This window comes from Caballeronia udeis (assembly GCF_044909315.1).
Taxonomy (GTDB): domain Bacteria; phylum Pseudomonadota; class Gammaproteobacteria; order Burkholderiales; family Burkholderiaceae; genus Caballeronia; species Caballeronia udeis_A.
Genome location: NZ_JBIYEB010000005.1, coordinates 230,686 through 442,919 on the forward strand (window position 1 = coordinate 230,686; position 212,234 = coordinate 442,919).

A 212,234-nucleotide genomic window follows, 5' to 3' on the forward strand; every position below is an offset into this window, starting at 1 on the left:
ACTTCTTTCAAACCCGCGATTTCCGTTAAGACATTCCAACGGCACACGTGCCGCCGAGATCCTGGCGGCTTGCTTTCGTTCAATCGCAACCTGGAGTAACGATGAAATTACTACGCTATGGCCCGCAAGGCTCGGAAAAACCCGGTTTGATGGACGAGAAAGGACAGATTCGTGACCTGTCCGATGTCGTAAAAGACATCGACCCGGATTTTTTCGCGGGCGATGGCCTTCGCAAGGTCGCAGCACTCGACATCAACCAATTGCCGATCGTGCAGGGCACGCCACGCATTGGCGCATGCATCCGGCGCCCGGGAAATTTCATTGCGGTCGGCCTCAACTACGTACAACACGCGATCGAAACGAACGCTCCCATCCCGAGCGAGCCGATCCTGTTCAACAAGGCGCCGTCCTGCATCTCGGGCCCGTTCGATCCCGTCACGCTGCCGGTGGGCTCCGTCAAAAGCGACTGGGAGGTCGAGCTTGCTATCGTGATCGGGCGGGACGCGTTGTATGTCAGCGAAGAAGCCGCGCTTGATTACGTGGCCGGATATTGCGTATGCAACGACGTGTCGGAACGCGAGTCGCAGCTTGAACACGGAGGTCAATGGGTGAAGGGCAAGATGTTCCCGACCTTCGGCCCGCTGGGTCCGTGGCTGGTGACGAAAGACGAGATTGCGGATGTCCAGGAGCTCAAGCTGTGGCTCGAGCTGAACGGGAAAAAAGTTCAGGATTCCTCCACGAACGACATGATTTTCCCGATCAGGAAACTGGTTTCGTATATCAGCCGGTTCGTGGCGCTTCAGCCGGGGGATGTGATTACTACCGGCACGCCACCGGGCGTGGGACTCGGCATGCGTCCCGAGGTTTATCTCAAGGCAGGCGACACGATGAAGCTCGGCATTGAAGGGCTTGGCATGCAAGAACAAAAAGTAGTGAACTGGTCCGACACGCAAAAGTAACCCGCGGCGGCGCAGTCCTTACATGCGCCCGTGCGCCGTTCTTCCGGCGCTTAGGCCATGTCATGCATCGGGTGAACCGGTAAATATCATACGCATCAGCTTTTAATTCATGAGTGGAGCAACGAGGTTCGGGCAAACCAGGTCCCGACCCGATCGCCCCGGAGTTTTGCTGGCAGCCTTTAAAAATCTCACAACATATATAACGGAGACGCACGCGATGAACGAGATTCCGGCAAGTCAACCCACGCCGCCCCGCATCCGGCGCAGCCAGACCATTGCGCTGTCGCTGTTGATGATCAGCGGCGTCATCAACTATCTGGATCGCGGCACCCTGGCTGTCGCGAACGAGTCCATTCGTGCCGACCTCGGCCTGTCGCTCGGACAGATGGGGATCCTGCTGTCAGCGTTTTCGTGGAGTTACGCGCTCTGCCAACTGCCCGTCGGCGCGCTGGTCGACCGGGTGGGCCCGCGCTGGCTCCTGGGCATTGGCTTGATCGTCTGGTCGCTTGCGCAGGCAGCGGGTGGACTCGCTTCAACGTTCGGCTATTTCGTGGTCACGCGCATCGTGCTCGGCATTGGTGAAGCGCCGCAGTTCCCCTCCGCGGCGCGCGTGGTCAGCAACTGGTTTCCTTTGCGTTCGCGTGGCACGCCCACGGGCATCTTCAATGCGGCGTCGCCGCTGGGCATTGCGCTCGCGCCGCTGTGCCTGTCCCTTCTGATCGCATCCACAAGCTGGCACTGGGCCTTCATCGTGACCGGCGGGGCGGGCTTGATTGTCTCGATCGTCTGGCTCCTGGTCTATCGCGATCCGGCCAGGTCGCGGATGACGGACGCCGAGCGTCAGTATCTCGATGCGGACGCGGATCGGGAAGCGCCTGCCAAGGCAGCCGGAAAACTCACGTTCGCGGACTGGCGCGCGCTGTTTTCCTACGGCACCACGTGGGGCATGTTGATCGGTTTCTTCGGCTCCGTGTATCTCAACTGGGTCTATCTGACCTGGCTGCCGGGCTACTTGCGCACGGCGCGGCACATGAGCCTGGAGCGCAGCGGCATGGCCGCGGCCGTGCCGTTCTTCTGCGGGTTTATTAGCGCCCTGCTGGCGGGCTGGCTGTCCGACCTGATTACCCGGCGCAGCAGGTCAGCGGTGGCGGGCCGTCGCAACGCGGTCGTGATCACCATGCTCGGCATGGTCGCTTTCACCATTCCCGCAGCGCTCGCCGAGAGCAATACGGTCGCCCTCGTCTGCATATCGATCGTGATCTTCCTGGCGAACGCCGCGTCGGCCTGCTCGTGGTCCCTCGTTACCGCGGCGGCGCCCGCCAGCCGCGTGGGTTCACTGGGTGCAATCCAGAACTTCGGCGGTTTCCTGGGTGGCGCGCTGGCGCCTGTTGCAACCGGGTACATCGCCCAGGCTTTCTCGTTCGTGCCCGCCTTGCTGACCGGCGCCGGCATCGCACTCGTTGGCGCACTGGCGTACCTTGTACTGGTTCGCGAGCCGATACCCGAGCGCGAACCCAAATCCGCAGCACTGCATCTACCCGCCTGACGCGTTACGCCAGAGACAATCGCGTGCGCCGGGCCTGACCTTGAAGACAGATAGAGAGAAAAGATATGAATGCCGCAATCAATTCAGCCACATCGATAGAAGGGATTGTCCCGGTGATGTTGACTCCGTTCGACGAAGCCGGCGCCATTGACTACGACGGGCTCGAACGCCTGATCGAGTGGTATCTGGCTCACGGCTCGGACGCGCTGTTCGCGGTCGCTCAGTCGAGCGAAATGCAATTCCTGAGTCTGGCGGAGCGAGCCTCGCTGGCCCGTTTTGTTGTCGATAAAGTCGCGGGACGCGTGCCGGTCGTTGCATCCGGCCACATCAGCGACGACCTTGACGCGCAGGTCGAGGAACTCACCGCCGCTGCCGAGTCCGGCGCACAAGGCGTGGTGCTGGTGACAAACCATCTCGATCCGAAGCGCGAAGGCACCGCCACGTTTCTCGCCAATCTCGATCGGCTGCTCAAGCGCCTGCCAACGGACGTGCCGCTCGGCTTCTATGAGTGTCCGGCGCCGTACCGCCGTTTGTTGTCCGATGACGAACTGAAGGCCTGCATAGACACCGGCCGTTTCGTGATGCTGAAAGACGTAAGCTGCGATCTTGATACCGTCAAGCGGCGCGTCGCCCTCGCAAAGGGCTCGCCGCTAAAGATCCTGAACGCCAACGCCGCAATTGCATGGGATGCCATGAAAGCAGGCTCTGCGGGCTTCAATGGCGTCTTCACCAACTTCCATCCCGATCTTTATCAGTGGCTGCGTACTCAAAGCGATGCCGATCCGGCGCTGGCCGAAGAATTGTCGACGTTCCTTGTCGTCACGGCAGTGTCCGAAGCACTCGGCTATCCGGCACTCGCGAAGATGTACCACCAGCGCATTGGCACCTTCAGCTCCATTCGTTGCCGCGTGATCGACTACGACGTGCGCGAACGGTTCTGGGCGCTGGACGCGGTGCTCGACAAGATCGTGGCCGGTACCGAGCATTTCCGTGCGCGCATTGCGGCGCTGTGATGCAGCCTGTCGCTTGACCTGAAAGACACTCACAACACCGCTTGCAGGCGGTTTTATAAAAAACGGTAACGGAGAAGACGAAATGAAAAGGCGTAGTCAATATATCGGTATCCTAAGTGTTGCCGGTGCTTCATGCATCGCAAGCTCCGCCTTTGCGCAGAGCAGCGTCACGCTGTATGGGATCGTGGATACCGGCCTGGTGTATGCGAACAACCAGGCGTCGCTTGGCTCGACCAGCGGTGGTCACTCGGTAACCAAACTTGCATCGGGCATCTGGGCGGGCAGCCGCTTCGGCCTGAAGGGCGCGGAGGACCTTGGAGGCGGCACCAAGGCCATCTTTCAGTTGGAATCGGGCTTTAACCTCGACAACGGCGCCCAGCAATATACGAACGCGGAGTTCGGCCGGCAGGCGTATGTAGGTATTACGAACCCCACCTACGGTACGTTCACGGCCGGCCGCCAGTACACGTCCTACTATGCGCTGCTCTCGCCGTATAGTCCGACCACCTGGCTTACCGGCTACTTCGGCGCACATCCCGGCGATATAGACTCGCTGGACACGGACTTCCGTGAAAACAACTCGCTCGTCTATACATCGCCAACATTTTACGGCCTGACCATGAGCGGTTCGTATTCCGTGGGCGGCGTGGCCGGCAGCTTCAACGCGGGCTCGACCTGGAGTCTGGCATTGCAATACATCAACGGACCGTTCGGTATTGCGGCAGGCCTGCAGCGCATCAACAATTCCACGCCCGGCGGAGGCGCGTGGGGCACGGACTCGACGACGAACTCGGGCGGCCAATCGGGCGTGTCCGCCCTGACCAACGGCTATCAAACCGCAGCCGCGCAGCAACGCGTGGCTGTAACGGGCGGTTATGCATTCACGCCCGCGCTCGATATATCGGTGACATATTCGAACGTCCAGTACGTGCCGGGGATCAATTCAAAGTTTACCGACGAGGCGGTCTTCAATACCTTTGGCACCGTGCTTCACTATCGCGCCGCACCCGCGGTCGATCTCGCGGCAGGATATAGCTATACGCGCGCAACGAAGGCAAACGGCATAAACAGTGCGGCTCAATACCACCAGTTCAATCTGTCCGAGGCCTACAACCTGTCGAAGCGCACGACGCTGTACGCGCTGCAGGCATTCCAGGTAGCGCATGGCAAAACGCTGGGCACGGCCGGAGCGGGCAACATCATCGACGCAACGGCAACGCTTGGCGACGGCTTCCAGAGCACGCCGTCGTCATCGGCCAGACAGTTTGCTGCCGGCGTCGGTATCGTTCACCGGTTCTGACCGGGCAATGGGCCGGGCCGCGCCCGGAGGTCGGATCCCGGACCTCCGGGCAGCCAGATTGCACGGTTACGGCTTGAGCGCTGCTTGCAACGCAACCAGGAACCGCAGGTAGGCGGTGGCGCCCGGGTCCGCGTGCCCGACGCTGCGCTCCTGCACCCACGCCGCGCGCCCCTTTTGCGATTGCAATCCGGCGGTCGCATCGACTTGCTCCTGAGCCGTTGCAATCATCGCAGCAAGTATTTCGACGGCCGTGCCGCTCGACGACTCCAGTACGTCAAGGCTTGGGATCAGTGCATCGAGAACCGTCTTGTCGCCGACCTTGCTCTTGCCGCGTTCGGCGATCCGCCCCGCCACCGCGCGCCCGATTTCCAGCGCTTCAGTCTTTCCAACCAACGTCTTGCCAGTCATCACCTTCGATGCCGCCAGCAAACCTCCTCCCGTCAACGCCGCGAACGTAGAGGGATTGGCGGTGGAAAATGCCTTGCCGGCGTTGAGCAAAATATCAGCCACAGTCGCGCCTTCCGGCAGCGCATCCAGCGCCTTGATGACCGCGGCAGAACCCGCCGCCACCGTGATGCCCAGGTCCCCGTCACCCAGCGCGGCATCAAGGTCGCGTAGTTCATCGGCATGCGCCGGCAGTGCGCTCAGGCTGCGCGCCAGCACGTCCCGGAGTTCCTTGCAAGTAACGCTCATCGCATGTTCTCCTGACTAATCCCGGGAATGGTCATTCACGGAAGAACGGCGAACGGGCGGGTGCTGCCAGCAATGTCTCTAGTTCGCCATCAACGTGCATCACCGTGATTGACGCCCCGGCCATTTCCAGGCTCGTCACATACTCGCCCACATACGATCGCGCGATAGTCAGCCCCTGGTCCGCAAGCATGCCGGCCGCCCGCCGATACAACACATAAAGCTCTTCCAGCGGCGTCGCGCCCAACCCGTTCACGAGGATGGCGACACGCGAGCCCGCCGGCAACGCGAGATCGCGCAGGATCGCGCCGGTGAGCCGGTCGGCAATTTGATCGGCCGTCTCCAGCTTGCCGCGATGCGACCCGGGCTCGCCATGAATGCCGATACCAATCTCCATTTCGCCGTCGGGCAGCGTGAACGTGGGCTTGCCGGCAGCGGGCAAGATAGTGGGCGACAACCCGACGCCCATCGTGCGGCTCCGGCTATTCGCCTTGCCCGCGATGCGCGCGACTTCGTCCAGCGAATCGCCGCGCTCCGCCGCCGCGCCCGCGCACTTGAACGCGAACACCATGCCGGCCACGCCACGCCTGTCCGCACTTCGTTCCGCGGGTGCAGACGCCACGTCGTCGGTGAGGACCACCGTTTTGATGTCGATGCCTTCCAGTTCCGCCATGTCGGCTGCAAGGTCGAAGTTGAAGACATCGCCACCGTAGTTGCCATACACATACAGCACGCCCGCGCCGCCGTTCACAGCCTTGGTCGCCTCGAAGATCTGCTCGGACGACGGCGATGAAAACACATTGCCAACCGCTACGCCGCCGCACAAACCCTCGCCCACGTACCCCAGGAAGCCAGGCATATGCCCGGAGCCGCCCCCGGTCACAATGCCGACACGGCCTTGCCCGGGCGCATCCGCACGCACCAGCGCGCGGCGGTCCGCGGTCGCGGCCTTGATCCATCCGGGGTGCGCCAGCAGCAAGGCGTCGATCACCTCATCGACAAAATTCTCAGGCTGATTGATGATTTTTTTCATGGGTGTTGTCTCCTTGAAGCGCGGTTTTGTCCGGTTCGTTCCGCGATGATTTCATCTGACCGCGCGGGGTTCCAGCCGTCATTCCTGACGGCCCGGGTTCAGAGCTTGCGCCGCTGGCTGACTGCGTCGAGCAGCACGGCGGCGAAGATCACGCCGCCCTGGATGAATTGCGTCCAGAACGGGTTCACGCCAAGCAGCGACAAGCCAACATTGATTACGCCAATCAACACCACGCCAATGAAGGTGCCGACAATCGAACCCCGGCCTCCGGCGAGCGACGTGCCGCCGATCACAATCCCGGCAATCACCTGCAGTTCAAGGCCATTTGCAGCCGACGGCAGCGCCGAGTTGAGCCGCCCCGCGAGCACAATGCCGGCCACCGCGGCGGTCGCTCCAGCGAGCGTGTAGGTGAGGAAGATCACGCGGTTCACGGGGATGCCGGCAAGCCGCGCCGCTTCCTTGTTGCCGCCGACCGCGAACACCTGGTGCCCGAAGGTGGTCTTGCGCAGCAGCACGTGACCGATGACGAACACCACCAGCATCACGATCATGGGTGCAGGCAAACCGCCCAGCGTCTTGGCGCCGAATGCGGTGAACGCGTTCGGGAAATCGAACTTGGTCCGGCCATCGGAAATGGCGAGCGTGAGTCCGCGTGTCATCGCCATCATCGCCAGCGTCACAATGAACGGCACCAGCCTGAGCCACGCGACCGACAAACCGTTCAGCGCGCCGACCAGGGCGCCCACCGCCAGCGCCACACTCAATCCCGCGATACCGAGCGCCACGTTGCCGGGGTTCGAACCCGCCATGACGGTCGCCGCGACCATGCCACTCAGCGCGACCAGCGAGCCAACCGAGAGGTCGATGCCCGACGTGATGATCACGAAGGTGCCGCCGACCGCCGCGATGCCCACCACGGACACTTGCACCATGATGTTGGTGAGCGTGCTGGTGGTGAGAAATTCGGGCGATGCAATCGACAAGCCGATGCAGATCAGGATCAGCGCGGCCAGCAACGGCCCGAGGCCCGTTCGCAATTGCCGGATGATGCGGCGGGAGAGCGCTTCCGGATCCGCCTGGTTCGCTGCCGTGGAAGTCATGCTCCTACTCCTGTTGTAGCCCACTGGATAACCGTTTCCGAATCTGCCTGGTCGCGGGGAATCTCGGTGACAATCGTGCCCCGGTACATCACGAGGACCCGGTCCGACATGCCCAGCAGTTCCGGCAATTCCGAACTGACCATGATGACGGCGGCGCCTGCGCGCGCCATCGACACCATATGCGCATAGATCTCGGTCTTCGCGCCCACGTCGATACCGCGCGTGGGTTCGTCCAGCATGATCACCGCCGGCTGCGTAGCTGTCGCGCGGCCGAGAATGACTTTCTGCTGATTGCCGCCGGACAGGTTGCCGGTGATCTGCATGACCGACGACGCGCGTACACCAAAACGCGCGCTCGCTTGCTGCGCGAGCTTGCGCTTTTTCGTGTTGCTGACGAAGCCGCCTGTAGCCAGCGCAAGCAAGCTGGACAGCGCGACGTTTTCTTCGATGCTGGCATCGAGTACGAGTCCTTCGAGCTTGCGATCCTCGGACGTGTACACGAGCCCGTTGCGAACACCTTCCGCAGGCGATCCGATAGAAACCTTCCGGCCACGAATCAGCACTTCGCCGTCGCTTAGCGGAAGTGCGCCGAAGATCGCCTTCAGCAACTCGGTGCGCCCTGCGCCCGCAATGCCCGCCACCCCCACGATCTCGCCGGCGCGTACGCTGAAGCTGGCGTTACGCAATACGGGCGGGCTCGCAAGATTGCGGACCTCCAGCATGACCGGACCATAGTCGCGCGGCTCCCACGGGTAGAACGAATCCAGGTTGCGCGCGACCATGGCCTGCACCAGATCCTGCTCGGTCCATTGCGACATCGGGCGCGCACCGACGGTCGCGCCATCGCGCATGACAACGGCCGAATCCGCGAGCTCGAACACCTCTTCAAGATGATGCGAGATAAAGATGATGCCCATGCCGGCTGCACGCAAACGCCGGACCACGGCATAGAGATTGGCGATGTCCTCGCGCTGCAGCGCTGCAGTGGGTTCATCCATGACGAGAATGCGTGCGTCGCGTGCCAGTGCCTTTGCCACCTCCACAAGCTGGCGCTTGTTGAGCGGCAGGTCGCCCAGGCTCATGGAGGGCGAGACACTGTCGAGACCCACCTGCGCGAGCGCTGTGCGGGCCATCTCGTTGGCCCGTTTGCGCAACACCAGGCCGCTGCGCGACGGCATGCGGCCGAGAAACAGGTTCTCCGCCACCGTCATGTCGTTGACCAGTGAAAGCTCCTGATAGATCACCGCCACGCCGGCGTCGATCGCCGCATGCGTACCGCGTGCGAGCGGCCGGCCATTGATCTCGATCGTGCCTTCATCCGGCTCGTAGGCGCCTGAAAGCGTCTTGATCAACGACGACTTTCCCGCACCGTTCTCGCCAACAATAGCCATCACGTGACCTGCCTGCAATTCGAGGCTGACACCGCGAAGGGCCTTGACGCCGGGGAAGCTCTTGACAATGCCGTCCATGCGCAACAGCGGCGGCGGAGCAGGCGTGCTGCCCGCGTTGGCCGCCGCGTGGCGCGTGTGGCGTGCGTCAGCGGCACTTGCTTCGGAACCCCTCTCACTGTTCATGTTCGGGTCTCACTGAATATCAGATGCGCATTCACATGCGAGCGCGCTCCCGTGACGCGAGAGAGCGCATGGGCTGCTTTACTGACTGACCTGTTCGGACCAGAGCCCGTACTTCCTGGTCTCATCCGAATCAATGTTGCTCTTGTCGACGAGCAAGGTCGGCCATGCATAGTTCGCCGGAACCGGCTTCTTCGCGCTGTAATCCGCAATGAAACTCAGCGCCTTCGCCGACATTTCGATCGGGTTCTGTGAAATGGTGGCGTCCTGCTTGCCCGCGCGAATGGCGGAAAGCGCTTGCGCCGTACCATCTGCGCCAATGATCATGATGTGGTCCTTGTCACCGAGCGGCTTGTAACGCCCGGCGTTGTCGATCGCCTTCTCCGCACCCACGGTATTGTCGTCGTTTGCGCCGAACACTGCATCGATCTGCGGGTACTTCTGCAGGATGTTCGTCATAGCGTTAAGCGACTTCTCCTGGTCGAACGCACCTTCCTGGCGGGCGACCACCTTGATGTCCGGATACTTGGCGATTTCATCGCTGAAACCCTTTTCGCGGTCGGTCGCCGCCGTGGTGCCGACCAGTCCGATCAGGTCGACCACGTTGCCTTTCGCGGAACCGTAGCGCTTCGTCAACTGGTCGGCAATCCACTTCGCCCCGGTTGCGCCGAGCGCGACGTTATCCGACGCCACGAAGGACGTCACCTTGCCGCCGTCCGAGCCACGGTCCAGCGTAAACACGGGAATCCCCATGGCGTTGGCTTTCTCGACAGCAGGGATGATCGCTTTCGAATCGATCGGATTGAGCACCAGTGCCGTGACACCCTGGCTTAGCAGGTTGATGGCGTCATTCACCTGTTGCTGAGCGTCGCCATTGGCGTTGGTCTGGACAAGCTCGAAGCCTTGCGCCTTGGCGCCCTTCTCGACCCCGGATTTCAAGCCGACGAAAAACGCGTTGTTCAGCGTGGAAACCGAAAAGCCGACCTTGACCTTGCCGCCGCCCGCGTCGGCTGCCGCTGCCGGTGCCGCGCTTGCCGCAGCGCTCGCGCCTGCATCGGTCGATGCCGTTGTCGATGTCTCGCTCTTCGAGCAGCCGTTTAGCGCGGCCGCCGCGCAAAACACCAACGCTCCCGTCGATGCGCCGACCTTCGACCATCTGTCGAACCTTTCTGAATTCCAGGCCATAACCGTCTCCGTTGTGTAAGTTTTAAAAGCAGGTTGAAATCCCTTGCATCTTCTTTCACTTCGATCGACAAGCTTCTGGCTCAAGCGATAAAGCCAGAACTCAACGGTAGACAGTCGAGTCAAATACAGCCTATCGTGGTCGAATGCTATCCTCGCGATTCACGGTACGCTATCCCCAAAATCGAAAGGACCCGTTGCAAAATTGGAGCACGTCCAGGCGGGTCCATCGGGTGAAACCTCGCTCCAGTCGCTACCGTAATATCGTTTCCATCAAGCCTTCCTGCGCAAACCATACCCCTTGAATTTCTCGATGACCTCGTTGATTGCCGCATCGGACAAGACCGGTGGCGTTCCGAGCTGGCAAGCAAGCAGATACTGCTGCGCGAGAACCTCCACTTCATTGGCCAGCCACAATGCGCGAGCAAGATCATGGCCAATGGCAATCACACCGTGATGCGCAAGCAGACATGCCGTGCGATCTTTCAAAGCATTGATGGCGTGCACGGACAACGTCTGACTGCCGAAGGTCGCATACGGTGCGCAGCGTATGGAATTACCGCCCGCTACCGCCACCATGTAGTGATGCGCAGGAATGTCCCTGCCATGAATAGCCAGCGCGGTAGCCGCATTCGAATGGGTATGCACCACTGCGTTGATCTCGGGCCGCGAACACAGGATGTCGCGATGAAACCGCCATTCCGTCGACGGCCGGCTTTGCTCGAACACCGCCGCGTCCTCACTCACATCAAGCGGCAACCAGACAATGTCCTGCGTGTTCAACTCCGCATATGGGACGCCGCTCGGCGTGATCAGCAGACCATCGCGCCACCGCGCGCTGATGTTGCCGGAGGTTCCCTGATTGATACCGAGACGCTCCATCTCGAGGGCGGTCTCGATCACCTCCTGCCGCAGTGCGGTCTCAGCGTCCGGCTTGCTGTTCACAACGCACCTCCATCCGATGAAAACAGTGCTGCGAAGTTTTTATCGAAGGGCTGTTCGACAATCCCCCGCTCGGTAATAAAGCCGGTGACCAGATCATGAGGGGTGACATCGAAGGCCGGGTTGCGCACCTTGATATCCGCGGGCGCCGTGGGCTGGCCTGCCAGATGCGTCACCTCATGGTCTTGCCGCTCCTCAATCACGATGTCCGCGCCGTTGGCGGTCAACAGGTCGAGCGTTGACGACGGGCATGCGACGTAGAACGGTATGCCGAAATGGCGTGCGGCAATGGCGACACTCAGCGTGCCAATCTTGTTGGCGAAGTCACCGTTGGCCGCGACCCGGTCCGTGCCGACTATCACCAGGTTTATCAAGCCCTGCGACATGATGGAAGCCGCCATGCTGTCGGTGATCAGCGTCACGTCAACGCCGGCTCGCTGCAACTCAAAAGCCGTCAGGCGCGAACCCTGCAGCAAGGGGCGCGTTTCGTCGGCGAAAACACGGAACGACAAGCCCTGCTGATGAGCCATGTAGATGGGTGCGGTCGCCGTCCCTATACCCGTTGTCGCCAACGCGCCCGCATTGCAATGGGTCAGTACGCCGCAACCGGGCGTGATCAGCGACACGCCATGCGCGCCGATCCCTGCGCAAAGCGCCTGATCCTCGGCGTGAATCTTCATGGCCTCCGCGACCAACACGTCGTACACAGCAGCGGGCTCCCGGATCGTCGAGCGTTGCGCAGCGTTCAACATGCGCTTGAGGCTCCAACTGAGGTTCACGGCCGTCGGCCGCGCCGAATCCAGGAAGCGGGCCTGCTGCGTCAACTGCGCCTGAAAAGCCTGCATAGGGAGATGCCGCAGCGGCTGCATGGCCACACATAAACCATAGGCCGCCGCGACGCCGATCGCCGGCGCGCCACGCACGCGCAACTCGTGAATCCAGCGCCAAACCTCTTCTGCGTCGCTGACTCGCTCAACCGCGATAAGCTGCGGTAATTGCGTCTGGTCCAGAAGATACAAACCCTCCTCCTGCCAGGCAAGCGTCGCGGGAAGGGCTTCTATAGGCGCCTGCAAAACCATGAGTTCTCCAGATTGAATGACGTTACGCTGATTCGAGGTTCCGCCACGACGCTCGTCGATTTGATCGGCACGCGTTGAGAGTTGCGGATTCACACTCAGTCCTCTCTCCGGGCGTGGACGGTTCTTGCGTGAGCCACGACCTGCCCGATGTTGTCGAACTGCTGGCGCTGCACAAGCAAGGCTTCGGCGAACCGCAGACAACGCACCTCAATGGTTGCGCGTGCGGCTTCGTCGGGAATGCTCGTGATCTCCGCGACCTTCGCCATTCCCACAATCCGGCGGATCATCTTGCAGCCGGCAAAACCGAGTGTGTCCGCAAAAAGCCGCCGCATGAAATGGGTTCTAAAAGCTTCCGAGCAAGCTTCGCCAGGATCATCGCCAATGAAGTGCTGCTTGCTGCGGCTCTCATGATCCCGCCAGAGGTTCACGAACTTGTCAGCGAATCCGTTCCAGATCAGGGCGGCCTGCTCAAGCAGCCATTGCTGGTACTGCCCGGGGTTCCCACCACCCACGTGGCCGTGCCAGTCGCGGGAGAAATACGCCAGCCACAGGTTAGCCAGGATCGCGCCGACATCGAAACCCATTGGACCGTAGAACGCGAACTCCGGGTCTATCACGAAGGTCTCGTCCTGATTGATCATGATCGATCCGGTATGCAGGTCGCCATGCAGCAAACTCTCCGCATGGTTCATGAATGCCCATTTCATTTCCGCGACAGCAATGCGCAGCGCGGTTGATGTTCTAAGCCGTTCTATAGCGGACCGGGGCAAGGCCGGGTTATAGATGTTCGAAGGATGATCCTCGAACGGATACGTAAAAACGAGGTCCTCCGTGATCTTGCAGAGCTCGCTATTGACCGCCGCGCTGACCGCCTCCTTCTTCACATGCGGCGCGAGAAACAGGTCCGAACAGAAGAACAGCGTATGCGCCAGATAGGTGGAAAGATGATCGCCGAGCTTTGGATAAACGGTCCCTTCCATCAAGCCTTGCCGCAGGATCTTGTGGGACGACAAACGCTGCATGACCATCAGGAACAGTTCGCTGTCCGCGTGATAAACCTCGGGCACGTGTTGCGGACATAACGCACCGAAGCGGCGCAACGCTGCCACCTCATGCTCCATGCGCTGCCGCGTCAGCGGCCAGCTCGTTCCGACCAGACGCAGGAACGGCGGCGCTTGTTTGACAACAACGCTTTTCTCCGGCGCCCTGGCGTTACTCACGAAATAAACAAAATTCAGATTGCCGTCGCCGACTTCGACTACGTCCAGCTCATGGGTATCGCCGAGCAAGTCACGCACCGCCGGAACACCGCTGAGGTAAGCCGTCAACTCAGCAGAATTCAACGCTTCGAATTCCATCGATTCCTCCTTCACAGACTGCCTCAGCACAGTGGTGCTGCGGTGGTCCTTCAGTAGTCTTTCAGTGACGCTTGCGCACCAGGTCGAACTTGAAGATGCTGGAGTTGTAGTAGTCGTTGCCGTAACAAATGGGTTTGCCGGTATCGTCGAAATCCACTTCATCCAGCAGCAGGAACAGACCGACCCCTTCCCGTAACTCGGGCAAATCCCTCGATGTCAGGATCGCCGGTTGAATCGAACTATGGGTATGCGACAGGCGAAGCCCGGTGCGTTCGAACATGGCGAACAGGGACTCGCCTAGATTGCCATCGGCTCTGTCGTACAGGGCTTTCGGCACGATGTCGATGCAATACGCTGCAATGGCGTCGTCGGCCCACCGCACCCGCTCAATCCGCACACACGGGTCACCTACCTGCAACGCCAGTTTTTGCGCCAGGCTCTCCGACGCGGCAATCGGCTTTATCTGCAAACGGCTGGTCGATGGAACCGCGCCGACGCTCTTGATCATGTCGGTTACAGACATCAGATCATCCAAGCCGCCTTCCAGCTTCAATGACACTTGTCTGATGAATGTGCCGCGACCTTGTATGCGCGTTAGAAGCCCGTGCGAAATCATCTGCGCCACGGCCTCCCGCAGACTGGAACGCCCCACGCCAAGCTGCTCGCATAGCTCTGGTTCAGTGGGGATTTGATCGCCCGGCTTCAACGCCCTTTCCCGAATCATGCTGCGCAGGGATTCCTGGATTTTCTCGCTCATCGATCGCTCTACACTAAGGCGCATGGCTGGTTCTTTTGCGTTGTCTTGGTGCAAGATACATCAGACGTCTGATGTTTTCTTCAGGATTTACCCTGATTTTTCAGCGAGTTTCAGGGGTGACGTCGAGAGGGGACGAACGAGTAGAGGGGTCCGTCACGGACCCATCCGTTGGCAGGAAGGGGATGACTTATGATTGGCGTATTCAACAATCAAGCGACGGACTTAAGATCAATGACCGAAACCGATATCAATGCCGACAGCAATCCCGACGACGAGACGTTTGCTCATTCCGATTTTCGAATCGGGACAGAGTTCTACACCGAAGCTGGGCTTTGGCGTTGCACCGATATCGGCACGCGTACCATCGTCGCGGTGAAGATCAAGGATGGCTATCCGTCCCCCGAACATCACCCTCCGTTTTCCGACGCGGTCGAGATGGTGTTTGACGAGTACGACTTCGACGGCTTGTATCGCCGCCCGATGAAGGATTGAATCCGCAATCGCTCCCCGCCGCCACGAACGTCACGCCAATGCCCTCTTCCATCAGCAACTCGCTCGTCTGGATCTTCGAAGCATTCGAGCGCGATTCAACCTATCTCACCAAGCGGATGTTCGGCTCCGACGCCGCTTATGTCGACGGCCTGTTGTGTCTGGTTGCCGCCGACCGCGACCCGCCGTGGAGCGGCTTGCTGGTGTGCACATCGCAAGAGCGCCACACCGCGCTCATAGATGAAATGCCCGCTTTGCAGCCGCACCCGGTGCTTGGAAAATGGCTTTACATATCGCAAGACGATCCGGCGTTCGAAACCGTTGCGCAAAGGTTGGCCACGCTCGTGCTCGCGCGCGATCCGCGTGTGGGTGTCGAGCCGAAACCCCGCAAACGTGCCCGGAAATCCACGCTCCCAGGGAGCTGAAAGTCCCGCTGCCGGGCCCTATGCCTAAGCGGGCTGATTCGCGCGCCTAAGCTCAGATCGACTTGACCTCGCCTCCGTCCATTCGAATGGCGGAACCTGTCATCCATCGGGCCGCCGGCGAAACCAGGAACGCCATCAGTTCCGCAATGTCTTCAGGCTCGCCGTAACGTGTAATGCCGACCTCGAGCGGGAACCTGGCGGTCGCTTCTTCGACCGTCATGTTGTGCAGCGGCGCCCAGTGCTCGAGATAAGAGCGCCGGCGCCCTGTCATCACGGGTCCGGGCAACACGCTGTTCACCTGAACGCCGTCTGTGATCCCCTGATCGGAAAACGCCTTCGCGAGCGCAATGATCGCCGCGTTGATCGTCCCGACTGCCGCGTACGGCGCTTTCGGAAAGAGTGCGGAGTTCCCCGAGATCAGGACAACCGAGCCTTTGGAAGCCTTCAAGGCGGGCCAGGCTTCAATGGTCAGGCGACGGGCTCCGTGCAACTTCAGCGCCATGCCTGCATCCCACTGCTCGTCCGTCATCTCGAGCAGGTCGACTTGAGGAACAGCGCCCGCGATATTGAGCAACGCGTCAACACGCCCGAACCTGGTGAGTGTTTGTTCCACCACCCTTTTCGCCGACGGCCGGTCGGACAGGTCCAGGTCAATGACCAGCGGTTCCGCGCCAGCCTTCTTGACGGCTGCAGCGGTCTCCTCGAGCTTGGCGCGATTGCGCGCAACGAGGACGATCGAATCAAAATCCCGCGCAAGGCGTACTGCTGTGGAAAAACCGATGCCCTGGCTCGCTCCTGTAACAACAGCGACTGCTTCTGACATGTCAATTCCCCTGAGTTGATGAACGTATCGGCGTTCGGTCTTGAACGACCACCATTTTTGCGTTCGCCAGAGTGGCTTTCATGACTCGATGCGCTTCGCCAATCTTCACGATGACAATTGCACGCGCCGCAGCACTCTGTGGATCGCATGACCCGCGACAGGTGTGGCCCAACCTGCCGGGGGAGCCCCGTTCATCGAGAGAGAAATTCGCCGATAGCCGCGGCGATCTCGCCGGCATGTGTTTCGAGGGCGAAGTGGCCGGTATCGAAGAAGCGGATCTCGGCGTCGGGAATGTCCCGCTTGAACGCCTCCGCGCCCGGTGGAAGGAAGAACGGGTCATGCTTCCCCCATACCGCCAGCAAGCGCGGCTTGTGCGTGCGGAAGTAGTCCTGGAACGTTGGGTAGAGCGCTACGTTGCTCTTGTAGTCGCCGAACAAGTCGAGCTGAACCTCATCGGCCCCGGCGCGCGTCAGGTAGAAGTTGTCCAGCGCGGTGCCGTCGGGCGAGACCGCGGCCTCGTCGGGCACGCCATGGGTGTACTGCCAGCGTGTCGCCTCCGGCGCCAGGAAACCGCGAAGCGCCTGGCGATTCTCCTCGGACGGGTCTTGCCAATACGCACGGATCGGGTTCCACCCGTCGCTCAGGCCTTCCTCGTAGGCGTTGCCGTTCTGCGAAATGATTGCGGTGATGCGCTCGGGATGCCTGGCCGCAATCCGCAAGCCGGTCGGCGCACCGTAGTCGAACACATAGACCGCAAAACGGTCGAATCCGACCACTTCCGTAAAGCGATCAATGACGCCTGCAATGTTGTCGAAGTTGTACTTGAACTGCTCGCGAGGCGGCATGTCCGACAGTCCGAATCCGGGCAGATCCGGCGCGATGATATGGAAACGATCGGCCAGCAGCGGGATCAGGTCCCGGAACATGTGGCTGGAACTGGGGAAGCCATGAAGCAACAGCAGTTTGGGCGCTCCCGCGGTCCCTGCTTCACGATAGAAGACCTTGAAGCCGTCGACATCCGCGGTACGGTACGTAATACCAGTCATGGTGAATCTCCTCGTTGAGACCTGCAGTTGCGCCAGCAACCCTTCGCCATACAGCAATGGCGTAAGAACACCGGCGTCAAACTCGTGGGATGAACAACTCTCGCGAAACCTGTCGAGAGGACGAAACTCGTGGTCTATCAGTCGCGCACTTCTCGCACGGCCTGAAGAATCAGATCAACAACCCGATCGGGCGCCGTGACACTGGGTGTGTGGTCTACCGGATGCACGCTTACCTGCGCCTTCATGCGTTCCGACATGAAGCGCTGGGTTTCAGCGACGATCATGTGATCCTGCTCCGCCAGCAAATACCAGCTCGGCACGTCCTTCCAAAGCGGGCGCCCTACCGGAACGCTGATACAGGCCGGTGAGATCGGGCGCTGGACGGCGGCCAATACCGCCAACTCCTGCGCCGATGCGTTTTGAGCAAACGCCGCACCAAACGCCTCCTGGGGCAACCAGATCAAGCCATGCTGATCAGGACCGAGCTTTGGCGCCTTGGGGTGCGGCTCGTTTTGATAGAACACATCGGCTACCGTTTCCCCCTCGTCGGGAGCGAGCGCGGCGACGTACACCAGCGCCTTGATCCTGGGGTTGCGCACGGCGCCGATGACTGCCCCGGCGTACGCGTGCCCCACCAGTACGACAGGCCCGTCAACCCTTTCCAGGGTCCGGTCGACTGCAGCAATGTCGTCGGTCAATGTGGTTAAAGGCACGGGGACAGTAACCGTACTAATAGCTTTTGTCTGGAGTCCATTTATGACTTTGCTCCAACTTGACCCGTCAGCCCAGGCTCCGGGAACGAGTACCACTTTCACATCGCTTTCGGCCATTTTTTCTCTCCTGTTGCAGGGAAACACGATCTGGACGTTCGCTCTTCCGCAGCAAGCAAACAGTCAGTCTCAGTAACCTTCTTAATGCATGTGAGAAGGTTATTCGATGATGTGGTAACCTGTCAACAGTATTTGAGCAGGTTATTTTCATCCACCTTGAGGTAGCCAATGTCCCAGCAATTTCCTGCGATGTTCATAGCCGATGCGGCTGGCCTGGATTTTTTGAATTCGGTGGCTACACCTGTCGATCTCCCGATCGACTGGATCGACGATGGCGAGGGCCTGCTGGCCTGGCTCGAGCAGTCGCAACTGGTGCCCGCGGACGTGCTGCGCACGATGCGCGAGCGCGCAATGCCAGGAGAGTTCGATCGCCTGGCGGACCAGGCGCGCAGTCTGCGTGAATGGTTCAGGGCGTTCGTCCGGGAACGCAAAGGCCGTCCGCTCGGGTCTGCGGACCTGCAAGCGCTGGAGCCTTTAAACCTGCTGCTCGCCCGTGATGAAGCCTTTGGGAAAATCGTCGCTCACGAACACGGGGCGGCGGGCGCCCTCACGTTTGAACGCTCACGGCGCTGGAGTTCGCCAGAGTCCCTGCTTCTGCCGATCGGGGAAGTCATGGCGAAGCTTGTTTGCGAAGAGGACTTCACACACGTTAAGGCATGCGAAGGACCGACCTGCACGCTGCTGTTCGCCGATCACACCCGGGGGCATGCGCGGCGCTGGTGCAGCATGGCGGCGTGTGGAAACCGGGCGAAGCAGGCGGCGCATCGGAACCGGATCAAGGGACAAAGTTGAAATTGTCCGCCGAGATTTCAGCGCGGTTTCGACATGGTTGATCGTGGAGTATTCCGAAACTGCGAAGAACTCCGGCGGTGTGGTCGATTGGCTCGGTTCGCCTAAATACGCTGCGGGAGCGCCATTGCGAAAAAGTCAGTCGCGCGGCGTACGCGTGCAGGTGCAAACCGGCGTTTTGGCCAGATGACGCTTACGTCCCTGACCTCGGTTATAAATTCTTCGAGAATGGTAATCACGTCCGGATGCCGGAGTTCATCGGCAAGAGAGACCTTCGCAAACAGGCCAATTCCAACACCGGCCAGAACACCCGCCCGAATCGCTTCCACACTGTTGGACGAAAGATTGCCGCGAACAGGCACGCTGAATCGGCCTTCCGGCCCGACAAACGGCCAATTCACCGACTCCATCAGGCCGCCATATAAAAGGCAATTGTGATCAACGAGTTCGGCGGGCGTCCTTGGTATTCCGTATTGCTCGAAGTAGCGACGGGATCCGACGCATACCAGTGGAGTGCCGGCGACGCGCCTGACAACCGCGTCAGGTTCGTTGACGGGGCCCACCCGAATCGCCAGATCAATCCGGTCCTCCACCATATCTCGCACGAAGTCCGAAAGAACAAGATCTACCTGGAGGCCGGGATTGAGTGACAGGAGGTCGGGTATCAGCGGAAGAACGTGAAGGCGGCCGAAAGTAGAAGACGTGGCGATCCTGATCAGACCCGAGACATTGAGCGTGCTGCTTTTCAGTTCACCGTCGGCTTCATCCATCTCGTCAACAAGCGGTTTGGTCCGATCGTAGTATCTCTGCCCCTGATCTGTCAGGGTCACGCTGCGCGTGCTGCGGTTGAACAGCATCACGCCAAGGCGCCTCTCCAGCGCGCCGACGGCCTTGCTGACCGCGGACTGAGATTCGCCGGTTCTACGCGCCGCGGCGGAAAAACCACCCGCCTCAACGACGGCAATAAAGGCGTTCAATTCCTGAAACCGGTCCATTGCATCTCCCCATCTGACCTATTCTCTTGAAGAATAGATCTTATGGGAAATTCATGGATTGTCACTAGTGGCGACGGCAATTACCATGAACCTGTCACTCACGAACAGGCAGAAGGTTTCAATGTCCACTCTCACAGGCAAGATCGCCGTCATTAGCGGCGCAACGTCCGGCATCGGTCTGGCGATCGCGCAACGCTTTGTCGCCGAAGGCGCTCACGTCTTTATCTTCGGCCGTCGGCAGGCACAGCTCGACGCGGCCGCCAAACTGATCGGACGCAACGTCACCGCTATCCAGGCTGACGCCGCGGACCTCGATGATCTCGACCGTGTCGCTGCGGCGGTCAGGGTCGAAAAGGGTGTGGTCGACATCATCGTGTCGAACGCGGGCTTTACGGAGCAGGCTTCGATCGACACCCTCACGCCTGAGCATTTCGACAAGGCATTCAACCTCATGGCCCGCGGCCCCGTCTTCCTCGTGCAGAAGCTGCTGCCGCTGATGTCCGGTGGCGGATCGATCGTCCTGGTCTCGTCGGCCATGCACGTCATGGGCATTCCGGGCCACACCGCCTACGCGGCGACCAAGGCGGCGTTGCGCTCCTATGCCCGCACCTGGGCTGCGGAATTCAAGGATCGCGGCATTCGCGTCAACATGCTCAGCCCTGGCGTAACCGATACCCCGATTCTCGACGCTCAATCGAAGACCCGCGAGGATCTGGTGAGCATGTACCAGGGCATGGTCCCGCTCGGTCGACTCGCTCGGGCTGAGGAGATAGCCAGCGCGGCACTCTTCCTCGCGTCCGGCCAGAGTTCCTACGTGACGGGAGCGGATCTGATGGCCGATGGCGGTATCGGCCAGGTCTGAAGCCCGAAGGTTGCCGACAAGATCTTGCGATACACAAGGAGAGTTTCAATGAGCTGCGCAATCATCGGGCTTGGCAAGATCGGGAAGGCCATTGCCTAGGCGTTCGCCCGCCAGGGGATCGAAGTAGCGGTAGCAGGCAGGCGGCCGCTGGACGCGCTCGCGCGGAGGGAGCGACCGTCGTGATGGTTGACCGGCGCGAAGGCGAGGTCCGTAGAGCGCAGCTTATGCGCTCTACGAGGCCGGCCAGATGTTGCTTTGCTTACTGACCAGACGCATGCGCCTGGAGAAACGCCGCATATCCGTTCTGGGTCTTGAGGATCTTCCCGGCGCACTTGTCGTAGTCCGTGCCTTTCGCGCTATCCGGCCCATACATACCGCGGCACTGCGCAAAGAGGGTCAGCGTTGCACCCGCACCTTTCGCAGCCCGCGTTGCCGAGAAGCTGACCTTGCCTGAACCGGAGGGCACGTCGGTGTCGATTGCGACCGCGTCCGCGCGCGTCACCGACGTGTCGGAATGCTGCTCAATATAACGTTTCGTAAGCGCCCACGCGGCGTCGCAGTTCGACGCGTCGCACTCGACCGCCGCATTGCGTTGAGCAGCAGCCAGGCCAGCTTCGTTCTGGATGAATGACTGGGCTTGTTCCGCCTGTTTTTCGGCGGACGAGCAACCAGTGAGCACAAGCGCGACAAGCGCAAAAGCAGCAATCTTTTTCACGAATAAAACTTCCATAGCCACGTTCGAGCCCGATTATAACTGCGCGCCCGAAGCGCTCGCAGGTGCGCTCGACCGGTTTGTCCAACAACTCCTTCAGCGCGATCCCGACGTACCAACGTCTCGGTTGGGAAAACATCGAGTATCGCCTCGCCCCGGTCCTCGGTTCATTGGCAAGCGCCGTGACAGCCCTGCTTGGGTTCGCGATCCGTAGTGAACGCCCAAGCCTGCCCCAATGGATTGGTATCTCGATCATCACTTTCGGCGTCATCGCGCTCAAACTGACTTCGGAGATAGTGTCGGGCTAAGCTGGATATTCCAGGCAACGCCGAATGGAGGTGACAACGTGGATATCTCAATTGATTTACGTCATTTCCATGAATGCGGCTGGATCAAAATCAGCAATGCCGTTCCGGTTGATCTATGTGCGAGATTGGTTGATGTTCTCGAGCATGAACTCAATGTTCCAGTGCATGACAACAAGCGCTGGGATGAGTTCGGGGCTGACATGCAAGATTTTCTGCCGATCTGGGGTCATCAGGCGCAGTGGGATATTCGGCAGTGGCCACCGTTGCATCAGATCTGGGCAACGCTTTGGAACACCAAGGACCTTTGGGTATCGCTTGATTCGTGCCGATTCACGCCGCCGTGGAAACCTGGTTATTCCGAACCCTATGGGATTCATTGGGATCACAACCCTTGGGACGACGGCACGCACTTTCTGCAAGGAGTGCTTGCTCTGACAGATACGGCTGCTGATCAAGGTGGGTTTCGTTGCGTACCTTCCCTGCTTAAGGCTCGTGACCGATGGCCCCGAACGCCTGGTATTGACGCTGACGGCGAGGAAAACTGGCTAGCCACGCCGAATGACGATGAAATCGTGATGGTGCCGGCGCTCACAGGCGACCTGATAATCTGGAATTCGCGGTTACCGCACGGAAACTCGAAGAACAGGGCGCGCCTCCCGCGACTCGCCTTCTACGTCACCATGAACCCGGCGGGCGTTGATGCGTATCGGCAGGAACTCATTGAATCGTGGCGCACGGGGCGTTGTGTTTCCTGGTGGCGTGACCGCCCCGGCTACGACCGGACTGAACCGTGGCCGCCGGCTAATCTATCCTCGCTTGGCCGTCGACTCATCGGCCTCGAAAATGGGTAGATAAGCGAGTGCGGCACGGGTGAGTCTCTATAGCTATCCGAATCAGCCGGGTGGCGACGCAGGCTAACGGCGATTTTCCTCCGCCACATCACGCGATCTTCTCAACCCACTGACTCCGCCAACCCGGTGCTTCAAAGGGCTCCGAAAAATACTGGGTCTCATGAAGGACCTTGCCGTTGCAGAACTCCATGATGCTTACCGTGTAAGCCGCTCGCCCCTGATAGGTAATGGCGTACTCCGTGATCCAGAGATTACCTTCTCCTTGAATTCGCCTGACCTCGAAACCCGATGGCTTATCTGGATGATGACTCCGCAGTGCCTGCAAATTAGCTCGCCCAATGATTCGTTCACCTGACTGGGGATAGTCACAGACGGCCTCGTCATCGTAAATATCATGCTCCGCGTCGAGATCGCCGGCCGCCGACGCCTGCCAGTGAGCATTCAGGGCTTCACGTATTTCTTCTTCCTGCATGGAGTGCCTCCTGATACCGTTCACGTCTGTCTATTCAGTACGACGCGGAATAAACCCGGGGCTGCCCGTCTTGACGACTTCGTTGAACCTCTGCCTCGTCTCGATCCGGTCGATCTCGTCGAACGCGTCTGCCGGAAGCGCGGAGACATCGAAATTCTCGCGTGCGCGGGCCGCATTTTTGGGGGTGGTGAGCAAAGCTCCACCACGCTGGACCGCCCAGGCAAGCAGCACCTGTGCCGGCGTCTTTCCAATTCGTGCGGCAATCTGCGAGATGACCGGATCCTCAAGCGGCCCCGGCCTGATTCCGTGACCCAATGGCGCAAAGGCCAAAAACACTATCTCTCTCTGCTTGCAGAATTCCAGTAGTTCCGTTTCCGGAAGATACGGATGTGCTTCGACCTGCACCGCCGCCGGCTTGATTCGTGCCGATTCATAAAGAGGCCGCAATTCGTCCAGGCCGATGTCAGACAGTCCGATGGCCCGGCATCGCCCATGGTCGACGAGATCTTCCATCGCCTTCCACGTGTCCAGCAAAGTCACGCCTTTGTCGTAGATGACATCGCCATTTTCATCGCGCGGATCCTGCTCGTCTCCCGATTGAAATGCAAACGGGGTGTGTATCAGATAGAGATCGAGATAGTCGAGCCTGAGCCTTTCAAGACTTGCCTCGAAAGCCGGTTCAACACGCTCGGGCCGATGATTGGAGTTCCACAATTTCGTGGTCACGAAGAGTTCTTCGCGCGCGATCCCTCCGGCAGCAAGCCCTGTCCGCAGCGCCTCGCCCACCTCGCGCTCGTTCCGATATCGCTCGGCACAATCGAAGTGTCGATAACCCGCTTCCAGCGCGTCTCTGGTCGCACTGGAGGTCACAGCCGGATCGGGGATCAGCGTGCCAAATCCGAGCGCGGGCATACTGCCGCCTCCATGATTAAGCACTAACCTTTTGCTCCGGAAATCGGAAGACTCAATCATGGCGCCACCTCCGCACTATGTCATGGCCTGCGAGGAAGGACCGACGCGTGTGCCTGCGATCGTGACGCCAGGTCCATGAACAGAAAACGTCAACGTACCAGAGTCGTCGAGTCGGTCAGCCGCGTCACGGTGAATGCTGACCGACGAATTCGTGAACTGCTTACACTGAGTCGTGAAGCCCTTCTCTCTCTTCGCCTGGATGGGTGTTGAATGCGCGGAAATTGAAGCCGTCAAATGGAGTCGAGTTGGTCCGCGTTGATCCGCAACTCAGCCGCGGCCGTCAGGGTCAGACCGCGCGCCAGACAGGTCTGCTTCGCGATCAAGTGTAGCAAATGAATTGCTGGGCGGCAGCGGAGAATTCCGGCAGGGGACATCACGCAATAGACGTATTGAGATCAGATCGTCATATGCAAGATTGGAAAGAATCGACAGGAATGATGGTCGACTCCTTTTCGCCGATCTGTTCTGCGCCGAGCTTCAGGTAGCGGTCCATATGACAAATTTGTGATGCATCTCATCTCCCTTTCATTTCATGAAGAGCAAGAGGAGATGTTCAGAGATGCGGCACGGTGGATGCGAACGCGTCGATCTTCATCGCGCGATCGGACAACGCCGCCAGGCGCGGGAAGTTCTCCGCGGTGACGACCCCCGGGAGGATAAATTGAGCAGCCGCCTGATAGCAGACGACGGCCATGATGTCGGCCTGGCTGAGCGTGTCGTTCACATACCAGCCGTCTCCGGCCTCTTCCTCAAGCAACCTGAACCCGATCATCACCTGTTCGACGAAGCCTTCTATCGCGGACTGCAGGCGGTAGTTTTCCGGACGCAGGCTTTCGTCGTACAAGGCAGTGAGCTTCGGATAGATGGAAGTGCCGATCCCGATGAGTTGCAACGCCTTGAGACGCGGGGCGCCGGACTGCGGGATGAGCGCCTTCCCGGGTCCGACCATCTCGTGCAGCATGTCAATGATGCCGGCGCTATCGATCAGGACTTCGCCGTTATCCAGAGCAAGCGCCGGCACCTTGCCCATCGGGCTGTAGCGTCGAACTGCTTCCTTGTCGGTATAGGCGTTGAGGTCGAGATGCTCGAATGGAATTCCGAGCAGCTTCATGGTGATAGCGGTCCGGCGCGTAAATCCGGAAATCCAGGGGCCCACAAGTTTCATTGTCTTCTCCATGTCATCGTTGGTTTCAAGGCGTCAGAACTGTTCCTTGAACGGTCGGACATCCAGTTCCTGCGTCCAGGCGGACGGGTGCTGGCAATAGAGTTGCCAATAAACCTCAGCGATCGCCGTAGTGTTGAGCATGCCGTTCTCGCCTAGCTGCTCGAAGGCACCAGGGAACAGCGAGCGCACCCGCTCGCCATCAATCGCACCGTCAACAATGACGTGCGCCACATGAATGCCCTGCGGTCCGAACTCGCGCGCCATGCTCTGCGAGATCATGCGCAGACCCGCCTTGCTCGCGGCGAATTGCGCAAAACCAGGCATGCCGCGAAGCGATCCCGTGGCCCCGGTGAAGAAGACGGAGCCGCGACCGAGCGGCACGAAGCGACGCGCCGCCTCACGGCCCACCAGAAATCCGCCGAGCGTGTTCATCCGCCAGAAGTCCTCGAACGTCGAGGCATCCATCTGCCGGAAATCGATCTTCAAATTCTTGCCGGCGTTATAGGTGACCAAGTCGGCGGGAGCGCCATCCGCATCGTCGGTCATTGCAGCATCGAAGAGCGGGATGACATCCTCTTCCTGCGTCGTGTCGATGACATGGGCGCTCGCGCGGCCACCGTTGCGCCGGATCGTGGCGGCAACTTTCTCCACTTTTTCGCGCGTACGGCCAGCGACCAGGACGTGATGACCGTTGGCCGCGTAGCAACGGCTTATGGCCGCTCCAAGACCATCCTCGGCACCGACACCCACCACTACAGCCTTGGGAAGCGACATAAAACCCTCCTTTTCCTCGATGGGCGGCGGAGCCACCCGGCTAAATCCAAAAAACAATGACGATCACAAGAGTATCGGTGGGGTTAGTTATTTAATTAGGTAACCTATATATGATCTTGCCAGTCATATCGTCAAAATGACTTTGCCAAACGGGCGGTCCTCTATCAGGTGACGCAGGGCTTCGCCCGCTTCGGCGAGAGGGTAGGCCCGCTCGACTATCGGCTTGACGGATCCGCTTGCGATCAGCGGAAGCATGTCCTGCCACGCCGCGGCAATCGTCTCCGCTGATTGGGCAAACAGGGAGAAACCAGCCATCCGTGCGCGCTTCCAGATCAGGTCCGTCACATCAATCGTGGTTTTGCGTCCGGCCGAATAGCCCAACGTGGTCAGGACACCGCCGTTAGCGACGCTGCTCAGCGCCTCACTGGTCACAGTCCCGCCAATGCTCTCTATGACGATATCGACACCCTTGCCCGCCGTAATCCGGCGAACGCCGTCCGCGAGCGCTTCCGTGGAGAGATCGATCACGTCTTCGAAGCCAAGCTCGCTCGCCCTGGCGGCTTTCGCCGCACTGCCGGCCGTCGAAATCACTTTGGCCGAGCCCTGCGCCCGCGCGAACTGATAGGTCGCGTTGCCGACCGACCCGCCAATCCCCGGAGCCAGCACCGTCATGCCGGGCTTGAATCCGGCTTGCGTCAGCGTGATCTGCGCCGTCAGGTAAGCCACTGGAAGGCTGGCCGCGACGACATCGTCGATCGCGTCGGGCACGAGCGCCAGATGTTCAGGTTTCACCAGCAGCCACTCTTGCCACGTGCCGTTCTCGGCAACGCCATAAGGCCCGGTGAACATGACACGGCTTCCCACCGCGAGACCGGAACCACCGGCATCCTCAATGACACCCGCACCCTCATTACCAAGCACCCGCGGCGCGCTGACTCGGGGATGTCCACCCGACAGGATCGTGTGATCGAGCGGCGTGACACCGGCTGCCGTGACGCGGACGAGCACCCTGTCCGGTGCCGGTTGCGGTTTGGGCAATTCGGACGGCCACAGCCCGCCATAGCCCGAGAAAGTCTTTGCCTCGATCGCACGCACGATCACCCTCTTTTAAAGTTACAGACCTGTTAGTTACTTGAACGTTACAGACAAGTCTGTTACTTTGTCAATCAGAAAATCTGAGTAAAAGGAGCTTGGCGAATATGACGGCAGAAGCCCGACCCCGTCGGGGCACCCCGCCGAAAGGCGAAGTGAGCGCGCGCGAGCGTATCCTCGCGACGGCAAGCGAGTTGTTCTACCGCGAGGGGATCCGCGCCATCGGTGTTGACACGATCGTCGAGCAATCGGGCGTGTCGAAAACCAGCCTTTATCGCCTTTTCGGCTCCAAGGACGATTTGATCGCCGCTTTCGCCGCCGAAAAAGATCGGTCATTCTGGGCGTGGTGGGATCGTACCGAGGAGCGGCACGCCGACGACCCGCGCGCTTTGCTGGAGGCGCTGCTGTCCGGAATAGTGGAACGGATCGGGAGACCCGCTTATCGCGGCTGTCCGTTCCTGAACCTGGTGACGGAATTTCCTGACGACAACCATCCTGGCCGGGTTATTGCCCGGAACAACAAGGATGAAATGCGGGCCAGGCTTGCAAGTATCGTTGGCAAGCTGGATGTCAAGGCCCCCGACCGTACCGCGTCTCAGATCGCACTGCTGATCAATGGCGCGTACGTCACCGGCCTGATGGGAAAATCGGCTGATCTGAAGGACTATCTCGTCGATGCCGTCATGAAATTGTTGGCCTAGCAGTCCGGCGAAACAACCCGGAGACAAGTGGCATACCGCCTGGGCCTGTCGTGGCAAATAGGGGTAAGCACAGTAGTACGAATGATCATCTACTGGAATCGGTTCTTGCCTCGAGCGCGTGGAGGACGGCTGCTATGTCGGACTGTCCGTACCCCAACGCCTGCGTCTCACCGAATAGCGCGTAGCAGACATCCAGTAGTGGCGACGCGACCCCGGCTTCCCTGGCCGCTTCCGCAATCAATCGATTGACCTCCAGCACATTGGTGATCGATCCCTGGACATCGAAGTCACGCATCACCAGCTTGAGAATTTTCACGCGTGAGATGTCGCTCGCCATCTGACCGGCGTCGACAATAGCGCGGAACTGCTGCATGTCCAGACCATGCCGTTCGGCAAAATGAGCCGCTTCTGCAAGGCCGGCGACCGTGGTCATCAGAAACAGGTTCACCGCGAGTTTCATGAGAAGCCCGCTCGGAACCGGACCGCACACAATCGCCTGCTGGCACATTGGGCCTAGCAAAGGGCGGATGCTTCCGACAGCCGTGTCTTCGCCCGCCAGCATTGCCACGAGCTGGCCGGCCTCGGCGGGTTTGCGCGAGCCCGAAACGGGCGCTTCCACATAGGTGCCACCGGCGTTGCGTATGTCGGCTTCGAGTCCGCGCGAGTAGTCGGGCGAGGTCGTGCCCATGTTGACGATGGTGTGGTGCGCAACGTTCGCGCTGAACTGCGACGTGCCGCGGCCGAGGGAAGCGTCGATCGCGTCGCCGTCGACGAGCATCAGGACTACCACGCGGGCCCGTTCAAATATCTCGGCAGGATCCGTTGCGACGGTTGCGCCCGCCGCCCGCAAAGGCTCGCATTTGTCAGCGGAGCGATTCCAGACAATGAGTGGTGTGCCTGCGCGGGCCAGATTGAGCGCCATGGGCTGTCCCATGACACCCAGGCCGATGAAACCGATGTCCATATTCACTCCTGTGCCACGGCGCTCGATGCTTGTGACAACACACGGGCTTCTAGCGACACGGCCTGATACCTTGCCGCACAATCCCGCTTCGCGGTATCAACGCGAATGTTGATTGCGGCGCGGCACGACCATGTTGACCACATGCACCAGCACGGCCTCGTTGTCCTGGTTCAGCGTGGTCGTCCGGAGCTTGATCAGGCCCTGCTCCGGACGGGACTTTGACGGCCGTACCTCGATCACCTCGCACTCGACACGCAACTCGTCACCGGGGCGCACTGGCCGGGGCCAGCGGCACTCGTCGAGGCCGGCGCCAATGAAACCACCAGCGGGCTTGAGGTCGCTCTCAACCATCAAGCGCATGGTCACGGCAGCGGTGTGCCAGCCGCTCGCGGCCAGTCCGCCGAAAATGGAGCGGCGCGCCGCCGCCTCATCGAGGTGGAACGGCTGCGGATCGAATTCGGCGGCGAACGCGACGATCCGCTCCTCCTCGATACGCAACCGCCCTGAACCGAACGTCTGCCCCACTGCAAAATCTTCCAGATAACGCTCGCTCAACTGATTCATGACCCTGTCCCGGCTTTGCACAATGGTTTCGAACGCGAGCCCGAGCGCGAGACCGTCCCCACCTTCGACAACGACGAAGTCCCGGGACCGCCTGAGAAAGTCCCTTCTTTCACCCGCAAGGATAATTTCCACAAAGTAACTAAGCTGTAACTATTTTTATAGTACGGACAGGTCTGTTACTTTGTCAAGCGAGAAATCAGGGCGGAGGGATGCGTATCGACGCGCGAAGCTGCGACCCGCCGCGCTTTGCAGTTTCCCGGCAGGGTCCGCCTCAAACTCAAGGCGCACACGGTTCGGTGGATTCCGGCAACATCGAAGGTCCCTGCCCGCTCCACGCTCGCCGATATCAAGTAGGTGCGAGCCGCAGCTTTTACACGCGTCGTCTTGTGCCAGATCTCATGGCGTCGGTGATGACTGCCGCGAGCCGCTGCGCGGCCGCCCGCATTTGTTCATTGCTGAAACCGCCGAATCCGAGCACCAGGCCGGGCCGGCCCCTCCCCGGCGAGAACATGGGCGACACCGCTCGTACCGCTACGCCGGCTCGCGCGGCCATCGCCACCACCTCGCGGTCATCCAGGCTTTCCTCGAGCCAGAGAACCAGATGCATGCCCTGGTCGCCGGGCTGCACCCATGCCACCTCCGGAGGCAGCAGATTGTGGATTGCGCCAATAAGCTGTGCCCGATGGTTGGCGTACACATTGCGAACCCGCCTGATGTGCCGCTCGAGGTGTCCATCCGCCATGAACGCCGCGAGAACATGCTGATCAGCAGTCGGCGGATGGCGGTCCATCAAGATACGCGCACCGCAAAATGCATCGGCCAGATCGTGTGGCGCGATGACATAACCGAGTCGCAGCGAAGGGAACAGGATCTTGCTGAACGTGCCAAGGTAGACCACCCGGTCAGGCTCCGAACCATGCAGCGACGGGAACGGATAACCCTCGTACCGGAACTCGCTGTCGTAGTCGTCTTCGACTACCCATGCATTGTTTGACCGTGCCCATGCCAGTATTGCGCTACGTCTCGCCATGCTCAGCGGCATGCCGAGCGGATACTGATGCGACGGCGTCACGAACGCCACTTTCGCGTGCGGCGCTTGCCGGATGCCTGCGTCAACATCAATGCCCTCGTCGTCCACTGGCACCCGGATCATTGCACTGCCCCGACCGTTATTCTCGAGCGTGGCAGTGATGCCGCGGTACGCGGGATCTTCCACCCACGCCTGATCCTTCGCACCCAGCAATACCTGACTCGCGAGATACAAGCCCTGCTGCGTTCCGCTGGTGATGATGACCTGGCCCGCTTCACAGCGCACCGACCGCGACTTGCGCGCGTAGGCAGCAATGGCTTCACGCAACGGCAGCGTGCCTTTCGGATCGTCATAACCGGCGGCCGCGCCCGGCCCTTTGGCACGCACACGGTTGCCAAGCCGCCGCCAGATATCGGCAGGCGCCGTCAGGCCAACGGGGACCGACACAGCAAACGGCACCTGCGGTAATGGACTGAATTCGCGCGCCACCTGGGCAAAGCGCGCCGCCGGTTCAGGCAAACCGGTCCGCGCTGATTGCCCGCGGGCCGTGTGCGCTTTGCGAACCCGCGCCCCCGGCTCCGACAACGCCTCGGCAACGCGGGTGGCCGCCCCTCTTTGCGACTCGAGAAAGCCTTCGGCGATCAGTTGCTCGTAGGCTTCCACCACCGTTCCACGCGCAACGTTCAAGGAAGCGGCGAGCAGCCGGGTAGACGGCACAGCGTCGCCGGGCCTGATTTCCGCCCTGTGTATTGCCTCTCGCAGTAGTTGCGCCAACTGGCCGGACAGGTTTCCCGCGCCTCGTTCGAGTGCGCCGAGTGCAGGAATGTCTAACACAAGGGGAGTTCGCGCCATGATTCTGGTTCAGTGATAATGATTCAAACTGGCTCTACAGGATAAACCAGTTTCGGTACACACTTCATACAAGACGAACACCCTTCGCATAGGTGAAGGACAAAAACCTACTGGAGCAACCATGTACGTACCCGCCCATTTCAATGAGTCTCGCAAAGACGTGCTGCACACGCTCATTGCTCAAAATCCCTTTGGCAGCCTGATTACCAATGGCAAGAGCGGTCTGGACGCCAATCACATTCCACTTGAGCTTGCAGCGGACGAAGGCGACCTGGGTGTGTTGCACGGACATGTCGCGCGGAGCAATCCCTTGTGGCAGGACGTTGCCAATGGCGACGAGGTGCTGGTCATCTTCCGCGCCGGTGACGCGTATATCTCCCCCACGTGGTATCCGAGCAAACATGAAGCGCACAAGCAGGTGCCGACCTGGAATTACATCGTCGTTCACGCCCATGGGCGCATCACCATTCGCGACGATGAAAAATACGTGCGCGGCGTAGTCGCCCGCCTAACCCGCACGCACGAGGCCACGCAGGCCGTACCCTGGAAAATGGGTGACGCGCCGAAGGAATACATCGACACCATGCTCAAGGCGATTGTCGGTTTGCAAATCGATATCACGCGGCTGACGGGCAAGAGCAAACTCGGCCAGAATAAGGAGGCACGTGATATCCAGGGTGCCGCAGAGGCGCTCAAGGCGCTCGACAACCGGATTGGCGATGCGATGCTTGAGTGCGCCGCGCAGAAGCAAGGATAAACCGCCTGCGCTAGCGGCTTCAGCGACACTCCGGCTAAATTCCAGACCGGGAGGACGGCCATGACTGCGGGACAAGAAGCGAAGTTCATCTTCACCGACAGCAACACCGCCCCTTGGCAGGATTCGAAATTGGCCAAGGGCGTAGTGGTGAAAAACCTGGGCAAGGCAAATGGGCGCGCCATGCAACTCGTGCGCTTCGAGCCCGGCGCCGTCTTGCCCACTCATAAGCATGAGGGACCGGAGTTCATCTTCATGCTGGAAGGGGAAGCCATTCAGAACGGTCAGGTTTTGACCGCCGGCTGGGCAGGCGTCGCAGAAACAGGGTCCGCCGATGTCCTGTTCCGCAGTGACAAAGGTTGTCTGTTTCTGCTCGGTTACGCTATATAAAACCTCGCACAATGTGCGCGGCAAATTCCTGACTACGACTCATGGCACTTCGTCCAATCCCAAGGCTCACTCCTCAACGGTCACCGGCGTTCTCTCGATCAAAGCCCTGATCAGCTCCTGATCGGCCGGTGTCGCCGGGTTGTAGACAATCATTTGAAGATCCGGCCGCCCATCGACCGCGAAGGACGAGTATTCGAGCGAGATCGGGCCGAGCACCGGATGGCGCAAATGCTTGACCCCGTCGCCGTGGGTCTGCACCTCGTTGTCCCGCCACATGGCGGCGAACTCGGGACTTGCCCGGCACAGTTCGTCGACGAGCGGCGCCACCTCGGCCTCGGCGCCTGCGCGTGCGGCATCGATCCGGAAAGCGCCCACCACGAAGCGGGCCACGCTGGTCCAGTCGAACTGCGCGGCACGGACGCCGGGATCGCAGAACATCATGCGCAGGATATTGCGTCGTTCAGGCGGCAGGGAGCCGTAGTCGGTGAGGGCGGCCGCGGCCGCGCGGTTCCAGGCAATCACGTCCCACGTCGCGGTCCTGACGATTGCCGGACTATGGGGCAACGCTTCGAGCAGGCGCTGCAGCCGCGGCGTGATTGCGTCGCCACCGCGATAGCGGACTTCGGGCGGATGGCCGAGTCCAAGCAGGAACACGTGTTCGCGCTCGACTTCCGTCAGCATCAAAGCACTAGCGATCCGGTCCAGCACATCCGCTGACGGATTGCCGCCGCGCCCCTGCTCCAGCCACGTGTACCAGGCCGCGCTGATATTGGCGCGTTGCGCCACCTCTTCCCGGCGCAGTCCCGCCGTCCGCCGCCGGCTACCGGAAAAGCCGAAGGACGCGGGATCGAGCTTCGTGCGCCTGTTCTTCAGATAATTGCCGAGCCGGTTGTCGCTCTCGTTCTCGTTCGCGTGGGCCATGTGCAACCTGTTAGGAGGTATACCTGGATAACGTCACCACTTTAACAGGATGATTTTGCCACGTACATTGCTCTATCGATCACCTGGGGGCGCCTCACGTGTGCGTCTTTTTCATGGGAACCGTCGGCTTCACCGGCTGCGCCGCCGTCCGTGAACTGGTCGCGAACGTCAGCAGGTCGTCGGTCTCATCCGCTCGGAAAAGCGTGGCTATAGCGCTTCCGGCATTCGCAACAAAGACCTCAACTGCATAGGAGAATCAGGATGGCCGGCACAGCAATGTCACTCGATGGAAAACGCGTGGTTGTCATTGGCGGCGCGTCAGGAATCGGCTTCGCCGTTGCCGAACTCGCGCGTGCCCAGGGCGCCGCGGTTGTCATCGGTTCGAGCCGCGAGGCAAACGTCAGTGCGGCCGTTGAGTGCTTGCAAGGTGCGACCGGGCGTACCGTCGATCTACGCGAAGAGGCCAGCGTTGCCGGCTTCTTCCAAGCGCTCGGCGCGTTCGATCATCTCGCGATAACGGCCGGCGACTGGGGCGGATCGATGTTCTACGCTTCTTCGCGGGACCTGGACCTGGAGCAGGCACGAGCGCTCCTGGAGGTCCGCTTCTGGGGCCTGCTCGCGGCGGTGAAGCACGGCTGCCGGACCATCGCCCAGGACGGCTCGATCACGCTGACGAGTGGCATGCTCACACATCGGCCGATGAAAGGCGCGCCGTTGCCGACCGCCCTGGGGGGAGCGGCCGAATACCTGGCCCGCGCCCTTGCGATGGATCTCAGCCCGGTGAGAGTCAACGCCGTATGCCCGGGCATTGTCCTCACCGACCACGTGAAGCAGACGATGCCGGAGGCCATGCTGCAGTCGATGGTAGCGCCCCTTCCCGTGCCCCGCGGCGCGTCGCCGGAGGAAGCCGCGAAGGCCTATGTGTACCTCATGCTCAACGGCTATGCGACCGGACAGATCCTGCCGGTCGATGGAGGCGGCTTGCTGGTCTGACAGGCAAGAGTCCGATGGCCAGTTGACTGCCTTATCGACGTAATGAAAGAACGGTATAAGCTCAAGCTACGGGTTCACACGCGCCAGGGAAACGTATCGGCAGTGCTCGAAAGCGCTCGATAACGCCAACGTCCGCAGCGACGAACCATGAAACCCCAAGCGCCGGCGCCCATGCCAGCAGCAGCGGCAGCGAATCCCATTGAAGCCAGGGTGACCCGTGGCGCGTGAACGTATGAAAACTGATATTGCCTTACCGCATTCAAGCCGGATGGGTGCCGCCGGGGAAGTTCTCGCGGTGTTTCTCAAGCTCGGACTGACCTGCTTCGGCGGTCCCATTGCGCATCTGGGTTACTTCCGCCGGGAGTTTGTCGAGCGGCGTGGCTGGCTTGATGACGAAAGCTTCATCGATCTCGTCGGACTCTGTCAGTTTCTTCCCGGACCCGCCAGCAGCCAGGTGGGATTTTCGATCGGTCTTTTGCGGGCAGGATGGCTTGGAGGACTCGCGGCATGGTGCGGGTTCACGCTGCCTTCGGTCCTGCTGCTGATCGGCTTTGCCGCCATTGCTCCGAGTCTCGGCGGGCCGGTCGGTAGCGGCTTGATTCATGGCCTCAAGCTCGTCGCTGTCGCTGTTGTCGCTCAGGCAGTCTGGGACATGGCGCGGCGCCTGTGCCCAGATCACCGCCGCGCTGCCATCGCGCTGATCGCCGTCGCGGTACTCGGCATTCTGAGCACCGTGTATGCGCAGCTCATCGTTATCGGCCTTGGTGCTGTGCTTGGGCTCGTGTTGTGCCGGAACACGACATCGACAGACACCGCTCGCGTATTGCAGCACACCCACGAGTTCCGCGTGTCCCGCACGGTGGGCGCTATCGCCCTGATCCTCTTCTGTGTCTTGTTGTTTGGGCTTCCGGCGCTCGTCGCACTCCATGCGGATCCGGCCGTCAGGATCCTTGAAGCGTTCTATCGTTCGGGTGCGCTTGTGTTTGGCGGCGGTCATGTTGTGCTGCCGCTTCTTCAGCAGCAAACCGTTGCGGCCGGCCTGATCTCGTCGAACGACTTTCTCGCAGGATATGGCGCTGCGCAAGCGGTCCCCGGGCCCCTGTTTACGTTCGCCGCATTTCTCGGCTGGATGATGGCGGAAGCGCCGAACCACTGGACCGGTGCGCTGCTGGCCACCGTGGGCATTTTCCTGCCGGGTCTCCTGCTCGTGCTTGCGGCGCTGCCCTACTGGCAAGCGCTGCGTGCCCGCCCGTCCATGACTGCGCTGCTTGCAGGAGTCAATGCCGCTGTTGTCGGATTACTGGCCAGCGCACTCTACTCACCGGTCTGGACCAGCGCGGTTCTCTCCAAGCTCGACTTTGCCATCGCAGTCATCGGCTTTTTCCTGCTGACACGGTGGCGACTTCCGCCTCTTGCCGTCGTCGTGCTCAGTGCGCTGGCCGGTATGGCCGAAGCTACCCTGCACTGAGCGACGATTTTCGCGAGAGCATTCGACGCCGCAGATGAGCTCGATGTCATCGAGGCTTCATGACAGAGAGGGCGCCATGGGCGCGTTCGCCTGCAAATACGCCCACAGCCGCTGTGCGACGGGACCGTGCGCCCCGTCGCTGCGTCGAGCTGCCACCACCGTTTCCGTGCGGCCGGGTAAGTACCGGCCGGCAATGGACTTGAGCGCACCGCTGCGTATTTCCCCATCGATCAGGAAGTCCGGCAGATGTCCCCATGCAAGGCCCTGCAGAATGACATCCTTCTTCATGAACTGGTCCGCAACGGTGATCTGGTGCGCCCCCTCGATGACCAGAGAATCCTCATCGCGTGGCGCCCGAGCCGAATCCCGCATGACGCATTGCGTGTAGTCGCGCAGATGTTCCGGGCGCACTGTCCTGGCCGTCGACACAGGCAGCAAGCCCGGAGCGACCACGGGAATCAGCCGGACCTTGCAAAGCGCAATCCACTCCAGAAACGGGTCCGTCGTGTCGATGCGGTGAAACATCAGGTCAGCGTCGCGAGCCTTGAGGCGTTCGATAGGACCACCAACCGTTTCGAAATGCAGATGCAGCCGCGTGTGCGGACACGTCTCGAAGAAGCGCGCGAGCAGCCTGAGCACTGCCGGGCGTGGGCACAGGTCGCCTAACACCACATGCAGTTCACTCTCTTCACCCAGGGCCAGTTGTGCCGCGTATTGACGCAAACCTTCGGCTTCGCCCAGAAGCGTTTGCATGCGTTCATGGAACGACCGCCCCGCATCGCTTAGCTTGACGCGGTAGCCGCCGCGATCGAGCAGGCTCAGACCTGCCTGGCTTTCGAGCCTCGCCACCGCAGCGAACACCGCCGGATGGGATCGATGCAAGGCGGCCGCCGCAGCCTGGAAACTACCCGTGCGGATGACGGCGTCGAAGCATTTCAGATCGTGCAGGGCGAAATCGTTCATGTCATTTTTTCTGACAAAGAGTATCCGAATTTTGTAATTTTATCGGAACACGAGGTTGTCCATACTTTACGCATGAACCTGCGCCGCAACGGAGTGCGGCCAGCCAGGCCGTGCGAGGCGGCGCTTCTTTTGCGAGAGTGTCATGGACAATTTTTCCTACTTCACGACATCCGACGGTGTAAGCATTGCGCACCGGATGGATGGTCACGACAACAAGCCGGTGCTGGTGCTGTCCAACTCGATCGGTACGACGCTGCGCATGTGGGACGGGCAAGTCGCCGAGCTGAGCCGTCATTTCTCGGTGCTACGCTACGACGCCCGCGGACATGGTGCGTCAAGCGTTCCTGCCGGGCCGTATTCCGTTGCGCGGCTGGGACACGATGTTCTCGAATTGATGGATACGCTCGGCATCGGGCAAGCGCATTTCCTGGGACTCTCGCTGGGAGGCATTGTCGGGCAGTGGCTCGGCATACACGCGCCGGCACGGATCGACCGGCTCGTACTCAGCAATACAGCACCCTATCTTGGACCTGCGGACAGGTTTGATGCGCCAATCGCCCAGGCTCTCCAGGCCGATGACATGACCGCTACGGCCGAAACGTTCCTGCACGACTGGTTTCCGGCGAGCATGTTCGAGGCGCGCGATCCGGCGGTGCAAACATTCCGTACGATGCTGCTCACGACCAGCCGCCATGGTCTGGTCGGTTCGTGGCGCGCCGTGCAGGATACCGACATGCGGCAGGATATTGCGTGCATCACACGGCCGACGCTGGTGATCGCGGGCGAGCACGATACGGTGACGGCCGCGAGTTACAGCGTGCAGATGGCGCAGACTATCCCGGGCGCAACATTGTTGGTGCTGCCGGCGGTGCATCTCTCCAACGTCGAGTTTCCGCGTGAGTTCGTCGACGCAGTCGTGAAGTTCTTGTTGTCACCCGGAGCGTGACGCCCGGGAGGCTGCGTCAGGACGGCTGCGCCCGGCGGCCAAACATGCGCCGCGTCAGGTCGAACGCGACCAGATTGCCGGCGACCACCAGCACCAGCCCGACCACCGCCAATGCGGACCACCGATAGCCTTCGAACACGGTCGACGCCGCCAAGGCCACGATCGGAAACAGCACGGTGCAGTAAGCCGCCCGCTCCGGCCCGATCCGCCCGACCAGCATCAGATACGCCGTAAAACCGATCACCGACCCGAACACGGCCAGATAGACGAGCGCGCCCAGATAACGCGCGTCCGGCTCGATGGCGAACGAAAAGCCGGCCAGCGCACTGCCTATCGTCAGGACGCCGGCGCCGACCAGCATGGCCCAGCTATTGGTGGCGAACGGGTGCAGGCCCATCGATTGCATCCGGCTCGACAACAGGTTGCCGGCGGAGAAGCACAAGGTGCCGAGGAACGCGATCGCGAGGCCGAACCACGCAGTGTGGTCGCCGAGATGCCCGGCCATCTGTTGAACGAACAGGCAGACAATGCCGACCAGGCCCAGCGCCGCGCCGGCAATCGCGGTGAGCTGCAAGGGACGGCCCATGAACAGGCGTCCGTTGATCGAGTTCAAAAGCGGCGCGGTCGAAAACACCACTGCCACGAGTCCGCTCGGCACGACCTGTTCGGCGTAGTAAAAGCACAGGAAGTTGACGCAAAACAACGCCAGTCCCTGCGCGGCCAGGTAGCGCCATGCGGCTCGCGGCGGCCAGATCGGACGACGCATCAGACGCAGCAGCGCGAACAGCACCAGCGCGGCGATCCAGAACCGCCATGCAATGGATACCGGCGGGGGCACCGATCCAAGCTGCCATTTGATCGCGATCCACGTGGTGCCCCAGATCAGAACGGTAACGGCATAGAGCAACATATTCATGACGCGGCCTGCAGCATAAAAAGCGGAACCTCAACTATGCGGCGGCAGGCCCGGCCGCACTTGTCCAGGATTGCGCTCTTCCTGGCGGCGCCAAGCCACCGCCCGTGGCTCGCCGTATACTGTGCTTACCCAGTCATCAGATTCATCCCGCCAGTCCCGTGAACGCCAGACCGCCCGCCCCCGTGATGGACTCCATCGAAACGCCGTTCGGCCTTCATTCGGTCTGTCACACGCTGAGCACCGCCAACGCGAGTCTTGAGCGGTTTGCATGGCTCGGCGATCAGTTGGCCATCGCGGTGTGGACGCGCGACACCGAAGAAGCCGAGACCATCTATGACCGGCCCGGCCACCATACGCTCTCGTGTTATCTGGACGGCGGCTATCGCACCGAACGTCAGAAAATGCCCGGCCGCTACGGCGCGCCGGCGCGGCTCTGCACGCTGCCCGGCGATCACGAATCGCGCTGGTGGGTTCGCGGCCACATGCATTTCATGCATCTGTACTTCCTGCCCGAACATTTCACGCAACGCGCGGTGCAAGAGCTCGATCGCGAGCCTCGCGAACTGACGCTCGCCGATCGCACCTATTTCGAAGACGCCCGCATTGCGAGCCTTTGTCAAACCCTCGCCAATGAAGACTGGCAGGACCCCGGCGGCCTGCTGCGCACCAATGAAACCGCGCATCAGGTGTTGAGCCTGCTGCTGCGCGCACAAGGCGTGCGCCGGACCGATGCCTCACCGAAGGGCGGTTTGTCGGTTGCGACCCGGCGGCGCCTGCGCGATTACATCGAAAACCATCTCGGGCAAACGCTCACACTCGGCGAGCTGGCCGGCGTCGCCGCGTTGTCTGAGTTTCACCTCGCGCGCATGTTCCGTACATCGTTCGGACTCCCGCCCGCTGCGTGGATCGCGCAACAGCGGCTCCAACGCGCGCGCACGCTGCTGCGTACCACGGCGCTGCCGCTCACGCAGGTCGCCGAACAATGCGGCTATGCAAACGCCAGCCATTTCAGCCACCGTTTTCGTGACAGCGCTGGTGTCGCGCCGACCGCATACCGGCAAGCCGTCAGCGCTTGATGGCTGCCGACGGCTTGGCATCTACGGGTCTCCCCGATCTCAATCCATGTCGATACCCGCTTCGCCGAGTCGTCGTGAGGTATGTTCAACTTCTCCACTGAAAGGCGATCACACCATGACTACTGGAACCGTCCGTCTCCATCGCGTCTTGCGCGCTACTCCCGAACGCCTCTACCGGGCCTTCCTCGAAGCCGATGCACTAGCGAAGTGGCTTCCTCCCTACGGGTTCACCTGTCAGGTCCACCACCTGGATGCCCGTGTTGGCGGCACCCACAAGATGTCCTTCCGCAACTTCAGCACCGGCAACGGCCATTCATTCGGTGGCGAGTACCTCGAACTGGTGCCGTTCGAGAAGATCCGTTACTCGGACCAATTCGACAACCCGAACCTGCCCGGTGAGATGCACACCACCATTTCATTGCGGCAGGTGTCCTGCGGAACCGAGCTCACCATCGTGCAGGAGGGCGTGCCCGAGGTCATTCCCGTGGAGATGTGCTACCTCGGCTGGCAGGAGTCGCTGGTTCAGCTGGCGAAGCTGGTCGAACTCGATATCCCCGACTGACAACGCCGGCACAGACGTGCACCCGGTTGCTCAAGGTCGCGATCCACCCCGTTTTCCGTGAAGCTGGGGATCAATCAAGCTGTCTGTTTGCATCGACTGACGAACCGGTTCGCGATCTTCATATTTTCTGTGTAAAAACCCATAACTTGTTTCGATGCCGCGACGGATTTTTGATGGAGCGACGTTAAAGGCTCGTTGAGGCACATTCACGGATAGAGGTATGCCTGGAAGGCTGGCGATTACCGGTGATGAAAACGACATAGCTGCGTCGGCACCAGGGCGCCGACGTTTTCTGGCAGGCCTGCTGATGATCGCGCCAGCATATGGGCTTGCCGCGAGTGCAACCGACACCCTCCCGAACAATGACAAGCGTTTCCCAACCACCATGGATACTCCCGTGAACCTCACACTCGCCGATCGCGTGCGCGCCCGCGATATTGGCATCCAACCCGGGATTCTTTCCCCGGGGCCGCTGAACGCAATAACGGACGTGCCCGGCGTCATGGTTGGCCACGTTACGTTGAGCGAGGGTAACGTGACCAGAACCGGTGTCACAGCAATCGTGCCGCACGCGGGCAACCTGTTTCAGGACAAAGTCCCCGCGGGCTTTGCGCTCGGCAATGGCTTCGGCAAATTCGCCGGATCGACACAGGTCGAAGAACTCGGTGAAATCGAAACCCCCGTCGTCCTCACGAATACCCTTTCGGTAGCGGAAGGTATCGCCGGTGCAGTCGAATGGACCCTTGGGCAACCGGGTAACGAACAGGTTATGTCCGTCAATGCCGTGGTCGGTGAAACAAACGACGGCTTTCTGAACGATATCCGTGGCCGGCATGTTACGAAGCAGCACGTGCTCCAGGCCATAGCGGCAGCAACCAGCGGCCCGGTACCTGAAGGATGCGTTGGAGCCGGAACCGGCACGCAGGCATTCGGCTGGAAAGGAGGTATTGGCACCAGTTCGCGCCTGCTGCCACGCAGCCTTGGCGGGTATGCAGTCGGTGTGCTTGTGCAGACCAACTACGGCGGCATCCTGTCAATCAACGGTGCACCGGTCGGGAAGGAATTGGGACGCTACTACCTCAAGAACGCGGTCGACGATCACGGTGGCGATGGTTCGGTCGTGATCGTGGTCGCTACCAATGCACCGCTCTCTGATCGCAACCTCAGCCGTATGGCCCGCCGGACATTTCTCGGAATTGCCCGTACCGGCTCATCGATGGCAAATGGTTCCGGCGACTATGCAATCGCGTTCTCGACGGCGCAGTCCGTGCGTCGAACACGCGAGCGGCGTACGGCGGTGGGGACAGTCGAAGACCTCTCAAACGATGCGATGTCGCCTCTGTTCCAGGCGGTCTCCGAAGCCACCGAAGAAGCCGTCTATAACGCGATGCTTCAGGCCGTTTCCACTACAGGATTCCAGGGACATCGTCTGGATGCGATTTCACCGGCTGCAGTAAAAAACATCGTTGACCGTCATGGCTTGAATGTCAGCAAGACCTAGTGGTGGAATAGACGGGCAATCCGCGCGAACGACAGCTTCAACCCTGACTTAAGCCAAGCTCGCCACCGAGTGCACGAGCCTGCTGCGATCGAGCAGAGAATGGTCGTTCCTCGTCCGTGTCGAGAGCGGGTTTGCCCAGAGCATCAGGGACACCCGTCTACTCGACCCTGGTCCAGATCAGCACGGCCGAGCTGTCCTTGCCGGTGATCGGGTTCTTCGCGGGCAGCGTCTTTATGTACAAGACGTTGCCGTCGATCCTGAACTGGCGCACCTGGGTTGTCCCTGTCCACGACTGATTCCACGATGCGTCGACATGGTGACTGATTTTGTCGCCCTCAATACTGTAGGTCCCCGCGTATGTAATAAGGCCGCTGTAAAGATCGACGCGCTCCGCGTCCGTTGGAACGAGAGTGTCAGGCGCCTTTCGCCCATCCTTGATCAGGATGGCGTACATCCGGCCGTCAGGCCCATAGTTGAGATAGCCGCTTGGATGCGTGCCGAACAAATTGGTTTTCTGGCCGGTCTCCACGTCTTCGTCCGTGAACGACTCCAGTTTCCAGGTTCCGATCTGCGGGCCTGTGCAGCTCTGCCGCTGTTGTTCGGGAGATGGGAGTGTCATCGAATTTCCCCACTGGCGTTGCTGGTTTTTCTGCGATTACCTGCACTCATTTATCAGAGTAATCGACCGCGCATGACCACAAGAGGCGCTGACGAAAAATTCTGAAATAGTGACGCAGGCTCCCAGACATTCTAGGTGGCAAGATTGCCCGTCGCCAGCAGGCCGACTTACTGCGCTGCTGTGTTGCCGGATCGCAAGTTCCCGGTTCAATTGCCGCCGGTCTACCAGACTCTGCTATCAGGTTCGATAGCAGAAGCGCGGGTTGGACGAGCGACATTCAAGCGTTACGCTGCGCGCCCCTTAGCCAGTAAATCGACGCTCCAGGCGTCGGATGCAGGCAGGTCAGCGATTGCCTTGGATAACAAATTCGTAATTCGCTTGACGCTCGCCGGTCAGAATCATCCCCGCAGAATCGCCTCATAGCGTCGTTCACCGGATGCTTGTCCAAAGGATATCGGGAAGATCACGATGATGAGTTCACGTTCCATCAACATGCTGCGCGACGCCTTGCGCCCGCTTTCGGTTGCGGCGCTTCTCAGTTTCGCAAGCACCTGTCCTGCGCAATCCGCAGTGAATGCGCAGGATACCGCCGGGGAGGCGAATGCGCCGTCCATTGCATCCTGTGTCGCGTGTCACGGCGCATCAGGCGCCGGCACCGCAACGGGTGGGCCGCGGCTTGCCGGCAAAGATCCGGATTATCTCGCGCACGCACTGTCAATGTTCAAGGCGGACACGCGCGCAAGCGCTGTCATGCAGGGGGTCGCACACAATCTTTCCGACAGCGAGATACGTGAGCTCTCGATCTTTTTTTCGAGGCAGGACCCGCCGCTTGCCGAAGCTACGCCGCCGCAGCAGAACCTGGTGGTTGCCGGGAAGCGGCTCGCCCAGATGGGTGCCGGATCAGACATTCCCGCCTGTTTCAGCTGCCACGCGGCCGGTGGCAAAGGCAATGGCGCGCGATTTCCGGGCATCGCAGGTGAACCGGCGGCGTTTGTCGTTGCCCGGCTACACGAATTTCAGGCACGCGCGAAGGGGAAAACGCCGGCACCGGGTTCGATGACGGCCGTCGCGGCCACGCTGAACGACGCGCAGATCGAAGCGGCTGCGGCTTACCTTTCGGTAATTCAACCTTGACGACCGGCAACGCGCGATCTACGCGTGAACATTGCGTCGATTGGCGTTGCAACCCAACACCTGACCGCGTTTGCGACGGATATCCCCGTACCGCAACCCCGTGCCCTTTGAGTCCAGTACATATGCGTTTTCTTGTGTGGAGTAACGTCGTCGTAATATCAGGTCTGTTAGTGATGCTTAGCGGCTGCACCGTGAGTAGCGACGCCTCGAATTTGAGTGTAGCGCAGAGTCCGCAGTTACCTGAATCGTATCCTTGCCAGAACTTGCATGTTAAGGCAATGAGCTGCCCGCCCGGATAGGACGGCAGCGACACGTGCGGCTTCATCAGAGTTCGCGGCAATCCGGATAGGATCAGGTAAGCCGGGCATAGCATCTTCCCGTGTCCCAATGGAAGCAAATCATGCTTGGACACCTTTACAGGAAATTCGCGTCGAACAGGAAGACTTTTCTGCGGTCGCGGACTTGATGGCGGTGATTGACGCCACGGCGAACGGCGAGCCTGTGATCCTTGTTGGATGCTCGCAGGGTGGAGGAATCGTGCTCGACGCGGCGCTTCAGCATCCATCGCGCATCCGTGCCGTTGTTCTCATTGCGCCCAACGTGAGTGGCGCACCCGAGGCGATCTATCCGCCCAGGATCGAGAGCCTGATGACCCGGTTCAAGGAAGCGGAAAAGATCGGCGATCTGGATCAGATGATCGCGATCAGAGCTCGCCTTTTTCTGGACGGTCCACTTGAGCCGGAAGGTCGCGTCACGGGTGCGGCCCGTCAGTTGTTCGTCGACATGAACGCAGTTGCGCTCAGGTCGCCGCCGACCGGAGCGAATCTCGATGCCGGGGGCGCCTACGATTGTTTGGGTAAGTTGTCGATGCCATCGCTAGTGGTTTGGGGTGATCTCGACTTCCCCAACGTGCAAGAACGAAGCCGTCATGTTGCGACTACGGTGTTGAATGGATCGAGTCATGTGTTGACCGGTGCTGCCCACCTGCCGAGCCTGGAGCGTCCAGCGGAAATCACCGGCCTGGTTGCAGAATTTATCAACCGCTGCTCCGCTCGCCGGGGATAGCCCGGTCTCTGCCTCACGCAATCGGCACAGTTCGACCCTGAACGAACTTCCGGATTGCCCGCAAGCGGTTGTTCATATCGATCAGATGTGTGTTCGGTTGCTTTCGCTGAAATCATGAAAGCAATCGTTCACAGACAACTATTTCAAACACACGCCCCGGCCGGTTCTGACATCGTCACCCGGTTCTTTACGCTGGGACGCTCCTGCATCCTTGCGTACCACGCCTGAAGAGCTTCGCACTCCGCAGGCACAGGCAGATTCACCAGCCCCGCAAAGATCAAACCGCCGATGACCGTGATGTCCGCCATCGAGAAAACCTCACCGGCGACGAACGGCTGTCTTTCCAGAATGGCATTGAAGTAATGCATGCCTCTTAGTGCTTTGTCGCGCTGACGAAAGCCCCATTCCGCATTCTGATAAATCTCGACATCGGGTCCAAGTCCCGGCGTCGCGTGGTGAAAATAAACACTGATGGCGTCGAGCAACTCCGACTCGGCGCGCTTGCTCATCATGTGGATCAAGCCCTTTTCGCGCGCTGTTTTACCGGTCAATGCTGGTGTGCCATCCAGCGCGTCAAGGTATTCGGTAATGGCCGTGCACTCGGCAATGAAGGTCCCGTCGTCGAGTTCGAGCACCGGCAGCGTGCCTGAGTAGTTTTTGGCGAGGAACCCAGCCTGCTTGTGCTCGCCTTTCCAAAGATCCACCGATACAAACCGGACCCGCGATTGCAGGTTCTTCTCGGCCAAAGCTATACGGACACGCGCCGGATAGGGGCCGGTGTGCCAATCGTAAATCCTCATCATGGCTAGTTTGGTTACGTCGAAATTGATGATGGCGGAACTCATTGCCTGCCTCTCTGCGGTTTGGTTACAGCGTGGTTGCAACTGACGGAACAGATGACGCCGGGCGTCGTTATTTGTAAATCTACCTAACGTTTGGTAGGTTGTAATATAGGAGTTATAATTGCCTGCGTCAATACCGTTTTTCATTTGCGAGGGCGGGACCAGTGAAGAATGAAGCGAGCCCGAACTCCCGGGAGAAAATCCTGGCGGCGGCCAAAAGGATCGCGCAGGCCCATGGCTACAGCGGATTGAATTTTCGTGACCTCGCGGAAGATGTCGGCATCAGGGCTCCGAGCATCTTTCATCACTTCGCAAGCAAGGCCGATCTAGGCGCTGCGGTAGCGAGGCGTTATTGGGAAGACTCGGCGGCATCCCTGGATGCACTGCTGGCTGAATCGCCGGATCCGCTCCTCTGCCTGCGCCAATATCCCGATACGTTTCGCAAGGCGCTCGAAAACGATAATCGCATGTGCCTCTGCAGCTTCATGGCCGCCGAATATGACGACCTGCCGGAAGCGGTGCAGAAAGAGGTCCAGACTTTTGCCGATGTAAATGTTGCGTGGCTGGCCAAGGTTCTGTCCGCTGCTGCCGTGGTCAGTTCCAAAGAGAGCGAACCGCGGGCTCGCGCCATCTTCGCCGCCGTCGGCGGCGCTCAGCTCATGGCGAGAAGCCGCTCGGATATCTCGCTCTATGACGCGCTGATCAAGAGCTATCGCGCGGCGGGTCTCCTGCCGGCATAGCGGTGCAATGATTCATACCATTCATGACGATTCTGCCGCGCGACATCGCTATCAGGATGACCAATCAGGCACGTAAACTGCTCTCGCTCATATGCCGAACGCATTCAAGTGTGTCGGTCAGGGGCGAGAGCGGAGGCCTAAAAATGAACGTACTTGAATTGGCCCGTGAGTCGGGGTTGGCTGTCCTTCTGGACGGACGGATCGGGTGTGAGGAATACACCAGTGTGTCCGGTTCGATCGATGCATTGTCGCGCTTCGCCGCGGTCGTGCGCATGGCTGCGCTGCGAGAACGCAGGCGTTGCCGGCGCCGCGCCAGTTGCGGTCAATTAGGAAGGCGTGAACAACGCCTCTCAATGGACCTGCGGCTTCACGAAGAAACTCCGCTGACGGACAAGCGCAAACGCCGCACTGTCAGTTATTTGCCGAACACCGCCAGCTGCCGAATAGAGTCGCATCCAAGGTCGCTGCGGCCTGCCCTGTGCCGATAGCACAGCGCAATTTGAGGACTCGCTCCCGATCAGGGAGCGAGTCCTCTCTACGTTGGAAAGGCGCATGGTGGTCTGCTTGCAGGTGACTGCCCGATGCCCGCGCACCGCACCACGCCGCTCAGGTCTCCACGAGCAACTCCTTGCTCTTCAGGAACACGGCAACCGCTGCGACCCGAATCTCCCCAGGCGGCGGCAGGGGTGAAACGTACACATCGAAGTCCACATGTTTGGCGCCGGCGGGAATCGTGATCCGTTCAGCCACTCACGCAAAAAAATGGCGATCCACCACCTGATTCCAAGTCGGGCCTGGTTGGCCATACTGGTTTATCCGCGTTCTGTGAATACGCAGGCCCGGTAAGAACAGAAATCAGTAAAACGTACAAACTTAACACTGCACTCAAGACGAAGCGTCTTGTGACTCGCGCGAGCATCATTCTCTTCTCCACGGCAGTTGTTATGCGGATGATTCCCGACGTCGCCGCTCATACCCTATTGCTGCCCCGCGCCGAAGAGCTGTGGATCTGCACGGCGCCTCAGATCTTCGGTAGTTTCCCCTTTGTCATTTGGCCGCCAGCCAGGTGGCTTGACTACGTAGCCATATACCTCGCGTATGGAACGCGCGGTCAGGAGGTCACGCCACAACGCGCGCCAGTGATCGAACTCTATAGTCAATAAGTTATAGGTCGTCATCGGCTTGACCAGACCGAAGCGGCATGGCACGCCGCGCTTTTCCGCAATGTAGGTACCAAATAGCCGATCGAACACGATCAGCACACCACCATAGTTTCCATCAAGGTATTCGAGGTTCGATGCGTGATGCACACGGTGTGCAGAAGGCGTGTTGAAGATCCATTCAAGCGGTCCGAAGCGTGGAATCCAGGTGACATGCAGCCAGAACTGATAGAGCAAGTTGAGCGTCAGCAGCATCAGCACAATCTGCGGCGGCATGCCGAATAGCGGTGCGAGCACGAAGAACAGCGTCGAACCGGTAAGACGGCCAGTCCAGCCGAAACGATATGCGGCGGAAAGGTTGAGTTGATTGGGTGAATGGTGGACGGCGTGGGTGCACCAGAACCAGCGCGTCCGGTGAGCCGCACGGTGGAACCAGTAATAGCAGAACTCCTGACCAACGAAGCAAGCCAGCCATCCGCTCCAATGGTTCATCGGCAATGTCCAGAGGCGGTGCCGCCAGAACCAGTCCATAAAATGGCTATAGAACGCCAGTGGCAGCAACCAGCGCAACGGATACTCACGAACGAGAAAGTCTGCCACCGACACACTCGCGGCCTTCCAGTCGTAGCCTCGCCAGCCGTGCCGGATAGCAAGCGCCAAAGCCTCGATCAATGAGAAAACGAGAACTCCGATATTTGCGTAGTTGAGCAGGGTGAGCGACAGAGCCATGGCCGGATCATCCATAGGGTGATGCCGGTCAGCGTAGTTTGACGCCTCTTGACTCGCAACCGGACTGGGACGAGCCGGGTCGGCCGTGGGGCGGATTGGGCCGATTGGGCTATTGCTGAAGGCGTTGCATCAGCGTTTCCCGATGCTGCCGGCTGCACGGCACCTCGACGCCACTGCGCAGCACGACTGTGGCATCGCCCTTCCCTCGTGGCCGCACAGCAAGCACGGCGGCAAGCGCCACGGCAGCGCCGCGGTGCGTGCGGACAAATGCGGGGTGGAGGTCATTGAGCAAGGCGGCAAGCGTGCGTCGTATCAGCAGGCTGCGCCCAGGAAGATGGATGTTCACGTAGTTATCGGCGGCCTCCAGCCATTCGATATCCGCGCAGCGCACCACATGCGTTTGCCCGCGATCGGCGACCATCAGTTGCGCGGGCATGCCAACACTCGGGCGAGTTGCACCGCGGACCGGATCGCGCAACCGCTGCACGGTGCGCGCGAGGCGCTCCGGCTCGACAGGTTTCAACAGGTAGTCGATCGCCTGGGCGTCGAATGCCCGTAACGCATACTGGTCGAACGCGGTCACGAATACCAGCGACGGACCGCCGTCCGGCAAGGACGCCGCCACGTCGAAACCGTCGACCTCGGGCATCTGTACGTCGAGGAAAACAACGTCTGGCCGTAGCTGCGCAGCCAGCATCAGCGCCGCCGCACCGTCGGCCGCTTCGCCCACCACCTCGACATCGGGAAACACCCGAAGCATACGCAGCAGCTTGCTGCGAGCAAGTTCCTCGTCGTCGACAATCAGTGCGCGCATGGCAGGCTCATCCCCACGATCAGGCCACCGCCCGGTCGCAATCGCAATTCGAGACTTGCCTGGGCGCCGTACAACGATTGCAGACGGCGCTCGAGGTTGCCCAGACCCACACCGCGTTTTTCAGGAAGCTGCTGCAAATCACCATCGTCCTCAATCTCGACCTGCAGCCGGCTCGCGCTATGCGTTATACGTATTGCGATGTGCGTCAACGCGCTGCGCCGCTCGACAACATGACGGAAGCAGTTTTCCAGCAGCGGTTGAAGTCCGAGCGTGGGGATCTGGCAACCGTGTGAAGTGGCATCGACTTCCCATGAAAGCCGGACGCGATCGCCGAACCGCTGGACCATGATGTCGGCATAGGCGTGAAGCAACGTCAGTTCATCGGCCAGTGACTGCTCGGGACGCTGGCTCGCGTCAGTCGCCGCGCGCAACAAGGTCGCCAGACGAGTGAGCAGGACGTCGGCCATGTCGGGGTCCGTGTGGATCAGCGATGAAACGGTGTTCAGCGCGTTGAACAGAAAGTGCGGTTGCAGTTGCTGGGTCAGTTGTGCGAGTTGCGCCTGGCGCGCCAGGTTTGCCTGCTTTTCGGCCGTCAGCCACGCGTCGGCCCACGCCCCGTAAAATCGAAGACCGAAAAGGATGCCGCTGAACAACGCATAGAACACGACGAAGTTCGTCACGTCGTAGGCCATCACTTCGACCCACGGTCCATGCGGGTACCTGGCTCCTGCCAGTGCATAGATGCCGAATCGCAACGCATATACCGCAGCGATGTAAGGGACCATTAGCAGCGGCATGGCCGCGAAGCTGCGAAGAAACCATTTCAGCGGCTGGTTGAGAAGACTTTTGAACCGGTCCGCACGCCTTATCTGCACCGCAATCAGCACCGTGGCCCCCAACGCTGAGGTGCCCCAGTTGACGAGGGGCCGCCAGAACTGCAATTTGCCTGTCCACAGGGTTTCCTGAATGGCAATAGCCAGCATCAGCAGCCAGAACACGGCCCACGGCCACACCAGGCGCCGCCATGGGATTGGCGGTTGGGATTCACCGAAGAGGGAGCTAGTGTTCATTTTTCCTGCTCATTCGCGCTCGTCCTCGGCGCTGGTTTGGCATCCACGCGCCCTATGTCGACCCTGCCTGAAGGCGGCCCCCTTCTCACCCGGCTCCGGTGAGCGATGACTATGGTAGCTGTAAAAACTCGTCCTGGTCCAGAATGGACGCCGGCCTTTTATGGACAACCGGTTTATGAAAAGTATTCCTGAAGTCCAGTTGGCTCCGGACAGGACAAGTTGAATCCGAACGTGCAAAGGCTTACGCCAACTCCGTTGTCCGTCAGAGCCAGACAAATCCCCTTTCACGGCGTCACTGATCCGCAACCGGACTACACTAAGGGGCAAGCCGCACGCAGGAGAAAGCCATGACAGACCTTGACCCTGATACCACCTTTCGGGGATTGCCCCTCACCCCGGAGCAGGACGCGGAAGTGAGGCATTACATCAAGTTGCAGACGCAGCGTGGTCTGCCTTGGGACACGCCGGAGCTAAGCGCGATGCTTAAGGACATGCTGCAGCCGCCAACCGATGAAAACGACGAATTCGATCCCTCGGCAGACGAGACGAAAGCGGCCGCCGAGCGCGCAATGGGTTCCGTTGAAGAGGAGATGGATCCCCTCGAGGCGAGCGAGGAGTGGCATGCCGCGATGGAGTCGGAAATCATGAAAGGGCCCAAGCGGTAGAGGCACGCGGCGCGGATTACGAAGTTGCCCTGACGAAGCCATACAGAAAATCGGCGACGAAAGCGATTGGCTGGCGCATTGCACAAACTATCTCAAAGCGGTCGCTGTCGATAAGCTGGAGTGAAATCCCGCATGCCATTGGAACGCAAGTGCCAAAATGGCTGCTCCTTTTCCCAGGATCGGCCTGATGAAACTTACGTACCCTGCCTTTGTGTTGCTCGGCCTTATCTGGGGATCGAATTTTATCTATATGAAATGGGCTGCCGCCTTTATCAGCCCTGCGCAAATAGTCCTTTTGCGAGTATTTTTCGGCTTCCTGCCATTGGCATTTGCGGCCTGGCATAAACGCGTGATCAAGCGTAGCCAAGCCCGTCATCTGCCGCATTTCCTCGTCATGGGCGCCGTGGCTACGGCCTTCTACTACTTTGCCATCGTCAGGGGAACGGCGTTGCTCCCCTCCGGTATCGCGGGCGTTCTGGGCGGGTCGATCGCTTTGTTCACCGCCATCTTCTCGCTCGTGCTCCTGCGAACCGAGAAACTCAACGGGTTGATGTCAGCCGGGGTAGTTCTGGGTTTTGCCGGTATCGCCCTGATCGCGCGTCCCTGGGAAGGGTCGGCCAATCCGATCAACCTCGCGGGTGTTTGCTGGATGCTGGGCGGCTCAATCATTCTTGGGCTGTCATACGTTTATGTCCGTCGTTTTCTGGCACCGGTCAACTTGCCGCCCCTGGCGCTCGCCACCTGGCAGGTGGGCCTGGCCCTGCTCATACTCCTTTTGCTGACAAACTTCACCGGTATTGGGCAGATACTTCAGGATTGGCGTGCGGCCATGGGTGTGGTGGTCGGACTTGGCATTCTGGGAACCGGCACCGCCTTTTTGATCTACTACTTCTTGCTTCAGGAGCTCGGTGCGGTTGCGGCTTCGGGCGCCACTTACATTACGCCCACGGTCGCGCTGCTGATCGGCTGGGCCGCGGGAGAGAAAGTCGGCATAGTGGAAGTGGGGGCCGTCGTCCTGATCCTTGCCAGTATCGCGATGCTGCAGATTGGACGGCAACGCGCCGCTCGCGAGACGAAACAGGCAGTTTGAAGCTGTCTGGAAATCGCGGAGGCGGAGCCATTGCGTCATAGCGTCTGTCGGACCAGAGCGGACATGCACGATGTGTCGCCCGTCGGTGTCGGATGTTCATTCCGCTATGATCCTCCGAGCCGTCCTTTGCAAGCTATCGCTTTCACAACCGGCGTATTTACATTAACTGCCGCATGACAAAAGAGGAATCTTCGATGGCTATCCAGCGAACCGGCCACAGGTACCGTGATAGTGCTACAGGCAAAACTATCGACGTCTGGTTTCCGGCTTCCGGCGCCGGGAAAAAGCGCAGTTGCCTCGCCGAGAAGGCCGGCCTGATTTCGGGGGATCTCGTCGACGTGGTGATCGAGTCGCTCGAATCCCCACCCGTTTCGACTGAGGATGCCTACCTGCGCCTGCACCTGCTCTCCGACAGAACCGTCAAACCCAACGAAATCAATCTCGATGGCATTTTTGGTCTGTTGCCCAATGTCGCGTGGACATCGGCAGGTCCCGTGTTTCCCGGCAATGTCGATGATCTGCGGGACCGGGTAGCATCCGAATACCACCATCTCACGGTGTCGTCGGTCGATAAATTTCCTCGCATGACGGACTACATCGTGCCCGAAGGCGTGCGGGTTGCCGACGCGGACCGTGTAAGACTTGGCGCCCACCTGGCAGCGGGTACAACCGTCATGCATGAAGGTTTTGTGAACTTCAACGCGGGTACGCTTGGAGAGTCGATGGTCGAGGGCCGCGTGACGCCGGGTGTGACCGTGGGCAAGAACTCCGACGTCGGCGCCGGCTCCTCCATCATGGGAACGCTGTCGGGCGGGGGCAAGACCAAGAATTCCATAGGCGAGCGCAGTTTGCTTGGAGCGAACGCCGGCATCGGCATTTCGCTTGGAGACGAATGTATTGTCGAAGCCGGTCTTTACGTCACGGCCGGTACGAAAGTGAAGATGCCCGATGGTAAGGTCGTTTCAGCAAGGGAGTTGTCGGGGAAATCCGGCCTGCTGTTTCGTCGAAACAGTCAGAGCGGTGCAGTCGAGGTACTGCCGACCGATTCCTCCCGATGGGGCGGCCTGAATACAAGCTTGCATAGCAACGACTGACCAAAACGTTTGAACTCTTCAGCCGCGGCGCTCAACGCGCCGCGAGCGTGAGCCTTGCGGACGCTTGCGAATCGCGTCTTCACGCAGAGCCGACCGAATCTCGCACGGCCCCGCTCTGCCCCGTCTGCCCCAGCCGCTCGCCGAACTGCAAGGCAGCCAACTGCGCATACAGCGGCGAGCTCAACAGCAACTCAGCGTGACGGCCCTGCGCGACAATGCGGCCGTGTTCCAGCACGACAATCCGGTCCGCTTGCTGCACAGTCGCCAGCCGGTGCGCGATGACCAGCGTCGTGCGGTTCTGCGCGGCATTGTCCAGCGCCTTTTGCACCAGCCGTTCGCTTGCGGCATCGAGCGCGCTGGTGGCCTCGTCCAGCAGCAGGATGGGTGGATTCTTCAGGATCGCCCGGGCGATCGCAATGCGCTGGCGCTGGCCGCCAGACAGCCGCACGCCGCGCTCGCCCAGGAACGTGTCATAGCCTTGCGGCAGTTCTTCGATAAAGCCGGCCGCTGCCGCCATGTCGGCAGCTTGCTGCACTTGCGCAAGCGTGGCGTCGGGCGCGCCGTAGCGGATGTTGTCGAGTACGCTGCCGGAAAAAATCACGGATTCCTGCAGCACTACGCCAATCTCCCGGCGCAATTCGACGAGCGGCACCTGCCGCGTCGAGACGCCGTTGATCAGGATGCTGCCGCTCTGCGGATCGTAAAAACGCAGCAGCAATTGGAACAACGTGGTTTTGCCTGCGCCGGACGGTCCAACCAGCGCCACGTGCTCACCCGAGCGGACATTGAGTGAGAGGCCGGAGAGCGCCGCAGTGCCCGGGCGGGACGGATACGAGAAACTGACGTTGTCGAAGCGGATGCCCTCCCCGCGTGTTGGCAACGACACGGTCGTCTCGGCCTCCACCACCGGCGAGCGTGCCGACAGCAGTTGCAGCAGGCGCTCGGTGGCGCCGGCGGCCCGTTGCAGATCGCCCCACACCTCGGCGACAGCTCCAACAGCGCCGGCCGTGAACACCGCGTAGAGGATGAACTGGGACAACTGGCCGGCAGTCATTCGCCCGGCCAGCACCGCCTGCGCCCCGAGCCACAGCACAAACACAATGGCGGTGAACACCAGCACGATGACCACCGCGGTCAACCAGGCGCGCGCCCGAATCCGCTTGAGTGCTGTCTCGAAGGCCAGTTCAACCGCGCCGCCAAACCGCCGCGCCTCAAAGGGCTCCTGCGTGTACGACTGAACGGTCGGCATGGCATTGAGCACCTCGCCGGCCACCGCGCTCGTGTTCGCTACCTTGTCCTGACTGGCGCGCGAGAGCCGCCGCACGCGCCGGCCAAAGATGACGATAGGCGCAACCACCACGACCAGCGTAGCGATGATGTAAGCCGACAGCACGGGGCTGGTGACCGCCAGCATGGTCACGCCGCCGGCCAGCAGGAAGAAGTTGCGCAGCCCCAAGGACAGGCTGGTGCCTACCACCGTCTGGATCAGCGTGGTGTCGGCGGTGAGGCGTGACAGTACCTCCCCGGTCTGCGTGGTCTCGAAGAACTGCGGACTCATGCCCAGCACATGGTCGTAGACCGCACGCCGCAAGTCAGCCGTGACTCGCTCGCCCAGCCACGACACCAGATAAAAGCGCGCCGCCGTGGCGCCGGCCAATACCAGCGATACGACGAACAGCGCGAGAAAATAGCGGTCGATATGTGCCCGGTCGTCCGCAGCGAAGCCACGATCGATCAGGTACTTGAACGCCACCGGCAACGCCAGCGTGGCTCCTGCCGAGGTCACCAGCGCCAGGAACGCGAGCGCCCAGCGCCCCGCATAAGGCCGGAGAAAGGGAAATAGCGCAAATAGCGGGCCGATAGCCCGCGAAGGCGGCGAAGCGGGTGCGGCGTCTGACATGAATGAGGATTCCAGGTGGATCAAAGATCGTCTTGATTGTGCCAGTGCAGCGGATCGGAAGACATTCCGCGTAAAAGCCCGGCGCTGATATAAGTCCCTTTGTATTCGTTGCTTACCCTCGCGCTACGTGACCGCTCGAAAACAACTTCCGCGTGCTTGCCGCAACTGCCCGTATGTATCAAGATCAAGTCGATTCATCAGGAATAAACCAGTCCCATGACAGACAAACCCGATCCCGACAAACTGAAGGGTCCCGGCGGATTGACGTTGCGCCAGATCCACGAACAGATTCAGAAAAGCGTCCAGCGCGACCGCGAAGAGCAGGCAACGCGTAAATCCAGCGCTCCGCCGCAGAGCAAGTGGCAACGTTGGGTGCGCTACGTGTGGGGCCGCAGCGGCCGTCGCTAGAGGCCCCCCGCTCAGGCTATTTTGACCGAGAGTTCCGTACCACCCTTGATGGGTAGATTGATGGACAGAAAGCCGTTTGCAGGATTCCGAATGAATTCGATGTAGTCCGGCTCACCGTTATCGTTCATCAAGAAACCGCCGGTCCGGATCTGTGGCGCCACGATTTCGATGACCTCCCTGGCCAGCGACGGTTCCGTCCCCAATGGCCATCCATCGATAAGCGCGAAATCAACCGGCCCGCCCAGATCCCTGAGTGTCCGGCGACCGTCGCCCTCGCGAATGTCCACATAACTGGCCAATCCTGCGTCGGCGGCATTTTGTCTTGCAGTCGCTACCTTTGACGGAACCAGCTCGGAACCAATCACCGTGCCGCCGCCGTTGTCGCGCATCGCTGCTGCGAAATAGAGCGTCGAGAATCCGAAGGAGGTTGCGAACTCCACTACCCGGGTTGCACGAATCGCGCGGCACAGCAGATAGATCACATCGCCTTGAGCGGGAAATATCGAAAAACCGTAATCAGCATAATCGGCCGGATCGCAACTCGGATTGGCACGCGGACCGCCGTCGTCTGGATAACGTTGCGAAGCCCACACCCGATCGATCACCGCATTGATTTTTGCGTCTTTAAGAGGACTTCGGCCGTTTGAGGTCCGGGCTTCACGAAGAATTTTTTCAATCGTTTCGGTATCCATTGGGAGATCTTCCAGTGAAATTGAAAAGGCGTGTCATGTCCGGAAATCGGGTCCGATGCAGGATCGAACATCTCGGTCCGGATCCCTGCAATCAAAGACGTTTCAAGCGCGGAAATATTGTGGACAAACGAGAATTAATTAACCGGTGGCCATTCGGGGCGTCGAAAGGGGCAGGCACCAGAACAATCAGTTCAGGCTAAGCGCGCATGAAGAAGAGATAGGAGTAACAGAGAGATACAGGTAACTTATTGCACTAAAGCTGAGCTTCAATAGCCGCTTTATCTATAACGGACCATACCTGCTCAATCTTGTCGCCGCGGAATTGATAGAACACATTCTCCGCAAAGGAAACTTTCTTGCCGTTTACAGGAAGGCCAAGGAACGTTCCCTTTGGCGTGCAGTTGAAGTCCAACCGGCTGGCCACACAAGACGAATCGGCAACCAACAACTGAATGTGGAAATAAAGATCCGGAATTTCATGAAAATCCCTCACCAGCATCTCGCGATAACCTGACAACCCGATCCGCTGACCGTTGTAATGCACGTCGTCATGAACGAACTGTCCGAGATTCGGCCAGTCCTGCTTGTTCAGGCACGCAATATAGCCGCGGTAGACGTTGGAGAGGTCAGTTTTATTCACGGCAATTTCCCTGAAGAGTTGAAATTCCACAGCCAAGAATAACATCGTGGAAATCGGAGCGCCGCGCCACGGCGACGAATGCCGGCAAGTCATTAAGGTTCTTGCGGGCCATTCATGAATCCAGCTCATCGGGGTTTGCCGGTTCTACCGTCTAGTCACGCGCAGACGCAGCCGGTAAATTTAACGCTATGGACAAAGCAATCCGGATACCGATCGAAGGACGACGAGCCGCTTGAAAACCAGCGCTCGAAGAAAGATTGCGGGCAATAATTCGCGATCAACCCACGTATGGCGATTGGCTATTTACCCATTCGCGCACGGCTTGTGCGAACAATCTCAGCGCGGTTGGCGGGTGCCGGTTGGCCGGGTAGTAAAGGCGCAGGCCAGGAAAGGCGGGACTCCATTCAGGAAGAAGCTGGACCAGCCGGCCTGACGCCAGATGGTCTGCCACCTGATAGTCCGGGACCCAGGCAATGCCAATGCCCGCGAGCGCCGCCTCAACCATCACATTGATATTGCCAAGCGTCATGGGCCCGTCGACATCGATGCTGGCGGTTTTGCCGCGATGTTCAAGATCCCAGCGGTAGAGCGCGCCGCTCTCGAACCGGAAACGGATGCAACGGTGCTGCGCCAGATCGTCCGGTGCTTTAGGCGGCTCATGACGCGAGAGATAGTCCGGCGACGCCACCGCGGCAAAGCGCATGTCGGGGCTGAACCGGATGGCAACCATATCGCGCGGTACGTCCTGGAGCACACGTATGCCGGCATCGAAACCATCGGCCACGATATCGACGAGCCGCGTGTCCACGACGAACTCCACGTGGATGCCGGGATAGGCCGCAAGAAAGTCTGGAAGCACATGACGGACGATGTATTTCGCCCCGTTCTCGGATGCGTTGATCCGGATCGAGCCCGAAGGCCGGTCGCGGGTTGAGACCACCTCGTTCACTGCATCCGCGAGTTCGGCCATGGCCGGTCCGACTCGCTGCAGGAGCTGCTCACCGGCCTCGGTCAAAGCAACAGAGCGCGTCGTGCGATTGAACAAGCGCACGCCAAGACGCTCTTCCAAACCGCGCGTGGAATGGCTGAGCGCCGACGGCGAAACGCCCAGCGTACGCGCCGCCGCACGGAAACTGCGCGCGTCGGCAATCGCGACAAAAGCCGTGAGTTCGGACAGACCGGCACGCAACATAGATGAATTCCCCTCAACACCCCGTGCAAGTCTAGCCGGATTGTTGAGCGCGATACAACAGCCTAAGCTTGGTGTCTGGTGAACAGCAGTTCGCGGCATTCTGAAAGGAGAAACATCATGCAAAAACGCAAACTTGGAAACAGCGGTCTTGAAGTGTCGGCTATCGGCCTGGGATGCATGGGCCTGAGCTTCGGTTATGGCCCGGCCACTGAAAAGTCCGATGGCATCAAACTGATTCGGGCGGCCTTCGAGCGTGGTGTCACGTTCTTCGACACGGCCGAATGCTACGGCCCGTTCATCAACGAGGAACTGGTCGGAGAGGCGCTGGCGCCGTTTCGCGACCAGGTGGTGATCGCCACCAAGTTCGGCTTCCAGGACGGTGACTCGAAGAAGCCCCTCGACAGCCGCCCTGAACGCATCCGCGCCGTGGCCGAAGCCTCGTTGAAGCGCCTGAAGACCGATCGCATCGACTTGTTCTATCAGCATCGTGTCGATCCGGATGTGCCGGTTGAAGAGGTGGCCGGCACGGTCAGGGATCTGATCCGGGAAGGCAAGGTCAAGCACTTCGGCATGTCCGAAGCGGGCGCGCAGTCGATCCGCCGCGCCCATGCCGTGCAGCCGGTGGCGGCGTTACAGAGTGAGTATTCGCTGTGGTGGCGTGAGCCGGAAAGCTCTGTGCTGCCTACGCTGAAGGAACTGGGTATTGGCTTCGTGCCGTTCAGCCCGCTCGGCAAGGGTTTCCTGACCGGCGCCATCGACGAGAAGACTTCCTTCGACAAGACCGACTTCCGTAACGTCGTGCCACGTTTCTCCGAGGAAAACCGCAAGGCAAACGCAGGTCTGGTCGAGGTGCTTGGCCGGATTGCGGATGGCCGTGGCGCGACGCGGGCGCGGATCGCCATTGCATGGCTTCTCGCACAACAGCCGTGGATCGTCCCAATTCCCGGTACGACCAAACTGCATCGCCTGGAAGAGAACGTCGGCGCGGCTACGGTCGAACTGTCGGCGAATGACTTGTCCGCAATCGAAGCTGCGCTGCAGCAGATCACCGTGGTGGGCGATCGCTACCCGGCGGCTCTGCAAAAGCGCGTCGATCGATAAACCAACCGTCGCGGCAATCCACGCGGCTTTGATCAAGGCCGCATCACGCACCAAATGAAGGAGCCAGACCATGAGCAACAACACCGAAGGAAAAGTCGTCGTGATCACCGGCGCGAGCAGCGGACTCGGGGAAGCGACCGCCCGGCATCTGAGCTCGCTGGGCGCACACGTCGTGCTGGGCGCGAGGCGCATGGATCGCATTCAGGCGCTTGCCGATGAACTGACCCGTAGCGGAGCAAAAGCAATCGCCGTTGCAACCGACGTGACCCGCTTCGACGACGTCAGGAAACTGGTCGACACCGCCGTACAGACCTTCGGGCGTGTGGACGTCATGATCAACAATGCGGGGTTGATGCCGCACTCGCCGCTCGAACGTCTCAAGGTCGACGACTGGAACCGCATGATCGATGTGAACATCAAGGGCGTGCTGTACGGCATTGGTGCGGCACTACCGTACATGAAGGAACAGAAAAGCGGCCAGATCATCAATGTCTCGTCCGTGGCCGGTCATAAGGTCCGGCCCGGCAGTGCGGTTTATGCGGCCACCAAAAGCGCGGTGCTGATGCTGTCCGAAGGGCTGCGCCAGGAGGTCAAGGCCTACGACATCCGCACGACAGTGATCTCGCCGGGTGCCGTGGACACGGAATTGCCGAACAGCATCACCGAGTCGGATGTAGCCGAGAACATCAATAAGTTCTACAAAGAAAATGCGATTCCGGCTGAATCATTTGCACGGGCCGTTGCCTTCGCGATCAGCCAGCCGCCGGAAGTCGATGTGAACGAGATCCTGTTCCGCCCCACCCGCCAGGAGCTTTAATCGGCACGGATCAAGGAACCTGGCGGGCCGCGACATCAAAACAGCCCGACGGGACCCAGTCGGGTCCGCGCCGGGCAAGATCACCCTTGCGGATCAGCGCATGCCGCCACTCGCGACAACATGTTCGCCCGTCATCCAGCGCGAGTCGTCCGACGCAAGAAACACCACGATGGACGCAATGTCATCCGGCTGACCCAGCCGGCCCAACGGCGTCTGGGCGAGCGCCCACGCATCGAGGTCGGACCCGATTATCCCCGCGCTTTGGGTACCCTCAGTCACCACCACGCCGGGATTGACCGAGTTCACACGAATTTTCTTCGGCCCGAGTTCGCGTGCGAGCACGCCCGTGATTGCATCGACCGCGCCTTTCGTGCCGCTATAGACGGCACTTGCCGGCGGTGTAATGCGGCTGACAACCGAACTGACATTGATGATGCTCGCGCCCTCGCCGAAATGACGAACAGCGGCCTGCGTGGTGAGCAGCACGCCCAACACGTTGGTGTTGAACTGCTTATGGAAATGCTCTTCGGTGATCTCTTCGATAGGCGAGAACTCGTAGATTCCCGAGTTGTTGACGAGAATGTCAATGCGCCCAAACGTGTCGATAGCCGCCTTGACGATACCTTGCGCATCCGCTGCCTTCGACACATCGCCGCCAACGGCGACTGCGTGGCCGTCAGCCGCGGTAATTGCTGCGACAACGGCTTCGGCGCCGGCTTTGCTGCTTGCATAGTTGACAACCACCGACGCGCCCTCTGCTGCGAGTGCCTTGGCAATAGCGGCGCCAATACCCTTGGACGCGCCAGTGACGACGGCCACCTTACCGGTGAGCTTGCTCATGATCGTTTCCTTGAAGAGAGTGAGTACCGTGGACATTGACTGGCTGCTTCCGGAGCCGATCAACCTGGTGCTGCCAATCTAGACATCTCTTCAGCCGCGATAAAGCGGCGCAAAACGAATTGACTGATGGGATTTGACGAATAATCGAAGAACAGCCGCTGTACAGGACATCGACGATGATCGCCGAAGGCTGGCAATTCCCGCCTTGGAGCATGACTTGAGCCATTTACTTGATGGCATCGGAACTTCGGTCCGCGAGGTCTGCCTGTCGCAGCCCGCCTTTGCGCCGGGTGCCCCACACGCCGGCCGCATATCCCCAAGGGGGCCTGGACGAATGTCGCCAGGTACGTGTCATGCGACTGGCGCGGCGTTATCCAATGCGGGTCTTCGGCGCGTAAGCAGCAACAGCAGAAGCAATGCGGTGGCAGAACACAAAATGGCTACTTCCAACAAGACATTGCTACCAAACCGCGTCAATAATGCGATGAAAAGCGGCGGTGCCGCTGCTGACGTCACGTTCAGAGGGAGCGCTATGCGCGATGCCGCCAATGCATATTCGGCCTTGTCATAAAACACCAGCGGTATGGTTGCGCGCGCAACGGCAAGCGCTCCGCTACCTAGTCCATAGAGCACAACGAAAACCACGACCGCAGAATGCGAACCCCGGCCCAATATAAGCAGCACCATTGACACAGGGAGCGCAATGCCAGCAAAGATGCCGGTCGAAATTCCGTCCCACTTGCCGCCTCCCAGGAAATCCACTGCTCTGGCACTGACCTGAATCACGCCGAAAGCTGAACCGAAGGCGACAGCCTGTACTGCCGGTAATCCGAGCGCTTTGAGTAATTCTATAAAGATCGCGCTGAACCCAAATGTTACGAATGCATTCAATGCGATAGCTGCCGCGATCAGGTAGAACGTGGCTTTCCGCCTCGGCTCAACGGCCGAAATATTGGACATACCGCTATTGGAAATACCACGCGCATCCGGGCTTGGCGGCATCGTCTCCGCAGGCAGTCCAAAGACATAAAGCGGCAGGGATACGAGCATCAGCATTCCCGCGTAGACCACGCATGTCCCCTGCCAGGCGAACGCCTTTGCAAGAAGAGAGGCCAGCGGCCAAAAGAAACTGCTCGACAGTCCGGTGAGCAACATAAGCCCGCCGATCGCACGCTTCGCATTCGATCCGGCAACTTCGTTAAGCATGATATAGGCGGCGGTCGTGAGCGTTGCGCTACCTGCTGTTCCAAGTATCACCCAGGCGGCGAAATAGAGAAGAGGCCCGCCAGACGACGCAAGCAACAGAAACCCCAAGGCCGCCAAAATCGTGCCGCCGATCATGACGCGCCTGGCGCCAAACCGGACAAACGGCCCTGCAAGAAAGGGCGCCCAGAGTCCCATGACAACATAGAACAAGGAACCCCCGGCAAAGACAGATGAAAGGTCCATCTTGAGGTCATTGGCCATCTGCCTTCCGACAATCGCCGGCAGACCAACGGTTCCCCACCCTATTATCTGTGTGACAGACAATACGATAAGTGGAAACGCGATCTTTCTGTCGAATGAAGGAATACGCGAAGGAATACGCATCGAATGTCCGTTGTCAAAAGAAATCGGGACTTGAGCGGGCTAACCGGTTTGGAACGGTTGACCTCGCTGCAGACCGATTTTAGCTTGAGCACAATGTAAATTGTCTGCGTCGTTTTCTCTGTCTTTTCTCTGGCTAAACGCGCGAGGCGCGTTTAGAAGGTGCGGGTTTGAAAGCGATTAACCGCACCCGATAATCTCGCCCGAATGAACTGAGATTACCGCCGGCAAGCACCACGGTGGGTCACGCTCATCGTGCACCGATCATGATGCGTAGCGCGCCAGGAACATGTCGACTGCGGATTCCGCTACCTGCTTTTGTTCGTCCTTGCTTAAGGTGCGCTGCCCCATTGTGACCTGCGGCCAGAACGCAAACGCTTTCACAAGGCCCTGCAATTGCAGCGAGGCGAACATGGGGTCGGGTGTCTTGAGCCGGCCATCGGCAGCGGCTGCGCGGATCCACACAGTCAGGTCTTCTTCGCGCTCACCCATGCGCGCCACCATGTCGCGCGCGCGCTCGGGCGAGTGAATGCCTGCCGCAATCGCCACGCGCGCAAGCGACAGGAATGCCTCGTCATTTAAAAGTCGCAGTTTTTTCGACAGCAATTGAAGCAACTGCGCACGCAGCGGCTGGGCGTTGGAATAAGCGGGCGCCTCTCCCGTGTCGCTCGCGTCCCACAACTGCCGCAGGATTGCCGCGAACAACACTTCCTTGCTTGGGAAATGGTTATAAACCGTCCGCTTCGAGACGCTCGCACGGGCGGCAATGCGGTCCATGCTGGTTGCATCAAAACCCGCTGCAAGAAATTCTTCAATAGCCGCGGCAATCACGGCGGCACGCTTGCGATCGGTCAGGCGTAGCGGGTTGTCACTGGTATTCATGGTTAAATTTTACACCAGGCAGTTTACTTTTTTCTGCAATAAACTACACTGCACAGTCTACTTTCCGTATCGGGACGTCTTACATGACATCGTTTACCGGTTCTATTCGCCGTGCCTTGGGGATGACAGCAGCACGCCGCGGGCGTGAATCATTCGACACGTCCACTCAGCATGACGGCGAGCGTTTCCGTAATGTCAAACCTCGTCCCGTCGAAGGAATCGGCAAGACCCTCGGCATCATGTGGAATTTGCTGTTCAAGAAACCGGACGGGACGGCGCCCGCAAGCACCCTGCCCGTCGATGCGGTGACGCGTGAGCAGCTTGACGCGACGCCTGACCGCAGCCTCTATCGGCTCGGGCATTCGACCATGCTGCTCAAGTTGCGCGGTCAGTTCTGGTTGACCGACCCGGTCTTTGCAGAACGTGCATCGCCGTTCCGGCGGTTCGGCCCAAAACGTTTTCATGCGCCGCCCATTGCGCTCGCCGACTTGCCGCCGCTGCGCGGCGTGATTCTGTCCCACGACCACTACGACCACCTGGACCGCGAGACGGTGCTGGCGCTCGCCGCTACCACGGGCGTGTTTCTGACGCCGCTGGGCGTGGGCGACCGGCTGATCGAGTGGGGAATCGACGCCGCGAAGATACGCCAGTTCGACTGGTGGCAGGGGGTAGAGATCGACGGTCTGTCATTCACGGCAACGCCGGGCCAGCATTTCTCCGGCCGCAGTCTTTTCGACGGCAACAGCACCTTGTGGGCGTCGTGGGTCATCGTCGACAACGATCTGCGCGTGTTCTTCAGCGGCGACACCGGCTACTTCGACGGGTTCAGGACAATTGGTGAGCGCCTCGGTCCATTCGATATAACCCTGCTCGAAACGGGCGCCTACGACGCCCAATGGCCGTATGTGCACATGCAGCCTGATGAAACCGTCCAGGCACACGTCGATCTGCGCGGAAACTGGCTGATGCCCATTCACAACGGCACGTTCGATCTGGCAATGCATCGCTGGCAGGAACCCTTCGAGCGCGTAATGGGACTCGCCGCCGCACGCGGCATTCCGCTCGCCACACCGCGCATGGGAGAGCGGCTGCATCTGGCTGCGCCACATCGCGGTGAGCGATGGTGGCGTGAGGTCGCCGAGACCGTGCACGAGCCCCGGACGCCCCGGACGCTGCGGAGCCGGTTGTCCTGCCGCAATGCGAGCCAGGCTAATTCGCAAAGCTAACTATCGGCCTGGCGCTCACTCGTGCCGTGATCCAGGGGGCGTAGCTGGCGTCGACCACGCTTACGCTTCCTTCACGCTTCCCATTGCATGTCGCGGCGCATCTTCTGCAGCGCGGCCATGCGCCGGTTGCGCCACGAGCGTTTCGCTTCGATCCCCTCCAGCGGCAACTTGGCCCGCATTTCCGCATCAAGCCGCGCAATCAGGTTCGGGTTCAGCACCGGACCGGGTTCGCGAACTTCCATCGCCATGTCGTCGAACATATGCCCAAAGCGATGCAAGTAATCGGCTATCCCACCCGGCGCGTTCAGGTCCACGCCTTCGAGCGGTCCGAGAAAAGCCCAGCGCAAACCGAAGCCGTCGCTGATGAGTTTATCGGCGTGATCGGCGGAGATGACGCCCGCCTCGATCAGCCGGAACATCTCGATCAGCAGCGCGCCCTGCATCCGGTTCATCGCAAAGCCGGCGATCTCCTTGTTCACGAGCACGGGTGTCTGACCGAGCGATTCCATCAACGCGAAGATGCGCTCAACCACGGCTGAATCGGTCCACGGACTCGGCACGATTTCAACAACCGGCATCATGTGCGGCGGTGTGGCGGGATGAACGACTACGCAGCGCCCGCGGCCGCTCAGTTCAGCCGTGAACCGCGACATGCCGAGCGCGGATGTCGAACTGGCGAGGATCGCGCCGGGCTGCGCAAGCGTGTCCAGTTCAGCGAACAGCGCGCGCTTGAGGTCGAGTTTCTCCGGCACCGACTCCTGCACGTAATCGGCCTGTACGACGGCGTCGGCGAGTGTCGTCGCAATGCGCACATGGGCGAGCGAATCCGCAGGCACTGTCATGCCGACACGATCCAGGTCCTCCGCGAAGGCTGCCAGCGTGTCGAGCGCACGGGCGCGAGTGACGGCGTCCGCGTCGTAGATGGCAACGCTGTGCCCTCGCCTCGCCCAGACCATTGCCCACGAGCAGCCGATGATTCCCGCACCCACGATTGCCACTTTCAGCGTGTTCATTGCGATGCTCCGGGTGCTATCGGATAGCTTGGTCACGAAAGAAGCGGGCGACTTCCGTCGCCAGGCTCAACGCGGTCAGCGCGGACGTTTTCGGGTTATCGGCGGAGGGTTCGTTCTGCAAGCGGAACGTCGCCGTTCCGGCCGAGCTGCGCACCTGTATCTCGTGCGTATTCACAGCTGCATCCGGATCGGCACGCACCGTCACGTGCGTCTTCTCCATGCCGACGCCGCGCAACGCGAGCGTCGCGGCAACGTTCAGATTTTGCGGATAGCGCAGCGCGGCTTCGGCCGCCGAGCCTTCGAAGAGCGTGTACGGCTCGCGCAGTGCATCGGCATCAATACCTCGCCGGGAGAGTTCATCGCGCCACGCGCTGACCGGTTTCGTCGATAGATAAGCGACCTCGAGCCCCGGCTCGTTTGCGACCGCATCGAGATAATCCAGACCGCCGATCGCACCCGATGGCAAGACCACGCGAGCCCGTCCGCCCGCCGCCGAACGCAACGCTTCGTGAGTGGCCGCGTCCGCCAGCGCGCCGACCGAGGCGAGCACCACGGACACGCCATCGGCTAATAACGCAGGCACGAGAGTGCGTACAGCGTGCTGCCCTGCGCACTCGACTGCAAGCTGCGGATCGAAAGCACGCGCTTCTTCACTGGAGCTTACGGTGCGCTCCGGACGCGCTTCAGACACCGGCGTGCGAGACCAGATGGCGATGTCATAACCGCCGGCCGTATGGAGTTGTTGGACGACCGCCCGGCCAATCGCGCCGTAACCGATCAACAGCACCCGCTTGCTCGCTGTCATGCCTGCTGCTCCAGCCAGTCGCGCAACGGGTCGATAAACGTCTTCGGCCGGATGCTCGGAAAGAAGTGCCCGCCCTCGGCGCAGAACCGCGCGGTCGCACCTGGAATAGCTTCTTGCAACTCCACATGCAGGTAGTTCGGGATGATCTGGTCGTCACGCGCGCCAAGGACCAGCGTAGGCTGCCGAATCGTGGCAAGCGCGGCGGTGCGATCAAATTCGAGCAGCGCTTCGATCCGCGTAAACACGCGATCGTCAACTTCGATTCCCGCGTCGTTGTCGGACAATGCGAGCCGTTCGGGTTGCTCGCGCAGCCACGCCAGCGGATAGCCTATGACACGCGTCAGATCCGCATAGAGCCGCTTTCCGCCTACGCGCATCACTTTGCTTCGCAATGCGAACAGATACCGCATGTAGGCATCGGCCTTCGCCCAGGTCGAACTGAGCACAAGCTGGGAAACCCGCGACGGGTAATCAAGTGCAAGCGTCTGGGCAATGGCGCCGCCGGTCGAATGGCCCGCGACAATCGCCTGCTCCACGCCGGCGGCGTCCATGATCGCGAGCGCATCGGCGGCAAGCAGATCGATGGTGCAGACGCTGTCGGTCGTGCCACTCACGCCGAAACCGCGTTGATCGAAGACTATTACGCTGTGCCGGCTCGCGAGATCGTCCACCACCGGTCCCCAGAACCTGGCTTCCCCCGCGAGGCCTGCGATCAACAACATTGGCGGCCCTTCTCCCGCGCGCTGGTAGCCCAGCCGTGCGCCGTCGGCGGCGTAGCAGAAATCGGTAGTCAAGGTCATCGGCCGCTCAATCCCCGGCCGCGCCGCTGGTGCTGTTCGTGCTGTTCGTGCTGTTCGTGCCGTTCGTCACGCCGCTTGCAAACACGGTGCGTGCCTCGATTTCCTGCACGTTGGCCGGCCGCGCAAACGGCTCGGGTGCGGGGTCCCCCGGATGACGTACGCGCCCGACCGACTCGAAGAATTCCTCGATACCGCCCGGCATCAGGAACCACATGAAGCTCAGGTCATCCGCGCCGTTGTTCACGAACTTGTGGCGGCAGTTCGTCCCGAGATACACCGCTGTTTGCGGTTTGACCGGGTATTCGATGTCATCAATAACCACGCTGCCGCCGCTGCCCGCGTAGAAAAAGATCACCTCTTCGCTGCGGTCGTGGGCGTGCTCGCGCACATAGCAACCGCCGGGTGCCACGGTTTGCGTGCCCATCGAAAACGGCGTCGTGGTCCCTAGCTTTGCGCCGTTCAGCAGACACCGCACAAAACCGTTGGCCGGGACCGGTTGCCAGAAACTGGGACCTTCCCCGGCGATAAAAAACTTCGCGCCGCGGCTATCGATCCCGGCTGTTTGTTCGCTTGCCTCTTGCTGCATGTCGAATTCCCTCGAAGTGATCACTGCGACGCTCCACTGCCCGCCCACTATGGAATCTATTTTAGATAGCCGAATTTTTGCGAACAATTCTTAAATTTCGGCTTATATTCCTGACGAATTCTTCGTAATCGGGAGCGGACCATGGACAGGAGCAGCGAGTTGTATGTGTTCGCGACGGTCGTCGCGCACGGCAACTTTGTCTCGGCGGCGGAAAAATGCCGGCTGACGCCTTCGGGAGTCAGCCGCAAGATCTCGCGCCTTGAAGATCGCATGGGCGTGAAGTTGTTCGTGCGCACGACGCGCCGGCTGTCCCTGACCGCCAAGGGCGAGTTCTTTCATTCGAAGATCAAGCAGGTGATTGCGGACATCGAGGCCGCTGAGTCAGCGACCGCCAAGCAGCCGCAAGTGCCGCACGGCGTCCTGAGGATCCGTTGCCCTGCGGCATTCGTGGACAAGCACCTCGTGCCGCTAATGCCCGAATTTCTTGGCCTGTACCCGGAGTTGAAGGTGGAGATTGTGGTGGGCGACGTGCCTGCCACGCCGGACGATCGCAGCGCCGACGTGGCAATCCGCTCGAGTCTTGCGCCATCGGAAGATCACGTCAGCGTTCGTCTGGCGGCCAATCCCCTGGTGATTTGCGCGTCACCCGCTTATCTGGAGAAACACGGCCGGCCGGAGCGCCCCGAAAGCCTGGTCGCGCACAACTGCCTCACCATGGACGCACGCGGCGTCACGCAGGCAGAGTGGATGTTTCGCGACGGGCAGCGCCGTTATTCGGTATGGGTCGAGGGGAATCTGGGCAGCATTGGCACCGCGGTTCATACGGCGGCGCTGGCGGGACTGGGGGTTGCGCGCATTCCCAGCTTCCTGGTCGCGCCGGATATCCGTGCGGGACGCCTGGTGGAAGTGCTGAAGGACTTTTCTCCCGACGATGGCCGGGCAATCTATCTCGTCTATCTCACCACCGACAACCAGTCGCTCAAATGCCGTGCGCTCGTGGACTACCTGCTTGCCAAGTGCACGCCGGTCCCGCCGTGGCTGATGTAACACCGGCAGTAACGCCGGCATGACGGGTTGTGGCATACCCCGCGATTGCATCGATTTTTTCAGGAATATAAGCTGAAAAATAGGAATTGTGATTAAAAAATCGTCTATCTACACTCAATTCCAATCCAGCTTTCCTGGCGGCCGGAAGGCGAGGAAAGCTGCGGTATCAAATCGGAATCGAGGGACGCCATGCGCTGGAAAAATGTGCTGAACGTTGTCGAATGCCACGCCGAAGGTGAGCTTGGCAAGGTCGTCACCGGAGGATTGTTCAATGTCCCCGGGGCGACTGTCTTTGACAAGATGCTGTACCTCGAAGAGCATCGCGACGATCTGCGAAAGCTGTGCCTCTTCGAGCCGCGAGGCTCTGCCGTGCATAGCGTCAACTTCCTGATACCGGCCACGGACCCGGCGGCGCAAATGGGTTATGTGATCGCGGAGTCGACGGAATACCCCGCCATGTCCGGCTCCAACACCATCTGCGTGGCAACGGTGCTGCTCGAAACCGGCATCCTGCCGATGAGCGAACCCGTGAGCTACCTCGTGCTGGAAGCGCCCGCCGGGCTGATCCAGGTGCGCTGTGAATGTCGCGACGGCAAGGTGACGCAGGTGCGTTTCACCAACCAACCGGCCTTTGCCCAGCACCTTGATGCATTCATCGAAGTCGAGAAGCTCGGCACCATTCAGGTGGATGTGGGTTATGGCGGCATGACCTACGCCATTGTCGATGCGGAAAACCTTGGCTTTGGCATCACGCGCGACGAGGCGCGGGAACTGTGCGAGCTGGGGCAGATCATCAAGGTGGCGGCAGCCGAACAACTGCCCTGTGTGCATCCGACCAACCCGCTGATCAAAGGCATCACGCAAACCGAATTTGTCACCCGCCTGCGCCGCGAGGATGGCGTGGTGAAATCACGCAATACCGTCATTGTCTCGCCCGGGCGGTGCGACCGCTCGCCTTGCGGCACGGGTACATCGGCACGGCTTGCCGTCATGCACGCCAAGGGGCTGATAGCGCCGGGCGAGACCTTCCTGCATGAGTCGATCATTGGTTCCGTGTTCGACAGCCGGATTGAATCGCTCACCAAGGTTGGCGGTCTGCCGGCAGTCGTACCGAGCGTCGCCGGCCAGGGCTGGATTGCCGCCATGTCGCAGTACGGGCTCGATCCGAGCGATCGCTTTCCCAAGGGTTACACGCTCTCCGACACCTGGCTCGAAGCAGTCGACGACAAGCTTATCCGCTCGCGCGACCTTTAAGGCTACCAAGTCGCTCAAGGCGCTCAAGTAATTTTTAAAAAGGAATCCTATTTGACCTGCTGCGTACGCGGCGGGCCGGGACACGCACGTCCGCGGCGCAAACAATGGCGCAAAAAACGATTCGCCCTTACACATCACCATTAAAATCCGGAACACGACCATGAACATCCAGATCAAGCTCACCGTTCTTTGCTGTTTGCTTGCCCTCGGCACCGCTGCGCGAGCAGGCCAGACGGTGTTGATTGGCATGTCGGGACCACTGACCGGCGGCCAGTCCGGTACCGGCAAGGACAACGAGAACGGCGCCAAGCTCGCCATTCGCGACCTCAATGCGCAGCATCTCGTGATAGCGGGTTCACCGGTCACGTTCAAGCTGGATTCAGAGGACGATCAGGCAGACCCGAAGATCGGCGTCCAGGTCGCGCAAAAAATAGTCGATGCCGGCGCGGTCGTCATGCTCGGCCCCAACAATTCGGGCGTCGCCATTCCGGTCTCCCGTGTACTCAACGGCGCCGGCGTACCGATGGTGCCCGTGGCCTCCAATCCGGATGTGACCAGGCAAGGATATGACAGCGTCTTTCGAATTGGCGCGAGCGATTCGCAGATCGGCGGTTCAATGGCGGACTTTGCGAAGGACGAGTTGAAGGTGCACACAGTGGCCGTCATTGACGACCGCACCGCCTATGGGCAAGGTGTGGCGAGCGAGTTCAAGATACGCGCCGAAGAGATCGGGTTGAAGGTGATAGCGCAGGACTACACGAACTCGAACGCGGTGGACTTCAAGGGCATCCTGACGTCGATCAAAGCCAAGAACCCGGGTGCCATCTTCTATGGTGGGTATATCACTCAGGCTGCGCCGCTTGCGCGTCAAATCAAGCAACTGGGGATGTCCGCCAAGCTGTTAGGCGGCGATGGATATTGTTCATCCGAGTTGGGCAAGGTGGCGGGCGACGCGACGAACACGGTCTACTGCGCGCAGGGTGGGCCATCACTCACGAAGAGTGCAGCGGGACGCGACTTCATCAAGCGATATAAGGACGCGTATGGCATCGACGTCCTGATTTACGCGGCCAATTTTTATGATGGCGCACAAATCATTGCACGGGCGATGCAGGCTGCGGGGACCACGACGGACAAATCGAAGATCCGCGCGGAACTGGCCAGGACGGATTACCACGGGATCGCCGGAACATACACGTTCGACGCACAGGGGAATATGAAGAACGCGCCGACGACGGTGTACCGGTATAAGGATGGGGAACTGGTTCCGTATTGAGCGGTGCGGTCTGCGGATCCTTGCACCGCCTGTTGTTGCCAGAACCGCGTTGCAAACGCTCAGGCATACTTTTGCACCAGCCGAACGACGGTATTCCAGTTGCGTGTCGTGACGGGAAGGCCCAGGAGCTTTTCGAGAAATGCGTTGGGACTTCCCGGTGTGTTACCGACTTTGATGCAGACGCTAAATGCCTCGGAATCGGTCAGTTGCAACACCTTTACGTCGCGTCGTTTCGATTCCAGGGGTAGCTGTGCAGCCGATAAGCCATGCGTTGTATCAAGGAAGGACGTGCAGCACGCGAAGACACTGCCGGACTCTATGCCCGCGAAGGGATCGAGCGTGACGATCTGGGTCAGATAGTCAATAGTGCGAATGAAGCCCGGTTCTTTGAGACCACACGTTTTACGAAGTATCTCGCAAGCACTATTGAACACCCTTTGCGACTGGATGCCGGAACGTGCTGTGAAGACCATGGTTCCATTTGTCAGGAACGAAGACGCTGACTCTGCGCCCGCGGCAACGAAGGCTTCTTCGAACTGGACCTTGCCAGGACAATTGATCCGTCCGAGATTCAGGTTACGAAAGAAGGCGACGTACTTCTTCATTGTGGTCTTCGCTTCTCAGCGAGCGTGGTTTTTCCATTCCTGGAGCAAAGCGGGCAATTCTGCCATGTTGTGAAAAACCCGAACAGCGCCAGCTTCGCGAAGTGCGTCCGGCTCACTGTGGCCGTGCTCGCTCGGGCTGTACCCGAAAACCGTAGCGCCTGCAGCAACGCCGGCGGTCACACCTGTAACACTGTCTTCCACGATGGCACAGCGCGCCGGGTCAACATTCAGCGCCTTGGCCGCAGCCAGGTATACATCCGGGTAGGGCTTGCTGCGTGCCGTTTCATGGCCGCTGAAAATTCGGCCTTCGAAGTGGTCGAACATGCCTACCTTCGACAGTTGCAGCTCGACCTTATACCGGTCGGCACCTGACGCGACTGCAATGCGGCCATTGAACCGGGCGTGTACCGCCTGTACCGCCAACAACGCTCCGGGAATGGCTACGAGCTCACGATCGAGCACCTCATTGCGCCGCGCCCGGAATTGCATGAGCCATTCGGAAGTGATAGCCACGCCGGTACGCGATTCGATGAGCGGCGCCTCGTCTTTCACGGCCTTTCCGATGAAGATTTGCATCGTCTCCTCAACGGTGAGGCTCCAGCCCAGTTCACCCAGCATGGAGGTCAGTACCCGGTTGGTGATGAGTTCTGAGTCTACGAGTACGCCGTCGCAGTCAAAGAGTACGGCGTCGAAAGAAAGGTTAGCCATCTGACGGATAGGGGAATCGGTTTTAGAAGCAGGAAAGGATACCGCACGAGGCAGCGAAGGTGTTTATGCGGGCTATCCTGACTCCCGGGGCAAGATGCCATTACAATCCAGCACTTCGATCCCACAACCGTGATTTGCACCATGAGATACCTTCTTGCATCGACATTCGCGGCGGTCATCCTGGTCGCAGGCACGGCGGCGAAAGCCCAAACCCCCGTGAGCGGCGACACACCCAAGGAGCAATGCGCCATTGGCTATGTCACCGGTGTCGGTGGATCGGCACAGAGCATTCGTGAATACCTTGCGACGCCCGACAGGGACAAATATCGCTACCTTAGAGACAACCCGATCCAGTGCCGAATCTCCGATGAAGGCACCGCGTCTGCCTGTACCGGCATCACAGACCTGCGGAATGAAAAGGTCAGCGTGTACGACGACGTCGACAGCGAAACAATGGCCGTGGTTGCGCGCGTGGAACTCGATCGCGGGACATACCCGGTGATTATCGTGGTGCCAAGGAAAGATGTGAAATGCGAGGAATGAATGCCCTCGGGAAGCGGGATTTTCCGTACGCTAGGAGGTTCGGATATCCGGAGGCGACGTAGACAAGTGATGGATTATTGTTTCGACCGCATGCTCAACCGAAACGTTGGCCGTGTCGATTACAAGGTGCTCTGAATCCCATGGATCGTATTGACGTTCGCATACGCCCTTCCATGTCGGCAGCTTGTGACCAGGAATATCTGCCGTTCGTCCCTCCACCCTCAGACGGTGCGTCGTGGTGTCAGCGCAGATCAGCTCAATTTCGAAGATCCGCACCCCGGCCTTGAGCGCCACGTTTCTCCAGGCGCTGCGCGTAACATCCAACGAATTGACCGAGTCCGCAACGACGGTCAAGCCGAGGCGCAAATTATCGTTCGCGACGGCATATCCGGCCAGGTAGCCCAAGGGGCCAACATCCGTCCGGCCTTCTCCGGACCCCATGAATGCCTGTTCCAGCGTATCGATACGGACATAAGCCGCGGGGAGCCTGCGTGCGAGCGCTTGAGATACCGTCGTCTTGCCGGTACCCGGCAGTCCTCCGAAGGCAATCAACATTTCCAATGCTCCCTATGTATTGGATATTGTTTGATTGTCCCGGATTCCCATGGCGATCTCCAGTAGCCGGTGTTGATCTCGCCGGGCGTGAACGGTGAGTTAAAACGCTTCCCACGCCGCGCTGGCAGACGCCGTGACACCTGCGGGGGTGAGGACGGCTCGCGCGGTGGGCCGTTTGGCAACCGGAGCTGCCGTCCTGGTGGCCGGCGCCGGTTGGCGTTTAGCGGGCGCCAGGCGGCGGGGTGCCGCCGTTGCTCGATCGGCTGCATGTTCGCGGGTCGCCCCGCCAAGGCGGAAAAAGGCCACGGACTCCGTTAAACGCCGTCCCTGCTCTTCCAGCGATTGAGAGGCCGCCGCTGCTTCTTCCACCAACGCAGCGTTTTGTTGCGTCACTTCGTCCATCTGCGTGATTGCCTGATTGACCTGTTCGATTCCCCGGCTCTGCTCCCCGGACGCAGCGGCTATTTCGCCCATGATGTCGGTCACGCGTGAGATGGCCTGCGTGACGTCCGACATGGTCTTGCCCGCGTCTGCGGCCAGCGCCGAGCCATCCTGAACCTTTTGCACCGACGTGGCGATCAAATCCTTGATCTCCTTCGCAGCGCTCGACGAACGTTGCGCGAGGCTGCGCACTTCGCTGGCGACAACCGCGAAGCCACGCCCCTGCTCACCTGCACGGGCTGCTTCGACAGCCGCGTTCAGCGCGAGGATGTTGGTCTGGAAGGCAATCCCTTCGATGATCCCGGTGATGTCCGCAATTTTCGTGGAGCTTTGGCTGATTTCGCTCATCGTGTCGACGACCCGGCTCACCACCGCATTGCCCTTTTGCGCCACTTCGGACGCGTCGGCGGAGAGTGAACTCGCTTGCTGCGCGCTCTCGGCGTTCTGCTTCACCGTGGACGTCAACTCTTCCATGCTGGATGCCGTTTCTTCCAGCGATGCCGCCTGTTCTTCCGTGCGCGAGGACAAGTCAACGTTGCCTGCAGCGATCTGACTCGACCCGCTGGCAATACTCTCAGCCGCACTCCGGACCTGACCGATCAGCCTGACGAGGCTGCCTTGCATTTCGCCCATGGAGGCGAGCACGCTACCGGCCGGCGCGTGGTGCGCGCCCGGCACGGGACTCAGGTCGCCACCGGCGATACGTTCAGTGACCTCGCCCAAGGTGGCGGGCTCAGCACCCAAGGCACGCGTCAAACTGCGAGTGATGAGCACGCTCGCCAATGCGGCCGCCGCGACCGCGGCCAGGCAGATTGCTATCAGCAGATTGCGCTGGCTCGCACCGTGCTGCGCGGACTCCTCGACCATCTGCACCGCACGACTAGCGGTGAAGCTCGAATAGTCGTTGGTCGCCTTGATCAATGCCGCAAGCAGCGGTCTGCCTTCGTCATTCATCTTCGTGACAGCTTCGTCACGCTTATTGTCGAGAGCGAGATTGGCACTTGCCTGCGCCACCGGGCCATAGGCTGCTTCGACACGGTTGATCTCGCCAACAAGACTGCGGGCCTTATCGCTCGTGTCAGTCGCGTTGGCCATCATTTCATTAAGCAGCCTAAGGCGGGACTGGACATCGTCGTTGGCCTGGGTAACGGCGGCCTTCTCGGTTGCGATGTCCGCCGGCGTAGTCACCAGCACGAGATTGCGAGCAGCAATGGCGCGCCGGTCAACAGCGGTCCGAACGCGTCCCGCCATGTCAGCGCGCGCGCTGATGCCCGCGACATAGCTGGAAAATCGCTCGTTCGAGTCGTTCAATGCCTTCACCGACAGGCCTGATACAATCAGGACGATCCCGGCAAGCACTCCAAAACCCGTGCTCAACTTCGCCTTGACGGTCATCTGCTTGAAATTCATTTGTTGTTGCTCCGGTATACATAAAAAGAGAGCGCCCTGATTGCCCGGCGCACACTTGTATCCTGTCAGCATGCGTGGTCCATCTGACACGACAGCACTCTTTGCGGCAAACAGTGGGTGATACACCTGTGTCTCTGCCTTACGGCAGCGGAGTCCTCCCTCGGCAGAGGAACAAACCCTCGGTCAGACCTATGCAAACAAGCAAGTGAAACGGAATTCATGGACCCGATGCACACGCATCGCCGCCATAACTCAGCCAAGTTTTCAGCGAATCAGGCTGCGACCGTATGCCCAAGAGTCTCACGCAACACGGTGGCTAGTTCCTGCGCAACGAACTTCGAGATATACGCATCGGCGCCGACTTTTCTCACGTGCTCTTCATTGGCAGATCCGGACAACGACGAATGGATGACGACAGGGATCGATCGCAGCGCGGCGTTACCCTTGATCTTGCGAGTCAAGGTGAAGCCGTCCATTTCCGGCATCTCGAGGTCCGTTAAAACCAGTGCGATTTCGTCACTTACCGCGCGCCCCGACGAGTGCGCGCGTTTCTCCGCCGCCTCCAGCAGGTTCCACGCTTCGAGCCCCGTCTTCGCCATGATGAACGGCAGGCCCATTGCAGTGAGACTCTGCTCGATCAAGCTGCGCGCTACGCCCGAATCGTCAGCCGCAAGAATTTTGGCGCCGCGCGCAATAGCGACGCGGCCCACGGTAGCCTCGGTAATATCAGGCTCGCTTCCCGGAAGCACGTCGCGCAAAATCTGCTCGACGTCGAGCAGTTGAGCCAGACGCGAGCCGTCTACGTTGCCATCAAGACGTGCGATGCTGGTCACGGTCTTTCCACTCGAATGCGCTTCCGCGGACAGCACCTGGTCCCACTCAAGGCGAACGATGTCATCGACCTCTTCGACCGCAAAGCCCTGGGTCGTCCTGGCAAACTCGGTGACGAGCAAGATGCGTGGCTTGCCCCTCGGGGTACAACCCGTCAGCCTGGGCAAGTCAATGACTGGAATGATTTGCCCGCGAATATCAGCAATGCCGAGGATGTTGTCCGATGCACCTGCGATGACCGTGAAGGCAGGCATCTCGATGATCTCCCGAACCTTGAACACGTTGATGCCGTAAAGCTCACGCTGCGTCGAGTTTGGCGCCTCGCCAAGGCGGAACAGCAGCAGTTCGAACCGGTTGTTTCCCGCCAGGTTTGTCCGTTGCTCAACATCATGCTGGGAACTACTCATCTGATTCGCCTCGATTCTGTTCGACGTGACCGATTGTTCGGAGCACGCTTCGTTATGGTTGATGACGCAGCTTTCTGACCCGACTGAAAACGGGCTGTGCAAGGTGGGAATTCGCCGTGCCGGCGATGGGCTCCGTAAGCGCCGGTCGAACTTCGAATTCCATTGTTCAGACGTATACCGCTTAGCCATTTTTCGCCATTGCTTCATATGTGTTAACGACACACAGTTCAGCAGCTTGACTTTTGATTTTCTTAAGACCCCTCACGTTTTCCCTATAAAGCGTTCGTGAAGGTTCAACGTCTGGCGCCAGCCCGGTGTCAGCCCGGTGTCAGCCCTGCCCGCGCCCTGCCCGGTTTCTGCGCCAAGCCGATGAACTAAGCCACAATCGCGCCCCTTTTTGCGGTCTTGCGGTCCGTGCATTAGGTTAAGCTTGGCTTACGCTGCGAATGACGGATCGAGAGCGTATTGAATTAAGAGCATGCTGCACAAGGCGCCGGCCTTTCCCCGAAACAACAACGCACCGCTTTAGAAAACCGCGAGCAATCAAGACAAAGGGCAGGAATGGGCCACGAAGAGTTCATGTCGCAGGAGGAGGTTGATGCACTGTTAAAGGGCGTCACCGGCGAGACCGACACGGTTGTCGAGCAAACTTCTTCGTCTGTCGCACGCCCCTACAATCTCTCCGCCCAGGAGCGGATAGTCCGCGGCCGGATGGCAGGGCTTGAAATTATCAACGATCGCTTCGCCCGCCTCCTGCGCGGGGGGATCTTTCACTTGATGCGCCGCACCGCGGAGATTTCTGTCGGAGCGATCAAGGTTCAAAAGTACAGCGAATTTACACGCAACCTCCCTATTCCGACCAACCTGAATCTGGTCCATGTAAAACCGCTGCGTGGTACCGCGCTTTTCGTGTTTGATCCGAATCTGGTGTTCTTCGTGGTGGATAACCTGTTTGGCGGCGACGGACGGTTTCACGTTCGTGTAGAGGGGCGCGAGTTCACGGCCACTGAACAGCGCATCATTGGCAAACTGCTCGACGTTATTTTTGAGCACTATATGGCGGCGTGGATGAACGTACGCCCCCTGACCCTTGAGTACGTTCGATCAGAGATGCATACGCAGTTCGCGAACGTGGCTACTCCCAATGAGATCGTCATTGTCACCGAGTTTTCCATCGAATTTGGCGCGACCGGAGGAACGCTCCACGTTTGCTTGCCGTATTCAATGATCGAACCCATTCGCGATCTGCTATTTTCGCCGCATCAAGGCGAGACGCTCGACGTCGATCAGCGATGGGGACGCGTGCTCGCCACGCAATTGCAGGCCGCCGAGCTCGAGGTGACGGTTGATCTTGTTGACATACCGACGACGTTCGAGAAGATCCTGAGCCTGCGTGCAGGCGATGTGATCCCGATCAACCTTGGCCAATACGTCACCGCAAAAGTTGACTCCGTGCCGGTTATGGAGTGCGGCTACGGAATTTTCAATGGCCAGTACGCGTTACGCGTGAACAAAATGATCGCTTCGGAAGAAACGATAAAGCCGACGGAATATTAGCAACGTTGATGACGCGAACAAGCTATTTTCAGTGCATTGTCAACGACCAACCGATCTGACGCTTTCGGTGAGCAGGTCACAAAATTCCGCTGCCATCGGCGACATCGAAATAGCCTTGTGCCTCACTATTCCGACAGTCCTTTTGATGTTCGGTCCGGCGATAGGTATTGCGCGCACGTTCGTTGCCTGGTGCGCAGACAGCGATAGTGACGGAACAATGGCGCAACCGAGCCCGGCCTGTACCAGCGACATGACACACGAGATATGCTCGACTTCATAAAACCATCGCAAGCTCACCGCCTCGTGACCCAGCAGGACCTCAAGCAGAAGCCGGTTTCCGCTGTCCCTGCCGCCTATTATCAATTTCGTTGAACGAAGGTCCTCCAACGTGACCACATCGGCGTCACCTAACGGACCATCCTCAGCGACCGCCAGGACATAAACGTCCGTTAGGAGCGGCTCGAAGCTGATGTCCTCATCGTCGCCCGGTTCCATGCTGATCCCGAACTCGGCCATTCCTGCGCGCACCTGACCGACCACGAAGTCGTGGTTGCCATCGAAGATCTGAACGCCAACCTTCGGGTACTTCCGGGCGTAACGTCGAAGGACATCAGGCAGCAAGCGGCTGACAACCGTCGGCAAGCTTGATAGCCGGATCTTCCCGAATCTCTTCTCAGCAATCTCCTGCACGGACGAGAGCATGGTCTCGAGTTGCGCGATCTGCTGCCGCGCCATGGGGAGAAAGTGCCTGCCGACGCCCGTGAGCAAAACACTCCTGGTGGTTCGCCGAAAAAGCTCCACGCCAAGCGTCTGCTCGAGCTTCTGGATGCGCCTCGAAAGGCCCGGCTGAGTCAGGTGAAGTTTATCGGCGGCCCGTTGAAAATTACCCAGTTCGGCAACAGCCACGAACGCTTCAAGCTCGGAGTTCTCAACTTTCATAGCAATTTCGCATGAATGGCAAACAGACCCGCATTGGACGCCCGTTTTTTGTGGAATGAGGATGTCGTGGACAAAACACTTTGGGCATGGCACATCAAGGATTTCTTCGCCACGTGGATAACAGGCGTCGTTCCCACTGGCAAGGTTAAGGAAACAGGAAATGGACTACGACATAATAATTCGAGGCGGCGAAGTGATTGACGGTACCGGCGCCGCACGATACAGAGCGGATGTTGGCATTATCGGCGACCGGATTGCGGGCATTGGAGACCTGAGCGCCGCGACGGCCATTGAGGAAATCGATGCTACGGCCAAGGTAGTGGCGCCAGGGTTCATCGACAGTCATACCCATGACGACGCCTTCCTGCTGACCGACCCCGACGTGCTGCCGAAGGTATGCCAAGGCGTGACCACGGTCATAGGCGGAAACTGCGGCATCAGCCTCGCGCCCTTAAGAGCCAATGCGAGAGCCGACACGAGGGCCGACGCGATTCCGCAGCCGCTCGACCTCCTCGGCGTACCCGCGATGTTCAGGTTCGACTCCTTCAAGGAATACCTCGACGCCATTGACGCAAGCCCGGCCGCCGTCAATCTGGCTGCCCTCGTCGGACACTCGACGCTTCGCGTCCGTCATGTGAGCGACCTGTCGCGGGCAGCAACCCCCGAAGAGACGGACAAGATGGCTGCCGACGTGGAAGAGGCCATGAACGCCGGCGCAATTGGCGTCTCGTCCGGAACGTTCTACCCGCCGGCTGCCGCTGCAACCACGCAAGAACTCATTGATGTGTGTGCTCCGCTCAAGCGGACCGGCGGCATCTTCGCAACGCATCTCAGGGACGAAACAACGGACATTGTTCCGTCGCTTGAAGAGGCTTTCGAGATTGGCCGGTCAGCCGGAGCGAAGGTAGTTTTGTCACACCATAAAGTTGCAGGCAAGGAGAATCACGGCCGCTCAGTGGAGACACTGAAACTCATCGAGGCGCAAAGCGAGGTCCAGCCACTGTGCCTGGATTGCCATCCTTACCCCGCTACCTCGACCATGCTGCGGGCAGACCGTATCCGTCAATCATCGCGGGTGATGCTTGCATGGTCCACGCCGCATCCGGAACTGGCGGGCAAGGACTTCAGCGATATCCTGCCGCTCTATGACGGGTCCATTGAGGCGGCCATCGAGGACCTGAAGCCGGCGGGCGCCATCTACTTCGTGATGGACGAGCAAGACGTCCGGCGCATTTTCAAGTACGGGAAGACCATGGTCGGTTCCGACGGCCTGCCGAATGACGCGGCGCCTCATCCCCGGCTTTGGGGGACTTTCCCGCGTGTCCTCGGGCACTATGCACGCGACCTGAAGTTGTTCCCTCTTGAAACGGCTGTGCGAAAGATGACCGGCTTGACCGCCGAACAGTTCGGGCTGGTCGACCGCGGACATATTGCCGAAGGGCAATACGCCGACATCGTGGTTTTCAACCCTGAGAGCGTGGCGGACCGGGCGACCTTTGGCGAACCCACGCTTCGCCCGGAGGGCATAGAGCATGTCGTAGTGAACGGCACACCGGTGTTTCAGCATGGCGTGAGCACCGGAGCACGGCCGGGACGTACGCTGCGCCGCCTCGTCCCCGCCCGCTCATAAGCTGCGTCCCTTCACTCTCAGGAGCAATCATGGCTATCAAATTGCAGCCGGCACACGCTGACTCCGCAGTGTTGGCGCAACCGACGCAAAGCGCCGACGAGGTGTATCGCAAGATTAGCCTGCGCATCATCCCGCTTATTCTCGTCTGCTACTTTTTCGGCTACCTTGACCGCGTCAACGTGGGCTTCGCAAAGCTTCAGATGGTCTCCGACCTGAATCTCAGCGAAGCCGCCTATGGCGTAGGTGCAGGACTCTTCTTCATCGGCTACCTGCTCCTCCAGGTTCCGGCGGGCTACCTGGTGAACCGGCTGGGCGTAAAGCTGTCCTTGTCGGCTTCACTGGTCCTTTGGGGAATCGTATCGGTCGCGACATTGCTAACCTCGAATGAAACAAGCTTCTACGCCTTGCGCTTTCTTCTGGGTGTGACAGAGGCCAGCTTTTTCCCCGGCGTCATTGCCTACTTCAGCATCTGGTTCCCCTCTTTCCGGCTTAGCAAGGTCATGTCCTTGCTGTTCCTCGCCATGCCGCTTGGCGTCATTGTCGGTGGCCCGCTCTCTGGCTGGATCATGGATGCGACGCACGGCGGATATGGTCTCAGGGGATGGCAATGGATGTTTTTGCTCGAGGGCTTGCCCGCCATCGTGCTGGGTGTGTTCCTGTACTTCAACGTGACCGGGCGCATCGACGAAGCAACGTGGTTGAGTGACAGTGAGAAGACCCTCGTCAAAAACGAAATGGCAGCCGAATCGAAGGGCAAGCGTACGAGCCTGCTATCAGCCGTACGTGAGCCTGCGCTTTGGATTCTCTTTGCGACTTCATTCTTCTACAACGTCGGAAATTATGGATTGGTGTTCTGGATGCCAACGATGGTGAAGGCCATGGGCAGCATGTCCAATCTGCAAATCGGCCTGGTCAGCGCCATTCCTTATGTGGTTGCTTCCGTTGCCATGGTCCTCAATGCCCAGCATTCGGTCAAAACGCGGGAACGCCGCTGGCACACCACCATTCCGGTTGTTCTCGGCGGCTTCGCGTTGCTCGGAAGCGTGGCGACGCAGGCAACCCCTCTGCTCTCCGTTCTTTGCCTGACGATCGGCGTTGCAGGAATCATGTGCACGCTCGCCATGTTCTGGAGCTTGCCGTCACGCATCCTGGCGGGCACGGCGGCCGCGGGCGGCGCCGGACTGGTGAACATAGGCGCCGCGGTCGCCGGTTTCGTCGGTCCCTCCATCATGGGCTTCCTGAAGCAGCTGACCGGGAACACGTCGGTCGGGGTGGGTCTCCTTGCCGTCACACTCTTTATCGCCGGTGCGCTCATCCTTTCAATCCCACGACAATACATGTCGGCTAACCAGTAGCCGGAAGCCCTCGGCAATGCCATGCTGAGTTGCCATACTGAGTTGCCATTCGGAAGCGACAAGATATGGAACCTTCGAACCGTGATGTTTCGCAATGGGCGGCCGCGTTGATACGGTCGCTGCAGCTCCCTGTCTCGCCGGAGTTGCTTCCCGACGTGCTCGCGTTGTTGAGCGCCATGGCCGATAGTTCAGAGCGTATTGGACAGGCGCTGCGTGAGTGGCGAGGTGGGCAATGAACGAGGGCATCGATGCATTGGAGACAGCCCGTCAGGTTCGAGAAGGCAGCTTGTCGGCGATAACCGTGGTCGAGCGGACCCTTGATGCTATCGCCGAATCAAACCCGCCTCTTAATGCCTTTTCAGGCGTCTACGCTGAGCAGGCCCTCATGGAAGGCGCTCGTGTGGATGCGGCTGTTGCGCAAGGTCGAAACCCGGGGCACCTTGCCGGCGTCCCGTTTGCCGTCAAAAGCCTGTTCGACATCAAGGGCCTGCCGACCATAGCCGGTGCTGCGGCCCGGAGCAATTGTCCGCCTGCGAAAGCGGATGCGTTCCTCCTCGCCCAACTGAAGCGACAAGGAGCGATTCTCGTCGGGACCGCTCACATGGATGAGCTGGCGTGCGGTGCGACCGGCGAAAATCCCCATTTCGGAGCGGTATGCAATCCGCACGATCCATCGCGCATGACGGGCGGCTCTTCCGGCGGCTCGGCGGCCGTTATCGCGGCAGGGATGGTGCCGCTCGCGCTCGGCAGCGACACCAATGGATCGATAAGGGCGCCCGCGGCGCTGTGCGGTGTCTGGGGGGTCAAACCCACTTTTGGACGGCTCTCGCGCCAAGGCGCTCTCCCCTATGCGAATTCGCTTGATTGCATGGGCGGTTTCGCAAACAGCGTTCGTGACCTTGCGCTGCTTTACGACTGTCTTCAGGGTTTCGATGCGTTGGACGATCAGCAGGTACGCGCCCCCGTAGACGCCGTCGGCCTGGTTGCGGGTTCTCCGGATCTGCGCGTCGGCGTGATGACTGGATACTTCGAACGCTACGCCAATGATGAATCATGGACTGCCGTCGAGCTCGTCGCGCGGACATTCTTAACGTGTTCTGCCGTGCCTTTTGCCGTAGAGGAGATGCAGTTGGTACGCTCGGCGGCGGCAATCATCTCGAACGTAGAGGCAGCGGCGGCTCATGAAGAACTTCTGGCCAGTCACGCTGACACCCTCTCCGCGCGCCTCAAAACCCGGCTGCTGGCGGGCGCTCTCAGCCCTGCAAAATGGTACCTGCGAGCACGGGAGTATCAACGGGCGTTCCGGGCACGGATGGAGGCGTTGCTCGCCCGGTACGACGTCCTCCTGGCGCCATGCACGCCTTTCCCCGCTCCGACGTTCGGTACGGAAAGTCTGCTTGTGAAAGGCGAATCCCTTGAGCCGGCAAAACACCTTGGCATGCTTACCCAGCCGATTTCCTTCGCCGGACTACCCGTGGTCACGGCGCCCGTTTTTATGGGTGCGGCCTTGCCCGTCGGCGTTCAGCTCATTGCGGCACCTTGGCGAGAAGACCGCTGCTTTCATGCTGCCCGGCAAATTGATCAAGCGGTTGCCTGCCAGCGGCCGGTGGACCTTTCGAGGTGAATGCAGGTTGAAGGGCATCTCGGATCGCGGAAACCTTTCAACAAGGCCGCTAGCCACCGCGGCTTCGTTTGTACCCCTCTGATTATCAGCCGCGCGCCGACCAGGCCCGTGAAGGCGGCCGCTCTAAAGAGGGGGACAATAGCCGGAGCCCTCTGACGACGGTCAAAGCCGAGACGGGCCACGCCGGGCGGAATCGCGCCCGCCTTTGTGACTCGTCCGAATTTTCCTTACCGCACCTGCGTTTTGTCCCCACTGGGAGCTCATCGGCGATTGCAGGTAAACTATTTCCCATGAACGAATGCCGTTACTGCCGAAAAATGCGTGACGAGTGGGATTGCCACGGGCAGGAGTGCCGCACGGCCATAGCCAAGGCTCTGCGCAGGCAGCGCCTTGGCCTGCCGATGGTGCCGAATCTCATCCGCAACGAAATTCCCGCTGGCGCAAGCACGGGCGAGGTCATTACCGTCCTGTGGCGCCAGCGGGTACGCGCTCGCCGTGCCAACGAGGAGCGCCGGAATCGCAAATCAATAGACGATTTCGAAGGCGACTGACTGCCAACCGGACTCAGCCCGAGGGTTCGCCTCCCGCAATCGAAACGACCCGCGTCCCGCTCCGACGCAGGCGGCAAATCCGGCCCCCGCGCGCAGGTTGAGTCGACACGGCGCAACGCCAGCCCCGCCCTCTTTTGCCGATGGTGAAAGCGACGTATCGATACCGTCAGGCATGCCCCATGCCCCCGCGCAAGCAGCATCTCAATCGCAACAATAGGCTGCCGCCATTCGCATATTGAAGGGCTCTCGGCCACATCAAGGCAAAATACGGGTTTTGGCCCCGCTGGGTTCACCTGTTAAACGCTGGCGCCCGGTCTCGCACGCTCTCCGAGTCCGGCAGGACAGCTCGTCGTTCAGGCCAGCCCACCGAAGCAACTGGAGCAATTTTTTATGACCGAATCGAACCTGTCTTTCTTCGGCAGACTATCCCTGGCCGTCGGAACCTTTTTCGCTGTCGTGGGTGACCGCGAATTCGCGAGCCAGTTACACCGGCTACGCGACGGAGCAGCCGTGACGGCGCCCCCGCCCGTGGCAACGCCCGCACCGCCCGTGGCAACGCCCACGATCAAGGAGGCCAGCCCTGAGTCTGCGCTGCAGCTTCTGGGGCTTCTCCAGCGTGGCGCACGTTTCGTTGACTTCGTCGAAGAGGACATCGCGGGCTATTCCGATGCGGATATCGGCGCCGCCGCCCGGCTCGTGCACGAGGGTTGCCGCTCGACGCTGCGCGAGCATTTCACGATTCGCCCGGTACGCGAAGAAGCCGAAGGCAGCCGCGTGACGCTCGCCGACGGCTTCGATGCAACGGCGATCCGGCTCACCGGCAACGTGGTCGGCAAGCCGCCGTTCAACGGCAACATCAGTCACCGCGGCTGGCGAGTCGAAGAGGTCAGGCTCCCGATGCTGACGAAGACGCATGACGCGACCGTGATTGCACAGGCCGAGGTGGAACTATGAGTGAACCGCGCTATTCGATCGGCATCGACCTGGGCACCACCCACTGCGCCCTCTCGTACGTCGACCTCTCGGCCAGTGAGGGCGAGAAAACCATTCAGGGCGTGCTGCCGATCACGCAGCTCACCGCACCGGGGGCTATCGAAGCGCCTGAACTGCTGCCCTCGTTTCTCTACCTGCCCCATCCGAACGAACTGACGCCGGGTGACCTGGCCTTGCCATGGACTGCCGAGCGTGACTTTGCGGTCGGTGAAATGGCGCGTAGCCGAGGCGCGGGGACACCCATTCGCCTCGTGTCGAGTGCCAAGAGCTGGCTCTGTCACCCTGGTGTGGACCGCCGCGCGGCGATCCTGCCAAGCGACGCGCCGCCCGAAGTGACGCGCGTTTCCCCGCTCGAAAGCTCGGTTCGCTATCTCACCCATTTGCGTGAAGCATGGAACCACGAGCATCCCGATGCACCGTTCGACGAGCAGGAAGTCACCGTCACCATTCCCGCTTCTTTCGATCCGGCCGCACGAGAATTGACGGCCGAGGCAGCGCAAACGGCCGGCTACGCCCGCATGACGCTGCTGGAAGAACCGCAAGCGGCGCTCTATAGCTGGATCCAGAAAAGCGGCGGCGCGTGGCGCAAGGAAGTGAAGGTCGGCGACATCATCCTGGTCGTGGACGTGGGCGGCGGCACGACCGACCTGTCGCTGATCGCGGTCGTCGAACGTGAAGGTAATCTCGAACTGCATCGAGTCGCGGTTGGCGAACACATTCTGCTGGGCGGCGACAACATGGATCTGGCGCTTGCGCATGGGGTCGCACGCAAGCTGGCGGCGCAAGGGACGCAGGCCGACCCGTGGCAGTTGCGTGCCCTCACCTATGCGTGCCGGGCAGCGAAGGAAACGCTGCTGACCGACCGCAGTACGGACACCGTGCCGCTGGTCGTGCCGAGCCGCGGATCGAAACTGATTGGCGGCTCGATCCGCACCGAACTGACCCGCGCGGAACTCACGCAGACGATCCTCGAAGGCTTCTTCCCTCAAGTCGATGCCTCCGCGCGGCCGGTGAGCCGAACCCGCGCCGGCCTGACACAGCTCGGTCTCCCGTATGCGCAGGATGCGGGCATCACGCGGCACCTCGCCGCCTTCCTCGGCCGGCAGGTCGCAGCACTCGCCGAGCTCGACGGACTGCAGCACGCGCCGGCCGGGAACGTGAGCTTCCTGCATCCGACGGCGGTCCTGTTCAACGGCGGTGTGTTCAAGTCGACACTGCTCGTCGAGCGAATCCTCGACAGCCTCAACGGCTGGCTCGCGGCGGAAGGCGCGCCGCCTGCGCGCCTGCTGGGCGGCGCGGATCTCGACCTCGCGGTCGCGCGTGGCGCGGCGTACTACGGCTACGTGAAACGCGGCAAGGGCGTGCGCATTCGCGGCGGCACGGCGCGCGCCTACTACATTGCGATCGAGTCGGCCATGCCGGCCGTGCCCGGCATGGAACCGCCTGTTCAAGCGTTGTGCCTCGCGCCCTTCGGTATGGAAGAAGGAACGGACGCGGCGTTGCCTACCCAGGAGTTCGGTCTCGTCGTCGGCGAGCCCGTGCACTTCCGGTTCTTCGGTTCATCAGTACGCCGGCAGGACCAGGTCGGCACGATGCTCGACTACTGGTCGCCCGACGAATTGCAGGAGCTTGAGGAAATCCAGGCGACGCTGCCGCCCGAAGGACGCACGCCCGGCGAAATCGTGCCGGTGAAGCTGCATGCGCGCATCACTGAAGCCGGCACGCTTGAACTCGAAGCGGTGCCACGCGGCACGAGCGAGCGCTGGAAAGTCGAATTCGATGTGCGCGGCAGCGCAAACGCCTGAATGCGATGAAGCAATACATCGTCGGTATCGATCTCGGCACGAGCAATACGGTCGTTGCGTACGTCGGGGCGGATGCTGACGAGATCCGCGTCTTCAATATCGATCAGCTCGTGGGTCTCGGCGAGGTCGGTGCGCAAGACCTGTTGCCGTCCGTGCGCTATCACCCTGCGCCGGGTGAGCTGGCGCCGAGCGGTCTGCAATTGCCGTGGAGCGGCGCCGGCGACCGCGAGCTGCAACCGGCCGTGATTGGCCGTCTCGCCCGTACGCTCGGTGCGCAGGTGCCGGGCCGGCTGGTGACCAGCGCGAAAAGCTGGTTGTCGCATGCGTCGGTGGATCGTCTCGCGCCAATTCTGCCGTGGGGCGCGGGCGATGAAGTCGGCAAGGTCTCGCCGGTGACCGCAAGCGCCAGCTATCTGGCTCACGTGCGCGCCGCGTGGAACCACCGTTTTCCGCACGCGCTGCTCGAAGATCAGGACGTGGTGCTGACCGTGCCAGCGTCGTTCGATGACGGCGCGCGTGCGCTCACGCTGGAGGCTGCGCGCATGGCGAAGCTGCCGGCGTTGCGCCTGCTCGAAGAGCCTCAGGCCGCGTTCTACGACTGGCTGTTTCATCATCGCGCGACGCTTGGCGCCGAGCTCGCCGAGACGCGCCTCGTGCTGGTCTGCGATGTGGGCGGCGGCACGACGGACCTCACGCTCATCAAGGTACATTTCGAGGACGGCGAGCCGCAACTGACCCGCATCGGCGTGGGCAACCACTTGATGCTCGGCGGCGACAACATGGACCTTGCGCTGGCGCATCTGGTCGAGACTCGTTTTGCCAACGAGCAAACGCGCCTGTCGGCGGCAAGCTTGTCCCAGCTCGTCGAACGGTGCCGTGCCGCGAAGGAACAATTGCTTGGTGCCGAGGCGCCTGGCTCCGTCGCGATCACGCTGCTCGGTGCGGGATCCCGGCTTGTCGGCGGCGCACGCACGACCGAGTTGAGCCGGGAGGAAGTCGAACAGATCATCGTCGAAGGGTTCTTCCCGATGGGCAGCCCGGACGACTTGCCTCGACGGTCGCGGGCGGGGATCGTCGAGTTCGGTTTGCCCTACGCATCCGATGCGGCCATTACGCGGCACATCGCGGCGTTTCTGCACAGGCTCAATGCGCAGTCGCGCGAGGCGTTGGGGGTATCTGATGCTGCGCGAACATCAATGCCCGACACCCTGCTGCTCAACGGCGGTGTCTTCCGTGCCAAAGCGCTCTCCGGGCGTCTGGCGAGTGCACTGGGTGCATGGCGCGAGAAGCCTCTGCATGTGTTGCAGAACGATCATCCCGATGTGGCTGTCGCGCGTGGTGCGGTTGCTTACGGGCTAGCCCGTGCAGGACATGCGCCGCGCATTGGCGGTGGCGCGCCACGCAACTACTTCCTTGTCCTCGACGAGGACAAGGAAGGCTCACGCGGCGTATGCCTGTTGCCACGCGGAACCGAAGAAGGCCACGAGGTGCATCTCGAGGATCGCGTGTTTGCGCTACGGCTTGGGGCACCGGTGCGTTTCCATCTGGTCACGACAGTTGCCGACACAGTCTGGCAGCCAGGCGACCTTGTCGACCTCACCACGGGCGACTTCGTCCGCTTGCCGCCGGTCGCAACGGTGGTGCAGCAGGACGCGAGTGGCCCCCGCGAGCGGCCGGTGAAACTCACGACATCGCTGACGGAACTCGGCAGGCTCGAGATGCACTGCATCGCCACCGACGACGCTTCGCAACGTTGGCTGCTCGATTTCCAGTTGCGACGCGACGACGCTGAACACGACGTCTCCGCAGCTATACGTCATCCTGCGCTCGACAAGGCTATCGAACTCATCGACCGCACGTTCGGCGCGCGTTCGGCGAATGTCGATCCAAAAGAAGTAAAGCGCCTGCGTGCAGGACTTGAACAGCTACTGGGACCGCGTCAGGGTTGGGATAGCGCCCTGCTTCGCGAACTGTTCGGAGCGCTCTGGGAACGCGCTGGGCGGCGGCGCCGCTCCGCCGATCATGAACGCCTGTGGCTGAATCTGGCCGGCTATTGCGTGCGGCCCGGGTTCGGCTATCCGCTCGACGAATGGCGCATTGAACAACTCTGGTCTCTGTTCGATGACGGCATCCAGTACGTCAACGAAGGACAGGTCTGGTCGGAATGGTGGACGCTGTGGCGTCGCGCGGCAGGTGGCCTGCATGAGGAGGCGCAGCTTCAGGTACTCGATGCAATGGCCTGGCTTCAGGCCGCTGCGGGCACGAAGCGGCACAAGCTGCCCTTCGATCCCGCGAAGGTGGGCTATGCGGACATGCTTCGTCTATCCGCGTCACTTGAACGCATTCCTGTCGATCGCAAGATCGACATCGCGGAACAGCTTCTGGTGCGGTTTCAACGGCCTTCGGAAAATATCCAGGGCTGGTGGGCGGTAGGACGCATTGGCGCACGCCGGCCGTTCTATGGCAGCGCGCATGGTGTCGTGCCGCCTGACGTGGCGACCCGATGGCTGGACGCAATCTTCGCGCTGGACTGGAAAAAGGTTGAGCCGGCTGTGTTTGCCGCCGTGCAAATCGCGCGTATGACAGGCGACCGTTCAAGGGACCTGCCGGAAACCGTCCGCGAAACTGTCGTGCGACGGCTCGAAGCCGTGAACGCACCGCCAACGTGGATCAACATGGTTGGTGAGGTCGTCACGCTCGATAACGCAGACACGGGGCGCGTATTCGGAGAGTCACTGCCTGCCGGATTGAAATTGATCGGCGGATAACGCCGGGCTTGAGAGCGGTAGCGGACCGCGCAAACATTCAAATATCAGGCTCGGAGACGTTTCCGAATCGCTCCACGACAAAGTCGATGAAACTGCGAAGCTTCGGCGACATCTGGCGATCGCGCAAATAGAGCAGGTTGATCGACCGGACGGGCAGCACATAATCCGGCAGTACCTTGATCAACCGGTTGGCCTTGATGTCTGCATCGACCTGGATGGAGGGCAGCAAGGCGATACCCATGTCAGCGAGTACGGCCCGGCGCAACGCGTCCGAGTTGTCGATCTTCAAGCGGCCATTGATAGGGACGCTCACGCTCCCATTCGGCCCCAACAGCGTCCACTCGGGTTGCGCCGCGTGCATTTCTGAACGTAGTGGATAGGAGTACGTCAGACATTGGTGAGAGCGCAGATCCTCCGGCGTCGCCGGCACGCCGTTCGAATCGAGGTATGCGGACGACGCACAAAGCACAAGGCGATACGGCTGCAAAGGACGGGCAACGAGATCCGGGTTACCCGGCCTGCCAATGCGAATTGCCGCTTCGAATCCGTCCTCGATCAGGTCAGACAAGGTATCGGCGGCGACAACATCCAGCTGCACCTCGGGGTAGCGCCGGCAATACTCCGCGATTGCCGGGATCAGGCACTCATTGCTGAAGATCACCGGTGCGGTGATGCGCAAGCGTCCGCGCGGCGTCCCTAGATGATCGAGCGCCAAGCGGTCAACGTCGTTGACGAGGCCGAGAATTTCTACGCAACGCTCGTAGTAGGCCCGACCGAACGCGCTGATCTGCTGCTTGCGCGTGGTGCGGTGAATGAGCCGCGTGCCGAGTCTCGCCTCCAGCGCCTGAAGATGATTGCCGACCATGGTCGGGGACAGATCGCAAGCGAGACCGGCGGCCGTCAGGCTGCCGGTCTCGACTACGCGCACGAACACCGTCATCGCTTTGAGAAGATCCATTCCCAAATATTAATGGGTTCTGTGCCAATTTGCAGACGGTTTATCAAGAGTAGTGGGGGGATTAGAGTGCATCGTGGCTAACGATCGAGCGATCCCGTTTGCATCGGGCCCAACCAAACCGCTCATCATGCCCAGACAATCAACTCGATCGCCTCGTCTCGCCTTACTTGCTGCCAGCCTTGGCTTCGTCATCATCTGTCTCGACGTCACGGTCGTGAACGTCGCGCTCGAGCGGATTCGCGAAACCTTATCCGTCAGTTCCACGGAACTCGAATGGGTGCTCAACGCCTACACCCTCGCCTTCGCCAGCCTCCTGCTCAGCGCGGGCGCGCTCGGTGACCGGCTGGGCGCGCGGCGCGTTTTCGCGGGTGGCTTTGTGATATTCACTGTGGCGTCGGTGGCATGCGGCCTCGCACCCAACGCGATTGCGCTTATCGCGGCGCGGGCCGCTCAGGGCATTGGAGCGGCGCTGTGCGTGCCGTCGTCGCTGTCTGTGCTCAGCGCGAGCTTTCCCGCCCCCCGGGCGCGAGCGAAGGCCGTGAGCATCTGGGCCGGGACGGCCGCGCTGGCGCTTGGGGCCGGTCCGGTCGTGGGCGGCGTGCTGATCAGCCATTTCGGCTGGCCGAGCATCTTCCTGATCAACGTGCCGTTCGGTATTGCCGGCATCTGGCTGACGCTGGCCCATGCGCCCGATACCGTCCGTAACGCGGCGCGTCGTATCGATCTGGCGGGGCAGACCCTGGCGGTGGTTTCGCTCGTGGCGCTGATGTTCGGCGTCGTGGAAAGTGGAAAGCTGGGCTGGGGAAGTCCGGTCGTGATGACGGCTCTCGCGTGTTTCGTCGTGTTAGGCGTGCTGTTCGTGCTGGCGGAAGCGTGGCAACGGCAACCCATGCTGCCGCTTTCACTATTCCAGATCCCGGCGGTCAGTGTGAGCTCGGTCATAGGACTGTCGCTCAACTTCGGCTATTACGGACTGATGTTCGCCATTAGCCTCTTCTTCCAGGACATACGGAAATACACGCCGCTCGAGACCGGCCTGGCCTTTCTGCCGATGACCGCCGTGGTGACCGTGGCCAACCTCGTCTCAGGCGCGCTCACGGCACGATTCGGCTTCCGTCTTCCGATGGTTGCCGGGCAGGCTTTGGCCGCAGTTGGCTTTCTGTCGCTGGGGCTGATCGAGGTCAGCAGCAGTTACCTGACGATTACCGCACCGTTATTGGCGATCGGTGTCGGTGTCGCGCTGGTCGTACCGTCAATCAATGTTGCGCTCCTCGCTCATGTGGATCCGCGTTCCGTCGGTATCGCTTCAGGAGTGCTGAACATGGCGCGTCAAATTGGCGGCGCACTCGGAGTGGGCGTCTTCGGATCACTCGTCTCCGGAACGGCAGGCAATCTGGTCAACGGACTGCACACTGCCGTTTTACTGGCAGGCGCAGTTTTAGTGGCAGGCGTGGTGATCTCGATCACGGGATTGAAAGCGGCCGGTTCGGCGACACGGCCGGGCACGGCTTGCTAGCGGCGTCCGCCTTGGCGTCATAACCTGGTTGCGCCTGTGACCTCGCGGGCATGGGTACTTGCATGCCAAGCCCGGCAGCCGGGATCTCGTCGACATGATACGGGGCTTGAACGCCGCTCCACTTGAGCCAGGCCTGCCGATAGGCCGCCTCCACGTGCATCGCAAAACGTGCGCCGTCCATGAGTGGCGATTCGCTCAAGTTTTGCCGCAAACCCTGCCGGAGCTGCGAAAGGCGAGGCAGGTCGGACGCGAGTTCAACTGCAAGGGCAACAAACTGCTCGTCGCTTTGCGCCGCGAGTTCATGAAGTCCGAGATTGGACAACAGGCTGAGACCCGCACGCCCCACGGGGGTCTGCCCGACTCGCGTCACCACCGGCACACCCATCCAGAAAGAATCAAGGCTCGTAGTGTGACCGTTGTACGGGAAGGTATCTAGGACAAGGTCTATTTCATGGTACGTCTTGAGATAGTCCGCACGAGGCCGGAACGTGACAAAACGCACGCGCCGCGGTTCTATTCCATGGCATTCCAGCCGGCGCATCAGGTGTTCGCGAGCACTGCCTCCGGACACCATGAGCATAAGCTGGGCAGATTCCAACCGCTGCATGACACCGGCCCACATGCGCAACGTGTGGTCGCTGAGCTTGCAGGGATTGTTCAGGCTGCCGAAGGTCACGTGTCCGGTTGTCAGCGCGGGTAGCCGGTTCACCGCGGGCGAATCCGTCAACGGATCGTAGCACCAGAAGGTATCGGCTAAATAGATTTATCGTTCGGTATACTGAGTATTAACGGCAAGTGGATCCAGCCATGGGTCGGTCAACCGGTAGTCGAACGCTTCAATGCCGGTCGTGCCTGGGTAGGCTAGCCACGCGATCTGGACCGGCGCGGGCTTGCGGGCAAATAACAGGGGGCGGCCGTCGGCCATGTGCATGGTCAGGTCAACGAGAATATCGATTCCGTCCTCTCGAATCAATTGCGCGAGCTGCTCGTCATCGAGCTTGCGAACGTCACGCCAGACGTCCGCGTAGGCTGCAATTCGCCGGGTCACGTTGTCCGGGCGCCGAACGCTCGAATAGCAGAATATCTCGAAGCGGGCGTGATCATGCTGTGAGAGGAGCGGAATCAAGAATAACGCCTGGCAATGGCCGCGGAAGTCTGCGGACACATAGCCAATCCGCAGGCGCCGTGCAGGCGTTCTGTCGTTATTGTGCGATAGCCTGTTTGCGCGGTACGGGGCCTCATGACGCGCCGACCACCGCTTGCATTCATCGATAACCGGCTGAGCGTCCTCTGCCTGGAACACCAACGCATACACAAGGTTGCTGTGAGCCACGGCGTTGTCGGGATCGGCCGCGAGCGCTAGTCGATAGCTGGCAATTCCGTCATCGAGACGCCCCGTATCCTTCAGGATATTGCCAAGATTATTGTGCGTGACAGAAGAGACCGGATCGATCGCAAGCGCCCTTCCAAGCCTTGCCTCCGCGTCATCCATACGGCCCAGCGTGCGCAGGAGATTGGCCGAGTTGTTATACGCGGCGATAAAGTTCGGGCGCAAACTGATCGCCATGTCGAACGCTTTGGCCGCCGACTCATATTCGGCCAGTTCCTTGCACACATTGCCGAGGTTATTGTGCGCATCGGCATGAGCAGGATTGAGTGCCAGTTCACGCTGATACAGCATCACCGCTTCAGGAAGTCTGCCTTGTGCATGCAGTGTGTTCGCAAGGTTATACGCGGCCTCGGGAAATTGCGGGCTGAGTTCGAGGGCGCGCGTGATGATCGCTTCTGCACGTGCGAAGTTCCGCTCTTCGTTGAACGCTACCCCTAGATTCAGCAGACATACTACCGACTCAGGGGCCACGCTCACTGCTTCGTTCAAATGGTCGAACGCTTCTTCGTGCCGTCCACTCGCCTGCAAGAGTGTGCCTAGATTAGTCAGGGCATTCGCGTCGCGGCGCAGGACGGGCGCTCTCCTGTAGAACGCTTCGGTTGCTCCGTTCTCGCCATCCTCCCGATGACAATTGGCGAGGTTGTTGAGCGCATCAACGTGCTCCGGGTCTATGTCGAGCACCGAATCGTATGCACCGATCGCGTCATGGGTCCGCCGCATCGCGGAGAGCACCAGCCCGCGTACGTAATGGTAGCGTGCGTCGCGCGGAGCAATCCTGAGTGCCCGGTCAAGCCACGCCAATGCCGGATCAAACGCACCGTCCTGCCACTCCATGATTCCCAGTGCAAACATGGGCGATGGATCATCAGGGGTACATTCCAATACCTGTTCATAAAGCGTGCGCGCGCTTGGCAGATCTCCTGCGAGGTGTCTTTCGCGCGCCAGCTCCAGAAGTTTCAAGGCGTCCATCTTTGCGCGCCCCTATGCCCGGATGATGCTTGTGGTGATAAATCGCAGCGCGGTGGAGTCCAGCCGCGTCATTGAGCCTTTTGCCGATCACGTGTCTTTGCGGCGGAAGGTAGCGACGGGCTCATGAGATTCCGCAACCCGACAATCCTCAGGTCTATTGTCGGCACCCTCAGTGCATAACTTGATGCCATGGCCGTCTTTTCTCTTGCAGGACCACACGCACGTCAAGCGCTTGATTTCAAACGGCTTAACAAGCTGACACCATTCGTCTCAGCATGGCCTCGAATCTTTCTTTAATAAGGCTTACTGATTTATTCTTGTAATAAAAATGTCCGTTATTCGAATGGACCAGCATGCAGGCGTTGACTTCGAAAACGACGACCCGACCGCTCAGATCCAACGCGCAATCAATGCCGAAGTAATCGAGGTCGATTTCTCGCTGGATCGCCCGCAGCGCATGGTATTGCGAGGGGCCGAAGACGCTGTGGGGATCCTCGAGGAAAGCTCTTTCCTCGTCCTGCATCCAGTGCTGATTGACCATGTCCGTGTTGGCGTGGTGAACCTTCCATTCGTCATGGATTGCAAGGTGATAGGGATAAATCCCGTCGTCGATGAACATAAAACGATACTTTCGAAAGAAACCATCGGCAGAGCGGTAATCGAAAAACTCTGTCAGGTAAAAGTCAGCATCTGGAAACTGAGTGACGAAGGCACCGACTTCGTTTTCGTCATGAACCTTCTGGAAGTGATCGCCATTGTGCGTGCCTGCCAGCCGGATTAGCCAGGGCCGTGAGAACGATGCCAACCTGGGATCGCGCTCGGGTCCGAACGCACGCTCGCTGGAAACACGCAGTGTCTGCGGAATATGACAGCCCGTTACAGCGGTCAGCCGACGCGCGATCGAGTTCCGGCTGGTGTGCGCGATCTTGGCCGGATGATTAACCACGGGCTTGCCTATGAGGCCGACGAGTTTCGTAGCGGGCGCAAGCAGAGCGTGGCCTTGATCTACATTCGCGACGAGATTCACCACGACATCGGCGCTGTCGCGCAACATGCCGGTATCGTAAGAAACATCGGGGAGCAGATTGAGCACATGGGTCTCGTACCCGACCTGATGAACGAGATGTTCGAACGGCGTATTGCCTCCACCGGGCGCAAACAGCATGAGGACGCGAAAGGCAGGCGGCGATCTGGTCGCTTCGATAGTGACGAACGGTTTCAACGCGAGGCCTCGGCGGTAATGCTCTTGCGCCTGCGGCGTGTGCCCCAGCGCCTGCTGCAAGTTGGCGACGAACTGCAAGGCGCTGGTGTCGTCGGGTTTTCGCGCGAGTACGCGCTGGAAGTGATCCTGCGAGAGCTCCAGACGGTTCAAGCCGGCATAGGCGAGGCCAAGCTGCGCGTGAACAGAGACGTCCCCTTGCCATTCGTCCGGGCGTTCAGTCAGCAACGTGACAGCATGCTCGAACCTGCTGGCGCGGATCAGGACTTGCGCGAGATTCTTGCGCACTCCCCAATGACCTGGGTCAATGCGCAACGCCTCTTGATAGAGCGCTTCGGCTTCGTCGAGCCTGCCTGCGCGGTGGTGCGCGAATGCTTCATCGATCAAGGAAATCATCGACGTAGCCTGACTCGGCGTGTGGCGCGTCATGTAGCCTCGTTGCAAGGAAAGGAACGGGCGGGAGGGGAATCCAGCGCCTGGCGGAACGAGGTTGAGTTTAGCTCGTCGGAATCCATTTATCCTGCGACGAGTCCGAAATATGCGTGAAGCGGAAGGGTCCGGATTCGATCGAGCTGACGTCTTACTGACGCAATACTGACCGTAATGCAAGCAATGAAATGTCGCTCGCCGGTCGAGTGGGCGGCTACGCGCGCCGCTAAGTGCCGCAGATGTAATCTTTCAATGCCAAGGACTTCTTCAGGTCCTTCTTCGTCCACAGCAAGCGCTCAGCTTCACCTGGGCCCGTAGACTATTTGCGCTGCCAGATCGTGTTTGACCGCCACCGCCATTTTCCTCAGGTCCTGCCACTGGTCAGGTTCGACATACGGGCTGTGCATGGTGATATCGAGCGTTCGCGTGACGGTAACAAGCTGGCCCGAGGCGGCATAACTTGATGTGTACGCTCCGAACGCCGACGTAACTTTCGCTGGCTCGGGAAGGCTGGATACCTTGACTGTCCCCGGCAATTCTATTGTGGTCGTTTCGCTGATATGCCGGCCGCCAAACAGCAGCGGGTATCTACGCCGGCTCGTTGTCACCAACTCGAATGCGTTGGCAATATTCGTAAGGCTGTTCAAGCCCTGCGGCACCCGAATCGCGCCCGGGCCCGGGAACTGAGCGTAGTCGGGAAGCTCAAATCTCGTCTCGTATTGAAAGGGATCTTTAAGATTGTGCAGATCGCCATGAATGTACCTGCCTGATCCGTCCGCGCCGCTCATCGTCAGCATCCGTTGCGCGAACACAGGCTCTACCCCTGAACGCAATGAAGCGAAAACAGATCGGGCGATCCAGTCGGGAGCCCCCAGGTTATCGATCCGGGTTGTGCCCCTGGCAGTCCCGTCGCTGTCAAAGAGGACCGCTGATTGAAAGGTTACGCGGTCCGTGTCGGGACTCGCCAGGGGCAGGGTCACCAGCGTGGCGCCGCCGCTGCCGTTATCCGTGACCAGTGCCGGTTTCCCGCCTTCGTTGCCAGGAAGTACGCCAAACCTGGCCATGCCGGCAGTCGAGTCCGCATAAATGTCGAACTCGGGAATATAGGTAATCGTATGGTCGAAGACGGCCAGAGGCTCGGCAACCTTTGGGAGCCAATAGCGATTGTCGCCATTCACAAGCACGACGCTGCTCTTGATCCCCTTCGCCGCAAGCAACGCTTCGAGAAGCGTTGTGTGATCTTTGCAGTCACCGTATCGCGCATCAAGCACCGCCTGGGCACTGTGCGGGACAACACCGCCAAAGCCCAGGTAAATTGCGACATAGCGAATGTTGTTGCTTACCCATCGGTAGATAGCGTTCGCCTGATCACGCCGGTCAGCAATCCCCTTGGTCAGTTCGTCTGCCAACTCCTGTATTCGCGGCGTGACAGCCGCTTGCTGACGAGCCCGGGAAACATACGCCTGCCCTACCGCTTCGTAATTCGGAAAAGTAGTAACCGTCAAACGCGGACTGCGATCTCTAATGCTGGACGCACCCGGCTCCGGCGGATGAGCCTGCGTATCTTCAATAGACCACTGCCACATTTGCTTGCCGTTGTCGTCCGCAGCAACAAGCCCACCCTGCATATCGATAGCCTCGGCGTAGAGCTTGATTGCAGCCGGCGCATAAACCGTGACTTTTGCTGACTCGAAGACCCTCTCATCCAAAAACGTATCGATTGCAAAGAACTGCCCGGGAAACAAGGGTTTTATTTGAGTTTCACGTGTATGCGTTGTGATAGTCGCACCGACCTGGACGCCGGGGAAGACAATGGTTTTTACCCGGCCGTCGTCAAATACCGGGGCATATGCGCTCGCAGGGCTTTGTTGAGTCAGGATTGCGTCCGGCGAAACGTCAATCCGCTTGCCGCCTTGCGTCGTTGTATAAGCTTCAAGAACATCAAACGACTGCAGTGCATTGCTATAGCTATGCGCTATCTGCCCGTAGGACTTGACCCCCTCGTCGGTGTCCATGCGGATCGACCGTGTCTCGTCTAGCGTAAAGCTGCCGTCGGCATTCACGTTATAAACGTTGTCGTCGCTTAGGACCGTGGTGCCCGGCTGATAGTCCACAGCCGCTGCGCTAACCGCGTAACCAGCCACGGCCAAAAGAATTATTGTCTTGTGAGCAAGGCTCCGCATCGACTGTCTCTCTCCGATTATTATTCTGATATGGCCTGGTCATATTGATGCCAACAGGCCACGTTTAAATCGAAGCTGATTATAGGTCGAACAAGCAAGCACAAATAGAAAATACCGCCGGCCGAGCGGCAAGCAGTGGGAGTGGTTAGGCTTACACAACGATTACGAAAGGAACGCGGGCGCCGGACAAAAGCTACCCGCCTGCATCAAGACGCTGCTAGTGCCCGCAATGCAAAACGCTTCAGCTTACCCGTTTCGGTGCGCGGCAAAGCCTCAATAAATTCAATCGCACGCGGATACTTGTACGGCGCGATCTGTTCCTTGACGAAGGTTTGCAACTCCACCACCAGCGCGTCGCTCGCCACAAATCCCGCGCCAAGAACAACGTACGCCTTGGCAATCTGCCCGCGCTCGTCATCGGCCGCGCTGACCACTCCGCACTCCGCCACCGCTTCATGCAACAGCAGTGCGCTTTCCACTTCAGGACCGGAAATGTTATAGCCCGCCGAGATGATCATGTCGTCGGCACGGGATTGATAAAACACGTACCCGTCCGCATCGATACAAACCGAGTCGCCCGGAAGGTTCCATCCATCGCTGACAAAATTACGCTGCCGAGGATCGCTGAGATAACGGCACCCTGTCGGCCCTTTCACCGCAAGCATGCCGATCTCGCCGACAGGAACCGGCTGCATGTTGTTGTCCACCGCCTGCACCACGTAACCCGGCACCGCGCGCCCAATCGCCCGATCGCGCGTCTGCGTTTCGGCACACGAAACAAAGATATGGATCATTTCCGTGCTGCCAATCCCATCGATCATCTGCAAACCCGTGGCCTGCCGCCAGAGCTTGCGTGTGGCATCGGGCAACGCTTCTCCCGCCGAGACGCTTTTTCTAAGGGTCGCCAAATCAAAACGCGACGCGAGGGCCGCCATCTGCCGGTAAAACGTCGGCGCGGTGAACATGATCGTTGCGCGAAAACGCTCGACCACTTGCAGCAGCGTCCCCGGACTCAACTTCTCGATCAACACCGTCGATGCCCCCGCACGCAACGGAAAACACAGCAGGCCGCCAAGCCCGAAGGTGAACGCCAGCGGAGGCGTGCCGCAGAAGATATCGTCTGCGGTGGGCTTGAGAATATGGCGCGGAAACAGGTCGCACATGGCAAGCACGTCACGATGAAAATGCATGCAACCCTTCGGCATCCCCGTTGTGCCGCTGGTAAATGCGATCAGGCAGACGTCGTCGGCAGCGGTATCCACCGCCGTGTAGTCGACTGGCTGACGCAAGGCGATGGTATCGACCGAGTCGGGGCCATTGTCATGAAAGAGCCTTGTTTGCAGCAGGTTTTCGCAAAAGTACGTGCTGGCGGGGTCCCTGCACTGCGCGAGTTCGTCGACGAGGCGCGCGTCGCATAAAGCGGCTGAGACCTGCGCCTTGTCGATAATCTGCTTCAACTCCTTGGCACGCAGAAGCGGCATGGTAGGCACCACCACCAGCCCCGCCTTCAATGATGCAAGCCATGCGATCGCCATATGCAGCGTGTTCGGTCCACGCAGCAGGATACGGTTACCCGGCACCAGTCCCATTACCCCGGTCAGCACATGCGCTGCCTGATTCACGCGCGTGCGCAATTCACTGTACGTGGTCGCACGCGGAGCACCCTCCACGTCCGACCAGATCGCGGGTCGCGCGCCCTGCCCGCGTTCCGGATGGTCATCGATTATCCGGTCGAGCAATTCAACTGCGCAATTCATGCGCGCCGGGTAAGAGACGTCGGGGTTATCGAGCAGAAATTGCGGCCACTCGCCGGGCGGCGGCAGGTTGTCGCGAGAAAACGTATCGACGTGAGCCGAAGGTTCCATGGTGAGCTCCGAGGACGACGAATAAGCAACGAATAAGCAACGAATAAGCAACGATGGTTAATCCGGGATGACAGCGGTGGCTTCGATCTCCACCTTGGCTTCGTCTTCAATGAGCGCGACCACCTGCACGGCGCTCATCGCAATGTCGTAGTTGCCGATCAGTTCGCGAAATGCGCTGCCCACGTCCCTCAGTGCAGCGATGTATTCGCGCTTGTCGGTCACGTACCAGGTCAGCCGCACGAGGTGCTCCGGGCGCCCGCCTGCCGCGTCGAGCACCGCGACTATGTTCGCCAGCGCCTGATGCGCCTGCGCAGCGAAATCGCTGCTCTGGAAGCGCCCCTGCGCGTCCCAGCCTATCTGCCCTGCTATGAAGACCTGCGTGCCACGCGCAGCAACGCCGTTCGCGTATCCACGCGGCTTGATCCAGCCGTCCGGGAGCAATGCTTTTTTCATGATCTGGTCTCCTTCACTTCGTCCTTTACTTCGGCAAGCGCCGCGGGATTGAAACGTGTCAACGCAGCGCGGATGTCATCGGGAATATCGATCGACACGCCCGACTCGAGCGACGTTGTCACGAGTACCTGACGCGCATGAAAACGCGTCTCGCCCTGCGCCTGTGCGTCGATGACAATGCCGACGGAGCGCGCGCCGATACGGTCAAGCGTGAGCGACAGCATGAGCGTGTCGCCCATCTGGCTCGGCCTGGAGAACGTGCAATCGAGCTTGACGATCGGCAAGCCGACGCGGCGCTTGCTGATCATCGCCGCATAATTGATGTCGAGCGCTTCGTTGAACCAGTCCTCTACAAGCGCGTTGGTCATCACGAGATACTGCGGAAAAAATACGATACCGGCCGGATCGCAATGTGAAAAGCGAATACGCACCGGCCGTTCGAAACGGGTCGATGCTTCCATCATGCGTTCCTCGCGGCGTGCGCCTTGAGCAGATCGCGCCCGACAATCAACTGCTGCACTTCGGTCGCGCCTTCATAGATGCGCAGCGCACGAATCTCCCGATACAGTTGCTCGACCGCCGCACCGCTTTGCACCCCGCTACCGCCCCACAATTGCACGGCCGCATCAATAACCTGCTGAGCGCCCTCGCTCGCATGCCACTTCGCCAATGCAGCTTCGCGCGTGACGGACTTGCCCTGGTCGCGCAACCACGCGGCCCGATAAACCAGCAATGCGGAGCTGTCGATAGTGAGCGCCATTTGCGCGAGCTTCGCTTGCGTCAGTTGGAAGTCGCCCAGCGTCTGCCCGAACATCTTGCGCGACGCGGCGCGTTCGATCCCCTCGCTCATTGCTCGCCGCGCAAAACCAAGCGACGCCGCCGCAACCGACGTGCGAAAAATATCGAGTGTGCGCATCGCCAGCTTGAAACCTTCGCCCGGATTGCCAAGCAAAGCGGTGCGCGGCACGCGTGCGTTTTCGAAGGAGAGGCGTGCCAGCGGATGCGGCGCGATCACGTCGAGCCGTTCGGCAATGCGCAATCCCGGTGTATCCGCATCGACGATAAACGCGCTGATGCCACGTGCCCCGGCCGCCTCGCCGGTACGCGCGAACACGACGTAAAAGTCCGCGATGCCGCCGTTCGAGATCCACGTCTTCTCGCCATTGAGCACGTAGGAATCGCCGTCTTCTCGCGCGCTGAGCGCAAGCGCGGCGACGTCCGAGCCCGCGTCGGGTTCGGTCAACGCAAACGCCGCAATCGCCTCGCCGCTTGCCACGCGCGGCAGGTAACGCTGCTTTTGCGCCTCGTTGCCGCCTAGGGAAATTGCGCCCGATCCAAGCCCTTGCATTGCAAGCGCGAAGTCGGCGAGACCGCTGTGACGGGCAAGCGTTTCGCGCAGCAGGCAAACGGCGCGCGTGTCGATAGTGTCGCCGTGCCCGCCGTAAGCGGTGCCGCCTATGCCATAACGTAACCACCCTGCTGCACCCAGTTCGCGTACGAGACGGCGGCAGATTGCATCGACGTTCGTGTGGCCGGCATGCGTATCACCAAGATGTTCGGATGCCCACGCGTCAATGCGCGCGCCCAGTTCGCGATGCCGTTCTTCGAAGAACGGCCATGCGAGGGCATCGTGGAAAGCGTCGGAAGTTGTTTGAGGATTGGCCAACTCAATCTCCCTCGAACACAGGTCGCGTCTTCGCAGCAAATGCACGATACGCTCGGCCGAAATCATTGGTCGCCATGCAGATTGCCTGCGCCTGCGCTTCGGATTCGATCGCCTCGTCAATGCTCATGCTCCACTCCTGATGCAGCATTTTCTTCGTGATGCCATGCGCAAAGGTCGGTCCCGATGCAAGCTCGAAAGCGAGCGATTGTGCTTCGCGCAGAACGTCGCCGGGCTCGCATAGACGGTTATAAAAGCCCCAGGCGAAACCCTCGTCGCCGCTTGCGGAGCGTCCGGTAAAAAGCAGTTCGGCCGCTCTTCCCTGGCCAATGATGCGCGGCAGGATTGCGCACGCACCCATGTCGCAGCCCGCCAGTCCCACGCGGGTAAACAGAAACGCGAGCTTGCTGCGTGCGGTTCCTAGCCGCATATCCGAAGCCATTGCCAGAATTGCACCGGCACCGGCGCAGATGCCATCCACGGCCGCGACAATCGGCTGCGGGCAATGGCGCATCGCTTTGACGAGGTCTCCCGTCATGCGCGTGAACATGAGCAATTCGGGCATGGGCAAGTCGACGAGCGGCGCGATGATGTCGTGCACGTCGCCGCCAGAGCAGAAGTTGCCGCCGGAGCCATGAATCACAATGCTCTTTACGTCGGTGGCGTAAGCGAGCTGACGGAACAGGTCCCGCAACTCCGCATAGGATTCGAACGTCAGCGGATTCTTGCGCTCGGGCCGGTCAAGGGTGATCGTGCCAACGCCCTGCTCCACCGCCCAGCCAAAATGCTTCGCGTGATAGTCACCAAGGGGCGTTCGGTTGCCGGCAAAAAGCGCGGCGGTGTTGTCGCTCATCGACTGTCTCCGTATCTGTGTGCTTCGCCAGGCGTCAGGAATCCGTACGCTCGCGCAAGTGCTGCTTGAGCTTGCCCAGCTTCTGGTGCATGCGCGCCTTGTCGGCGAGCGGCAACCCGCCGAACAATTCGACGACCCATTGTTCATGTGCACGTGCCATGCGATCGAACGACTCGCGGCCATGGGCGGTAAGGCGCACGGCAAACGAACGGCGGTCGTTCGGATCGGTATCGCGCACAACAAAGCCTTCCTTCTCCAACTGGTCGGTAAGCCCCGTCACGTTGCCGCCAGTGACCATCAGGCGCCGCGAAAGCTCGTTCATCTTCAGGCCTTCCGGATGGCGCTCGAGTTGCGCCATCAGGTCGAAGCGCGGCAGGGTGGTGTCGAATTCGGCGCGCAGGCGTTTGCGCAGTTCGGCCTGCACAAGATTGGTGGTGGTGAGCATGCGCAGCCATAAGCGCAGTCCCATGTGACTGTCCACACCAGTGCTCATCTCAAGGTCGACAACGTTGCCGGCGGCCTTGGTCTTCTCGGGCGCGGCAGGTTTAACCGTGCGGGCAGCGGGCTTGTTCACATTACTTCTCCACCTGAAATAGAAATGGTCTGGCCGGTGATCGATCGCGACTCCGGCAAGCACAGCCATAACGCGGAACTGGCGACTTCGTCCGGCGTCACGAAGCGACGTTGCGGATTCGAGCGCAGCAGCGCTTCACGCGCCTCGTCCACGCTGCGCCCGGTCTGCGCGATGATCTTTTCGATCGACTGTTCGAGCAGCCCGGTTTCGGTATAACCAGGACACACTGCGTTGACGGTCACGCCGCGCGTGGCCACTTCCAGCGCGAGCGAACGTGTCATGCCAATCACGCCGTGCTTGGCCGCGCAATACGCGGCCACATACGCGTAACCCAACTGGCCCGCGGTGCTGGCTACGTTGACAATGCGGCCGCTGCGGCGCTCGAGCATGGCCGGCAAGACCTCTTGCGTGCAGAGGAACACGCCCGTGAGATTCACGTCGAGCATGCGTTTCCAAAGCGCCAGATCGGTCTTCGCGAACGGTGCGGCTTCGGCCTGCCCCGCGTTGTTGACGAGGATGTCGATGAAGCCGTGTTCGCGCACAGCGGCGAACGCTGCAGCGACGGAATCGGCGGACGTGACATCGACGCTCTGCACATGCACGGTCCCGGCTTCGCTCAGGACCTCGGCCTGATACGCGAGCCGCGCCGCATCCCGGCCCATCAACGTGACCTGAGCACCGGCTGTCACCAGCGCGTGCGCGATCGCGGCGCCAATACCGCTGCCGCCGCCCGTGACCACCGCGTGCTGGCCGTCGAGGGGATGCGTGTCCGTGTTCATGCTTCGCCCTCCGCACGTTGCGCGCGCTCACGCTCATAGCCGCGCTCCAGTTGCGACTTCGCGGCGAAGTATTGCTTTGGCCACTTGATGTCGATGTAACCAATCTTCGCTGCCTGATCGAGCGTCCACGAGGGATTGGCAAGATGCGGGCGAGCCACGGCGCACAGGTCGGCACGCCCCGCTGCAATGATGCTGTTCACGTGGTCCGCTTCCGAGATCGCCCCCACCGCAATGGTCGCAATGCCCGCCTCGTTGCGCACGCGATCCGAGAACGGCGTCTGGAACATGCGGCCATAGACCGGCTTTTCTTCCTTGCTCACCTGTCCCGACGATACATCGATCATGTCTGCGCCCACTTCCTTGAACGCTCGCGCTATCTGCACGGCGTCGTCGGGCGTGATGCCGCCATCCACCCAATCGTGCGCCGAGATGCGCACGGAAATAGGCTTGTCCTTGGGCCACACTGCGCGGATTGCGTTGAACACTTCTATGGGAAAACGCAGGCGGTTGGCGGGCGAGCCACCGTATTCATCGTCGCGTTGATTCGTCAGCGGAGAGAGGAAACCGGACAGCAGGTAGCCATGCGCGCAGTGCAATTCAAGCCAGTCGAAACCGGCGTCCACGGCAAGCTCGGCCGAGCGCACGAACTGCTGCTTGATCTCTCGCAGATCGTTGGCGGTTGCTGCGTGCGACCATTGGCTGATCCCCTTCAAGTACTGTTGCCGCGACGCCGATACGATCGGCCAGTTGCCCTCTTCAAACGGCTTGTCTATTCCTTCCCAACTCACGCGGGTCGATGCCTTCGCACCCGCATGACCCAGCTGGATACCGATCTTTGCGTCGCTCTCACGATGCACAAAGTCAACAATGCGCCGCCACGCGTCGCGTTGCGTCTCGTTGTACAGCCCGGGACATCCCGGGGTGATGCGGCCTTCGGGCGAGACGCAGGTCATCTCCGTCATCACCAACGCCGCGCCGCCCATGGCGCGGGCGCCGAGATGCATCAGGTGGTAGTCGCCCGCAATGCCATCGACAGCCGAGTACTGCGCCATTGGCGAGACCACCACGCGGTTCTTCAGCGTCACACCACGCACGGTGAACGGCGTAAACATGGGCGGGACTGAGCGCGTGTTGGCATCTATATCAAGCCCCGAGCGCTGTGCGATCCAGTTTTCAAACTCGGCTAGATAGGCGGCGTCGCGTGAACGGAGATTTTCATGCGAGATGCGCTGCGAGCGCGTGAGCAACGAATAAGCGAATTGCTCCGGTTCAAAAGATGCGTACCGGTCCACGTTTTCGAACCACTCCGTGGAGTTGCGCGCAGCGTTCTGGATGCGCAGGACATCGACACTGCGTACGTCCGTGTAGTGATCGAGCGCGGCCGGCAGATCACCCGGATGCGCCGCGATGCTGTTCGTCAGTTCAATTGCATCTTCAAGCGCAAGCTTGGTGCCGGAGCCGATCGAGAAGTGCGCCGTGTGCGCGGCGTCGCCCATCAGGACCACGGGCGTCACGCTGCCATCGCTATTCGTGCGGTTGTGCACCCACGTTTCGTTCACGATGCGCGGAAACCGGATCCACTGCGAGGAGCCGCGCAAATGTTGCGCGTTGGACTTGAGCGCATGGCCGTCGAGGTACTTGGCGAAGAGCCGCTCGCAAAATGCGATGCCGTCTTCCTTGCTCATTTCATCCAGGCCCGCCGCACGCCAGACCCGTTCGGGCGCTTCCACGATAAACGTGGACATGTGGTCGTCGAAACGATACGCATGCGCCTGAAACCAGCCGAACTCGGTCTTCTCGAACGCGAACGTGAAGGCGTCGAACAGCTTCTCCGTGCCGAGCCAGACGAAGCGGCAATCGCGCAGGTCGATGTCGGGCTTGTAGGTGGCCGCGTATTTCGTGCGCACCACGCTGTTCGCGCCGTCGCACGCGATGATGAGGTCGGCGTCATACGCTTCGTCGCTCGTAACCTGCGTTTCGAACACCAGCTTCACGCCTAGCGCCTCGGCCCGCTCCTGAAGAATGTTCAACAGGCGCTTGCGGCCGATGCCGCAGAAACCGTGTCCGGACGAACGCTGCGTGCGGCCATTGATATGGATGTCGATGTCGTCCCAGTGATTGAACGCATCAAGAATGGCCGCCGCACTCGCCTCGTCCGCACGACGCAGGTTGCCGAGCGTCTGGTCGGAAAACACCACGCCCCAGCCGAAGGTGTCATAGGGACGATTCCGCTCCACCACCGTCACCTCGTGAGCGGGATTCTGCTTCTTCATGAGCAAGCCAAAGTACAGACCCGCGGGGCCACCACCAATACAAACGATGCGCATAGTGCGCTCCAGGCTGAAGAGTCCACTTTAATTTAGGCTTCGATAGTTTAGGTGTCAAGTAAATTTATAAAAGAAAACGCTCGTTCGCCGGAGGGGTGATCTGAAAGAATAAAGCCTGTCACGGCGCTTTTCACGATGTGGTGCCGACATTGGAGCGGGCTGGGTTCTGTCAGTAATGTGGCGGTTTGCGGACGGTGGCGTTATCGAGCAGCCATCACGTCACGGTCTCCCCGCACTTTCGGTTGACGCTATATTCTCTAACTTCCACTAAGGCGGCGCCTCGCTGTCAGCACACATCAAGTCAGATCAGGGAGCACAGACATGTCTTCAGAGCCGCCAAATGGCTTGCCACGCTATCGTATTCTTACTGGAAAGGATGACGCCGCTTTCTGCTATAGGGTTTCGGAAGCGCTGGCGCTTGGGTACCAACTTTATGGCTCACCCGCGGCAACATTTAACGGAGACTACGTGGTCGTTGCCCAAGCGATCCTTTGGGGAGGGAGGTCTACGCCTGAAGAAATCTGATTAAGCACCAACGACGTTGCCGATGATTATCGTGAAACTGCACGCCAGAGCCGATGGGCCGATTTTGGCCGCACGGAGCCACGCGGTCCCGGCTGTTGCCGAGGTCGCCGCTCAGGAGAATACGATGCGCGAACCGACACGTTACAAAAGCGTTGAAGTCGACGGTCTCCAGATCTTCTATCGCGAGGCGGGGCCGTCTGCTGCGACGACGATCCTGCTTCTGCATGGATTTCCATCGACGTCGAGAATGTATGAGCCATTGTTTCAAAGGCTCGCCGACCGGTATCACCTGATTGCGCCCGATTACCCAGGGTTTGGTCATAGCGACGCACCACCATCTGACAAGTTCGCCTATACGTTCGATCACCTCGCGACCATCGTCGACCACTTTGCGCAAAGCGTCCATGCGACGTCATACGTACTATACGTACAGGACTACGGCGGTCCTGTCGGTATGCGGCTCGCAATGGCCCATCCCGAACGCGTCAAGGCGCTCATCATTCAAAATGCGACCTCCCACGAAGACGGCTTGGGCCCACTATGGGCCACGCGCAAGGCGTTCTGGAACGATCGAAGCAAATACGAGGCTGCCGTCGAACAAAATTTGATGTCGCTTGCGGCCGCGAAACAACGGCATGTAGGCACGAGCCCCGACCCCAGTGTGTACGATCCGGACCTTTGGACCGGTGAATACGCGATGTTGAGTCGCCCCGGCGAGACGGCAATCCAGAGCGATCTGTTTTACGACTATCGAACCAATGTCGCGTCTTATCCGCAATGGCAAGCATGGCTTAGAAAGGCGCAACCCAAGACACTCGTGGTCTGGGGTCGTTACGATCCGTCGCAACTGGCCGCAGGAGCAGTCGCCTACGCGCGGGATTTGCCTCAAGCGGAAATACACGTGATGGATGCCGGGCATTTCGCGCTCGATCTGGCGCCCGACGCAGATGCAATCGCTGCGTGGATGCTCGATTTTCTCGGGCGGAATGGGTTTGTAGTTCGCCATGCGTGCGCGAACGGCCGTTAAAACCATAAGAGCGGCCTCGCAGTTTGTGGTGACGAACAGCTCCTGCTGGCCGGCAGTACTCGCTCGGCATCTGGTGAATTGGCGGCCGCACGGTCCCGATCGAACTGCGTCGGCGTGCGGCGACACGAAGGTCGACCAAGTCGCAGCCGCAAAGTTTGCTATCGATTGCGACATTGAATAAAGCAAGATCGCGAACCGCGTGCGCATTCTGGAGATAAATTCGTATTGCCCAGATGTCCTTCAGCTTCAGCGGTGGTTTTTGCCCAATCGGTTTGCCTCTGTTCCACGACTCCCGCGTTTGCCTGGTTTCCATGTCAGACTCCAATTGGTTGATCGGAGTCCGATTTTTTGCTCATCGCGGAGGGCCGCATTCCGCTGGTACGCAGGGCGAACGCGTGCAGTCGGCCATCAAGAGACCTTCGTCCGATCGGCTAGCAAGACACTCATATAGCGCGTTCGCTTTCGACACCGGCCATCGGCTGGGCGAAAGCCGCCGTCTTTTTGCGCCGATTATCGAATCGCATCTTTAATGCGCATCGATGAAAGCGGTGACGTCGGCCAGAACCGGTGAGACCGTATTCGGCGCCGCCGAAAACGACTCGACGATCGTATCGTGGCCGTAACCCGGATATTTTTTCAGTTCGACGGCGTCGCCATGCGCGCGCAGCGCGTCTGCGAAACGATCACTGTTGCGCGGATCGACATCGGTATCCGCCGTGCCGGCGGCGAGCAACATCGGTGGCTCGTTTCCCGTGACGAACGCGATGGGCAGCGCCCGCTCGCGCAGGGCCGCCGGAAAGATCTCGTCCATGTGAGGGTCGCTCGTCGGAATTGCGGCGTACGGACCCGCGAGTCCGATCATCCCGGCGAGCGAGGTATTCAATATGCCCTGCGCGGCCAGATAGCGCGGATCGGTCGCGAGCATCGCCGCCATATGCGCGCCGGAGGAATGTCCCATTACGAAAATGCGTCCGCTGTCGCCGCCAAATTCGCGCACATGATCGCGGGTCCAGCGCACTGCGGCGGCAGGGTCGTCGAGAAAGCCAGGGAAGACAGTCTCCGGATAAACGCGGTAATCCGCCACGACCGTTACGATGCCTCGCGCGGCGAGCGCTTGGGCGACTCCGCGCGAGTTCGAGCGATAACCACTTTGCCAGCCTCCGCCGTAGAAATACACGACGACGGGGTAGTTCGTGCGAGTGCGGGAATCGGGCGCATATACGTCGAGCCGCTGGCGCGGCGCCTTGCCATAGGCGATGCCGCCCGGTGCGTTGTGCTCGCGCGCCCGAGCCGCGATCATGCCGGCGGCGCATGCAGCCAGTGACAGTGAAATGAACCTTCGTCTCGCTATTGCACGCATGTTGATATCGACCCGCGATTGTTTTTGAAAAAGGCGGCTGTCGCGCTCTTGAGCGACGCAAGTCCGAAAACGAACGCGCCCTCGCTCAATGATATCGCGTTAGGTATACAAGTCACTTGTGTGTCGACAAGTGATAGCAAGCAGTCGGCCGACTCGATCAGGACGCGGTCGGCCCGCTTCTCCATTAGATTAAAGGATGCCTGAATGGCTGTACGTGCCGAAGACATCGTTCGGAACAGTAAAGTCAGCACCCACGTGAAGGCCGGACCGCCCTCAAGGGCAGTCCCGCGAGTGACCGATGTACTCAAGAGCGAGACGTTTGAACAGCAATGCCACGAAAGGTCGTTCAGGGTCGATGTGAGGCGACCGTCATCCGCCGCTGTTCGGCCGGGAGCGGTCGTTCGGCTGTCGCCCAAACATCGTCGACAATATTGTGGTCGAGTTCCACGTTATTAATGGATGGGGCATCACCTGATGGGAAGCTTGATGACCGGCGACGCTGTCCTGGGACTCGCCAGGAAGTGCGCAAGGGGAAATTGGCCAAGTGTATTTGTCTCCGACGACGCCATGCCGAAAGCTATATAGCGCGACGGGCTGATGTCCGTCCCGCATTCGAAGAGGTCCAGAGGGTCGAGCGCTCGAACCCAAGCTATCGTTTAACCCACTGTCGAGCAAAGGCAAGTAATCACAATTTTTCATTGTCATTAATCTGCCTCACACTTAATAAGTTGAAAAAACCACTTCGTGGACTAGACTCCTCGATAACTTCTGTCTGCGCCCATCTTCTAAATACAAAAAAACTCGACTCCCTGTCGACCTCCCCCGACATTGAGACGCAAGGTGTACCGCCTTGTGCCGCACATGAACCTAAGTCGTGTTGAAGTCCGTGCTTGATCAGTTGCGTCCTTGTCAAAGCGCATTCGGTATGCCTACTGCCCGGTTGCCGACGGCGATCCAGTTCATGCCCCATGAAAGGGAATTATTATGCAAAGCGCATGCAGGCCAATTTGCAGTGTGCATTCCGTTCACCGTGCCCTGATTGTTTGCACCCTGCTCGCGGCTGCCGCATTCCAGCCCGCCGCAGGTCAAAGTTTTGTCATCAGGAATCTCGGCACGCTCCCCGGCAATGCGAGCCAGGCTGGTGGAATCAACGAGCGCGGCCAGGCGGTCGGTTTCTCGAACATCGTGAGCGGGGACCAGCACGCGACCCTGTTTGAAGACGGGAAGGTGATCGACCTGGGCACGCTCCCCGGTGACAACAATGCTGCCGCAAGCGGGATCAACGATCGCGGCCAGGTGGTCGGCTGGTCCACTGCAAACGGGAACAACGAGCGCGCCTTTCTGTTTGAAAACGGGGTGATGACCGACCTGGGCACGCTCCCCGGCGGCAACGCCAGTATCGCTACCGCCATCAACAATCGCGGCCAGGTGGTCGGTTGGTCGCTCGACGCACTCACGGATGCCAAAGCCGTTCGGTTTGAAAAAGGCGTGGTGACCGAGCTGGGCTCACTCGGTGGCTACTTCTGCTGGGCTTTTGGGATCAACGATCGCGGCCAGGTGGTCGGCGGGTCCACTACAGCAACCGACGGCAACGACCACGCCTTTCTGTACGACAACGGTGTGATGACTGACCTGGGCATGCTCCCCGGCGGCAACAGCGCTGACGCTTTCGCGATCAACAATCGCGGTGAGGTGGTCGGCCAGGCGGCCACTCCAGGCGGGTACGAGCACGCCTTCCTGTATGAAAAAGGGGTGATGACCGACCTAGGCACACTACCCGGTGGCAATATCAGTGCTGCGTCCGGAATCAACGATCGAGGCCAGGTGGTCGGCTCGTCAACCGATGCAAGCGGGAACTTTCACGCTTTTCTGTATGAACACGGAGTGATGACTGACCTGGGCACACTCCCCGGTGGCAACGGCGGTTCGGCTAGCGCAATCAACAGTCGCGGCCAGGTCGCGGGTACCTCCTCGACACGTTATACCCCGTGGAACGCCGTCATCTGGACGCCAAAAAGATGATTGCCGATCTCTGGCGGTTGACAAAATATTGTTAAGCTTTGGCGACCGCCGTGCCGTCCGTAACGTCCGGTCTCGGCGATCTCGGATGACTGAAACGGGTCGAGCTTGTGTGAAAACGCGCTGATCGCCTAAACTGGATTAACTCATTCAGCATGGGTGACCGGATGAAGCGATTCATAGAAGGTGAAGATCGCAAGCAGGTGACGCTGCTTCCAGAGTGCCTTGATGACTTCGTGGCAACGGACAACCCGGTCAGGATTATCGAGGCGTTTGTAGAAGAGCTTGACCTCGCATTACTGGGCTTCGATGGAGCAATGCCGTCGACTACAGGACGCCCGTCCTATCATCCAGCAGTGCTGCTGAAGATCTATATTTACGGCTACCTGAACCGTGTTCAATCGAGCCGTCGCCTGGAACGTGAATGCCAACGCAATGTTGAGTTGATGTGGCTTACGGGCCGACTGGCTCCAGACTTCAAGACCATAGCCGACTTTCGTCGTGACAACGGCGGCGGCATTCGCAACGTATGTCGCCGCTTCGTGATGCTCTGCCGTGAGCTGAAGCTGTTCTCGCAAGCGCTAGTCGCCATTGACGGTAGCAAGTTCAAGGCAGTCAATACTCGGGATCGCAACTTCACCGAGGGTAAGGTCGACAAGCGCCAGAAGCAGATCGAGGAGAGCATCCAGCGGTATCTGAACGCGCTGGAGACTGCCGATCGTACGCAACCCGCGGAGCTCGAAGCGAAGACAACTCGATTGCAAGATAAGATCGCGCGCTTACGCGAGCAGATGCGGAACCTCGATCAGATCAAAGAGCAACTCAAGACGCAGCCTGATGGCCAACTCTCGATGACTGATCCCGACGCGCGCTCCATGGCGACGAGCGGCAAGGGCTCGGCAATGGTGGGCTACAACGTGCAGGTGGCCGTTGACGCCAAACATCATCTCATCGTGGCTCACGAGGTCACAAACTCTGGCAGTGACCGGGCACAGCTTAGCCCCATGGCAAAAGCTGCGCGCGACGCGATGGGCAAGACAAGGCTGCGGGCAGTCGCCGATCGTGGCTACTACACCGGAACTCAGATCAAGGAGTGCGCGGATGCCGGGATCGCGGTAATGCTGCCGAAACCGACGACATCAAGCGCTAAACATCATGGTCGGTTCGATCGGTCAGACTTCGTCTACATTGCCCGGGACGACGCATATAAATGCCCCGCTGGTCAGCGCGCAATTTACCGCTTCACTGGAGAGGAACACGGAATGCAACTGCGCCGCTACTGGAGCAGTGCGTGCCCGCAGTGCCCAATGAAATCCAAATGCACACCAAGTTCTTATCGGCGGATTACCCGCTGGGAACATGAGTCTGTGCTGGAAGGCGTTCAACGTCGGTTGGACAAAACGCCAGACGCAATGAAGATACGCAGGCGGACGGTAGAACATGTCTTCGGAACGTTCAAGCACTGGATGGGCTATACGCATTTCCTGACGCGCAGGCTGCCCAATGTAGGTACCGAGATGAGTTTAAACGTACTCGCCTACAATCTCACGCGAGTGCTGAGAATCCTGGGCTTCAAGAAGACAATGAAGGCGATGCGGCTGGTGGGTGCGTGAGCACCCGAAGGTCCCAAAATAAAGCCCTTAGACTCGCCTGTAACGCATCAGAGAGGTTCACCTGCTCGTGGGCGTTGTGATGGCTGCGAAGGCAGTCAAACGCGCCGCTGGGGGGCGGCGTCACGCGTCGCATTGTAATGCCATCGGGTTTCCACACAGCCTGGGTCGGGAGCACGCATTCGCTGACAGTGAGCCCTGACATTCGCGGCCATCGGCGTGCGAACGGCAGGAAAGTGACCTGTAGCCGCCTCACCGACTTCGTCACCTCACCGACAGCTTCGGCCGATGAGCGGCAGTCAATGGCGTTTGGCTGTCGGCAGGTCATCGGCCATTGCGGACATTGAGATGCGCTGGGTTCTACGTCAGCAATGTGGTCGATTGCCGACAGGCGTCGTCGAGGAGATGGACGGCAGCTTCTGCACATGCGAGTGAGTGGCCTACTCCCATCCCTGATATCCGGCTGGCTGCGCCGGATTGCCGTAACCGGCGGGGTACGGCCGCCGCAGTTCAGGCGGCGTGTACATCTCGTTATATGCCGGATAGGCAGGCGGGCGGCCCACCATGATGACCTGCTGCGCCGCCGCTTGAGTGGGCGGCCGAGGTACATAGGCGGACTGCACGGCAGCCGGTTGGTACCGGGCGGGCGGATATGGAGCTGGCGCGTACTGGTTAGCCTGAACGGTTCGAGGCGGCGGAGGCGGCGGCGCGTACTCCCGCCCGGCGTACCCACCTGACTCCTGGGACTCTGTTGACATCTGGTGATAGGCCGGCGCCGCCGCGTATTGCCGGGGCTGCTGATTCTGATATTGCCGAGGTTGCCGGTTGTACGCTGCTTGCGTTGGCGGAGCCGCTTGAGTTCCTTGCTCCACGGCGTATTGCGGTTCGTCATCGGCCTGCCGATATTGCGGCACCGCCCGCTGAGCGTTCTGGAAATCGCGCCTCTGCGTCACCTGCGCGTCGTCATCATTGTCCGATTTTGCTTCCGGCAATGCCGTCACGGCTTGCGTCGGAATCAGTATCGGAGGCTCGGACTCGGTGGCAAACAGCTTCGGCGACGCAGTCCGCGTAGAAACCTGCTTCAGAGGCACAGGTTGCATTTCACCCCGCTTAGACGGCGTAACCCGCACTGAAGCCTGCTTCAACCACGCGACCGGTGCAGAGACCCGCCTCGGCGGCACCGACGCGACTTGCGCGGGACCGTGCTTCAGCGGCACAGGCCCGGCCTGCGCGATGACCTGCCTGGACGGCATGGGTCGCGCCGCAGCATTCCTCGTCGGCGATGTGACCGGCGCGGATACTTGCCTCAGCGACGCGGCCTGCGCTACGACCCGCCTTGGGGGTGCAACCCGCTCGACAACCGGCTTCGGCGATGCGGGCATGGCCGGCGCAGCAAGCTGCTTTTGCCGATGCTTCACCTCGTCGCCCAAGGTCGCATAGGATTTAGAGTCTTCCCTGGCGCGCGCGCTATAGCCGATGAAATACGCATAGCGCAGGTCTGCCAGGCGCGCCTGAATGTCGGCTTCGGCGGAGACGCGTTTTTCGCCGGGATCGAGAGATGCATCGACGGTCGAGTCTTCGAAAGCCGAGGCTTCAGCATCAGCGGCACGGGCGGATTCGGGATGCAGCGCGCCCACTGAAGACATAAGCGCAGCGGCTACCGCGATGAGCACTTTTTTTTCCATACTTTCACCTCGGAATTCCGTGCGACAGACCGCGTGGGATTCTCCAATCTCCGGACCGGACTTCCAGTCCCGCTTCCGGGATATCGGCCGTTTTGATAGGTCCTTAAGGGCCCAGGATAGTGTTTCCGGGTATAACCTGGGCGAAAGACTATATGCCGAACAACCATGGCAATACCGACGTTGTCGGTCCGGAAATTCTTGCCTGCTCCGGCGGCCATAGCACGCATCAGTTCGCGCCGCGGTCGGTGGAAAAGTTCGACCTCGAGAACGCCCGCGAGGCGTTCGCCAAAGCATCGAAAATCTCCCACCCTGTGACAACGCGCGCAGCGGGCAACCGCTTCATGCTCGAAACCGACAAGCATGTCATCGTCGACAGCGGCGGTGAGGAGTGTATTTCCGCCCGGCAACATCTGGCGTGTGAATCGACTCGACCGCGGGCACGATCCGGTCATGGTCACGGAAGTTCAGCATCGGACGGGATCCGGCCACGAACGGACAGTCGGCCGGCCCGTCAGTTTGGCGACAATCCGACTAGTGATGGTGCTCCGGTAGACTCTGACTTTCGCTCAACCTGGCCGCGACCGCATGGACACCCAGCTTTTGATCATCTGCGGACTAACATTCGTCATCCACATTATCGCGACGCTGGCTTATGCGGTGCGGATCGCCGGTGTTCGCACCCGACGTATCGCTGTGTCGTTTTCTCTATTCGGAATCATCGCGCTTGTTTCCAGAACGGCGAACTCGTTTCAAGGGCCGTTTATAGCTAAGCGCGTGGAGCTTGATATTGCTCGCCATCTTGACGGTGGGCTGCTTGGTGATTTTCGGCTATTCCTGATTTCAGCCACAGCGGCAAGCATAGTCGGTGCGTTGCTGATTCCAACGTTCCAGCGTTATTTCAGTCGCGCCGTCGAGCACTTTCAGGCTAACCGTTCATTGCCGCGCCTTTTACTCCACATTTTTAGCCGGGGCGGCATCAGCTATATGCGGGACGGCGCACGGGTTCCGTCGCGAAAAAATATCTCTCAGTTGACGAAGGGTGCCGGTGTCTCCGGGACGGTGATAGCTCTCAACATCTTTGCGATGGCCATCTGGACTATCGGTGTTTTCGCGTCGCTCTACGCGGGATACCTAAAGCCGGATTTGCGCGTGACGTGCGCCAATCTATCGTCGGTCATTAATGGCTTTGCGACCGTGGTATTGGCGGTGGTCATTGACCCGCAGGTTTCCGTCATGACGGACGACGTGATCGAAGGCCGAATCTCCGAAAACAGCTTTCGACGAGCTATCACCACCCTCGCCGGGGCACGAGTTGTCGGAACCTTGTGTGCACAAGTCATGCTTGTACCCGCCGCGCTCATTATCGTACGCGTCGCGGAGTTGATTTAGAGCGGAATGTGCCAACCCGGGATGCTGTGGTCGACCGCTCACTGGGATAGTAAGGCCGCTCCGGGCAGGTTAGCGCCGACATCCGTCAGGCACAGACCGGCCACGAACGGACAGTCGACTGCTACGTCTAGATCGTTGCCACCCATTAGCGGGCCCGGTGTCAAGTGAGCGAACAGAAAACGACAACCGATTCTTCCTACGCTTCCCGCTTGCTGCGCCCATATAGCAGCAGCATCGCCGCGATCACCACGCCGTAGATGATCTGGCGCCCCGCCTCCGGCATTTGCGCGACTGAGAGGATCGACTGAAGCAGTGTGATGAGGATCGCGCCGGCCACTGTGCCGAGGTACGAGCCCCGGCCACCTAGAATCGACGTGCCGCCGAGCACGACCGCAGCGATCGCCGGCAACAGGTAAGCGTCGCCCATCGACTGCGCCGCTTTCGACGCATAACCCGCAAGCAGTACGCCGCCGAACGCGGCGAACGCGCCGCACACGGCGAAAGCGGCCACTGTCACGAACCGCGTATTGATGCCGGAAAGGTACGCCGCGCGTTCGGTGTTGCCGATTGCGTACAGCGTGCGACCGAAGGTCGTGCGCGACAGCAGGAACATCGTGGCGCCGCCGATCAGCACCCACAGCGCGACGGCATTCGGTACGCCCGGTACGAGCCAGCCCGCCGCGAGCCATCGCATCACGTGTGGCGCGGAATCCTGTGGCGACGATCCCCCCGTGTAGGCGATCATGACGCCCTGCGCGACCGCATTGGTCGCGAGCGTCGCGATCATCGACGGAATGCGCAGGAGCGCGACGAGGATACCGTTGACGATACCGATCAGCACGCCACAACCGATCCCGACTGGAATCGCGAGGATGTCCCCGAGTTCGCCGTGCCCCGCGACGGCGCACGCCATCATCGCGCCGACCGTGATCGTCCACGGCAGCGACAGGTCGATGTGGCCGAGCAGTATTACCATCATCAGGCCGGTCGCGATGATGCCAAGGAACGCGCCAACCTTCAACTGCAGCAGGATGTATTCCGGTGACATGAAGTTCCGCGAATACATGCCGCCGACGAGCAGCAGCACGACAATGCATGCGAACGCGATAACGATCGGCCGGTCGATTTTGCGCGTGAGCCTCGACAAGAACGTGGGCCGGCTGGTTGCGGAAACGTCGCTCATTGGAACCACTCCAGACGGTTGCGCACCCTGAACAGCCCACACGCGCCGATCGCGACAGCGAGCAGAAGAATCACACCCTGGAACAGCGGCTGCCACAGCGCATCGACGTTGAACACGAACAGCAGGTCGCCGATGGAACGGAATGCGAATGCGCCGAAGATCGCGCCGATCGCGCTGCCCTTTCCGCCCAGCAGTGACACGCCGCCGATCACCACGGCGGCGATCGAAAACAGGGTATATGAGTTGGCGCTGCCTAGGCTCGCTTCTCCCGTGTCCGTGAAGAACGTCAGAAACAAACCACCGATCGCGGCGAGCAGGCCAGCCAGCGTATAGCTCGCGAACTTCGCGCGGCGGATCGGCATGCCGGACAGAAAGGCCGCAGATTCGGACGAGCCGGTCGCGTATGCCGCGCGCCCGACCACCGAACGTTTGAAAGGAATCCAGACAATCGCCACAGCCGCGAGCAAAATCAGCAAGCTCGCTGGCACGACTCCGGCGACCTTGCCGGTCAGTGCGTCGGCGAGGTCCTCGTTGATCGATCCGCCGGGAACCGGTCGCAGCAGCAGCGCCAGGCCATAATAGACAGCCCCCGTTGCGATCGTCGTCACGATCGGCTGCAGACGACCGTAAATAATGATGATGCCGTTGAGCGCGCCGCACAGCGCGCCGGCCGCGAGCACGCCAACGATGCCGAGTGCGCTGTGCAGCGCGTCGCCCGTCACAATCCACGATCCAACGCAATTCGTCAGCACGAGCGTCATGCCGATCGACAGGTCGATGCCAGCCGTCAGCACGACGAGCGCCTGACCCATCGATACCAGCGCGAGCAGTACCGCCTTGTTCGCTGCCGTCTGAAACACGTTCGCCGACAGCGTCGACGGATAGTTGAAGAGGTAGATCGCGAACATCAGCACGAACAGGCCGAAGGCGAACGCCGCCCCGCGATTTTCCGCATACCAGTAACGCAGCCCGCTCATGGCGCGACTCCCAGGGAAGGAGAGATCTGTCCGACGGGCAAATCCAGTGCACTTGCAATCAGGTTTTGCTCGGTGATCTCCGGCCCGACGAGTTCCTTCTTGATCCGGCCTTCGTACAGCACGAGCACGCGGTCGCAGCAGCCGATGAGTTCGTCATAGTCGGTGGAATAGAAAACGATCGCGGCGCCTGCGTCGGCGAGGCGCCTGAGCAACTGGTAGATCTCCTGCTTGGTGCCGACGTCGATGCCCCGCGTCGGGTCGCTGAGGAGCAGGATTCTCGGCTGCCGGATCAGCCACTTCGCGATCACTACCTTCTGTTGGTTGCCGCCCGACAGCGAGCCCACGGCCGCGTCGACGCTGAACGACTTGATGGCGAGGAGCCCCATCATCCTGTCGACGAACGACTGCTGACGGTCGCGATCAATCACGCCTGCGGTCGACATGCGATCCAGAGCCGCGAAGGACAGGTTCTCCCGCACCGACATCGGCAGCATCAGGCCTTCGGTCTTGCGGTCCTCGGGAATCAGCGCCATACCGATTTTGTTGGCGCGCGCGATCACGGGACTCGCGATCGACACGACCTTACCGTCGACCTCAATCTCCCCCGTGCAACCGCGCAACACGCCGAACAATGCGAGCAGCAATTCGCGCTGCCCTTGCCCGTCGAGGCCGCCCAGCCCGAGGATTTCACCGGGCTTCAACGAAAAGCTGACGCCCTGCAGCGTGTCGTTCCAGGCGAGATCGTGACAGGCGAGAACCGGTCCAGCGGCGAGACGGCGCTCGGGCTTGTCCGGAAAGGCGTGCTGGTACTTGCGGCCAATCATCATTTCGACTACCTCATTGTCGGAGCGCGTGCCCGCCTCGAAGCTCATCACATGACGACCGTTGCGGTAGACCGTGCATTCGTCCGCGAGCGCCTTCACCTCGTGCATCCGGTGTGAGATGAAGAGCAGCGCGAGCCCCTCTTCGCGCAGGCGTTTGAGCACCTCGATGACGCGCGCCACGTCGGCCGCGGTCAGCGCCGACGTGGCCTCGTCGAGAATCAGGATGCGCGGCTTGCGCGCAAGCCCCTTTGCGAGCTCAACCATCTGCTGGCGCGACAGCGGCAGGTCGCGGACTTTCGCGAGCGGATTGATGTCGGCAGCGCCCGCTCGTGCAAGCGCTGCCTCGGCTTGACGGCGCTGGGCCCGGCGGTCGATCATGCCGAAGCGTCGCGGCGGGTTCGAAGCGAAGATGTTGTCTGCCACGCTCAAGTCAGGGATGAGCGACAGTTCCTGATACACGCAGACGATGCCGGCCGCGTTCGCCTCGGCGGGCGACGCAAACGCGACTTGGCGACCATCGAGGTGCATCGTTCCCTCGTCCGGCTGCACGACGCCGGACATCACCTTCAGCAGCGTGGACTTCCCCGCGCCGTTCTCGCCGAGGATCGCGTGGATGCGTCCCCTGCGCACCGCCAGATCCGCTTGATCCAGCGCGACGGCCCCCCCGTAGCTTTTGGACACGCCAGACATCTGAAAGAACGACTGCTCGTTGTCCTGCCGCATGCTTGGTCTCCCGTCACGTCGCAGGCCAACCCGATCACTGGTTGCCCTGGCTCTGCGTCATGATTTCCTGCGCGGAAAAATTGATGCCGCAAGTCGGAAACGAGTTGCCGACGAAGAAGTTGTCGGACTCGTTCGGGAAATAGTTGACGCCCGCCTTAAGCTTCGAATCGTCGGTGACGTCGAGCGGCAGCTTGATCGCGACCGGGATCGTCTGGCCGTCCAGCGCGGCGAGCGCCGTCTTGATCGCCACCGCCACCTGCGCGGGACCGCTACCCGCTGACGTGCACTTCAGGCCCTGGCTCCCATACTGCGCACAGAACTTGCGAAAGCCGTTCTCCGTTTCGCCGCCGAACGGCACGAAAGGATGTTTCGCATCGAGCATCGCGCGCACGACACCCGTGTCGCCGCCCTGCGCCGAAATTCCATCGAAATGGCCCTGCACGGCAATCGCGTCGGCGACGGCTTTCTGCGCGACCCCGTCGTCCCACTTGCCATAGACCTGGACAATGTTCCACTTCTTGCCGGTCGCGTTCAACGTGTTCTGGAAACCGTTGTGCCGGTCCGTGTCGACCGACGTGCCCGCCACCCCGCGGACCTCGAGCGCCTTGCCTCCGTTCGGCAGGTGGCTCGCGAGCCAGTTGGCCCACAACACGCCGAGCCCGTACTGGTCGACGTCGACGTTGATCGCGTCTTCGCTGTCGAGCGTGTTGTCGAACGCGACCAGCACGACGCCGGCTTTCTTCGCGCGGCGGATCGCGGGTCCGAATGAGGCGGGATTCTGCGCGTCGACGATGATCGCGTCATAACCGGCATCGATGAAGTTGTTGACGGCCGAAATCTGCGCCGGTACGTCCTCGCCGGTCGAGACGACCTTGAATTCCTTGAGCTTGGCGGCGACGGCCGGTTGCGCCGTATAGGCCTTGGCCGTCTTGATCATCTGGATCCGCCAGGTGTTCGCGATATAGCCGTTCACGAGCGCGATTCGGTAGGGCCCGCTCTTCTTCGGATACTTGACGAATTTCGTGTCGCTCTTCCATGGGACCATGCACGTGGGATCGCTGGGCGGTCCGGAAACGATCGATGCCTGCGCGAAAGCCCCGCTAGCACACAGCGCCAATGCCGCGGTCGCCGCCGCTCGAAGCACCTGGATTCCTGAAAGCATGTTGTCTCCTGTTTGTTGGATTGAACCTACCGGATGCCGGCGCACATCGCCTGGTGTGAATTACCGGCACGGTGTGCGTAACGCAGGGAATCTTGCGGATGTGCTACAGCGGGAGAATCGGACTCGCCGACCTGGCGGCATGGTCTCTTCAAAGGCGCCCCTCGAAGCGGAACCGAGGCCATACGCGGACGCCTCCCCGTCTGACAGTACTGGCATACCAATCTGCCCGCGATAGTGGTTTACCAGTGCGAAAGGTGCACCGCGTGGTCGGGCTGAAATCATGCCATTTCCATGCTGGATGGACGAAGACAGGCGTGCGGCGGACAAGCGCGGCGTCACACGAAATTGGTGTACCATTCCGGCGAACTTCAGCCGCCGCCGGGCGGCTTCAACGATTTCGAGAATCCTGGATGGCCGATCTTTCGCACACGCCAACCGGCCGAGCCGCCGATGCGAACGCGGCCGACCGTACCTATGTCGGGCTGGCGAAACAGATCTACGACCTGATCGCGGCTGGCCGCGTCGGGCCTCGTGCCCGCCTGCCTTCCGAGCGCACGCTCGCCGAACGTTTCGGTGTAAGCCGCACGCTGGTGCGGGAGGCGATCATCGCGTTGGAAATACAGGGCGTGGTCGAGGTGCGTGTAGGGTCGGGCATTTACGTGGCCGAAGCACCCGAGGCGCGCTCCGTCACGTTCGAACTGCCGCGTGGGCCAGGCCCGATCGAGACGCTGCGCGCGCGGGGGGTGATTGAAAGCGGAATCGCGGCGCTCGCTGCAACCGAACGCAAGGATTCGGACCTCGACCTGCTTTTCGCTGCATTGCGCACAATGCGCGAAAACATGGATGACAAGGCCGCGAACGAGGCCGCTGACCGCGAGTTCCATCTGGCGATTGCGCGGGCGACGGGAAACGAAGTGCTCCGGCTCGTGGTGACCGCGATGTGGGACAACTCCCGCGCCGACCCGTTGTGGAAAAAGATTGAAGAGCACTTCCATACGCCCGCGCTGCGGGCGGCTTCACAGGAAGACCATCAGCGCATCTTTTCGGCCATCGCGGCGCGCGACGCGGCCGCTGCGCGCTCGGCGATGCAGGCGCATCTCTCGCGCGTGATCGGCGAATTCACGAAGGCTTGGCGTTAGCTCGACTTTCACTATTCGCAATTCTTGCCTCACCGCCGAATTTCGCCGCGTACACCTGACTCGCCCAATCCACGAAAGCACGGACCCTCGGAGCGAGCTGCCGGTGCTGGGGATAGAGAATATTGATGGGTAAGCCCGGACTCTCCCACTCCTTCAGGACCTCCACCAGGCGACCATCGGCAAGCTCGTCCTCTACATGGAAGCGAGGCAACTGAATCAGACCCGCCCCGCGCAACGCGCAGACGAGATAATTCTCGGCGTCGCCCACCGAGATCCATTTACGCAGCTTGAATTCAGTGATCTTCCGCTCGATGCGCAGTTCGATCGCATAGGAGGACTCGCTCGTCTGAGAAAAGAAGCCGACGGCTTCATGCGAGCTCAGATCAGCCGGTTTCGAGGGCATGCCCAATCGCTGCAGATAGGCGGGGCTCGCGCAAATGATCTGCGGCACGACGGCCACGGGCCGCGCGATCAGCGACGAGTCGCGCGGATGCCCCCCACGGATCACGCAATCGACACCTTCGCGCACGAGGTCGACGAGGCGATCGCCGCTACTCACCACCAGTTCGATACCCGGATAGCGCGCACGAAACTCGTCGATGCGCGGCAACACGATGCGTGTGGCGTGCGTGCCATGCAGGTCCAGCCTCAACACGCCACGCGGGTTGCTGGTCTGGTGCGAGAACGACGACTCCGCGTCGTCGATCTCGCTCAGGATGCGCACGCAGCGCTCGTAAAAAGCTTGGCCGTCCAGTGTCGGCCGCACGTGCCGCGTTGTTCGTTCGAGTAACCGCGTGCCGAGCCGCGCCTCGAGTGCCTTGATGGCATAGGTCGCCGTCGGGCGCGGAATGTCCACCATGCTTGCGCCTTTGGTGAAACTGCCCTGCTCCACGATCCTGACGAACAACTGCAGCGTGTCAAAGCGATCCATATCCGCCGATCTCGATTAGTTATTCCCATTGAATAGTCATGGCAATTTACCACCATTTATCCAGGTACTCTGCGCTGGAATAATCGCTTTCAAGGCAGTCGGCCAACTGCGCAATGTCCAGGTGCCGAAAACCGACGCCTCGTTTCCAATCCTCAATAAAGGAGTCTTTCATGCCATTTGCCAATTACAAGTTTCCGGAAGGCACGCTCGATGCCGCGAAAAAAGAAGAGATCATCCATCGCACGACGGCCATGTTCGTCGAGTACTTCGGCGAGGGCGTCCGTCCTTACTCGATGGTTCTCGTGGATGAGGTCGCCGACGGTGGCTGGGGGCGCGCCGACGAGACCCTGACGATGGAGAAGAAGGGTATCCCGCGCAACTGATGCCCATACCGGCGCGAGGATTACCGCCTCGCGCCTGTTCAATCGCAAGTCAAACCCGCAGGACGCGAACACCATGTCGACGACACCATTATTCGAACACGCGTGGGTCCATAAACACCGGTGTTTGCCCCTTTTTCCACCGTGGCGGGAGAACGTGGTGCGGCTGATGCCGAGCGCGACATTCGCGGATTAGCGCAAATGCGACTCCCGATGTTCGAATGACCGCTCCTGTAACAGGAGTCGCCCGGAGTCCGCGAAATTACTGCTTGGGACTATGCAGCCATCGGCCGGATTCGGAGTAAACGCGGAGTTCAGTGCCGAGTTCTCATCTGTGCTGGCAGAACACCCATTCCCGGACAGGCTCGATTGTGTAAGCGATGCGCCAGGTGTTGCGATGTCCACTGGCGCCCGCAGTCGTCTGACCCGGCGGAATGACAGTGCCTTTTTCAAAGGTCACATAGTTGATCGGGCTGCCTTCGCGATCGATCGTGTCGAACGCGGAACGGAACTGTTGCGTCGTCCAGGTGCCGTTCCATGTCGCGCGACTGATTCTCGCACCTTCCCTCTCGAGCACCGTAGTGATGGCATTATCACCGGGGAACGCGCCAGGGTCGTCTTGCGACACCATGATCCATAGCTTTTGCCGCGCCAGCGGTTTCGTGAGTTCCGGCCCCCACTGGCCCGCAACGAGAAACGACGCAGCGAAGAGATCGGGATACTTGATGTCCATTGCGATGGCCATCATGCAACCCCCGGACTGCCCGGTCACGTACAACCGGTTGCGATCGACGCTGTATTGTCTGGCGAGCGCCTCCACCAGATCGATCGTTGTGTCGAGCGCGCTGGACGTATTGGAATCGTCGTCGGCGATGATCTCGGCGTACTGCGGCGCAAGCACGAAACAAGGGCGCTTCGCCTGCTCCTCGGGACTTGCCCAGACTACGGCGCCCAATCCCTGATAGAGCGTGTTCCGCGTCTGGGTCCCGGTCGCGCCGGCATCGTGCATGAACAGCACCAACGAATATGACCGCGTTGCGTCGTAGTTCTTCGGCACGAACAGGTTATACCGCAGCGTCTTGCCGGTCTTCGGATCGTGGAACTGGAGCGCGCGGAAGTCGTCGACGACCAGATTCCGGACATGTGTGGTTTCGAGCGGGCGACTCAAGGCGCGAACGACGGCGCCGTTTGTCGCGGTCACCGGACCGGTTTGGGTGACCGTGGCTTGCGCATGCCGGTAACGCGTGTCCTCCCGTGGGATGTCGCCGGCCTTGCCGACGCCGTTCTTGCCGGGCGCGCGGTCTGCGGACGTCGAATTGCCTTGCGGCTGCCCAGTCTTTTCCGCGAGCGCAGCGTTGGCGTCGTCGGCGGATAGCGTCACAATGACGAAGCGGCCGTTCTCATCCCGGTCGGCGGGATTCACGGACGTGCTCGCGTAAGCGCCGGTCACGGTCCGGTCGTCCACATGAAAGCTGGCAGATGTTAGCTCCGCGCCGCTCACGGGTGCACTGTATTCGATGGCGACCGCCGTCAGCCGAATGCCGTCGCCGAACACCTGCGTGATCGCCGTGGCGGCCTTCGCATGCGTTACCTCGGTTGCTGCGAACACCGGCACGCGGATCGCCAGGTATGCGCCAGCGCCTGCGCTCATCATCAGGAAATTGCGTCGTGTCTGACTCTTCACTTCTTTGCTCCCATCTATCGGCTCGAGTGTTTCAACGTCCGTGCATCTGCGTCAGCTTGCCGACGACGGCGTTGGCAAGCTCTTCCGCCGTGCCCGGCGCGTAGGGCGAGTTACGTGCCTCGTAAGTGAAGCGGTCATAGCTCTGTGCATCGGGTAGGTACTTGGCGCCGCCATCGACCATCGTCCCGACGATCGTATGCGGATACGGTGAGCCGGCGCGGATCCTCGAACCGATGGTCGCAGCCAGCTCCGGCCGCACGCCGACGAAAGCGATGCTGCCCATCTGGACCAGCACTACCGGCTCTTCGATCTTCGCACCCGGCCGGTACTTGAATGCAGTGACCGGACCGACCGGTGCGTTGCGCGGCGAGAAATCGACGCCCTGCAACTGGACGTGCTCGCGGACAACCTGCAGCGTCGGCGCGGATCGTGTCTCGATGCTGCCTGCCACGGCAACCACATCTGCCGCAAGGCGCTCGCCGAGCAGCTCGAGCAGCGTGAAACCGGCTTCGTGCAAGCCGACACGACCGACGACGCCGCCGTCGCCGATCACATGGCGGTTCGCCTGCAGATAGGGTGACTGGTCGCCTGCGGCGCCCAAAATGAAAAATGCGACGGCGCCCGGATAATGCGACTCGACACGCCGCGCGGCTGCGCCGGCGAGATCGGCGGAAATCGACTTGCCGCCCGCGGCGAGTTGCGAGCCGTCCATTACCGAAGGCTGCACCGCGACGTTCATCAGGACAGCGAGCGGTTTGCCGTTGCGGTCGTCCACGCGCATCACGCCGAGGAAGGGATCGACGAATCCCGCGTCGTTCGCGCCCAGCCACCAGCCGTACGGCGTCGGGATGTCGCGGTTGACGCTCACCCGGCTCGTGCCCTCGCCGAAGCCCAATCGCGCCGGTTCCAGCGACGATGCCGCCTGCGCCGCGGCTGTTCGTATCGCCGCCTCGAAGGCTTGCCGCATGGCGTCGTTGCGGGAAAGGTCGGTATCCGCCGGGACGTGCCCGCCGACGAAAACGTGAGGAGTCGCGAACGAATGGCCGGCGCAGACGATCGCATTAGCCGGCAAGACGCCTGCGGTCCCGCTGAGGATTGCCTTCGTCGACGTGATCATCCCGTCGGAGATGGACGTCAGGTCGATCACGACCATGCCGACCCGCGCACGGCCGTCATCCAGCAGCAGCACGCGCACGGCCAGCGGATCGTGCACACCGGTGAAGCCGTCGAGTGGAAACAGACTCGGCGGAAAACTGACGTCTGCACGGCCGGCCCCCGCGCGAAACGTTGGAACATCTTTCGCGAGGGCCGCGCATGCAATGCCCGGCAGCGTCAGCGTCGCGGCGCTCAAGCCAAGTCCCGCAAGCAGGAAGTTGCGTCTTGATTGCATGGGCGCTTTAGCCGATCTTCAACGCGAGCTCGGTACCGCGCTTGATTGGCAGTGTGGTCGAGATGAAGCCGTTGGCCGGGTCGCGGATGAAGTCGAGAAAATCCGGCTCCGCGTTGTCGTTCAGCACATAGCCGCCGACACGCAGTTGCGGGGCGATGATCTCGATCACCGTGCGGGCAAGCGAAGGACCTTCCGGTTGCGGCCAGCCATCGATCAGCGCGAAGTCAATCGGGCCGCCGAGATCGCGCAGCGTTTCGCGCGCGTCGCCCACGCGGATGTCGGCGAAATCGGCGAGCCCCGCGTCGGAAAGGTTTGCGCGCGCGGTGTCGACCTTCGCCTGCACGAGTTCGGACCCAATCACGAGACCGCCGCCGTTGTCGCGCATCGCGGCGGCAAAATAGAGTGCCGACATGCCGATCGAGGTCGCGAAATCGACGACCCGCTTCGCGCCCATTGCGCGGCACAGGAGATAGATAAGATCACCCTGATCGGGACGGATCGAGAAGCCGTAATCGGCGAACGCTTCCGCGTCATGGCGCGACGGCCCGTCGAAGGCACCCCGTTCCGGGTGACGGCGTGACGCGTTCAGGCGCTGGATCACGTCCACTACGCGAGAATCGCGGATCGGGCTGGGCCCGCTCGACTGGGGAATTTCACGTGGCATGCGTTTCTCCTTGCTTAACGGGGTTGTGTAGAAGTAGCAAGCTGGCGGAACGTCGCGTCCGAGCCAAAGATCACGGGCTTAGCGATGAAACCAGCTAAAACAAATTAAGGTACTTATATGGTACCGTATTTCAAGGAGGCGTGTCGGCATGGCAAAACGCGGTGAAGATCCTGGTGACAACGTGTCGGCAACGTTGGCGCGACGGCCCGGAAGACCGAAGGTCGTCGAATCCGAAGAACGCAGGCGCTCGATTCTCGCGGCGGCGCGTGAGGCGTTCGTCGAACTCGGATTCGCGCGTACGACCACGGCCGAAGTAGCAGCCAGGGCGAAGGTGTCGAAGCGTGCAATCTACGAGGCGTTCGCCAACAGGACGGAACTTTTTGCGGAAGTGATCCGGGATTGCCAGCACTTGATTGTTGATCTGCCGAGACCAGATGGAGAGGATCTGCCTGTCTTCGAGACACTCGTGCGGATCTTCCGACTCGACCTCGATGACGACGCCGAACTTGCGCGCGAGGCCGTGCTGAATTTGATTGTCCGTGAATCCACTTTGCTACCCGAACTGTCCGACTACCTCTACGAGAACGAGGTTATCCGCTCCCGCGAAGCGCTTGTCGAATGGCTGCTCTTGGAATCCGGGCGCGGCCGGATGTCGATCGAAGACCCATTGGTTCACGCGGGTATGCTGATGGATATTGTGTTCGGAGCGCTGCTGCCACGTCGACGGTTACTGCAAGCAGCGGACCGCGCGCTCAGGACCGAACACATCAAGAAGCGGTTCGCGATCTATCTACGCGGCATTGGTTCGGAAGTTTAGCTGACCCTGGGCGGATGAACGAATGCCTGCCCCTTACCACGCACCCGTGTAAAGAGTTGAAGCGGCGAGGTCGGGAGGCCGTTGTACCTGGCAGGCTTCAACCAGTCGTTGCTTGTCCATCCAATGCCGAGAGACAGGTTGTTGGGCCGTCACGGCGCAACGTTGTCGAGCGCACAGACTACCCACGGAGCTTCGTGGTTTCGTTGAGGGGTTTGGATTCCCCGACCCACCAGGAATATCCCGTTCGGACTGCGCACTGCGCAACCACAATGATGAGTATATGGGTACATGAGCTGCCGTTATGGTTGATGGCACTTGTCACTTTCGGTGCGATATTTCTCGTGGGCGCGGCCATCCATTTCGTCACCGGATGGCTTGCCGCCGGTCGATATGGACGATCATTCAAGGCAATTTCGCCTGGTCTGCTTTCTCCACTCGGTATCATATTCGGCTTGTTTATCGCCTTCACGGCCTCGCAGGTCTGGAACGATACAGCGCGCGCCAATGTCGCGGTTGCCACTGAAGCGAGTGCGCTGCGATCGGTTATTGTCATGTCTGCCGTTTTGCCAATCGAAGCCCAGACCGAACTGCGAAGAATGGTCCGAGACTACATCCAGTACACCGCGACGACTGAATGGCCGCTCGTGGCGAACGGAGCCGTCACACTTAACGTCAGTCCTCCCACGCTGAACAACGCACTGAAGTTCACGCTATCCCTGCCAGTCGTGACGCCCGGACAGCAGACGGCGCAGCGCGAGGTCGCGGCGTCCCTGCAGCATGCTCTCGAAGCGCGTCGCGAACGTATCCTGATCAGTCGCAGCGAAGTGAACGGTGTCAAATGGTTATGCCTGGCGTTTCTGGCGGTGTGCCTGCTGTTCGCCATCGCGTTCGTTCATTGCGACAACCGGCTGACATCGGCCGTGGCAATCGGTCTGTTTTCGGCGGCACTCGCCACAACCTTTTTGCTCATCCTCTCCCACGATCGGCCCTTCACAGGAGACGTCGCGCTGACGCCGGAGCCGCTGTTGCAAGTGATGCCTGAGAATCGCTGACGGTTGCCCGCTCATCAGCTTGTCCGGGACGGCCACACGCAGCCTCAATAGCTCAGGAGTCGTCGAAGCGGCGTCGTCAGCATCTCGGCAACGTGTCGGGAAGGAATCCTTGAAAGCCATCATCGGTCTGATTATGCGGTTTGATGGCGCGGCGCCCGGCACCGCTACGTTTTTAGTGGCAATCGACGTCGATATTTTTGACCATTGATCTGCGCGGTGCAATCAGGCGGTAACCGCTAGAATTGCGGCTTTAGCCCGGAATACGGTAATGTCTTTTGCCTCGCTTGGCCTGATCGATCCCTTGCTGCGTAATTTGCAGGACCTCAATTACCAGACACCTACGCCGGTGCAGGCCAAGGCGATCCCTGCTGTGCTCAGTGGCCGGGACGTCATGGCTGCGGCACAGACCGGCACTGGCAAAACGGCGGGTTTTGCGTTGCCGCTGTTGCAACGACTGGTGGAACACGGCCCGGCGGTGTCCAGCAACCGCGCACGTGTCCTGGTGCTGGTGCCCACGCGCGAACTGGCCGAACAAGTGCTGCAAAGCTTTATCGATTACGGCAAGGGCCTCGGCTTACGATTTCTGGCCGCCTACGGCGGTATGAGTATCAACCCTCAGATGATGACGTTGCGCAAAGGCGTGGATGTGCTCGTTGCCACACCGGGCCGTTTGCTGGATCTCAATCGCCAGAACGCGGTGCAGTTTGATCAGGTACAAACGCTGGTGCTGGATGAAGCCGACCGCATGCTGGATCTCGGCTTTTCGCGCGAACTCAACGCCGTCTTTGCTGCCTTGCCCGCTCAGCGCCAGACCCTGCTGTTCTCCGCTACGTTTACCGATGATATCCGCGCCATGGCGGCCGCCATTCTCCGGGGCCCGGTCGACATCAGCGTCGGCGCACCCAATGCAACGGCCAGCAAGATCAAGCAGTGGGTGGTGCCGGTGGATAAAAAGAACAAGCCTGACCTCTTCATGCACCTTGTGACTCAGAACAACTGGCAGCACGCGCTGGTGTTCGTCAAAACCCGCAATGGCGTGGATTACCTGGCGGCCATGCTGGATGAAGCGGGCTATGCGGTCGACACCATTCACGGCGACAAACCGCAACCCGCGCGCCTGCGTGCGCTGGAGCGCTTCAAGACGGGCGAAGTCCATATGCTGGTAGCCACCGATGTAGCTGCTCGCGGGCTGGATATCGACGACCTGCCGCTGGTGATCAACGTTGATCTGCCGATCGTGGCGCAAGACTATGTGCACCGTATTGGCCGTACCGGTCGCGCGGGGGCCAGCGGCGTGGCGGTGTCCCTCGTGTGTGCCGATGAAGCGCCGCAACTGGCCACGATTGAAGCGCTGATCCGGCAAACGCTGCCCCGTGAAGAAGAGGCGGGTTTCGAAGCCGAACACCGCGTGCCGCAAACTAGTGCGACGGGCCAGATCATCAAGAAACCCAAAAAGCCCAAGAAGCCAAAAATGCCACAAGCTGCGCCGGGCGCCGTGCAAGTGCTCAGCAAGAAACTGCGCCCGCAAAGTGGCGAAAACGATCGCAAGCCTGCGGTTCAGCGCGCTGTGGCCGAGGGTAAAGGCACAAGCTTCGTAAGCGGTAACCCATTCAGCGTGCAAAAGCCACGCAGCAAACCCGCCAGCAAGCCGGTTGCGGGTTCTGCCAAGCCGGCTGGCAAACCCGCTGGTGGCGGCGGCAAACGCCAACCCTGACGCGAGGGGATGAGTAACGCCAGCCCTGGAACCGGCTGCTGCCCGAACACACCGTTTCGGAAGATCGCGCGCAGTGGTCTATGAAGCCGCGCGCGAAGAAGCAAAGCGCATCGCAACCACGCCTGCCTACAAGCAATCTCGGCGCGAGCCAAAGAAGGTGGAAATGCTCTTCGCTCACCTCAAACGCATCCTCAAGCTTAACCGCTTGCGCCTGCGACGGCCAAGCGGTGCGCACAATGAGTTCTTGATGGCAGCAACAGCACAAAATCTGCGACGAATGGCGATTCGATTGATGGCTAACGACGAGCAGAACGAGATCACGGCCGCGTAATGAGCGTTGGGGGCGTAGCTTCCTCGAAGATCTCGCACGTTTGGAATCAACGCGGACTCAAATTCGCGGCACAAGATTTTTTTCGCTGCGGCTAAAACAGCTGTTTTTCAACAGAATGACGGTTCAGCGGTCATTCGCGCCGCCGTATCAACCTGCGTGTGGTCGGCCACGGCGGCCATTCACGCCTTCCCCGTTCTAGTCATTCCGCAATACCTGCTTTCGTGCATTGCCGAATCGCCGCTACCGACTCCGATACTGCCATGCTGCCGCCCGTCCTGTGATAAACGAAAGCCCGGTTTGATCAATTTGAAGAATGGATCAGGTGTCCAGGTGGGTCACATTTACTCGACTTCATAACTTAAAGCAGATCAGTTTTAAACCCACATTTATATATTGGCCGTTGCTCAATGTGCATGAACGGAATTCATATTCGCCATTATTGTCGCGAATTTGACCCTCAAAATCACCCCACAGATACTGGATTCCATGCGGCGCCGCACACCCCGCCTTACGACATGGACACCATCGTGGGCAAATGATGTTTTACGCACCTGGACAGGATAATGAAATCCACTAATACGCCAAGAAATCACGTGTTGGAAAAATTCAGATTTTACGTGGTATTGACGCAAACCAGATTGAAACGTTTATCGACACTCCTGGTCTCGTCCGGTGTTGCTGTAATGCTGGGGGGATGTGGTGATAGCGGCTCGTCGACCACGCCGACTACCACCATGACTGATGCCGGTGCGGTGCAGGGCGCGACAACCAATGGCGTCATTGCTTACAAGGGCATCCCCTTTGCGGCTCCGCCAGTCGGCAACCTGCGCTGGCAACCACCTCAACCTGTGGCTGCCTGGAACGGCGTGCTCCAGGCCACGTCATTTGTTCACGACTGCATGCAGCCTGTCGACCCGGCGGCTACGCCGCTGGCCACGACGCCGTCCGAAGATTGCCTGTATCTCAACATCTGGCGTCCCACCAGCAGTTCCGGGTCCTCGTCAAACACCAAGTTACCGGTCATGGTCTGGATCTACGGCGGTGGATACGTCGTGGGCGGCACGTCCATGCCCGAATATGACGGCACGCAATTTGCCAAACAAGGCGTCATCCTCGTCACTTTGAATTATCGTGTCGGCCGCTTCGGTTTCTTTGGCCATCCCGCGCTCACCGCGGCCGCAGCGCAGTCCGGCCAGGTGTTGGGCAATTACGGCTACATGGATCAAATCGCCGCGTTGAAGTGGGTGCAGCGCAACATCGCCAATTTTGGTGGCGACCCCGGAAACGTCACGCTTTTCGGCGAATCGGCCGGCGGTGAGTCGATCCATAATCTTTTGACGTCACCATTGGCCGCAGGATTATTCCAGAAGGCAATTAACGAGTCTGGCAATGGACGCGTAAATCAATATTACGGGCGTTCCCTCACACGTAACTCAAAAACCTTCGGCGCCTCCGCCGAAGAACAGGGTACCGTATTCGCTCAGCAATTCGGTATCAATGGCGCCGACACCAACGCGCTGCAAGCGCTGCGCGCGCTGTCCGCAGATCAAGTCGTCGATGGACTCGACATTACGACGTTGAATACTCCGCAAAACGTCGCTACCTTTTCGGGCGGCGCGATCGTCGATGGCAAATTGGTGCTCGATGAACCCGAAAATCTATACAACAGTGGGCAATTCGCCAAAGTGCCTCTCTTGCTCGGGGTAAACAATGCCGACCTCGGCTTTTCCACTCCCGGTATTACGACGAAAGACCAGGCGTACGCGATCTTTGGCGCTCAAAATGTAGCTGCAGCAAGCTCGGCATTTGATCCCACGGGCACGGCCACCGTCGCCGCCGTCGAAAGCCAGATCTCCCGTGTAATTACGATGGACGAGCCCGCGCGTTTTGTTGCACGAAACTTCACCTCCCGAGGCGCCCCCACCTACTTGTATCGCTTTTCGTACGTTGCACAATCAGTGCAAAACACGGTCAGCGGCGCAGTCCATGCTGCCGAAGTACCGTATGTCTTCGACACCCTTGCGTCGCAGTACGGCAACGCGGTCACGAGTCAGGACGAGCAGGTCGCGCAACGCATGAACGCGTATTGGGCGGCGTTTGCCAAAACGGGAAATCCATCTGACGCGGGCGTCACCAACTGGCCGGTGTACAGCATCGCGCTCGACAATCAGATTGAGTTTACCGCGGCCGGTACGATGCAAGTGGATCAACCAAATCCGGTGAAAGCACAAATCGATCTTGTGCAGCCACTTAACGACGCAAACCTGACGGTTAACCGCCAATACCAGTAAGCACGCGAGATTAAGATCCATACCTGCTTAATGATACTAAGGGAAAAGTGTCGGGACTATTTCGAATGGAGGGAATCGGTATTGGATGACGCTGACCAAACCGGCCAGCGTCATCCAAGGCGGTGCAAATAGCCGATATGCACCTCGCTATAGAAAGACCGTTAAAAGCAGGATTCCAGTAAGAGACGTCAAAATCGGCCGCCCGGGCTTCAGCGATCCGGCGCTGGGCCGCCAGTTAGCTTCGCTCATTCGCGTTCGCGTATTTGCGTTTCTCCACAGTGCCTGTGAGCCCATCGTCCTGTTGACGCGGGGCCATGTTTTTGTCAGGCCGGCCAACGCTTCGACGCCCGCGGTGCCTTCTTTGCCTGGTCGAATTCGAGCAGCAGCATGTCGCGAAACCCCTTTGCCGCCGTAGACAACGGGCGAGCGGTCGACGTAATCAGATACGCGCGATAGTCGATGCGCGGCTTGAACGCGGCGATGTGATAGCCGAGATGCGCGAACTCGAGCGCCGACTCGTGGATCACGAGCCCGACGCCCAGACCATGCGCCACCATATGGCAGACCGTCGATGCCCACGGTGTCTCCGCGCGAATGCGTCGCTCGACACCGCTCGAATCGAACACCGCATCGATCGACGTCCGCGCCTTCACCTTGGCGGCCATCGAAATGAAGTCTTCGCCGGACAGATCGGTCGGCTGCAACAGGGGTCGTCCCGTCAGGCGGTGCCCTTTGGGCAGGATGCAGACAAGCTCCGAACTGGTGATTTCCTCGCTGCGCAAACCCTCGCGATCCGACGCGCGCAGCGCAATACCGAGATCTATGGTTTGCCGCGACACGGCTTCGATCACGCTATCGGTCGACATCGGCTCCAGCGACGTCAGCAGTTCCTCGCGCCCCGCGACATAGCGCGCGATGCGCTCGGTGATCCAGCCCTCAGCGAATGCGGGAAATACACCGACGCGTAAATAGCCGCGCCGCGTGGTGCCGATTTCTCTCGCCACTTCGTTCAGATAATCGAGGCCGCGATATACCTGCGTGACTTCGGCGAAGAAGATTTCCGCTTCCGGCGTCGGCACCAGCTTGCCTCGGCGCCGCTCGAAAGCGACGAAACCGGCCTCCTGCTCGAAGCGCTCGATCATCCGGCTCACGGCCGGTTGCGATACGTTCAGGCGCTGACCGGCAGCGGTGATCGAGCCGTGCGTCATCACCGCGACAAACACTTCCATCTGCTTGGCATTGAGTCTGGCCACGAGCGTGTCACCTCGATTATTGGTGCAATGCGGCAGCGTTGAAAGCCCACCGTGCAGCAATCTTAGGGCATTACATAGAGTAGGATCAAACGAACAAAATTATGTTGGATGTAATAGTTTTGCCTGCCTATAGTCGCTTCATCGACGCATTGCGCATCTTTCGAACCGACTGCTTCACGAGGACAGGCCAGTGGACATTGAAGCTAGAAAAGACATGCAGGACCCTGCTGCGTTTTTCACGGAGACGCCGCTCGGCCGCCTGCATAAGAGCGAAGCGTACAGGCCCGGCGGGCAGTCGCCTGTGGGCTCACGCATTCACGCTCGCCCGAAGAAATCCGACTGGTTCTGGTACGCCATGCTGTTCGTCGTCTTCGTACTGTTCGTCGAACTGGTGGTCGACAACCAGCGCTGGCAATGGGACATCGTCGCCCACTACCTGTTCAACAAGCGCGTGATGAAGGGTTTAGGAAACACGCTGGTCCTGACCGTGCTGTCGAGCGCGCTTGGCCTGTGTTTTGGGGTCGTGGTCGCCGCCTGCCGGATGGCGGACAACGCAGTGCTGCGCGCCGCCGGCTACGTGTACATCTGGATCATCCGCGCGACGCCACCGCTTGCGATGCTGCTGTTCCTGTTCTTCCTGTCGGCGCTGATTCCGCGGCTCTATCTGCCGCTGCCGTTACTGCACGCGAACCTGTTCGACGTCGACACCAACCAGATCGTCTCGCGCTTCAGCGCGGCCGTGATCGGGCTCGCGATGTACCTCGGCGGCTATAGCGCGGAAATTTTTCGCGGTGGCGTCTCAGCCGTCGATCGCGGACAGCGCGAAGCCTGCAAGGCGATCGGCATGAGCGATTTCCGGACGATGTGGCATGTGGTCATGCCGCAAGCGGTGCGCATCATCATTCCGCCGCTCGCCAACGAACTGATCACAATGTTCAAGAACACGTCGCTCGTCACGGTGATCGGTTATGTCGAACTCCTGACGACTGTGCAACTGATCTACGCGACCAACTTCGAAACGATTCCGCTGCTGACCGTCGCCTGTATCTGGTATCTGGCGCTGACGAGCCTCGCAATGGCTGCGCAGAGTCTGCTTGAACGTCACTTCAGGAAAGGAGTGCGGACGTGAACGCGATCCTCAAGGACACACCGCCGATGAACGACACGACACGCTTTCTCGACATGCATGCCGTCACGAAGCAGTTCGGCGACTTCACCGCGCTAGATGCTGTGGACTTCTCGCTGTCCAAAGGCGAAGTCGTTGCGATGATCGGGCCGTCCGGTTCGGGCAAGAGCACACTGCTTCGCTGCATCAATATGCTCGAATTGATCGATGCCGGCAGCATTACCTTCAAGGGCGAGGTGCTAGGCACGGAAATGCGCGGTACGCGCTGCGTCCGCCTGCCGAACAAAACGCTCGACCAGCAACGCCGCTACTTCGGCATGGTGTTTCAGGGCTTCAATCTGTTCCCGCACTATTCGGCGCTCGACAACGTGCTGGCCGGCCCATGCATCGTCGGGCGCAAGCGCAAGCGCGACATGATGGAGCATGGCAAGTATTTGCTGTCGCGCGTTGGACTTGCGGACCGGATGCACCACTACCCGGCCGAACTGTCCGGAGGACAAAAGCAGCGCGTCGCGATTGCGCGCGCACTCGCGATGGAACCGGAAGTGATGCTGTTCGACGAGCCCACCAGTGCGCTCGATCCGGAACTCGTCAACGAAGTGCTCAACGTGATCAAGGAGTTGGCGATCGCGGGCACCACGATGGTTGTCGTCACGCACGAGATGGAATTTGCGCGCAAGGTGGCAAGCCGCGTGGTGCTGATGGACGGCGGCCGCATCGTCGATGAGGGCACACCGGCCTACATCTTCAATGGCGGCGGAACCGAACGCTGCAAACGCTTTCTTTCCAGCCTGCGCACTTAGTGCATGACGGTTCATCGGTGATTTGGAAACTTCGATCGGGATTTGAAAAATGACTGCTACAGACGGAAAGATCAGAATTGGCCTGTCGATGCGCTATCTGGGTTATCACATGGCCGCATGGCGGCACCCGGATGTGCCGGCAGCAGGCGCCATCGATTTCAATTATTTTCTTCGGACTGCAAAGAAAGCTGAAGAAGCTAAGCTCGATATGATTTTCTTTGCCGACGGAATCGGCATTCGTGCAAACGACACGCCCAAAGGATCGCTCGCCCGCGACGCAAAGAATGCCGAACTCGAACCGCTGACGTTGCTGGCGGCGATCGGTGCGTGCACGTCGCACATCGGCCTGGTCGCGACGGCTTCGACGACGTACAACGAGCCTTTCCATATCGCACGCAAGTATGCGTCGATCGACCATATCAGCGGTGGTCGCGCGGGCTGGAACGTGGTCACGTCGTGGTCCCAGCAAGAAGCGTGGAATTTCAGCCGCGACGAGCATCTCGGCTATGAAGAGCGTTATGAGCGCGCGGACGAGTTCGTCGAAGTGGTCAGGAAGCTGTGGGATAGCTGGGAAGACGACGCGTTTATCCGTGACAAGGCGAGCGGTATCTTCTATGACGAGGCCATGCTGCACGTGCCGAATCACAAGGGCAAGCACTTCAAGGTGCGCGGCCCGCTGAACTCCGCGCGCACGCCGCAAGGCCGTCCGATCATCGTGCAAGCCGGCGCCGCCGAAGCAGGACGCGAGCTTGCCGCACGTTATGCCGATGTCGTCTATAGCAACGCAAGCAGCATGGAAGGCGCTAAGGCCTACTACGACGATCTCAAAGGCCGCCTTGCGAAATATGGCCGCACGCAAGATCAACTTTTGATCATGCCCGGCGTCACGCTGTATGTTGGCAAGACGCGCGGCGAAGCGCAGGACAAGTTCGATCAGTTGCAAAACCTGATCGATCCGCTTAGCGGACTGGCCATTCTGTACGGCGTGCTCGGCGATCTGTCCGAATACGATCTCGACGGCCCGGTGCCCGATGTCGGCAATCAGCGTGTGCGCAGTATCGCGGAGAATCTGCTCGCGCTGGCGCACAGGGAAAACCTGACGATCCGCCAGATGTACAAGCGCGTGGCCTCGGGTAATAACTGGCAGATCGTCGGCACCGCGGAGGACATTGTCGACGAGATGGAAAGATGGTTCCGTGCCGGCGCCGCCGATGGTTTCAATATCTGCCCGGCGACGTTGCCGCAAGGTGTCAACGACCTGACGCAATACATTCTTCCCGAGCTGCGCAAGCGCGGACTGTTCCGCACCGAGTACGAGGCGAGCACGCTGAGGGGCAATCTCGGACTGCAGCCCCTGCACTTTGGCGACTAAATTCCGGTGACTAAAATATCGTGCGCCGCTTGCCGCAGAGCGGCGCACGCCTGACGCGAGGCGTATCACATGAGCACCGACACGACCGACGAACTTTTCCGCAACGCGATGGCGCGCTTCACCAACGGCGTCACCGTTATCACAACCGCTGAAAACGGCACACCGTCCGGCCTGATCGCGACATCGGTGTGCAGCCTGTCAGCCGATCCGCCGACGTTGCTCGTCTGCGTGAACCGAAGCGCGAGCGCACACGACGTGATCCTGCGTGCGCAGGTGTTTGCCGTCAATCTGCTGTCCGCCGATCAGAAGAACGTCGCGCAACGCTTTGCCAGCGAGAAAGGCCCGTCCCGTTTCGATCCGGCGCAATGGACAGCTGGCAAGAGTGGCGCGCCGTTGCTGACTGGCAGTGTCGTCTCTCTCGACTGCAAGGTAATCGCGACGCACAACGGCTATTCGCATACGATCTTTATCGGCGAGATCACCGATTCATCGACGCACGACGATACGTCCGCCCACTGTCTGTTGTGGCATCAGCGTCATTTCGCGGCCGCCGCGGTGGAAACGCGATGAGCGTCACAGCAGAGCGTACGCTTTAGCCCGGTCAACCCCCATTCGAATCACCCCACACAATGACCACGCCCGTCCGTTTCACCCGAATCATTGCGCGATTTACCGTCGCCGCCGCGCTCAGTCTGAACGTTGCGCCGTGCGTCGTGTCACCGGCTTTCGCCGAGGACGCGCCGGATATCGACGCGGTCCCCGCCGACCCCGCGCTTTCCGCGCTCGTGCCGGAGTTCTATCGTCAGAAGCAACCCATTACGGTTGCGGTCAATCCGGAGATCGCGCCCGTCAAGTTCATCGACGAAGACGGCGACGTGGCGGGTTTCGCGCCCGATCTGATCTCTGCTGCGGCTAAAGTGCTGGGGCTGAAAATCAAGTTCGTGCAGGCATCGTTCGATTCGTTGATTCCAGGCCTCGCCGCTAACCGCTTCGATGTGCTGCTGTCGCTTGGCGATTTTCCATCGCGTCATGGCAAGGTGACGTTCATCGACTACTTAAACGTCGGCCAGACGATCGTCGCCTCGCCTAAGCGGCAATCGACGCTCAAGTCGCTCGACGATCTATGTGGGATGCAGATCGCGCTGCCGCGCGGCACGGCACCGCTTCAACGGGCCAATGAAGTGAGCAACAAATGCGTGGAGGACGGTAAGAAAGCGATCTCGATCGCCACCTATCCGGACACCAACATGACACTGATGTCGCTGACCAACGAAGCAAGCCAGGTCGTGTGGATCGACTCGCCCGCTGCGAACTACAACATCAAGAAATTTCCAGACAAATACCAGGCGGTGTATTACTACAACCTCTCGTCATACGGAATCGGCTTTGGCGTCGACGACAACGGCAAGCGGCTCGCTCATGCGTTCCAGCAAGCCCTGATCAGGTTGCAGAAGCAAGGGCTTTATCAAAGTGTGATGCAGAAGTGGGGTCTGCCCACGAAGGACGGACGCCCCACTTTCCCGATCAACGATCCGCAGATGTGAAGCCTCAGGCCGGCAGCGAGCCGGCCTGCGTCCCCTGTTTCCTCCCTTGACACCGGCCGGTCGCAAGGCAAATATCTCACGTTCGTTGAACGAAACAGCGTTCGACATGTGCACAGCGACGCTCGCCCGAACCTTCAGGAAGTGCCTGTCCGGGTTAGATACGGCCTTGCGCGTGCTACGACCAACTCCCTAGCGGTGCAGTTCGCCCAATGCCTCGGCGACTCAGACGCACCATCAAAGCGGCTTGGTTTCCTCCCCCTTACTGGTTGCAAACGGGTATCTAAACGAAATCCAGGAGAGGTACCATCTGCTGCGTCGATAATCGACCTTGTTACGTTATGCACGGCAAACCTACTGTCTATGGCGAACCACAAGAATCAACAACCGGAATCGAACGCTACCCCGTCGAATCGATCGCTCGAACGCGGGCTCGAACTGCTGCGCGCGTTCGGTCCCGGTGCGACGCTTCTCGGCAACGGAGATCTCGCGGAACGCACTGGTTTGCCGAAGGCGACAGTGAGCCGCCTCACGCGAACGCTCGTGGAAGCGGGCTATCTGGAGCACGATTCGGCGCGCCGGGCGTATAGGCTCGGACTACCCGTCCTCAGTCTCGCACAGGCGCTGCGCAGCGGATCCACCGTACTGAAGGCCGCCGGGCTACTGATCCGGGACACGGCCCAGAGGATGCGTATCAATGTCGGAATCGCGGGCGCCGACAGAGAGGAGATGGTCTACCTCGAGTCCATTCGCTACAACCAACGTGCCTCATTGCGTACGATCGTATCGGGACAACGCGTACCGATGGAACTGACGTCGCTCGGCCGGGCGTATCTCGCGACGCAGCCGGAGGCCGAATTCACCCATCTGATGGACGCGTTCGCACGGCGCGGACGTAGCGGCTGGGAGCGTCTCGCGCGAGAAATCACTGAAGCCGTGGATGATGTGCACCGAAACGGCTTTTGTGTCGCAAGCTGGCAGCCAGAGGTGATTGCACTCGCGACACCGCTCGCCATTCCCGGACATCGCTTGCTGGTCCTCAACTTCAGCGTCCGCACGACGGCGTCGAAAGACAGCGTTGTGAGCGAACTGGCAGCACCCCTGCTGCGTCTGCGCGACGAAATCACAGCTGAATGCGTGCGCCTGGAAGGCTAAGAACGGCAAGCGTCTCTTTCATTCACGGCGTTCACTGATCGCGCGCGCCGGGATACCCAGCACCACTGCAAGGCCACCGAGAATGGACACGACGGCGACCGCGTAGAGACCCGTGGCGCTGCTGCCAAAGTGCGTCGATGCATAACCGATCACCGATGGCGCCGAGATACCCCCAAACTGGCCGAGGCTGCTAATGAGGCCGATGCCGCTTGCTGCGACCGTGCTGGACAGGTATGCGGGCGGGATCGTCCAGAACAGCGACAGCATGCCCAGATAACCGGCCGTCGCGACGCAAAGCAGTGCCACAAGGATGCTGGCATGATTCGCCGCCGCCGGCAGAAGTGCGACGCCCAGCGCGGCCATCAATGCGCTTGCCATGAAGTGCCAGCGCCGCTCCAGCATACGATCCGAGTTCCGGCCGAGCAGATACATCGCAATGGCGCCAACCACGTACGGAATCGCCGACAGAAGCCCGATGTGCCAGTAGTTCGATACGCCGCTTTTCTGGATCACGCTTGGAGCCCAGATATGCACGACGATGCTCGCCCACGGCACGCTGAAGTACGCAAACGTCAGGAAATAGAACTTTGGCTCCTTCAACGCGACCCAGATCGACCCATGAGCACGTGCGGCCTTCGTTTGCGCGTCGCGGCTAAGCTCCCCCAGCAAGAGGGCCTTTTCGTCGTCCGAAAGCCATGTCGCCTGCTCGGGGCGGTCCGTCAGATAGACATACGCGAAGACACCGGCGACCACCGACGGAAAACCTTCGAGAAGGAACAGCCACTGCCACCCCTTGTAGTCGAGAAAGCCCGACATGTTGTTGAGAATCCATCCCGACAGCGGTCCACTGATGACGCCCGATACGCAGATCGCCGTCATGAAGATTGACGTGACACGCGCCCGGCGCGCGGCCGGAAACCAGTAGGTGAAGTAGAGGATCACGCCCGGAAAGAATCCGGCTTCCGCTGCGCCAAGCAACACGCGCGCGATGTAGAACTGCATGGGCGTCTGCACGAACGCGGTGGCCGCCGAAACGACGCCCCATAGCGCCATGATGCGCATCAGCGTCCTTCTCACGCCGACTCGCGCAAGCCACAGGTTGCTCGGCACCTCGAAGAGCATGTAGCCCACATAGAAGAGTCCGACACCCAGACCGAACGCCGCATCGGAAAGACCGATTTCACGCGAGAACTGCAGGTGCGCAAAGCCGATATTGGCGCGATCCAGATAAGCGAAGACGTAACAAATGAAGAGGAACGGCAGCAGCCGCCAAGTGACTTTCCGGTAGACGGCCTCTGTCTGCGGTTGCACGACCGTGCTGACGCCGATTGGATTTGAAGGGGCTGCGTGCATCATGTCTCCGGGCTTGTATGGGCCGCAGGATCGTCATGGCAAGTGTCCTGCGTTGGAATCCATTATCGGCGCCGACCGCTCGATGACAATCTCCAAATTCCATCCAGTGGAATTGCTCAAGCCCTCGGATGAAGCGTGCTCCGTTCCACAGAGTGGAATTGACCGAGTGTCTTGAGCGGCCTGCGGGGCTAAGCTGCATTGGCAGATTGACTTGTCAGTCGACTCCAATTTAACCAGCGAGACACGCATGAGCACATCCACCATTCAAGTCACTATCGACTCGCGGGTCGCCACGATTGCGCTGAATCGTCCTGAAAAGCGTAACGCCATCACCAACGAAATGCGTGCCGAACTGATCGCGGCGCTGGAGACCGTGTCGCGCGACCGTGACGTACGCGCCGTGGTGTTGACTGGCAACGGCCGAGGATTCTGCGCTGGCGGCGACGTTAGCGGTATGGCGCAACGGATGGAAGCGCCCGCAGGCGAGGTTGCGTTCAATGGCTGGTCCCGTCAGCAACTCGTGCATTACACGGTCAATCTGCTTTTCTCCATGCCCAAACCGACGATCGCCGCAGTCAACGGCGCAGCGGCGGGCCTCGGTGCCGATATGGCGCTGTCCTGCGACTTTATCCTCGCGTCGCAGGAAGCGAGTTTCGCGTGGAGCTATATCAAACGCGGGCTGATTCCCGACGGCGGCGGCATGTACTTTTTGCCACGACGGGTCGGCCTCGCGCGGGCGAAGGAACTGATTTTCAGCGGGCGCAAGGTAGATGCGAAGGAAGCGCTGGAAATCGGCCTCGCGGATCGCCTGAGCGAGCCGGATTCGCTTATCGCCGACGCCCACGCCTGGGCCGTCGAATTGAGCCAGGGTTCGGCCACGGCGCTTGCGCTCGGCAAGAGCATCCTCAACCAGAGCTACGAACTGTCAGCGCATCAGGTGTTCGCACAAGGCAGCCAGGCACAGGCCGTCTGCTACACAAGCAGTGAACATCGCGACTCGGTGCTCGCATTCCTGAACAAAACCAACTGAGCACGAAGGAGATCGACATGAACGCAATTTCAAAATTGATGCGCCCGGCGAGCGTCGCCGTAGTCGGTGCATCGGCGGACGCAGGCAAGACTTCAGGCCGCCCGGTGGCTTACCTAAGGAAGCACGGCTTCGACGGCGACATCTACCCTGTCAACCCGCGTTACGACTCGATCGATGGCCTGCGCTGCTATGCCGATGTAGCGTCGCTGCCGCACGCGCCCGATGTTGGGATCGTGCTGCTCGGCGCCGAGCGCGCCCACCTTGCGGTGCGGGATCTGGCGAGCCGCGGGACGAGCGCTGCAATCGTGCTGGCGAGTGGCTATGCGGAGATTGGCGAGGAAGGCGCGAAGCGTCAGGCTCAATTGATCGAGGCAGCAGGGTCCATGCGCCTGCTCGGCCCGAATACGATCGGGCTCGTCAACCTCACCGACCGCATCACGCTGTCAGCAAGCGGGGCGCTGGAGACCGACACTTTCACAGTCGGCGGAATCGGCGTGGTGTCGCAAAGCGGCGGGATTCTTGGCTCGCTGTTGTCGCGGGCGGCAGCACGCGGCATTGGTTTGTCAAAGCTGGTGTCGACGAGCAATGAAGCAGATCTCGACATGGCGGACTTTGTCGATTATCTGGTTGACGATGATTCGACTTCCGTCATCGCGCTCTACATGGAGGGGTTGCGTCATCCGGACCGGCTCCGCCGCGCGGCGTTACGGGCGGCGGCCGCAGGTAAGCCGGTCGTCGTCTTCAAGATCGGCCGCTCGGAATCCGGCGCACGCTCGGCGGTCTCGCATACGGGCGCGCTGGCCGGCTCCGACCGCGTGTACGACGCGCTTTTCAGCCAGGTCGGCATCATTCGCGCACAGACGTTTTCCGATTTGCTCGACATTCCTCATGCCCTCGCTGCGCGTCGTAAGCTCTCCGGGCGACGGGTGGCGATTCTAACCTCGACTGGCGGCGCAGGCACGCTCGTCACAGATAGTCTCGGCATGGCGAACTTCGAGACCCCGCCTCCTGACGAGGCGACGGCTGCAAAGCTGCGCGCACTCCAGACAGGCGACCATGCGGTGCTCGATCGCAACCCGATCGATGTGACGCTCGCGGGCCTGCAACCCGCTCTTCTGCGTGGCGCGATCGGCGCGCTGCTCGAAAGTCCGGCTTATGACGCGGTCGTGGTTATCGTTGGATCATCGGGTCTCGCGATGCCTGACCTGATGGCTGACGCGATCCGCGATTCGCTGCCCGGCAGCGACAAACCCGTGATGGCATTTGTGAGCCCTCACGCGCCAGAGATCACGCGCTTGCTTAACGAGCAGGCTGTGCCGGCGTTTGCGTCGCCTGAAAGTGTGACGAGCGCACTCGCGGCGATGTGGCAGCACGGCGAATACATTAGACGCGCGGTGAGTTCGGTCGAAAGGTCCCTTGAATCAGACGTCGATCTGAGCGATCTACCCGTCGGATCACTCAACGAAGCGCAGGCGAAAGCGCTTTTTTCCCGCTTCGGCGTGACAGCGGTGCGTGAGCGTGTCGTCACGAGCGCACATGCAGCGGAGAGCGCCGCTCGCGATCTGGGTGACAAGGTCGTGCTCAAGCTGCTGTCGAACGAGATCACGCACAAGAGTGATGTCGGCGGCGTAGCGGTGGGCGTCACTGCCGACAGCATCGGGGCGCGCCTGAACCGCATGCGCGACGACGTCGAAACGGCGACTGGCATATCCGCGAATGCATTTCTCGTGCAGGAAATGGTGACCGGTGGTACGGAACTGATTCTCGGCCTTCATCGTGATCCACTCGGCACAGTATTGCTCCTCGGCATGGGCGGCGTCACCGCGGAGTTGTTCAAGGATACGACGATGCGTCTCCTCTCCACCGAAGCGCCGCTGTCGCGCGCAGACGCGCTCGAAATGATCCACGAACTGAAAACCTGGCCGCTGCTCGACGGATTTCGTGGACGGCCGCGCGCTGATGTTGATGCACTCGTCACTGCGATCGTCGCGTTCGCGCGAATGGCGGTGCGGCTTGGGGGGCGTATGGTCGAAGCAGAAATCAATCCGATCTTCGTGCTGCCGGCTGGACAAGGCGTGCGGGCCGCTGACGGCGTTGCTGTACTTGCATCGGAGGCTCACGATGAATGACGACGCTCTGCTCACTCGACAAAGCATCCCCTCTCGACCATCTTGCCGATGCCGAGAGCGAGGCGGAAGATCCCGCCCAGGAAAGCCGCGGAGTGAATCGGCGTTTTCCTCAGCGTCCGTGGGACAGCACTGCCTTTTATGTCGGGCAGGTTTTCGTATTTCAATAGCGCCGGTGCGAAGGAGCCTGAGCGCAGTATCGCCATCGTAGGCCACAGCAGCATGGTGGCCATAGCAGTCCAGCAGGAAAGCGAGCCTGTCCGCGACAGACTCCTTGTCATCGGGATTCGATCGGACTCCAAACCTCGAGGACATAGTACAAACACAGGATACGTAGCCGGACCGCCTGTGTCGCGATCTAACCAACAGCGCCAGACGGAGTGTTGGATCCGACCCACCGGCCGCAGCGCGCACGTCTGTCTGCCAATTCGCCCTGGTCAGCATTAAAAATCCAATATTTTCAACTAGTTGTGTGATGGCTTACCGCGGCGGCGCCGTTTTGGCATGCACTTTGCATTGACCCTTATCGAGGAGTGGCGACACCCTCAAAACAAGCTCTGACATTCCTGACTGACTAATTTATCCTTGGAGAATCGAAATGAACACACTGGTAATCAAAGACCTTCCCGTAGCCGTCGAGATGGATCGTACTGCAATGACCGCCGTCAGTGGCGGCAGGTTGCCGCAGCAGATCGTGAACATCATCCAGGCCGTTGGCGACTATGCATCTGACGCTCCTACCCAGCACAGTTTTACCGGCAGTGGGGCTTCTGTGACGTACTAACGGAAACACGGTGATTTCGTGGCTCAAGGCCCCCGCCAACGAGGGGCCTCTTTGAACTAGCTTTTAGTGCCTTTAACCGCGCTGCACCGATACCGACCGTTCCGCCTCAACTCGCCGGAATGTTGTGAGCGTGAGCATTCTTTCTGAGGGCATTACGACCGTTTTCTTGTTCACGATCGATGAGGTACCAGGTATCCGGTTCCCCTCCAAGCGTGCTCAACTTCTCTCCTCGCAAAACAACGGACTCCCACGCGGACCTCGGACACGAAACACCATGACGACGGAGGTCCCACCACCTTGTTGGCTTAAGCCACCGTCGGTGTGATCCGTCACATTGCTGACCTAGAACCCAGCCCGCCTCAACGTCTGTCAAGCCGTGACATAGTGCCATTCATCAACCACGAAGCGGGCGCAAACCCTTAGATCCCCATATTGGCGGTAAGCCGCCAGTTGCACCTATAAAACCACCCTGGGGCGTGCAGTTGTCAGAGACGACTCAAATCCCAGCGAATAGCGGCGGCCCGAAAGTTTGTGCGGCACCAAACCCGGCAAACTCAAAACTTATGTCGAATGCCGACCTGTGCGAATGACTGACGATTCGTCGATGAGGCGGTAAGCGCATTGATCGTCGCGCGGGCGGCCTGCCCGGTTGAATCGGTCCCGCTGGCAAATTGCGTCGTGCCCAGTACGTACACGTCGGTCCGCTTCGAGAGAAAGTAATCCAGTGACAATGAGACGTTGTTGTATTGCGAGGTCCCGATTGAACCCGTGCCCGAGCCTCGCGTGTAGCTATAAACGGCCTCAGTGAAGAGCGCCGGTGTCCATCGATAAGTGAGGTTGATTTCACCGGTATCGAATTTTGCCGTGCCCGACAGGTGCAGGGGGTCGCTTCCCGACGATGTATCGCCGAGACTCTTGAACTGGACATTGCTGTACACGAGACCGACGGTCGCGTTGCCCACGTCATACTTTGCGGCAGCCGCGATGGCCTGATATGAATGCGCCGACGCATATCCGCTGTATATGGGGCTCGACGTCATGTTGTTAAGACTAGTACCCGACACATCCGTCGGTGTGCTGGTGAAATACGATTGGTTAGGGTTGCGGGCATTCAGGTACGCCGCACCCAGGGAGAACGGACCGGCGTCGTACGAGCCGCCGACCGACCAGATCTGATTGCGGGAAAAATCGCCTGCCTGGCCACCGAGTCCATAGACCGCACCGAGAGTCAGACCGCGAAAAGTCGGGGTCGCGATCTTGACAGAATTGTTGATGCGCTTGCTGTTGTTCAGGTTGTCCAGATCGCCTGGGTGCGATGTCGTGCCGCCGCCGTAGTTAGCCGAGTTCATTCTCGTCTCGACAAACGTGACGAGGGAATCGTATTGACGGCCCAACGTGAGCGTCCCGTAACTTGCACTTGATAAGCCAACGAATGCCTGGCGGCCGAATTCAAGACCGCCTTGCAGCGACGATCCTTTTCCAAGATCAAATCCGTTCTCCAGGGTAAAAATGGCGGACAATCCGCCGCCCAGATCCTCGACGCCTTTGAAGCCCCAGCGCGAACCCTGCATGATGCCGCTCGATCCCGCGATGACGCGTCCACCACCACTGTTGCTTTGATAGTTGATCCCATAATCAATAAGCCCGTAAAGCGTGACACTGCTTTGTGCATGTGCCAAACCGGAGGTCGTGACGAAGAGAGTAGCGCAGAGAAGTCTGGTTTTCATGGGATATTGATTCGTATACCTATTTATATAAAATTCAATTTGATTTAGCGCAGAAGGCACCGTGGCTACCCAAGCCGGATGCGGCAACGCAATAGCGACAACAGTATCGAATTTGCCGGCTTTCAGCGTTCGCAATTAAACAAGACAGGTTTGCGAATCAAACAAGGCTCGACCGCCCGCGCGTGTCACGGCGATCCGGTCGCGGTTTGTCTCAGGATCATTGAAGCGGGAAATCGGCCGGCAGGGTCACCTCAAGCAACTCGAGGTCGGTGCTGCAATGGCCGAAGCAATACGGCATGTTGCCGGGAAGCGTGATGCTGTCGTCGGTGGAAAGTGCGTAGGTGTCGTCGCCCTGATGAACCTCGAGTGTTCCTGACAGGACGAAAAAGAAGCAGAACTCGGTATCGTGAACACGCTGAGTGGGGGGACTTTCTCCCGCCGCACGGACCACGCGAACACCCGCTAATCCTTTCGTTGCAGTTCCGATACCGGTGTCGCTTGCTATAAAGCCCGCCGTTTTCCATGGTCGCCATGTTGCGTTCGCCGCAATGTGCCGAACAAAACGCTGACCTTCGAATTCACGCCCGGGGTTGTAGTCGGGACTCGGCAATGACAACATGTGATCGGCCATGGTGATATGTTCGGCCGGACTTCCCAGTTCGATCACCTCGGCGCCTGCCGAGCTTTCCAGCACGCGGTGGCGAATCGTGGGGGGCTGCAACACGCAGTCGCCCGCGTTCAGGATAAATGGGTCGCCTTGCGCTTCGTACACAAGCCGCACCCAGCCTTTTCTGCAAAAGATCATCTGGAACCGGACTTTGTGAAAGTGCACATAGTCGGGGACAGGGCCGCCTTCCAGGATACGAATATGCGAAGCGATAAACGCACCGCCATGCCGGTTCGGCAGGAGATCCCTATACCGCATTCCAGCGCGCCCGACGCTCCATGACGCGGCGGCATCCGCGCGCGATAACACCAGTTCCTGGCGGGTCGCCGGCGTCTTCATTGGCGGATCGGCGGGCGAGAGGCGGATGACGACGCCGTTAGGAGCGGTCAACGAGCGCGCGCCGTGCGGCAATTGCCCGGGGTCATCGCACAGCAGATGCAGTTCTTCAATGCCGTGCGGCAAGCCGATCCCCAAATGAATCGTCAGGCCGTGGCCGGAAATAATCGCGGTGCCCGGGTTGTCGGCGGGATAGATCGCGTCGATGCGGAAACCGAGAGCATCGATAAAAAACTGCATGGTGGGTACCAGTTCCCGGCAACTCATGGGGACGTGGAAAGCCCGGATTCCGGTAATCGTACCGGTCGCATTGGCGGGTGCGGGGGCGTGGGTGTTCATCTCGTTCTTCCTGGACGGCGGGATTAATTGGCGTGAGCGCTCCTGAAGGGTTCGCGGGAAAAGCGTAGCGGCGGCCCGGTCAGCGTGCAAGCAATGCCCGATTTTCGTGGTGCGGTCGATCGTGCCGGGTAGCCGGAAATAATTGCGAAAGACACCGTTCGAGGCGCTCGATGCCACCGGACGTCGTACTCACACCCGGCGACATACGCAGCGTGCGGCCACGGGCGTCGACGCTCACGCGCCGCGATGCCAGCATGCCGATGACTTGCCCGGCATCGGCATGGCGCGGCAGTTCCGCCATGATGCTCCCGCCACGGGCTTGATCGTCGCGAGGTGACAGCAGGCGATATCCCAGGCGATCGACCATCTCGATGATCTGGTGGCACAGGTTCAGGTTGTGCACGCGGACCGAGCCCGCCGGTTGAGCGAGCATCCAGTCAAAGCCTGGCTTCGATGCAATGAAGGGCAATACGGATGGCGTTCCCGTGTCAAAACGCCGGGCGTCGGGAGCGTAGGAAAATGCTTCGATATCCCAATTGAATGGATTGTCCTGACTGAACCAACCGCGTGTGGCAGGCGTCATGCCGCGTTTCATCAGGGCCGGCGACACATAGCCCAGCCCCGTTCCCGGTGCGCCGCATAACCATTTGAGCGTCGACCCGCAGGCGAAGTCGACGGCGGTCGTGCGTACGTCGAATGGCAGGATGCCCATGCCTTGCGTGAGATCGACGGCGATCAGGCTTGCCTGCTTTTGCGCGTGCGCAGCGAGGGTCTCAAGATTCGCGCGTTTTGACGTGAGCGACGACACCCATGTCACCAGGGCGAGCGCGACATCGGGCGTCCAGGCCGAGATGAAATCATCGTCGTGGACATAGGCCTCACCGTCCCTGACTGGTACCGTGCGAAGCGTGAACCCACGTCGCTCGGCGAGGCCGGCAAGAAGGAAATGAAGGCTGGGAAAACAGTCCGCTGCGGCGAGCACGGTGCGCCCGTGCAGGGCTTTGTCGTCGAGTCCGTCGATAAACCGCGCGAATGCCTCAGTCACATTTTGCGCACCGAACACGTCGGCGGGAGTCGCGCCAATCAGCGTTGCCCAGTTCGCTAGCAGTGCGGATCGCGCGTTCAGGGCAACGTCCCATCGCTGGTCGTCAGGTGCGCACCAGGAAGCCGTGAAACTGGCGAGCGCGTCGGTGATCGCCTTCTTTTGCCCGGGGAAGACACCCACTGAGTGATACATCAGCCAGCCGCTGAAATCGCCGTCGCCGGGCGTTGAGGTATGAATCATCATCCGTCCTTTCAGAGGTACTTGACCGTCTTGTTCTTGTTGTAGATCCCGATGCACGCAAGGCTCAGCACGGCGCAACCCATCAGGTAGAAGCTCGGCGACAGAGGGTCGCCCGTCCATCCGATCATTGCGGTCACGAGCCATGGCGTAAAGCCGCCGAATACCATGACGCCGATGTTGTAGCTGAAGCCGAGACCGGTGCTGCGGATGCTGGTTGGAAAAAGCGAGGAGAGGACGGTTGCGAGCGGGCCGAAGTAAATCGCTTTCAGGAGGCCGGCCAGAAACATGATGCTCATCAGGACGGCCATCGACGGCGCTGACATCAGCCACTTGAAGCAGGGATAGATCGTCAGGAGCGTGGCCGTCGCCGACACCACCATCATGCGGCCGCGACCGTATTGATCGGCGAAATGACCCATCAGCGGCGTCACGACCATGAGGATCGTGCCGGTCACGACGGTGGCGGCGAACCCTGTGGACGCAGGCAGATGCAACTGCTTCACCGCATAGGTCGGCATGTAGAGAATCATCAGGTAACTCGCTGCAGTCGATACCGCCATGATGCCCGCCGCGAGCAAGATTCGTCGCTTGTAGCCGGCCAGCAACTCCCTGATCGGTGCGCTATTTTCCGACGCATCACGCGATTGCGCAGAGGGCAAGGTGTCGTCGATATGCTTGCGGATATACAGCCCGACCGGGCCCACCAGCAGCCCGAAAATAAACGGCGCGCGCCAGCCCCATGCTTCGATCTGGCCGGGCGAGAGCTGGGTGCTCAGGGCCAGTCCGGCAAACGAAGCGAGCACGGTGCTCATGCCCTGGCTGGAGAATTGCCAACTGCCGAGAAAGGCCTTGCGTCTGGACTTTTGCTCGATCATCAGCGCGGTGCCGCTGCCGAATTCTCCGCCGGTCGAGAACGAGATCAGGATGCGGGCGATCATCAGTCCGATCGGCGCAGCAAGGCCGATGCTTGCGTATGTCGGGATGATCGCGCACACCAGCGTGCCGATCATGGTCAGTCCAAGCGACGCAAGCAAGGCGGCCTTGCGCCCGCGTCTATCGGCATAACGTCCGAGCAACAACGCACCGAGCGGCCTGAAAACGTATGACAGCCCGAAGGTGCCAAAGGTCAGCAGCAACGACACCGTTTCATCGTGCGCTGGAAAAAACAGCTTCGAAATCGTGACGGCAAAAAATCCATACGCGGCGAAGTCGAACCACTCGAGCGCGTTGCCGATGCTGGTCGCGAAGATCAGGCGCTTCAGCGGCTTGTCGATCTGGTTGGCGACGCGTTGTCCGGATTCTTCGGTGACAGAAGAGGCCATGGCGGGATTGTCCGTTGATGGTAGCGGTCGGATGGGGTTGATGGGGTATTGGCGCATGATCTACCGGCTGATCCGTCCCGGCATGGCTGCGCAGGGGTCGCCCAGATCCCAGAAAAGCCCCGTCATGAGTTGCAGCGCTTCACGGGCCACGCTTGCGAGCAGGTGTTCGTCGGGTGCGTGTTGCCGGCAGTTCGGATACGAGTGCGGGATCCAGATGGTGGGCAGCCCCAGGGTGGTCGCGAAGCAATCGTTCGGAATGGTCCCGCCCAGATTGGGCAGGATTGTCACGGCCTTGGCGGTGGTCGCGGCAATCGACGCTTTGGCCCAGTTCACCCACGCGTGATCGGGATCGAGTCGTGTGGCTCCCCCCGATGCCTCGATGGACACCTCGACTTGAGGAAAGCCTTCGCGGCGCAGATGGTCAGTGATGACCGCCTTCGCGTTGTGCCAATCGGTGCCGACCACGAACCGCAATTGGCAAACGGCCTCGGCGGCGTTCGGAATCGCGCTGATCGGGCGCTCGACATTGCCTGTTCTCATCGCCAGTACTTCGAGTGTGTTCCAGGCATAGATCCGCTCCGCCGCCGTCAGGCCCGGCTCTCCCCAGCCACCGGAAAGTGGCGGGTCGCCTTCGTCCGCTCCGACTTCAAGATCCGAGACCAGCTCCCTGACGCGCGTGGGAATCGGGGGCGGGAGCAGTCCGTTGATCCGGATTCGGCCATGACCGTCCACAAGGCTCGCCACGGCGTTGGCCAGCACGGTGCCGGGGTTCGCCAGCACGCCGCCCCAGTTGCCCGAATGACGTGCACCAAACTCGTTCCTGACGGTAAGCCGGAAATGAAGCGCGCCGCGCGAACCCAGGAAAATGGTGGGAGAAGACGCCTTCTGACGTGGTCCGTCCGATGCAATCAAAAGGTCGGCCGAGAGCCGCGTTGCGTTCAGCCGGCAAGTTTCATCGAGTCCTGGGGAACCGACTTCCTCTCCCATTTCGATGATCACTTTTGCATTGAACCCGAGCGATCCGCGTGTGTGCAGAACCGATTGAATCGCGCCCAGGTTGACCGAGTGCTGGCCCTTGTTGTCGGCCGTGCCGCGCCCGTACCAGCGCTCGCCTTCCACCTGGAGTTCCCACGGCGAACGCCCGTCGGTCCAGTTCGACGCGTCGCCGTTGATCACGTCGCCATGCCCATAGATCAGCACGGTGGGCAGATGCTCGGCTTCGATGCGCTCGGCCAGGAGCAGCGGCGGCATCCCGGCGATGGGGTTATCGGCTATTTCGGTGGTGAAGCCCAATGCGTCGAGCGCGGCCGCTATTTCATCCGATAAATAAGCGCGCAGCGCCGGGGCCGCTTCTTCAAGCTGGCTTTCCGTTCGTCGCGCAATGCGGCGGCTCAGGTCAGCGCGAAACCTGCCGCTGTCGAAGTAGGCGGAGACATGATCGATGGCGTTCTGGCGTGTCATTCAAAGGGGGCTCGGTGTTTCAGTCGGGCCAGATTAATGCCCCGCGATCTTTTTTGTATTCGCAATCAAACAAGGTACATTTGCGTTTTGGTCAAACCTTGCCGCGGGTCTGGACATGCGCAAATTGCTCGAGCCTTCGCTCTATTATTTTTCGGTGGTCGCGCAGTCTGGATCGTTGACGGCGGCGACGGAGAAACTCGGGCTGACCGTGTCCGCGCTCAGCCGGCATATTGCAAAGCTCGAAGGGGATGTAGGCGTGGCGCTCTTCGAGCGGCACGCGCGGGGCATGGTGCTGTCGCATGCGGGCCGGCTTCTTGCCCGCCACGCGCAGCGCAGTCTCGCTGACGCACAGTCGGTCATCGGGGAGATCCGGGGTGACGAACACAAGCGCGCGCGGACCATCAGGATTGCCTGCACCGAAGGTTTTGCGTTCGATTTCCTTCCCGTGTCGCTCGGCGGCTTTTACTCGAATCATCCCGATGCGGCCGTCGAACTGGAAGTGGTGTCATCCGAAGTCGCGAGCCAGATGCTGATGAGCGGCGAGGTATCAATCGCGCTGTCGTTCAGTTTCAAGCCGGAGCCCGGCGTGGTCGTCCGTCTGACCTTGCCGGCGCCGGTCATGGCGTTGATGCGTCGCGACCATGACCTGGCGCGTCATAAGATCGTGCAACTCGCCGACATTGCCCGTTTTCCAGTGCTGTTGCAGGACCCGGGTACGACCAATCGCCAGTTGTTCGATATCGCGTGCAACGTCGAAGGGATCGAGATCGTGCCCTTCGTCAGCAGCCGGTATGTGGCCGCGTTGTACCGTTTCGTGCAAACGGTGCCGAGCGCCGTCATGCCCTCAGGCTATGTCTCGGTTGCAAAGCGGCTGGCAAGCGACGGGCTGGTCGCATTGCCGTTCGACAACCCGCTCTTGCAGCAGCGCCGCCTTCAGGTGAAGACACTCGCGGGGCGGCCGCTGGATGGTTTGGCGCAAGCGTGCATGGAATGGATCGTGGACGACCTCAACGTCACGGCTCAGGGAATGTTCGGCACATAGATGGCGCAAAGGGCTCCATGCGAAGCAGCGCGTTTATCGGCTCGACGTCCGCCAGGCTATCGAAAGTGGCAACCAGATCCACCAGCCGGTCTATGGAGGCAGCAGGAAGGGATAACGCTACGTTGGAACCGATTTTTCTTCGATGTCCGCGGGTGGGACGTCGCTTTCGGGACTGCCTCGTCTGGCTTGATGTCAGAGAAACCCTGTTGAGATCCACGGAACGAAAGCTATCGCAATCAAACCGAGAAACAACATACCGAGGTAGACCCATATCCGCTTCAGTCCGGCTTCCGGTGAAATCTCGCCGATGATGCAAGCCGCGTAATAGCACAGGCCGAACGGTGGCGCGAAAACCCCTAGTCCCATTGCCAGGACGACGACCATTGCGTAGTGCACTTCGTTGATGCCAAGTTGATGCGCGACCGGAAAGAGCAAAGGCCCAAACAGGACGATGGCAGGAATCCCCTCCAGCACGCTCCCGAGCACGATGAATGCAACAATCGACACCAACAGGAAGCCAATGGCGCCGCCCGGGACCTTGGTCATCGTCTCCGCGAGATCGTGTGAGAAACCCGACTGGGTCAGCGCCCAACCCATCGCACACGCCGCACCGACGATGAACAGAATCGCGCCCGACAGCGCGGCGGTCTGCAGCAGCATCGGCATCATCGCTTTCCACGTCAGGCCGCCACGATAGATCAACAGGCCAATCGCGAGCGAGTAGGCAATGCCGATAGTCGATACCTCCGTCGCCGTGGCAATACCCTCCACCACCGCGCTGCGAATCAAGACCGGCAGCAACAGCGCCGGCAGTGCGATCACGAAGGTACGTCCGACTTGCGACCAGGGCGCACGCACCGGTTTCGGCGAGCTTTCAGGCGCCGACTCGTCCTGCCCTGCCCGCCACCACGCCACAACTCCGAGCACGAGGGAAAGCACGATGGCCGGCAGGATGCCGGCGGTAAACAGCGCCGCAATCGAAATACCGGTCACTGATGCAATCGCGATCAGTACCAGCGACGGCGGGATGGTTTCGCTCATCGCACCGGAAGCGGCCAGCAGCGATACAAGCTCCCCGTCCGCCATCCCGCGCTTGCGCATCTCGGGAAACAGCACGGGCGCCACCGCCGCCATATCGGCGGTCTTGGAGCCGGAGATACCCGAGACGAGCAGCATTGCGCCAAGCAGTACATAGGACATTCCACCCCGGACGTGACCGACCAGCGCCGCGAGAAATGCGACCATCACGCGTGCGACACCGGTGACATGCACCAATTGGCCGAGAAGCACGAACATCGGCACGGCAAGCAGGATCAGCGTGCTCATGCCTTCGTCCATGCGTCCGACCACAACGCTGAGTGGCGTCGACGTGGTCGACAGGAGATACGCGCTCGTCGCCAGCGAGAACGCGAAGGCGATCGGCACACCCGCCACGACCGCCGCACCGAGAAAGCCGACGAAGAAAACCAGCAGCGCTCCCTGCCCCATCTGCGTCAATGGCGCGGCGGCGAGATAGCAGCCGAAGGCGATCAGCGCAATCAGCGAGATCACGCCGGCAATGTCACGCCAGTCATGCCGCGCGAGGCGCAGGGCACAGCTCATCAGGCCCGCGGCGCAGCCGACCGGAATCGCCAGCGCCCTGACCGAGCCCGACCAGCCAAGCGCCGGCGTTTGCGCGAAGGCCTGGTCCTGCACATAGTCGAGCGCAGGATGCAGCACCATCGCAAGAAACGCCGCGGAGGCGCCGACTGCGAGGGTCTCGGCCCACGCCTGTCCGCGCGGCGACAGTCTCGACACAAAGAACGTCAGCCGCATGTGACAGGAGCGCTGAACGGCCAGCGCGCTGCCGAGCATCGCAAGCCACAGGAACAGAGTCGACGCAAGCTCGTCCGACCAGATCAGCGGCTGATGAAACACGGCACGCGCGACAATACCGACGAACAGGATCACGACTTCGGCAACCACCGCTGCCGCTGCGAGCAACTCGACTACGCGGCGCAACCAGCGTTCGACGGTGCGCTCGTGTTGGGCCCCGTGCTCGAAAGGCGTCCCATGCACCTCGAGATTGTGTGCGGCGCTCATGATATTTTCCCCGTGACCGCCTCGAGCGCTTCCCAGGCGCCCGCTCCAAATTTGTCTCTCCATTGCCCATAGAAACCGGCCTTCGCGAGCGCGGTGCGAAATGGCGCCCGGTCCACCTGCACGAACGTCAACCCCTTGCCGGATAGCTGGGATTGCAGCGATGCGTTCAGGCGCGCAACATCCGCGCGCTGCTCGACGCTCGCGCGGTCGAACTCGCGCCGTACGATCGTCTTGAGGTCGTCGGGGAGCGCGTTGAATGCACGCGGGTTGCCGAGCAACCAGAACGGGTCCCAGATGTGATTGGTCTCGGACACATACTTCTGAACCTCGTAGAGCTTGCCCGCGTCGATCGCGACCAGGCCGTTTTCCTGGCCGTCGACCAGATGTGCCTGCAGCGCCGTATAGAGCTCGTTGAAGTTGATCGACGTGGGATTCGCGCCCAGCGTCTGGAACAGCGACGTGAACATGGGTGACACCGGAACGCGAATCCGGTAACTGCGCAGGTCGTCCGGCGTCTTGATGGCCTTCGTGGTTGAGGTGATCTGTCGAAACCCGTTGTCCGCCGCCTTCGACACCGAGACATAGCCGGTCTTGTCGATCTGCCCGCGAATGGTCTTGCCCAGTTCGCCGTCCACACCACGCCAGACCTGGTCGTAGTCGGAAAACGCAAACCCGAGATTGGTGATGGCCGCGAGCGGAACCACAGTCGACAGTACCGAGCCCGCAATGTTCAGGAATTCGATGCCGCCCGAACGCACCTGCATCAGCAAATCCGTATCGGATCCCAGTTGCGAAGCCGGAAAGAAGCGAATCTCGAGCCTGCCGCTGCTGGCCTCACGGATCCGGTCGATCGCCTCTTTGAGGCGGGGATTGATCGGCTGGTTCAGGGACTGCCCGGTGGCGAGCTTGTAGCTGAACTCCGCAGCGCGTGCGGGCCTGGTCCATATCGATACCAGCGGAATGGAGGCCGCGGCCTTCAACACCGTACGTCGCGAGAAACGGCGTGGCGAACTCGACGTGCTCATGATCCTGTCTCCTGTTGTAGTGAACGTCCCGTGCCGCGCGCCACTTTGTTGGTGTGGCGTCGTGGCACTTCGCGGCGGCTATTTGTCAGTCTTGCAGCCACCGTCGCTCCTTCGTGTGGAAAATATAAGGGGCTTGTTGGTGAAGAACAATTCAATTATTTTGTTCAACGGTGTAGCCAATCTAAAGGGTGACTCAATGTATCTGCCATTGCGGGCCATCAGTGTGTTCCACGCTGCCGCGAGTTTCGGGAGCGTCTCGCGGGCCGCCACCGAGCTGAACGTAACGCCCTCGGCGGTCAGCCAGCAAATCCAGTCGCTTGAGACACACCTGGGAACGGCACTGATGACCAAGGTCGGACGAGGTGTTGCGCTGACCGAAGCAGGCGAGCGCTATTTCGCCATGATTTCCGGAGAAATCGAACGGATCGCCGAAGCGACCCAGCGAATACGCGGGCTGCGATCGGTGACGCTGCTGACCGTGCGCGCCACCCCAACCTTGTCCACCAAGTGGCTGCTGCCCCGGCTACGCTCGTTCCTGGATGGTCATCCTGATCTCGAAGTGCGGCTGAATGGCACCAACGAAATGACCGACTTCGCGCAGGAGTCAGTCGATATCGAAATACGTCACGGCACGGGGCAATGGCCCGGCGTCTATGTTGAAGGACTAGCCGAGGAGACGTTCCTGCCGGTCTGCTCGCCTGCCTACTGCGCAGCAGCAAGTCTGGACGCGGCCGGCCTGCAGCGGCACAGGCTCATCCACTCCATCAAGTCACAGGTCCAGTGGCCGCACTGGTTTTCGGTCGCTCGGGCCGAGCCGCTCGATCCGGGCCAGCGCGTGTTGTTCGATCGCAGCCATATGGCAATCGATGCCGCCGTTGACGGCATGGGCATCGCGCTCGAAAGCACGCTGATGATGTGGCGCGAACTGCGTGACAGTACGCTGATTTGTCCCGTGCGCCATCCTCCAGGCATCCGGCTGACGACGCAATGGATCGTCTGTCCGTTCGAACACTTGCATAAGAAAAAGGTGATCCTGTTCCTGGAGTGGTTGCGCGCCGAGCGGGACGCCTGGCAATCCGTTTCTCCTCTACCGGCTACCCGCTGATGTTGAAGCGTGGCTAACAAATCGAATCGGAAATGTTAATTGTTCTGGCACATACGCCTGACTACACTTGCTCGCAAGTAAGGCGCACCGCTGTTTTGCCTTCGATCACGCCACCCCGGATCGTGGCCGCGCGCAGCTCACGCGGCCATGATCCATGATCTCGACCACAAAGGATTGCAAATGAATCTCTCCAGTCTGCTCCAGGCACGAAACGCGTTGGGACGTCCCGTCCGCGTGGGCCTGATCGGTGCCGGCAAATTCGGTTCCATGGTGCTGTCGCAGGCCCGCCATATCGAAGGGATGCAGGTGGTGGGCGTTGCCGACCTCAATGTTGGAAAGGCGCGTGCATCGCTTGCGAGAGTCGGCTGGCCGGCCGGGCAATACAACGCGCGGACCCTCGCCGACGCGGTCAGGACCGGCACAACGTGCGTGCTCGACGACGCCTCCGCCCTCGCCGCCTGCGATGAAATCGAATGCATCATAGAGGCGACCGGTCACCCGATCGCGGGGGTGCGCCACGCGCTCGCCGCCATCGAGGGCGGCAAGCATGTGGTGATGGTCAACGTGGAGGCAGATGCGCTGTGCGGTCCTCTGCTGGCGGCGCGGGCTCGCGAGCGCAATCTCGTCTACAGCATGGCCTATGGCGACCAGCCCGCGATCATCTGTGAGCTGGTGGACTGGGTCCGCTCTTGCGGCTTCGAGCTGACTTCGGCCGGCAAGGGAATGAACTTCGAACCGCGCTACCGCTACTCGACCCCGGACACGGTCTGGAGCTTCTTCGGCTGGACGGAAGAAGAAGTCGCCAAGGGCGATTTCAATCCGAAGATGTACAACTCGTTCACTGACGGCACCAAGGCAGCGATCGAGATGGCCGCCGTCGCGAATGGGACCGGGCTCGACTGCCCGGACAACGGCCTGGCCTTTCCGCCCACCGGCCTGCACGATCTCGCACGCGTCTTCCGGCCAGCGGCGGACGGCGGGCGCCTCGCCCGCAGCGGTCTCGTCGACATCGCCGCCAGTCAGGAACCAGACGGCCGTGAAGTGTTCAACAACATTCGCTATGGGGTCTTCGTCACGTTCAAGGCGCCGAATGAATACGCGCGCGCGTGTTTCAAGCAATACGGCCTGCTGGTCGATCCTTCGGGCTGGTACGGGTCGATGTGGCGCCCCTTTCACATGATCGGCCTGGAGACCAGCGTGAGCGTGCTGTCCGCGGTGCTGCGCGGCGAGGCGACAGGCTCTTCGAAGGAATTTCGCGGCGATGCCGTCGCGACTGCCAAGCGTGACCTGAAGCCGGGCGAACTGCTCGATGGCGAAGGCGGCTACGCGGTCTGGGCCAATGCAATCCCGGCATCGAAAAGCCTCGCGGTCGGCGGCCTGCCGATCGGGCTCGCGCACCACGTCAAGTTGAAGCGCCCCGTTGCCAAGGACAGCATCGTGCGCTTCGAGGACGTCGAACTGGAACGTGATCTCGACGTGGTTGCGCTGCGCCGCGAGATGGAGCAAAGCGCGCTCGGCAAACCCGCCAAGGCAGCCTGAGGCGGCACACCATGGCATCGAATGGAGAAATCAGCATGACTAACAATCCCGGGGGGCCGAGACCGTTCGTGGTCATCGCCGAGTTCGAAGTGAAGGCCGAATGTCTTCGCGACTTCCTCGCGCTCGCGCACGACGACGCGCGGCACTCATTGGCCGACGAGTCCGGCTGCCGCCAGTTCGACATCGTCGAGATCGAGGGGACGCCGGCGCGCGTGCTGTTCTACGAGGTCTACGACGATCGCGCCGCGTTCGACACGCACTTGCAGACTCCCCACCTCGCGCGATTTCGCGCCGGCTTTCCGGCGCTGATCGTTGAGCAGCGCACGGTGCGTTTCGGCAGCCGTGTGCCTGCGTGACGGGGGCCGGTGTGACTGTGGGTTTTCTCGGCACGGGCATCATGGGCTTACCCATGGCCCGGCGGATTGCCGGCGCCGGTTACCGGGTCGTGGCGTGGAACCGCACGCACGATAAAGCTACGCCCCTCGCCGCGGCGGGTGTCGAAGTGGCTGGCCGGGCGCACGATGCGGTGCGCGACGCGGACGTCGTGATCTGCATGCTGAGTTCCGCGCCGGCGTGCGACGACATCCTGCTCGGCGACGAGGGGGTCCTCGCTGAAATGCGCGCATCCAGCGTGTTGATCGTGATGAGTTCGATCCCTGTCGACACCGCGCAGCGCCAGGCAACGGCCGCGGCGGCGCGTGCCGTCGGCTATCTCGACGCGCCCGTCTCGGGTGGTCAAAAGGGTGCGCAGGACGGTACCCTCGCGATCATGGTTGGCGGCGACGAGTCAATGTTCGAGCGATCGCGCGCCGTACTGCAGACGATGGGCCGCCCGACTCGCATTGGTCCGGCCGGCACGGGGCAACTCGCGAAGCTCGTCAACCAGATGATGGTCGCGAGCACCCTTACAGCCGTCGCGGAGGCAATGCTGCTTGCCGAACGTGGAGGGGCAGATCCTGCGCAGGTTCGCGCAGCGCTGCTTGGCGGCTTTGCGGACTCCACGATCCTGCGCCAGCACGCCGCGCGCATGATCGCGCAGGATTTCCAGCCCGGCGGCCCGGCCAAGTATCAGGTTAAAGACACCCGAACCGCGATCGGCTTTGCTCAAAGCGTCGGGCTCGAACTACCCGTGTTGGGACTTGTCGATGACCTGTTCTCCGACATGGTTGAAAACGGCGACGGTGAACTCGACCACAGCGCAGTGATCCGGGAATTGCGCAGGCGCAACGGCTTGCCGGTATCGTGATCAGCAGAACGACGGTGGTCAATCCAGGTCATGTTCTTCGGCCAGCTGCCGCTTCGAGAGCCAATCGTCCTGTCGTCCAGCGAAACCCGCTAGCAGTTGTAAACAAAAAACGGTGCGCCCCAAAAAATAAGGAGGGCGCACCGGCACGTGCCTCTCGCAGCAACGTAAAATCTTCTTCCTATAGGACTTCTAATAAAATATTGTATTAGGCGATGGCATCAAAACGAATGCTGGATCCCCATATAGACGCCTGATTGGCTGTGCCCATAAAGCGGGTTTTCGTTGTATCCCGAAGTGGTGGTCCCGCCACTGCCCTCGGTGTTCGCATCAAGCCCGAAGTTGGCGCTTTTGCTATTGCGTACCGTTGCCACTTGAAAATCAAGCAAGGTTCGCTTCGACAGATTGTAGGAACCGCCGATCGAATAGATGTTGGCGTTGCCGCCGCCATTATTCGCATTGACGTGGTACACCGCCGCGATCAGAGCCGCTGCCGGAGTGGCCTGCCAGGTAAAACCCGCCCATTCCTGGTCCGTTGTCGTGGGTGTACCGGCCGACGTACCGGTCATTCCCGAAGTCCGCGACGCCTGGTACACGGCCGAAACCTTGAATTGGCCAAGGAACAGATTGACGCCGGCAAAGTACTCGCGTGACGCCGTGAACGGATTATTCAGCTGACCATTCGCAGACCTAAGCTCGTCATATAAACCACGCACCTGAAACAAGGACGTCGTATAGGTCACTTGAAGGCCATCTGCACGCCCCGACCCCGTACCATTGCCGTTCCAGCTCGTCGTGTTTGACAACGAATACTGTCCATACACATCAAAACCGCCAAACTTCGCAGATTGATAGGACACGTTATTGCTGGACTGGGGCCAGTTGCGACCACGGACAAGCGATGCTGACGACCAGGAGGACTGGCCGAACGGATCAAAATCCCAAAGACCGTTCGAAATAAACAGTTCGCGTCCCAGCAAGAACGTGCCGTACTGGTCATTGGCTATGCCGACCGTCGCCCAACGATTCCAGATTGAACCCGATGAGCCCAGTGCGCCCGTCGTCGTACTGAAGCTGCCTTCCAACTGGAATACAGCCTTGGTACCACCGCCCAGATCTTCAACACCCTTCAAACCCCAGAGACTCGTACCGAAGTCGCCACTCTCCGCGCGTACACGCGACGTGGACCCCGAATAGCCGGTGTTGGGCAAACCGCTCATGTACTCAAAACCAGCGTCCAGGCGACCGTACAAGGTGACACTACTCTGGGCCTGTGCCGCTGTCCCAAACACCAACAATGCAGCCGCCAGCAATGCCTTTTTCATCTTCTCCCCCAATAGCACAATGGAATAAAAAATATACGCAAAATGCAACGCTTCAAATACTGGGACGGACGTCGTCAGATTAAGAAATTAATTGAAATAATCAGAGCGATATTTCATACGGAAATTCGCCAGTTGTTTCATAAACTTTCTACTTTTTTTCTATTCTTCCGGCGCCCCATCCAGTTTCGTAGCTTTTTGCGCTGCCTAATCTAGCAAAGCAATCATTAGCTGCATAGAAAATTATACTGGCCCGAATTTCTGTCATTTTATGACAACACAGGGTATCAACTTATGGCGCAGCATCGATGGCTTTTATAGCCACTTCAATCACCAATTAATAATAAACGGTAAGAAATTCACAGGAATGGAAATAATTGAAATACGCGGTAAATGTTTATTATAAAAATAAATACTTTAATATGCAGATCAATTGCTATTGTGTCTCGGCCTTCTCGCTTTAAAACCGCCTGTCGGAGATGTGCTTGATTTAGTACAGGCTGAATCCTGAAACACCGGCCTGAACTTTAATGAGAATAGTTACTCTCGAACTTGATCCCGATGCGTCTTCGTCACTGAATCGCACCCTCAGATTGGCGGGTTATCACAGCAAGGGACACAGCACTGGAAATACGTTACGGCGGACCTTGCGTGCCGGGGCTTTTGATCTTGCGATCCTTGACTGGGACGTGGAAGACGCTCGTGATAGTTCCATGCTGGATCTCATCCACCAATCGCTGCCTTTCGAACATCAGGTTATCTTCGTGATAAGTGGTTCAGAAGACAAGAAGGCGCTGGAGAGTCTGCGACGGCCATATAGCTATTTGATGAAACCAATGCTGGTTTCAAGCTTGCTCGCACGTTTGAGGTCCTTTCTGCAGCACCTGTGGCGCGCGGAGCCGATAAACACCGAGATGCAATTCGGGCCGTACAGATTTGAGCCGGCCGGCAATGCGGTTGCGATAGGGGGCATGAGAGTATTACTGACGCGTAAGGAATATGCGCTAGCGTTACTGTTGCTGCGAAGCTTGTCCAACCCTTTGTCCCGGGCATACATTGCCGAGAAGATCTGGTCGCGTGATGAGAGGATCAACGCGCGCACAATCACGACGCATCTCTCGATGATTAAATCCAAATTGAAATTTTCTCAATATGGCTATCGATTAATGCCGATTTATAATTATGGTTACAGGCTTGACAGCACTGCGCGCGATTCTGAATCGCTTGCCAATGAGGTCAATCGTATTCCGGGGCATCATCATGATATGCCGCAGCCTGAATTAAATCATGGCGCCGGGTGAATAAAAACCAGCGCAGTTTTGCACGCAGTTTTACATCTCGGCTGTGGTCCGGAATCGATCCACATTCGTGGGCCGAACCTCGCTCCTGCCAGGAGCTTCCTGACTTCATCCGAAGCGATCGGTCGGCAAGCTAACGGGAGCGGCGCTGGGTCCGGTACAGCCGAGCTTGTGGAAAGAACACTGTCACCTGAGTTCGATCGGTTGTCCATGCGGGGTATGGCGTGCAGCGACATCCCACGCATTGCGGCGCTGCAGGAGCATGTCGTCTGTTACCAGTCCCTTGGTGGTGCTGATGCGCTCCAGTGCCGTCAGCCAGTGACTGTAGTAGGTGTTGCCAAGGTCCGGGTCGCCAGCAGCCTGCGCGTCACAGATTGCCTGATTCAGACATTCTGCCCATTCTGCCCAGGTGAACATGCCGCGCTTGTGCAAGGCCAGTGTCATGGCAAACGCCTGGGCTTCCCACGGTGCGCTAAAAATGGGCCCTGCGTCGTCGCAAGGCAAGGCCGGCAAGGCAGTACGCAGTTCAGGCAAATCCGGCTGGACGGAAGTCATGTCAGACAGACCCGGCGTGCGGGTAGTCGAGATACGGCTCCCAGCAATCCACGCAGACCGACGCCGCTGTCGTATCCGGCCCCCAGAGTTCGGAGGCATCGAAGCGCACCGTATAGAGCCATTGCGGTTGCTCGCCGAGCCCGGCCGCGTTGGCATCGGGAAAAACGTGCGCGCCGTGCACGGCGACAATGCACCCCCGTCTGCCGCGGCAGTAGCGCGGCAGACGGGTATGCGTGGATGGATTCAGCTGGCGAGCCTGTACCCTGTCACCGACCTTGAAGCGTGCACTGGCGGCTGCAGGGCGATTGACAGAGCTCCCCCGCAGCAGTGCGGCGGCTACCTCGTCGGCCCTCAACACGCGAGGGACTGGCGCAGCAGCACTCTTCGACTCACCGGTCCTGATTTCCTCCGCCGTCGCCAGCCCCGTACTTAGCAGCAGCTTTTTTAGTCCTTCGAACCAGATCTGGTAGTAGCTGCTGGAGAGGTATTGCGCAGGTGGCAAGCTCTCTCGTGCGGCACGAGACGTGTCGATGTTCCACTTCCCGGCTGCGCCCATCGCCAGCGTGATCGCCAGCACCCGGCGCTCCCAGTCAGCGTGAAAGAGCGCAGCGTCGGCTTCCACCCGGATTGGACCGAATGCCTGCATGCCACCAAGGTCTTGTGCGCCGTTCATGCGAGCTCCCGTTTGGATTCCGGTGTCTTCGGCAATCCCGTGCCAATCATTGAGTCACGCGTCACCAGTTCAGCCAGCGCCTCCTCAGAGAAGCCACTGGTCCCGGGCGGCTGCATGGGTAACACCAGATAACGCACCTCCGCGGTGGAGTCCCACACGCGAAACTCCACTTCGGCGGGCAATTCGAAGCCGAACTCCTTCAATACACCACGCGGATCGATCACCGCGCGCGACCTGTACGGCGCCGACTTGTACCAGACCGGCGGAAGCCCGAGGACCGGCCAGGGATAGCATGAGCACAAGGTGCAAACCACCATGTTGTGCAGGGCGGGCGTGTTCTCCAGCACCACCATGTGTTCGCCCTGCCGGCCGGTGTAGCCGAGCGAAGCAATCGCGGCGGTAGCGTCGTCCAGCAGCCATTGCCTGTACGCCGGGTCGCGCCATGCCTTCGCGACCACGCGCGCACCGTTGCGCGGCCCGACCTTGTGCTCGTATGTTTCGATCAGGATATCAAGTGCACGCGGATCGACGTATCCCTTCTCTATTAGCAGGGATTCCAGCGCCCGCACACGCAAATCCATCTCTGACAACTCACTACCGTTGTGGTCGTGAGCGTCGGCATGCACATGCTCTTGCGGGTCACCTTCAGGGTCGTTTTGGCTCATGGAAGTCCACTCGGAAGTTGCCGGACAGAACCAGTATGGTTGATGCAGTATGCAATTGCAAAACACCTGGCATCCCACGCCGATGCGCCGTGCGCAGCTGAAGCACCTGAACGCTGAAACAAGTTCGCCGCTAGCAGTGGCAGCCTGCCGTGAACAGGCGGGTACGGGCTCTGACGGATGTGGGCGTTTTTCCTGCTGGGTCCGACCCCCTATCCTGGCAGCGGTGACGGGCTGCGTTGGCCGATTATTGCCTTACGCGGTCGGCCGCAGCCGGATAACTCGAATCAGGACGATAGGACTGTCAACTATCGACCGCCATCCGGCCCCCATGTGCGACTTCGTCGAGGGTCCGGTCGACGAAATAGATCGCCACATTCTCGGGCGATGCGCCGTAATGGCACGCGAGCAAGGGAGTAAGCGCAACCGCGAGCGCGCGGCGCTGGTCAATCGAGCGCGCATAAGCATGCACCTTCACGAAGATACGTTGGCGCCGCGGATCATCGCCTGACAGGTCTGCTGCCAGTTCTCCCTCGTGCGCATAGTCCTCTTCGTTCAGCGGTATGAAAAAGAGCGTGACGGTAGCCGGAAGGACGCTGAACGCCGACACCACCGCCGCGGTCATATCGCGGGAAAGCGCGGAACGCGCATCGCGCAAGGCATATGTATCGGTTGGGTCGTTATCCTGGCCCAACCGAAGTTTTAGAGCGAGTATTTCCAGATATGGCATGTGAAAGGCACCACCAGGATGCGAGGAGAATACCGCCGTCGACTGACGGCGCCATAGAATCAGCAAGTGCGCGCTTGCACTCGTGCGATCAGCTCACTTGCTGCAGGAAAGCCTGCGCACGTGCGCATCGGGGCCGTGTGAAGAACTCCTCCGGCGGGGCCACTTCAGCGATCTTGCCCGCATCCATGAAAACGATCCGGTCTGCCACGGTCCGCGCGAAGCCCATTTCATGCGTTACGCAGAGCATCGTCATGCCGTCCTGAGCGAGACCGGTCATCACATCGAGTACTTCCTTGATCATCTCGGGATCGAGCGCGGACGTCGGTTCGTCAAACAGCATCAGGCGTGGTTTCATGCACAACGCGCGTGCTATGGCCACGCGCTGTTGCTGTCCGCCCGACAGTTGCCCCGGATACTTGTTCGCGTGCCCGGGAATCCTGACCCTTTCGAGAAAGTGCATCGCGAGTTCGGTTGCATCGCGCCGGGAGAGCTTGCGGATCCACATGGGTGCGAGGATCAGGTTGTCAATCACGCTCAGGTGCGGGAACAGGTTGAATTGCTGGAATACCATGCCCACTTCGCTGCGGATCTTCGCAAGATCCTGCGTACTCGAGGTCAGTTCGATGCCGTCGACTATCACCTGTCCCTGCTGATGTTTCTCCAGCCGATTGACACAGCGGATCAGTGTCGACTTGCCCGAGCCCGAGGGACCGCAGATCACGATACGTTCGCCGCGCGCCACTTCAAAGTTGATGTCGTCCAGTGCGTGGTACGCGCCGTACCACGTATGGACGCCACGGAATTCGAGCATCAGGTCTTTACGCGTGTCATTCATGGACCGGCCCCCCTGCACTATCCGCCCGGCCATCGATCAGTCCGATCTGGACCAGCGCGTCCCGGATCGCATCTCGCGTTGCTGCCCCGACAGGCTCAAAGGGTTCGCGCGCCTTCGCACAATCAATCACGTTCATCATCCGGAGTGCCACCTTGATACGTGCATACATCTCGTTGCGAGGCGCCGCGTAGATCGCGCGCACCAGCGGGAGCATGCGCGCGCTCGCTGTCCGCATGGCCGGCAGGTCGTTGTCCTTGCTCGCGCGCCATAGTTCGACGAGCTGATGAGGAACAAGACTCGCGAGCCCCGAGAGGATGCCGTCGCTGCCTACCGCGAGTTGTGCAAGAAACCAGTCGAAATTCGATGCGAGCACCTGCACTTCCGCGCGCGCACCCTTGATCGCATGCCAGTTTTCCTCATAGGCGCGCATCGAGTCGCTGCCCTCCTTGATCGCAACCACTGAAGGAACGGCCGTGAGTTCGAGGAGCGTGCTCGTCGAATACCCGAAGCCGGAAGCGAGCGGATACTGGAAGATGGCAAGCGGCAGGGAAACGGCTTCACTGATCGCGCGAACGTAAGCCAGAACCATCGCAGTGCTTGCACCGGCGAACGTCGCGGGCGGGAACAGGGTCAGCATGTCTGCGCCCGCGGCCTCGGCGGATGTCGCCTCGGCAATCGCCTCGCGGGTGGACTGGGCAATGATCCCGGCCACCAGCGTCCGCTGCGGACCCAGTGTCTTGCGCGTGAACCGCAGTACCTCGACGTGCTCAGCGGTGCTGAGCGCGCCGCCCTCTCCGGCGTGCCCGTTGACGAATACGGCGGAAACGCCGTCGGCTTGTCCGCAATAACGCAGCACGCGTTCATAGCTCGGCCAGTCGATCTGCTGTGCCTCGTTGAAGGGCAGGACGGCTGCAACCACCACGTCGGCAAGGGAACAAGGTTTCATTGAATTGCTTATCCTGATGAGGGTGGCCGGATGCACCGGGCGTCGCACCTCCGGTACGTCGGGGTTCAACGGTTCTGTTCGTGCGCAGCGCCAAAGTGTTTCTCCAGCCGGCGCTGGATCAAGCCCCAGCCGGTCGTCATGACGAGGTAGAACACCGCGGCCGCGCCGAACACCTCGAGCACTTCGAACTTCTCCTGCATGAGCATCTGGCTGCGCCGCATGAGCTCTTCCATCGAGATCACGGAGGTAATCGATGTGGACTTCAGCAGGCCATTGATCGAGTTGCCGAGCGACGGGATCATGAGCCTGAATGCCTGCGGCAGAGTGACCTTCCACATCACGAGCCACTTCGGCAAACCAAGCGCCTCGGCGGCCTCGTATTGCCCGCGTGGCACGCCCATGAAACCACTGCGGATGATCTCCGCGAGATAGGCCGCCTCGTTGAGAATGAGCGCAAGCAGCGACGACTCCACCACGTTCAGGCGCAATCCGAGTTGCGGAAGCCCGGTGTACACAATCACGAGCTGGATCAGGAGCGGCGTGCCGCGGAACAGCCAGATATAGAACTGCGCCGCGCCGGACAAGGGCTTGTTGCCCGACATCCGCATCAATGCGACCAGCATGCCGAACAGCATCCCGCCGATGACGGTCACGACCGTTAGCCCGAGCGTGACTGCGACGCCACGCAGCAAGAAGCCGTTGGAGAGATAACCGAAGAAGTCCTGGAGGTTGAACAGAGTCATCGAATTCAATACCTGCTCACACAGGACCGGTGCCGCGCACCGAGATGTGCGCATCCGGCAGCTTCGTCATGCCGTAGCTGTCGAGCAGCTTTGCATAGCTGCCGTCGGCCCGCATGCCGTCCAGCACCCTGGCGACCGCCTCCGCCACTACCCGCTGCCGGAACGCGAGCGTGGTCTGTGTATTGCCCTGCCCTGCCAAAGCCATGCGCGCCTGATTGCGCTTGACGATGGCCGCCGCCGCATAGCTCGGCAAGGCGGCCAGCTCGACCTGCCCGGCGCGCAGCGCGGCCATCACGTCGCTTGCGGTCGTGAACGCATGGATCTCCATGGGCTTGCCGCCCTCGCTTGCACTTTCCTTCGCTCGCTCGCGCAACCAGCGCTCCTGGTAAGAATCCGCTTCCACGCCGATCGAATGACCGCGCAATGCATGCACGTCGGTGAGCTGGAGCTTGCTGCCGGGACTCACTACCACGTCGATAGTCGACACCGCGTACGGCACGGTGTACATCATGCGCGAGCGCTCCTCGGTCCAGAACATGCCTGTATCGATACCGTCGAAGCGGCCTGCTTTCAGGGCCGGGATCATCGCGGGGAAATCCATGCGCATGAAGTCCACGTCAACGCACAAGCGCTTTGCAAGCTCGCGCCCCAGTTCGATATTCATGCCCTTCAATTGCCCCTCGCCATCCACGTACTGGAGGGGCGGCAAAGTCGGGTTCGTCGACAACGCAAGGCGCCCTGGACTCACCAGCTGGTCAGCCGGAATCGCGGATGTGCATGCATAAGCGGAACCCGCGGCCGGCAGCAAGACCATGCAGGACGTCAGGACGCTTGCCAACGTCGTCCAGATGCGGCGTGAAAACATGACTTCTCCAGGCTTCTTGAAAGAGTGAGCAGCCGGAAGACTTCCGGCCTCGCTAGCGAAACATTAAAGGCGGCGAAGCCAGGCGCGCCAGTGAAAAAAAAGTGCCCGACTATAAGCACCTGTTATAAGCGCATCTCTTTTGTCACTGGACCCAAGCGTGTCAAGGTTTCCGCGGGGTCCCCCCTGGGGTTGTCGCGCAATGTCGACACAATTTTGGCCAGTCCCTGCCTTCAATATGGCGACTTAACATGGGGACCGGCGTGCGCAACGGTGTGCACCGGCCAAAATTCATACGGGAAATTTGATGACCGGGGGTGGTTCCGCGCGCGTATTGATCAACCTGCGCCAGCTTGAAGTGCTTCGCGCCGTGATGCGCTACCGCACCACGACAGGAGCCGCCGAAGAGCTAGGCATGTCGCAGCCGGCCGTCAGCAACGCCATTCGCCTTGCGGAAGCGAAGCTCGGTTTCGCGCTGTTCGACCGCATCAGCAACCGGCTGATCCCGACCTCCGAAGCCAAGATGCTGTTCGACGACGCGGAGCCGCTGTTCCTGGTGCACCAGGCGGTCCAGCAGAAGGCCTGGGACCTGCGCACGGGGCGCGCGGGTGTGATCCGCGTATTCGCCACGGCCGAGCTCTCGGAATGGCTCGTACCGAAGATACTTGCCCGGTTTGCCGTCGACCACCCGCGCGTGAAGATCCATCTGGAAACAATGCGCATGGACGCCATGCTCGAAAGTCTCGATTCCGGCATGGCGGACGTCGGCTTGTCAATGATGCCGCCGTCGCGCCCCGGGCTCGTCAACGAGTTGCTCGCCGAATTCCAGGTGATGTGCGCGGCGCCCCCCGGAGACGCCATCCAGGCGCTCGACGTGGTCACTCCCGCCGACCTGCGCGGCAGAAGGCTGATCGGTGCTCCGGCGCGCAGTCCGCTGGGCCTGATCGTCGAACGTGCATTTGAAGCGGCAGGTGACCTGTTCGTTCCCGACATCGAAGTACGCTTCTCGAACGTGGCGTGCCGGCTCGTCAGCGAAGGGCTGGGCGTTGCGGTAGTCGACGAGTTCTCGGCGCTGTCCGAACCCGCAAACACGCTGGTGGTGCGGCCGTTCAGCCCGCGCCTGCCGATCACGCTGTGTGCGCTGCTGCCGAAGGACCGTCCGCGCCAGCGGCTCACGCAGAGCTTCGTCATGCAAGCCCGCGAGGTCGTCAAGGCGCACCTTGCAGCGACCTCCGTGAGTGCTGTAAGCGCCGTGCGCCATCGCACGAGGGAAACGTCGTAGCGTTCATGACCACGGCTTATAGTCACCGGCGCGCATTTAATAGTCCGGTATGGCCAGCGAGCAGGTTCCGGTTGTTATTCTGAAGTCAATTCCAGGCCTCGCGAAAAGCCCTTCAATCAAGGGCCCAAACGCAAAGCCTCCAATTGTCCGGAATGGTCATGCTCAAACTTCTCGATGGTGTCCGTGTCATCAGCTTCAACCATTTCCATGCGGGTCCGATGGCCGCCCAGATGCTGGCCGACCTCGGCGCCGACGTCATCGCGGTAGAACCGCTCGACGGTGCGTTTCATCGCAACTGGGCGATTGCCGATCACTTCGTCGGCACCCAGAGCGTGAATCTGCTCACCACGGGACGCAACAAGCGCAGCCTTGCCGTCGACATGAAAAGCCCCGAAGGCCAGACACTGACGCAACGGCTGGTGCGCGATGCCGACGTCGTGATGGAAAACTTCCGGCCCGGCTCCATGGCGCGCCTCGGCCTGGGCTACGACCAGGTGCGCGCCGCCAATCCCGGCATTGTCTACGCCAGCGCCAGCGGCTATGGCGGCTCCGGCCCCTATGCGGCGAAACCGGGGCAGGACCTGCTGATACAGGCGCTCTCGGGGCTTGCTGCCCGCACCGGCCGCGCCGACGGTCCGCCAACACCGGTCGGCCCCGTGGTAGTGGACCAGCACGCGGCCGTCCTGTGCGTGATGAGCATCCTTGCCGCGCTGTTCAATCGCGAACGCACAGGAGCCGGGCGGTTGGTGGAAGTGAGTCTGTTGCAGGCCGCAATCGATCTGCAAACGGAATCCCTCACCGCATGGCTCAACGGGGCGCACAGTGTTTCGCCACGCGGGCCGGACGGATTGGCGAGCTGGTTCAGTCCGGGCGCCTACGGCATCCATGCAACGGCGGACGGTTACCTCGCCATCGCCATTGCGACACCCCGGGCGCTCGCACGGGCGCTGGAGCTGCCGGCACTCGACGCCTACGCGGAGAACACGTCGTTCAGCCATCGCGAGGAGATCAACAGTCTCGTGTCGCAGCGGCTGCGCGAACAGAGCACGGCCGAGTGGCTCACGCACTTGCGCGATCACGACGTGTGGCACGCGCCGGTGCAGGACTACGAAGACCTGCTCGAGGATCCCCAACTCAGGCACCTCGAGTCGTTCAAGACGGTCGAAGGCGCCGACGGGGACCCCGTCACCCTCGTCATGCACCCGGTTCGCTACGACGGCGAAGCGCCCGGCGTCTCGCTCGTGCCGCAACCGCTGGGGGCACAAACAGCCGCGATCCTGGCCGAACTCGGGTATGCGGACAGCGAGATCCAGGCGCTCGCGGACGCGGGCGTGGTGCTCGCTCCTCGTGCAGCGTCCGCGCCATAAGCGCCCCTCTTATTGTCCCGTCCCGACAACCAGCAACCATGATCGATTTCTCCATTCCGTCAGAAAGCCGCTTGCTGACCGACACCATCCGCAAGTTCGTGACCCAGGAAGTCCAGCCGCTCGAAGCTGAAACCGAGACGGCCGGCATGATTCCCGCCGACAAGCTGCGCAACGTTCGCGACAAGGCGCAGTCGCTGGGGCTCTTCGCCATGAACATGCCGGAGTCGGTCGGCGGCGGCGGCCTCTCCAACGTCGACATGTGTCTCGTGGAAGAGGAATTGGGCAAGACCTCCGACGCGCTGATCCGGCGCATCTTCGGCCAGGTCTATCCCATGCTGATGGCCTGCGAAGGTCCGCAACGCGACACCTACCTGCTGCCGACCGTGCGCGGCGATAAAGTCTGCGCAATGGCGATCACGGAGCCCGGCGCCGGTTCGGATGCCGCCTCCATTTCCACTACCGCGCGTCTCGACGGTGACGAGTGGGTGCTCGATGGCCGCAAGCACTTCATCAGCGACGGGGACATTGCCGACTACGTGATCGTGATGGCGCTCACGGACAAGGAGAAGCGCGCCAGGGGCGGCATCACCCTGTTCCTCGTCGACCAGGGCACGCCCGGTTTTCATGTGACAGGCAAGCAGCCGATGATGGGCCACCGCGGCTATGGGCACGCCGAACTCGTGTTCGAGAACTGCCGGATTCCTCGCGGCAACGTTCTTGGAGAAGTCGGCGGAGGATTTCGCCTCATCATGGAAAGCGTTGCATCGATCCGTCTTGCGCACATCGGCGCACGTGCCTGCGGAATGGCGCAGCGGGTGCTCGAACTGATGCGCAACCACGCAGCGGAGCGCAAGCAATTCGGCCAGCCGATCGGTGAATTCCAGATGGTCCAGCAGATGATCGCCGACTCCGCCACCGAGATCTTCGCCACCCGCATGATGGTGCTCAACACGGCATGGGAACTGGATCAGGGCAACGACGTGCGCGACAAGGTTTCGATGGTCAAGCTCTATGCCTCCGAGATGATCGGCCGGGTTGCCGATCGCGGCATCCAGGTCTTTGGCGGCATGGGCTTCACTAAGGAAATGCCACTTGAACGAATCTATCGCGACAGTCGCGTGACGCGCATCTACGACGGCACCTCCGAGATCCACCGCATGCTCATTGCCCGCAGCGTGATCAAGCGCGGGCTCACGCTATAACGCCGGAACTTCAGACCACCTCAGCCACCTCCTCCGGCACATCCGATGCAAACCGAAACCACACTGCAGCCCGGCGCAACCCTGTCGTTCCGAAAGACCATGACCGTTGCCGAGCAGGCGCTATTCACCGGCATCAGCGGCAACCTTGCACCCATGCACGTCGACGCGCGCGCCGCACGCGCCGCCGGCTTCGACAACATGCTGAGCTTCGAACTTGCGGTGGCGTCGCTCGCCACCTCGTGCCTGAACCGGATCGCCGGGCCGGCATGGCGCATTGGTGCGCTCGACCTGACATTCGATGCGCCCATCACGGTCGGCAGCACGATCGAGGCGGCAGTTCGTGTGCTCGATGCAAACGCGCAGGCAAGCCGCCTCGAAGTGACATGCAAGGTCGACGGCGATGCTTGCATCATCCATGGCCATGCCACGCTCGTGCCGCTGATTGCGCCGATTGCACCGGTGAGCCTCTCACGTGAGGAGCCGGGCCATGTATGACATCAAGCCGTTCGACACCCTGTCTGTCGGCGACGAAGTGAGCATCTGCAAGACCATCACCGAAGCCGACGGCGCGCTTTATATAGCGGCCACGGGAGACTTCGGACCGGTGCATATAGACGATGGATACGCACGCGGGACGCGCTTCGGGCAACGGCTGGCGCCGGGCATTCTCGTGGCGGGCATCTGCACGAGCGTGTTGACGGCGGAACTCGCCGGCACGCTGGGCGTATCGATCGAAGACCGGTTCTGGTTCACCGGCCCCGTGTTCTACGGCGATACCCTGCGCTTCCGTGTCTGGATCGCCGCATTGGACGCCGGCACCCGCACCGCCGTCTGGCAAGCGAGCGCGGAAAATGAAGCGGGCAAGGAAGTGCTGAAGGCCGAGGCGACACTGAAGTTTCCGCGCGTGAAGCCTGCAGCGGTGGCCGCATCATGATGCAATTTCCGGCCGGCCGCCTTCCCGCCAATACACAGGGCCCGTACATTCATATCGTCAGGATCGACGTAGCACCCGAGTTCGACGCGGCCTTCAACCGCTGGTACGACGAAGTCCACCTGCCCGCCATTCTCGCGTGTCCGGGCTGGCTGTCGGGAAGCCGCTACGTGGCGATCGACGACGGCCCGCGCTACGCGGCCGTCTATGCCATCGCCGGCGACTGGGTGTACGACACCCCCGAATTCCAGGCCGTCAAGGGCTTCATGGAGTTCGAGCCGCACGTGAGCAATTTCGCGCGCTTGCGCCTTGCTCCACTCCCGCCCCAGGCGGCTACTGCGGACCCGGGCCGCGAATCCCGAAGCTCGCCGTCTTGAGCGGTGTCATATGGAACTTCGCGAAGAGCTTGTCATAGGTACCGTCCGCCTTGAGCTCGGTCAACGCCAGCGCGGCTGCCTCAGCCACGGCCTTGTCGCGAAAGGCGAACGTGATGTCGGTGCCGTCCAGCCCATGCAACCAGATCTTCACGATGCCGCGATCGGCCAGCGACGTAGCCGTCTCGTCGATATTGATCCCGGCTTCCAGTTGATGCGCGCGTAACGCGGCCGACGTATCCGTCACTGTCGTGAAAGTACGGAAGTCCATGCTCTTCAGGCCCTGCGCCTTCAGTTGCTCATTGATCTCGCGAGCCTTGCGCTCCTGGTAGGTCGCGATCTCGACGCCGACCACATGCCCGGCGAGGTCGGAGAATTTCGTCGGCCTGAGCGGGCTGTCCGGCAACGTGTACACGCTCAGCGCCTGCTGTGCATACGGCACCATGTACAACATCTTCGAACGTTCCTCGGTCCAGAAAAGGCCTGTGTTGATGGCGTCGAACTGGCCGGCGCGAAGACCAGGAATCATCGGCGGCATGTCCATGCGCACGAAGACGGGTTCAAGACACAGCTTGTGCGCAATCGCCCGGCCGAGTTCGACGTTCAACCCCTGAAGCTCACCCTTGTCGTCAATGTATTGCTGCGGCGGCAGGGTTGGATTGATGGACATCTGCAACTTGCCCGCCGCGACGAGATGCGAGGCGGACAGCGCCGGGATGCACGTCCCGGCGAACACGGGCTGGGTCAGCAAGGCGCTCAACACCGCGCCGCACAGCATGAACTGCCTGATCATGAGATGAGTCCTTTGAAGTCGAAGGTTAAGGCAAACGCCGCGGGTTTCAGTCACTGCCCGCAGGACCGCGGGTGAGCACGAGCGCCGCGTGCTGCGCCTGGATGACGATCTCGCCACGCTGGTTCACAAGCCGCACATCCTCGGTCAGCACGCCGCGGCCGGCACGCGAACTCAGCCGCTTGCCGGTCACGCGAAACGCGACATGCACCACATCGCCTGCGAGCAACGGCAGAAGGAACCTGACCTGATCCCAGCCGAGCGAAGCGATGGACGTGTTCTCGTACAGCTTGAGAGAGGTCTTGAGCCCCTCCATGAGCGCGAGCCCGTAGAGGCCGTGCGCGATGAGTCCGGGAAAACCGCGGCTTTGCGCATAGGCCGCGTCGGTGTGAAGCGGATGGAAATCTTCCGTGAGCTCGCAGAAGGCCCGGATGTCGGCCGGCGTGACAGCGCGTGTCGCGCTCCTCATGTCCTCGTTCAGCACGACGTCTTCGTAGTAGAGGCCGGTTGTGTTCATGACGTGGCTCCCTTGCGCGGCATGAGCGTGTCGCGCAGGTTCATCGGGCCTGCACGGAAGATGCGCGGGTCCATCAATGCGAGCGAGTCGCTCACGCGCACGGCGAAGCCAACCCGGTCGAGCACATCCTCCTTGAGACGCACACCCGGCGCGATTTCGGTGAGCACGAGGCCGTCGCGATCGAGATGAAAGACCGCACGGTCGGTCACGAAAGACACCTCCTGTCCGCGCTCGCGGGCGAGGTCCGCCGAAAAACTCACCTGTTCCACCTGGGGCATGAACTTGTCGAAGGCGCCATCGCGGCGAATGTGGAGCTCGCCGTCACGCACGTCGATGTCAAGCGAGCCGCCTGTCAGCGAACCGCTGAACACGAGACGTTTCGAGTTCTGCGTGATATTGATGAAGCCGCCCGAGCCGTCGTAGCGCTCGCCGAAGCGCGTCACGTTGACGTTGCCCCGTGCATCGACCTGCGCGAACGAGAGGAACGCGCAGGTGAGGCCGCCGCCGTCGTAGAAGTCGAACTGGTACGCCTGGTCGAGTATCGCGCGGGGATTCACCGCCGTGCCGAATTCACGGGTGTGGCCCGGCACGCCGCCGACCACCCCCGACTCCACCGTCAGCGTCATCAGATCCTCGATACCCTCCTCCGCCGCGACGTTGGGGATCATTGCGGACACGCCGACACCGAGATTGACGACGTCGTTCAGCCGCAACTCGAACGCTGCCCTCCGCGCGATGACGCGCCGCACCGTCAGCGGGTCAGGCGCAATGCCCGATTTCGGCAACCGCGTCTCGCCGCTGCGGGCCGGATCGTATTGCGTGGTGTAGGTCTGCATCTGATCCGGATCGACCACGAAGTAGTCGATCAGGAAACCGGGGATCTTGATCATGTGCGGATTCACGCTGCCACGCTGCACGATGCGCTTGACCTGGCAGATCACTATGCCGCCTGCGTTGTGCACCGCCTGGGCGATCGAGAGGTCTTCACGCACAGTCGCCTCGTGCTCCATGCTGACGTAACCGTCCTCGTCGGCGGAGGTGCCGCGGATGATCGCCACGTCCGGCTCGCCGGGCGCACGATAGAAAAGGCACTCGCGGCCGGCAAGATGCAACAGTTCCACCATTGGTTCGGTCGTGCGCTCGTTCATGCGCCCGCCGTCCTGGCGTGGATCAACATAGGTACGCAGGCCCACGTGCGTGACGAGGCCGGGCTGACGCCCCGCCATCGCGCGGCACAGTTGCGTCATGACGCCCTGCGGGAAGTTGTACGCCTCGATCCTGTTCCCTCGAATCAGCTTCATGAACGGAACCTGCATTCCGTAGTTGCCGCCAATCACGCGGCGCACCATCTCCGGATAGGCCAGCCGGCAAAGGCCCTTTTCGTGCACGGCGCCCACCCCCGTCACGTGAAAGAGCGTCAGGTCATGCGGGCCGGCGCCGGCAAGAAAGCGTTTCTCGATCGATTCCAGCACGGCTTCGGGCACGCCCGAGCCGCCGTTGCCCCCAACCATCAGCATGTCGCGATCGCGAATCAGCGCAGCTGCCTCGCTTGCCGTGATGCACTTGATCATGGCCGCCTCCTCAGGACAGTTCTTTCTCGATCTGGCGCGCGATGATCAGCCGCTGGATCTGATTCGTACCTTCGAAGATCTGCGCCAGACGCACGTCGCGAAACAGGCGCTCGATGCGGTATTCGCGCGAATAGCCATTGCCGCCGTGGATCTGCAGCGCGTTCGAGACATGGCGCATCGCCATGTCCGTGGTGAACAGCTTGGCGTGCGCTGCTTCCTTCGCGATGGAGCGGCCCGCGTCGTGCACGCGCGCGGCGTGATGGATCAACAGGCGTGACGCCGCTATATCCGTCGACATGTCGGCGAGCATGAACTGGACCGCCTGGAACGAGCTGATCGGCGCGCCGAACTGACGGCGGGTGCCGGCGTAGGCGGCGGCATCCTCGAAGGCGGCCTGCGCGATCCCAAGCGCCATCGACGACATCAGGAGGCGGCTGAAATTGAAATTGGCCATGGCCATCTTGAACGCCTGGTGCTCGGCGCCGACCAGTGCATCGTGTCCCAGCTTCACGTTATCGAAGGCGATCTGGCAGTCTTCCAGACCGTGCATGCCCAGCAACTCCTCGGACTTGCCCCGCGTGACGCCCGGGAGCTTTGCATCGACAATAAAGCAGCTGATCGCATGGCGATCGCCCTTTCCGTCGGGAGAAGGTGTGCGCGCGAAGACGAAAATCCAGTCGGCGACACCGCCGAGCGTCACCCACGCCTTGGTGCCGTTGAGCACATAACCGTCCGCGGTGCGGCGTGCGGACGTCGTGATGCTCGCGACATCCGAGCCGTGGTCCGGCTCCGACACCGCGGTGGCCGCAATCGCACTGCCGTCGAGCAGGGCCGGGATACGGCGGCGTTGCTCAACGCTGCCGTGCTGATGCAGAAATAACGCGGCTTCGACCGGGATGGCAAACGCATTGCCGACGCTTCCCGAGCAGCGCGCAAGTTCCTCCATGACGATGCAGACAGCAACCGTGTCGAGTCCGGCACCGCCGCCTGCTTCGTCGAGGCTGATACCGAAGAGGCCGAGTTCAGCCATGCGTCGATAGAGCGTGCGATCAAACCGGTCCTCCCGATCGATTGCCGCGGCGCGTTCTAATACTTCGCGCTCGGCGAAGCGCCGGGTCGTGTCGCGCAGGGAAGTCTGTTCTTCCGTGAAAAAATTGTGCATAAGTCTCGTCGGTCCGGATACACGCCGGGTTGTTCTGGCGTGCTTCTACAGACAGTATCGGCGAGCTAATATTGGCGTCTATCCGGATCGGGGCCCTTAGTATTCGCGGGACTTATAGCGTGCGGCCTGACCTGGATCTACAACAATGACAACCCAGGCCAGGCGCTTGACTGACAGCGTTTAGAACTTGTGGCGGATGCCAATGGTGACGACCGCTTGCGAACTCTTGTTCGAGTCCGTGTCCGTCGATCCCACTACGGCGTCGGCCGCGCCGAGCCCGTTGGAACCACTGGCATGCGTATAACCGGCGAAGGCATAGATGTCAGTACGCTTGCTCAGGAAATAGTCGGCCGCAATGGCAAATTGATTGTATGCGGCCGAGGAATCGCCGCTTGACTTCATGTAGACGTAACCAATTTCCGTGCTAAGCGGTGCAGACACTTGCCAGACAGCGTATGCGGAGCCGACTTTGTATTTCTCCGAGGTCGTGAATGCCGAGCTGGCGTCCGGCTTGTAGTCCGAGAAGCTTCCGTAAGCCCCGAGCGTCACCGCGCCGATCTGATAATTGCCGCCGATGCGGGCAATGTTGATCGACTTCGCCGTTGCGTAGTGGAAGTTGACATTGGAGTTGAACAACGAATCCGACGTAGACGTGGACGAAGTGGTTCCGCGCACCGATGCGGTGCCATTGTCAATGTGCAGGTAACCCGCTGCCAGGGCAAGCGGCCCTGTGTTATAGGCCAATGCGGCGGCGTAGCTTTGGCCATTGCTCGTCGAGCCCGCGACGCCACCTGCCGCGTACATTGCTTCGGCAGTCAGTCCACCCCACGTCGGGCTTGCCCACTTGACCGCGTTGTTGAAGCGAGCGCTGTTGTCGGCGTTATCCACGTCGCCCGGCGACGTAAAAATACCCCCAAGATAGTTGTCGCCCTGCACCGGCTGGACCAGATCGACCACCGGGTCGTATTGGCGGCCGAGCGTGACGGTACCCCAGCTTGTACCCGACAACCCGACGAACGCTTGACGGCCGAACTCACGGCTGTTTTGACCCAGCTTTCCGGTTGTCGAGTTAAAGCCGTTTTCCAACTGGAAAATTGTCTTGAGTCCACCACCCAGGTCTTCCGAACCCTTGAGGCCCCAGCGTGAACCCGATTCGTTGCCCGAGGACATTCCGAACTGGGAAGCGTAGCCGTCGGCGTTATGGGTGTAGGTGAATCCTGTGTCGATGATCCCGTACAGGGTCACGGAGTTCTGAGCCTGAGCATGGATGCTGGCGAAAGCGATAGCCAGAGGGACAGCAGCAGAAACGATTTTTTTTTTCATAGGTGGGTACGTACCTTGGTTTGTTGACGGGATAAAGCGAAGCGGACAATAAAACGTCTTCCGGAAATAAAAAAATGTATTTCATCGTTTGTCGTTAAATTCAAACGATATGCACTTCTATCTAATTACATTCCGTTTCCAGGTCTCACCGACCTCCTTATGTAATGATTGTTAAGGTTTTCTATGTATATAAGTAAAACGCCGTGACCAGCTCATTGCAAACGTTCACGCGGCGCGCTCACGGCAGCAATGACGTCGAGTCGACCGTTGCAGCCGCGATCAGGAAGACCGTCGCTTATGCCCGGCACCGGTGATCTGCAATGTGCCGTAAGAGAATCTGCTTACACTTCGCCTTTTGTTCCGATATATTCCACAGCAGCTCTTCTCCACGTGAAAGTTGTTGCCAAACATTTTCAGGAAGTACGAGTCAGAGGCAGCATCTCCGGATGCTGCCTCGCCCATATTAAGTAGGCATGCTAATAAACATACCCAAGGCTCTCCCGTCCGGAGAGCCTGCTTGTCTAGCCTGTGATCGCCTTGATGACGTCGTCCTGCAGTCCGCGAATGTGATTGATCATCGCATTACGCGCCTCGACCACGTCGCGCTTCCTGAGTGCCGCGAGGATGGCGAGATGTTCGACGTGGTTTTCCTGCTCCCGGTGCAAATGGCTCGTCACGCGAAACAGGCGCGCGTTGAGCCGCATCATGACGATCATCTGGACGAGCACCGCGTTACCCGAAGCTTCCGCAATAGTCCGGTGCAGCAGGTCATCGAATTCGCGATGTTCCACCTCCGTATGCTCGCCCACTTCGAGCGCACGAACCTGCACCTCGAGCGCCTCGATCGCGGCGACCGGCAGCCGCTGGATACCGAGGTCGATGGCCAGCGCTTCCAGCGTCTCGCGTACGCGCATGCTTTCGAAAAATTCGCGCGCCGAGACGGTTCTGACGGAGAAGCTGCGGGCGCCGGCGCGCACCAGCAAACCCTCGCCGGTCAGCCGGAGCAGCGCCTCGCGCACCGGCGTGCGCGACATGTCGAGTTGTTCTGAAACACGATGTTCGTTAAGCAGCGCGCCTGCCTCGAGCTCGCGGTCAAGGATCATTTCGCGCAGGCGCCGGTAAGCGCGCTCGCCAAGACTCACGACACGCGTATCCGGCAAGCTTTCATCGGCCGCCTCCGCGGCGGGCGCCTTGTGCTGGCTCGCCGCAGCAGCGGTTGGCGGCTTCCGGTTTCCGCCGGTTTTCTTCGCACGAGTTTCGGTCACGCTCTTCGATACCTTGGTCATGGTCAGGCAGGGATTCCAGGTTCGCTCGGGCCGTGTCAGAAGGTGGCCGGCCCGATTTTGAACTGCGATGTTACAACGCCGGGCCGCTCGCACCGCAGGAACTGGCCGTGCCCCGCACGGCCGCGAAACTCACCCTCGGACCAGACCGTTACGCCCCGGCTCATCGTGACCGAAGGCCAGGCTCGAACTTCGCGGCCCTCATAGGGCGTGTAGTCGGCAGCGTGATGCAGGTCGGCATTACGGATCGTGCGGGAAACACCGGTGTCCCAGATCACGAGATCGGCATCGCTTCCAATCGCGATTGTTCCCTTGCGCGGATAGAGGCCGTAGAGCTTGGCCGCGTTCGTCGAAGTGAGTTGCACGAAGCGGTTGATGTCGATCCGGCCGCCCAGCACCCCCTCGGAGAACAGCAGCGGCATGCGCGTCTCGATCCCCGGAATGCCGTTGGGCACCTGATGAAAACTACCGCCGGGGCCATGCAGCATCTTGCCGTCCGGGCCGTCGTAATTGAACGGCGCGTGATCCGACGACACGATCGTGAACATCCCGTTCTGCAGCCCGGTCCACACTGCCTGCTGGTTGGCCTTGTCGCGCGGCGGTGGACTGCAGATGCACTTCGCACCCGTGAAACCGTCTGGAGCCAGGTCCTCTTCGCTCAGGAAAAGATACTGCGGGCACGTCTCGGCGAAGACCGGCAGGCCGCGCCCGCGTGCCCAGTGAATCTGCTCGATTGCCTCTCGACCGGACACGTGCACGATCAGGATCGGCACTTCAGCGAGTTCGGACAACGCGATCGCCCGGTGTGTCGCCTCGCGCTCGACGAGCATCGGCCGCGACGCGCCGTGGTATTTCGGCGCGGTCAGGCCCGCGGCAAGCAGACGCTCGGTCAGCCAGCCGATGCAATCGCTGTTCTCCGCGTGAATCATCGTCATGGCGCCGTGGATGCGGGCGCATGCCAGCACGTCGATGATCTGGCGGTCGTCGAGTTTCATGTCGTCGTAGGTCATGTAGACCTTGATCGACGTGTAGCCCTCGGCGATCAGCTTCGGCAACTCTTCGCTCACCACTGCATGCGAGGGATCGGACACGATCAGGTGAAACGCATAGTCGATGGCGGCCTTGTCTGCCGCACGCAGGTGATAGTCCTCGACCGCCGCTCGCACACTGCGGCCCTTGAATTGCAGCGCGAACGGGATCACGGTCGTGGTGCCGCCGCAAGCCGCCGACCGGGTGCCTGTTTCGAAATCGTCCGCCATTTTCGAGCCGTCGGATGTCGGCTGGTCGAGGTGGACATGTCCATCCACGCCACCGGGCGTCACGAAGCGTCCACGCGCGTCAATGGTTTCGCGTCCATCAGCCAGGTCGTTGCCGAGGGCGACGACTACGCCGTCGCGAATACCAATATCCGCGGTAAAGAGATCCGCTGCGGTCGCAATATGCGTGCGGCGGATAACGGTATCGAAGGGCTGCTCGCGATTGCCTGGGTTCATGGGATGTCTCGCTGGTTCAATGAGGTTGTGTGGCCGGTGGACCGGCGCGCCGCCGCGCGCCCCAGTTGAGCCACCGCTGCCGGCAGCCGGCGGCAGCGTCGCCGTGTGCTACGTAGCCGCGTCCGTAGTGCGCTTCGATCCTGCGCTGGAAAAAGTCCCACGCGGTGGTAATCAACAGGTAATAAACCGCGGCGACAACAAACAGTTCGAGCACCATGAAACGCTCCTGGATCAATTCCTGATTGCGTCGCAACAGTTCTTCCATCGAGATCACGGATGTGATCGAGGTGGTCTTGAGCAAGCTGTTCACGCTATTTCCAAGGGCTGACCAGACAAGAGGCGAAACCGGCCCAGTTCCATAAGTTCCATCCTTGATTCATCACACGCTCCTGGTGGCCTTTTCACAGTCCGGGCATGTCACTGGCACGCGCCCGGAATCCGCCCTTACTTCGGCTGCGCGATGGCAATGGTCCCGTCAACCGGCTTCATGCCGTACTTCGCGAAGAGCTTCTGATAGCTGCCGTCGGCTTGCATCTGGTCGAGCACTTTCGCGATTGCGCCGGCAAGTTCGGGGCTCTTCGCGGCAAGCGCGACCGGCGTGGGATGCAGGCCCGACACGGCGCGCGCAAAACCCCCACGTTTCTGGTACTCGCCGGCCACGGCATCGATAGAAACAACCGCGTCGAGCTGTCCGCCGGCAAGCGCCTGATAGGCGATCGAGAATGTATCGAAGGTCTGCAGCGTGAACGGCTTGAGGCCTCGCGCCTCCATGTCCTTGATCATCGCGCGTGCCTGCGCTTCCTCGAAACCGCCCAGTTCCACGCCTACCGTGCGGCCCGCGAGATCGTCAGGCTTCGCGACCTTCAAGGGATTGGACATCGCGGTCGAGATACTGATTGCCTGATTTTCGTAGGGAATCATCTGCATGATCTTCGTGCGTGCGTCGGTGACGAAGATGCCGGTATTGATCACATCCCAGCGGCCGCCCTGCAGCCCCGGCACCATGGCGTCGAAGTCGATCTTCACGTATTCCGGCGTGAGACACAGGCGCTTGGCGATCTCCTCGCCGAGTTCGATCCGCATGCCCTTCAACTGCCCCGACCCGTCGATGTACTGAAGCGGCGGCAAGGTCGGGTTGGTCGACATGATCAGCGTGCCCTGCTTGATAAGCGCGCCAGCGGGAACCGTCGCGCTGCAAGCGGCGTTGGCCGCGCCGGCAGCGAAACTCGCGGCAAGCACGACTGCACAGGGGATCACGGCACGGCTGAAGCTCGAACGAAAGAACATGAAGTACTCCGGTAGGCGATTGAGGTCGGGAAGTCAGGAAAGGGTGTCAAGCAAACCGAGTGCGGCAAGGTCCTCACGCAGGGCCTCGCGATCGGCGCCGGGCAATGGCAGACGCGGCGCGCGCGGTTCACCCGCGGGGAGGCCCATCATCGCGAGGCCTGCCTTGCTTGCCGAAACATAACGATGGCCGCCGACCCAGCGCACGATCGGCAGCATCTTCCTGTACAGCGCGAGCCCTGCGTCGAGATCGCGCTGCACAGCGGTGTGCTCGTAAAGCTCGGCCGACCATTTCGGAATCAGGTTCGAGCACACGGCCACCCACCCTTGTGCGCCGAGACACATCGACTCATAGCCAAGAATGCCCGCGAAGACCGTCATGCGATCGCCGCACAATTCGACGATGTCCCGCACGCGCGTGACTTCGAGCGTCGATTCCTTGATGTAGCTGACGTTGTCGATATGCGAGAGGCGTGCGACGAATTCGGGCTTGAGGTCGACATTGGCCGTGGCCGGATTGTTGTAGACCATGATCGGCAGATCGATCGACTCTCCAATGCGCCGGTAATGCTCGAACAGTTCGTCCTCGGTCGGCGTGCTGTAGAACGGCGGAATCACCATCACGCCGTCCGCGCCAAGCTCCTGCGCCTCGCGCGAGCGCGCCACGGCGTCGTCGGTCCATTCCATCCCGGTCCCGAGCAGCACCGGCACGCGGCCCGCGGCGGCCGCAATGACCGTCTGCGCCACTTCGAGCCGCTCCGCATCCTTCAGCGACAGGAATTCACCCGTGCTGCCCAGAGGGATCAGCCCATGAATGCCCTGCTCGATCTGCCAGTCCACCAGCTTGCGCAGCGCGCCGGTATCCACGTGCTTGCCGTCCTCGGTGAACGGCGTAATCAGGACGGTGTACGTGCCTCGGAATGTTTTCATCGTGCTCAGTCAAATCCGTTTTTTTGAACGCTTTGTTTGTGAATATCGTTCGTATATCATTTGTATACAATTTTTATACGTCAAGCGTTTTCAAATTTCCGGACCCTCTGCAGGCCTCCAAGCAACGACTCAACCGCACATGACCCATACCGACCTGAAAGCCCGCATCGCCGCCTGGATCGATGCCCATCGCGAGGCGCAGCAGGCTTTGCTCGCCACACTCGTACGCTGTCCCTCCGACAACCCGCCGGGCGACTGCGCACCGCACGGTGAACTGGCCGCCCGCGAAATGGAAGCGCTTGGCTTCATGGTGGAACGCCATCAGGTACCCGGTGAAGTGGTGGCGCGCCATGGCATGCAAAGCGTGATCAACGTAGTGGTTCGCGAACGCTTCGGTCCCGGGCCTACGGTCGCACTCAGTGCCCACGGCGATGTCGTGCCCGCGGGCGGCGGCTGGAGCACCGACCCGTACGGCGCCGAGGTGCGCGACGGCTGGATGTACGGACGCGGCGCGGCGGTATCGAAGTCGGACTTCGCGACCTACGCCTACGCGCTTCGCGCATTGAAGGACTGTGGGGCGGCGCTCGCCGGAACGATCGAACTGCACTTCACCTACGATGAGGAAACGGGCGGTCTGACGGGTCCCGGCTGGCTGCTCGCCGAGGGCATCACGCGCCCTGATTTCGCGGTCTGCGCGTCGTTCTCGCATCATGTGACGATCGCGCACAACGGCTGCCTGCATCTCGAAGTGAAGGTGCGCGGCAAGTCCGCGCACGCGGCACGCCCCGACACAGGGCACGATGCACTCGAGGCCGCGACGCACATTCTCGCGGACCTTTACGCGCACCGTGCAACGCTCGCGCAGCGCCGTTCGAATGTGACCGGCATCGAGACGCCGACACTCGTCGTGGGACTGATTAACGGCGGGATCAATACCAACGTTGTGCCCGACGAAGTGACGTTCCGCCTGGACCGCCGGATCATCCCGGAGGAGCAGCCGGACGCGGTTGAAGCGGAATTGCGTGCGCTGATTGAAGCAAGCGCCGCGACCCTGGCCGGCATCAGTACCGGGATCACGCAGATACTTCTCGCGCGCCCGTTCATGCCTGTTCCGGGTGCGGAACGGCTCGCTGAAATCTTCTGCCGCGAGGCAAGCGCGGTGATGGGAGAAGCCGTGCCGACCAATGGCGTGCCGCTTTACGCAGACGCGCGTCTCTATGTCGAAGCCGGCGTACCGACGATCATGTACGGCGCCGGGCCGCGCTCGCTGCTCGAGGCCAACGGACATCGCGCGGACGAACGCGTCCCGCTGGACACACTGCCGCTCGCGAGCAAGGTGGTCGCGAATGCGTTGATCGAATTGCTCGCGCCTCCGGCGGCCACGACCGAATGACGCCGTCAATTGTTTGCGGCACGAGACGCACGCGGACTGCTCGCCCGCGCTGACGCTCACCTTCATCAAACGCTCCCGGGAACGCGAGCGTTATCGTGAAACGAAGGGGACTGGTTGATCGCATACAATGCGTATACGTGCATTTAACGCGAGCGAGACAACGTGACAGCATCTCCCCTGACAACCCCGGAAAAACTAGGTGAACTGGCTTACCAGGCTCTGCGGCGAATGATCCTCGACAAGGCCTTGCGCAGCGGCGGCCCCGTCGTCGAAGGGCGGCTTGCCGAGGAACTCAACATCTCCCGCACGCCCATGCGCGAGGCATTGCTGCGGCTTGAAGGCGAGGGTTTGCTGGCCCGCGCGGGAGCCCGCTCTTATTCCGTGCGCTTCGTCAGCACGCAGGAGTATTTCCAGGCAATGAAGGTGCGCGAGTTGCTTGAGGCGGAGGCAATCGGCCTTGCCATCGGCAAGATCGACAAGAAGCAGGTCCAGCAACTGGTGAAGAAGATCAAGGCGCTGCGCAGCGGCCAGCAGGAGCAGGAGCACTGGCAGGTCGACGATCAGGTCCACACCATGATGGCGCACGCCAGCGGCAACGACGTTCTCGCGCGGATGATCGAAGTCGTGCGCACGAACACCCGCTTGTTCGAACTCTCGACGCCCTTCAACCGCATTGAGGAAGATCGCGCGGAGCACCTTGCGATCCTCGAAGCGTACGCAGCCGACGACGCCGATGCCGCCCGCGGCGCCGTTCGCACTCATCTGCAAAACCTGCGCCGTTTCGTGCTCGACCGCCTGAGTGAAGGCAGCGGAGTCTGAAGCGGATCCGGGCATTCATCAGTGACGCAGGATCTTGCCGACGAATTCGCGCGTGCGGGCTTCCTGAGGGGCATCGAAGACCTGCCGCGGCGAGCCGGACTCGATCACATGCCCACCTGCCATGAAGACCACTTTGGACGACACCTCGCGCACGAAGCTCATCTCATGCGACACGATGAACATCGTGATTCCCTCCGACGCCAGCGCGCGAATGGTATCGAGTACTTCAGTGACGAGTTCCGGGTCGAGCGCGGCCGTCACTTCATCGAGAAACAGCACGTTCGGCTTCAACGCAAGTGCGCGAGCGATTGCAACGCGTTGCTGCTGACCACCCGACAACTCGTCCGGATACGCTTTCAGCCGATGTTCGAGGCCCACGCGCGTAAGCAGCCGGATGGCATCCTCTTCCACCTGCTTGCGCGGCCAGCCCTTGATCCTGGTGGGCGTGATCATCACGTTGTCGAGCACGGTCATATTCTGGAACAGGTTGTATTGCTGGAAGACAATCGCAATCTCCGAGCGCAACGCACGCACCGCCGCCTTGTCCGCATAGTTCACGAGGCTGCCGTTCATCCGCACGCTGCCGTGTTCCGGCGGCAACAGTCCCGTCAGAACCCGCAGCAACGTGCTCTTGCCCGATCCGGAAGGTCCGATCAGGCTGACGATCTCGCCCTTCTCCACTGACAGGTTGATCCGCTCGAGGACCGTGTGCGGCCCGTACGACGCCTTCAGGTCAACTATTTCGAGTAGCGGCAAGTTTTTTCTCCAGGCGCTTACCGAAGCGCGACAACGGGTACGACATCACGAAATAAAGCATCAGGACGGTTCCGTACACGAGCCATGAAGAAAAGCCCTTGTTGGTCAGCACCTTGCCGGCCGAGGTCAATTCCATCACACCAATCTGCGAGGCCAGCGCGGTGTCCTTGATGAACATGACGAAGAAGCCGAACGTGGGCGGTACGACCACGCGCCACGCCTGCGGCACGATCACGAAGCGCAAGGTTTCGAAGGTCGAAAAATTCATCGTCTGGGCGGCTTCCCACTGGTTTCCATGTACCGATTCGAGTCCGCTTCGAATGATCTCTCCCAGGTAGGCGGACGCAATCAGGCAGACGCTCAGCGACGCAACGGCAAACGTCGAGAGATTAGCTTTCGACGACTGGCTCGCGAAGAACACGAGCATCAGCGTCACCAGGAACGGGATGCGGCGAAACAGGAAACAATAGGCGAATGCGAGCGCTCGCAGCGGCGCCATCGCACGGGAACGGGTGACGCGGACAACCGCCACGACCAACCCCGCCACGAACCCCGCGAAGCAGCCGAGCGCCGACAGCACGAAAGTTGCAGCGAGTCCTTCCGCCAGCAACAGCAGGTTGTAGAAGGAAAATAGCTGGACGATTTCAGCTTGTGAAGAGGTGAACATCAGAACACCTTGATTTTGGCGCGGCAGGCATGACGCCCGATCATCGCCAGCGCGAAGGTGGCGATCAGTGTGACCGCGATGTACAGGACAGCGGCCACGCTGAACGCCTCGACCGAAAGATACGTTTGCGAACTGAGGTTATACGTGCGGCCCGTCAGTTCCTCCACGCCAAAGATTGACGCCATCGAGGTGCCGAGCGTCATGACGATGAACTGGTTCGACAGCGGCGGGAACATCACCTTCAGCACGTGCGGCAGGATCACCTGCCGCACGATCTGCGGCGTGGAAAAGCCGAGCACTTCGGCCGCTTCGACTTCCATCAGCCGGACCGAATCGAAACCGGCGCGCTGGATCTCGCACAGATACGCGCCCGCGTTGAACGTCGCCCCGATCAACACCGCCGTAAAAGGAGACAGCGTCACGCCGATCTCGGGCAACGCAAAAAACAGGAAGAATATCTGCACGAGTTGCGGCGTGTTGGTCGCGAAGATCACATACGCCCTCACCACCCTGCGCAAAAACACCGGCCCGTAGCGCAACACCGAGGCGCATACGAGACCGATGAGCATGCCGAACCCGAACGCGAGCACGGCAATTTGCAGACTGAGCCATGCACCGCCAAGCAGATAAGGCCACTGCTGGAGGATCGGCTCGAAATGTAGGGTCATCGAATAGTGGCTCCCGCCGGATGCGCAGCGCTCGTCCGTTCATCACAACCGAAACGCTGCCGTCAGTTTCGCCTACTGTGCGGCTGCAACAGGCGCGGGTCCGGCAGTTGGGTCATGCAGCATCGCACTGCCGAACCACTTCTTCCAGCTTGCAGCGACAAAGCCGTTTTTCTGCAACGCATCCACTTCCTTGTTCAGGCGCTGCGTCAACGCCGTATTGCCCTTCTGCACGCCGATACAGTCGTAGTCCACTTCAATCGGAGCATCCACCACACGCCATTTCGTCGGGTAATTCTTCGTATAGCTCAGCATGAAGTCCAGCACGTCGATCAAGGCATCGGCGCGGCCCTGGGCTATCGCGCGCACGGCGTCCGGGTAGTTATCGAGGATCAGGAGCTGCGCCTTGGGCAGCTTTTCCTGGATCAACTGGATAGGCGTCGTGCCGCGTACCTGCACGAGGCGCACCTTGGGATCGTTCAACTGCGTCCAGTCCGTATAGGACGTCGCTTGCGTCGTCAGGACGCCCAGCACTTCAGTGTTCACCGGATCGGTGAAATCGATCACCTTCAGGCGATCCGCGTTGCGCGTCATGCCGCCCATCACCGCGTCGATCTTGTCGGTCATCAGGAACGGCACGCGATCATTCGATCCAACCGGAACGATTTCGAGTTTAACGCCGAGCGAGTCCGCAATCTTCTTGGCGATGCTGACATCGAAGCCATCGATATTGTTCTTCGCGTCGTAGGTGCCGAGCGGCGGCAGGTTCGGGTTGATGCCGAACACGATCTTCTTCGACGCAATGATTTCGTCGAGCGTGCGGGCGCTGGCGCTGAACGAGCCGAGCAATGAGCACGCGGCAAGACCCACGGCGAGCAGGCGGCTCAGGAGAATCTGGGATTTCATACGGTAACTCCGTAAAGGTTCGGGGAAGATGGCTCACAGTTCTGGCATGCGGTTCGGGTACTCCCGGATCCTCTTTTTTTGACCAATTTACGTATACGAACCGTATACGATAGTATGGAAACATCGACGAAATTAGTTGTCAAGGGAGGCTGTCTCATGCTGAATGAGAAGACCATGCGGATCGATAATGCAGGCCACGGCGCGACCATCTGCTTTTTCTTCGACGGCCTGACGATCCCGGCGCGCATCGGCGAAATCGTGGCGGCCGCCCTGTTCGCGTCGGGTACCAGGACCTTGCGTACGAGTCCGCGTGAGCTCATGCCGCGCGGCATGTTCTGCCTGATGGGGTCCTGCCAGGAGTGCCTGGTCATGGTCGACGGTCGCCGCGTGCTGGCATGCCGGACCACGGTTGCTGATGGAATGCGTGTTGAGAAAGTACCGGAGGCCTGCATCGATGCCTGACTTCGACGTCCTCGTGCTCGGCGGTGGCCCGGCTGGCGTGAACGCAGCGTTGGCGGCGTCGGCGGCGGGTCTCAAAGTGGCACTGTTCGACGAGAACACGGCAGCGGGTGGCCAGGTCTATCGCGCGCCGATCGACGCCTCTGGCCCTCCGGCCGGAGGCCGGCAAGCCAGCGACACCCTGCGGCGCGAGCTCGCCCAAAGTGCGGTCACTACCTACTTCAATCATGTGGTGTGGGCTGTCACCGCGGACTATCGCGTCGATGCCGCGGGTCCCGCGGGTCCCATGCATTGCACCGGGCGCGCGCTGATCGTCGCCACGGGCACCACGGAACGTGTCGTGCCCTTCGAGGGGTGGACCACGCCCGGCGTAATAGGACTCGCCGCCGCGACCATTCTCCTCAAATCGCAGGGCATCCTGCCGGGACGCTCGACGCTCGTGGCCGGCTGCGGACCATTACTCGCTGCCGTCGCGGCGAAGACCCTGGAAGGCGGCGGCAACGTCGAGGCGATTGCGGATATGGCAGGCCTGGGAGACTGGGGGCGCACACTGCCTGCCATGGTGTCGCGGCCCGACCTGATGCGCGAAGGGTTCCACTGGTGGCGCGAGATCCGCCGCGCGGGTGTGCCAATTCTCTCGCGGCACACGATAGTCAAGGTCGAGCCAGCCTGCGACGGGTTGCTCGCGACCCTTGCTCCCTGCGACGCTGCGGGCCGGCCCGTCGCCGGAACACGCCGGAGCGTGGTCGCCGATTGCATCACGGTCGGTCACGGCCTGACCCCGTCGACCGAGATCACGCGCCTCTTGCGGGCGGAACACCGGTACTCGCGGCAAGCGGGCGGCTGGGTCGTCGTGGCCGACCAGGACGGCCGTACGTCGCGCCCCAGGCTCTACGTGGCGGGCGATGGTGCAGGCATCGCCGGCGCGGCTGCAGCGAGCCACCACGGCACGCTCGCAGGGCTCGCCTGCGCCATCGACCTTGGCGGCACCGGCACCACCCAGTTCCGGTCGCGCGTGCCGGCCGCGCGTCAACTGCACGTCAAGGCTGCGCGCTTCGGCCGTTCGATGGCTCAATTGATGGCGTTGCGGCCCGGCCACGTCGACAGCATCGGGCCGCAAACCATCGTCTGCCGATGCGAGGACGTGACTCGCGCCGAGATCGACACCGCCTGCGATGCCGGCGCGCACGACGTGAATCAACTCAAGGCCTGGACCCGATGCGGCATGGGACCGTGCCAGGGGCGCACATGTGCGGACGTGGCGGCGGAACTGCTGGCCGCGCGCGTGCATGGCGGCTTGCGAGAACCTGCCGGCTGCTTTTCGGCCCGCACGCCGTTGCGGCCCATCACGGTGGAAGCGCTCACTGGCGACTTCAGCTACGACGACATTCCCATCCCGAAGGCGGCGCCCTTATGAACCAGGCGATGACAACCGCATTCGATGCCGCCGTGATCGGTGGCGGCGTGATGGGCTGCACGACCGCGCTGTTCCTCGCGCGCGCCGGCATGCGGGTAGCCGTGATCGAACGCGATGCGCTGTGCCGTGGGGCATCGGGTGTGAACGCCGGCACGTTGACGCTGCACATGACGCGCGCCGCGCTCGTTCCCTACGCCATCCGGGCATGGAAAATGTGGATGAACACCGGCGCGTGGCTAGGACGTGACGTATTCGCCACCGCTGCGCCCGGCCTCTCGCTGGCCTTCACGGAGCATGAAAAGACGCTGCTGCAGCAACGAGCCGCGGCAAGACGCGAGTACGGCGCGCAGATCGACCTGCTCGACCGGGATGCTGCGCTTGCCGTCGAGCCCGGCCTGAATGCAGCGGTACTGCAAGCCGCGTACTGTGCTACGGACGGCTTCGCCAGCGCCTACCTCACCGGCCGGGCTTACCATGCGGCGTTGCGTGAAGCGGGCGTGCATATTTTCGAGCAGACACCGGCAACGCGCATCGACCGGGTTGCCGGGATGTATCAGGTGAGCGGCCCGGACGACGCCATCCATATCGACGCGACCCGTCTGGTGATGGCGGGCGGCGTATGGCTGGAACCGCTTCTCGCGATGCTCGGCATCAACATCCCCGTCAAGACGCTTGTCAATCAGTTGATCGTCACCGAACGCATGCCGCCCGTGATGCAGTCAGTACTAAGCATTGCGAATGGATTGCTGTCGATGAAGCAGTTCGCCAACGGCAGCGTGCTGATAGGCGGCGGCTGGCAAGGCATTGGCGATCGCGAGCGTGGCGGCGTGGAAACCGTGCCGGACAACCTGATCGGCAATCTCCGGCTCGCGCAGCATGTGATCCCCGCGCTCGCCAAGGCGCGCGTGGCCCGTATCTGGCTCGGCCTCGAATCCGAAACCGCCGACGCCATGCCGATGATCGGCGCGCTTCCCGGTCTTGCGAATACCTGGGTGATCGGTTGCGTGCACTCCGGTTACACCAGCGGCCCCTACATGGCCAAGCTGCTTGCCCAGGCGATGCTCGGCGAGGAACCCGAGTTGCCCCTCTTCGATCCGGCGCGGCTCGTCGTTCCTGCCGGCGCGCTCACCCAATCTTATCGAGAAAAGACAGAATGATTCCCACGCATGCCGACCCGTTCAACGGCGTTTATGCCGCCACGCCGTGCCCCCTCGACGCGGACGGCCGACACCTGGACGAAGCCGCGCTCGCGCGGCACATCCAGACGGTGGCGAACATCGACGGCATTGCGGGCCTGCTCGTGAACGGCCACGCCGGCGAGAACTTCGCGCTCTCTGCAGCGGACAAACGGCGCGTAGTGGACATTGCGCGTGCCGAGTGCGGGGACCGCCTGATCATCGTAGCGGGCGTGAACTCCGAGGACAGCTATGAAGCGCAGGCCCACACCAACGATGCGAAACAGGCCGGCGCCGACGCCATGCTGCTGTTCCCCCCATTCTCTTGGGCGCTGTCGACCGATATCGACACTGTTCTCATGCATCACCGGGTCGCCAATGCGCAGGCTCGTTTACCCATGATGCTGTACCAGGCCGGCGTCGCCACGGGCGGCATGGCCTACACGCCGCAGATGCTCACCGCGCTCGTCGGCTTGCCCGAGGTCGTCGCCATCAAGGAAGGCAGTTGGGAAACCGCCGCCTACGAAGCGAACCGCCGGTTGATCAAGTCGATCGCGCCGCATGTGGCCGTCATGGCTTCCGGCGATGAGCACCTGTTCACCTGTTTTGCGCTCGGCACCGAAGGCAGCCTCGTCAGCCTCGCGGCCGTCGTGCCTGAACTGATCGTGGCGCTGTATCGGGCCGTTGAACACGGCGATCTCGACCAGGCCCGGGGGCTTCATGAGCGCGTCTATCCGCTCGCGAAGGCCATCTACGGAACCGCGCCCGGCTCGCACGCCAATGCACGCCTGAAGGCCTGCCTGTATTTGCTCGGCCAGTTCCCCCATGCGTCGATGCGCCCACCCATCCCGCCGCTCTCCCATGCAGAAATGGCGCGTCTCGAAGACGCGCTCGCCATCGCCACCAGCGCTCAACGGAGTGACTCATGACGCCAACCCTGACCCCAACCCTCATCAAAGGCGGCCGCATCATTACGGCAGTTGACGACTATGTCGCCGATATCCTCGTGGAAGGCGAGCGCATTGTCAGCATCGGGCTGAACCTCGATGCGGGACCGGATGCGCGCGTGATCGATGCGGCAGGGCTGCTGGTGTTTCCAGGGGGCGTCGATTGCCATACGCATATGGAGAACACCTTCGGGCCGTCGGTGACGGCCGACAACTTTGCGTCAGGCACGCGCTCGGCGGCCTTCGGCGGCACGACGACGATTATCGATTTCGCGCTGCAAACCGCAGGCACGAGCCCGCTTGATGCGATCTCGCGGGCGCAGTCGAAGGCAGCATCGGTGGCGAGCATCGACTATGGCTTTCACGTGATCGTGACGCAGGTGGACGAGCGTGTGCTCGGTGACATGCAATATGCGATCCGTCATGAAGGGGTATCGAGCTTCAAGATGTTCATGGCGTATCCCGGCACGGTCATGTCGGACGACGCCGCCATTTTCCAGGCGATGCGAATGGTGGGCCAGCACGGCGGCATGATCGCGCTGCATGCCGAGAACGGCACGATTATCAACCTGTTGATTCGCGAAGCGATCGCGCAAGGCCACACCGCGCCGCGTTATCACGCGTTGACCCGGCCCGCGATCATGGAGGGCGAAGCGACACATCGCGGCATCAAGCTCGCCGAACTCGCCGAAGCGCCGGTCTACTTCGTCCACCTCTCGGCGAAAGAAGCGTTGAAGCATGTGATCGAGGCGCGCGACCTCGGCATTCCCGTGTTCGCGGAGACCTGTCCGCACTATCTGTTCTTCGACGACTCGGCGTACGCCGACGACAGCTTCGATCTCGCGCGTTACGTGATGAGTCCGCCGTTGCGATCGAAGGAGGCGCAGAAGGCACTCTGGACAGCGCTCAAGACCGACGATCTGCAACTGATCTCGACCGATCACTGTCCCTATTGCATGAAGGAAGGCCATCGTGGCAACGTCAACCAGAAGCCGCTCGGGCGCGACGATTTTTCGAAGATCCCGAACGGCGTGCCTGGCGTCGAAACGCGCATGACCGTGGTCTACGACGGCGGTGTACGGAGCGGGCGCATCACGCTCAATCGATTCGTCGAGTTGATGTCGACTGCACCGGCCAAGCTCTTCGGCCTCTTCCCGAAAAAGGGAACGCTTGCGGTTGGCAGCGACGCCGATATCGTCCTGTTCGATCCGGACGAGTCGCACACGATCAGCGCGGACACGCAACACAGCGATTGCGACTTCACGTTGTTCGAGGGACGTGAGGTCACGGGCCGGGTGAAGACCGTGTTGCTGCGAGGAGAGTTGCTGATCGACAACGGCAACTGGGTCGGACGGACCGGTCAGGGAGAGTTCGTCGCGCGCGGCGAACTGGGCGGCCACTGGTAGAGCGAGAGCCTCATGCCAATCTATGAACATGCCTGCGATACCTGTGGTGCGTTCGATTCCATGCGCCCGGTTTCCAGACGCGACGAGCAGGCGTCCTGCCCCGAGTGCGGGGTGTTGTCGCCGCGTGTCACCAGCGGTTCGACGGTGCTGCTGGCGACGCGCGACCGGAAAATGCCGGGGGAAGAAGGAGCCTATGGTTACAGGCATCAAGGCGCTTGCCGTTGCTGTTCCTAGAAATCCATGTCTGTCACGATCTTGCGTGGGCAGAAAAACGACGTGGGGTCGAAGCCGTTGACAGCACATTCGAGCGCTACTGGCCAAGAATTCGGCAAAACGCCTATAATGTAGGGGCATATTGCCGAAGGAGGCTCCATGACCCTTGTTTCGTTTAAACCGACTGGCGCGGCCGATCCGCGACGGGCCGAGTTCAACATGCTGGAGCAATTGCTCGACGCCCGGATTCAGTCCGGTGCAGATCTCGCGGAGATAGCAAACGCCCGAGTGGACGTTACCGTGATCGACCGGCTTTCGGAGCGTGGCCTGAAGATGGACGAGCTCTCTTTCATCATCCCGCGACGCACGCTGACACATCGGCGCCAGCATCACGAGCGGCTATCGACCGACGAGTCCGACAAGGCGATCCGGCTCGCGAAGATTCTCGCCCAAGCCATGTCGGTCTTCGGTGACCCGGACAAAGCAATGGCCTGGCTCAGGAGCGATCAGGTGCGCTTTGGCGGAAAGTCGGCACTGGATATGACCAGCACCGAGCATGGGGCACGTCTCGTAGAGGAAGCTCTTGTCCAGATAGACGAAGGTTACTTCGCCTGATGGTCCTTTGGAGAATAAGCAACTACGCGGACCTGAGAGGTATAGGTGGACTCCGCGCTCCGGGGCGATGGCATTTTGCGGGACAGCCCATCGTCTACCTGGCCGAACACCCGGCGCTGGCTCTCCTTGAGATTCTTGTCCACATGGAGATCGGCAGTGTTGGCCAGTTGCCTGACGGCTATCAATTGTTGCGCGTCGATGCCGGTGATGACGTTCCAGTCGCTGAGATCGCGGACGCCGATGTCCCGGACGACTGGCGGCAAAATCCCGACTGGTCACGTGGCGCGGGCACGGAGTGGCTGCAGACGGAAACGACCGCGGTGTTGAAGGTACCGAGCGCGGTCGTTCCGTTCGCCCACAACTTCCTTTTCAACCCGGCCCATCCAGCCGCTGACTCCGTGCGAATTGTTGACGCGCTCCATGTAAAGCACGACGACCGGATCCTTAAGCTTCTGACTCGAGGCTGAATATCCGTTCTGTCCATTTGGCCGGGCCGTCGCTAAATGCCTGTCGCACGACCATGAAGCACGAGCCCCGAGGTTGAAGAGAACCCGAAAGCGCTGCGAGACCACGCGCTATGGCGGGTCCCGCAGTTCAACGCTGTTTGTTGATCGCTAGAGGTCGGCAGTCACTTTTTTTCTCGTGTCCAAAGGACGGCGTGCCACACGGAGGAATCCGGTGCGGAATAGCCCGCGACCTGGCCGCGATTATTGATCCCCTGAGCGATACTTTGGCTGTCACCGGAGAGCGTGCCCAAGTCGGTCATCACGCCCTTTTCAAACAAAAAAGCATGCTGCTGCCACCCGCTTGCGGTATCCGACGAGCCGACCACCTGGCCGCGATCGTTGATCCCGTAAGCGGCACTCTTGTTGCCACCGGGGAGCGTGCCCAGGTCGGTCATTACCCCTTTTTCAAACAGAAAGGCGTGCTGATCCCCGCTTGCGGTAGTCGACGAGCCGACTACCTGGCCGCGATTGTTGATCCCGTAAGCGGCGCTGCTGTTGCCGCCGGGGAGCGTGCCCAGGTTGGTCATCACGCCTTTTTCAAACAGAAACGCGCGCTCGTTGTTGTCGCTTCCAGTGGACCAGCCGACCACCTGGCCGTGCTCGTTGATGCCGTAAGCGGAGCTGTAGTAGCCACCGGGGAGCGTGCCGAGGTCGGTCATCACCCCGTTTTCAAACAAAAAAGCTTGCGACGCCCGGCTTGCGTCAAACGACCAGCCGACCACCTGGCCGCGCTCATTGATTGCGCTAGCGGCACTGTTGTCGCCGCCGGGGAGCGTCCCCAGGTCAATCACCTGCCCCTTTTCGAACAGGGTAGCGCGCGGGTACCCGCTTGAATTGAACGAGTAACCGGCCGTCTGGCCGCGATTGTTGATCCCGTAAGCGGCAGAAAGCGTGTCGCCACCGGGGAGTGTGTGCAGGTCGGTCACCACTCCGTTTTCAAACAGGGAAGCATGCTGATCCCCGCGCGCGTCGAACGAGTCACCGACTACCTGGCCGCGCTCGTTGATCGCGACAGCCTGGCTGCTGTTGCCACCGGGGAGTGTGCCGAGATCCTTGATGACGAGACTTTGGCCTGCGGCGGGCTGGAATGCGGCGACCGTGAGCAGGGTAAAAACAATTAAGGCGCGGTTAACATAGTTCGTATTGCTAATTGGCCTGCATACGGATTTCATGACGACTCCCTTTTTGTGAGACACAAGCTGGATCACAATCGGCGACCTGAGCGCAGGCGTGCCGGATGCGTTTTGCTGAGGACTACCTGAGAATTGTGGACGAGCCCGGACTTCATTCGGGCCGGGGAACTGCTATATAGCTATCCAATAAGCGGCTTAGCGCCAAGCCCTGTGTGATCGTTCGACGTCCAGAGCCGGATACGACATGCACCAACATCGACGTCAACGTCCGCACGACTTCGATTCATGTGCGGCGCGAGCGGTACGTCTTGCGTCTCAATGTAAGTGGAGGTCGATAAAACGTCGAGTTTTTTATAAAAGAAAAAAATCCGGTATATGCGCCATGGATCACCGTGATCGCCCATAAGCGGCTCCCCTATCGGGATTAAAAATGTGTACGGATAGAAGTTATCGATCAGTTTAGTCTAAGGAATGTTTTCTTCAACTTCTTAAATAGTGAGGCAGATTAATGACACTACCCCCGCCTTCGATGTGCCCCAGAGCGAGACACCCGCCGCGATGGGGAACGCGTAGCGCTAAACGACAACAGCTTGTCGGAAAACCGCCAATCTTCCGCATGTGCTAAGTGGCTTGGCGATAGTTCGATTGTCCGGATACGCCTCCCCTTGCATTTTCCCTGCTATTGAAAGCATTTTTAATTGGTTAGGCACGGGGCCGGCAAAAGCGAAAATTGTGGTTGCTTCAGGTCGCGAACCTGCGCGCTTTTATGCCCCGGCCGCGTTCGTGCCTGTCGATTTCGCCGCTTCCTTTTGCCAGGTATCCCGATGCGCTCTATCCCGACCCGGTCCCGCCTGCGTGACCGCACGATCTCCGTTGCCGTTGCATCGATTGCGGCGTCGCTGCTGCTCCTCCAAAGCGGCTGCAATTCCCGCGATGACGCCACGAACGCCACCAGCGTCGCGTCTTCGAACGGTGCAGAAGCCAGGAACGTGACGTATTTCAAGTATCCCGACAACCCGGCGTTCGACCTTGTTTATCTGGCGGACAAGCTCGGCTACTTCGACGGTACGAGTACACGCCCGAAGTATGTCGGGAAGGTCTCGGCGCCGCAGATCATTCCGCTGGTCGGCACGGGTGAGATCGACTTCGGCACACGGATGGTGCCGCTTGTCATCTCCGCAATCGCCAGCGGTGCCGACATCAAGGTCATTTCCGCCGGCGGCGAAACCCTGCCCGACGCACCGCACATGAAATACTTCTCGCGCAAGGACTCCGGCATCAGGGAGCCCAAGGACTTTGAAGGGAAGACCGTTGCGTTCAACAGCTTCGGCGCGTGCGCCGAGTTCGTCACGAAGAAATATCTCTCGCAGCATGGCGTGGACGTGTCGAAGGTTAACTGGCTGGTCGTGCCCGACAACCAGTCTCAACAGGCGCTGGTCACGAAGAACGTCGACATCGCGATCATTCATCCGCCGTTCTCTGGCGCCGCCGAACATGACCCGCAATTACACAAGCTGTGGAGCGACTGGGACGAGGATCACGGCCTTGGCGGGATGGCGCCGTACAGCGTGAACGGTGCGTTTGCGCGAGCCCATCCGCAGGCGGTGCGCGACTTCGTGGCCGCCATTGCCAAGGCCGGGAACTGGGTCAACGCGCACCCGGACGAAGCACGCAAACTGACGGCCGAGCGGCTCGGAATCGACGTCGACGTGGTCGAACGTTATGCCTACGTCAAGGACCTGGTCGTCACCACGCCGCCTATCCAGTACTACATCGACATCCTCGAACAAGCGGGCAAGATCCCGAAGGGCAAGGTCAAGGTGGAAGACGTGTACACCAACGAGTACAACCCTTACGCCCAGCCCCCCGCGCGCGCGAATGCGCCTGCGGGTCCGAACAAGTCCGCGTCGGCCACACCAGGTCATGATGCAAGACCGCTGGCGTCCGTGGAAGCAGCATCGTGAGCAGCGTATCATTGCACCCCGACAAGATTGTCGCCGAGCATCTTGGCCTGACCTACGTGGACGAGGGAACACCGGGGCAGGCGCGCAGGAATGTCGTGCTCCAGGATTTCAACCTGTCGGTGCGCGAAGGCGAATTCCTCTCGGTGCTGGGACCCAGCGGCTGCGGCAAGTCGAGCCTCCTCAACATACTTGCCGGGCTCGTGCGGCAGACGCAAGGCGATGTTCGTATCGACGGACAGATCCTGAGCGGCGTCAGCCGGAAGCTCGGTGTCGTATTCCAGGGATACGCGTTGTTCCCGTGGCGCACGGTCATTGAGAACGTGGAAATCGGCCTTGAAATACGCGATGTAAAACGTGCGGAACGCCGTGAGCAAGCCGCACATTTTCTTTCGCTGGTCGGCTTGCAAGCGTACGGCAATCATTATCCGCACCAGCTTTCCGGCGGCATGCGCCAGCGCGCGGCCATTGCCCGAGCGCTCGCCTACGGACCCGAAGTCCTGCTGATGGACGAGCCCTTCGGCGCGCTCGACGCCCAGACCCGCGAGTCCCTCCAAAGCGAACTGCTTGCCATTTGGGAAAAAAGCGCCAAGACCGTGGTCTTCATCACCCACAGCATTGATGAAGCGATCTTCCTCTCCGACCGCGTAGCGATCATGACGCGCGGTCCCGGGAAAGTGAAGGCGATCATGGAAATTCCCTTGCCGCGGCCACGCGACGACTCCGTCCGCAATTCAGCACAGTTCCTGGCACTGCGGCAGCGCGCGTGGGAGTTGCTGAAGACCGAGGTCGCCGAGACAGCGCAGCCCGCCTGAACGCGAACATACGAGGACCATCCATGCATAATCGATCTTCCGCGACGGTTCCCCTTCCCTCCGGCGAGTCATTCGCTTCCGGCGCCGTCGCCTCGCAATCAAAACAACCTGCGCCGGCTGCAGCACCTTCACGAGTGCGCGCTCACGCCGTGCACATCGTCGAACGCAGCATCGCGCTGATTGCATTCCTGCTGTTATGGGAATTGCTGCCACGCCTTGGCATTGTCAGCTCGGCTTATCTCAGCCCACCTTCCGCAGTGGTAGTCGCGATAGCCCATCTCTTCGCGACCGGCGAGGTGTGGAAGCATCTTGGCAGTAGTGCATTTCGCTCTATCGCGGGGTTGTTGCTTGCCGTTGCGGCCGGAATCCTAAGCGGCTTTTTGCTGGGCTGGTTCCGACGCGCTGAGCGAATTGCCGATCCGCTTTATCAACTATTGCGGCAAGTCTCCGCATTCGCGCTGTTCCCTGTCTTCATGCTTTTCCTGGGCATTGGGGAATCGTCGAAGATAGCGATTATTGTGTGGGCCGCATTCTGGCCTGTGCTGCTCAATACCCTCGCCGGCGTCAAGCAAGTGGAGCGGATCTTTATCGATTGCGCACGGTCGATGGGCGCAACGCAAAAATTCATATTCACCAAGGTCATCTTGCCGGCGGCCTTGCCGCAGATACTGACCGGGATCAGGCTTGCCGGTGCGTACAGCATCACCGCGCTGGTCGCAGCCGAGATGATCGGTGCGCGCTCGGGGCTAGGTTTCTACACGCTCAACTCACAGGAAACATTCCAGATCCCCGATATGTATGCGGGTATCGTGCTGCTTGCGCTCTTTGGTTTGCTGATCAACTACGGACTTTCGATGCTCGAGCGCAGGCTGCTGCGCTGGCGCGTCGGCATTGCGCAGAATGGCTAGCGACGGAGTCAGCGCGGGTCCGCTCGGTCCGCACTACGGGTCAAGGGCGCGCAACCGTACGATTGTTTTTCTGCTGGTGCTGGCGTGTATCAGCGCAGTGTTGAGCCGGTTCGTCACGCTTGAAAAACCGTTCGCGGCCGCCGCTCTTCGCGGTCGGCTGATTGTCGCGGTGCCCCCGCGGCCCGCGCCTGTTCTCACGGTTGGACATGTGGACCGTACGCTGCGCTCGCCCGATCCTTTCTCCGCTGCGTTGGCCGAGGATCTCGGACGGCGCCTGGGGTTGCCCGTTGACCTGTTGCTTAGCGGGCCCGGTGCCGCGGCAACCGCAGTCGCAACCGGCAAGGCCGATGTCGCCATCGACGCTTTGCCGTTCCGACCCGGCTCCGGGCTATCTTTCTCGCCTGTCTCCTATGCGACTGGCCGGGGACAAGCGCTTGTGCTGCGTCACGGCAACGTGCACGACTGGGCAGCCTTGCGTGGAGGCTCCATCTGCACGTCGACAGGCAATGCTTACGGACCCCGCGCCGCGCGGCTTCATAACGTGCGTCTCATTACCTACGACCGGCCGCTCGACGCGCTGCTGGCGTTCCAGGCTGGCGAATGCACCGCCTTGGTGGACGATGAGCTCGTCATCAAGTCGCTATTGAAGCAGCCCGACTGGAGCTATTACAGTGTGCTTCCTGGTGACATCGCTCCCACGCCCTCGTTCATTGCGACCGCAGGCGGAGATACAGCAAGCATGCGATTCGTCGATACCACCATCCGCGCGTGGCGCCAGAGCCGATGGCTGACAACAGCACGCGAAAACGTGGCGAAGCAGCTCGCGTTCGACATGTTCATCGCCGAAAACGACCTGTACTGTCATTGACTTGATGGCCGGTTCTACTAGACGCGGTAAGCAGGTCGTAGAGGTCCGTATAAAAACGTCGAGTCGACTTTCCTTGTTTCCCGCCATGGCAACTTGCCTCGCATTGGCGCCTGAAGGAATGCTTCCGTAACAGCTCACGGAGATCCCCAGGTTCACGGGAAGCCGTTCAAAATGGACGCGACGCCTCGTTAGCTTCCTCCTCGGTAAAGCTCGCGCATCTGCGCTGCCTGGTCACTGTTCTGAAAATCTTGCAACTCGCGCATCACTTGCTCGCGTGTTTTTCCAAAGGAAACGGGAGGCATAGGCATGGCAGCCGGAACCGCGACCGATGGGTCCTGCGAGACGGTGCCCGCGGCTACCGACTCGGTCTGATTGGCCGCCGACTGGGCGAAGCATCCGTCTGCGGTGACTCCTGCCATCATGGCAAGACAGATGGCGATCGATTGATGAAGTTTCATGAGCGTTCTCCCTCGGAGTTTAAGAGATCGGCCTGTGCTTCATTCGCCGACCGGCAGCAGTCTTCGCACAAGCCAAGGCAGGTTCGGCTCGGGCGACGGCCAACCAGATCCGGGCGCGTTTGTCGAATGCCTTGCTGCGTTGCTGTCATAGTCATTCTTGGTCGGACGACACGCCGTCGCAACGCACATGTGTAGGCGACGGACAAGTAACGCAGATGAAAGATGTATGCACTCCCGTTGGCCGATCCCGGCGATGTATCAGATAGTCGCCTTTCAGGACCTGGACTCCTTGCCAAACCGTCCAGCTGCGGGCAAGGACACATCACACCGCCGATACATTTGTGGCTGATCGCAGGGATCGCGACCTGTTATTCTGCTTTTATCGCACTGTGGCTGCGCACGAGGGTGTTGTGTACTCTTGGCCACCGGCGCCGCTTTCGCTGAAATGTGCCGTCTTACTTCGTTAGCCACGTTTGGTGGGAACCTGTCTAACGCGTGGTGCGCCGATAAAACCCCTCAAGGTTGCGCACTATCCGCCCACGGCGGCTTTCCTGATCAAGCAGCCTTATGAGATCGTCAGGCTTCGTGGTACGCAAGTTTAAATCGGCGGCTCAGGAGCGTGCGTTCCGTATGGACTGCGCGCGTCGCTACGCGGGCCAACGCAGGCTGGCTGGTGCCATCTTCATACTGATATGGATCACGGGTACTGTCCGCGATTGGTTGCTGTTGAACACGCTTGATTCCGGCGTCCTCTTCCACGTTGGCTATGTGCGACTCGCAGGTGCCGTGGGTATGGCTGTGCCGGTATGGTTGCTGTGGGGACCGCGCGCCTTTGACGAACGCTGGGCCGTCGGACTACTTTGTGCAGTGACGATGGGCCACTGGTTCGAGCTATTGGGGTTGGTGAACGTTTACCCGCCGACCCGGATCGGGTCGGAGATTATCCCGGGCTTTTTTAATGTCCTTTTTCTGGTATTCACATTGTTCCGGCTTCGTGCAATCACGGCAGCGTGGTTAGTCGGACTATGCGTTGTAACCTTTAATCTTCTACAACTGAACATTGAAATCTCAGCGCGGAGTGATATTTCCACGATGGTGGTTCACTGGTTTTCCGGTGGGGCTATGGTGTTTATCATGTATCTCGCCGGCATTGTCGTCTGCATTCAGTTTGAACGCGTTGCCCGGCGCGAATTTGTGTTCCGGCGGACGTTGCGCGCAGCCAAGGCACGCGTTGAAGCGGCGTCCCTGGCTGTCAATCAGCAGAATGACCGTATGAGAGAAATCGTTAGAGAGAAGGAGCGGTTCTTTTCATCGGCCTACCACGACATCCAGCAACCTCTCGCCGCGATCAACCTCTTCATTCGCAGCGCGCGGGTAAAACTCGAAGATGAACATGCCGCAAGTCATGATCTCGACGTCGTCGAGGAAACGGCACGCGACATCCTCGACATGTTCAAGGACATTCAGGACTACAGCGAGCTAGGCTCTTACATCCCGCGCATGGCGCCCGTCGATACGCAGGCCGTACTGACGGAGATCTTCGAGCAATACCTTGAACCGGCAAGGTCGCGCGGCATCGAATTCAGGCTCGGCGTGCGTCGGCACGCCCCGCCGCCCATTGAAAGTGACCGCGCCTTGTTCAAGCGGGCATTGTCCAATTTCGTATCGAATGCGATCAAGAACACCTCCGCGGGTGGTGTCGTCATCGGCTGGGTGGAGATCGGGGAGCGGCTTCGCATAGACGTGCGGGACACGGGCGTCGGGATCTCGCCTGTGCATCGGGAGGCGATATTCGCCGAGTACTATCAGATCAACAACCCGGGCCGCGATCGCTCGAAAGGCCTGGGGCTCGGGCTCTCTATCGTGCACCGGGTGATTGGTATTCTGCCGAAACACAGCATGAGTTTCTGGTCGGTCGAAGGGCGCGGATCGCGCTTTTCCCTGTACGCTCCGATTTCTGAAATGACACCTGTCATAGGGACGGACGATCCAAAGAGCGCCGCATCAACATTCGTCCTCCAAGGCAAATACATCTTGCTGTGCGACGACGAACCGATCGTTCTCGAGGGCCTCCGCAGGTTGTTCATCAGTGCCGGCGCGCTGGTGGATAGCGCCGAGTCAATGGCGGGATTCGATGCAATCCTGGCCGATGACGGCCGCGTACCCGACATCATCATCACCGATATCCGGTTGCGCGATGGGCCGACCGGTATCGAGCTTGCCCAGCGGATCAGGCAGCATTTCGCTTGGGCCGGCGTGCTTCCCGTCGCGTTCATCACGGGCGAACTGGTGTCTCCTCTCGCACTTCGCGATTTCGCCGAGCCGTTCGTGCTGTTGCGAAAGTCTTCCACGCCCGAAAGCACGCTCGCAGAAGTCAGTCGGCTCGTTGCCGACTGGCAGCTGACAGGCTTCGGTCAGGTGCGGGATCCGTGACTGGCGGGACCGATTTCAGATAGAAATATGTCCCCATTACGCAGCGGCAGTACGAGGGTTGGCCGATCCGGGTGACGCATCAGGCAGTCGCCTTCCATGACCGAACTCCTTGCCAAACCGTCCGGTTGCGGGCAAGGACACATCACGCTGCTGATACATTTGTGGCTGATCGTAGGGATGGCGACCTGTTATTCTGTATTTATGGTGCGTTGATAAGGCCTCTCGATGCCGCGCACTATCCGCCCACGGCGGCTCTCCTGATCAAGCAGCCTTATGAGATCGTCAGGCTTCGTAGTACGCAAGTTCAGATCGGCGGCTGAAGAGCGTGCGTTCCTTATGGACTATGCGCGTCGCTACGCGGGCCAACGCAGGCTGGCCGGCGCCAGCCTCATACTGATATGGATCCTGTTTGTTGGCCGTGATTGGTTGCTGCTGAACACGCTTGATCCCAACATCCTCCTGCGCGTTGGCCATGTGCGACTTGCAGGTGCCGTGGGTATGGCTGTGCCGGTATGGTTAATGTGGGGACCACGCGCCTTTGACGAACGCCGGGCCGTCAGATTACTTTGTGTAGTGATGCTGAGTTGTTGGTTCGCCCAATTGGGGTTGATGAGCGTTTACCCGGCAAACCGGGCCTTCGATGCAATTTCCCCCGAATTTTTTATTATCACTTTCCTGATATTCACATCGTTCCGACTCCGTGCAATCACGGCAGCGTGGTTGGTCGGACTATGCGTTGTAACCTTCCGTCTTACCATTTACCTCTGGATACGAGGTAATGTTTCCACGCCAGGGTTTCACTCGGTTTCCTGGGTTCACCGTGGGAATACGGTGTCTCTCATGTATCTCGCTGGCATTGTCGTCTGCATCCAGTTTGAACGCGCTGCCCGGCGCGAATTTGTATTCCGGCGGACGTTGCGCGCAGCCAAGGCACGCGTTGAAGCGGCGTCCCTGGCTATCAATCAGCAGAATGACCGTATGAGAGAGTTCGTCAGAGAGAAGGAGCGGTTCTTTTCATCGGCCTACCACGACATCCAGCAGCCCCTCGCTGCGATCAACCTCTTCATCCGTAGTGCGCGGGTAAAACTCGATGATAAACACGCCGCGAGTCATGATCTCGACGTCGTCGAGGAAACAGCACGCGATATTCTCGACATGTTCAAGGACATTCAGGACTACAGCGAGCTAGGCTCTTACATACCGCGCATGGCACCCGTCGATACGCAGACCGTAATGACGGAGGTCTTCGAGCAATACCTTGAACCGGCAAGGTCACGGGGTATCGAATTGAGGATCAGCGGACACCGGCGGCGCCCGCCGCCCATTGAAAGTGACCGCTCCCTGTTCAAGCGCGCATTGTCCAATTTCGTATCGAATGCAATCAAGAACACCTCCGAAGGAGGTGTCGTCATCGGCTGGGTGGAGATCGGCGAACAGCTTCGCATAGACGTACGGGACACGGGCGTCGGGATCTCGCCTGTGCATCGGGAGGCGATATTCGCCGAGTACTATCAGATCAACAACCCGGGCCGCGATCGCTCGAAAGGCCTGGGGCTCGGGCTCTCTATCGTGCACCGGGTGATTGGTATTCTGCCGAAACACAGCATGAGTTTCTGGTCGGTCGAAGGGCGCGGATCGCGCTTTTCCCTGTACGCTCCGATTTCTGAAATGACACCTGTCATAGGGACGGACGATCCAAAGAGCGCCGCATCAACATTCGTCCTCCAAGGCAAATACATCTTGCTGTGCGACGACGAACCGATCGTTCTCGAGGGCCTCCGCAGGTTGTTCATCAGTGCCGGCGCGCTGGTGGATAGCGCCGAGTCAATGGCGGGATTCGATGCAATCCTGGCCGATGACGGCCGCGTACCCGACATCATCATCACCGATATCCGGTTGCGCGATGGGCCGACCGGTATCGAGCTTGCCCAGCGGATCAGGCAGCATTTCGCGTGGGCCGGCGTGCTTCCCGTCGCGTTCATCACGGGCGAACTGGTGTCTCCTCTCGCACTTCGCGATTTCGCCGAGCCGTTCGTGCTGTTGCGAAAGTCTTCCACGCCGGAAAGCACGCTCGCTGAAGTCAGTCGTTTCGTTGCCGCTCAACAGCCGGCAGGCTTCGGTCATGTGCGGGATCCGTGACCGGCGGGACACCGAGTTTGATTCCTTTATCCGCCAGCATGACGATGAGTTCCGTGCGGCGCCGAAGATTGAAATGCGCAAGCAGATGACTGACGTACTTCCGAACGGTAATGTCCTCGAGCCCCATTTTCAGGGCAATGGCCTTGGAGGGAAGTCCACGCACCAGCCACGCCAGTGTCTCGAACTCTCTCGGACTGAGTCCCAGCCCGGATGCGGTGCTCATTTCCGAATTGCCGCCCGGCTGCGCCTTCCCCGGTCCATTTGCCGACGTTTCCTCCGTGCCCATGTCATGCCTGAGTTTCGCAATGCTGGCGGCGGGCAGGAATACGCCTCCGGCAAGCACTGCGCTTATTGCTGCATGAAGCGCTTCAGGAGGTGACGATTTGGGCACGTAGCCCATGGCGCGAAGTTCAATGCATTGACTGATGGTTTCCACGCTCTCATCGGCCGATATCACAATCACCGGTAACGACGGACGCGACTCCTTCAAGCGGCCAAGCGCGCTGCAGCCGTTGCCATCGGGAAGGTCGAGATCAAGAAAAACGATGTTCAGGAACTCGCCAAGCGCGTGATTCATGCATTGCGACAACGTACTCGCGTGCAGCAGCTCGATGCTCGGAAAGAGCTCCCTAAGCAGCAGTGCCAATCCGGCTCTGAATAGCTCGTGATCATCGACGATCAGTACGCGCATGCCAACATCTCCCAGGACTACTGTTGGGGCGAGCTGCTATTACATAGCGGATCATGCTGATAGGTAGATCGTCCGCTGTAATTAAATTGAATAGTACACGCAAGGCACTTTGCAGCTTCAGGCTAAATCAGCCGGGATGTCTTTGCGGTTCCTGATCGGCCAACGGAATCATTGTCTCCGGCCAATTCACAACGTAGTTATCTCGCACGGACTTGACGCGCCATATCCACTGACGAATTCAAAAAAAGCACCGCGCAGATTCGTCGCAGCCCTCCGGTCTTGTTCAAGCGCACAAACACCTCATCAAAGATCTCAGGCCGGGTAGCAAAGTGGACCGTCTGCGTCTGAGCAAACTCTCGCGGGACACATTCGAGCGCAGACCACCACGCACCAGCACCGAACCTTGCCACGGGAAAACCACTACGGGTTCTATCGGAGCCTGTAAATAATCCTACACACGCCGCTGCTAACGTCACGCAACCGTTTGCGTTGGACGCCGTGTAACTTCACTCCCCTTTCCCGGAGAAATCACATGCAGCCTGTTTTTCACCCGTTTCCGACTCGTCGGCGTTCCCTCGCCCGAGGCGTTTCAGCGCTGGCGCTGCTTCCATTGGGCATTAGCCTCGCTGCAGTGGCGCAAGAGCCGCAAAACGGACACGACGCCGCATTTCAACCCGGGAATCTTGTCGTCAGTCGCAGCGTCTACGACAACCTCTCGGCCAACGTACAGGTTGGCTCGATCCTGCCACCCGGCTGCGCGCAAACGACAGGCGGGTGTGGCGCGGCAACCGGCGCGACAAACGACGGCACCTACCCATTCGTCTGGAACAACGTCCTCTATGACGGCAGCTTCGGTATCACGTCGAAGATTTTCCTGGATCAGTTGGCGCCATCCGGCGGGCGGATCAATACGCTGGAGGTGCCGAGCGTGACGAATGCGGGCACCACGGCAGACCATCTGGTAACCAGCTTCAGTTCGAAGTCGGAAATCGGGCTTCACCTTTCACACGACGGAAAGTACCTGACCTTCATGGGCTATGTCGCTCCGGTCAACATGCTGGATGTATCGAATTCAAACACGCCAGGCGCCGTGGATCCGACCAATCCCGACGGGCAGAGCTTCTACCGTGCCGTGGCCAAAGTCGATCGCAACGGACGCTTCAGTTTCACCGAAACGAATGCCTATAGCGGCAATAACGGCCGCGCTGCGATCCTGATCGAGCGCGGCGGAAAGCACTTCTTCTTCACGACCGGCAACGCGGGCAATGGAAGCAATCCCCAGCCGGCCGGCGTCGTCCTCGGCGCAGGCTCGCAATTCATTGCGGAGGCGACGCAGCCCGAAGCGCAACAAACTCCCGGCACGCCCAGTCCGCTAGCAAGCTTTTCGGTCACCAAATTGGGCGCGCCCGCCGACAAGATCGGCAAGGACGACAACTTTCGCGGAACGACCATTTTCAATAACGTGGTCTACATGACCAAGGGCAGCGGCAGCAATGGCGTCAACACCGTCTACTTCGTCGACACCACCGGGACCGCGTGCCCGAACGGTACAGGTGTGCCTTCGCCGAAAGCGGTGTTGCCAAGTGCACCGCTCAGTTACGATGCTTCGACTCTCGCGACAACCGGCCTGCCGAGCAACATGTGCATCCTGAGTGGCTTCCCGTCGACTCCGAACAAGACCGCGACGACCCTCAGTTTCCCGTTCGGCATCTGGTTCGCCGACGCCAACACACTCTATGTGGCCGACGAAGGCGACGGTTATGCGGGCGGCGCCGATCTCTTCACGCACGCGGCTGCGCAATCTACCGCGGGTCTTCAGAAATGGGTGTTCAACGCGCCCACGAAGAAATGGGTGCTGGCCTATACGCTGCAAAACGGATTGGACCTCGGTAAGCCCTACACGGTGCGAAACTACCCGCTCGGGAGCAACGCGGCAACCGGACTGCCGTGGTCGCCCGCGACTGATGGTCTCCGTAACCTGATTGGTTCCGTTGGCCGCGATGGCACCGTCACGGTCTGGGCAACGACGTCCACGGTGAGCGGAAACGGCGATACCGGCGCGGATCCGAACAAGCTCGTTGCCATCAAGGATGAGCTGAAAAATACCCGCCCGGCAGCTGCTGCGAATGCGAATTTTGTCACGATCAGCTCTGCCAGGTTCGGCGAAGTGCTGCGTGGAGTCTCGTTCACGCCAGGCACGGATGACGGCAGCGACGGCACGCACTAGTGATAAGTGGTGAGACGCACGCACCTCATGTGCGTCTCACCACTCTTGCCCGCCTTCTTTGTGTCGTATGAGCCCGCAGAGGTGTTTTGAGCCGGAGCTTACTCCCAGTCTGACCAGCCATTCACTGATAGTGGCGCCAATGAGTTCAGGCGATCAGGCGTCCGCTGATTTGCATGGACAGCATGCGTTGCAACAGTTTCATCAGCGCGATCGGCCCTTCGTATTCGTCGCCGTGATTGCCTCCTGTCAGGAGGGCCGTCGGACCGTCGCCACGTTTGAGCACGGCGATCGGGATGGGGATGTGCCCATACGCGGAACGGTCCACGGAATGTGGCACGCGCAATGTGCCGGTCTGAAAACCTTCCTGCTCGAAATCGATATCCGTTGAAATGCGCGAGTGGTCGGTTGGCAAGGTTCGTCTCCTGAGTATTGGCATGGAGTGCGGCGCCGAATGCAAATGACGCAGCGATGCCCGTACTATCGGAAATCGATATGCTTTATGCCAATGCCGATTGATGACCCGCGTGATGCCTTGGAGGCATCACCCTTAGTGGTGAGTAGCCCCGGGGAGTTTCACCCCGAGGCTCTCGCGGAACCGGACGTGAGGCTCGCACCTCATCCGGCTCCCGTTACCCGACCTCGCGCCGAGCGATACGCCAGTGAACGAACAACCGTGGAGCGAGTTCCTTCATCTTGCCGAGCCATCGGACACTACGCTGCTTTCGCCGCCGGAGTGTCTTGTATTTGCGTCTGGCCCACTGTGCAAGCTTCTGGTCTATATAGTGGAAGAGCTTTCGCATCTCCGACCTATAGAACGCCCCATAGTAGTTCCACCACCCTTGTATCGTCGGGTTGCATAACTGCGCGATCTCTTCAAGCGTCGCTGGCGTGCGGCGATGGACCCGCCAGCCCCGCACCACCTGCCTCATCCGTTTGAGCGCGTCGCCACTCACCGCCGGCAGGAAACCGGTAAATAGCCGGTTGTGTCGACTGCGCGCTCCCCTGGGCCCGAACGTGAAGCCCAGAAACGTAAATTGCACGCATCAACAACGCATGATCGATCTGATCGAACGCCGCCTTGATGTCAAACTCAACAACCCAGTCATACTGCCAGCAACGCTTGCGCGTCACAGCAATTGCCTGTTTAGCCGACTTGCCCGGCCGGTATCCGTAAGAATCAGGATGAAACACCGGATCGAGTGTCG

At 60.5% G+C, this 212,234-nt stretch carries 202 protein-coding genes and 4 pseudogenes (1 of these 206 running past the window's edge); 95 read left to right on the forward strand and 111 right to left on the reverse strand.

All coding sequences use genetic code 11. The features are described from left to right. The 5 genes from ABH944_RS10590 to ABH944_RS10610 form a co-directional block, all read left to right on the forward strand. Positions 1 to 29: the 3' end of a shikimate dehydrogenase family protein gene (locus tag ABH944_RS10590; RefSeq protein ID WP_404606788.1), read on the forward strand. The gene continues 793 nt to the left of window position 1, outside the view; only the last 29 of its 822 coding nucleotides appear in the window; the start codon falls outside the window, past its left edge; it ends in the stop codon at positions 27 to 29. A gap of 72 nt (positions 30 to 101) precedes the next feature. After that, entirely contained in the window at positions 102 to 959 is an 858-nt protein-coding gene (locus ABH944_RS10595) for a fumarylacetoacetate hydrolase family protein (RefSeq protein ID WP_404606790.1), read from the forward strand. Positions 960 to 1,176: 217 nt separating this feature from the next. Next, positions 1,177 to 2,505 carry an MFS transporter gene (locus ABH944_RS10600; RefSeq protein WP_404606791.1) on the forward strand — a complete coding sequence of 443 codons (1,329 nt, stop codon included), beginning with the start codon at positions 1,177 to 1,179 and terminating at the stop codon, positions 2,503 to 2,505. A gap of 65 nt (positions 2,506 to 2,570) precedes the next feature. After that, positions 2,571 to 3,518 carry a dihydrodipicolinate synthase family protein gene (locus tag ABH944_RS10605; protein WP_404606793.1) on the forward strand — a complete coding sequence of 316 codons (948 nt, stop codon included), beginning with the start codon at positions 2,571 to 2,573 and terminating at the stop codon, positions 3,516 to 3,518. An 82-nt stretch (positions 3,519 to 3,600) separates the two neighbouring features. Further along, a complete protein-coding gene (locus tag ABH944_RS10610; RefSeq protein WP_404606795.1) occupies positions 3,601 to 4,818 on the forward strand; it encodes a porin in 1,218 nt (405 codons plus the stop codon). Between the two features lie 66 nt (positions 4,819 to 4,884). Here the strand turns inward: ABH944_RS10610 and ABH944_RS10615 are convergent, their stop codons facing one another. From ABH944_RS10615 to ABH944_RS10655, 9 genes are all read right to left on the reverse strand, one after another. Then, positions 4,885 to 5,511, reverse strand: a complete 627-nt coding sequence (locus ABH944_RS10615; protein WP_404606797.1) for a DAK2 domain-containing protein — start codon at positions 5,509 to 5,511, stop codon at positions 4,885 to 4,887. A gap of 31 nt (positions 5,512 to 5,542) precedes the next feature. Then, positions 5,543 to 6,541: a dihydroxyacetone kinase subunit DhaK gene (locus ABH944_RS10620; protein ID WP_404606799.1), complete on the reverse strand. Its 999-nt coding sequence runs from the start codon at positions 6,539 to 6,541 to the stop codon at positions 5,543 to 5,545. Positions 6,542 to 6,639: 98 nt separating this feature from the next. Continuing rightward, positions 6,640 to 7,641, reverse strand: coding sequence for an ABC transporter permease (locus ABH944_RS10625; protein WP_404606800.1), 1,002 nt, complete (start codon positions 7,639 to 7,641; stop codon positions 6,640 to 6,642). After that, the gene (locus ABH944_RS10630; RefSeq protein WP_404606802.1) at positions 7,638 to 9,215 is read right to left on the reverse strand and encodes a sugar ABC transporter ATP-binding protein; all 1,578 of its coding nucleotides are present in this window, start codon (positions 9,213 to 9,215) and stop codon (positions 7,638 to 7,640) included. The genes ABH944_RS10625 and ABH944_RS10630 overlap by 4 nt, the downstream gene beginning before the upstream one ends. 78 nt (positions 9,216 to 9,293) lie before the next feature. After that, positions 9,294 to 10,397 carry a sugar ABC transporter substrate-binding protein gene (locus ABH944_RS10635; protein ID WP_404606803.1) on the reverse strand — a complete coding sequence of 368 codons (1,104 nt, stop codon included), beginning with the start codon at positions 10,395 to 10,397 and terminating at the stop codon, positions 9,294 to 9,296. Between the two features lie 270 nt (positions 10,398 to 10,667). Beyond that, on the reverse strand, positions 10,668 to 11,339 hold the full coding sequence (locus tag ABH944_RS10640) for an L-fuculose-phosphate aldolase (protein WP_404606805.1): 672 nt from the start codon (positions 11,337 to 11,339) through the stop codon (positions 10,668 to 10,670). After that, the gene (mtnA, locus tag ABH944_RS10645; RefSeq protein ID WP_404606807.1) at positions 11,336 to 12,415 is read right to left on the reverse strand and encodes an S-methyl-5-thioribose-1-phosphate isomerase; all 1,080 of its coding nucleotides are present in this window, start codon (positions 12,413 to 12,415) and stop codon (positions 11,336 to 11,338) included. Before mtnA ends, ABH944_RS10640 begins: the two co-directional genes overlap by 4 nt. Positions 12,416 to 12,510: 95 nt before the next feature. Continuing rightward, positions 12,511 to 13,773 carry an S-methyl-5-thioribose kinase gene (gene mtnK, locus ABH944_RS10650; RefSeq protein ID WP_404606809.1) on the reverse strand — a complete coding sequence of 421 codons (1,263 nt, stop codon included), beginning with the start codon at positions 13,771 to 13,773 and terminating at the stop codon, positions 12,511 to 12,513. Positions 13,774 to 13,834: 61 nt separating this feature from the next. Then, the gene (locus tag ABH944_RS10655; protein WP_404606810.1) at positions 13,835 to 14,584 is read right to left on the reverse strand and encodes a GntR family transcriptional regulator; all 750 of its coding nucleotides are present in this window, start codon (positions 14,582 to 14,584) and stop codon (positions 13,835 to 13,837) included. A 135-nt stretch (positions 14,585 to 14,719) separates the two neighbouring features. Here ABH944_RS10655 and ABH944_RS10660 point away from each other — a divergent pair, with 135 nt between their 5' ends. Beyond that, a complete protein-coding gene (locus tag ABH944_RS10660; protein ID WP_404606811.1) occupies positions 14,720 to 15,022 on the forward strand; it encodes a hypothetical protein in 303 nt (100 codons plus the stop codon). A 38-nt stretch (positions 15,023 to 15,060) separates the two neighbouring features. Continuing rightward, positions 15,061 to 15,444, forward strand: a complete 384-nt coding sequence (locus ABH944_RS10665; protein WP_404606959.1) for a hypothetical protein — start codon at positions 15,061 to 15,063, stop codon at positions 15,442 to 15,444. 52 nt (positions 15,445 to 15,496) lie between these two features. Here ABH944_RS10665 and ABH944_RS10670 read toward each other — a convergent pair whose 3' ends face one another. The 3 genes from ABH944_RS10670 to ABH944_RS10680 all read right to left on the reverse strand — a co-directional run bounded on the left by ABH944_RS10670 (position 15,497) and on the right by ABH944_RS10680 (position 18,143). Beyond that, complete coding sequence (locus tag ABH944_RS10670) at positions 15,497 to 16,267, reverse strand: SDR family oxidoreductase (protein WP_404606813.1); 771 nt, start codon at positions 16,265 to 16,267, stop codon at positions 15,497 to 15,499. A 191-nt stretch (positions 16,268 to 16,458) separates the two neighbouring features. Continuing rightward, positions 16,459 to 17,313, reverse strand: a complete 855-nt coding sequence (locus ABH944_RS10675; protein ID WP_404606815.1) for an alpha/beta fold hydrolase — start codon at positions 17,311 to 17,313, stop codon at positions 16,459 to 16,461. A gap of 137 nt (positions 17,314 to 17,450) precedes the next feature. Then, positions 17,451 to 18,143: an alpha/beta fold hydrolase gene (locus tag ABH944_RS10680; RefSeq protein ID WP_404606816.1), complete on the reverse strand. Its 693-nt coding sequence runs from the start codon at positions 18,141 to 18,143 to the stop codon at positions 17,451 to 17,453. A gap of 168 nt (positions 18,144 to 18,311) precedes the next feature. Here ABH944_RS10680 and ABH944_RS10685 point away from each other — a divergent pair, with 168 nt between their 5' ends. Then, entirely contained in the window at positions 18,312 to 18,935 is a 624-nt protein-coding gene (locus tag ABH944_RS10685) for a CGNR zinc finger domain-containing protein (RefSeq protein WP_404606817.1), read from the forward strand. A gap of 101 nt (positions 18,936 to 19,036) precedes the next feature. Here ABH944_RS10685 and ABH944_RS10690 read toward each other — a convergent pair whose 3' ends face one another. Continuing rightward, a complete protein-coding gene (locus ABH944_RS10690) occupies positions 19,037 to 19,927 on the reverse strand; it encodes a LysR family transcriptional regulator (RefSeq protein ID WP_404606819.1) in 891 nt (296 codons plus the stop codon). A 121-nt stretch (positions 19,928 to 20,048) separates the two neighbouring features. Here ABH944_RS10690 and ABH944_RS10695 point away from each other — a divergent pair, with 121 nt between their 5' ends. Then, positions 20,049 to 20,789: an SDR family NAD(P)-dependent oxidoreductase gene (locus tag ABH944_RS10695; protein ID WP_404606820.1), complete on the forward strand. Its 741-nt coding sequence runs from the start codon at positions 20,049 to 20,051 to the stop codon at positions 20,787 to 20,789. A 259-nt stretch (positions 20,790 to 21,048) separates the two neighbouring features. Here ABH944_RS10695 and ABH944_RS10700 read toward each other — a convergent pair whose 3' ends face one another. Beyond that, positions 21,049 to 21,504 (reverse strand): putative periplasmic lipoprotein, encoded by a 456-nt coding sequence (locus ABH944_RS10700; RefSeq protein ID WP_404606821.1) that lies wholly within the window; start codon positions 21,502 to 21,504, stop codon positions 21,049 to 21,051. 77 nt (positions 21,505 to 21,581) lie between these two features. Between ABH944_RS10700 and ABH944_RS10705 the strand changes: the two genes are divergently transcribed. Further along, positions 21,582 to 21,809 (forward strand): hypothetical protein, encoded by a 228-nt coding sequence (locus ABH944_RS10705; protein WP_404606823.1) that lies wholly within the window; start codon positions 21,582 to 21,584, stop codon positions 21,807 to 21,809. A gap of 38 nt (positions 21,810 to 21,847) precedes the next feature. Then, positions 21,848 to 22,660 (forward strand): phytanoyl-CoA dioxygenase family protein, encoded by an 813-nt coding sequence (locus ABH944_RS10710; RefSeq protein ID WP_404606824.1) that lies wholly within the window; start codon positions 21,848 to 21,850, stop codon positions 22,658 to 22,660. A gap of 88 nt (positions 22,661 to 22,748) precedes the next feature. Here ABH944_RS10710 and ABH944_RS10715 read toward each other — a convergent pair whose 3' ends face one another. The 5 genes from ABH944_RS10715 to ABH944_RS10735 form a co-directional block, all read right to left on the reverse strand. Continuing rightward, positions 22,749 to 23,132 carry a nuclear transport factor 2 family protein gene (locus ABH944_RS10715; protein WP_404606825.1) on the reverse strand — a complete coding sequence of 128 codons (384 nt, stop codon included), beginning with the start codon at positions 23,130 to 23,132 and terminating at the stop codon, positions 22,749 to 22,751. A gap of 30 nt (positions 23,133 to 23,162) precedes the next feature. Then, positions 23,163 to 24,104, reverse strand: coding sequence for an aldo/keto reductase (locus ABH944_RS10720; protein WP_404606827.1), 942 nt, complete (start codon positions 24,102 to 24,104; stop codon positions 23,163 to 23,165). 553 nt (positions 24,105 to 24,657) lie between these two features. Next, entirely contained in the window at positions 24,658 to 25,269 is a 612-nt protein-coding gene (locus ABH944_RS10725) for a glutathione S-transferase family protein (protein ID WP_404606828.1), read from the reverse strand. 33 nt (positions 25,270 to 25,302) lie between these two features. Further along, positions 25,303 to 26,043 carry an SDR family NAD(P)-dependent oxidoreductase gene (locus ABH944_RS10730; protein WP_404606829.1) on the reverse strand — a complete coding sequence of 247 codons (741 nt, stop codon included), beginning with the start codon at positions 26,041 to 26,043 and terminating at the stop codon, positions 25,303 to 25,305. Positions 26,044 to 26,166: 123 nt separating this feature from the next. Further along, a complete protein-coding gene (locus tag ABH944_RS10735; protein ID WP_404606831.1) occupies positions 26,167 to 27,138 on the reverse strand; it encodes a quinone oxidoreductase family protein in 972 nt (323 codons plus the stop codon). 104 nt (positions 27,139 to 27,242) lie between these two features. Here ABH944_RS10735 and ABH944_RS10740 point away from each other — a divergent pair, with 104 nt between their 5' ends. Then, a complete protein-coding gene (locus ABH944_RS10740; RefSeq protein ID WP_404606832.1) occupies positions 27,243 to 27,836 on the forward strand; it encodes a TetR/AcrR family transcriptional regulator in 594 nt (197 codons plus the stop codon). 85 nt (positions 27,837 to 27,921) lie between these two features. Here the strand turns inward: ABH944_RS10740 and ABH944_RS10745 are convergent, their stop codons facing one another. The 3 genes from ABH944_RS10745 to pdxR all read right to left on the reverse strand — a co-directional run bounded on the left by ABH944_RS10745 (position 27,922) and on the right by pdxR (position 31,246). Further along, a complete protein-coding gene (locus ABH944_RS10745) occupies positions 27,922 to 28,800 on the reverse strand; it encodes an NAD(P)-dependent oxidoreductase (RefSeq protein ID WP_404606833.1) in 879 nt (292 codons plus the stop codon). A 96-nt stretch (positions 28,801 to 28,896) separates the two neighbouring features. Continuing rightward, on the reverse strand, positions 28,897 to 29,385 hold the full coding sequence (locus tag ABH944_RS10750; protein WP_404606961.1) for a MaoC family dehydratase: 489 nt from the start codon (positions 29,383 to 29,385) through the stop codon (positions 28,897 to 28,899). Between the two features lie 349 nt (positions 29,386 to 29,734). Further along, positions 29,735 to 31,246 (reverse strand): MocR-like pyridoxine biosynthesis transcription factor PdxR, encoded by a 1,512-nt coding sequence (gene pdxR / locus ABH944_RS10755; RefSeq protein ID WP_404606835.1) that lies wholly within the window; start codon positions 31,244 to 31,246, stop codon positions 29,735 to 29,737. Positions 31,247 to 31,367: 121 nt separating this feature from the next. Here pdxR and ABH944_RS10760 point away from each other — a divergent pair, with 121 nt between their 5' ends. Then, complete coding sequence (locus tag ABH944_RS10760) at positions 31,368 to 32,003, forward strand: FMN-binding negative transcriptional regulator (protein WP_404606836.1); 636 nt, start codon at positions 31,368 to 31,370, stop codon at positions 32,001 to 32,003. A gap of 60 nt (positions 32,004 to 32,063) precedes the next feature. Further along, the gene (locus tag ABH944_RS10765; protein WP_404606838.1) at positions 32,064 to 32,390 is read left to right on the forward strand and encodes a cupin domain-containing protein; all 327 of its coding nucleotides are present in this window, start codon (positions 32,064 to 32,066) and stop codon (positions 32,388 to 32,390) included. 66 nt (positions 32,391 to 32,456) lie between these two features. Here ABH944_RS10765 and ABH944_RS10770 read toward each other — a convergent pair whose 3' ends face one another. Continuing rightward, the gene (locus tag ABH944_RS10770) at positions 32,457 to 33,311 is read right to left on the reverse strand and encodes a helix-turn-helix transcriptional regulator (RefSeq protein ID WP_404606839.1); all 855 of its coding nucleotides are present in this window, start codon (positions 33,309 to 33,311) and stop codon (positions 32,457 to 32,459) included. A 261-nt stretch (positions 33,312 to 33,572) separates the two neighbouring features. On the opposite strand from ABH944_RS10770, the gene ABH944_RS10775 reads away from it, so the two are divergent. Beyond that, positions 33,573 to 34,304 carry an SDR family oxidoreductase gene (locus ABH944_RS10775; RefSeq protein WP_404606840.1) on the forward strand — a complete coding sequence of 244 codons (732 nt, stop codon included), beginning with the start codon at positions 33,573 to 33,575 and terminating at the stop codon, positions 34,302 to 34,304. Between the two features lie 232 nt (positions 34,305 to 34,536). Next, positions 34,537 to 35,772 (forward strand): chromate efflux transporter, encoded by a 1,236-nt coding sequence (chrA, locus tag ABH944_RS10780; RefSeq protein ID WP_404606842.1) that lies wholly within the window; start codon positions 34,537 to 34,539, stop codon positions 35,770 to 35,772. Positions 35,773 to 35,829: 57 nt separating this feature from the next. On the opposite strand, the gene ABH944_RS10785 is transcribed toward chrA, so the two are convergent. Continuing rightward, a complete protein-coding gene (locus ABH944_RS10785; RefSeq protein ID WP_404606843.1) occupies positions 35,830 to 36,735 on the reverse strand; it encodes a LysR family transcriptional regulator in 906 nt (301 codons plus the stop codon). A 142-nt stretch (positions 36,736 to 36,877) separates the two neighbouring features. On the opposite strand from ABH944_RS10785, the gene ABH944_RS10790 reads away from it, so the two are divergent. After that, positions 36,878 to 37,681 carry an alpha/beta fold hydrolase gene (locus tag ABH944_RS10790; protein ID WP_404606845.1) on the forward strand — a complete coding sequence of 268 codons (804 nt, stop codon included), beginning with the start codon at positions 36,878 to 36,880 and terminating at the stop codon, positions 37,679 to 37,681. A 16-nt stretch (positions 37,682 to 37,697) separates the two neighbouring features. On the opposite strand, the gene ABH944_RS10795 is transcribed toward ABH944_RS10790, so the two are convergent. Beyond that, a complete protein-coding gene (locus tag ABH944_RS10795) occupies positions 37,698 to 38,597 on the reverse strand; it encodes a DMT family transporter (RefSeq protein WP_404606847.1) in 900 nt (299 codons plus the stop codon). Between the two features lie 158 nt (positions 38,598 to 38,755). Between ABH944_RS10795 and ABH944_RS10800 the strand changes: the two genes are divergently transcribed. The 3 genes from ABH944_RS10800 to ABH944_RS10810 all read left to right on the forward strand — a co-directional run bounded on the left by ABH944_RS10800 (position 38,756) and on the right by ABH944_RS10810 (position 41,736). Continuing rightward, positions 38,756 to 39,673 carry a helix-turn-helix domain-containing protein gene (locus tag ABH944_RS10800; protein WP_404606848.1) on the forward strand — a complete coding sequence of 306 codons (918 nt, stop codon included), beginning with the start codon at positions 38,756 to 38,758 and terminating at the stop codon, positions 39,671 to 39,673. Between the two features lie 115 nt (positions 39,674 to 39,788). Then, positions 39,789 to 40,235, forward strand: a complete 447-nt coding sequence (locus ABH944_RS10805) for an SRPBCC family protein (RefSeq protein WP_404606850.1) — start codon at positions 39,789 to 39,791, stop codon at positions 40,233 to 40,235. 220 nt (positions 40,236 to 40,455) lie between these two features. Then, positions 40,456 to 41,736, forward strand: a complete 1,281-nt coding sequence (locus ABH944_RS10810) for a DmpA family aminopeptidase (RefSeq protein ID WP_404606851.1) — start codon at positions 40,456 to 40,458, stop codon at positions 41,734 to 41,736. 157 nt (positions 41,737 to 41,893) lie between these two features. Here the strand turns inward: ABH944_RS10810 and ABH944_RS10815 are convergent, their stop codons facing one another. Beyond that, a complete protein-coding gene (locus ABH944_RS10815) occupies positions 41,894 to 42,355 on the reverse strand; it encodes a lipocalin-like domain-containing protein (RefSeq protein ID WP_404606852.1) in 462 nt (153 codons plus the stop codon). Positions 42,356 to 42,823: 468 nt separating this feature from the next. Here ABH944_RS10815 and ABH944_RS10820 point away from each other — a divergent pair, with 468 nt between their 5' ends. Next, the gene (locus tag ABH944_RS10820; protein WP_404606854.1) at positions 42,824 to 43,489 is read left to right on the forward strand and encodes a c-type cytochrome; all 666 of its coding nucleotides are present in this window, start codon (positions 42,824 to 42,826) and stop codon (positions 43,487 to 43,489) included. Between the two features lie 387 nt (positions 43,490 to 43,876). After that, positions 43,877 to 44,554 carry an alpha/beta fold hydrolase gene (locus ABH944_RS10825; protein ID WP_404606855.1) on the forward strand — a complete coding sequence of 226 codons (678 nt, stop codon included), beginning with the start codon at positions 43,877 to 43,879 and terminating at the stop codon, positions 44,552 to 44,554. A gap of 143 nt (positions 44,555 to 44,697) precedes the next feature. Here ABH944_RS10825 and ABH944_RS10830 read toward each other — a convergent pair whose 3' ends face one another. Beyond that, positions 44,698 to 45,399 carry a glutathione S-transferase gene (locus ABH944_RS10830; protein ID WP_404606856.1) on the reverse strand — a complete coding sequence of 234 codons (702 nt, stop codon included), beginning with the start codon at positions 45,397 to 45,399 and terminating at the stop codon, positions 44,698 to 44,700. A 161-nt stretch (positions 45,400 to 45,560) separates the two neighbouring features. Between ABH944_RS10830 and ABH944_RS10835 the strand changes: the two genes are divergently transcribed. Next, positions 45,561 to 46,136, forward strand: coding sequence for a TetR/AcrR family transcriptional regulator (locus ABH944_RS10835; protein WP_404606857.1), 576 nt, complete (start codon positions 45,561 to 45,563; stop codon positions 46,134 to 46,136). A gap of 606 nt (positions 46,137 to 46,742) precedes the next feature. On the opposite strand, the gene ABH944_RS10840 is transcribed toward ABH944_RS10835, so the two are convergent. The 4 genes from ABH944_RS10840 to ABH944_RS10855 all read right to left on the reverse strand — a co-directional run bounded on the left by ABH944_RS10840 (position 46,743) and on the right by ABH944_RS10855 (position 49,909). Beyond that, the gene (locus ABH944_RS10840) at positions 46,743 to 46,886 is read right to left on the reverse strand and encodes a hypothetical protein (protein WP_404606859.1); all 144 of its coding nucleotides are present in this window, start codon (positions 46,884 to 46,886) and stop codon (positions 46,743 to 46,745) included. A gap of 227 nt (positions 46,887 to 47,113) precedes the next feature. After that, positions 47,114 to 48,025 carry a sterol desaturase family protein gene (locus ABH944_RS10845; RefSeq protein WP_404606963.1) on the reverse strand — a complete coding sequence of 304 codons (912 nt, stop codon included), beginning with the start codon at positions 48,023 to 48,025 and terminating at the stop codon, positions 47,114 to 47,116. A gap of 109 nt (positions 48,026 to 48,134) precedes the next feature. Further along, positions 48,135 to 48,839, reverse strand: a complete 705-nt coding sequence (locus tag ABH944_RS10850; RefSeq protein WP_404606861.1) for a LytR/AlgR family response regulator transcription factor — start codon at positions 48,837 to 48,839, stop codon at positions 48,135 to 48,137. Continuing rightward, on the reverse strand, positions 48,827 to 49,909 hold the full coding sequence (locus tag ABH944_RS10855) for a sensor histidine kinase (protein WP_404606862.1): 1,083 nt from the start codon (positions 49,907 to 49,909) through the stop codon (positions 48,827 to 48,829). Before ABH944_RS10855 ends, ABH944_RS10850 begins: the two co-directional genes overlap by 13 nt. A 347-nt stretch (positions 49,910 to 50,256) precedes the next feature. Here ABH944_RS10855 and ABH944_RS10860 point away from each other — a divergent pair, with 347 nt between their 5' ends. The 3 genes from ABH944_RS10860 (at position 50,257) to ABH944_RS10870 (ending at position 52,758) form a co-directional block, all read left to right on the forward strand. Then, positions 50,257 to 50,574, forward strand: a complete 318-nt coding sequence (locus tag ABH944_RS10860; RefSeq protein ID WP_404606863.1) for a hypothetical protein — start codon at positions 50,257 to 50,259, stop codon at positions 50,572 to 50,574. Positions 50,575 to 50,731: 157 nt separating this feature from the next. Further along, the gene (locus tag ABH944_RS10865; protein ID WP_404606864.1) at positions 50,732 to 51,664 is read left to right on the forward strand and encodes a DMT family transporter; all 933 of its coding nucleotides are present in this window, start codon (positions 50,732 to 50,734) and stop codon (positions 51,662 to 51,664) included. A gap of 194 nt (positions 51,665 to 51,858) precedes the next feature. Beyond that, a complete protein-coding gene (locus ABH944_RS10870) occupies positions 51,859 to 52,758 on the forward strand; it encodes a DapH/DapD/GlmU-related protein (RefSeq protein ID WP_404606865.1) in 900 nt (299 codons plus the stop codon). A gap of 79 nt (positions 52,759 to 52,837) precedes the next feature. Here the strand turns inward: ABH944_RS10870 and ABH944_RS10875 are convergent, their stop codons facing one another. Next, positions 52,838 to 54,658, reverse strand: a complete 1,821-nt coding sequence (locus tag ABH944_RS10875) for an ABC transporter transmembrane domain-containing protein (RefSeq protein ID WP_404606867.1) — start codon at positions 54,656 to 54,658, stop codon at positions 52,838 to 52,840. A gap of 216 nt (positions 54,659 to 54,874) precedes the next feature. On the opposite strand from ABH944_RS10875, the gene ABH944_RS10880 reads away from it, so the two are divergent. Further along, positions 54,875 to 55,066 (forward strand): hypothetical protein, encoded by a 192-nt coding sequence (locus tag ABH944_RS10880; protein WP_404606868.1) that lies wholly within the window; start codon positions 54,875 to 54,877, stop codon positions 55,064 to 55,066. An 11-nt stretch (positions 55,067 to 55,077) separates the two neighbouring features. Here the strand turns inward: ABH944_RS10880 and ABH944_RS10885 are convergent, their stop codons facing one another. From ABH944_RS10885 to ABH944_RS10895, 3 genes are all read right to left on the reverse strand, one after another. Then, a complete protein-coding gene (locus ABH944_RS10885; protein ID WP_404606870.1) occupies positions 55,078 to 55,758 on the reverse strand; it encodes an O-methyltransferase in 681 nt (226 codons plus the stop codon). Positions 55,759 to 56,011: 253 nt separating this feature from the next. Continuing rightward, on the reverse strand, positions 56,012 to 56,398 hold the full coding sequence (locus tag ABH944_RS10890; protein WP_404606964.1) for an ester cyclase: 387 nt from the start codon (positions 56,396 to 56,398) through the stop codon (positions 56,012 to 56,014). Positions 56,399 to 56,675: 277 nt separating this feature from the next. Further along, positions 56,676 to 57,590 (reverse strand): LysR family transcriptional regulator, encoded by a 915-nt coding sequence (locus ABH944_RS10895; RefSeq protein WP_404606871.1) that lies wholly within the window; start codon positions 57,588 to 57,590, stop codon positions 56,676 to 56,678. A 117-nt stretch (positions 57,591 to 57,707) separates the two neighbouring features. Between ABH944_RS10895 and ABH944_RS10900 the strand changes: the two genes are divergently transcribed. Both ABH944_RS10900 and ABH944_RS10905 read left to right on the forward strand, forming a co-directional pair. Further along, entirely contained in the window at positions 57,708 to 58,691 is a 984-nt protein-coding gene (locus ABH944_RS10900) for an aldo/keto reductase (RefSeq protein WP_404606873.1), read from the forward strand. Positions 58,692 to 58,761: 70 nt separating this feature from the next. Continuing rightward, positions 58,762 to 59,508, forward strand: a complete 747-nt coding sequence (locus ABH944_RS10905; RefSeq protein ID WP_404606874.1) for an SDR family oxidoreductase — start codon at positions 58,762 to 58,764, stop codon at positions 59,506 to 59,508. A gap of 93 nt (positions 59,509 to 59,601) precedes the next feature. Here ABH944_RS10905 and ABH944_RS10910 read toward each other — a convergent pair whose 3' ends face one another. The 3 genes from ABH944_RS10910 to ABH944_RS10920 all read right to left on the reverse strand — a co-directional run bounded on the left by ABH944_RS10910 (position 59,602) and on the right by ABH944_RS10920 (position 62,817). Next, on the reverse strand, positions 59,602 to 60,348 hold the full coding sequence (locus ABH944_RS10910; RefSeq protein WP_404606876.1) for an SDR family NAD(P)-dependent oxidoreductase: 747 nt from the start codon (positions 60,346 to 60,348) through the stop codon (positions 59,602 to 59,604). 351 nt (positions 60,349 to 60,699) lie between these two features. Further along, on the reverse strand, positions 60,700 to 61,938 hold the full coding sequence (locus ABH944_RS10915) for an MFS transporter (protein ID WP_404606878.1): 1,239 nt from the start codon (positions 61,936 to 61,938) through the stop codon (positions 60,700 to 60,702). 261 nt (positions 61,939 to 62,199) lie between these two features. Beyond that, the gene (locus tag ABH944_RS10920) at positions 62,200 to 62,817 is read right to left on the reverse strand and encodes a TetR/AcrR family transcriptional regulator (RefSeq protein ID WP_404606879.1); all 618 of its coding nucleotides are present in this window, start codon (positions 62,815 to 62,817) and stop codon (positions 62,200 to 62,202) included. Between the two features lie 83 nt (positions 62,818 to 62,900). Here ABH944_RS10920 and ABH944_RS10925 point away from each other — a divergent pair, with 83 nt between their 5' ends. Further along, entirely contained in the window at positions 62,901 to 64,043 is a 1,143-nt protein-coding gene (locus ABH944_RS10925; RefSeq protein WP_404606881.1) for an MBL fold metallo-hydrolase, read from the forward strand. Between the two features lie 71 nt (positions 64,044 to 64,114). On the opposite strand, the gene ABH944_RS10930 is transcribed toward ABH944_RS10925, so the two are convergent. From ABH944_RS10930 to ABH944_RS10945, 4 genes are read right to left on the reverse strand one after another with little or no spacing between them, the layout of a single operon-like run. Beyond that, entirely contained in the window at positions 64,115 to 65,056 is a 942-nt protein-coding gene (locus ABH944_RS10930; RefSeq protein WP_404606882.1) for a 3-hydroxyacyl-CoA dehydrogenase, read from the reverse strand. 16 nt (positions 65,057 to 65,072) lie between these two features. Then, positions 65,073 to 65,861 (reverse strand): aspartate dehydrogenase, encoded by a 789-nt coding sequence (locus ABH944_RS10935; RefSeq protein WP_404606884.1) that lies wholly within the window; start codon positions 65,859 to 65,861, stop codon positions 65,073 to 65,075. Beyond that, the gene (locus ABH944_RS10940) at positions 65,858 to 66,661 is read right to left on the reverse strand and encodes an alpha/beta fold hydrolase (RefSeq protein WP_404606885.1); all 804 of its coding nucleotides are present in this window, start codon (positions 66,659 to 66,661) and stop codon (positions 65,858 to 65,860) included. Before ABH944_RS10940 ends, ABH944_RS10935 begins: the two co-directional genes overlap by 4 nt. 7 nt (positions 66,662 to 66,668) lie before the next feature. Continuing rightward, positions 66,669 to 67,271 carry a cupin domain-containing protein gene (locus ABH944_RS10945; RefSeq protein WP_404606886.1) on the reverse strand — a complete coding sequence of 201 codons (603 nt, stop codon included), beginning with the start codon at positions 67,269 to 67,271 and terminating at the stop codon, positions 66,669 to 66,671. A 117-nt stretch (positions 67,272 to 67,388) separates the two neighbouring features. On the opposite strand from ABH944_RS10945, the gene ABH944_RS10950 reads away from it, so the two are divergent. From ABH944_RS10950 to ABH944_RS10960, 3 genes are all read left to right on the forward strand, one after another. Beyond that, entirely contained in the window at positions 67,389 to 68,294 is a 906-nt protein-coding gene (locus tag ABH944_RS10950; protein WP_404606887.1) for a LysR family transcriptional regulator, read from the forward strand. 189 nt (positions 68,295 to 68,483) lie between these two features. Then, positions 68,484 to 69,548, forward strand: a complete 1,065-nt coding sequence (locus ABH944_RS10955; protein ID WP_404606889.1) for a proline racemase family protein — start codon at positions 68,484 to 68,486, stop codon at positions 69,546 to 69,548. 166 nt (positions 69,549 to 69,714) lie between these two features. Continuing rightward, entirely contained in the window at positions 69,715 to 70,824 is a 1,110-nt protein-coding gene (locus ABH944_RS10960) for a branched-chain amino acid ABC transporter substrate-binding protein (protein ID WP_404606966.1), read from the forward strand. A 59-nt stretch (positions 70,825 to 70,883) separates the two neighbouring features. Here ABH944_RS10960 and ABH944_RS10965 read toward each other — a convergent pair whose 3' ends face one another. Continuing rightward, complete coding sequence (locus tag ABH944_RS10965) at positions 70,884 to 71,429, reverse strand: DUF1697 domain-containing protein (protein ID WP_404606890.1); 546 nt, start codon at positions 71,427 to 71,429, stop codon at positions 70,884 to 70,886. A 15-nt stretch (positions 71,430 to 71,444) separates the two neighbouring features. Then, positions 71,445 to 72,137 (reverse strand): HAD family hydrolase, encoded by a 693-nt coding sequence (locus ABH944_RS10970; protein ID WP_404606891.1) that lies wholly within the window; start codon positions 72,135 to 72,137, stop codon positions 71,445 to 71,447. Between the two features lie 141 nt (positions 72,138 to 72,278). On the opposite strand from ABH944_RS10970, the gene ABH944_RS10975 reads away from it, so the two are divergent. Further along, positions 72,279 to 72,680 (forward strand): hypothetical protein, encoded by a 402-nt coding sequence (locus ABH944_RS10975; protein WP_404606892.1) that lies wholly within the window; start codon positions 72,279 to 72,281, stop codon positions 72,678 to 72,680. 30 nt (positions 72,681 to 72,710) lie between these two features. Here the strand turns inward: ABH944_RS10975 and ABH944_RS10980 are convergent, their stop codons facing one another. The 3 genes from ABH944_RS10980 to ABH944_RS10990 all read right to left on the reverse strand — a co-directional run bounded on the left by ABH944_RS10980 (position 72,711) and on the right by ABH944_RS10990 (position 76,324). Beyond that, positions 72,711 to 73,235, reverse strand: a complete 525-nt coding sequence (locus ABH944_RS10980) for a P-loop nucleotide/nucleoside kinase family protein (protein WP_404606893.1) — start codon at positions 73,233 to 73,235, stop codon at positions 72,711 to 72,713. Between the two features lie 99 nt (positions 73,236 to 73,334). Further along, positions 73,335 to 75,086: a methyl-accepting chemotaxis protein gene (locus tag ABH944_RS10985; RefSeq protein ID WP_404606895.1), complete on the reverse strand. Its 1,752-nt coding sequence runs from the start codon at positions 75,084 to 75,086 to the stop codon at positions 73,335 to 73,337. Between the two features lie 272 nt (positions 75,087 to 75,358). Continuing rightward, positions 75,359 to 76,324, reverse strand: coding sequence for a chemotaxis protein (locus tag ABH944_RS10990; protein WP_404606897.1), 966 nt, complete (start codon positions 76,322 to 76,324; stop codon positions 75,359 to 75,361). Between the two features lie 561 nt (positions 76,325 to 76,885). On the opposite strand from ABH944_RS10990, the gene fliM reads away from it, so the two are divergent. Next, positions 76,886 to 77,881: a flagellar motor switch protein FliM gene (fliM, locus tag ABH944_RS10995; protein WP_404606898.1), complete on the forward strand. Its 996-nt coding sequence runs from the start codon at positions 76,886 to 76,888 to the stop codon at positions 77,879 to 77,881. 39 nt (positions 77,882 to 77,920) lie between these two features. Here the strand turns inward: fliM and ABH944_RS11000 are convergent, their stop codons facing one another. Then, positions 77,921 to 78,820: a LysR family transcriptional regulator gene (locus ABH944_RS11000; RefSeq protein ID WP_404606900.1), complete on the reverse strand. Its 900-nt coding sequence runs from the start codon at positions 78,818 to 78,820 to the stop codon at positions 77,921 to 77,923. A gap of 160 nt (positions 78,821 to 78,980) precedes the next feature. Between ABH944_RS11000 and ABH944_RS11005 the strand changes: the two genes are divergently transcribed. The 8 genes from ABH944_RS11005 (at position 78,981) to ABH944_RS11040 (ending at position 89,546) form a co-directional block, all read left to right on the forward strand. Beyond that, positions 78,981 to 80,450: an N-acyl-D-amino-acid deacylase family protein gene (locus ABH944_RS11005; RefSeq protein ID WP_404606901.1), complete on the forward strand. Its 1,470-nt coding sequence runs from the start codon at positions 78,981 to 78,983 to the stop codon at positions 80,448 to 80,450. A gap of 29 nt (positions 80,451 to 80,479) precedes the next feature. Continuing rightward, on the forward strand, positions 80,480 to 81,805 hold the full coding sequence (locus ABH944_RS11010; RefSeq protein WP_404606903.1) for an MFS transporter: 1,326 nt from the start codon (positions 80,480 to 80,482) through the stop codon (positions 81,803 to 81,805). A gap of 65 nt (positions 81,806 to 81,870) precedes the next feature. Beyond that, positions 81,871 to 82,041 carry a hypothetical protein gene (locus ABH944_RS11015; RefSeq protein ID WP_404606904.1) on the forward strand — a complete coding sequence of 57 codons (171 nt, stop codon included), beginning with the start codon at positions 81,871 to 81,873 and terminating at the stop codon, positions 82,039 to 82,041. Then, the gene (locus ABH944_RS11020) at positions 82,038 to 83,429 is read left to right on the forward strand and encodes an AtzE family amidohydrolase (protein WP_404606906.1); all 1,392 of its coding nucleotides are present in this window, start codon (positions 82,038 to 82,040) and stop codon (positions 83,427 to 83,429) included. Before ABH944_RS11015 ends, ABH944_RS11020 begins: the two co-directional genes overlap by 4 nt. Positions 83,430 to 83,719: 290 nt before the next feature. After that, entirely contained in the window at positions 83,720 to 83,980 is a 261-nt protein-coding gene (locus ABH944_RS11025) for a hypothetical protein (RefSeq protein ID WP_404606908.1), read from the forward strand. 390 nt (positions 83,981 to 84,370) lie between these two features. Next, on the forward strand, positions 84,371 to 84,934 hold the full coding sequence (locus tag ABH944_RS11030) for a DUF2760 domain-containing protein (protein WP_404606909.1): 564 nt from the start codon (positions 84,371 to 84,373) through the stop codon (positions 84,932 to 84,934). Further along, entirely contained in the window at positions 84,931 to 86,778 is a 1,848-nt protein-coding gene (locus tag ABH944_RS11035; protein WP_404606910.1) for an Hsp70 family protein, read from the forward strand. Before ABH944_RS11030 ends, ABH944_RS11035 begins: the two co-directional genes overlap by 4 nt. A 5-nt stretch (positions 86,779 to 86,783) precedes the next feature. Continuing rightward, on the forward strand, positions 86,784 to 89,546 hold the full coding sequence (locus ABH944_RS11040; RefSeq protein WP_404606912.1) for an Hsp70 family protein: 2,763 nt from the start codon (positions 86,784 to 86,786) through the stop codon (positions 89,544 to 89,546). 37 nt (positions 89,547 to 89,583) lie between these two features. Here the strand turns inward: ABH944_RS11040 and ABH944_RS11045 are convergent, their stop codons facing one another. Then, positions 89,584 to 90,504 (reverse strand): LysR family transcriptional regulator, encoded by a 921-nt coding sequence (locus tag ABH944_RS11045; protein ID WP_404606913.1) that lies wholly within the window; start codon positions 90,502 to 90,504, stop codon positions 89,584 to 89,586. Between the two features lie 127 nt (positions 90,505 to 90,631). Here ABH944_RS11045 and ABH944_RS11050 point away from each other — a divergent pair, with 127 nt between their 5' ends. Then, positions 90,632 to 92,020 (forward strand): MFS transporter, encoded by a 1,389-nt coding sequence (locus ABH944_RS11050; protein ID WP_404606915.1) that lies wholly within the window; start codon positions 90,632 to 90,634, stop codon positions 92,018 to 92,020. On the opposite strand, the gene ABH944_RS11055 is transcribed toward ABH944_RS11050, so the two are convergent. The 12 genes from ABH944_RS11055 to ABH944_RS11110 all read right to left on the reverse strand — a co-directional run bounded on the left by ABH944_RS11055 (position 91,968) and on the right by ABH944_RS11110 (position 106,724). Then, the gene (locus ABH944_RS11055) at positions 91,968 to 92,729 is read right to left on the reverse strand and encodes an O-linked N-acetylglucosamine transferase family protein (protein WP_404606917.1); all 762 of its coding nucleotides are present in this window, start codon (positions 92,727 to 92,729) and stop codon (positions 91,968 to 91,970) included. The genes ABH944_RS11050 and ABH944_RS11055 overlap by 53 nt on opposite strands. 54 nt (positions 92,730 to 92,783) lie before the next feature. Continuing rightward, entirely contained in the window at positions 92,784 to 94,379 is a 1,596-nt protein-coding gene (locus ABH944_RS11060; protein WP_404606919.1) for a tetratricopeptide repeat protein, read from the reverse strand. A 247-nt stretch (positions 94,380 to 94,626) separates the two neighbouring features. Further along, a complete protein-coding gene (locus tag ABH944_RS11065; protein WP_404659368.1) occupies positions 94,627 to 96,207 on the reverse strand; it encodes a tetratricopeptide repeat protein in 1,581 nt (526 codons plus the stop codon). 122 nt (positions 96,208 to 96,329) lie between these two features. Next, positions 96,330 to 98,210, reverse strand: coding sequence for a DUF3857 domain-containing transglutaminase family protein (locus tag ABH944_RS11070; RefSeq protein WP_404606920.1), 1,881 nt, complete (start codon positions 98,208 to 98,210; stop codon positions 96,330 to 96,332). A gap of 206 nt (positions 98,211 to 98,416) precedes the next feature. Further along, complete coding sequence (locus tag ABH944_RS11075) at positions 98,417 to 100,075, reverse strand: AMP-binding protein (protein WP_404606922.1); 1,659 nt, start codon at positions 100,073 to 100,075, stop codon at positions 98,417 to 98,419. Between the two features lie 57 nt (positions 100,076 to 100,132). Beyond that, positions 100,133 to 100,528 (reverse strand): RidA family protein, encoded by a 396-nt coding sequence (locus tag ABH944_RS11080; RefSeq protein WP_404606924.1) that lies wholly within the window; start codon positions 100,526 to 100,528, stop codon positions 100,133 to 100,135. Beyond that, entirely contained in the window at positions 100,525 to 100,992 is a 468-nt protein-coding gene (locus tag ABH944_RS11085) for an acyl-CoA thioesterase (protein ID WP_404606926.1), read from the reverse strand. Before ABH944_RS11085 ends, ABH944_RS11080 begins: the two co-directional genes overlap by 4 nt. After that, the gene (locus ABH944_RS11090; protein ID WP_404606927.1) at positions 100,989 to 102,194 is read right to left on the reverse strand and encodes an acyl-CoA dehydrogenase family protein; all 1,206 of its coding nucleotides are present in this window, start codon (positions 102,192 to 102,194) and stop codon (positions 100,989 to 100,991) included. The genes ABH944_RS11085 and ABH944_RS11090 overlap by 4 nt, the downstream gene beginning before the upstream one ends. Before the next feature lies 1 nt (position 102,195). Continuing rightward, positions 102,196 to 103,044 (reverse strand): enoyl-CoA hydratase family protein, encoded by an 849-nt coding sequence (locus tag ABH944_RS11095; protein ID WP_404606929.1) that lies wholly within the window; start codon positions 103,042 to 103,044, stop codon positions 102,196 to 102,198. Between the two features lie 34 nt (positions 103,045 to 103,078). Next, positions 103,079 to 103,618: a MarR family winged helix-turn-helix transcriptional regulator gene (locus ABH944_RS11100; protein WP_062091045.1), complete on the reverse strand. Its 540-nt coding sequence runs from the start codon at positions 103,616 to 103,618 to the stop codon at positions 103,079 to 103,081. Beyond that, positions 103,615 to 104,397 (reverse strand): SDR family NAD(P)-dependent oxidoreductase, encoded by a 783-nt coding sequence (locus ABH944_RS11105; protein ID WP_404606931.1) that lies wholly within the window; start codon positions 104,395 to 104,397, stop codon positions 103,615 to 103,617. The genes ABH944_RS11100 and ABH944_RS11105 overlap by 4 nt, the downstream gene beginning before the upstream one ends. After that, complete coding sequence (locus ABH944_RS11110) at positions 104,394 to 106,724, reverse strand: bifunctional salicylyl-CoA 5-hydroxylase/oxidoreductase (RefSeq protein WP_404606933.1); 2,331 nt, start codon at positions 106,722 to 106,724, stop codon at positions 104,394 to 104,396. Before ABH944_RS11110 ends, ABH944_RS11105 begins: the two co-directional genes overlap by 4 nt. Positions 106,725 to 107,045: 321 nt before the next feature. Here ABH944_RS11110 and ABH944_RS11115 point away from each other — a divergent pair, with 321 nt between their 5' ends. Together ABH944_RS11115 and ABH944_RS11120 are read left to right on the forward strand one after the other, a co-directional pair. Next, entirely contained in the window at positions 107,046 to 107,249 is a 204-nt protein-coding gene (locus ABH944_RS11115) for a DUF1737 domain-containing protein (protein WP_404606935.1), read from the forward strand. Positions 107,250 to 107,373: 124 nt separating this feature from the next. Further along, positions 107,374 to 108,276: an alpha/beta fold hydrolase gene (locus ABH944_RS11120; RefSeq protein WP_404606936.1), complete on the forward strand. Its 903-nt coding sequence runs from the start codon at positions 107,374 to 107,376 to the stop codon at positions 108,274 to 108,276. 121 nt (positions 108,277 to 108,397) lie between these two features. Here the strand turns inward: ABH944_RS11120 and ABH944_RS11125 are convergent. Beyond that, positions 108,398 to 108,589, reverse strand: a pseudogene (locus ABH944_RS11125) (tyrosine-type recombinase/integrase); the annotation flags it as partial. Positions 108,590 to 108,802: 213 nt separating this feature from the next. Then, entirely contained in the window at positions 108,803 to 109,636 is an 834-nt protein-coding gene (locus tag ABH944_RS11130; RefSeq protein ID WP_404606938.1) for an alpha/beta hydrolase, read from the reverse strand. Positions 109,637 to 110,650: 1,014 nt separating this feature from the next. Here ABH944_RS11130 and ABH944_RS11135 point away from each other — a divergent pair. Together ABH944_RS11135 and ABH944_RS11140 are read left to right on the forward strand one after the other, a co-directional pair. After that, entirely contained in the window at positions 110,651 to 111,658 is a 1,008-nt protein-coding gene (locus ABH944_RS11135; RefSeq protein ID WP_404606940.1) for an HAF repeat-containing protein, read from the forward strand. A gap of 164 nt (positions 111,659 to 111,822) precedes the next feature. Next, entirely contained in the window at positions 111,823 to 113,268 is a 1,446-nt protein-coding gene (locus ABH944_RS11140) for an IS1182 family transposase (protein WP_404659370.1), read from the forward strand. 437 nt (positions 113,269 to 113,705) lie between these two features. Here the strand turns inward: ABH944_RS11140 and ABH944_RS11145 are convergent, their stop codons facing one another. After that, complete coding sequence (locus ABH944_RS11145; RefSeq protein WP_404613383.1) at positions 113,706 to 114,950, reverse strand: hypothetical protein; 1,245 nt, start codon at positions 114,948 to 114,950, stop codon at positions 113,706 to 113,708. A gap of 585 nt (positions 114,951 to 115,535) precedes the next feature. Here ABH944_RS11145 and ABH944_RS11150 point away from each other — a divergent pair. Continuing rightward, a complete protein-coding gene (locus ABH944_RS11150) occupies positions 115,536 to 116,339 on the forward strand; it encodes a lipid II flippase Amj family protein (RefSeq protein WP_404613381.1) in 804 nt (267 codons plus the stop codon). 196 nt (positions 116,340 to 116,535) lie between these two features. On the opposite strand, the gene ABH944_RS11155 is transcribed toward ABH944_RS11150, so the two are convergent. From ABH944_RS11155 to ABH944_RS11170, 4 genes are read right to left on the reverse strand one after another with little or no spacing between them, the layout of a single operon-like run. Further along, positions 116,536 to 117,522 carry an ABC transporter permease gene (locus ABH944_RS11155; RefSeq protein WP_404613379.1) on the reverse strand — a complete coding sequence of 329 codons (987 nt, stop codon included), beginning with the start codon at positions 117,520 to 117,522 and terminating at the stop codon, positions 116,536 to 116,538. Beyond that, positions 117,519 to 118,499 carry an ABC transporter permease gene (locus ABH944_RS11160; RefSeq protein WP_404613377.1) on the reverse strand — a complete coding sequence of 327 codons (981 nt, stop codon included), beginning with the start codon at positions 118,497 to 118,499 and terminating at the stop codon, positions 117,519 to 117,521. Before ABH944_RS11160 ends, ABH944_RS11155 begins: the two co-directional genes overlap by 4 nt. Continuing rightward, a complete protein-coding gene (locus ABH944_RS11165) occupies positions 118,496 to 120,046 on the reverse strand; it encodes a sugar ABC transporter ATP-binding protein (protein ID WP_404613376.1) in 1,551 nt (516 codons plus the stop codon). Before ABH944_RS11165 ends, ABH944_RS11160 begins: the two co-directional genes overlap by 4 nt. Positions 120,047 to 120,080: 34 nt before the next feature. After that, the gene (locus ABH944_RS11170; RefSeq protein ID WP_404613374.1) at positions 120,081 to 121,208 is read right to left on the reverse strand and encodes a sugar ABC transporter substrate-binding protein; all 1,128 of its coding nucleotides are present in this window, start codon (positions 121,206 to 121,208) and stop codon (positions 120,081 to 120,083) included. 410 nt (positions 121,209 to 121,618) lie between these two features. Between ABH944_RS11170 and ABH944_RS11175 the strand changes: the two genes are divergently transcribed. Continuing rightward, positions 121,619 to 122,347, forward strand: coding sequence for a FadR/GntR family transcriptional regulator (locus tag ABH944_RS11175; protein WP_404613372.1), 729 nt, complete (start codon positions 121,619 to 121,621; stop codon positions 122,345 to 122,347). On the opposite strand, the gene ABH944_RS11180 is transcribed toward ABH944_RS11175, so the two are convergent. After that, positions 122,328 to 123,278 (reverse strand): LysR family transcriptional regulator, encoded by a 951-nt coding sequence (locus tag ABH944_RS11180; protein WP_404613370.1) that lies wholly within the window; start codon positions 123,276 to 123,278, stop codon positions 122,328 to 122,330. The genes ABH944_RS11175 and ABH944_RS11180 overlap by 20 nt on opposite strands. Positions 123,279 to 123,448: 170 nt before the next feature. Between ABH944_RS11180 and ABH944_RS11185 the strand changes: the two genes are divergently transcribed. Beyond that, positions 123,449 to 123,661 (forward strand): tautomerase family protein, encoded by a 213-nt coding sequence (locus ABH944_RS11185; protein WP_404613368.1) that lies wholly within the window; start codon positions 123,449 to 123,451, stop codon positions 123,659 to 123,661. A 114-nt stretch (positions 123,662 to 123,775) separates the two neighbouring features. Further along, positions 123,776 to 123,856 (forward strand): annotated as a pseudogene (locus ABH944_RS11190) (catalase); the annotation flags it as partial. A 130-nt stretch (positions 123,857 to 123,986) separates the two neighbouring features. On the opposite strand, the gene ABH944_RS11195 reads toward ABH944_RS11190, so the two are convergent. Genes ABH944_RS11195 through ABH944_RS11205 form a run of 3 tightly spaced genes read right to left on the reverse strand, consistent with a single transcriptional unit; the run spans position 123,987 to position 127,396 of the window. Continuing rightward, positions 123,987 to 125,342 (reverse strand): PHB depolymerase family esterase, encoded by a 1,356-nt coding sequence (locus ABH944_RS11195; protein ID WP_404613367.1) that lies wholly within the window; start codon positions 125,340 to 125,342, stop codon positions 123,987 to 123,989. Positions 125,343 to 125,373: 31 nt separating this feature from the next. After that, positions 125,374 to 126,732 carry a hypothetical protein gene (locus tag ABH944_RS11200; protein ID WP_404613365.1) on the reverse strand — a complete coding sequence of 453 codons (1,359 nt, stop codon included), beginning with the start codon at positions 126,730 to 126,732 and terminating at the stop codon, positions 125,374 to 125,376. A gap of 7 nt (positions 126,733 to 126,739) precedes the next feature. After that, a complete protein-coding gene (locus tag ABH944_RS11205) occupies positions 126,740 to 127,396 on the reverse strand; it encodes an O-methyltransferase (RefSeq protein WP_404613363.1) in 657 nt (218 codons plus the stop codon). Between the two features lie 148 nt (positions 127,397 to 127,544). On the opposite strand from ABH944_RS11205, the gene ABH944_RS11210 reads away from it, so the two are divergent. The 5 genes and pseudogenes from ABH944_RS11210 to ABH944_RS11230 all read left to right on the forward strand — a co-directional run bounded on the left by ABH944_RS11210 (position 127,545) and on the right by ABH944_RS11230 (position 133,601). Beyond that, a complete protein-coding gene (locus ABH944_RS11210; protein ID WP_404613361.1) occupies positions 127,545 to 128,213 on the forward strand; it encodes a TetR/AcrR family transcriptional regulator in 669 nt (222 codons plus the stop codon). A gap of 308 nt (positions 128,214 to 128,521) precedes the next feature. Further along, positions 128,522 to 129,265 carry a bestrophin-like domain gene (locus tag ABH944_RS11215; protein WP_404613359.1) on the forward strand — a complete coding sequence of 248 codons (744 nt, stop codon included), beginning with the start codon at positions 128,522 to 128,524 and terminating at the stop codon, positions 129,263 to 129,265. A gap of 268 nt (positions 129,266 to 129,533) precedes the next feature. Beyond that, a complete protein-coding gene (locus tag ABH944_RS11220) occupies positions 129,534 to 130,979 on the forward strand; it encodes a DEAD/DEAH box helicase (protein ID WP_404613357.1) in 1,446 nt (481 codons plus the stop codon). Positions 130,980 to 131,015: 36 nt separating this feature from the next. Then, positions 131,016 to 131,310: pseudogene (locus ABH944_RS11225) on the forward strand (transposase); the annotation flags it as partial. 563 nt (positions 131,311 to 131,873) lie between these two features. Then, positions 131,874 to 133,601, forward strand: coding sequence for a carboxylesterase/lipase family protein (locus ABH944_RS11230; protein WP_404613355.1), 1,728 nt, complete (start codon positions 131,874 to 131,876; stop codon positions 133,599 to 133,601). Positions 133,602 to 133,924: 323 nt separating this feature from the next. Here ABH944_RS11230 and ABH944_RS11235 read toward each other — a convergent pair whose 3' ends face one another. After that, positions 133,925 to 134,854 (reverse strand): LysR substrate-binding domain-containing protein, encoded by a 930-nt coding sequence (locus tag ABH944_RS11235; protein WP_404613353.1) that lies wholly within the window; start codon positions 134,852 to 134,854, stop codon positions 133,925 to 133,927. A gap of 190 nt (positions 134,855 to 135,044) precedes the next feature. Between ABH944_RS11235 and ABH944_RS11240 the strand changes: the two genes are divergently transcribed. From ABH944_RS11240 to ABH944_RS11265, 6 genes are all read left to right on the forward strand, one after another. Further along, the gene (locus ABH944_RS11240) at positions 135,045 to 135,983 is read left to right on the forward strand and encodes an amino acid ABC transporter permease (protein WP_404613351.1); all 939 of its coding nucleotides are present in this window, start codon (positions 135,045 to 135,047) and stop codon (positions 135,981 to 135,983) included. Continuing rightward, positions 135,980 to 136,783, forward strand: a complete 804-nt coding sequence (locus ABH944_RS11245; RefSeq protein ID WP_472975131.1) for an amino acid ABC transporter ATP-binding protein — start codon at positions 135,980 to 135,982, stop codon at positions 136,781 to 136,783. The genes ABH944_RS11240 and ABH944_RS11245 overlap by 4 nt, the downstream gene beginning before the upstream one ends. Positions 136,784 to 136,832: 49 nt before the next feature. After that, a complete protein-coding gene (locus ABH944_RS11250; RefSeq protein ID WP_404613349.1) occupies positions 136,833 to 138,155 on the forward strand; it encodes an LLM class flavin-dependent oxidoreductase in 1,323 nt (440 codons plus the stop codon). Positions 138,156 to 138,224: 69 nt separating this feature from the next. Next, positions 138,225 to 138,725 carry a flavin reductase family protein gene (locus tag ABH944_RS11255; protein ID WP_404613347.1) on the forward strand — a complete coding sequence of 167 codons (501 nt, stop codon included), beginning with the start codon at positions 138,225 to 138,227 and terminating at the stop codon, positions 138,723 to 138,725. A gap of 59 nt (positions 138,726 to 138,784) precedes the next feature. Further along, a complete protein-coding gene (locus ABH944_RS11260; protein WP_404613345.1) occupies positions 138,785 to 139,699 on the forward strand; it encodes an ABC transporter substrate-binding protein in 915 nt (304 codons plus the stop codon). 360 nt (positions 139,700 to 140,059) lie between these two features. Then, positions 140,060 to 140,851, forward strand: coding sequence for an IclR family transcriptional regulator (locus ABH944_RS11265; protein ID WP_404613343.1), 792 nt, complete (start codon positions 140,060 to 140,062; stop codon positions 140,849 to 140,851). A gap of 18 nt (positions 140,852 to 140,869) precedes the next feature. On the opposite strand, the gene ABH944_RS11270 is transcribed toward ABH944_RS11265, so the two are convergent. Next, a complete protein-coding gene (locus tag ABH944_RS11270; protein WP_404613387.1) occupies positions 140,870 to 142,204 on the reverse strand; it encodes an MFS transporter in 1,335 nt (444 codons plus the stop codon). A gap of 247 nt (positions 142,205 to 142,451) precedes the next feature. On the opposite strand from ABH944_RS11270, the gene ABH944_RS11275 reads away from it, so the two are divergent. Further along, positions 142,452 to 143,234, forward strand: coding sequence for an enoyl-CoA hydratase/isomerase family protein (locus ABH944_RS11275; RefSeq protein ID WP_404613341.1), 783 nt, complete (start codon positions 142,452 to 142,454; stop codon positions 143,232 to 143,234). Positions 143,235 to 143,251: 17 nt separating this feature from the next. After that, complete coding sequence (locus ABH944_RS11280; protein WP_404613339.1) at positions 143,252 to 145,363, forward strand: acetate--CoA ligase family protein; 2,112 nt, start codon at positions 143,252 to 143,254, stop codon at positions 145,361 to 145,363. Positions 145,364 to 145,374: 11 nt separating this feature from the next. Here the strand turns inward: ABH944_RS11280 and ABH944_RS11285 are convergent, their stop codons facing one another. Beyond that, positions 145,375 to 145,593 (reverse strand): hypothetical protein, encoded by a 219-nt coding sequence (locus ABH944_RS11285; protein WP_404613337.1) that lies wholly within the window; start codon positions 145,591 to 145,593, stop codon positions 145,375 to 145,377. Positions 145,594 to 145,958: 365 nt separating this feature from the next. On the opposite strand from ABH944_RS11285, the gene ABH944_RS11290 reads away from it, so the two are divergent. Next, positions 145,959 to 146,144, forward strand: a complete 186-nt coding sequence (locus ABH944_RS11290; protein WP_062093004.1) for a hypothetical protein — start codon at positions 145,959 to 145,961, stop codon at positions 146,142 to 146,144. A gap of 554 nt (positions 146,145 to 146,698) precedes the next feature. Here ABH944_RS11290 and ABH944_RS11295 read toward each other — a convergent pair. The 5 genes from ABH944_RS11295 to ABH944_RS11315 form a co-directional block, all read right to left on the reverse strand. Continuing rightward, positions 146,699 to 147,871 carry a porin gene (locus ABH944_RS11295; protein ID WP_404613335.1) on the reverse strand — a complete coding sequence of 391 codons (1,173 nt, stop codon included), beginning with the start codon at positions 147,869 to 147,871 and terminating at the stop codon, positions 146,699 to 146,701. A gap of 217 nt (positions 147,872 to 148,088) precedes the next feature. After that, complete coding sequence (locus ABH944_RS11300) at positions 148,089 to 149,213, reverse strand: cupin domain-containing protein (protein ID WP_404613333.1); 1,125 nt, start codon at positions 149,211 to 149,213, stop codon at positions 148,089 to 148,091. A gap of 79 nt (positions 149,214 to 149,292) precedes the next feature. Continuing rightward, positions 149,293 to 150,501 carry an aminotransferase class V-fold PLP-dependent enzyme gene (locus ABH944_RS11305; RefSeq protein WP_404613331.1) on the reverse strand — a complete coding sequence of 403 codons (1,209 nt, stop codon included), beginning with the start codon at positions 150,499 to 150,501 and terminating at the stop codon, positions 149,293 to 149,295. Between the two features lie 8 nt (positions 150,502 to 150,509). Further along, entirely contained in the window at positions 150,510 to 151,820 is a 1,311-nt protein-coding gene (locus ABH944_RS11310; RefSeq protein WP_404613329.1) for an MFS transporter, read from the reverse strand. A gap of 60 nt (positions 151,821 to 151,880) precedes the next feature. Beyond that, positions 151,881 to 153,281 (reverse strand): M20 family metallopeptidase, encoded by a 1,401-nt coding sequence (locus tag ABH944_RS11315; RefSeq protein ID WP_404613327.1) that lies wholly within the window; start codon positions 153,279 to 153,281, stop codon positions 151,881 to 151,883. A gap of 115 nt (positions 153,282 to 153,396) precedes the next feature. Here ABH944_RS11315 and ABH944_RS11320 point away from each other — a divergent pair, with 115 nt between their 5' ends. Then, positions 153,397 to 154,323, forward strand: a complete 927-nt coding sequence (locus tag ABH944_RS11320) for a LysR family transcriptional regulator (RefSeq protein ID WP_404613325.1) — start codon at positions 153,397 to 153,399, stop codon at positions 154,321 to 154,323. 192 nt (positions 154,324 to 154,515) lie between these two features. On the opposite strand, the gene ABH944_RS11325 is transcribed toward ABH944_RS11320, so the two are convergent. Continuing rightward, on the reverse strand, positions 154,516 to 156,405 hold the full coding sequence (locus ABH944_RS11325; RefSeq protein ID WP_404613324.1) for a TRAP transporter large permease: 1,890 nt from the start codon (positions 156,403 to 156,405) through the stop codon (positions 154,516 to 154,518). Further along, the gene (locus ABH944_RS11330; protein WP_404613322.1) at positions 156,402 to 157,430 is read right to left on the reverse strand and encodes a TRAP transporter substrate-binding protein; all 1,029 of its coding nucleotides are present in this window, start codon (positions 157,428 to 157,430) and stop codon (positions 156,402 to 156,404) included. The genes ABH944_RS11325 and ABH944_RS11330 overlap by 4 nt, the downstream gene beginning before the upstream one ends. 196 nt (positions 157,431 to 157,626) lie before the next feature. Between ABH944_RS11330 and ABH944_RS11335 the strand changes: the two genes are divergently transcribed. The 4 genes from ABH944_RS11335 (at position 157,627) to ABH944_RS11350 (ending at position 161,320) form a co-directional block, all read left to right on the forward strand. Further along, entirely contained in the window at positions 157,627 to 158,535 is a 909-nt protein-coding gene (locus ABH944_RS11335) for a LysR substrate-binding domain-containing protein (RefSeq protein ID WP_404613320.1), read from the forward strand. 180 nt (positions 158,536 to 158,715) lie between these two features. Next, positions 158,716 to 160,074 (forward strand): NAD(P)H-dependent oxidoreductase, encoded by a 1,359-nt coding sequence (locus tag ABH944_RS11340; protein ID WP_404613318.1) that lies wholly within the window; start codon positions 158,716 to 158,718, stop codon positions 160,072 to 160,074. Between the two features lie 35 nt (positions 160,075 to 160,109). Then, positions 160,110 to 160,430: a putative quinol monooxygenase gene (locus tag ABH944_RS11345; protein ID WP_404613316.1), complete on the forward strand. Its 321-nt coding sequence runs from the start codon at positions 160,110 to 160,112 to the stop codon at positions 160,428 to 160,430. Positions 160,431 to 160,441: 11 nt separating this feature from the next. After that, a complete protein-coding gene (locus tag ABH944_RS11350; protein WP_404613314.1) occupies positions 160,442 to 161,320 on the forward strand; it encodes an NAD(P)-dependent oxidoreductase in 879 nt (292 codons plus the stop codon). A gap of 218 nt (positions 161,321 to 161,538) precedes the next feature. On the opposite strand, the gene ABH944_RS11355 is transcribed toward ABH944_RS11350, so the two are convergent. Next, on the reverse strand, positions 161,539 to 162,642 hold the full coding sequence (locus ABH944_RS11355) for a porin (RefSeq protein WP_404613312.1): 1,104 nt from the start codon (positions 162,640 to 162,642) through the stop codon (positions 161,539 to 161,541). 527 nt (positions 162,643 to 163,169) lie between these two features. Here ABH944_RS11355 and ABH944_RS11360 point away from each other — a divergent pair. After that, a complete protein-coding gene (locus ABH944_RS11360; RefSeq protein WP_404613310.1) occupies positions 163,170 to 163,940 on the forward strand; it encodes a winged helix-turn-helix domain-containing protein in 771 nt (256 codons plus the stop codon). Between the two features lie 183 nt (positions 163,941 to 164,123). On the opposite strand, the gene ABH944_RS11365 is transcribed toward ABH944_RS11360, so the two are convergent. The 8 genes from ABH944_RS11365 to ABH944_RS11400 form a co-directional block, all read right to left on the reverse strand. Continuing rightward, complete coding sequence (locus tag ABH944_RS11365; protein WP_404613308.1) at positions 164,124 to 164,492, reverse strand: nitrile hydratase accessory protein; 369 nt, start codon at positions 164,490 to 164,492, stop codon at positions 164,124 to 164,126. A gap of 1 nt (position 164,493) precedes the next feature. After that, on the reverse strand, positions 164,494 to 165,165 hold the full coding sequence (nthB, locus tag ABH944_RS11370) for a nitrile hydratase subunit beta (protein ID WP_404613306.1): 672 nt from the start codon (positions 165,163 to 165,165) through the stop codon (positions 164,494 to 164,496). Next, positions 165,162 to 165,830, reverse strand: coding sequence for a nitrile hydratase subunit alpha (gene nthA, locus ABH944_RS11375; RefSeq protein ID WP_404613304.1), 669 nt, complete (start codon positions 165,828 to 165,830; stop codon positions 165,162 to 165,164). The genes nthB and nthA overlap by 4 nt, the downstream gene beginning before the upstream one ends. 301 nt (positions 165,831 to 166,131) lie before the next feature. Continuing rightward, positions 166,132 to 166,557, reverse strand: coding sequence for a tautomerase family protein (locus ABH944_RS11380; RefSeq protein WP_404613302.1), 426 nt, complete (start codon positions 166,555 to 166,557; stop codon positions 166,132 to 166,134). A gap of 88 nt (positions 166,558 to 166,645) precedes the next feature. Then, the gene (locus ABH944_RS11385; RefSeq protein WP_404613300.1) at positions 166,646 to 167,392 is read right to left on the reverse strand and encodes an amino acid ABC transporter ATP-binding protein; all 747 of its coding nucleotides are present in this window, start codon (positions 167,390 to 167,392) and stop codon (positions 166,646 to 166,648) included. Further along, positions 167,385 to 168,338: a dihydrodipicolinate synthase family protein gene (locus tag ABH944_RS11390; protein WP_404613298.1), complete on the reverse strand. Its 954-nt coding sequence runs from the start codon at positions 168,336 to 168,338 to the stop codon at positions 167,385 to 167,387. Before ABH944_RS11390 ends, ABH944_RS11385 begins: the two co-directional genes overlap by 8 nt. Before the next feature lie 65 nt (positions 168,339 to 168,403). After that, positions 168,404 to 169,081, reverse strand: a complete 678-nt coding sequence (locus tag ABH944_RS11395; protein ID WP_404613296.1) for an amino acid ABC transporter permease — start codon at positions 169,079 to 169,081, stop codon at positions 168,404 to 168,406. Between the two features lie 16 nt (positions 169,082 to 169,097). Further along, positions 169,098 to 169,946 (reverse strand): transporter substrate-binding domain-containing protein, encoded by an 849-nt coding sequence (locus ABH944_RS11400; protein ID WP_404613294.1) that lies wholly within the window; start codon positions 169,944 to 169,946, stop codon positions 169,098 to 169,100. Between the two features lie 304 nt (positions 169,947 to 170,250). Between ABH944_RS11400 and ABH944_RS11405 the strand changes: the two genes are divergently transcribed. The 6 genes from ABH944_RS11405 to ABH944_RS11430 all read left to right on the forward strand — a co-directional run bounded on the left by ABH944_RS11405 (position 170,251) and on the right by ABH944_RS11430 (position 175,102). Then, positions 170,251 to 171,225: a LysR substrate-binding domain-containing protein gene (locus tag ABH944_RS11405; protein WP_404613292.1), complete on the forward strand. Its 975-nt coding sequence runs from the start codon at positions 170,251 to 170,253 to the stop codon at positions 171,223 to 171,225. A gap of 152 nt (positions 171,226 to 171,377) precedes the next feature. Further along, on the forward strand, positions 171,378 to 172,592 hold the full coding sequence (locus tag ABH944_RS11410) for a CaiB/BaiF CoA transferase family protein (protein ID WP_404659382.1): 1,215 nt from the start codon (positions 171,378 to 171,380) through the stop codon (positions 172,590 to 172,592). 38 nt (positions 172,593 to 172,630) lie between these two features. After that, entirely contained in the window at positions 172,631 to 173,794 is a 1,164-nt protein-coding gene (locus ABH944_RS11415) for an acyl-CoA dehydrogenase family protein (RefSeq protein ID WP_404613288.1), read from the forward strand. A 45-nt stretch (positions 173,795 to 173,839) separates the two neighbouring features. Further along, positions 173,840 to 174,289 carry a MaoC/PaaZ C-terminal domain-containing protein gene (locus tag ABH944_RS11420; protein WP_404613286.1) on the forward strand — a complete coding sequence of 150 codons (450 nt, stop codon included), beginning with the start codon at positions 173,840 to 173,842 and terminating at the stop codon, positions 174,287 to 174,289. Next, positions 174,282 to 174,728 carry a MaoC family dehydratase gene (locus ABH944_RS11425; RefSeq protein WP_404613284.1) on the forward strand — a complete coding sequence of 149 codons (447 nt, stop codon included), beginning with the start codon at positions 174,282 to 174,284 and terminating at the stop codon, positions 174,726 to 174,728. Before ABH944_RS11420 ends, ABH944_RS11425 begins: the two co-directional genes overlap by 8 nt. Beyond that, positions 174,725 to 175,102, forward strand: coding sequence for a hypothetical protein (locus tag ABH944_RS11430; RefSeq protein WP_404613282.1), 378 nt, complete (start codon positions 174,725 to 174,727; stop codon positions 175,100 to 175,102). Before ABH944_RS11425 ends, ABH944_RS11430 begins: the two co-directional genes overlap by 4 nt. Here ABH944_RS11430 and ABH944_RS11435 read toward each other — a convergent pair. The 10 genes from ABH944_RS11435 to ABH944_RS11480 all read right to left on the reverse strand — a co-directional run bounded on the left by ABH944_RS11435 (position 175,059) and on the right by ABH944_RS11480 (position 185,452). Beyond that, positions 175,059 to 175,892, reverse strand: coding sequence for a transporter substrate-binding domain-containing protein (locus ABH944_RS11435; RefSeq protein WP_404613281.1), 834 nt, complete (start codon positions 175,890 to 175,892; stop codon positions 175,059 to 175,061). The two genes, ABH944_RS11430 and ABH944_RS11435, sit on opposite strands and share 44 nt — an antisense overlap. 46 nt (positions 175,893 to 175,938) lie before the next feature. Beyond that, positions 175,939 to 176,406: a MaoC family dehydratase gene (locus ABH944_RS11440; protein WP_404613279.1), complete on the reverse strand. Its 468-nt coding sequence runs from the start codon at positions 176,404 to 176,406 to the stop codon at positions 175,939 to 175,941. Beyond that, positions 176,403 to 177,977, reverse strand: a complete 1,575-nt coding sequence (locus ABH944_RS11445; protein ID WP_404613277.1) for an acyl CoA:acetate/3-ketoacid CoA transferase — start codon at positions 177,975 to 177,977, stop codon at positions 176,403 to 176,405. The genes ABH944_RS11440 and ABH944_RS11445 overlap by 4 nt, the downstream gene beginning before the upstream one ends. A 10-nt stretch (positions 177,978 to 177,987) precedes the next feature. Further along, positions 177,988 to 179,139, reverse strand: a complete 1,152-nt coding sequence (locus ABH944_RS11450; protein ID WP_404613276.1) for an acyl-CoA dehydrogenase family protein — start codon at positions 179,137 to 179,139, stop codon at positions 177,988 to 177,990. A 180-nt stretch (positions 179,140 to 179,319) separates the two neighbouring features. Further along, positions 179,320 to 180,462 carry a porin gene (locus ABH944_RS11455; protein ID WP_404613274.1) on the reverse strand — a complete coding sequence of 381 codons (1,143 nt, stop codon included), beginning with the start codon at positions 180,460 to 180,462 and terminating at the stop codon, positions 179,320 to 179,322. 521 nt (positions 180,463 to 180,983) lie between these two features. Continuing rightward, positions 180,984 to 181,748 carry a GntR family transcriptional regulator gene (locus ABH944_RS11460; protein ID WP_404613272.1) on the reverse strand — a complete coding sequence of 255 codons (765 nt, stop codon included), beginning with the start codon at positions 181,746 to 181,748 and terminating at the stop codon, positions 180,984 to 180,986. Positions 181,749 to 181,783: 35 nt separating this feature from the next. After that, complete coding sequence (gene hydA / locus ABH944_RS11465; protein WP_404613270.1) at positions 181,784 to 183,238, reverse strand: dihydropyrimidinase; 1,455 nt, start codon at positions 183,236 to 183,238, stop codon at positions 181,784 to 181,786. Positions 183,239 to 183,254: 16 nt separating this feature from the next. Further along, entirely contained in the window at positions 183,255 to 183,548 is a 294-nt protein-coding gene (locus ABH944_RS11470) for a hypothetical protein (RefSeq protein ID WP_404613268.1), read from the reverse strand. A 134-nt stretch (positions 183,549 to 183,682) separates the two neighbouring features. Next, complete coding sequence (locus ABH944_RS11475) at positions 183,683 to 184,525, reverse strand: ABC transporter substrate-binding protein (protein ID WP_404613266.1); 843 nt, start codon at positions 184,523 to 184,525, stop codon at positions 183,683 to 183,685. Positions 184,526 to 184,558: 33 nt separating this feature from the next. Then, complete coding sequence (locus ABH944_RS11480; protein ID WP_404613264.1) at positions 184,559 to 185,452, reverse strand: dihydrodipicolinate synthase family protein; 894 nt, start codon at positions 185,450 to 185,452, stop codon at positions 184,559 to 184,561. 139 nt (positions 185,453 to 185,591) lie between these two features. On the opposite strand from ABH944_RS11480, the gene ABH944_RS11485 reads away from it, so the two are divergent. Both ABH944_RS11485 and ABH944_RS11490 read left to right on the forward strand, forming a co-directional pair. Further along, entirely contained in the window at positions 185,592 to 186,845 is a 1,254-nt protein-coding gene (locus ABH944_RS11485) for a M20/M25/M40 family metallo-hydrolase (RefSeq protein ID WP_404613262.1), read from the forward strand. Between the two features lie 162 nt (positions 186,846 to 187,007). After that, positions 187,008 to 187,664 carry a GntR family transcriptional regulator gene (locus ABH944_RS11490; protein WP_404613261.1) on the forward strand — a complete coding sequence of 219 codons (657 nt, stop codon included), beginning with the start codon at positions 187,008 to 187,010 and terminating at the stop codon, positions 187,662 to 187,664. A gap of 18 nt (positions 187,665 to 187,682) precedes the next feature. On the opposite strand, the gene ABH944_RS11495 is transcribed toward ABH944_RS11490, so the two are convergent. The 4 genes from ABH944_RS11495 to ABH944_RS11510 form a co-directional block, all read right to left on the reverse strand. Beyond that, a complete protein-coding gene (locus ABH944_RS11495; protein WP_404613259.1) occupies positions 187,683 to 188,420 on the reverse strand; it encodes an amino acid ABC transporter ATP-binding protein in 738 nt (245 codons plus the stop codon). Further along, a complete protein-coding gene (locus ABH944_RS11500) occupies positions 188,398 to 189,087 on the reverse strand; it encodes an amino acid ABC transporter permease (RefSeq protein ID WP_404613257.1) in 690 nt (229 codons plus the stop codon). Before ABH944_RS11500 ends, ABH944_RS11495 begins: the two co-directional genes overlap by 23 nt. Continuing rightward, positions 189,087 to 189,755 carry an amino acid ABC transporter permease gene (locus ABH944_RS11505; protein ID WP_404613255.1) on the reverse strand — a complete coding sequence of 223 codons (669 nt, stop codon included), beginning with the start codon at positions 189,753 to 189,755 and terminating at the stop codon, positions 189,087 to 189,089. Before ABH944_RS11505 ends, ABH944_RS11500 begins: the two co-directional genes overlap by 1 nt. A gap of 72 nt (positions 189,756 to 189,827) precedes the next feature. After that, positions 189,828 to 190,658, reverse strand: a complete 831-nt coding sequence (locus tag ABH944_RS11510; protein WP_404613253.1) for a transporter substrate-binding domain-containing protein — start codon at positions 190,656 to 190,658, stop codon at positions 189,828 to 189,830. Positions 190,659 to 190,814: 156 nt separating this feature from the next. On the opposite strand from ABH944_RS11510, the gene ABH944_RS11515 reads away from it, so the two are divergent. The 8 genes from ABH944_RS11515 to ABH944_RS11550 all read left to right on the forward strand — a co-directional run bounded on the left by ABH944_RS11515 (position 190,815) and on the right by ABH944_RS11550 (position 197,357). Next, a complete protein-coding gene (locus ABH944_RS11515; protein WP_404613251.1) occupies positions 190,815 to 191,120 on the forward strand; it encodes a (2Fe-2S)-binding protein in 306 nt (101 codons plus the stop codon). After that, entirely contained in the window at positions 191,113 to 192,534 is a 1,422-nt protein-coding gene (locus ABH944_RS11520; protein ID WP_404613249.1) for an FAD-dependent oxidoreductase, read from the forward strand. Before ABH944_RS11515 ends, ABH944_RS11520 begins: the two co-directional genes overlap by 8 nt. 8 nt (positions 192,535 to 192,542) lie before the next feature. Further along, positions 192,543 to 193,691, forward strand: coding sequence for an NAD(P)/FAD-dependent oxidoreductase (locus tag ABH944_RS11525; protein ID WP_404613247.1), 1,149 nt, complete (start codon positions 192,543 to 192,545; stop codon positions 193,689 to 193,691). Continuing rightward, a complete protein-coding gene (locus tag ABH944_RS11530) occupies positions 193,688 to 194,638 on the forward strand; it encodes a dihydrodipicolinate synthase family protein (protein WP_404613245.1) in 951 nt (316 codons plus the stop codon). The genes ABH944_RS11525 and ABH944_RS11530 overlap by 4 nt, the downstream gene beginning before the upstream one ends. Next, on the forward strand, positions 194,635 to 196,062 hold the full coding sequence (hydA, locus tag ABH944_RS11535; protein ID WP_404613243.1) for a dihydropyrimidinase: 1,428 nt from the start codon (positions 194,635 to 194,637) through the stop codon (positions 196,060 to 196,062). The genes ABH944_RS11530 and hydA (ABH944_RS11535) overlap by 4 nt, the downstream gene beginning before the upstream one ends. A gap of 12 nt (positions 196,063 to 196,074) precedes the next feature. Continuing rightward, on the forward strand, positions 196,075 to 196,296 hold the full coding sequence (locus ABH944_RS11540; RefSeq protein ID WP_404613241.1) for an FmdB family zinc ribbon protein: 222 nt from the start codon (positions 196,075 to 196,077) through the stop codon (positions 196,294 to 196,296). 138 nt (positions 196,297 to 196,434) lie between these two features. Beyond that, entirely contained in the window at positions 196,435 to 196,890 is a 456-nt protein-coding gene (parS, locus tag ABH944_RS11545) for a type II RES/Xre toxin-antitoxin system antitoxin (RefSeq protein ID WP_404613239.1), read from the forward strand. Further along, the gene (locus ABH944_RS11550; protein WP_404613385.1) at positions 196,887 to 197,357 is read left to right on the forward strand and encodes an RES family NAD+ phosphorylase; all 471 of its coding nucleotides are present in this window, start codon (positions 196,887 to 196,889) and stop codon (positions 197,355 to 197,357) included. Before parS ends, ABH944_RS11550 begins: the two co-directional genes overlap by 4 nt. A 161-nt stretch (positions 197,358 to 197,518) precedes the next feature. Here ABH944_RS11550 and ABH944_RS11555 read toward each other — a convergent pair whose 3' ends face one another. Further along, the gene (locus tag ABH944_RS11555) at positions 197,519 to 198,568 is read right to left on the reverse strand and encodes an HAF repeat-containing protein (protein ID WP_404613237.1); all 1,050 of its coding nucleotides are present in this window, start codon (positions 198,566 to 198,568) and stop codon (positions 197,519 to 197,521) included. A 785-nt stretch (positions 198,569 to 199,353) separates the two neighbouring features. On the opposite strand from ABH944_RS11555, the gene ABH944_RS11560 reads away from it, so the two are divergent. The 4 genes from ABH944_RS11560 to ABH944_RS11575 are packed head-to-tail and all read left to right on the forward strand — an operon-like array spanning position 199,354 to position 203,081. Beyond that, the gene (locus ABH944_RS11560; RefSeq protein WP_404613235.1) at positions 199,354 to 200,493 is read left to right on the forward strand and encodes an ABC transporter substrate-binding protein; all 1,140 of its coding nucleotides are present in this window, start codon (positions 199,354 to 199,356) and stop codon (positions 200,491 to 200,493) included. After that, positions 200,490 to 201,305, forward strand: coding sequence for an ABC transporter ATP-binding protein (locus tag ABH944_RS11565; protein WP_404613233.1), 816 nt, complete (start codon positions 200,490 to 200,492; stop codon positions 201,303 to 201,305). Before ABH944_RS11560 ends, ABH944_RS11565 begins: the two co-directional genes overlap by 4 nt. 23 nt (positions 201,306 to 201,328) lie before the next feature. Then, positions 201,329 to 202,213, forward strand: a complete 885-nt coding sequence (locus tag ABH944_RS11570) for an ABC transporter permease (RefSeq protein ID WP_404613231.1) — start codon at positions 201,329 to 201,331, stop codon at positions 202,211 to 202,213. Next, on the forward strand, positions 202,206 to 203,081 hold the full coding sequence (locus ABH944_RS11575; RefSeq protein WP_404613229.1) for a type 2 periplasmic-binding domain-containing protein: 876 nt from the start codon (positions 202,206 to 202,208) through the stop codon (positions 203,079 to 203,081). Before ABH944_RS11570 ends, ABH944_RS11575 begins: the two co-directional genes overlap by 8 nt. 188 nt (positions 203,082 to 203,269) lie before the next feature. On the opposite strand, the gene ABH944_RS11580 is transcribed toward ABH944_RS11575, so the two are convergent. Next, complete coding sequence (locus tag ABH944_RS11580) at positions 203,270 to 203,539, reverse strand: hypothetical protein (protein WP_404613227.1); 270 nt, start codon at positions 203,537 to 203,539, stop codon at positions 203,270 to 203,272. Positions 203,540 to 204,169: 630 nt separating this feature from the next. Here ABH944_RS11580 and ABH944_RS11585 point away from each other — a divergent pair. Continuing rightward, complete coding sequence (locus ABH944_RS11585) at positions 204,170 to 205,972, forward strand: hybrid sensor histidine kinase/response regulator (RefSeq protein WP_404659374.1); 1,803 nt, start codon at positions 204,170 to 204,172, stop codon at positions 205,970 to 205,972. A 426-nt stretch (positions 205,973 to 206,398) separates the two neighbouring features. Continuing rightward, the gene (locus ABH944_RS11590) at positions 206,399 to 208,111 is read left to right on the forward strand and encodes a hybrid sensor histidine kinase/response regulator (RefSeq protein ID WP_404659376.1); all 1,713 of its coding nucleotides are present in this window, start codon (positions 206,399 to 206,401) and stop codon (positions 208,109 to 208,111) included. Here the strand turns inward: ABH944_RS11590 and ABH944_RS11595 are convergent. Beyond that, entirely contained in the window at positions 208,053 to 208,802 is a 750-nt protein-coding gene (locus ABH944_RS11595) for a response regulator transcription factor (RefSeq protein WP_404615790.1), read from the reverse strand. The two genes, ABH944_RS11590 and ABH944_RS11595, sit on opposite strands and share 59 nt — an antisense overlap. 532 nt (positions 208,803 to 209,334) lie before the next feature. On the opposite strand from ABH944_RS11595, the gene ABH944_RS11600 reads away from it, so the two are divergent. After that, the gene (locus tag ABH944_RS11600) at positions 209,335 to 211,029 is read left to right on the forward strand and encodes a hypothetical protein (RefSeq protein ID WP_404615788.1); all 1,695 of its coding nucleotides are present in this window, start codon (positions 209,335 to 209,337) and stop codon (positions 211,027 to 211,029) included. 151 nt (positions 211,030 to 211,180) lie between these two features. On the opposite strand, the pseudogene ABH944_RS11605 reads toward ABH944_RS11600, so the two are convergent. From ABH944_RS11605 to ABH944_RS11615, 3 genes and pseudogenes are all read right to left on the reverse strand, one after another. Beyond that, positions 211,181 to 211,465: pseudogene (locus ABH944_RS11605) on the reverse strand (succinylglutamate desuccinylase/aspartoacylase family protein); the annotation flags it as partial. Positions 211,466 to 211,658: 193 nt separating this feature from the next. Beyond that, entirely contained in the window at positions 211,659 to 211,958 is a 300-nt protein-coding gene (locus ABH944_RS11610) for a group II intron maturase-specific domain-containing protein (protein WP_404659378.1), read from the reverse strand. Then, positions 211,903 to 212,234: reverse transcriptase domain-containing protein (locus tag ABH944_RS11615; RefSeq protein ID WP_404659380.1), on the reverse strand; the 332-nt coding region annotated here is incomplete at its 5' end. The genes ABH944_RS11610 and ABH944_RS11615, both read right to left, overlap by 56 nt.

Coding starts and splice junctions, on each gene's coding strand:
- ABH944_RS10595 (WP_404606790.1), top strand. CDS start 102: ATGAAATTACTACGCTATGGCCCGCAAGGCTCGGAAAAACCCGGTTTG.
- ABH944_RS10600 (WP_404606791.1), top strand. CDS start 1,177: ATGAACGAGATTCCGGCAAGTCAACCCACGCCGCCCCGCATCCGGCGC.
- ABH944_RS10605 (WP_404606793.1), top strand. CDS start 2,571: ATGAATGCCGCAATCAATTCAGCCACATCGATAGAAGGGATTGTCCCG.
- ABH944_RS10610 (WP_404606795.1), top strand. CDS start 3,601: ATGAAAAGGCGTAGTCAATATATCGGTATCCTAAGTGTTGCCGGTGCT.
- ABH944_RS10615 (WP_404606797.1), bottom strand. CDS start 5,511: ATGAGCGTTACTTGCAAGGAACTCCGGGACGTGCTGGCGCGCAGCCTG.
- ABH944_RS10620 (WP_404606799.1), bottom strand. CDS start 6,541: ATGAAAAAAATCATCAATCAGCCTGAGAATTTTGTCGATGAGGTGATC.
- ABH944_RS10625 (WP_404606800.1), bottom strand. CDS start 7,641: ATGACTTCCACGGCAGCGAACCAGGCGGATCCGGAAGCGCTCTCCCGC.
- ABH944_RS10630 (WP_404606802.1), bottom strand. CDS start 9,215: ATGAACAGTGAGAGGGGTTCCGAAGCAAGTGCCGCTGACGCACGCCAC.
- ABH944_RS10635 (WP_404606803.1), bottom strand. CDS start 10,397: ATGGCCTGGAATTCAGAAAGGTTCGACAGATGGTCGAAGGTCGGCGCA.
- mtnA (WP_404606807.1), bottom strand. CDS start 12,415: ATGGTTTTGCAGGCGCCTATAGAAGCCCTTCCCGCGACGCTTGCCTGG.
- mtnK (WP_404606809.1), bottom strand. CDS start 13,773: ATGGAATTCGAAGCGTTGAATTCTGCTGAGTTGACGGCTTACCTCAGC.
- ABH944_RS10660 (WP_404606811.1), top strand. CDS start 14,720: ATGATTGGCGTATTCAACAATCAAGCGACGGACTTAAGATCAATGACC.
- ABH944_RS10665 (WP_404606959.1), top strand. CDS start 15,061: ATGCCCTCTTCCATCAGCAACTCGCTCGTCTGGATCTTCGAAGCATTC.
- ABH944_RS10670 (WP_404606813.1), bottom strand. CDS start 16,267: ATGTCAGAAGCAGTCGCTGTTGTTACAGGAGCGAGCCAGGGCATCGGT.
- ABH944_RS10675 (WP_404606815.1), bottom strand. CDS start 17,313: ATGACTGGTATTACGTACCGTACCGCGGATGTCGACGGCTTCAAGGTC.
- ABH944_RS10680 (WP_404606816.1), bottom strand. CDS start 18,143: ATGGCCGAAAGCGATGTGAAAGTGGTACTCGTTCCCGGAGCCTGGGCT.
- ABH944_RS10685 (WP_404606817.1), top strand. CDS start 18,312: ATGTCCCAGCAATTTCCTGCGATGTTCATAGCCGATGCGGCTGGCCTG.
- ABH944_RS10690 (WP_404606819.1), bottom strand. CDS start 19,927: ATGGACCGGTTTCAGGAATTGAACGCCTTTATTGCCGTCGTTGAGGCG.
- ABH944_RS10695 (WP_404606820.1), top strand. CDS start 20,049: ATGTCCACTCTCACAGGCAAGATCGCCGTCATTAGCGGCGCAACGTCC.
- ABH944_RS10715 (WP_404606825.1), bottom strand. CDS start 23,132: ATGCAGGAAGAAGAAATACGTGAAGCCCTGAATGCTCACTGGCAGGCG.
- ABH944_RS10720 (WP_404606827.1), bottom strand. CDS start 24,104: ATGATTGAGTCTTCCGATTTCCGGAGCAAAAGGTTAGTGCTTAATCAT.
- ABH944_RS10725 (WP_404606828.1), bottom strand. CDS start 25,269: ATGAAACTTGTGGGCCCCTGGATTTCCGGATTTACGCGCCGGACCGCT.
- ABH944_RS10730 (WP_404606829.1), bottom strand. CDS start 26,043: ATGTCGCTTCCCAAGGCTGTAGTGGTGGGTGTCGGTGCCGAGGATGGT.
- ABH944_RS10740 (WP_404606832.1), top strand. CDS start 27,243: ATGACGGCAGAAGCCCGACCCCGTCGGGGCACCCCGCCGAAAGGCGAA.
- ABH944_RS10745 (WP_404606833.1), bottom strand. CDS start 28,800: ATGGACATCGGTTTCATCGGCCTGGGTGTCATGGGACAGCCCATGGCG.
- pdxR (WP_404606835.1), bottom strand. CDS start 31,246: ATGGCGCGAACTCCCCTTGTGTTAGACATTCCTGCACTCGGCGCACTC.
- ABH944_RS10760 (WP_404606836.1), top strand. CDS start 31,368: ATGTACGTACCCGCCCATTTCAATGAGTCTCGCAAAGACGTGCTGCAC.
- ABH944_RS10765 (WP_404606838.1), top strand. CDS start 32,064: ATGACTGCGGGACAAGAAGCGAAGTTCATCTTCACCGACAGCAACACC.
- ABH944_RS10770 (WP_404606839.1), bottom strand. CDS start 33,311: ATGGCCCACGCGAACGAGAACGAGAGCGACAACCGGCTCGGCAATTAT.
- ABH944_RS10775 (WP_404606840.1), top strand. CDS start 33,573: ATGGCCGGCACAGCAATGTCACTCGATGGAAAACGCGTGGTTGTCATT.
- chrA (WP_404606842.1), top strand. CDS start 34,537: ATGAAAACTGATATTGCCTTACCGCATTCAAGCCGGATGGGTGCCGCC.
- ABH944_RS10785 (WP_404606843.1), bottom strand. CDS start 36,735: ATGAACGATTTCGCCCTGCACGATCTGAAATGCTTCGACGCCGTCATC.
- ABH944_RS10790 (WP_404606845.1), top strand. CDS start 36,878: ATGGACAATTTTTCCTACTTCACGACATCCGACGGTGTAAGCATTGCG.
- ABH944_RS10795 (WP_404606847.1), bottom strand. CDS start 38,597: ATGAATATGTTGCTCTATGCCGTTACCGTTCTGATCTGGGGCACCACG.
- ABH944_RS10805 (WP_404606850.1), top strand. CDS start 39,789: ATGACTACTGGAACCGTCCGTCTCCATCGCGTCTTGCGCGCTACTCCC.
- ABH944_RS10810 (WP_404606851.1), top strand. CDS start 40,456: ATGCCTGGAAGGCTGGCGATTACCGGTGATGAAAACGACATAGCTGCG.
- ABH944_RS10815 (WP_404606852.1), bottom strand. CDS start 42,355: ATGACACTCCCATCTCCCGAACAACAGCGGCAGAGCTGCACAGGCCCG.
- ABH944_RS10820 (WP_404606854.1), top strand. CDS start 42,824: ATGATGAGTTCACGTTCCATCAACATGCTGCGCGACGCCTTGCGCCCG.
- ABH944_RS10825 (WP_404606855.1), top strand. CDS start 43,877: ATGGAAGCAAATCATGCTTGGACACCTTTACAGGAAATTCGCGTCGAA.
- ABH944_RS10830 (WP_404606856.1), bottom strand. CDS start 45,399: ATGAGTTCCGCCATCATCAATTTCGACGTAACCAAACTAGCCATGATG.
- ABH944_RS10845 (WP_404606963.1), bottom strand. CDS start 48,025: ATGGCTCTGTCGCTCACCCTGCTCAACTACGCAAATATCGGAGTTCTC.
- ABH944_RS10850 (WP_404606861.1), bottom strand. CDS start 48,839: ATGCGCGCACTGATTGTCGACGACGAGGAACTTGCTCGCAGCAAGCTG.
- ABH944_RS10855 (WP_404606862.1), bottom strand. CDS start 49,909: ATGAACACTAGCTCCCTCTTCGGTGAATCCCAACCGCCAATCCCATGG.
- ABH944_RS10860 (WP_404606863.1), top strand. CDS start 50,257: ATGACAGACCTTGACCCTGATACCACCTTTCGGGGATTGCCCCTCACC.
- ABH944_RS10865 (WP_404606864.1), top strand. CDS start 50,732: ATGGCTGCTCCTTTTCCCAGGATCGGCCTGATGAAACTTACGTACCCT.
- ABH944_RS10870 (WP_404606865.1), top strand. CDS start 51,859: ATGGCTATCCAGCGAACCGGCCACAGGTACCGTGATAGTGCTACAGGC.
- ABH944_RS10875 (WP_404606867.1), bottom strand. CDS start 54,658: ATGTCAGACGCCGCACCCGCTTCGCCGCCTTCGCGGGCTATCGGCCCG.
- ABH944_RS10880 (WP_404606868.1), top strand. CDS start 54,875: ATGACAGACAAACCCGATCCCGACAAACTGAAGGGTCCCGGCGGATTG.
- ABH944_RS10885 (WP_404606870.1), bottom strand. CDS start 55,758: ATGGATACCGAAACGATTGAAAAAATTCTTCGTGAAGCCCGGACCTCA.
- ABH944_RS10895 (WP_404606871.1), bottom strand. CDS start 57,590: ATGTTGCGTGCCGGTCTGTCCGAACTCACGGCTTTTGTCGCGATTGCC.
- ABH944_RS10900 (WP_404606873.1), top strand. CDS start 57,708: ATGCAAAAACGCAAACTTGGAAACAGCGGTCTTGAAGTGTCGGCTATC.
- ABH944_RS10905 (WP_404606874.1), top strand. CDS start 58,762: ATGAGCAACAACACCGAAGGAAAAGTCGTCGTGATCACCGGCGCGAGC.
- ABH944_RS10910 (WP_404606876.1), bottom strand. CDS start 60,348: ATGAGCAAGCTCACCGGTAAGGTGGCCGTCGTCACTGGCGCGTCCAAG.
- ABH944_RS10915 (WP_404606878.1), bottom strand. CDS start 61,938: ATGCGTATTCCTTCGCGTATTCCTTCATTCGACAGAAAGATCGCGTTT.
- ABH944_RS10920 (WP_404606879.1), bottom strand. CDS start 62,817: ATGAATACCAGTGACAACCCGCTACGCCTGACCGATCGCAAGCGTGCC.
- ABH944_RS10925 (WP_404606881.1), top strand. CDS start 62,901: ATGACATCGTTTACCGGTTCTATTCGCCGTGCCTTGGGGATGACAGCA.
- ABH944_RS10930 (WP_404606882.1), bottom strand. CDS start 65,056: ATGAACACGCTGAAAGTGGCAATCGTGGGTGCGGGAATCATCGGCTGC.
- ABH944_RS10935 (WP_404606884.1), bottom strand. CDS start 65,861: ATGACAGCGAGCAAGCGGGTGCTGTTGATCGGTTACGGCGCGATTGGC.
- ABH944_RS10940 (WP_404606885.1), bottom strand. CDS start 66,661: ATGACCTTGACTACCGATTTCTGCTACGCCGCCGACGGCGCACGGCTG.
- ABH944_RS10950 (WP_404606887.1), top strand. CDS start 67,389: ATGGACAGGAGCAGCGAGTTGTATGTGTTCGCGACGGTCGTCGCGCAC.
- ABH944_RS10955 (WP_404606889.1), top strand. CDS start 68,484: ATGCGCTGGAAAAATGTGCTGAACGTTGTCGAATGCCACGCCGAAGGT.
- ABH944_RS10965 (WP_404606890.1), bottom strand. CDS start 71,429: ATGAAGAAGTACGTCGCCTTCTTTCGTAACCTGAATCTCGGACGGATC.
- ABH944_RS10970 (WP_404606891.1), bottom strand. CDS start 72,137: ATGGCTAACCTTTCTTTCGACGCCGTACTCTTTGACTGCGACGGCGTA.
- ABH944_RS10975 (WP_404606892.1), top strand. CDS start 72,279: ATGAGATACCTTCTTGCATCGACATTCGCGGCGGTCATCCTGGTCGCA.
- ABH944_RS10980 (WP_404606893.1), bottom strand. CDS start 73,235: ATGTTGATTGCCTTCGGAGGACTGCCGGGTACCGGCAAGACGACGGTA.
- ABH944_RS10985 (WP_404606895.1), bottom strand. CDS start 75,086: ATGAATTTCAAGCAGATGACCGTCAAGGCGAAGTTGAGCACGGGTTTT.
- ABH944_RS10990 (WP_404606897.1), bottom strand. CDS start 76,324: ATGAGTAGTTCCCAGCATGATGTTGAGCAACGGACAAACCTGGCGGGA.
- fliM (WP_404606898.1), top strand. CDS start 76,886: ATGGGCCACGAAGAGTTCATGTCGCAGGAGGAGGTTGATGCACTGTTA.
- ABH944_RS11000 (WP_404606900.1), bottom strand. CDS start 78,820: ATGAAAGTTGAGAACTCCGAGCTTGAAGCGTTCGTGGCTGTTGCCGAA.
- ABH944_RS11005 (WP_404606901.1), top strand. CDS start 78,981: ATGGACTACGACATAATAATTCGAGGCGGCGAAGTGATTGACGGTACC.
- ABH944_RS11010 (WP_404606903.1), top strand. CDS start 80,480: ATGGCTATCAAATTGCAGCCGGCACACGCTGACTCCGCAGTGTTGGCG.
- ABH944_RS11015 (WP_404606904.1), top strand. CDS start 81,871: ATGGAACCTTCGAACCGTGATGTTTCGCAATGGGCGGCCGCGTTGATA.
- ABH944_RS11020 (WP_404606906.1), top strand. CDS start 82,038: ATGAACGAGGGCATCGATGCATTGGAGACAGCCCGTCAGGTTCGAGAA.
- ABH944_RS11025 (WP_404606908.1), top strand. CDS start 83,720: ATGAACGAATGCCGTTACTGCCGAAAAATGCGTGACGAGTGGGATTGC.
- ABH944_RS11030 (WP_404606909.1), top strand. CDS start 84,371: ATGACCGAATCGAACCTGTCTTTCTTCGGCAGACTATCCCTGGCCGTC.
- ABH944_RS11035 (WP_404606910.1), top strand. CDS start 84,931: ATGAGTGAACCGCGCTATTCGATCGGCATCGACCTGGGCACCACCCAC.
- ABH944_RS11040 (WP_404606912.1), top strand. CDS start 86,784: ATGAAGCAATACATCGTCGGTATCGATCTCGGCACGAGCAATACGGTC.
- ABH944_RS11045 (WP_404606913.1), bottom strand. CDS start 90,504: ATGGATCTTCTCAAAGCGATGACGGTGTTCGTGCGCGTAGTCGAGACC.
- ABH944_RS11050 (WP_404606915.1), top strand. CDS start 90,632: ATGCCCAGACAATCAACTCGATCGCCTCGTCTCGCCTTACTTGCTGCC.
- ABH944_RS11060 (WP_404606919.1), bottom strand. CDS start 94,379: ATGGACGCCTTGAAACTTCTGGAGCTGGCGCGCGAAAGACACCTCGCA.
- ABH944_RS11070 (WP_404606920.1), bottom strand. CDS start 98,210: ATGCGGAGCCTTGCTCACAAGACAATAATTCTTTTGGCCGTGGCTGGT.
- ABH944_RS11075 (WP_404606922.1), bottom strand. CDS start 100,075: ATGGAACCTTCGGCTCACGTCGATACGTTTTCTCGCGACAACCTGCCG.
- ABH944_RS11080 (WP_404606924.1), bottom strand. CDS start 100,528: ATGAAAAAAGCATTGCTCCCGGACGGCTGGATCAAGCCGCGTGGATAC.
- ABH944_RS11085 (WP_404606926.1), bottom strand. CDS start 100,992: ATGATGGAAGCATCGACCCGTTTCGAACGGCCGGTGCGTATTCGCTTT.
- ABH944_RS11095 (WP_404606929.1), bottom strand. CDS start 103,044: ATGAGCGACAACACCGCCGCGCTTTTTGCCGGCAACCGAACGCCCCTT.
- ABH944_RS11105 (WP_404606931.1), bottom strand. CDS start 104,397: ATGAACACGGACACGCATCCCCTCGACGGCCAGCACGCGGTGGTCACG.
- ABH944_RS11110 (WP_404606933.1), bottom strand. CDS start 106,724: ATGCGCATCGTTTGTATTGGTGGTGGCCCCGCGGGTCTGTACTTTGGC.
- ABH944_RS11115 (WP_404606935.1), top strand. CDS start 107,046: ATGTCTTCAGAGCCGCCAAATGGCTTGCCACGCTATCGTATTCTTACT.
- ABH944_RS11120 (WP_404606936.1), top strand. CDS start 107,374: ATGCGCGAACCGACACGTTACAAAAGCGTTGAAGTCGACGGTCTCCAG.
- ABH944_RS11130 (WP_404606938.1), bottom strand. CDS start 109,636: ATGCGTGCAATAGCGAGACGAAGGTTCATTTCACTGTCACTGGCTGCA.
- ABH944_RS11140 (WP_404659370.1), top strand. CDS start 111,823: ATGAAGCGATTCATAGAAGGTGAAGATCGCAAGCAGGTGACGCTGCTT.
- ABH944_RS11145 (WP_404613383.1), bottom strand. CDS start 114,950: ATGGAAAAAAAAGTGCTCATCGCGGTAGCCGCTGCGCTTATGTCTTCA.
- ABH944_RS11150 (WP_404613381.1), top strand. CDS start 115,536: ATGGACACCCAGCTTTTGATCATCTGCGGACTAACATTCGTCATCCAC.
- ABH944_RS11155 (WP_404613379.1), bottom strand. CDS start 117,522: ATGAGCGACGTTTCCGCAACCAGCCGGCCCACGTTCTTGTCGAGGCTC.
- ABH944_RS11160 (WP_404613377.1), bottom strand. CDS start 118,499: ATGAGCGGGCTGCGTTACTGGTATGCGGAAAATCGCGGGGCGGCGTTC.
- ABH944_RS11165 (WP_404613376.1), bottom strand. CDS start 120,046: ATGCGGCAGGACAACGAGCAGTCGTTCTTTCAGATGTCTGGCGTGTCC.
- ABH944_RS11170 (WP_404613374.1), bottom strand. CDS start 121,208: ATGCTTTCAGGAATCCAGGTGCTTCGAGCGGCGGCGACCGCGGCATTG.
- ABH944_RS11175 (WP_404613372.1), top strand. CDS start 121,619: ATGGCCGATCTTTCGCACACGCCAACCGGCCGAGCCGCCGATGCGAAC.
- ABH944_RS11180 (WP_404613370.1), bottom strand. CDS start 123,278: ATGGATCGCTTTGACACGCTGCAGTTGTTCGTCAGGATCGTGGAGCAG.
- ABH944_RS11185 (WP_404613368.1), top strand. CDS start 123,449: ATGCCATTTGCCAATTACAAGTTTCCGGAAGGCACGCTCGATGCCGCG.
- ABH944_RS11200 (WP_404613365.1), bottom strand. CDS start 126,732: ATGCAATCAAGACGCAACTTCCTGCTTGCGGGACTTGGCTTGAGCGCC.
- ABH944_RS11205 (WP_404613363.1), bottom strand. CDS start 127,396: ATGCCACGTGAAATTCCCCAGTCGAGCGGGCCCAGCCCGATCCGCGAT.
- ABH944_RS11210 (WP_404613361.1), top strand. CDS start 127,545: ATGGCAAAACGCGGTGAAGATCCTGGTGACAACGTGTCGGCAACGTTG.
- ABH944_RS11215 (WP_404613359.1), top strand. CDS start 128,522: ATGGCACTTGTCACTTTCGGTGCGATATTTCTCGTGGGCGCGGCCATC.
- ABH944_RS11220 (WP_404613357.1), top strand. CDS start 129,534: ATGTCTTTTGCCTCGCTTGGCCTGATCGATCCCTTGCTGCGTAATTTG.
- ABH944_RS11230 (WP_404613355.1), top strand. CDS start 131,874: ATGAAATCCACTAATACGCCAAGAAATCACGTGTTGGAAAAATTCAGA.
- ABH944_RS11250 (WP_404613349.1), top strand. CDS start 136,833: ATGACTGCTACAGACGGAAAGATCAGAATTGGCCTGTCGATGCGCTAT.
- ABH944_RS11255 (WP_404613347.1), top strand. CDS start 138,225: ATGAGCACCGACACGACCGACGAACTTTTCCGCAACGCGATGGCGCGC.
- ABH944_RS11260 (WP_404613345.1), top strand. CDS start 138,785: ATGACCACGCCCGTCCGTTTCACCCGAATCATTGCGCGATTTACCGTC.
- ABH944_RS11265 (WP_404613343.1), top strand. CDS start 140,060: ATGGCGAACCACAAGAATCAACAACCGGAATCGAACGCTACCCCGTCG.
- ABH944_RS11270 (WP_404613387.1), bottom strand. CDS start 142,204: ATGCACGCAGCCCCTTCAAATCCAATCGGCGTCAGCACGGTCGTGCAA.
- ABH944_RS11275 (WP_404613341.1), top strand. CDS start 142,452: ATGAGCACATCCACCATTCAAGTCACTATCGACTCGCGGGTCGCCACG.
- ABH944_RS11280 (WP_404613339.1), top strand. CDS start 143,252: ATGAACGCAATTTCAAAATTGATGCGCCCGGCGAGCGTCGCCGTAGTC.
- ABH944_RS11285 (WP_404613337.1), bottom strand. CDS start 145,593: ATGGCCACCATGCTGCTGTGGCCTACGATGGCGATACTGCGCTCAGGC.
- ABH944_RS11290 (WP_062093004.1), top strand. CDS start 145,959: ATGAACACACTGGTAATCAAAGACCTTCCCGTAGCCGTCGAGATGGAT.
- ABH944_RS11295 (WP_404613335.1), bottom strand. CDS start 147,871: ATGAAAACCAGACTTCTCTGCGCTACTCTCTTCGTCACGACCTCCGGT.
- ABH944_RS11300 (WP_404613333.1), bottom strand. CDS start 149,213: ATGAACACCCACGCCCCCGCACCCGCCAATGCGACCGGTACGATTACC.
- ABH944_RS11305 (WP_404613331.1), bottom strand. CDS start 150,501: ATGATGATTCATACCTCAACGCCCGGCGACGGCGATTTCAGCGGCTGG.
- ABH944_RS11310 (WP_404613329.1), bottom strand. CDS start 151,820: ATGGCCTCTTCTGTCACCGAAGAATCCGGACAACGCGTCGCCAACCAG.
- ABH944_RS11315 (WP_404613327.1), bottom strand. CDS start 153,281: ATGACACGCCAGAACGCCATCGATCATGTCTCCGCCTACTTCGACAGC.
- ABH944_RS11320 (WP_404613325.1), top strand. CDS start 153,397: ATGCGCAAATTGCTCGAGCCTTCGCTCTATTATTTTTCGGTGGTCGCG.
- ABH944_RS11325 (WP_404613324.1), bottom strand. CDS start 156,405: ATGAGCGCCGCACACAATCTCGAGGTGCATGGGACGCCTTTCGAGCAC.
- ABH944_RS11330 (WP_404613322.1), bottom strand. CDS start 157,430: ATGAGCACGTCGAGTTCGCCACGCCGTTTCTCGCGACGTACGGTGTTG.
- ABH944_RS11335 (WP_404613320.1), top strand. CDS start 157,627: ATGTATCTGCCATTGCGGGCCATCAGTGTGTTCCACGCTGCCGCGAGT.
- ABH944_RS11340 (WP_404613318.1), top strand. CDS start 158,716: ATGAATCTCTCCAGTCTGCTCCAGGCACGAAACGCGTTGGGACGTCCC.
- ABH944_RS11345 (WP_404613316.1), top strand. CDS start 160,110: ATGACTAACAATCCCGGGGGGCCGAGACCGTTCGTGGTCATCGCCGAG.
- ABH944_RS11355 (WP_404613312.1), bottom strand. CDS start 162,642: ATGAAAAAGGCATTGCTGGCGGCTGCATTGTTGGTGTTTGGGACAGCG.
- ABH944_RS11360 (WP_404613310.1), top strand. CDS start 163,170: ATGAGAATAGTTACTCTCGAACTTGATCCCGATGCGTCTTCGTCACTG.
- ABH944_RS11365 (WP_404613308.1), bottom strand. CDS start 164,492: ATGACTTCCGTCCAGCCGGATTTGCCTGAACTGCGTACTGCCTTGCCG.
- nthB (WP_404613306.1), bottom strand. CDS start 165,165: ATGAACGGCGCACAAGACCTTGGTGGCATGCAGGCATTCGGTCCAATC.
- nthA (WP_404613304.1), bottom strand. CDS start 165,830: ATGAGCCAAAACGACCCTGAAGGTGACCCGCAAGAGCATGTGCATGCC.
- ABH944_RS11380 (WP_404613302.1), bottom strand. CDS start 166,557: ATGCCATATCTGGAAATACTCGCTCTAAAACTTCGGTTGGGCCAGGAT.
- ABH944_RS11385 (WP_404613300.1), bottom strand. CDS start 167,392: ATGAATGACACGCGTAAAGACCTGATGCTCGAATTCCGTGGCGTCCAT.
- ABH944_RS11390 (WP_404613298.1), bottom strand. CDS start 168,338: ATGAAACCTTGTTCCCTTGCCGACGTGGTGGTTGCAGCCGTCCTGCCC.
- ABH944_RS11395 (WP_404613296.1), bottom strand. CDS start 169,081: ATGACTCTGTTCAACCTCCAGGACTTCTTCGGTTATCTCTCCAACGGC.
- ABH944_RS11400 (WP_404613294.1), bottom strand. CDS start 169,946: ATGTTTTCACGCCGCATCTGGACGACGTTGGCAAGCGTCCTGACGTCC.
- ABH944_RS11405 (WP_404613292.1), top strand. CDS start 170,251: ATGACCGGGGGTGGTTCCGCGCGCGTATTGATCAACCTGCGCCAGCTT.
- ABH944_RS11410 (WP_404659382.1), top strand. CDS start 171,378: ATGGTCATGCTCAAACTTCTCGATGGTGTCCGTGTCATCAGCTTCAAC.
- ABH944_RS11415 (WP_404613288.1), top strand. CDS start 172,631: ATGATCGATTTCTCCATTCCGTCAGAAAGCCGCTTGCTGACCGACACC.
- ABH944_RS11420 (WP_404613286.1), top strand. CDS start 173,840: ATGCAAACCGAAACCACACTGCAGCCCGGCGCAACCCTGTCGTTCCGA.
- ABH944_RS11425 (WP_404613284.1), top strand. CDS start 174,282: ATGTATGACATCAAGCCGTTCGACACCCTGTCTGTCGGCGACGAAGTG.
- ABH944_RS11430 (WP_404613282.1), top strand. CDS start 174,725: ATGATGCAATTTCCGGCCGGCCGCCTTCCCGCCAATACACAGGGCCCG.
- ABH944_RS11435 (WP_404613281.1), bottom strand. CDS start 175,892: ATGATCAGGCAGTTCATGCTGTGCGGCGCGGTGTTGAGCGCCTTGCTG.
- ABH944_RS11440 (WP_404613279.1), bottom strand. CDS start 176,406: ATGAACACAACCGGCCTCTACTACGAAGACGTCGTGCTGAACGAGGAC.
- ABH944_RS11445 (WP_404613277.1), bottom strand. CDS start 177,977: ATGATCAAGTGCATCACGGCAAGCGAGGCAGCTGCGCTGATTCGCGAT.
- ABH944_RS11450 (WP_404613276.1), bottom strand. CDS start 179,139: ATGCACAATTTTTTCACGGAAGAACAGACTTCCCTGCGCGACACGACC.
- ABH944_RS11455 (WP_404613274.1), bottom strand. CDS start 180,462: ATGAAAAAAAAAATCGTTTCTGCTGCTGTCCCTCTGGCTATCGCTTTC.
- ABH944_RS11460 (WP_404613272.1), bottom strand. CDS start 181,748: ATGACCAAGGTATCGAAGAGCGTGACCGAAACTCGTGCGAAGAAAACC.
- hydA (WP_404613270.1), bottom strand. CDS start 183,238: ATGAACCCAGGCAATCGCGAGCAGCCCTTCGATACCGTTATCCGCCGC.
- ABH944_RS11475 (WP_404613266.1), bottom strand. CDS start 184,525: ATGTTCTTTCGTTCGAGCTTCAGCCGTGCCGTGATCCCCTGTGCAGTC.
- ABH944_RS11480 (WP_404613264.1), bottom strand. CDS start 185,452: ATGAAAACATTCCGAGGCACGTACACCGTCCTGATTACGCCGTTCACC.
- ABH944_RS11485 (WP_404613262.1), top strand. CDS start 185,592: ATGACCCATACCGACCTGAAAGCCCGCATCGCCGCCTGGATCGATGCC.
- ABH944_RS11500 (WP_404613257.1), bottom strand. CDS start 189,087: ATGTTCACCTCTTCACAAGCTGAAATCGTCCAGCTATTTTCCTTCTAC.
- ABH944_RS11505 (WP_404613255.1), bottom strand. CDS start 189,755: ATGACCCTACATTTCGAGCCGATCCTCCAGCAGTGGCCTTATCTGCTT.
- ABH944_RS11510 (WP_404613253.1), bottom strand. CDS start 190,658: ATGAAATCCCAGATTCTCCTGAGCCGCCTGCTCGCCGTGGGTCTTGCC.
- ABH944_RS11515 (WP_404613251.1), top strand. CDS start 190,815: ATGCTGAATGAGAAGACCATGCGGATCGATAATGCAGGCCACGGCGCG.
- ABH944_RS11520 (WP_404613249.1), top strand. CDS start 191,113: ATGCCTGACTTCGACGTCCTCGTGCTCGGCGGTGGCCCGGCTGGCGTG.
- ABH944_RS11525 (WP_404613247.1), top strand. CDS start 192,543: ATGACAACCGCATTCGATGCCGCCGTGATCGGTGGCGGCGTGATGGGC.
- ABH944_RS11530 (WP_404613245.1), top strand. CDS start 193,688: ATGATTCCCACGCATGCCGACCCGTTCAACGGCGTTTATGCCGCCACG.
- hydA (WP_404613243.1), top strand. CDS start 194,635: ATGACGCCAACCCTGACCCCAACCCTCATCAAAGGCGGCCGCATCATT.
- ABH944_RS11540 (WP_404613241.1), top strand. CDS start 196,075: ATGCCAATCTATGAACATGCCTGCGATACCTGTGGTGCGTTCGATTCC.
- parS (WP_404613239.1), top strand. CDS start 196,435: ATGACCCTTGTTTCGTTTAAACCGACTGGCGCGGCCGATCCGCGACGG.
- ABH944_RS11555 (WP_404613237.1), bottom strand. CDS start 198,568: ATGAAATCCGTATGCAGGCCAATTAGCAATACGAACTATGTTAACCGC.
- ABH944_RS11560 (WP_404613235.1), top strand. CDS start 199,354: ATGCGCTCTATCCCGACCCGGTCCCGCCTGCGTGACCGCACGATCTCC.
- ABH944_RS11570 (WP_404613231.1), top strand. CDS start 201,329: ATGCATAATCGATCTTCCGCGACGGTTCCCCTTCCCTCCGGCGAGTCA.
- ABH944_RS11575 (WP_404613229.1), top strand. CDS start 202,206: ATGGCTAGCGACGGAGTCAGCGCGGGTCCGCTCGGTCCGCACTACGGG.
- ABH944_RS11580 (WP_404613227.1), bottom strand. CDS start 203,539: ATGAAACTTCATCAATCGATCGCCATCTGTCTTGCCATGATGGCAGGA.
- ABH944_RS11585 (WP_404659374.1), top strand. CDS start 204,170: ATGGACTGCGCGCGTCGCTACGCGGGCCAACGCAGGCTGGCTGGTGCC.
- ABH944_RS11595 (WP_404615790.1), bottom strand. CDS start 208,802: ATGCGCGTACTGATCGTCGATGATCACGAGCTATTCAGAGCCGGATTG.
- ABH944_RS11600 (WP_404615788.1), top strand. CDS start 209,335: ATGCAGCCTGTTTTTCACCCGTTTCCGACTCGTCGGCGTTCCCTCGCC.
- ABH944_RS11610 (WP_404659378.1), bottom strand. CDS start 211,958: ATGAGGCAGGTGGTGCGGGGCTGGCGGGTCCATCGCCGCACGCCAGCG.